Below are 209,680 nucleotides of genomic sequence, written 5' to 3' on the forward strand. Positions count from 1 at the left end.
CAGCATGAGGCGGAACTGGCGCGCGCCACCATCGCAAGGGAAGCGGCCGAGGCGGAGGCGGCGTCCGCAGCGGAGGCGATCGTCGCGGCGGAGGCGCGGCGCGTCGCGGCGCTCGGCGAGCGCGACGCGGCGCAGGCGGCGCTGGCGGCGGCGCGGGCCGATCTCGCCTCGCTCGAATCGGAGGCGGCGGCGCTGGCGCGCTCGCTGCCCAAGCGCGACGGGCGTGGCAAGGCTATCGACCGGATCAGCGCGGCGCCCGGCTACGAGCGCGCTCTGGCGGCCGCGCTGGGCGACGATCTCGAAGCGCCGATCGGCGAGGGCGCCGTGCGCTGGGCGGGCGCCGATGCGGCGGGCGATCCCGCTCTGCCCAAGGGCTGCGTGGCGCTGTCCGATCATGTCGAGGCGCCGGCCGAGCTGGCGCGTCGGCTGGCGCAGATCGGCGTGGTCGATGCCGATGACGGATCGATCAGGCTCGGCGTGGGCCAGCGGCTCGTCACGCGCGATGGACGGCTGCGGCGCTGGGACGGTTTCGTCGCCGAGGATCGTGGCGCTGCGGCGGCCGAAGGGCTGATCCGCCGCAATCGTCTGACCGAGATCGAAGGTCAGCTGGCACCCGCGCGCGATGCCGTTGCTGCGGCGGATCGCGCGCTTGCGACGGTGGCAGCGACGCTCGATGCTGCGCAACGCGACGGCCAGGCTGCACGTTCGACACAAGCGGCGGCGGAGCGCCGCGCCCGCGACGAGGCGATGGTCGAGGGCCGCGCGCGCGTCGCGATCGAGCGGGTGGAATCGCGCCGCGCCGAACTGGCCGAGCGCGCGAAAGGTGCAGCATCCGAGCGCGACGATGCTGCGCGGGAGGTGCAGCAGGCCGAGCAGACGGTACTCGCCTTGCCCGATGGTGCCGAGACTGCCCGCGCCGTCGCCGCGCAGCGTGCCGCGACCGATCAGGCGCGCGCGCAGGTCGGCCAATATCGCCTCGACCTCGCTGCGCTCGATCGCGGGTTGTCCGCCGATCGCGACCGTGCTGCCTCCGCCCGTGCCGAGGCCAAAAGCTGGAACGCGCGCGCAGGGGACGCCGCCAAGCGTATCAAGGAAATGACGGCGCGTGCCGGAGCGGCGGCGGACGAGGCGGAGATGCTCGCGCCAGCGCCGAAGCAGGTCGAGGCGCGCATCGCCGCCGCCGAGACCGAGCGTGCCGACGCCGCCAAGACCGGCGAGACCACCGCGCTCGCCGAGCGCGAGGCGGAGCAATTGCTGCGCGAGGCCGAGCGCGTCGCGGGCGATGCCGGCGAGGCGGCGGCCTCCGCGCGCGAGGCCCGCGCCACCGCCGTCGCCCGCCACGAAAATCACGAGCAGCGCCGCGTCGAGATGGGCCGGATTGCCGGCGAGCGTTTCCAGTGCCCGGCGCCGGTATTACCCGAGAAAGCCGGCTTCGATGCGAAGGAGGTCGGCGAGGCCGGCGCAGAATCCGCGCGGTTCGACCGGCTCAATCTCGATCGCGAGCGTATCGGCCCGGTCAACCTCGTTGCCGAGCAGGAACTCGGCGAACTCGACAGCGAACGCACCACGCAGGCGGCGCAGCGCGACGAGCTGGCCGAGGCCGTCTCCCGCCTGCGCGGATCGATCGGCAGTCTCAACCGCGAGGGGCGCGCGCGGTTGCTTGCGGCGTTCGAGGCGGTGGACGGCCATTTCCGCCGGCTCTTCACGCGCCTGTTCGCGGGCGGCGAGGCGCATCTCGCGCTGATCGACAGCGACGATCCGCTGGAGGCCGGGCTGGAGATCATGGCCCAGCCGCCGGGCAAGAAGCTTGCCTCGCTGACTCTCCTGTCCGGCGGCGAGCAGGCGTTGACGGCAGTCGCGCTGATCTTCGCTTTGTTCCTCACCAACCCGGCGCCGATCTGCGTGCTCGACGAGGTCGACGCACCGCTAGACGATGCCAATATCGAGCGCTTCTGCGATCTGCTCGACCAGATGACGCAGGAGACCGACACACGCTACCTCGTCGTCACCCACAATGCGGTGAGCATGGCGCGGATGCACCGGCTGTTCGGCGTGACGATGGTGGAGCGCGGCGTCAGCCGGCTGGTTTCGGTCGATCTCGGCGGCGCGGAATCGCTGCTCGCGGCCGAATAAACATACGTTACGAAAAATACATCGACTGAAATCCGCATTCTGTGCGTTCAAGAATTGTCCGGCCCGTATTTGCCGGTCCTGTCATGGAAGAGGATAAGATGAAAAGGATCCTTCTGGCCGCGCTCGCAACGGGCGCCATGATCGCCGCCGTTACTCCCGCCGACGCACGCCAGGGCTGCGGTCCGGGCGGCCATCGCGGCTATTACGGCCATTGCCGCCCGAACATGGGGCCGGGGCCGGCGGTCGTGGCGCCGGACGGTGCACTCGTGATCGGCACCTATTATCCGCATCACGGCTATTGGGATGGCCATCGCTACTGGGCACACCGCGACCGCTGGCACGGCGGCTGGCGGTATCGCTGAACCCTATCCGGCGAGCGCCTTCGCGCGCTCGCCGACTTTCCTGAGATCGTCCACGAAGCGCGCATATTCCTCCGCCCTGCGATCCTCGTCGGGGAGCCGCAGCAGGAAGCTCGGGTGGACGGTGATCCAGCCTTCCGATCCATCGTCCAGCGCGATCGGCGCGCCGCGCGCCTTCGCAATCGTCATCGCCTTGCCGAACAGCGAGTGCGCCGCCGTCGCGCCGAGCGCGACCGTCACCTTCGGCCGCACGATCGCGCGCTCCTGATCGATCCACCAGTGGCACGCCTCGATTTCTCCGGTATTGGGCTTGGCATGGATGCGGCGTTTGCCGCGCGGCTCGAACTTGAAATGCTTGACCGCGTTGGAGACGTAGGCGGTGGCGCGATCGACGCCGGCCTCGGCCAGCGCGCGATCGAAGAGCTGCCCGGCGGGGCCGACGAAGGGCTTGCCCGCCAGATCCTCCTGATCGCCCGGCTGCTCCCCGATGAAGAGCAAGGCGGCATCCGCCGGCCCCTCACCGAACACCGTCTGTGTCGCCGGCTGCCAGAGCGGGCAGCGCCGACAATGCGCCGCTTCCTCGCGCAGCGCGGCGAGCGCGGCCTGCGCGTTGCCGCCCGGTCCGGTACGTTTCGCCTGCGTCGCCACCATCTCCGTCTCCCGCGCCTGCGCGCCCGCGATCAGGCTGGGGACCAGCGCCGTCTCGGGCATGTTCTTCCAGTATTTCTTGGGCATCTCCTTCAGCATCGCGTGCGTCTTCAGGCGCGCCGGATTGAAGATCGAGGCGTAATAGGTCTTCCACACCTCCTCGGTCGGGTCGCCGTCGGGGGCGTCTGCTTTCGATGCGCCGGGGCCTTGCGCGAGCCGCTCGCCGTCCCAGTGGATCGAAACGTCGGGCGTCAGGATCGACCAGCGCATGTTGGCGAAGCGGCGCTGGAAGAAGCCGGCATTGGCGCGCACGATATGATGCTCTGGCTCGAACCAGGCGACGAAGCGGGCCACGCCGTCGTCGTCCGCCACCTCGCGGAAGCGCAGGAAGGCGCGCATCTTGTGGATGTCGCGGCGCACCGCCTTGGCCATCTCCTCCAGCCGGCGACGGAGCGGATCGGTCTCGTCCTCGATCCGGCGCGGCTCGTCACGCAGGCGCAGCAGCATCGTGTAGAGCAGGCCGAAGCGCTCCGGATCGCGATGCAGGATCACCGTCTCGGCGAGCGTCACGAACGGGCGTGGCACGGAGAAGGCGGCGCCGGCGGGGGCGGGGGGCAGCGGCGGCTCCGTCGCGCCGGCGAAGAGATCGGTCAGCTGGTCGCCCACCTGCCAGTGCAGCCCTTCCGGCGGTATATCGAGCCGGGCGGCGGCGCGGGCAGCGGCGCGCCACCCGTCGAAATCATCCTCCGCGGCTAACCGGACCAGTGGCACGCATCACCCTCATAATCCTCAGCGGAATGCCGAAGCGTTCAGCAACAACGCCTGGGAGCGGCTGATCGACCGCACGATCCGCGACCAGACGATCGTCAGCGCGACAGCAATCGCACCCGATGCGACCAGACCCCAGGAGATCAGTTCGACGCCATCGATGCCCGGATCGATGCGCGGCCCCATGCTGGCGAAGTAATCGACGAAATTGAGACCGAGCCACAGGCCCCACCAGACGCGCAGCATCGTCGGCACCGCCACGTGAGGCCAATCCGCCGGATTGACCGTCACCTGCCATGCTTCCTTGATCCCCTCGAACGGCCGGAACAGGCAGGCTACGGGAATGAAGAACCAGCCGACCGACCATCCGGGTGTCACCGAAACGCCCTCTCCGATGACCCGCGTCACCTTCACCATCCGGTAGATCCAGCAGCAACCGATTGCGGCGGATATGACGAAAGCGATCAGCGATAGCGACGACAAGGCCGCCTGCGCCTGCACGAGCGTCACGGCGGTGGATGACAAGGGGGCCGAATCGAGCCGGAAATCGGCAGGAAGCCGATGGAGAGCCAGCGCGCAGGACAGAGCGATGATGGCGCCGATCACCTTTGTCACGACCCAGACAAAAGCCCAGATCACAGCGTGGCGGCCTAGCGCCACCGCATCCCGCACACCATCCATGTCGTCCATCCCCTGCTGTCCCCGGCGATACGGTGACGACCCGGCCATGCGCTGTCCAGCCGCCTAGGCCGCGAACAGTTCCAGCTGCTCCCGCTTCGGGCGGGCGACCGGCGCCGCAACCTCGCCGAGCGTCGTCGGCCGCCAGTCCTCGGCGATCAGGAACGGGCGCAGCTTCGCGATCGAGCGGGTGAGCCGGGCGACGTCCTCCAGCCGCAGGCGTCGCCAGCGGCGCGCGGTGAGGATGCCGTCCACTGCCTTGGGGCCGAGGCCGGGCACGCGCAGCAGCGCCTCGCGCGGGGCGCGGTTGACGTCCACCGGGAAGGCCTCGCGGAACCTGAGCGCCCAGGCGAGCTTGGGATCGATGTCGAGCGGCAGCATCCCAGTCGCGGGATCGGCGGCGGCGGCGACCTCTCCCGGTGCGAAGCCGTAGAAGCGCATCATCCAGTCGGACTGGTAGAGCCTGTGTTCGCGCATCAGCGGCGGGCGCTTGAGCGGCAGCACCGCGCTGGCATCGGGGATCGGGCTGAACGCCGAATAATAGACCCGACGCAGCTGATAGCGATCATAGAGCGTACTGGCGCGCGCCACGATGTCGCGGTCGGTCGCCGCATCCGCGCCGACGATCATCTGGGTGGACTGGCCGGCGGGTGCGAAGCCGGGCGCCGCCCTGTAGCGTTTCTTCGCGTCGCGCCCGTCTTCGATACCGTGACGCAGGGCGCCCATCGCGCCTTCGATCCGCGTCGCCGACTTTTCGGGCGCGAGACGCTCGAGGCCCGCGACGGTCGGCAGCTCGACGTTGATCGACAGGCGATCGGCATGACGCCCGGCCAGTTCCAGCAGCTTCGGATCGGCATCCGGGATCGTCTTGAGGTGGATGTAGCCGCGAAAGCCGTGATCCTCGCGCAGCGACCGCGCCACCTCGACGATCTGCTCCATCGTGTAATCGGACGAGCGGATGATGCCGGAGGAAAGGAACAACCCCTCGATATAATTGCGCCGGTAGAAGGAGAGGGTGAGCTGCACGACCTCCTCCGCCGTGAAGCGCGCGCGCCGGACGTTCGAGCTCTTGCGGTTGATGCAGTAATGACAGTCGAAAATGCAGCTGTTGGTCAGCAGGATCTTGAGCAGAGAAATGCAGCGGCCGTCCGGCGCATAGGCATGGCAGATGCCCATCCCCTCCGTCGATCCGATGCCGCCTTTCTTGCCCGCCGAATCGCGTTTGGCGGTGCCGGAGGATGCGCAGGAGGCATCGTATTTCGCCGCATCGGCGAGGATCGCCAGCTTGGCCTGGATATCGAGCTGCGCCATGTGTTCATTCTATGTTCCCATGGCGTCGGGTGCAAGTGCCTGAAATATCAATATTGAGGATTGCCGTCCGCCTGATCCTGCTTCTGCTGTTGTTGCATACGCCGTTCGGCCGCGGCCTGGTTGACGAAGCTCTGGTAACAGCCGGTCTGGCCGCCGCTGCCCACGGCCGAGCACGTGTCCGGCAGGCCCGCGGCGAAGCGGCTGGCGTCGTCCACGCTGCGGACCTTGTTGCCCCATGCGTTGCTCGGCGCGTTTTCGCCCTTCTTGCCGCGGAAGCGCTTGGGGATGCGATAGCGCTCGCTTTCCGGCTCGCGCGCGCAGACCACGATCTCGTCATTCTTGCCCTGCGGGCAGGGATCGTCGCCGTAGACGACGATCGAGACGGTCTTGGCGTCGTTGTCGACCGGCTGCGCGGCGGCGGTCTGCGTGGGCGCGGGCGGCTCGGCCCGTGCCGCGATCGGCAGCGCCCATGCGGCGAGCAGCAGGCCCATCAGGAATCCGGCCGCGGCGACGGCCAGCGATCGGATGGTGGTAAGCGCGGTCGTCATCGGGACCTCGAATGTCGAAAGGGTCACGTAGCCAAGCCCGTTACAGGCTTTCGCGGTGCTGAACGAGCGGGTCGCGCGACAAGCGGCGCGATCAGGGAATGTCTTCTTCGGCCTTCTTCTGCGCGCGCTGTTGCGCCTTCCAGTTGTCGATCTGGGACTTGGTGCAGCCGGCGTTGACGCCCGCGCCGATCGCGTTGCAGCTCTGGATCTGCACGCCGGTGCCGCCGGTGGTGTTGACCGCGCTCAGCGCGTTGGTGTTGCCGCCGGCCGCCTGCGGCTCGGGCTCGCTGTCGCGCAGATCCTTGGGGATACGGTAGCGCTCGGTTTCGGGGTGGCGGCGGCAGACGACGATCTGCTGGCCGCCGCTGCTCGGGCACTTCTCGTTGCCATAGATGTCGATCACGCGGTCCGCGCTGATCTGGGCGAGGGCGGGCATCGGCGCCGCGATCTGGATGCCGGTCGCGCCGGACAGGGCGAGGGTAAGGATAAGCAGCCTGCGCATCACGGATTCCCCGATCGGAGCTTCAATCTAGCAACGCATGACTAGGTGGGACGGTTCTGGCAAGCGTCAAGGGAGGCGGCGCGCGCCAGTCGCGATATGAGGCAGGGCGGCATCACGCCGCGGTGGCGGCGTCGCGTCAGATCCGCTTCGACAGCCCGATCGCGGCGCGGCAGCCCAGCCGGATCGCGGCGGAGAGGATGGGGTAGGCGGGCGCGCGCTCGGCACCTTCCGCGATCGCGGTCTCGCGATGCTCGACCTCTTCGGCCTGGAACTCGGCTATCGTCGCGGAAAGCTCGGGATCGGTGGTGCCGAGCTGCTCCAGCTGCTCGGCATAATGGAGGTCGATCTCGGTCTCGATCGCGGCGGTGCAGGCCATCGCCGCCTCGGGCGAAATCAGCGCGGTCGCAGCACCCAGCAGGAAGCCGGCCTTGTCCCACAGGGGCGCGAGCAGGGTGGGACGCACGCCGCGTTCCGCCACGATGCGATCGAACACCTGCCGGTGCCGTTCCTCCTGCGCCGCCATGCGCGCGATCGGGCGCGCCGCCTCGGACCGCGTGCCGAGCACCGCGAGCTGGCCCGCATAGATGCGCGTCGCGCCGAACTCGCCGGCCTGATCGACGCGGATCATCGATCGGGTATCGGGGTCGCTCACCGGGCAGGCTTCCGCGAGGCCAGCGCCGCCACGATCAGACCGCCGACGATCGAGAAGATCGCGTTGAAACCGGCGAGGCTGATGCCGCCCAGCTTCCACTGCGGCACATCGCACATCACCACCGGCGCCTTCATCAGATCGGCGATCGAGGTGAAGTGGTTGCCGGTGCAGCGCGTCGGGCCGGTCCACCAATGATATTCGACGCCCGCGTGATAGACGCCCAGCCCGCCCGAGACGAGGATCGCCAGCGCGGCGAGCAGAGTGAAAGCGCGCGAGGCCGACGGATTGCCGCGCAGCGCGATGGCGATAAGCGCCAGCACGATCGCGGCGACATGCGGCCAGCGCTGCCACATGCACATCTCGCACGGCACGAGGCCTCCGAACACCTGCGATCCGATCGCCCCCCACAGGAGCGCGTTGGGCAGAAGAATCGCGATCAGCCGCGCGCGCGACAGGTTGGTCATGGCCGGCCGATCAATTGGCGGTGGGGACGAGCGACGGCGTCGGCGGCAGCGCGGCGGCGACCTTGGTGGCCGGCGCCGACGGATCGAGCCTCGACAGCGTCTGCAGCGCGTAGCTCAGCTGGAAATCGTTGACTCCCTGCTTCTTCAGCGCGTCGGCCGATGCGGCGAAGCGCGGATCGCTCTTGCTGTCCGCCTCCAGCACGCTGTCGTCCACCTTCGCCTCGTTGATCAGGTGGCGGCGCAGATCGTCCTCGCGGAATTTGGGCCGGTCCTTGTAGTCCGGGTCGGAAAGCTGCGGCACGTCGATGTCGGGATGGATGCCGCCTTCCTGCACCGATCGGCCCGACGGCGTGAAGTAGCGCGCGGTGGTGAGGCGCAGCGCGGTGTCGTCGGTCAGCGGCAGCAGCGTCTGCACCGAACCCTTGCCGAAGCTGCGCTCGCCCATCACGATCGCGCGGCGCTGATCCTGCAGCGCGCCGGCCACGATCTCGGCGGCGGAGGCGGAGCCGGCATTGACCAGCACGATGATCGGCAGGCCGTGCGCGTCGTCGCCGGGCTTGGCGTAATAGCGCTCGATATCGTCCTTCTCGCGCCCGCGCTGCGAGACGATCTCGCCATGATCGAGGAAGGCGTCGGCGGTCTCGATCGCCTGGTCGAGCAACCCTCCGGGGTCATCGCGCAGATCGATGATGTAGCCGGTCGGCTTGTGGCCGAGCTGCTTGTCGATGCCGGCGATCGCGGCGCGGGTGTCGGCGCCGGTCTGCTTGGAGAAGCTGATGATGTTGATGACGCCGATATTGTCCATCACCTTCCACTTCACCGGCTTGATCACGATGGTCTCGCGGGTGAGCAGCACGTCGAACGGCTTGTCGCGGCCGGGGCGGACGATGGTGAGCTTCACCTTGCTGCCCGGATCGCCGCGCATCTTGTCCACCGCTTCATCCAGCGTGGAGCCGTAGATCAGCTTGCCGTCGATGTGGGTGATATAGTCGCCGGACTTGATGCCGGCGCGATAGGCCGGAGTGTCGGGCGTCGGCGTCACCACCTTCACCACGCCGTCGTCGGCCTGCACGGTGAGGCCGAGGCCGCCGTAATTGCCGTCGGTCGTCATCTTCATCTGCTGGAAGTCGTGCGCGTCCATGTAGGAGCTGTGGGGATCGAGGCTGGCCAGCATGCCGTCGATCGCGCCCTTGATCAGATCCTTGTCGGTGGTCTTGTCGACATAGTCCGCGCGCACCTTCTGGAACACGTTCATGAACTGGTCGAGCTGCTTGTAGGTGTCATTGTCCTGCGCGGTGGACTCCGCGGCGCGGGCGTTCTGCACCGCCATCAGGCCCGTGGGAATCGCGGCGCCGGCCGCCAGCAAGCCAAGGGTACGCAGCAGGGACTTGGGCATGTGCGATGAATCTTTCCGTCAAACAGGCGCCTGTTGTGGTGCCGTATTACAGCGTTTCGGGAAAGCGCAAAAGTCCGGGCGAACTGCCATTGGTCCGACGCCGCTTTGCCGCTAACCGAAGATCATGGGGCGCCTCGACATCGCGGTGGCTGGCTGCGGGCCGGCGGGGCTGGCTGTGGCGGCGCTGCTCCACCGCGACGGCCATCGGGTGACTTTGTTCGAGCGGTTCGATGCGCCGAAGCCCGTAGGATCGGGCCTGATGATCCAGCCTACCGGGCAGGCGGTGCTGCGCGCACTGGGGCTGGAGGAGCGGCTGCTGGCGGCGGGATCACGGGTCGGCCGGCTGTTCGGCCGCGCGGGCGAGCGCGGACCGGTGGTGCTCGACGTCCGCTATGCGGCGCTCGGCGCACGCGGCGGCTTCGGCGTCGGCATCCATCGCGCCTCGCTATTCGCGATCCTGCACGACGCGGTGCGGGAGGCGGGCGTGCCGGTCGAGACGGGGCGGCCGATCGCGGCGAGCCGGATCGACGGCGCGCGGCGCTGGCTGCGTTTCGAGGATGGCGGCGAGGCGGGGCCGTTCGATCTGGTGGTCGATACGCTCGGCGCGCGCACCCCGCTGGCGCCGCCGACCGGCCGGGCGCTGGCCTATGGCGCGCTGTGGGCGAGCCTCGACTGGCCGGAGGGGGCGGGTTTCGACGCCGCCGCGCTGGAGCAGCGCTATCACAGGGCGAGCGTGATGGCGGGCGTGCTGCCGATCGGAACGCCGCCGGGGCGAAGCGCACCCCAGGCCGCCTTCTTCTGGTCGCTGCGCGCCGACCGGCTGGAGCAATGGCGCGCGGCCGGGCTGGCGCCGTGGAAGGCGGAGGTGCTGCGGCTCTGGCCGCTGCTGGCGCCATTGCTCGACCAGATCGAGGTGCCGGAGCAACTCACCTTCGCGCGCTACGCCCACCGCACGCTGCCGGCGCCGGCCGAGCCGGCGATGATCCATCTCGGCGATGCGTGGCATTCGGCCAGCCCGCAACTCGGGCAGGGCGCCAACATGGCGCTGGTCGACGCCTTTGCGCTAGCGCTGGCGCTCAGGACCACGGCCGGCGTGAACGCCGCGATCGAACGCGCGATCGCGCTGCGGCGCCGGCACGTGCTGCTCTACCAGTGGCTGACGGCCCTGTTCACGCCGGTCTACCAGTCGGACAGCCGGGTGCTGCCCTTCGTGCGCGACCGGATGGTCGGCCCGCTCTCGCGCCTCTGGCCGGCGACGCGCATCCAGGCGGCGATGGTCAGCGGGCTGATCGGCGATCCGCTCGGCCCGCTGGGGCTTTAACGCTCATAGGCTTTGGGCAGCGCGCCTTCCTGCGGGGTCATGTAGCGGTCGCGCAGCTCGGTCTGGCGCGAGCCTTGCGGCTGGGGCCGGCCGTCGATGAACACCGCGACCGGGGCGGAGGCCAGCTCCAGCGGGTCACCGTCCCACACCACGACATCCGCGCGGCGGCCGGGGCGGAGCGAGCCGATCTCGCCGTCCATGCCCATCACCTGCGCCGGGCCGGAGGTGATCGCGGCGAAGGCGTGGCCCCAGTCCAGCCCGGTCGATCCGGGGATCTTCGTGATCGCGACGAGGTTGCCGGCGAACTGCTTGAGGTTGCGCTGGCTGCCCGGCGCGCTGGCGTCCACTGTCGAGATGCCGAGCGTGACGCCGGCCTGTTCCATCCGCCCGACATTCGACTCGGTCGCGGCGACGCGCTCGAACGATTCGGGCAGATCGACCAGCGCGGCGGCGATCACCGGCACGTGCGCGGCGGCGATGTCGCGGGCGACCAGCCAGCCTTCCTCGGCGCCGACCAGCACGAGCTTCAGCTGCGGATAGTCCTTCTTGAGCGCCAGCACCGATCGGATGTCGCTGGCGCGCTGGACGTGGACGAGCAAGGGCTGCTTGCCGTCGAGCACCGCGATCAAAGCCTGCGCGTCGGGTCGCTTGATCAGCGAATCCCTCTCGCGCCCCCCGAAAGCGGCGGGGTTGCGGCGATAATCCTGCGCCTGCGCCAGCGCGTCGTGGAGCATGGCATAAGCGGCGGGGCGGCTGCCGCCCGCCGCCTGCGCGCCGTCCTCGCCCATCTCGACATACTGGAACGCGCGCGGGCGCATCACCGGGTCCGGCCCGACACCGAGCGAGATCACAGCACCTTGCCCCGCGAAGATCGAGCCGCCCGTCCCCGGCGAGACGACCGCGCGGGTCACGCCGCCCCAGCGCTCGTTGTTGAGGATGATCGAATTGGGGTTGATCGCGGGCGATATGTCGATCGCCGCGTTGAAGGGCGACTTGCCGGCGGAGACGTCGTTGCTCTCCTCCACGCCCTCGGAATCGGCGAGACCCAGCGTCGAGAAACCCGCAACCATCCCGGCCGAGACCCATTTGCCGTGCGCGTCGATCACCTGCGCGCCGGCGGGCACTTGCACGTTGGCGCCGGCGGCGACGATGCGGCCGTCGGCGAACACGACGGTGCCGTTGGGGATCGGCGCGGAGCCGTCCCCGATCGCGACGGTGCCGCCGGTGATCGCGGTGGTGGCGGCGAGAGAGGGAGTGGCGAGGAGGGCGGCGGCGAATGCCCATCCTCCCCGCGCGAAGCGGGGGGAGGGGGACCGCCGAAGGCGGTGGAGGGGGCGGCCGGCGAAGCCGGGCGCTGAAGCGCCCGCCCCTCCACCATGCTTCGCATGGTCCCCCTCCCCATCTCCGATGGGGAGGATGTGGGTGAGCGCCTTCATTTCACGTCTCCCATGCCCGGCTGGCCCAGCTCGAAATCGCTCACCGGACGGAGCTTCGGATTGTTCGCGTCGTAGAGCATCGCGCCGTCGATCCAGACCTTCTCCGGCCGGGTGTAGACGGAGAGCGGATTGCCGTTCCACAGCACCACGTCGGCCATCTTGCCGGGCTTGAGGCTGCCCGTCTTGTCGGCGATGCCCAGCGCCTTCGCTGGATTGATCGACAGCCACTCCCACGCCACCTCGTCGGGGATGTCGATCCCGGCGCGGCGGCCTGCCGCCTGCGCCTTGGCGACTTCCTGATTGAGCCGCTGGATGCCGTTCTGGTCGTCCGAATGGATCATCGCGCAGGTGCCCTCCTTCTGGAGCAGCGCGAGATTTTCGGGGATGCCGTCGTAGCTTTCCATCTTGAAGCCGTACCAGTCCGCCCAGACGGCGGCGCAGATGCCGTTCGCCTTCAGCAGATCGGCGATCTTGTAGGCCTCGACTGCGTGGTGGAAGGCGGTGACGTGATAGCCGAACTCCTTCGACATATCGATCACGTTGGCCATCTCGTCGGCGCGGTAGCAGTGGTTCTGGACGAGGATCTCGCCCGCCAGCACGCCGGCCAGCGTGTCCATGGCGAGATCGCGGGTCGGCGGATCACCGCCGTCCTTCTCATATTTGTCCCACTTGCGCTTGTATTCGACCGCCTTCGCCCAGGTCTGGCGATCGACCGCGATATTGCCCATGCGGGTGGAGGGCTCGCGGCCCTTCGATCCGTAGACGCGCTTCGGATTTTCGCCGCACGCCATCTTTAGGCCGTAGGGCGCGCCGGGGAACTTCATGCCCTGCGTGGTGCGGGCATAGACGTTCTTGAGGATCACCGAGCGGCCGCCGAACAAGTTGGCGGAGCCGGGCAGGATCTGCAGCGTGGTGACGCCGCCGTTCGCCAGCGCGCGGCTGAACCCCGGATCCTGCGGCCAGATGCTGTGCTCGGCCCACACCTCGGCGGTGACGGGCGCGGTCGCCTCGTTGCCATCGGACAGCGCCTTCACGCCGGGCGAGGGATAGTCGCCGAGGTGGCTGTGGATGTCGATCACGCCCGGCGTTACCCACTTGCCGGTGCCGTCGATCACCGTGGCACCGGCGGGCGGGGCGATGGTCTGGCCGACCTGGACGATCTTGCCGTCCGCGAACAGCACCGCGCCGCGATCGATCCGCCCGCCTTCACCGTCATAGATGGTGACGTTGGTCAGCAACGTCGGCACGCCCGGATAGCGGTGGTAGGTCGAGGGATAGGGGTCGTGGCTGTAGCCGTGACCCGCACCCGGCGGCGGCGCCTTGGCCGATGCGGTGGCGGGCGGAGGCGAGGAGGCGGTGCAGGCCATCAGGCTCAGGCACGTCGTCACGGTCGCGGCGACGTTCAGCGCGCGCGAAAGGGTGTTGGTCACGGATAAGCCCCCTTAGCCCTGTTGTGGGCCGACCCTGCGATGCGAAATCCTATTGTTCAAGAGGGCGCGCCGGATTTCTCCTTCGCGATCTGTTTGTCGAGCGCGGTCGCGGCCGCGTCCGCATAGGTGCGGCAGGCCTCGGGATCGACGAACGGGTTGGGATCGCGCGACTGCAGCAGCTTCGCGAACTTGACGTCGCCGCCCGACTGGCCGGGATGCGCGGTGATCAGGATGTCGCAGGGCAGGCGCCGCACCGTTGCGATCGTCCTGCGGAAATTCGCCAGCGCAACGGCGTGCGCGGGATCGGAGAAGCGATAGTCGCCCGCCGTCAGCGGATTGAGACTCGATCCGAACAGCACCGAGCGGCAGGTCTTGCCCTCGCACGAGCGCCAGCCCCAGCTCATCGATCCGGGCGTGTGGCCGGGCGTGGCGTGGGCGGTGACGGTGACGCCGCCGAGCCGGATCGCTTCGCCGTCGCGCACGGTGCGCAGCCGCGTGACCGGCGGATAGGGTTCCAGCCACGCCATCTGCGGATCGTCGGCGTTGCTGCGTCCCTGCCGAAGCACGATCGCGGCAGGCGCGCTGGAAAGCACGGTCGCGCCGGTGTCGCGCGAGAGGGCGGCGAGACCGCCGGCGTGATCGAAATGCGGCTCGGTGCTGAGGATCAGCTTCACATCCTTCAACCGAAAGCCGAGCGTGCGGATGTTCGCCTCGATATCGTGCACCGCCTGCGGCACCGCGCCGTCGATCAGGATCAGGCCGGCGCGCGTCTTGATCAGGCCGACATTGAGGCCGCCGAACCCGACGAGGTAGGTGTTGCCGTAGATGCGCGTCGGCGGCTGGGGCATCAGCCATTGCTTGGCGTGCTCCGACGCGATCGGGCGGAGCAGCGGATCGTCGGCGCTCTTCGCCGGAGTGGCGGCGACCAGAAGGGCGCCCAGCAGGCCGAGGGCGATACGCATGACGATGCTCTCCCGTGCAAAACGAAAATTGCTTTCGGTAATTTTTGCGCGATGATAGCGCTGGCATGTCCGGACCCCAAGCGGCCGGTGTCGAGGAGAGTTTGATGTCCAACCGTGCCGCGCAGGCCGCCTTGCCCGCGTTCGTGACCGTCACCTGCCTGTTCTTCGCCTGGGGCTTCATCACCTCGAACAACGATCCGCTGATCGCGGCGCTGAAGGGCATCTACAGCCTGACGACGGCCGAGGCGATGCTGACCCAGTTCGCCTTCTTCCTGGGCTACGGCGTCTTCTCGCTGCCCGCCGCCGCGGTGGTCGGCCGGCTGGGGCCGAGCAAGTCGATCATGGCGGCGTTGATCGTGATGATCGCCGGCTGCTTCATCGTGCCGGCCTCCTCCGCGGTGCGCTCCTATCCGCTGGTGCTGGTCGCTCTGTTCACGCTGGCGGCGGGCATCACCATGCTGCAGGTCGCGGCGAACCCGCTGGCGGCGGCGCTGGGCGCGCCCGAGCGCTCGCACTTCCGGCTGACCTTCGCGCAGGCTTTCAACTCGCTCGGCGTGGTGCTGGGCGTGCATCTCGGCGCCTCGCTGATGCTCTCGGCCGACATCTTCAAGAATGGCGGCGCGACCATCGCCAACGAGGCGGATCGGGCCGCCGGCCTCGCCGCCGTCAATCACGCCTTCATGCTCATCGCCGCCTTCCTTGCCGCGCTGGTGGTGCTGATCGCGGTGATGCGCCACCGGATCGAGAATGCGGTGCCGCACGAAGAGGTGACCGGTGGCGCCGAGAACGGCTCGGCCTTCGCTGCGCTGCGCTGCGGCTGGGCGCTGGCCGGCGCTGTGGCGATCTTCCTCTATGTCGGGTCCGAGGTGACGATCGGATCGCTGATGATCAACTATCTCAACCGGCCCGAGGTGCTGGGCGTCAGCCTCGCCGTCGCGGGCGCGATGACCGCCAATTATTATTGGGGCGGCGCGCTGGTCGGCCGTTTCATCGGATCGGCGCTGCTGGCGGTATTTCCTGCGGCGGTGCTGCTGACGATCATGGTCGCGGTGAATGTCGCGCTGTCGCTCGCTGCCTTCCTGCTGAGCGGCCCGGCGGCGGCGTATTGCGCGCTGGCGATCGGCCTGTTCAACTCGATCATGTTCCCGACGATCTTCTCGCTGACCCTCCAGCGCGCCACCGCGCCGGCCTCGGCGACGGCGGGGCTGCTCTGCGTTGCGATCGTCGGCGGCGCGGTGCTGCCGTGGATCGCGGGCAAGATCACCGATGCGACCGGCAGCTTCGGCCACGCCTTCATCGTGCCGGTGATCGGCTATATCGGCATCCTGATCTTCGCCATCGCCGCCGCGCGGGTGAAGGGGGCGGACCACCACGCCGTCGCCATGCCGGCGGGGCACTGAGCCGATGATCGGCCGGCGCGGAGTCCTGGCGGGCGGCCTGGCGCTGACCGCGCTCGCCGCCGCGCCGCCTGCGGGCGACAGGTTCGTCCGGGTCGAGGGGCAGCAGCTTCGGCGGGGCGGCAGGCGCTATCCGCTGATCGGCACGAACCTGTGGTACGCGGCGTGGCTCGGCGCCGACCGCCCTTATGGCAATCGCGCTCGCCTCGGCCGCGAGCTGGACCGGCTGAAGGCGCTCGGCATCAACACCGTCCGCATCCTCGGCGCGGCGGAGCGCTCGCCGCTGCATGGCGCGGTGACGCCGGTGTTCCGGGGACCGGGCGCCGAGTACGACGCGGGCCTGCTCGAAGGGCTGGACTATGCGCTGGCCGAGATCGGCCGGCGCGGCATGACCGCGACCATCTACACCAACAATTTCTGGGAATGGTCGGGCGGGATGGCCGCCTACCTCACCTATGTGAACGGCGGGCATTTCATCGAGGCGTCCGACCTTTCGCGGCCGTGGACCGACTTCCCCGATTTCGTGTCGGACTTCTACGACAACCCGCAGGCGCTGGCGCTCGCCAACGACTATCTGCGCACGCTGGTGGCGCGCACCAACAGCGTGACGGGTAAGCCGTACAGGGACGATCCGGCGATCCTCGCCTGGCAGCTCGCCAACGAGCCGCGCCCGGCGGGATCGGAGGCCGCCTTCGCCAGGGCCTACCCGCATTATCTCGACTGGATCCGGTCGACCGCGCGGCTGATCAAGTCGATCGATCCCAACCATCTCGTCTCGGCGGGATCGGAGGGGCTGGCCGGCTGTCTCCAGAAGGAGGCGTGCGTCGTCGACACCAACGCCTCGCCCGACATCGATTATCTGACGATGCACATCTGGCCGCAGAATTTCGGCTGGGTGAAGCGCGGGGCCTTGGCCGAGACCTACGATGTCGGCGCCGCCAACACTCGCACCTATATCGACACGCATGTCGCCATCGCGAAGCGGCTGAACAAGCCGGTGGTGATCGAGGAATTCGGCTTCCCGCGCGACGGAGGCAGTTTCGAACCCGGCAGCGCGACGACGTTGCGCGATCGCTATTATCGCCTCGTCCTTAGCGCGGCGGCGGATGGATACCGGGCCGGCGGGCCGCTCGCCGGTGCCAATTTCTGGGCGTGGAATGGCGAGGGGCGGGCGCAGCATGCCGATCGTCGCTTCCAGCCCGGCGACACCGCCTTCGTCGGCGATCCCCCGCAGGAGCCGCAGGGGCTCTATGGCGTGTTCGACGCCGATCGATCGACCCAGAAGGTGATCCGCGACTGGGCGCGGGCGATGCGGGGGTGATAGACCCCCGGTGATGACCCGCCGCCTGCTCGAAATCTGTGTCGATGACATCGTCGGCGTGCACGCGGCGATCGCGGGCGGGGCGGATCGGATCGAGCTATGCGCCGCGTTGGCGCTGGGCGGGCTGAGCCCATCGGCGGGACTGGTCGAGGCGGCACTCAACGCGGCGCGGCCGGCGGGGGTGGCGGTCCACGCGATGGTGCGGCCGCGCGGCGGCGACTTCCGCTACGACGAAGCCGAGACGGCGCTGGCGATGCGCGAGGCGTTCGCGCTGATCGCGCAGGGGGTGGACGGGCTGGTCTTCGGCGCGGCGCGGGATGGAGTGCTCGATGAGCCGGTGCTGGCGGCGTGGGTCGCGGCGGTGCGGGCGGGCGGCCGGCCGGTGTCGCTGACACTGCATCGCGCGATCGACGTCAACGACGACCCGGTCGCGGCGGTCGAGGTCGCGGCGATGTTGGGCTTCGATCGCATCCTGACATCCGGCGGCGCTCCGAGCGCGGAGGAGGGGGTGGACGTCATCGCCCGCATGGTCGCGCGCGCCGGGGATCGCATCCGGATCATGGCAGGCGCCAGGGTGAGGCCGGACAACGCGGCGCATCTCCTCGCCAAGACCGGGGTGCGCGAACTGCACGGATCCGCGAGCTTGGCGCTGGCCGAAGGCGATGCGCGCGCCGCCGCGCTCGGCTTCGACATGCCGCCCCGTCGCCGCACGGACGAAACCATGGTCCGCGCCTTGCGGGCCGCGATCGATCAGGGAGTATCGCCATGACCGTCCGCCCTTCCCGCCGTGCCGTGATCGGCGGCGCCGGCCTGCTCGCCGCCACGGCCGCCGTTCCGACGGTCGCGAAACCCGCGACGGGCGCGACGATCGTCTCGACCTGGGATTTCGGCGCCACCGCCAATGCCGCCGCGCACGCGAAGCTGGTCGCCGGCGGATCGCTGCTCGATGCGCTGGAGGCCGGTGCGCGGGTGCCCGAGGCGGACCCCGAGATCCACACCGTCGGCCTCGGCGGATATCCCGATCGCGACGGGCGGGTGACGCTCGACGCCGTCATCATGGACGATGCCGGCAGGGTCGGCGCGGTGGGCGCGCTGGAGGATGTCGTCCACGCCGTCTCGGTCGCGCGCGCGGTGATGGAGAAGACGCCGCACACCATGCTGGTCGGCGCCGGCGCGACCCAGTTCGCGCTCGCCAACGGCTTCCCCAAGGAGAAACTGCTCACCCCGGCGGCCGAAGCCGCGTGGCGCGAGTGGCTCAAGACCTCGAACTACCGCCCGGTAGCCAATATCGAGAACCACACACCCGGCAGTGCGTGGAACCACGACACGGTCGGCATCCTCGGGCGCGACGCCGCCGGGCGGCTGGCGGGCGCCTGCACGACCTCGGGCATGGCATTCAAGATCCACGGCCGGGTCGGCGACAGCCCGCAGGTCGGCTGCGGCCTCTATGTCGAGGCGGGCGTCGGCGCCGCGACCTCCAGCGGGGTGGGCGAGGAGGTGATCCGCATCGCCGGCACGGCACGGGTCGTCGGATCGATGCGGCACGGAATGGCGCCGATGGAGGCATGCCGCGAGGCGGTGCTTCACATCGCGAACCTGCGCGGCGACGCGGTGAAGGATGCGCAGGTTGGCTTCCTCGCGCTCGGTGCCGACGGCCGCGTCGGCGCCTTCGCGCTGCTGCCCGGCTTCACTTATGCGGTGACCGATGCGGGCGGCAATACGGTGACGCACAAGGCTTTGAGCCTGCAGGGATAATTTGCCTCAGACGATGGTCTAAGCGCGATTAAGCATGGCACGGACCGGTCGTTACCGGGGATGTGCCGGCGGTTGCAACCGCTCCCCCGCGACCGCCGGCCACCCACATCCCAGGATCGTCATGCAGCCGCCGATGGACCCCGCCTCGATCCGTGACGTCGCCTCCGGGCGCAGCGTCGACGACGTGCTCGCCATCTGGCAGGACGAGACGGCGGAACATGCCCGATCCGACGACTGGATCGCCATCGCCTTCGAGATCGCGCGGCGCATGCGAACCGGCTGCGCCTGACCGGTTAAAGCATTTTAATCGCAGCCGTTAACTCTCTGGTAACCATATCCGCGTCACCTTGGCATCGACGGCTGGGGTCGTCAGCCGGTGCGATTCCGTGGAAGGTCAGCAGCGGATCGTGCCGGCAATTTCCGCTTCGAGGAGACGGAAGATGCCCGATCGCAACCGAATTCAGTTTCTCGACCGACAGCGGGCGACCGCGCGTCGCTGGCGCCTGACGCACGACGATCATGGATCGCGGCGCCTCGCGGCGGCGATGATCGAGGCGCGCGCCAGCCAGTTGATCCTGCGCGAAGCCCTGCGCATCGATTGAGCCGCAGCGAGGGTTTCGCCGGCTTGTCGGACCGCCTCAATTCAATTGACAAAATGTTTAATTTAATGCCACCTCCCGTTCGCCACGAAGGATGACGCCCCCGCGCGAGGGGCCTCCACGGCCACAGGGAGAGCGCTGCATGACCCGCCGTTTCGCCGGACGCACGAGGATGGTGGCGGGCAGCTGCGCGCTGTTTGGCCTGATGACAGGCGTCGCCATCGCGCAGACGCGCGGATCGCAGCCGGTCGATCTCGCCAATCCGCTGATGGGCACCGCCGCGCTCGACGACCAGAAACTGATCGGCAACGCGCCGCCGCCGGGCGAGCCGGTCTATTCGGGCCAGACCTCTCCGGGCGCGCGCGTGCCGCACAGCTCGGTCGAGGCGGCGCCGATCAACAACAATATCGCGCTCAGCTTCCCCAACGGGGTGCCGACACCCTATTACTACACCAATCCGACGATGCTGGGTTTCTCGGGCGGCGGTGGCTCCTCCTATGGCGGCAATGCCGAGCCGATCATTTCGCCGGTGGTGGGCGACTGGTCGATGCCGCCGGCGTGGCGTGAGAGTGCCTACGACAAGAGCAAGGAGATCGCCTCGCCGGGCTATTATTCGGTCTATCTCGACACGTTCAAGACGAATGTCGAGCTGACCGCGACGCGCTGGGCGAGCCTGATGCGCTTCACCTTTCCGGCGAGCGTGCGCTCCAACGTGCTGGTCAACTTCCCCGCGCATGGCGGGAGCATGGAGGTGGTCGGCGATCACACCGTACGCGGTGTCTCGCAGGATCATGGAGCGATCGACGGCGCCTATTTCGTCGCGGAATTCTCCAAGCCCTTCGCCGACCTCGGCACCTTCCGGAAAGTCCCCGGCAATCCCGGCGACGAGCGCGAGGGCTGGGGGATCGGCGACAAGGACGTCCAGCCGGGCGCGAAGAGCGTCTCGGGCGGATGGTCCGGCACCTACCTGACCTTCCACACCAAGGCGGGCGAGCAGGTGCTGATGAAGATCGCGCACGGCACCAGCTACGCGCAGGCCGAGCAGCGGCTGAAGGACGAGCTGCCCGGCTGGAACTTCGATGCCGTCCACGCCGCTGCGCGCGGCGAATGGGCCAAGCTGCTCGATCGCGTGCAGGTGACCGGCGGCAGCCCCAAGCAGCGCCAGCTCTTCTATTCCACCCTGTTCCAGTCCTTCGCCAGTCCGCGCGTGATCGCCGAGAAGGGCGAACAATTCACCGACATGAACGGCAAGGTGCAGACCGCAACGCACGATCGCTACAGCCCGGTGCCGTTCTGGGATACCGGCCGCAACCAGATCGTGCTGCTCGAGCTGATGGAGCCGGAGCGGGTGCAGAACATCCTCGCCTCCGAACTCGATATGGCGCGCGAGAAGGGGTATATGAACACCTCCTTCCACGGCGACAATGCGGTGTTCCTGTTCCTCGGCGCGTGGAAGCGGGGCATCCCGTTCGATTATGCGGCGGCCTACGAATATCTGCGCAAGAACGCGCTCGATCCCGCGGGTCCGCGCCACTTCCTCGCCGAGTACGACAAGAACGGCTGGATCGCGGACATCATTCCGCCCAACAATCCCAGCCCGCCTTATGCCGGCGGCAAGGCGGGCGCGGCGACCACGCTGGAATATGCGTGGGACGATCACGCCATGTCCCAATATGCCGCGCTGCTGGGCAGGAAGGACGACGCGGCCCGCTTCCTCCAGCGATCGGCGAACTGGCGCAACGTGTTCGACAAATCGATCGGCTTCATGCGCGGGCGCACCGCCGACGGCCAGTGGATCAGCCCGTTCGATCCGCAGGAGCCGTACTACAATTTCATGATGAAGGAGGCGTCGGGCTGGTCGACGCTCTGGCTGGTGCCGCACGACGTGGCCGGGCTGGAGTCGGCACTCGGCGGGCGGCAGGCGTTCGACGCCAAGCTCGATAGCTTCTTTTCGACGCCCTACACGCCCAAGGGCATCTGCCGCGACTGCACCGGCTTGATCGGCCAGTATGTGCAGGGCAATCAGCCCGACCAGCAGGCGGCCTATTACTATGATTGGGGCGGCCAGCCCTGGAAGACGCAGAAGCTGGTGCGGCAGATCCTCGACCGGATGTATGGCAGCGACGCCGCCGGCTACGGCTATCCGGGGATGGACGATCAGGGCGCAACCTCGTCCTGGTACGCGCTGTCGGCTATGGGCTTCTATCCGGTCGATCCGTCGAGTGACGCTTACATCATCGGTTCGCCGATCTTCGACGACGTGAAGCTCACCATGGGCAACGGCAAGGTGTTGGAGATCGCGGCGCGCAACAATTCGGCGGCCAACATGTATGTCCAGTCCGCCACGCTCAACGGCAGGCCGTGGACCAAGCCCTGGTTCGCCCATGCCGACATCAAGAACGGCGCGACGCTCGTGCTGACCATGGGGCCGAAGCCCAATCCGTCCTGGGGCAGCGCGCCCGCCGATGCGCCGCCCTCGCAAAGCTCGTCCGCCCGCTGATCGGACGGGCCGCTCGCCGGGTCTCTCCCCCCCGACCGGCGACGCGGTGGCTCCGGGAGATGGCAGCCCCTCCGCCATCTCCCGGAGCGCTCATTCTCTCGTCATTGCGAGCGTCGCGAAGCAATCCACGGCGTGGCGCGTGGATCGCCACGCCGCTTCGCGGCTCGCGATGACGACCGATATCAGGCCGGTGCCTGCCCGAAGCTCGGCGGACGATCCTGGCGCGCGGTGCCGAATTGCGAGGGCTGCGGACCCATCGCGAATTCCAGCGTGCCGCCCTTGATCAGTTCGGCATGCGTGATCCAGTTCTTCGTCCACGGCCGCCCGTTCCAGCGCACCGACTGGACGTAGGGGCTGGCCGGGCCGTTGCCCGTGGCGCGGATGCGCAGGCGCTTGCCGTCGCCGACCTTCACGTCCGCCTCGTCGAACAAGGGCGAGCCGAACACGTAGACCGTGCTGACCGGATCGACCGGGTAGAAGCCCAGCGCCGACAGGACGAACCACGCGCTCATCTGCCCGCAATCGTCGTTGCCGGCCATGCCGTCCGGTGCGGCATGATATTGCTCGGTCAGCAGCCGGCGAACCATCGCCTGCGTCTTATGCGGCGCGCCGCAATAAGCGTAGAGATAGGGGGCGTGCTGGTCCGGCTCGTTGCCGTGGACATATTGGCCGACCATGCCGGCGATGTCCGGCGGGGCGTTGGCCGGCAGCGTCGAGGGCGCGGTGAACAGGGCGTCGAGCTTCGCCTCGAACCCCTGATCGCCGCCGAACAGGCCGATCAGGCCGTATATGTCGTGCTGGGTAAGGAAGGTCGCCTGCCAGCCGTTCGCCTCGGTATAATCGCGCCACCAGGGCTTGGGCATGTGGCCCAACTGGATCGGATCGTAGGGCGTCCACCAGCTGCCGTCGGCGAACTTGGGCCGGGCGAAGCCGATCGAGGGATCGATCACGTTGCGATAGTTGAGGCTGCGCTTGCGGAGCGCGGTCGCATCGTCCTTCGCGCCGATCGCGTCGGCGATGTGCGCCATCGCCCAGTCGTCATGCGAATATTCCTGCGTGCGGCTGACCGACTCCCACACCTTGTCGGCGGGGATGTAGCCGAGGTTCTGGTAGTAATCGCGCCCCAGCGTCGCGTCGCTGCCCTTGGACGTGGGATCGAAGGCGCGGAGGCGGATGGCGGGCCAGGCGGCGGCATAGTCGGCCCTGATCCCCTTGGCCTGCGCCTCGGCGAGGATCGAGACCGAGTGGGTGCCGATCATGCACCCCGTCTCGAACCCCTGCAACGGCCAGACCGGCGGTCCGGACGGGCTTTCGGCGGTCTGGCGGATCAGGTCGCGCACGAACAGCCCGGCCTGCTCGGGCTGTACCAGAGTGAGGAGCGGGTGGAGCGCGCGATACGTGTCCCAGCAGCTGTAGGCGCTGTTGGCGCGTTCGCCTTCGGGGAGCTGGTGGACCTGCTGGTCCAGCCCCATCGCGCGCCCGTCGCGATCGGTGAAGAGCGTGGGGCCGATGAAGCAATGATAGAGCGCGCTCGCCATGATCGCGCGCTGATCGGCGGTGCCGCCGCTGACCTTCACGCCATCGAGCATCTTCGACCAGCCGCGCGCGGCGTGGCGGCGGGCGCGGTCGAAGCCCCAGCCCGGCGCCTCGGCCAGCGCGTCGCGCGCACCTTTCACGTCGATCGCCGAGATGCCGGTCTTGATCTGGATCGGCGCGGTGCCGGCATCGTCGAAGACCAGGGCGACCTTCAGGTGATTGCCCGTCACGCCCTTCGCGCCGGCCGGGGCGGGGGCGTCGTTATCGCCGAAGAACAGGATGCTTGTCGGCTTCCTCGACAGCATCATCGCGAAGTGGATGCGCCGTCCGGCCGCCCAGCGGAACACGCGGCGGCTGCCGGTCAGCGTGCCGTCGGCGTCGATCGCGAGCGAGGCCTCGTCGATGCGGGTCGGCTCGTCGGGCTTGTCCTGCTGGATGTGGGCGAGGTCGATCAGAATATGCCCCGGCCCCTTGGGGAACAGGTAGCGGTGCAGGCCGGTGCGTTCGGTGACGGTGAGCTCGGCGGCGACCCCGTTTTCGAGGCGGACGCGATAGTAACCCGGCTCGGCATGTTCATCCGAATAACGCTGGCGATAGCCGGCGTCGGGGTTCTCGACCGGGCCGGGCACCAGCTTGAGCGGGCCGGTGGCCGGCACCACCAGCACGTCGAGCATGTCGCCGACGCCAGTGCCGGACAGGTGGGTGTGGCTGAACCCCATGATCGATCGATCAGACTGGTGATAGCCCGAACTCGCGTCCCAGCCGACCGTATTGGTGTCGGGCGAGAGCTGGACCATGCCGAACGGCATCGACGCGCCGGGGAAGGTGTGGCCGTGGCCGCCGGTGCCGACGAACAGGTTGGGCGCGGCAGCGGCAGGGCTCTCGGCCCAGCTGCAGGAGGGTAGCGCTCCGCCCAGCGCGGCGAGGCCGGTCCCGGCAAGCATCTGGCGGCGCGTGGGGGTCATGCAAGCAACTCCGGTTTGCGGTCGGCGATTTCGACGATCAATTGTCCGAACAGCGCGTTGGCCCAGGCGAACCACGGCCGGGTGAACTTGGCCGGATCGTCCTTGTCGAAGCTCTCGTGCATGAAGCCGGTGCCGCCGTGCGTGGTCTTGAGCCAGTGGAGGCACTGGCGGATGGTGGCATCGTCGTCGGCGTTCATCGCGCGGGTGATGATCGACATCGGCCAGATCTGGTCCTGCCCGATATGCGGGCCGCCGATGCCCTCCGCAGCCGTGCCCCTGTAGAAATAGGGATTGCGATCGCTCCACGCGAGCGCGGCGGTGCGGCGGAAGAGCGGGTCGTCGCGGTCGGCGGCGTCGATCAGCGCGAGGCCCGAGAGGCTCGGCACATTGGCATCGTCCATGAAGATCCAGTTGCCGAAGCCGTCCATCTCATACGCCCAGACCTGCCCACCCTTGCCGTCGGGGATCAGGGCGTGTGCCTTGAGCACGCCTTCGACCTCCGCCGCCAGCGCCTCGGCGTCCCGTGCTGAGGCATCGTCGCCGCGCGCCTCGCGATGGACCTGCGCGATCTTGCGCAGCGCCGAGACGGCGAAGAGGTTGGAGGGGATCAGGAAGGGATAGACGCAGGCGTCGTCCGAAGGCCGGAAGCCCGAATGGATCAGCCCGATCTTGCGCGTCGGCGCGCCGTAGCCGCCCATCGGCAGGCTGTCGGTGGGGGCCGCCGCCTTGCGCTGGAAATGATAGGGGCCGGGGCCGTCCTTGCGCTGCTGCACCCGGAAGGTCGCCACGGCGAGCCGCGCTGCCTGCGACCATGTGGCGTCGAACGGCACCTTGTCGTGTGTGCGGGTCCAGTAGCTGTGGGCGAGCCGCATCGTGTAGCAGAGCGAGTCGATCTCCCACTTCCGCTCGGCGACGCCGGGCTTCATGTCGGTGTCGTCGGTCTGCGACCAGTCGAGGTTCGACTTCGCCGCCGGGTCCTTCATGAAGGCGTTGGCATAGGGATCGATCAGGATGCAGCGCGCCTGCCGCTGGATCAGGCCGCGATACATCTGCCGCAGTTCGGCATCCTGCGCGGCGAGATGGACATAGGGCTGCACCTGCGCCGAGCTGTCGCGCAGCCACATCGCGGTGATGTCGCCGGTGATGATGAAGGTGTCGGGCTTGCCGTCGACGCTGCCCGTCTCGACCGTGGTGTCGAGCGTGTTGGGGTAGCAATTCTCGAACAGCCAGGCGAGTTCGGGATCGGCGATCCTGCGCTTCACCCGCGCGATCTCGGCCTCCACCGCCTTGCTGACGAAGCGGCGCTGGCCGATGGGCGGGCGGTGGGTCGCGAGGGCGGGGCCGGCGGCGCGCAGGGGAAAAGCGGTGGCGGCCGCCAGCGCGCCCGCGCCGGCGAGGACGGTGCGGCGATCCATGGTCATGCTCCAATTCCCCGTTCGTCCTGAGCCTGTCGAAGGACGTGCTGCAGGCGCAGCGCTTGGGGCACGCACTTCGACAGGCTCAGTGCGAACGGTGCCTTTTGTGCAGGAGCCATCATTGCCCCTTCGCCGCCGTCATCGAGAAGGGCGCCGCCGCCTTGCTCGCGCCCCACGCCTTGTTCGGTGTCGGCCCCATCACGAAGCGCAGCGTGCCGCCCTGCGAGAGTGCGTCATGGGTGAGGTAGGTTTTGTCCACCGGCCTGCCGTTGAGGCTCACCGACTGGATGTAGACGTTGGCCGGGCTGTTGTTCTGCGCGTCGATGGTCAGCACTTTGCCGGTCGGCATCTTCAGCGTGACGGTGCGGAACAGCGGGCTGCCGATCGCATATTGGCCGGTCGCCGGCGTCACCGGGTAGAAGCCCAGCGCGGAGAAGACGTACCAGGCCGAGGTCTGGCCATTGTCCTCGTCGCCCGGATAGCCGTCCGGCACCGCCGCATAGAGCCGCTTCATCACGTCGCGCGCGTGATACTGTGCCTTCCACGGCTGGCCGGCCCAGTCGTAGAGGTAGATCATGTGCTGGATCGGCTGGTTGCCGTGGGCATATTGGCCCATGTTCACGATCTGCATCTCGCGGATTTCGTGGATGGTCGTGCCGTAATAGCTGTCGTCGAACACCGGCGGGGTGGTCCACACCGAATCCAGCCGGTCGACGAACTTCCGGTCGCCGCCCATCAGGTCGATCAGGCCCTGCACGTCCTGCATCACCGCCCAGCTATAGTGCCAGGCATTGCCCTCGGTGAAGGCATCGCCCCACTTGAAGGGATTATAGGGCGTCTCCCACGATCCATCCTTGTTGCGGCCGCGCATCCAGCCGGTCTGCGGATCGTAGAGCTTGCGGTAATTCTGCGCGTGGCTCTGGTAGAGCGCGACGTCGCCGGTCTTGCCCAGCGCCTTGGCCATCTGGGAGATGGAGAAATCGGCGGTCGAATATTCCAGCGTCCGCGCGGCATTCTCGTTGATGCCGACATCGTAGGGCACGTAGCCGAGCTTGTTATACCAGTCGACGCCCTCGCGTCCCTCGGCCGAGATCGTCTCGCCCTTCTTGTCCGTCGGGCGGCCAGTGCCGACCGTCGCGTTCTTGATCATCGCCTGATAGGCCGTCTCGGCATCGAAGCCGCGCACGCCGTTGGCATAGGCATCGGCGATGATGTTCGCCGAGTTGGAGCCGATCATCACGTCGCGATAGCCGGGGCTGGCCCATTCGGGCAGCCAGCCGCCTTCCTTGTAGGTGTTGACGAGGCCCTGCATCATCTCGCTGTCGCGTTCCGGATACATCAGCGCGAACCACGGGAAGACGGCGCGCCACGTGTCCCAGAAGCCGTTGTCGGTATAGAGGAAGCCGGGGTGCACCTTGCCGTCATAGGGGCTGTAGTGGACGGGTTTCCCGTCCGCCCCGATCTCGAAGAACATGCGCGGGAATTGCAGCATCCGGTAGAGCGCAGAGTAGAAAGTGCGGCGATTGTCGAGGTCCGGGTCGTTGATCTGGACGCGGCCCAGCTCCTTCTCCCACTCGGCCTTCGCCTTGGCTTCGGTCTGGTCGAAACTGTCCTTGCCGATCTCGGTGTCGAGATTGCGGATCGCCTGCTCCGGGCTGATGAAGGAGGAGGCGATGCGGACGTGGACCTGCTGGCCGTCCTTCGTCCTGAACGACACCACCGCGCCGACATGCTTGCCGTCCTGCGTCAGCGCATCGGCGAGCTTCTGGTCGTCGCCCCAGCTCTGGCTGACGGTGAAGGGCGTGTCGAACTCGGCGACGAAATAGTTCTTGAAGTTGTCGGGCACGCCGCCGCTGTTGTTGCTGACGGTGCCGGTGATGCGGCGGTGGGCGGGGTCGATCCGGATCGAGGATCCGCCATTCTGCCCATCGATCAGGATGTGGGCGTCGTCGCTTTTCGGGAAGGTGAAGCGGAACTGGGCGGCGCGATTGGCCGGCGTTACCTCGGCAGTGGTGTCATAATCGGCGAGGTAGACCTTGTAGCTGTAGGGGTGCGATTCCTCGGCCTTGTGGCTGAACCAGCTGGCGCGGTCCTGCTGGTCGATCTTCACCGGCCCGGTCTCCGCGAACAAGGCGAAGGCGGCGTAATCGTTCATCCAGGGGCTGGGCTGGTGGGTCTGCTTGATGCCGTTGATCTTCTCGGCGTCGTAGGTGTAGCCCCAGCCGCTGCCCATCTTGCCCGTCACGGGCGTCCAGCTGTTCATCCCCCACGGCACCGCCACCGCCGGATAGGTGTTGCCATAGGAGAGCTTGGGGTTCGATGCGGTGCCCATCAGCGGGTTGACCATGTCGGCCACCGAGGTGGGGATCTCGGCATGTGCCATCGAAGCGAGCGACAGGATCGTGCCGGCTTGGAGGAGGGCGCGGACGATCTTGCGGTTCACTGGGAAGCTCCTTTCAGGGGGCGGGGATCAGGCCCGCTGTTGGTCATCACGACGGGGCGGATGGTGTCGTCGGCGTTGAAGATCATCTTGTCGATGGCGAGCTGGCGATGCTCGCCCTTGTCGTCGTCCAATGGGCGGCGGTGATAGACGATATACCAGTCGTCGGTGCCGGGAATGTTGACCACCGAATGGTGCCCGGCGCCGCGCGCGATGTGGAAATCCTGCGCGAGAATCGTCCCCATCGGCTTGAACGGCCCGGTCGCGCTCGGCCCCATCGCATAGGCGACGCGATAGTCCGGCCCGGTCCAGCCGCCTTCGGACCACATCAGGTAATAGACGCCCTTGCGCTTGATGAGGAAGCTGCCCTCGACATAGCCGGGGGGCGTGATCTCCTTCCACGTCGTGCCGTCCGCATAGGGCAATACGTGGCGCAAGTCCTTCGACAGCCGCACGACGTTGCAATGGCCCCAGCCGCCGTAGAACAGGTAGACCTGCCCGTCGTCGTCGCGGAACACGAAGGGGTCGATCGGTTGCGCGCCGTTGTGGAAGGCGCCGATCAGCGGCTTGCCGATCGCGTCCTTGAACGGGCCGCCGGGCTTGTCGGCGACGGCGAGGCCGATGCCGCCCACTTCCTTGTCGTTCTGGATGTCGTTGGCGCCGAAGAAGATGTAATATTTGCCGCCCGCCTCGATCACCGAGGGTGCCCAGACGGCATAGGCCGCCCACTTCACGTTTGCGACGTCGAGCACATGCTCGTGCTTCGTCCAGTGGACGAGATCGGGCGAGGAGAAGGCGTTGAAGAAGGTCTGCTGGTTGTAGGACGGGCGGACATGCTCGCCGCTACGGAGCCGGGCCTGTTCAGGCGTGAAATGCGGCGAGATGTCGGGCTTGCCGAAATCGTCCGAATAGGTCGGGTAGATCCAGTATCGGTGGTCGAGGATGCGGATCTCGGGATCGGCATACCAGCCCGGCACGATCGGGTTCTTCGCAGGCGCTGGTGCTGCGATCACAGCCAGCATGACGGCCCACCATCCGATCCCGCGCATCCGCCTCATCCACTCCCTTCGATCAGAAAAAAAAGCGCGGCACCGCAAGGGGGAGCGGTGCCGCGCCGGCGCTGTTCGGGGATCAGCGCCGCGTCAGAAGTTCCACTGCACGCCGGCGTAGAAACGGCGGCCGGTATACTGGCTCGAATAGAAGCGCGCCTTGGTGTCGTTGCCCAGGTGCGAGGTCGCTTCCTCCTTGGTCAGGTTGATGACCGAGGCGGTGAGCGAGAGCGCCGGGGTGATGTTGTATTGCGCGTTCAGATCGACCTGCTGATACGGGTCGTTGTAGACGTTCAGGCCCGAGACGAGGCCTTCCACCTGCGTACCGCGACGGTTGTACGAAGCGCGCAGCAGGATGCCGTGCTTTTCGTAGAAGACCGACGCGTTCCACTGGGTCTTGGAGCTGCCGACCAGCGGCGAGGTGCCGATCTTCTGGCCGTCGAGCGTCACGTCCGCGGTCGAGGTGTGGTTGAAGGTGAAGTTGGCCTGGATGCCGATGCCGAACGGGAAGGTGTGCTGGGCATAGACCTCGACGCCTTCCGACACCGCGCTCGCGCCGTTGGTGTTGGTCGAATATTGCTGCACCACCACGTTCTGGCCCGCGACGTCCTGCGCGAGATCCACCACGACCGGGACGACGAAGTTCTTCACGTCCTTGCGGAACAGCGAGACGCCGAAAACCGAGCCGCGGTCGAAATACCATTCCGCGCCAAGATCGTAGGCCCAGGCCGAGAACGGCTTGAGATCGAAATTGCCGCCATTGCCGAACCAACCGGCACGCTCGCCGAACTGCGCGCGGTCGAAGGTATAGGCGTCCGAGTGGAAAGTAAGCGAACGGGCCGAGGCGAGATCGTCGAACGACGGACGCGCCACCACCTTCGACACCGCGCCGCGGATCAGCAGCTTGTCGGTGACGTTCCACACCACGTTGAAGCTCGGCAGGATGTCCGTATAGCTCTTGTTCTCGCTGTTCGGCGAGTAGACGCGAACCTCGCGATCCTGCTGCGGAATGACCTGGCAGTTGCCGTCGGGGCCGAGCGGCCGGTTCGGATCGAACGGACCGCCGGGGCCGTCGACGCAATAGTCGTTCTCGTAATAGAGCGTGTCGGTCGAGACGCCGGACTGCTTGGTGTTGACGATGCGGACGCCGATGTTGCCGCGCAGCTTGTCACCGACCTTGTAGTTGGCCTGGATGTAGCCCGCCCAGATCTTCTCCTTGATGTCGTAGCGATTCTGCGGCTGCGGCACCTTCACGGCGCTGCCGTAGGTCTTGTTCAGATAGTCGATATACTTCTGGACGTCGATCGCCGGGAAGAGGCTGGCATTGAAGCCGCCAGGGATGTTGGTGATCGGGTAGAAGAAGTCGCCTTCCGCATAGGCGCCGTTCGGGCCGTCCTGGAAGCGGGTCAGCGTGGCGGGATCGGAATACCAGTCGAGCTCGCCCGTCTTGCGGGTGATCTCGCCCAGGCGCCACTTGCCGCCGACCTGGATCGAATCGAGGATACCGTCGAAATGACGGGTCACGTCGACCTGCGCATAGCGCTGCTCGATCGTGGCGTTGGTGTAGCCCGAGCCGGTGGAGCCCTGGTCGACCTGCGCGACCCCGTTCTGCAGGTTCTGCATCAGCTCCGGCGAGAAGTTCAGGTTCAGGCCGCCGTTGCTGAAATCCCACTGGCTGAGGTTGTTGCCGTTCTGCGTGACGGTGCCCGTCAGGCGCGGCTTGGCGGCGACGTAGAATTGCTGCGAGGGGCCGCCGGTCGCGCGCGTCCAGCCGGCGACGGCGGAGACTTCCAGCCTGTCCTTGTGCCAGTCGACATGCGTCTCGAGCGTGTTCGAGATGTCCTTCTCTTTCGAGTAGGTATCCTGCATCTGCGGCGTTTCCATCGTGCAGATCGGATTGTTCGTCAGGCAGCCCGTGCCGTCGGCCGGCACCTGGAAGGTGGCCGACTGCATGATCGTGCCGCTCTTGTCGAACTTCGCGTCGGTGAAGAAGTTGTCATAGCCCCATTCGGGGATCTTGATCGTGTTGTTGGTGATCGTGCGGTTGAGCTGGAAGCGGAAATAGTTGGTGGTGATCCGCAGGTTGTCGGTGGGCTTCAGGTCCAGCGTGGCCTGCACGCCGATACGCTCGCGCTTGTCGACCTTCACCGTCTCGTCGACCGACTGCGGTGCCCAATAGCCGTTATAGTGCGTGCCACTCTGCGTGGTCTCGCCCTTGTTCTGCGACCAGTAGGTGACCGAATCGTCGTTCTCGAACGTGTTGCCGTTGACGTCCGTCGCCGGCGTGCCGCCATCGCGTCCGCCATCCGCCCACCACTGCCAGCTCTCGGTGCCGCCATCCATCTCGCGGTTGGTGCGCTTCTGGTAGGTGCCGGACAGCAGGAAGCCGATCGTGCCGGAATCGTTGTGCCAAGAAATCTGGCCGCCGAGATTCGGCTCGGCCTTGTGGGTCACGTCCGCATAGGTGCCTTCGGCCGAGATGAAACCCGACCAGGGCTTCAGATCGAGCGGGCGACGGGTGTGGAGGATGATCGTGCCGCCGACGCCGCCCTCGTCCAGGCGCGCCTCGGGCGACTTGTAGACGTCGACGCTGCCGATCATGTTCGACGGCAGCAGCAGATAGTTGAACGAACGAGAGGGGTCGCCGCTGTCGGCGGTGGCGATGTAGTTGCCGTTGAGCTCGGTCAGCGTCAGGTCGGACTGGAGGCCGCGGATGCTGACGCTCTTGCCCTCGCCGCCGTCGCGGTCGATCACGACGCCCGGCACGCGCTGCAGCGCGTCGGCGATGTTCTTGTCGGGGAACTTGCCGACATCCTCGGCGGTGATCGTGTCGATGAAGGCGTTGGCGGCGCGCTTGCGGGTGAGGCTGGCCTCGATCGAGTGGCGGTAGCCGGTGACGACGATGTCGCCGGCGCCGCTCTTCGCCGTGTCGGTCGGTGCGGGCGGGGCCGAAGTGGCGGCCTGCGCGGTGACGATCGGGCTGGGCGCGGGCTGGGCCGCATCCTGCGCACAGGCGATGCCGGAGACGGCCGCGGTGGTGCTGACGCCGAGCAGCAGCCGCGCGATGGCGCGACGGGATGCCTGAGCACCGGATAGACGACGAGCGTTCATTTCAGACAGTCCCTCCCTCTGGACGCGGCCCAATCCGACCACGCCTGTTTTGTTGTTGCGCCGCCCGTTGCCCCGGTTGCCCGAGGCGGACGCCACTGGGGCGGCGTTTGTCAGATGATTTCAGAATATAAAAAGCAATTTGTCAATTGGATGTGTCGTAGCGCTGGGGGTCATCTGCAAAAAATTTTCAAGATACTGATATAAATGATTATTTTCGAGGTACGCTGACCGCGCGCGCTTCGCCCGCCGTGGGTGAAATGGCCCCGTCGCCTTATCTCGCCGCTGAAATGTTGCAGGAATCACGCAGCAGCGAGGTGCAACATACCCCTCCCGCTCACCGGCGGGCAGCCCTCGCCGGAGGCTGCCCGCCTGCAGGGTCGTCAGTGCTTGCCGTCCGCTTCCCATAGCGGCGCCGCGATCCTGGCGAGGTCAGCGGCCGATGCCTTGGGAACAGCGCGGTCGTAGGTTATGAGACCGTTGATCTCGTCCTCGACATCGGTGGTCTGCGTGTAAACGGAGGCGCTGAGGCCATTCTCGCGCGCCTGCCGGATCACTTCGCCCAGCTTCCTGCGATAGCGGGCGAGATAGTCGGCCGAATCCTTCGCCGACTGATAGCCCCAATTGTCCTTGCTCGGCCGCCAGACGTGGCCCGGAATGGCCATGCCGATGCCGCCATATTCGCCGATCACGATGGCGCGGACACTCTGGCGGGTAGGGGTGTGCGGCGTGTCCTCGTAGGTGTGGATGTCGAACACGTCGGAGACGCCCGGCGCCACATCCGACCAGCCGCTGTCGGCGTCGACCAGCCGCGTCGGGTCCATGCCCTTCACGTATCGCGCGAGCGTGGCGCTGTCATACTGGCCCCAGCCCTCGTTGTTGACCACCCATAGTACGATCGACGGGAAGGGCCGCAACTCGCCGACCATGCGGGTCAACTCATTCTGGTTCTCGGCCATCATGTCGGACGACATCACCGCCTGCGCCTGAGACGTGCCGGTGATGAACTGGTCCTCGCCGCCGCCCGACGGCATGTCCTGCCAGATCAGCATGCCGAGATGATCGGCGTCGTAATAGTAACGCGCCGGCTCGACCTTGATGTGCTTGCGGACCATGTTGAAGCCAGCCGACTTCAGGAAGACGAGGTCGCTCTTCATCGCCTCTTCGGACGGCGGGGTGAGCAGGCCATCGGGCCACCAGCCCTGATCGAGCGTGCCGTTGTTGAACAGCGGCTTGTTGTTGAGCAGGATCATCGGCTGACCGGCGATGGTGCCGGGGCCGACCGAAACCTTGCGCATGCCGAAATAGGTCTCGACCTTGTCGCGCACCGCGCCGGTCGGCTGGGCGGCCGCGTAGGTCTCGTCCTCGCGCTTGGTGAAGCGGGCGTCGTAGGCATTGTGATCGCGGTCGGCGATGCCGGCATAGGGATCCTTCACCGTCACCAGCTCGGCGGTAAGATCGTAGAGGAAGGGATCGTCGGGCGACCACAGGTGCGCGTTCGGGATCGCCAGCGTCGCGCGGCGATTGGCGCGGATCAGCGTGCTGGCGATCACCTTGCCCTTCGATGAGGCGGTGATGCGCACCCCGTCGGTGTCGTTCGCCCAGCCGCTGAGCGCCACCGCGACGTCGAGCGTGCCGCGATCGATGTCGGGCGTCGCGCGTACGTCGGCGATGTGGAGCGCGGGCACCGGCTCCAGCCACACCGTCTGCCAGATGCCGCTCGACGCAGTGTACCAGATGCCGTGCGGATCGAGCGACTGCTTGCCGCGCGGCTGGCTGCCCGCGGACGTCGGGTCGGCGACCTGCACGACCACCTCATTCTGGCCGGGCTTGAGCGCCGCGGTGATGTCGAAGCCGAAGGCGTCCGACCCGCCCTTGTGCGCGCCGACGGGTGCGCCGTTCACCCAGACGATCGCCTCGTAATCGACCGCGCCGAAATTGAGCATGACGTGCTGGCCCGCCCAGTCCGCCGGCACGGTGAAGCTCCGGCGATACCAGACGCGATCGTCCGGCAGCACCTTGCGCGCGACGCGCGACAGCTTCGATTCGACGGGGAAGGGGACGAGGATCTCGCCGTCCATCTGCGTGGGCTGCGGCGCCGATGCCTTGGCGATCGCATATTGCCACAGGCCGTTGAGATTCTTCCACGCGGCCCGCTTGAGCTGCGGGCGGGGGTAGCTCTGCCAGACATTGTCCGGCGTCACCTGCTTGCCCCATCGGGTCATCAGGTCGCTGGTGTAGACATGATCGCCCGCCTGTGCGGGACTGGCGACGGCGAGCAGCCCGAAGGCGAGGGCCAGGGTGGTTCGTTCGATCAGTCTGTGCATGTCCTCGCCTGTTGTTATCCGGCCTCAGGCCGTGTCTTCGGTGATGGCCCCACCAGTCGGAGCCTTCCAGAGCGCTCCCGGCTTGGGGAGCAGGAAGTGGCTGAACGGCAGGATCGCGGCGCCGACGGCGGGCGCGTCCTCCGAAAGCGCGGCGCGCGCCACCGGGGCGAGCGTCGGCAACTGGCCGGCATGATCGCGCAGCAATGCGTTGGCGCGATCGGCGAGCTGTTCGACGAGGCGGCCGGGCAGGCGTCCGCCCATCAGCACCATCGCCGGATTGATCAGGCAGTTCACCGCGTCGAGTGGCCCACAAAGCTGCGTCGCGGCCTGCTCGATCCAGTCGGCGACGCAGGCGTCGAGCTTGGGCGCGGGGGTGTATTCGCCCATCACGTCGGACAGCTTGAAGCGCTTGGTCGCCAGATGACGGGCGAGGCCGGAGAGCGAGACGAGCGTCTGGATCTGCTCGCCCGGCCCGTCGGGTCCGGCGACGCGCATGAAGCCCAGCTCGCCGGAGCGCCCGGCGGCGCCGCGCACATAGGCGCCGTCGATCACCAGGCCGCCGCCGAGACCGGAGGAGACGAGGATGTAGAAGAAGCTGCTGGTCTTCTGGCCGAGGCCGAGCTGCATCTCGCCCATCGCCGCCGCCGCCGCATCGTTCTCGACGAAAACGGGCAGGTCGAACGGCTCGGCGAACAAGGCGGCGAGATCGGTGCTCTCCCACTGTGCGTAGTCAGCGGGGCGGCCGGGCAGGTCGACCGAGCCGAGATCGTCGGGCACCGCGACGCCGATGCCGATCAGCTTCGACTTGTCGACCTTGGCGCTCTTCAGCATCGCCTTGATCGACTTGCGGTAGAAGGAGCGGACGTAGTCGGGCAGCGCGAAATCGACGTTCGCGGTGGCGCGCGCCAGCGTCTCGCCCGCGAAATCCACCAGCACGATGGTGATATGGTCGCGATCGATGTTGACGCCGATCGAATGGCAGGCGTCGCGCCGCACGACCAGCTTGGTCGGCGGCTGGCCGCGCCCGCCGCGTCGCTGGCCGGCCTCCTCGATCAGCCCTTCGTCGAGAAGGCGTCGGGTGATGTTGGCGATGGCCGGCGCGGTCAGGCCGGTGATGCCGGCCAGCTCGACGCGGGTCAGCGAGCCGCAGACGCGGATCGCGTGCAGTGTCACGCGCTGGTTGTGATCGGCCGCGCGCTCCAGGTTGGTGCCGGAGAGGCGCGGGCGGGTGCGGGGAGGGCTGGTCGTCATGCTGCGCGACCGACGAAGAGAGACGGAAGAAAGCGGAACTGTGTCGTCATGAGCCACCGAGAGACTGGTTCGATGGCGGACAGGTAGCACAGAGATGGCCGGGAATATTGCAGAACGGTCGCACAGCGGCGATGATCGTCATCGGCGACATGGCGCGACGATCGTCCCCTCATCCTCCCCGCTTCCTCCCATTGAATTATGCAAATTGATGTATTAATCGAGATGCGAACCTGCGCAAGCCTTTAACGAAGAAACGCCGCCGGCTTTTCGGCGGCCGGCGCGTGGCGAAGGGGAGATGGATGCGTTTCGACAGGCGGTACGGCTGCGCGCGGTCGGCAATCCGATGAACGTTCAGAAGCGGGGTGTCGGCACCCATGACAGCAGTCCGTCGTCGCTGCCCTTCGCCGGTGTCGAACTGGGCGGCACCAAATGCGTGTGCACATTGGCGCACGGGCCGGAACTGATCCTCGATCAGCGCACGGTGCCCACGACGACCCCTGCAGAGACGCTGCCGGCGATCCTTGCCGTCCTTGAGGAATGGCATGACGGGTTCGGTTTCGCCGCTCTCGGCATCGCATCGTTCGGGCCACTCGATCTCGATCCGGTATCCGCCGGCTATGGCCGGATCCTCGCCACCAACAAGTCTGGCTGGCCGGGCACCGATGTGCGCGGAATCCTGTCCCGCACATTTCCGGTTCCTGTCGGCTTCGACACCGACGTCAACGGTGCGGCGCTCGCCGAGATACGCTGGGGCTGTGCGGAAGGCATGGCGGATTTCGCCTATGTCACCGTCGGCACGGGCGTCGGCGTCGGCCTGATCGTTCACGGCAAGCCGACGCGCGGCATCGGGCATAGCGAGATCGGGCATCTGCGCGTGCCCCGCCTGCCCGATGACGCGGCGCCAAGCGTTTGCAGTTTCCACGACGATTGCGTCGAAGGGCTGGCCTCGGGCAGCGCGCTCGCCGCGCGGCTCGGCGAGCGTGCCGTCGATCAGGTTCCGGCCGACGATCCGGTGTGGGAGCCGATCGTCGCCGCGCTCGCCGCCATGGGCCATGCGGTGGCCTGCACGACCGGACCGCGCCGTATCGCGATCGGCGGCGGCGTACTCAACGGGCAGGCGCACCTGCTGCCGCGCATCGATGCGGCGCTGCGCGAAAGCATGGGCGGCTACATGCCGCTGCCACCGGCGGGCGAATATGTGGTCGCACCGAAGCTGGGCGGCCTCGCCGGTCCGCTCGGGTCGATCGCGCTGGCGATCGAGGCGCAGACGGTCTGAAGGAGGAACACGCGTGACGATGAAGCGGGGATGCTGGGCCATGCTGGCGACGGCGGCGATCACGGCACCGCTGTTGGCCGCACCGCCCGCCGATCCGGCCGCGCTGGTCAATCCGTTCATCGGCACCACCAACGGCGGCAACGAATTCCCCGGCGCAGTCCTGCCCTTCGGCATGGTATCGTTCAGCCCGGAGGAGACGCCGCTTCCGGGCAGCGGCCTCGTCGTCGCGGCGCCGGGCGGGTATGAGTGGCGCTCCAACGGTGTGCGTGGCTTCGGCCTCGCCCATGTCTCCGGGTCTGGTTGCGCGGGTGCTGGCGGCGACATTCCGATCATGCCCGTCACTCGCGCGGTCGAGACGTCGCCCTCGGCACCGGGCGGCGGCAATCTCTACGCCGCCTATCTCGATCATGGGAAGGAGCAGGCCAGCCCCGGCGCTTATGCGGCGAAGCTGGGCAACGGCGTCGCGGTCGATCTCTCCGCGACGCTGCGCACCGGCGTCGCGCGCTTCGCCTTCCCGGACGACAAGCCCGCCAACCTGCTGTTCCGCACCTCGGACACCGAGGTCGGCTCCAGCGACGCCACCATCCACATCGACGCCGCGCATCGCACCGTCTCGGGAACGGTCACCAGCGGCAATTTCTGCGGCTATCTCTCGCCCGACCGGCGGCAGAGCTATTACACGCTGCACTTCGTCGCGGTGTTCGATCGCGACTTCAAGGTGGGCGGCACCTGGACTGACGGCGAGGTCCATGCCGGCGCAACCGACGCGAAGGGCGGCACCGGCTACGGCAACGACGGCTTCCCCGTGCCCGGCAAGGGATCGGGCGGCTGGATCAGCTTCGACGCCGGCGCGCCGGTCACCATGCGGGTGGGCATTTCCTATGTGGACGATGCCGGCGCGCGCGCCAATCTGACACGCGAGAGCCCGGCCGGCACCGGCCTCGACGCCACCCGCACCGCCGCCCGAGCCGCCTGGAACCGCGAACTCGGCCGCATCGCGATCGAGGGTGGCACGGATGACGAGCGCACCGTCTTCACTACAGCGCTCTACCATTCGCTGATCGACCCCAGCATCGCGAGCGATGTCGACGGTCGCTATCGCGGGATGGACGGCACGATCCATCACCTCGCCGACCGCCAGCAGGCGCAATATGCCAATTTCTCGGGCTGGGACGTCTATCGCTCGCAGCTGCAACTGGTGACCATGCTGGAGCCGAAGGTCGGCTCCGACATCGCCCAGTCGCTGCTCAACCAGGCCGACCAGAATGGCGGCGTCTGGGATCGCTGGACGCATATGACCGGCGCGACCGGGGTGATGAACGGTGATCCGTCCGCGCCCGCCATCGCCGCCATTTACGCCTTCGGTGGCCGCGATTTCGATGTGCGCCGGGCCTATGCCTCGCTGCTCAAGGCGGCGACTGTGCCCAATGCCAAGGATCTGAGCCGCACCGGTTGCCCGGTACTGTGCGTCGGCCAGCGGCCCGGCCTCGATCAGTGGCTGTCGCTCCACTACATGCCGGCCGGCGCGCCGGGCTGGGGATCGGTGTCCGACACGCTGGAGATGGCGGCGGCGGACTTCGGCCTCGCGCAGCTTGCCGGGATGCTCGGCGACAAGGCCAACGAGCGCCGCTTCCTCGATCGCGCGGGCTGGTGGCGCAACCTCGTCCACCCGACCTCGGGCTATATCCAGCCGCGCCGCCCGGACGGCAGCTGGCTGCCCTTCGATCCGGCCTCCGACGACGAGTTCGTCGAGGGCAGCGGTGCGCAATATCGCTGGATGGTGCCGTTCGACCCGGCTGGGCTGTTCGCCGCGATCGGCGGGCGCGACAGGGCGATGGCCGCGCTGGACGGCTTCTTCCACGACGACAAGGGAGACTGGGCGGTTACCAAGTCGGGGCCGCTCCATGCCGAGCTGGACAACGAACCCTCGATCGCCTCGCCCTGGCTCTATAATTTCGCGGGCGCGCCGTGGAAGACGCAAGGGGCGGTGCGCGAGGCGATGCGGCGGATCTGGACCAACCGCCCCAACGGCATTTCCGGCAACGACGATCTCGGCGAGATGTCGTCCTGGTACGTCTGGTCGGCGATGGGGCTTTACCCGCTCTATCCGGGGCGCACCGATCTGGTGGTGGGCAGCCCATTGTTCCGCGACATCCGCATCGACCGGCCCGGCGGTGCGATCCATATCGTCGGCGACGGTGCGGCGGGCGACGCGCCCTATGTCCACGCGCTGACGGTCAATGGCCGCGCCACGACCCGCCCGTGGATCGCGCCGGATCAGCTGAAGCGCGGCGGCGAACTGCGCTTCACCTTGTCCGCCGATCCCGACAAGGGCTGGGGCGCGGCGCCCGCCGACGCGCCGCCGTCCTATCCGCCGCTGGGATCGGCCACCCGCCGCTAGCGCCTAGGAGGCGAAGCGGCGCAGCTCGTGCATACTGACGTCGGGCAGGCCGGCGCGGTTGCGCGCGGCATCCCAGCTCTTGAAGATCGAGCGATAGGGCTTCTTCGTGCGCGGATTGGCGATGACGTGGGGGCAGCCGTCCCAGCGCGGCAGCCTTGAGATTATGGCGATCGCCTCGGCATTCAGGAGCATGGCTTCGGTCTCGCCATTCTCGCCCGCGACGCGCCAGGTGCGCTCGACCAGATCGATGTCTTCCCACCGCGCGCCGAGCAACTCGCGGACGCGTAGCCTGGTCGACAGCAGCAGCCCGACGATCGCGCCGAGATGCACGTTGTGGCTCGCGTCCGCCGCCTCGCGGAGCCGCGTAATGTCATCGCTTTCCAGCGGACGGTCGCGCTCGTCGCGTTGCGCGAACTGGCGCTGGATCGGGTTGATCTCGGCGCCCGCGACACCCCAGCGCTTCGCCAGCACGAACATGTAGTTCATCATGCCGCGCAGTCGCCCGGCCATGGCGGGGCCTTGGCCCTGCCGAGCCGTCACCGCGTCCAGCCAGCCGGCAACATCGGCGAAGGCCATCTCGTCGAGCCGGAAGCGGCCGAATTGCGGCACCACATAGGTGCGCAGCCACTCCTCATGAACCTGCCGCGTCCGGCCGCAGCCGGCGAGATGATCGAGATAGCGGGTCACGAACGTCTTTACCGTGGGCGGCGCGTGCGGATCGTCCTGCGGGCCGGCGACCGCCCAGGCCGGCAATTCCGGCGCGACGAGGTTGATGCCGAGCCGATCGGCGATCTGTTCGGCGGACGGCGGCACCGCTTCCTGCCACAGCTGCACGGTCTGCTCCGTCCCGCCGGACGGCAGGCCGAGCCGCGCCAGCGTTCCGGCCGACACGCGCTGGCTGGTGCACAGCCCGCCATTGCCGTCCCCCACCAGTGGCAGGCCGAACTCGACGCCGGTCTGGCGCCGGTTGACGCGGCGGACGGTGGCGCCGGCAAGCTGGCCGTCGCCGAAATCCATGATCAGCGGCGTCCCCGGCTCGACTTCCATCAGGCCGTCGATCAGGGCGCCGGTTTCGGACAGGTTCCGGATGGTGACGGGGTGATAGAAATTGCCGAGGATGACGGCCGCCTTGCGCAGCATCGACTGCCGCTCGCTGCGCTGGCGTGCCGGGCCGGCGGGATTGATCGACCAGTCGCCGGTTTCCAGCTTCTGCATGATCACATCGCGGCCAACCGCCTTGCTGTAGATCCAGCCCTGCACGTGGCTCACGCGCAATCCTCGGATGAGATCGAGCTGGTCGAACGCCTCGATCCCCTCCGCCGTGGTCTCCATGTCGAGCGCCTCGGCCAATGCGACGATCGCCGCGATGATCGCGCCGTTGCGCGATCCCGGCACAGTCACGCCGCGCACGAAGCTCTGGTCGATCTTGATCTTGTCGAACGGCGCCGTCTTCAGATAGCCGAGCGAGGAATAGCCCGTGCCGAAATCATCGAGCGCCAGGCGCACGCCGATATCCTTCAGCATCCCGAACATGCGATCGGTATCGGGCGATTCGCTCAGGAACACGCCCTCGGTCAGCTCCAGCTCCAGCCGACCCGCCGGCAGCCCGGAGTTGGCGAGCGCCGAGATCACGATCTTGGGCAGCGCCTCGTTGGTGAACTGGGTGGGCGAGACGTTCACCGCGACGCGCAGGGCGCCCGGCCAGCGCGCAGCATCCTCGCAGGCGCGGCGGATTACCCATTCGCCGATCTGCTGGACGAGATTGGCCTCCTCCGCGATCGGAATGAACAAGGCGGGCGAGATCGGACCGCGCACCGGGTGCGTCCAGCGCAGCAGCGCCTCGACACCGGTGACGCAATCGGTCCGGCAATTGACGATCGGCTGGTAGAGCAGATCCAGCTCGCCCCTGGCGAGCGCATCGCGCAGATCGTCTTCCAGCAGCCGTCGATCAGTCGCCGCCTGCAGCAGATCGCCGGAGAAGAAGCGGTATCGGCCTCGCCCGCCCGCCTTGGCGGCATAGAGGGCGAGATCGACGTTGCGGATCAGCTCCTCGCTCACGGCACCGTCGTGCGGCGCCACCGCGATGCCCACCGAGGCACCGATGACGCAGCGGCTGTTCGCTACCGAATAAGGCTGCGACAGGCTGGCGATGATGCGGTTGGCGAGATCGCCCAGCCGGCCGCGATCGTCGAGGCCCGGCAGGATGATCTGGAATTCGTCGCCGCCCAGCCGGAAGATCTTTTCCCTGTCGCCGAGGATCGCCAGCAGCCGCTCGCCGACCTGCTTCAGCAGCGCATCGCCCGCCGGATGGCCGAGCGTGTCGTTGACCTGCTTGAAACGGTCGAGGTCGATCAACAGGACCGAGCAGGTGGTCCGCTGGGTGCGCAGCGCGACCATGCCCGCTTCCAGCGTGCGCGTCATGTGCAGGCGGTTGGGCAGGGCGGTGAGCGGATCGTAGAGTGCGAGCTGCGAGGCCTGTTCGGAGGAACGGCGCTGTTCGGTGATGTCGACTCCCGATCCGCGATAGCCGAGGAAATTGCCGGCCGGATCGAACTGGGCGGTGCCGGAGACGAGCCACCAGCGATCGTCGGCCTGGTTCACGGTGCGCAGCATCAACCGCTCGAAATTCGAACGGCGGGTCATGATGAAAGGCAGGTTGCGGCTGATCTCGGCGCCATCGTCGCAGCGCACGAAATGGTCGGAGAAGGCCGATCCGATCACGCTTGCGGGATCGACACCGAGCGTTTCCGCGAGGCTTTCGGTCAGATAGCTCAGGCAGCCGGTGGGATCGGTCGTCCAGAACCAGCCCTGTCCGCTCCGCTCGAAATTCTCGACCAGCGAGAGGCTGTCCTCGACGCGGCCGGACGAGGCGGCACGGCGTGCGGCGCCCGGTGCCGCCTGCAAGGAGCCTGCGGCCTTGCGCCCGTTGAGGATGCTTATTCTCACCAAGACCGAAAATCCCACCCGTGCCCCGCACCGGCGATAGCGCAACGACCTTGGCGAATTGTAAATGCGGACTGGCGTTTAGCGTATTTCCTGCGGCTGGTACGGGCAGCACCTGCACGCAATCTGCACGCTATCTCCTTGCGGGCCGGTGCCGCGATTGCATGGCGCGTCGGCAATCAGGCTTCCGATCATCGGGAGACCTTCATGCGACGTCGCGGCACGCGCTTTTCCTTCCTCGCCAAGATCGCGGTGGTGGTGCCGCTGATCGCGGCGGCGGACATGCTCTTTCAGGACAAGATCGGCTCCTGGCTGGGCGGCCTGATGCTGGCCTGGGTGCTCGCGCTGATCGTGGTGCGGCCCGCGCTTCGTCGTGGCCCGGCGCTGGTCGCGGCCGGTATCGCCGCCGCTTTGGCGCTCGTCATGGCGGACGCGCCCGGCCTGCTCGGCTGGGCGATGTTCTGGGTCGCGATCTCGATCGCCGCGCTGTTGCCCTATGCGGATGGCTTCGACGATGCGTGGCGCTGGGCGGTGCGTCTGGCGGCACATGGCGCCACCGGCCCGCTCGCGCCGATCGTCGATCTGCTGCGCCTGCTGCGCCCGCGCCCGCATCGCGGACGCATCACGATCCGCGCGGTGGTGGCGATCCTTGCCTTGCCGATCGTCATGGGCGCGCTGTTCGTGGCGCTGTTCGCCACCGCCAACCCACTGATCGCGCGCGCCTTCGATGCGATCCGCCTGCCGTCGCCCGGCGAAGTCGCCTTCTGGCTGGCGATGCTGGTGCTGCTCTGGCCCACCTTCCGCCCGAGCCGCTGGCCGACGCGCATCGTCACGGTGTTGCCAGATGCCGAGGTGACGCTGCCGGGCGCGTCGATGCCCTCGGTGCTGATCGCGCTCGGCCTGTTCAACGCGATCTTCGCGATCCAGAACGGGCTCGACATCGCCTTCCTGTGGAGCGGTGCGCCGCTGCCCGCCGGCACAACGATGGCGGATTATGCCCACCAGGGTGCCTATCCGCTGATCGCCACCGCGATCCTCGCCGGGGTGTTCGTGCTGGCGACGCTGAAGCCGGGATCTGCCACCGCCACCAACCCGACGATCCGCCGGCTGGTGACCCTGTGGGTGGGCCAGAACATCCTGCTCGTCGCCTCCTCGATCCTGCGGACCGGCGATTATATCGAGGCTTTCTCGCTGACCGAGCTGCGCATCGCCGCCTTGCTGTGGATGGGGCTGGTCGCGCTCGGCCTCGCGCTGATCCTGTGGAGGATGCTGACTGGCCGAAGCGCCCGCTGGCTGATCAACGCCAATGCTCTGGCCGCGACGATCGTGCTGTCGGTTTCGACGGTTGTCGACTGGGGCGCGGTGGCGGCCACCTGGAACGTTCGCCACGCACGCGAGGTGGTGGGCAGCGGGCCGGCGCTCGATCTCTGCTATCTCGACCGGCTCGGCTCCTCGGCGCTCCCCGCGCTGCTGGAGCTGGAGCAGCGTCCGCTGATGCCATCGCTCAGGGCGCGGGTCGTCCGCGTGCGTCAGGAGGTGATGACCGGGAGTTGGTCCATTGACGATGGCGGCCTCGTCGCCCGGCAGGCGGACTGGCATAGCTGGACGTGGCGCGATGCCCGCCGTCTGTCCCGGGCCGAAGCGGCCGCCGGGTCGCAGGTGAAGCGGCCCGTGTCCATGCCCGCCAACCTTGCGACCTGGTCGTGCGACGGCAGTATCACACTCGCCGCGCCGCCGAAGCCCGCCCCATTGACCAAGGCGGCGAAGCCATGATCCAGTGCCCCATGCCCCGCACTATTCTCGTGGTCGACGACGATCCGCACATCCGCCAGCTGCTCGTCTTTGCGCTCGCCAAGGCGGGGCTGAACACGATCGAGGCGGAGGATGGCGAGGCGGCGCTGGCGCAGGCCCGTGTGCACGGGCCGGACCTGATCGTGCTCGACATCAACATGCCGCGGATGGATGGGATCGAGGTCTGCCGGCGCCTGCGCGGGGAGGGCGATGTGCCGATCCTCTTCCTCTCCTCGCGCGACGACGAGATCGACCGGATCCTCGGCATCGAGCTCGGCGCCGACGATTATGTCACCAAGCCGTTCAGTCCGCGCGAGGTGGTGGCCCGCGTCATGGCGATCCTGCGCCGGGTGAGCGGGCGGCCGCCCGAGGTCGAGCGGGCCGCGACGGCGCTCAGGCATGGCCGGCTCACCCTCGATCCCGAAGGATGGCAGGCGCAATGGGGTGGGGAGGCCGTGGCGCTCACCGTCACCGAGTTCGCTATCCTGCGCACGCTGGCGGCGATGCCGTCCAAGGTGTTCAGTCGCGATGCGATCATCGACCGGCTGCGCGGCCCCGGCTTCGCTCTCACCGACCGGACGATCGACAGCCATGTCCGCAATCTGCGCGCCAAGTTCGCCGGTCACGGCGCCGAGGATCTGATCGAGACCCGGCCGGGCATCGGCTATCGCATCGGTGCCTGCGGCGGATGATCGAGGCGCTCAAGGCGCCGATCCGGCGGCACTGGCCGCGCCTCAGGCTCCGCACGATCCTGCTGCTGACGTTCGTTGCGGTGGCGGCGCTGCCCGGCTTCGGCGCGTTGTTCCTGCGCGTCTACGAGAACACGCTGGTCCGCCAGACCGAGGCCGAACTGGTCGCGCAGGGCGCGGCGCTGGCGGCTGTTGCCGCGGCCGACTGGCCGGGCGCGAAGCCGGTGCCGGAAAACGAACCGCAAGCGATGGATCCGGACGGCGTGGCGGGCGGCACGCTTTCGACCATAGACCTGCGCACGACGCCGATCTTGCCGGAGCGACCCGATCCGGTGTCGTCTGCTTCTCCTCCGCGCGCCGATGCGCTGGCAGCGGCCGGTCGTCTCACCCCGATCCTTCGCGCTACCTCGCGGACGACGCTGGCCTCGATCCTGCTGCTCGATGCCGAAGGACGCATCCTGACCGGGCCGAACAGCGGAGAAAGCTATGCCGCATTGCCGGAGGTCGCGGATGCGCTTCACGGCGATCCCGATACCGTGCTCCGCCGCAATGGCGCCTATCGGCAACGCTACGCGCTCGAATGGCTGAGCCGCGCGTCGGATCTGCGCATCCATCATGCGCGGCCGGTGATCGTCGAAGGGCATGTGGTGGGCGTGCTGCTGCTGTCGCGTTCGCCGCGTGCGCTGTTCCGGGGGCTGTACGAGGATCGCGGCAAGATCCTGTTGGGTATCGGCCTGATCTTCGCCGCGCTGGTCGTGCTGAGCGGGCTGTTGTCACGCGGCATCGCCCGACCGATCGAGGCGTTGAGCGAAGCGACCCGGCAGGTTGCGCTCGGCGGCGGCGGAGTTCCGCAGGTGCCGCCGACGGCGGCGATCGAGATCCAGGCGCTCTATGCTGATTTCGCGCGCATGGCGGATGCGATCGCGCGCCGCTCGCTCTACCTGCGCGACTTCGCCCATGCGGTCAGCCACGAATTCAAGACGCCGCTCGCCGGCATCCGCGGCGCGATCGAGATCCTCGAGGATCATGGCGATGGCATGAGCGAGGCGGATCGCCGCCGCTTCCAGTCCAACATCGCCGCCGACGCCGATCGCCTGGCGCTGCTCGTCACGAGGCTGCTGGAACTCGCGCGGGCCGATATGGCGGGCGGCGTTGTGCCGGCCGACACTGAGCTGGCCCCGATCCTTCATCACATCGCCGACGCCTATCGGGCCGACCGGTTTGCCGTCGTGGTCGAGGTCGCGGGCGGTTCAATCGCCGGAATATCGCCCGCCGTGCTCGAAACCGTGCTCGTCGCGCTGATCGACAACGCCCGGCAGGCCGGCGCCGGACAGGTCAGACTGGTCGTTCGATGGGAAGAAGAGACGGTCGCGCTCGATGTCATCGATGACGGCCCCGGCATCCCGATCGCCGATCGCGCGCGCATTTTCGAGCCGTTCTTCACCAGCCGCCGCGCGGATGGCGGAACCGGCCTCGGTCTGCCGATCGTGCGCTCTCTGCTCGCCTCCGCCGGCGCCACGATCGCGTTGCGCGACGCCGATTCCGGCACCCGGTTCACGCTGGGCCTTCGCGCCGCCGGGTAGCGGATCAATCCTCAGGCTTATGCTGCCGCCGCGCCCGTTCCGCGCTTTCGGCCTTGAGCGGGCGCGAAACCGGGCAGACCTCCTGCACGAAACCATGCAGCGTGTTCGCGAGATTGTCGGGCACCAACCGGTAGAACACATATTGCCCGCGCTTCTCGCTCTCCACCAGCCCGGCGCCTTCCAGAATCGCCAGGTGCTGCGAGACCGCCGGCTTCGACATCTCGAAGCGCGCCGCGATGTCCCCGGCGTTGAGTTCGCTATGCGCGAGATAGGCAAGGATCTTCCGCCTCGTGACGGAGGAGAGGGCTTCGAACACGCGCTGCATGGGTCGTATTTAAGGAATAAGCTAATCACTTGACAAGAGGGGAAGGTATTTAAGAAATAAGTTCATTGCTTTCAGGAGAATCGCGATGGCCGAGGTGCACGATGCGTATGCCGTCAATTCGCTGGTGGCCGTACCGGGCGCTGCGCCGGTCGAGGGGCAAGTGCGATGGGATCCCGGTCACTCGCTCTGGAATGGCGGAATGATGCTCTGCGCGTTCATCCTCTGCCCGTTGACGGCCTCGATCCCGGCGGCGGTGATCTTCCTGGTGACCACGGCAGCCGGGCTGTTGTTCGGCCATAGCGTCGGCTTTCACCGACGTCTGATCCATCGCAGCTTCGACTGCTCGCGCTGGGTGGAATATGTCCTGGTCTGGATCGGCACGGCCGTGGGCATGAGTGGCCCGTTCTGGATGATCCGTACCCACGATCTGCGCGACTGGGCGCAGCGGCGGGGCGACTGTCACGATTATCTGGCACATCGTCGGCCGATGCTGATCGATGCGTGGTGGCAGCTGCATTGCCGACTGGTGCTGAAGCGCCCACCGGAATTCGACCTCGGGCAGGCCGGCACGGATCGCTTCTACCGCTTCCTCGAGCGAACGTGGATGCTCCAGCAGCTTCCGATCGCAGGGCTGCTCTTCCTGTGCGGCGGATGGGGCTGGGTTGCATGGGGCATCTGCCTGCGCGTGACCGTATCGGTGACCGGCCACTGGTTCGTCGGCCACCTCGCGCACCGGTGCGGGCCGCAGAGCTGGCTTGTCGATGGCGCAGGCGTTCAGGCGCACGACGTGCCTTGGGCGGCGATCCCCACTATGGGCGAGGCCTGGCACAACAATCACCACGCCTTCCCGCGATCGGCGAGGATCGGCCTTTATCCCGGCCAGAGTGATTGGGGTTACGCCTTCATCCGTCTGCTCGAACGGTTAGGGCTGGCTTGGAATATCGTCCTGCCGGAACATCTGGATCGAGCCGGCGTGCTGACGCGCGCCACACCGGCCACCGAACGGCGGACTCGCACCCGGCTTGGAGGCGCGTGACACCATGTTGCGCGGGCGGCTATTCGTCACCTCGAAGGTGTGGTCGGGGAGAGAGGATTCGAACCTCCGGCCCCTGCCTCCCGAAGACAGTGCTCTACCAGGCTGAGCTACTCCCCGACGGAGCACCGGTCGTTTTATAAGCTCGGGAGCCGACCGGCGGAGCCAAGCGAGGCGCCCCTATAGGGGGGTGTTTCCAGCTCCGCAAGCGACTCTTTTGCGGCGCGTGAAATCCTTGTCAGGCGGGGCGCGCGGCGGCGATCATCTCGGCCAGATCGACGAATTTCTCGCGTGGGGAACCATCGCGCGCGTGGAGGTTCTCGGCCTCCTCGATTCGCCGCCAGTCCTCGAAGCTCACGGCGCTGACGCCGCGATCGGCAAGGAGCCGTGCGAGACCGTCGCCACCCGCCTTGCCCTGCGCGTTGGGCAGATCCTTTGCCATTTCCTCGACGATCTGGAACCCGTCCGGACGGTTGGTGCCGATCGTGCCGGTCGGCCCGCGCCGCGCCCATCCCGCGCAATAGAGGCCCGAGCCGATGCCGCCGATCCGGCCGTCGACATTGGCGAAATGGCCGGCCTTGTCGTCATAGGGCAGGCCCTCGATCGTGATGCTGCGGTAGCCGATGCAACTCACCACCATCGAGCAGGCGATCTCCTCGCTCTGGCCGTCGCCCTCGGCATGGCCATCGGCGGCGAGGTGGGTGTGCTCGAGCCGGATAGCGTCGACACGATCCGTCCCGAGCACGGCGACCGGTGAGGCGAAGAAGCGGAAGTCGATGGTGACGGGCTTGTCGCCGGCGCCCTTCGCCGCATAGCCGCGCAGCAGACCGACCGATTTGCGGTGGCCGGGATCGAGGGTCTCGTCCTGATCGATGGGTGGGAAGGCGGCCGGATCGACCAGCGGGGCTGCGCGGGTGAGCTGGCCCAGTTCGCCCAATTCCTTCGGTGTCATCGCGATCTGGTGCGGGCCGCGCCGGCCGCAGACGATGATCCGGCGGACCTTGGAGAGCCTCAGCGCCTCCAGCGCGTGGCCCACGATATCGGAGCCGGCGAATTCCTCCGGCGTCTTGGCGAGGATGCGCGCGACGTCGAGCGCGACGTTGCCGTTGCCGATCACCGCGACCGTCTCGCCGTCGAGGGGAGGGTGGAGGCCGGCGAAATCGGGGTGCCCGTTATACCAGCCGACGAACGCGGCTGACCCGATCACGCCGGGGAGATCGTCGCCCGGCACGCCGAGCCGCTTGTCGGCGGGCGCGCCGGTGCAGACCACCACCGCGTCGTAGAGGCCGCGCAGTTCCTCCACCGTCACGTCCTGGCCGACCGTCACGTTGCCGAAGAAGCGCACCTGCTCGTCGCCGGCGGTATTCTCGTATCGCCGCGTCACCGCCTTGATCGACTGGTGATCGGGCGCCACGCCGGAGCGAATCAGGCCGTAGGGGACGGGGAGGCGGTCGATCAGGTCGACGCGCACCTCGCTTCCGAATGTCTTGAGCGCGGCTTCCGCCGTGTAGAAGCCCGCCGGGCCGGAACCGATCACCGCGATGTGGCGCATTCCGCTCTCTCCTCGATCGTTTTGCCGGCGATGCTGGGCCTATCGACGGGCTTTGGCAAGGCGCGCGGGCAATGCTAGGGGGCGGCATGACTCCGCTCGACCGCATCCGCAATTTCTCGATCATCGCACATATCGACCATGGCAAGTCGACGCTCGCCGACCGTCTCATCCAGCGCACGGGCGGCCTCTCCGAGCGCGAGATGACGGCGCAAGTCCTTGATAACATGGACATCGAGAAGGAGCGGGGGATCACCATCAAGGCGCAGACCGTGCGCCTCGATTACAAGGGCTACGTCCTCAACCTGATGGACACGCCCGGCCACGTCGATTTCGCCTACGAGGTCTCGCGCAGCCTCGCCGCCTGCGAGGGCGCGCTGCTCGTCGTCGATGCCGCGCAGGGCGTGGAGGCGCAGACGCTCGCCAACGTCTACCAGTCGATCGAGCACGACCACGAGATCGTCCCCGTCATCAACAAGATCGACCTGCCCGCCGCCGAACCGGACAAGGTGAAGGCCGAGATCGAGGACATCATCGGGCTCCCGGCGGACGACGCCGTGCTCGCCTCGGCCAAGTCCGGCATCGGCATCGACGAGATCCTCGACGCGATCGTCGCGCGCATCCCCGCCCCCAAGGGCGATGCCGACGCGCCGCTCAAGGCGATGCTGGTCGACAGCTGGTACGACCCCTATCTCGGCGTCGTCATCCTGATCCGCGTGATCGACGGCTCGATCAAAAAGGGCCAGCAGATCAAGTTCATGAACGCCGGCACCACCCACCTGGTGGACCGCGTCGGCTGCTTCCGCCCCAAGATCGAGCAGCTCGCCGACCTCGGCCCCGGCGAGATCGGCTTCATCACCGCGCAGATCAAGGAGGTCAGCCAGACCGCCGTCGGCGACACCATCACCGACGCCAAGCGCCCCGCCGCCGAGGCCCTTCCGGGCTTCAAGGAAGTGCAGCCGGTGGTGTTCTGCGGCCTCTTCCCGGTGGACGCCAACGACTTCGAGAAGCTGCGCGAATCGATCTCCAAGCTGCGCCTCAACGATGCCTCGTTCAGCTTCGAGATGGAGACGTCGGCCGCGCTGGGCTTCGGCTTCCGCTGCGGCTTCCTCGGCCTGTTGCATCTGGAGATCATCCAGGAGCGGCTCAGCCGCGAATACGACCTCGACCTCATCACGACCGCCCCCTCGGTGGTCTATCGCCTCCACCTTAGCCATTCGAAGACCGAGGAGGCGCAGACGATCGAGCTGCACAACCCGGCCGACATGCCCGATCCCAACCGCATCGAGAGCATCGAGGAGCCGTGGATCGAGGCGACCATCTACGTGCCCGACGAATATCTCGGTTCCATCCTGAAGCTCTGCCAGGACCGGCGCGGTATCCAGAAGGATCTCACCTACGTCGGCGGCCGCGCGCAGATGAAGTACGAACTGCCGCTCAACGAGGTGGTGTTCGACTTCTACGACCGGCTGAAATCGATCTCGCGCGGCTATGCCTCCTTCGACTATCACCAGATCGGCCACCGCGAGGGCGATCTCGTGAAGATGTCGATCCTCGTCAACAATGAGCCGGTGGATGCGCTCAGCATGATCGTCCACCGCGGCACGGCGGAGGCGCGCGGGCGCGGCATGTGCGAGCGGCTGAAGGATTTGATCCCGCGCCACCTGTTCAAGATCCCGATCCAGGCGGCGATCGGCGGCAAGGTGATCGCCCGCGAGACGATCGCGGCGATGCGCAAGGACGTGACCGCGAAATGCTATGGCGGCGACGCGACGCGCAAGAGGAAGCTGCTGGAGAAGCAGAAGGAAGGCAAGAAGCGGATGCGCGAGTACGGAAGCGTGCAGATCCCGCAGGAGGCGTTCATCGCGGCGTTGAGGATGGGCGACGACGCCTGAGGCCCGAGACTAAGGAGCGGATTGCGTAGGCAATCCGCGAGTTAGGCGAGGACCAGCCGAATGCCGGCCGGACTTGCCTCCGGCCGTGTCGACCGACGACGCGGCCCTTCGACTGCCTGCTTAAGGCGGGCGCTCAGGACAGGCTTTGCCGCGGCGGGTGCACTCATGCCGTCATCACCACGGATCTGTCGTCATTGCGAGCGTAGCGAAGCAATCTACCCGCTGGAACGGATCGCCACGCCGCTTCGCGGCTCGCGATGACAGCTATCGCCCCAGACTCAGCCATTCAGCGGTTTGCAATGCGTCGACGTTCCCAGTCGCCGTTGTCGGTGCTTTATCTGGAGTGAGAGGAATTAATCAAAGACAGATGGCAGTTCTCCAAATCTAAAATTCACGAATTTGATTTTATCAAATAGCCACCGTTCTATAAATAATGCGTGAGATGTGCGTATCGCGTCTAAAAATAAATCGAGCAATGCTGCCCGTCCTCCCACACTGTCGACAAATTCTATTTTGCGCTCATCAATGACACCATTTCTCGCGGTCACCTCTCGCAACATTCGATCTTCGTTCAAAAGATAGAATACGGTTCCGGAAGCCGGATCGAAATCTTCCTGAACAAGCAGCGTCAAGGCCAGAAATGACCTTGGCAAACGCTCTTCGTGTTTGGCGCGGAAATGCCAGACAGTATGAACATCCGCATCCCTGCCGAACTGAAACGTGATGCCTGTTTTCTGGTCTGTCCATGCGACGATCGGGGCATAGCCTTTCGCATAGGCGGGAATTGCTTCAAATCTCGGGTGTATAAGTTCGTTAGGGGGCTGCATCGACATTCATCATTCTCAGAGTAGGGCGCTCCCCGATTACGTCGGCAAGCGACCTCCTGCCAAGCTAAAGCGGTCAGTCTTCTAACCACCACTTCCCGTCATTGCGAGCGAAGCGAAGCAATCTATCCGCTGGAGAAGATCGTGCGCCTCTCCGTGGTTCAAGATGACAAGGTAACGCGGTGGCATGTGGATCGCCACGGCGCTTCGCGCCTCGCGATGACGGCTCAGGGGCGGGCCAAGTGCTTTGGCCCGTGCGTTGCCGCTTCAGAATAAATCCGCATACAGATCCCGCCAGTCCGGGTTCAGCGTCTCGACAAGCGCCAGCTTCTTCGCGCGCGATCCGGCCTTGATCTGCTTCTCGCGCAGGATCGCGCTTTCCATTGTGGCGTGCGGTTCGAACCAGACGAGCAGCGTGCAGCCGTAGCGCTTCGTGAAACCGTCGGCGGTGCCTTCTCGATGCTGCCAGACGCGCTGGGGGAGGTTCGAGGTGACGCCGGTGTAGAGGGTGCCGCTCTTGCGCGAGGCCATGATGTAGACGGCGGGCTGCTTCATATGCGCTAGCCTGTCATTGCGAGCGTGGCGAAGCAATCTACCCGTGGAGGGCGGCGGGGGGCCTCTTCATGGGGCACGACGGCGAGGCGGCGTTGTGGCATGTGGATTGCCATGCCGCTTCGCGGCTCGCAATGACGATTGGGGGAAAGACGTGCGGCTTACTCCTAATCATCCTCCGCATCGCCCCCGATCAGCCCCGCGTCGCTCATCGCCCGCCAGTGCGCTGCGGCGTTGCTCTCCGCGTCCAGCGGGTTGCCGGTCGCCCATATGTCCGCCCGTTCCGCGAGATCGCGCTGGCGGCGGCGCTCAGCCCACGCCGCCTCTATTTCGGCGCGGCGTTCGGCCGGCGTCAGCGGGAACGGATCGGGCGGGGAGGCGGACTCCCCATCCGGAGTGTCGTACAGCAGCCAGGCGGCGACTTCGGCAGGGCTCGATCCCTCGCCGGGCGGCGCGGTCATCCGCTCGCGCATCGCGCGCAGCGTCGCGATCAGTGCATCCTGCGCCCGCGCCTCGGTTTCGTCCTCCTCCACGCGGCGTCGCGCGTCCTGCTCCGCCCGCTCGAGCTCCCATTCCGCCCGCAGCGCCTTGCGGATGTGCGGGGGGACGCGATTGCCCTTGGGGGCGTCGTCATAGCGTTCGCGGTCGGCGTGGCGCATCACCCACATCAGCAGGCGGTCGTTATACCACCGCTTCTCGCCGACCTGCTCGCCCTTGTGGAACACCGGGACGGGCACGCCGTAGACGGCGCGTTCATAGGCGATGTCGGCGAGGCGCTCGGTGCCGACCGCCAGCGCGTCGTCCCACGCCTTCGCGAAGGCCTCGGCGCCCGTACCCTTGCGCAGCAGGTAGGCGCCCACCGTGCTCATGCCGATCCACGCGCAGGCGCGCGTGACGCAGCCGGTCTCGGCCAGCGCCTTGACGAAGGCGCGCTGTCGGTCGGGCGTCCAGCCGTCGTAGCGCGACGCGCCGCGCGGTGCGGGCGCGAAATCCGGCGCCCCCTCCAGCATGTCGGGGGTGATGGTGACGGGCCGGTGTGCGCGGGGCGCACGGCGTCGGGGCTGGCCGCTGCGGGTGACGGCCTTGTCGTGGGGAGCGTGGACCATCCCGCCCATCTATCGCATGGATGGGGTTGTAGGACAGCGATATTTAACCGAATAGGATAATTATCGCTCAGTGTGTGGCGTTGTCGACACTGTTGGCGGCGGCGGAGAAGGCGTTGCCGGTGGCGTCGGCCGCATTGTCGATCGCGTTGCCCGCCTGGCTCAGTCCGGGCTGCGCGGCGTCGGCGGCGTTGTCGGTGGCCGAAAGGGTGGCGTTGGTGTCGGCCGCGGCGTCGTTCATCGCGGAGTTCGCGGTATCGGCGGCGGCGTCGCCCGTCTTCTGGCTGCAGGCGGCGAGCGCGAGGGCTGCGGCGGCGGCGAGAAGGATGCGGCGGTGCATTGGGGTCTCCCTGATCATACGCGTAGGATCGCGTAACGGCCGGGAGGGCGAGAGGTTGCGGGGCAGGCTGCGCGCGACGAGCCGGCGGGACGCCCGAAGGCATCCGCGCCGGCCGATCGGTACTGGTTGGGCCGCTACTGCGAAAGCGGGCTTAGCCGCCGAGCAGCTTCATCACGCCCTGGGCCGACTGGTTCGCCTGGGCGAGCATCGCGGTGGCGGCCTGGTTCAGGATCTGCGCCTTGGCGAGGTTGGTGGTCTCGACCGAGAAATCCGTGTCGGAGATGCGCGAACGGGCGTCGGTCATGTTGGTGACGTTGTCGGTCAGCGAGTTGACCACCGAGTTCATGCGGCTCTCGGCGGCACCCAGCTTGGCGCGGGCGTTGTCGACCACCTTGAGCTGGTCGTCCACCGTACCGAGCGCCGTGTTGGCATCGGCGACAGTGGCGACCGAGGTGGCGGTGGTCGTGTCGGTGATCGCGCCGAAGTCCATGTCGATCGTGTCGCCGGAATCGGCGCCGACCTGGATCGAGACGACGCCGGTGCCGCCGCCGGCCGAACCGTCGAACAGGTTCACGCCGTTGAAGTTGCTGCTGGTCAGCGTGTTGGTGATCTGCTGGGTCAGCAGCCCGACTTCCGCCTGCATGTTGGTGCGGTCGTCGTCGCTGTAGGTGCCCGAGGCGGACTGCACCGCGAGTTCGCGGATGCGTTGCAGCATGTTGGTGACTTCGCTCAGCGCGCCGTCGGCGGTCTGGGCCATCGATACGCCGTCATTGGCGTTAGAGATCGCCTGGTTCATGCCGTTGATCTGCGACGTCATCGAGTTCGAGATGGCGAGGCCGGCGGCGTCGTCCGACGCGGTGTTGATGCGATTGCCCGACGACAGGCGCGCCATGGCGGTCTGCAGCTGCTGGTTCGCCAGCCGCGTCCCGTTCTGGGCGCGCAGGGCCGCCGAGTTGGAATTGATTACCGTCATGGGTGTCTCCAGTACCGATCAATATTCCTGATCCCCGTCAGGTCTAAAGGGAGGTGGTTATTACGTGGTTAACGCTGGGGGCGGTGCCTAAACTTCTGGCGGAAGTGGTCGTTATTCTTGCCCCTGGCGCCGTCGATCAAATCGGAATGATCGAAAATATATCGGTAAATCAGCGATTTGTGAGAAGTTGCGGGCGTGCGGCCCCGTTTCCGCGAATCGCCCGGCGGCGGGGCGGGTGGCGTGGAATGGTTAGCGGCCGGCGCTTAGACTTTCGGCGAAATGGCGGTCCGAAAGACTGGCCTCTTTGATAATTGTGGGGGCGCCCGTGCCTTGTCACGCTCCCCCAAACATCAAGGAGCAGGATCATGGACTATGTGGCCGATCGGATCGCGCTGACCGATGTCATGCTGACCTATGCCAAGGGCGTCGACCAGCGCGACCTCGCGCTCTACGCCTCGGTATTCGACGAGAATGTCGAGATCGTCGGCTTCGGCGACCAGACCGTCCGGGGCCGCGACGCGTGGGTCGCCTATGTCGAGGAGGCGCTGAAGGCGTTCGGCCCGACCCAGCATATGCTGGGGCCGCAGCTGGCGACGATCGACGGCGACACCGCGCATTGCCGCACCGACGTGCAGGCGCTCCACTTCATGAAGGACGCGCCGAAGCGCACGCTGACGCTCTGGGCGACCTACAATACCGACATGAAGCGGACGGACGAAGGCTGGAAGATCGTTCGCCACGAACTCGAATCGCGCGGCATCCGGGTGCAGGAGGATGCCGATGGCGATGCCGTATGAGCGGATCGTCCAGAACGCCTACATCGTGAACGACATCGAAGCGGCCGCCCTGCGGTGGAGCGCGGCACTGAACATCGGGCCGTTCGTGCTGCTCGAAGGCATCGAGATGCCGATGATCCATCGCGGCACCGAAGGGCGCATCGCGCTGTCGGCGGCGCTCGCCCATGCCGGCGACATCCAGATCGAGCTGATCCAGCAGCTGAGCGACGGGCCGTCCGCCTATCGCGACGTCTATGCGCCGGGGGAGGAGGGCTTCCACCACGTCGCCATCCTGTGCCGCGATTTCGAGGGCGCGGTGGCGCGGCACGAGGCGCTGGGGCATCCGGCGGCGATGCTCTTCGGCCAGCCCGACGGCCGAACCGCCTATATGGACGCGCGCGCCGACACCGGCGGGATGATCGAGCTGTATTCCGATTATGCCGGGATCAAGGATCTGTACGAGCTGGTCGCGGCGCGCGCGGCGGAATGGGACGGGCGCGCGGTGATCGCGCGGCCGTAGCGGCTCCGCTCAACTCGCCAGCGCTTCCCAGCCGGGCAGCTCGGCGGCGAGCATCGGGCGGCCGAACAGCCAGCCCTGCGCGTGGGTGCAGCCCATCGCGGCGAGCTGGGTCGCCTGTGCCTCGGTCTCGACGCCTTCGGCCACCACCATCACGCCGATCTGGCGCGCATAGGTGACGAGCATCCGGATCATCGAGGCGGTGCGCGGGGTGGCGAGATCCTGCACGAAGCGATGGTCGATCTTCAGGCAGTCGAAGCTCAGCGACTGGAGGTGGGTGAGGCTCGAATGGCCCGTCCCGAAATCGTCTAGCGCCACCGTGACGCCGAGCGTCCGGATCTCGTCGATCGCGGTGCGGAGGCGTCCGAGATCGGGGATGCGCGCGGTCTCGGTGATCTCGATGCGCAGGCGATGCGGCGCCATCTCGGCCCCGGCGAGCGCGGCCATGATCCGGCGCGGCGCGTCGCTTTCGAGCAGCTCGACCACCGACATGTTGACCGACACCTGCAGCGCGTGCGGCCAGGTCGCGGCATCGAGGCAGGACTGGATCAGCGCGAAGTCGCCGAGCGCATGGATCATGCCGGATTTCTCGGCGACGGCGATGAACTCGGCGGGGGAGACCTCGCCGCGCACCGGGTGGCGCCAGCGCATCAGCGCCTCGTAGCCGACGATCTGGCGCGATCCGAGCGCGACGATCGGCTGGTAGCGCATGGCGAAGCGGCCCTGCTCCAGCCCGCCGCGAATCTCCGCGATCAGCCCTTGGTCGGACGGGGTGGGATCGATGTCGGAGGCGGGATCGTAGAAGCGGCAGCGATCGCCGCCGTCCGCCCGCGCCCGCGCGCAGGCCTGCGTCGCGCGCTCCAGCAGGCGCAGCGAGGTCGAGCCGTCCATGCCGGCACGCGCGATGCCGATCGATCCGGTGATGGTGACGGGCAGGCCCGACGGGCTCTGGAAGGCGAAGCGCATCGCATTGAGGAAGCGCTCGGCCGCGCCCGGCAAGCTGGCGGAATCGCCCAGCGACACGATCACCGCAAAGCGATTCTGGCCGACGCGCGCCATCAGGTCCATCGCGCGGACCGAGGACGAGACGTGCATCGCGGCCTCGATCAGCAGCTCGGAGGCCGGCGCCCAGCCGCGCTCCTCGAAAATCTCCTCGAACTGGTCGACCTCGATGACGACCATGGCGACCGCCATCATCGTGCGCGCCGCCGTCTCCAGCGCCTGCCCCGTGCGATCGTGCAGCAGCTCCGGCGTGGCGAGGCCGGTCAGCGGATCGCGCCTGCGGCTTTCTTCCAGCAGGTGGGAAAGGGTGTGGACCTCGGTCCGGTCCTGCAGGACGATGCCGATCACGCTGGTGCCGGCGACCTGCGCGTGGATGAGCGACTGGCGCCACGAGCGGAAGCGGCCCGACGCATCGACCAGTTCCATCGCCGGCAGCGTGTCGCCCCGGCGCGAGGCGGCGGCGGCGGCGCAGACCTCGCCGAGCAGGCGCGATCGGGCGACGCGGTGATAGCCGGGCGGCATATCGGGTTCGGGATCGAGGCCGAGCATGGTCTCGGCGGCCGGGTTGCAGTAGGCGCGGTCGGGCTTTTCGGAAAGCAGGACAATACCGTCGCTGAGTCCTGCGAGCACCACGCGGGCGTCCCGCTTCAGGCCCAGCAGCGTGCGGCTGTTGTAGATGAACAGCAGGATCGCCGCGACCGCCAACACCCCCGTCGCCGCGATGGCGAGGGGGAGCGCCGAGAAGGTCATCAGGCTTTGCGCGATCGACGACATGCGGTCCTTTCCACGCTCCACGCTATCGGTGGTCACGTGAAAGGAATGAGACTTTAGGCGGTAAAGAAACCGTTAAGCATGATATCGTTTGCGACGTACCGTGCGCCGAACGGAGGCGCTGCCAAGCCCTTCTCCCGCCATGCCATTTCGGGACAGGCGTGGCGACGCGGCTGCGGTGGGCGCCGCCTCGATCGGCTACGGCAAGGCGATGATGACGGGACGGTCCACCATGCGCTTCACCCTTGCCGCGCTTTCGGCGCTCGCCTTGCTGTCCGCCTGCGACAAGCCGAAGCCCGCCGCCAACAGCCTCGATGCGATGGACGAGCAGCTCGTCAACGGCGCGGTGGTGGCCGATACGCCCGCCAACAAGGCGCTGGCCGCCGACATTAGGGTCGATCCCGCGAAAGCCGGAAGCAAGCATCAGCCCGGCGACCGCGCCGGCACGGTGACGATGGCGCAGGCCGCGCAGCGCCAGAAGGATGGCCAGTCCGCCTTGCCGACGGCAAGTGAGGACGGCGGCGCCGAATCCGGCGGATGCCTCGGCGGCCTCCAATATTCCAACGGCTGGGCGGCGAAGCTGCCGGGCGAGCTGCCGATGCACCCCTCCGCGCGCCTGCAGGAAGCGGCCGGTCATGACGGCGGCTGCCAGGCCCGCGTGGTGAGCTTCACCGTGCCGGGCGATCGCGGGCAGGTGATGGGCTGGTACACGGCCAAGGCGCAGGCGGCGGGCTATTCCACCGGCCGCGACGACAAGAATGGCGACTGGAACCTGGCCGGGGACAAGGGCGCGCAGTCATTCTACATCATCGTCGGCCCGGCCGCGAACGGCGCGACCCCGGTGGACTATATCTGGACCAACGGGGGGTAAGGCGCTGTTCCCCTCCCTGAAAGGGAGGGGCTAGGGGTGGGTTCCGCTCCGGATCACGCTGACGTCCGCCACGAGCGAACCCACCCCCTGACCCCTCCCTTCCAGGGAGGGGAGTCTGGCGCCTTGCCGAAGGCTGCTCTAAGGCACCCCCATGCCGCTTCTCTTCGTCATGATCGGCGGCGCGATCGGCGCCGGCATCCGCTTTCAGGTGGGCAGGCTCAGCCTCGCGCTGCTCGGGCCGGGATTCCCGTGGGGAACCTGGTTCATCAATGTGTCCGGCGGTCTGTTCATGGGGCTGCTCGTCGGCGGCCTCGCGCGCTTCACGCCGCCGTCCAGCGAAGCCTGGCGCCTGCTGGTCGGCGTCGGCGTACTCGGCGGCTACACCACCTTTTCCACCTTCAGCCTGGAGGCCGCGATGATGATCGAACGCGGCGATTGGGCCACGGCGATCCTCTACGTCACCAGCTCGGCGGTGCTCGCGATCCTGCTGCTGTTCGCCGGCCTCTGGCTTTCGCGCATGGGAGCGCCCGCATGACCGAAGATGTTCGCCAGTTCACCGTCGCGCCCGATGATGACGGCATCCGCCTCGATCGCTGGTTCAAGCGGCACATGCCCGACGCGAGCTTCAACGTCGTGTCGCGCTGGGCGCGCACCGGGCAGCTGCGCGTCGACGGCAAGCGCGCGACGCCGGGCGACCGGATCGAGGCCGGTCAGATCATCCGCGTCCCCCCGCTGGAGGCGCCCGCGCCGGACAAGGCCAAGCCGCAGCGCGTGCGCAAGCCGCTGAGCGAGGACGAGATCGACTTCGCCCAGAGCCTCGTCATCCACAAGGACGCCGCAGCGCTCGTCCTCAACAAGCCGCCCGGCCTCGCCACGCAGGGCGGCACCAAGACCGAGCGGCATGTCGACGGCCTGCTCGACGCGCTGGAATATGAGAGCGAGGGCCGGCCCAAGCTGGTCCACCGGCTCGACAAGGATACGTCGGGCGCCTTGCTGGTGGCGCGCAATGCGCGGGCCGCCGCCTTCTTCTCGAAGAGCTTTTCCAGCCGCACCGCGCGCAAGGTCTATTGGGCGATCATCGCCGGCGTCCCCTCGATCGAGGAGGGGCTGATCGACCTGCCGCTCGCCAAGCAGCCCGGCACCGGCGGCGAGAAGATGTATGTAGACGAGAAGGAGGGTGCGCCGTCCCGCTCGCGCTACCGCGTGATCGAGCGCGCCGGTAACCGCGCCGCCTTCGTCGAGCTGCAGCCGCTCACTGGCCGCACCCACCAGCTGCGCGTCCACATGGCGGCGATTGGCCATCCCATCGTCGGCGACGGCAAATATGGCGGGCCGGAGGCATTCCTGACCGGCGGGATCAGCCGCAAGATGCACCTCCACGCGCGGCGCATCCGCATCGATCACCCGGATGGCGAGCGCATCGACGTGCGCGCCGAACTGCCGACGCATTTCGCCGAGAGTCTCGCGCATCTCGGTTTCGACGAGGCGGACGGCGACGCGCTGCCGCTCGACGAGGTGAAATTCTCCGAAACCCCCGAAGGCAAGCGCCGCGCCGCCGCCCACGCCGCCAAGGACCGCCGCAAGGAGCGCAAGGGCGAGCGTCGGGGCCGGGGCCGCAATTGAACCGCCTCGCCATCTTCGATTGCGACGGGACGCTGATCGACAGCCAGGCGAACATCTGCGTCGCCATGGAGGAGTGTTTCGCCGAGGCTGGTCTCGTCGCACCGGGCCGCGCCGCGATCCGGCGAATTGTCGGGCTGAGCCTGCCGCAGGTGATGCAGGTACTCGCGCCCGGCCAAGACCATGATGCGCTCGCTGATGCCTACAAGCGCACCTTCCACCGGATGCGCGCCGAGGGGCGGGTCGAGGAGCAGCTCTACGAGGGCATCCCGCAGGTGCTGGCGAGGCTGGAGGCGGAGGGCTGGCTGCTCGGCGTCGCCACCGGCAAATCCGATCGCGGCCTCCGGCTGGTGCTGGAGCATCACGGCCTCGCGCACCATTTCGTCTCGTTGCAGACGGCCGACCGCCACCCCTCCAAGCCGCATCCCTCGATGATCGAGCAATGCATGGCCGATGCCGGCGCCGAACCCTTCACCACCGTGATGATCGGCGACACCAGCTACGACATCCAGATGGCGCACAATGCCGGTGTCCGCGCGATCGGTGTGGCGTGGGGCTATCATGAGGCCGACGAACTGCTGCGCGAGGGCGCCGATGCGGTGGCGATGCACCCGTCCGATCTGCCCGCGCTCTGCACATTGGAGACCGCATGACCGATCCCGATCCCGACAAGCAGGCGCGCGACCGCCTCGGCATCCTGCTCGGCCTGCGCGTGGCCGGCGCGATCCTCTGCGGCTTCGGGCTGTGGCTGGCGCTCGGCGGCAGCATTGCCGGCCATTACGGCTTCGGCGGCGTGCTGATCGTGATGGGGCTGATCGACCTGATCGTCGTGCCCAAGATCCTCGCTCGCAAGTGGCGGACGCCGCGATGATCGCAGCAAAACGCTTCTGGAAGGACGTGACGGTCGAGGATCGCGGTATCCGCCTCGACGGGCGCATGCTCAAGACCCCGGCGCGTGCCGATCTGATCGCGCCGACCGACAGTCTCGCCGCCGCGATCGCCGAGGAGTGGCGCGTGGTGGACGGCACGATCGATCCGCGCACGATGCCGCTCACCGGCCTCGCCAACGCGGCGATCGACCGCATCGCGCCCGATACCGCGACCTTCGCCACCGGCCTCGCGCGCTATGCGCAGGGCGATCTGCTCTGCTACCGCGCCGATCACCCGACCGAGCTGACCGGCCTGCAGGGCGAGGCGTGGGATCCGCCGCTCGACTGGGCGCGGGGGCGCTACGACGTGGACTTCGTGGTGACCGCGGGGATCACCCATGTCGACCAGCCCGCCGAGACGGTGGCGCGCCTGTCGGCCGCCGTGGCCTCGCGCGACGCCTTCCATCTCGCCGGTCTCTCGCCGCTGGTCACATTGTCCGGCTCGCTCGTCCTCGCGCTGGCGCTGGCCGAGGGCGCGATGACCGAGGAAGATGCGTGGCAAGCTGCCGAGCTCGACGATCTGTGGCAGGCCGAGCAATGGGGCGAGGACACGCTCGCCACCACCGCCCGCGAGGACAAAAGGCGCGACTTCCGCGCCGCCGCCCGGTTCCTGGCGCTGCTGTAAATCCTCCCCATCGCAGATGGGGAGGATGAGGGTCAGTGCAGCGTCGCGCCCGTCGCCTTCGGCGCGGCGTGGGGCACGAACCATTTCGCCAGCACGAAGCCGCCGGCGGCGAAGCCGACGATCAGCGAGAGGGCAAGGTAGACCCAATAGCCCCACGGCATGTAGAAATTGTAGGTCGGCTGGCCGAGGATCGCGTAGAGCGTGACGCCGAGGCTGGCGAACAGCACGATCTTCATCCGGCTGGCGAAATCGTCCACCCGTGCCGCCACGGTGTGCAGCGCAAGCCCGATCAGCAGCATCGAGATCACCGACAGCACCAGCCCCCCGATCAGCGCGCCCGGCACCATCAGCGGGAAGCCGTGGGTGTTGAAGAAGACCAGCGCCACCGGCCCGCGCCCGTGCAGGATCAGCCCCTGCGCGGTTTCCGGCCAGGGCACGAAATAGGTGCCGGTGCCGGTCGCCGTCATGTTCTGGGCGAGCGCGGTCTGCACCGCGGCCACCTGCGCATCCGGCATCTTGGTGAAGACGAGGCTGGACAGCGGCGTCCCCCAGAACAGGAAGCCCACGAAGAACTGGACGAGCCCGCCCACCACGCTGCCGATCACGATCCGGACCATGACGCCCTCCCTTGTTAGTCCCGTGCGTGCCGTCACAACGCCGGGCGCGCACAAAGTGCCGCAAGGAAGGGCGCTTGGCGAGGATTACTGGCGTTTCGCGGTGAATTCCGTCCTGGTGCCGCGCAGCGTGTCCTCGCTGGTGATGGCCATCACGCCGTCGCTCACGATCTTCATCGTGTAGACGCCGACCGTCTTGCCGCCGCGCACGTCGGTCTCGACGATGGTGTGCGCGTCGGGCTTGGCCACCTTGGCGTAAGTGCCGCCATGGTCGCCCTTGATCGGCACCGCCGGCCCGCCATAGGCGGCCGTGTAGCTGATCGCGGCGGGCGTCGTCATGGTGAAGCTCTTGCCGTCGTCCTTCAGCATCATGGTGATGCCGGCGTCGGACACCGACTCGACCTTGTCGTTCTTCCAGGTGCCGGAGCTGGCGTGCGATCCCTTGGGGCCGGGCGCGACGAGCGTCTGGCTACCCTTCACCTCCACCACCTTGCCGTTGGGGGCGCTCATGTCCTTGAACACGAAGTGCACGGTCTTGCCGTCGGGGGTGACGGTGGCGGTGACCGTGTTCATCACCTTGCCCTTCTTCCTGTGCGTCTCGATCGTGGTGTGCGCGTCCACGACCTTGACCGAGGCCGCGTCGAAATAGGGCTGGCCCTTGATCGGGTGGAAGGCGCCATCGGCCTTCACGCTGTAGGCCGGCACGCAGGTCTTGCAGGTGTAGACGCCGTTCTGGAGCAGGAAGACGTCGGGCTTTTCGGGCAGCTTGGCACTGGCGACGTCCCCCTTCCACGTGCCGTCGAACGGACTTGCGGCGTTCGCGGGCACGGCGAGCGCGAGGGAGCCGGCGAAACCGGCGAGCAGCATCCTCTTCATGGTGATTGTCCCCTGTAAGCGTTCGAGAAATCACGCAGACGCAACGGGATGACGAAGGCTAGGCGCAGATCGTGGCGGCCGTCAACGCTGTAACCGCCGGGCAATCCGGAGCGTATTACCCGGCATGAGCACGCCCCTTCTCGATCGCCGCGCATTGCTGGGTCTCGGTGCCGGGTGCGCGGTCGCGGCGCTCGCCTGGCGGATGGCGGGCGATGGCGACGCGGCCGCCGTCGCCGCCACGCCCGCGCCGTTCCAGCTGACCGATGCCGAATGGCGCAAGCGGCTCAGCCCGCAGGCCTACAAGGTGCTGCGGCAGGCGGCGACGGAGTTTCCCTATACCAGCCCGCTCAACAGCGAGCATCGCAAGGGCGTGTTCGTCTGCGCCGGTTGCGCGCTGCCGCTCTTCTCCTCGACCCGCAAGTTCGACAGCGGCACCGGCTGGCCGAGCTTCTGGGATCATCTGCCCCATGCGATCGGCGAGCGCAGCGACACGTCGCTCGGCGAGGAGCGCATCGAAGTGCATTGCGCGCGCTGCGCCGGCCACCTCGGCCACGTCTTCAACGACGGCCCGCAGCCGACCGGCCTGCGTTACTGCATGAACGGTGTCGCCATGGCGTTCAAGGCGGCCTGATCCTCCCCATGCTTCGCGCAGGGAGGATGTACGGTCACGCCGCCATCCGCATCGAGGCGAGCATCTGCAGCCAGTTTGCGGAGCTCATGCCGGCGCGATATTCGGCCTGCATCTCGGCAGTCATCACCTCGACCAGCACCGATCCTTCGATCCACAGCTCGATCACGCCGAACACGCCGCCGCGCTTGCGATATTTGGCGGGCCAGCCCTCGCGGAGTGCGATCCGCATCACGTCGGCATGATCGAGCACCGTCGCGATCGCGATGTGGGTGGAGGTGAGGCCGATGCCGGGCAGCTTGATCCCCACCGCATCGGCGTCGCCATCCACCTCGCGCAGCACGACGCCTTCCGGATAGACCTCGATCGCCGATCCGCGATCGTCGTCGGCGAAGACGATCCAGCCGTCGTCCGAAACGGGCGGGAAGGGCGCGGCGGTGCCGCCCCACAATTCCGCCAGCACGCCCGCGACGCGGCGCGGCTCGACGGCGGCGATCGACACGTGAAAGATCATGACTTCGCTCCCCGATGCTCCCGCCCGATGGACGGCCTCGGGCGGACAGGGCCATGAGAGCGGTCATCGCGAAAGCCGCGCGTGACCGGGGCGACTCCCGGCACGATCAACCTGCCTGCCCCGCGACGAACCTGTCGGATCGCGCGAGCAACCCCCGCGTCAGATCGCGTAGTCCATCCGCTCCGCCAGGGGCGCGAGAATCGGCAGCACCGGTTCCATATGCGTGCGATACCGCTCCCAGCGGCCGCGTGCGCGCGTGTAGATCGGCTCGGCGACCTGCGCGTAGCTCGGCGTCGCGATGTAGGAACGGCTCTTCGCGGTGGCGACATGGTCGAGCAGGCGCGGATCCCACTCCAGCCCCAGGAAGGCGGCCAGCGGGCGCATCGTCCCCTCGACATCCTCGATCATCCGCTCGTAGCGCAGATCGTGGACGGCGAGCGGGAACACCGCGCGGGCCTGATGCCAGTAACCGACCACCTGCGCGTAGAAGCGCGCCGTATCCTCCAGATCGAGGAAGTTGGTCATGCCGCGCGCCGCGAAGCGGGTCATGAAGCAGCTCAGCACCACGTCGCAGGGGTGGCGCGCCACGAAGACGATGCGCGCGTCGGGGAAGATGCGGTGGACGAGCGCGGTGTTGATCGCGCCCAGCGGCAATTTGTCGACGATCAGCCGGTCGCCGGCATCGGGGGCCAGCGCGTCGGCCTCCGTGAAATAGCGGTCCCGCAGCGCGTCGATCCCCGCCTGGTCGAGATCGGCGAGGCTGCTGGCCGATCCCATCTGGATCCAGGTCTTCTGGAGCATCAGCTCCTCTTCCAGCACGCAGACGCCGGGATGGCCCATCAGCACCGTGTCGAGCAGGGTCGTGCCCGATCGTGGGAAGCCGAAGATGAAGGCCGGCGCCCTGCGCCCCGGCGAGGGCCGCGCCTTCGTCCAGCCGGCATACCAGCCCGGCGTGGTGATCGCGGCGAGGCCGGCGACGATGTCGCGATGCTCCTTGGCAGCGCGGCCGGCATCGATCGTGTCCATCGCATCGATGCGGTTCATCTCGGCATAGGCGGCGAAGGCGGAGTCGGTGTCGCCGAGGCGATCGCTGAACTGGCCGTAGAGCTGCGCGCGCGTTCCCGGCACGACCGATTCGGGGGACGAGAGGATGCACTGCCGCGCCTCCTCGTAGCGGCCCTTGCGGCCGAGCCAGCGGGCGCGCAGCATGATGACGGGCGGCGGCGGCGCACCGGCCGCCTCGATCCTGTCAAGCACGTCGCCCAGCTCGTCGAGCTTGTTGTCGCGTTCCAGCAGTTCCGCGATGGCGGACAGCGCCTCGGCATTGTCCGGTTCGATGGCCAGCGCGTCGCGCAGTGCGACTTCCGCCGCCTGAGGCCGACCGAGCAGATCCTCCAGCCGCGCGATCGTCAGCGGCAGGTGCGCGTCGGCCGGGTTGCGGGCCGCCTCTTCGCGGGTCGCGGCTAGCATCGCCTCGCCATCCCCGGCCGCGACCCGCGCCTCCGCCAGCCTGGTCCGGATACCGAGCTGCGCGGGGCGGAGCGCAAGCGCACGGGCCAGCGCATCGGCGGCGGCGGCCGGGCGGTCCAGCGCCAGCAGGCAGAGGCCGAGATTCTCGAAGCTCTCGAAATCGGCGGGGTTGGCGGCGGTGATCGCGGCGAAGAGGTCCACCGCCTCGACATGGTCGCCGCGACGGCGATGGAGCATTGCGCGCAGCCGCCGCAGCTCGTGCGCGGCGGGGCCGGTCATGGCCGCCGCGCCGATCTCCCGCTCGGCCTCCTCCAGCCGGTCGGCGCCGATCAGGGTGCGGATCAGTTCCAGCCGTGGCAGGGGATCGTGCGGGGTCAGCTCCACGGCGACGCCGAGATGTTCGGCCGCGCGGCCGAGATCGAGCTGGCGGGCGTGGAGCATCCCGACGAACATGCGCAGCCCCGGATCCTGCGGCGCGCGCTGGATCGCGACTTCCCCGCGTTCGACGGCGGCGGCGAGATCGCCGCTGCGGGCGAGGGCCATGGCCTCGCGGGCCTCGGGGGGAATGGCGGACATAGCTACCCTGAGATCATGCCCCCGACGGGGGAGATCCTGCCGGGCGATATGCCCCGTTAGACCGCTTCATCGCGACGGGGCAAGCGATCCTCCCCCGCGGGGGAGGATCGACGGGATCAGTGGACGAATCGCGCGACCACATCCTTGTACGAACGCGACACCTTCACCTGCGCGCCCGATTCCAGCACCAGGAAGCACTCGCCGTTGGTGTGCGGCTTCACCTGGCGCACCAGATCGAGGTTCACGATGGTCGAGCGGTGGACGCGCTGGAAACGGCGCGGATCGAGCCGCTTCTCCAGAAACTTCATCGTCTCGCGCAGGATCAGCGTATTGTCGCCGGTGTAGATGCACATGTAATCGCCGGCGGCGTCGATCCGCTCGATACTGTCGACGTCGACGCGGAAGATCTGGCCGCGATCCTTGATATTGATCAGCTTCTCGTAGCGGCTGGACGAGGGGCCGTCGTCGACGCCGCCGTCCTCCATCGCCTCGGCGGCTTCCGGCGCGTGCTCGGCGAGCGCTTCCTTGAGGCGGCCGGCCTCCTCCACGCCCTTGCGCTCGGCGAGGCGCTGGCGGACGCGCTCCAGCGTGTCGGCGAGGCGGTCCTCCTCCACCGGCTTCATCAGATAATCGGTCGCCTGCGCCTCGAAGGCGCGGATCGCGTGATCGGAATAGGCCGTCACGAACACGAACAGCGGCGGCTCGACCTCCATCAGCCCCTGGATCACCGAGAAGCCGTCGAAGCCGGGCATCTGGATGTCGAGGAAGACAAGGTCGGGTTTGTGGGTCTTGATCGAACGGATCGCCTCGCGCCCGTTCAGGCAGGTATCGATGATCTCGACATCGTCATGGCGCTGCAGCCTCAGTTGCAGCCCCTGGATCGCCAGCGGCTCGTCGTCCACCAGGATCGTTCGTATCGTCATGCCAACTCCTTGGGCTCCGTCTCGTATGGAACCTCTATCGTCACAGCAAAGCCACCAGTTACTCCGGGCTGAGCCTCGAAACGCTGCCGCGTGCCATAAGCCTGCACGAGACGGTCACGGATGTTCGCGAGGCCCACACCCGTGGAAAATGTGTCCCTCGGCTGCACCTCATTCAAGCCCGGACCCGTATCGGTCACGCCGATCTGCACGCGATCCCCGATCAATCGAGCGGTAACGGCGATATCCGCGCCTTGTTCCTGGGGCGTAACGGCATATTTGATCGCATTCTCGACCAGCGGCTGCAGCAGCAGCGATGGCAGGCGGACGCCGGCGGCGGCCGGATCGATATCGAAATGCGGCCGCAGGCGGTCCTCGAACCGCATCTTCTCGATCTCGAGATAGAGCTTCAGCGTCTCCACCTCCTGCTCCAGCGTCACCTGCGCGGTCGGCTCGTTGATGAGAGTATAGCGCAGAAAGCCCGAGAGGCGAGAGAGCATGAAATTCGCCCGCTCGGTCTGCTTCAGAAGCACCAGCGTCGAGATCGAATTCAGCGTGTTGAACAGGAAATGCGGGTTGAGCTGGTAACGCAGCATGGCGAGCTGCGCGGTCGCCGCCTGCACCTCCAGCTTCTGCAGCGCGTCGGTCTGCGCTTCGAGCTTCAGGAAGAAGTTGATCGCGTAATAGAGCGCCGCCCACGCCGCCAGCACCGCGAAATCGAGCAGGATGGCGCCGAGGAACTGCGCGCCCTCCGGCACGGTGCCGGGGCGGTAGAAGGTGGCATGCGCCCATACCTCGATGGTCGAGAAGGCGGCCGACGCGATCAGCAGCAATGTGATCGAGACCGACCACGTCCAGAATGGCTTTGCGGTCATCAGCCGGCGGAAGGCGGCGCCCATCAACAGGGTGAGCGAATATCCCGTCGCCGTCGCCAGCGCGGTCGGCACGATGAACAGCAGGCCCATGTTGTTGGCCACGCCGCCCAGCGAGCGAAGCAGGAAATAGCCCATCCATCCGGCCGACTGCAGCAGCCAGAAGGCGCGGTTCTTGTCGTCGAAGAAGGGCCGCGGCGGGCGGCTCGATCTTGCCATGCGACGTGTCCTAGCCGGATTGATCGCGCGGGTGAAGCGTCAAGCCGGCCGGGAATGTCGGGTTTAGCGGCAGAAGATGCCGGCGATCACCATCAGCAGGCCGGCCATCGCGATCATCCACACCACCGTGCGGATCACCGGCGTGCCCATCGCGTAGAGCGGCAGGTAGATCAACCGCCCGAAGAAATAGAGATGCGCGCCCCATGCGGTGAGCTGACCGAGCCGGCCGACGGCGGTCGCGGCGAGCACGGCGGCGGCGAACAGCGGCAGCGTCTCCATCAGGTTCGCCTGCGCCCGCAGCAGGCGGCCGGGCAGCGGCTCGATCGGCGGCAACTGCTCGTCGCGCGCGCCGACATTCCACTTGGTGCCGTACTGCTTGGTCCGCGCGTTCGCCGCCCAGAACAGGTTGACGATCGCGAGGATCATGGTGGCGGCGAGCAGCACGATCTCGATCGGCAGCCCGTCCAGCATCGGATGATGGTCCATTACCCCTCCCTGTCAGGGGCGCACCGCCCCTCTCTTCCGGCCCTATCTTCCGGTCACGATGAAGCGGCCGCTGCTGCCTCCTGTAGCCGATGCGATCTGCAGCGCGAAGTGAGTCGGCGCGTGGCCGTCTTCCTGCTTGGTCGCCTCGAACTGGTTCTCGCCGGTGGCGGGCACCGCCTGCCAGCCGTGCTTGCCCGCCTGATCCTTGTACCAGGCGATCACCTTCCCCGTATCGGCCGGCGCGGTGAAGGCCATGGTGACGTTGCCCTTGCTGTCCTGGTCGGCATCGCCGTCCTGCGCGGTGATGTTCACGCCGTTGACCTTGGTGCCCGGATAGAGCGGCATGTCCTCGATTTTGGTATCGCCGCCGATGTCGAGATCGGGCACCTTCACCTTGGCCGAGAAGCCCGGCACGTCGATCGATACGCTTTGCTGGCCATTGCCCGCCTGCGCGTCGCCGCCGGAACTGTTGCCGATCGTGATGCTGGCTTCCTCGCCATTGTCGCCATGCGTCTTGAAGCTGCAGCCGGCGAGCGCGACGGACAGGGCGATCGCGGGCAGGGCGATCGCCGGCAGGAGGGCGGGGCGGCGCAGAACGGGCGAACGAGGGGCGTGCATGATCGTCTCCGTAGCTGTATTATTGTTATACTACACTAGGACGTGGGCGAAGGGAAGCGTCGCAACGCCCCCGCCGCAGGACGCACTCACCGCCGCACAACCTTGGAACGCCACAGGATGCGCGATATTTCAGATCAGCCGAGCGAATATTTCACGCGCGAAACGCTGACGCAAGGTGGGAGGCGGAGAAGACTGGCCAAGCCGACGGCGCTTTCATCTTTCCCCCCGGGAGCGCCGTCGGTCACGCAGGAGGGCGTGCCGTCGTCACGGTGCGCCCTTTTGATTCCGGTTACCGGCCGCCACCCGGCGGGCCGGCTGTTCCCCCGGTGGCTTTGCGTAGCGTCCCTCCCTCTCGGGGAGGGATCAGCGTATCTTGACGTCGCCCGCGGCGATCATGTGCAGCACCTTCACGCCCGGCGCGCCGATCTTCGCGGCCATCTGCGGGGCGGTGAGCGCCTTGATCGCCACGCCATCCACCGCCTCGATGAAATCGCCGCTCTCGATGCCCTTGCTCGCGGCGATCGATCCGGGGCGGACCAGCAGCACCATCGCGCCGGACGATGTCGCCACGAACTGGATGCCGAGCGAATCCACCCAGACGCCATGGCCGCCACCCGATTCGGGAACGGGCATGTCTTCGGCCGAAGCGGCGGGCGGCGGCGGAGAAGGCGCGGCGGCAGGGGGCGCGGGCGGCGGTGAGGGCGGCGGCGACGCGACCGGTGCCTGCCCCGGTGCGAAGGAGCCGTCGGGCAGGCGCACCCGCGTATCGGGAACGGGGGTGATCGCGGGATCGTCGTCGTCAGACAGTGGCGGTGCGGCGGCCGGTGGCGCGGCCGGCGGTTGCGGCGCGGAGGCTGCGACCGGAGGTGTGACGGGCGCCGGCTGCGGCGCGGGAACCTGTGTCGCCGGGGCCTCCGTGGAGGACGCAGAGGGGGCAGGCGTCGGAACGGGCTCCGGTGCTTGCGTTGCAGGCGCCTCCACGACGGGCGTAGAGGGCGGCGGCGGAACGGATGCCGGAGGCTGCGCAGCAGGCGCCGCGCCGGCACCGCTGGCGGCCTGCGCATAAGCATCGAGGAAGTGCGCCATCGCATCGGCCGGCACGCTGATCGGGAAGCTGCGATCCTTGCCGCTGACCGTGATGCTGAGACCGGCCGTACGCGCTTTCTCCGCGACATCGTGCGGCAGCACCACGGCGACGCGCTCGCTCGCCTTCATCCGCCAGCGCGCCGACGGGCCGCGATTGAGGATCACGACGTCGAGCTTGCGCCCGGCCGCATCGGTGGCGCGATCGAGCAGCGGATATTGGGGAAGGTGAACCTCCACGATCAGCCGCACGTCCTGCGCCTGGCCGTTGGCGATCGTGCCGGACAGCCACCAGTCGGTGACGATCAGGCTGAACGCCGCGCCGTTGAGATGATGCACGCCGGTGAGCGTCGTGCCCTGCGCATCAGTGGCGATCGTCGGCGCCGGATCGGGCGCGGCGGCATGGAGGGGGAGCGAGATCAGCGACGCCGAAGCCAGCGCAAGACCCGAAATCCGCTTCATCCTCAACCTCACGCCTGAACTCTCAGGGGAGGGATCATAACCATCGGGTGCGGGGAGCGGAAGGCTGCGGCGCGATCGAGCGCATCGGCTCATCCTGATCCTCCACCCGGCGGGGAGGATGAGATGGTCCGCTATGGTGGTTAGCTGCCGTTGCCTGTTTCCAACGGCAGCGGCTCCGGCGGCAGATTTTCAACCCTTCCATCGGCATGGACGATAAATCGGCCGCCTCCGTATCCGGTTGCCCCCGTCGTTGCTGTTACCTCGTAGATCGTTCCCCGTCGCAAAGGTTTCGCCGCTACTTCCTCAGTCTCCGTCTGGTGCTCACCACGCAAACGATAGCCATATGGCAGCGGGAATTTATTCGCGCAGTCATCGTCATAGCTGACGCTTTCCAGCCAATTGGGATCACGTTCGCTTTCGGCTGACACTTCAATCCGCCGCAAACACGCTGGATGCTGGGAAGAGGTAGGATCAACTTCGATCACGATGTGCCCGTTCCGAACTGCTGCGATCAGATTGTAGCTGTACGAGCAGCCTCCCAAGGAAGCACAGAGGAGGATCACTGCGGCTATCTTACGGACCATTCATGCATCATCAACGCGCATTGAGATGTCCGCAAGTGGGGCGATAGCCGCCACCACCTACCCCCCCCTCCCCCGCTAGGGGAGGTGCGCCGAAGACGACGCAGGGGCGACGGCGGCCCTTTACCGGCGGGCGACGGGAATCGGCAGCAGCGCCCTTACTCCGCCGCCACCCCGGCCCGCGAGAACATATCCCCCTCTTCGCCCGCATCCTCGTTCGCCACCGGCGCGACCTTGGCGGCCTTGCGGCGATCGAAGCTGTCCCACACCTCGTTCCAGTTGCCGCGCGTCGCCGCCTTCGAATATTCGGTCGCGCGGGTCTCGAAGAAGTTGGCGTGCTCCACGCCGTTGAGCAGCGGCGCCAGCCACGGCAGCGGGTGCTCCTCGATCATGTAGATCGGCTTGAGGCCGAGCTGGCCCAGCCGCCAGTCGGCGACGAAGCGGATATATTTCTTGATGTCCTTGGGCGTCATGCCGTTCACCGGCCCCATCTCAAACACCAGGTCGATGAAGGCGTCCTCGATGCGGACGGTCTTCTGGCACATATCCATGATGTCGTCGCGCACCGCGGGGGTCATGCAGTCCCGCTCCTTCACGAAGGCGTGGAACAGCTTGATGATGCCCTCGCAGTGCAGGCTCTCGTCGCGCACCGACCAGGTGACGATCTGGCCCATACCCTTCATCTTGTTGAAGCGCGGGAAGTTCATCAGCATCGCGAAGCTGGCGAACAGCTGCAACCCTTCCGTGAAGCCGCCGAACATGGCGAGCGTGCGGGCGATATCCTCGTCGCTGTCGACGCCGAAGGTGCTGAGGTAATCGTGCTTGTCCTTCATCTCCTTATACTGGAGGAAGGCCGAATATTCGCTTTCCGGCATCCCGATCGTGTCGAGCAGGTGCGAGTAGGCGGCGATGTGCACCGTCTCCATGTTGGAGAAGGCGGTGAGCATCATCTTGATCTCGGTGGGCTTGAACACGCGCCCGTATTTCTCGTGGTAGCAATCCTGCACCTCGACGTCCGCCTGCGTGAAGAAGCGGAAGATCTGGGTGAGCAGGTTGCGCTCGTGATCGGAGAGCTTCTGCGCCCAGTCGCGGCAATCCTCGCCCAGCGGCACCTCTTCGGGCAGCCAGTGGAGCTGCTGCTGGCGCTTCCAGAAATCATAGGCCCAGGGATATTCGAAGGGCTTGTAGGTCTTGGAGGCTTGGAGGAGGGGCATGGGCGATTACTCCGATTAAGCTGCAAAGGTGGCCATCAGGCCGCCAAAAATGAGAAGACTTCCGAAAGCCGATCCGGCGCACACGTGAAACAGGGCGAGCCATCGGTCCCATTTGGTGCGGGCAGACGGCTCTTCGCCGATGACTTTGGCGACGATCAATTCAGCGGCGGGCACCCCATCGCGCCATGCACGGTGACGGAGCGCGCGGACGCTCAGGGCGAGCCAAGCGGCGCCGATTGCGGCAAGTATCAATCCGCGAGGATCAGCCATGCGACAGTCTCCGACAAGAGGTCGGGACGAACGGGTGGTGGAGACAAGAGTCGGCCGCCATCCCGGCATATATAGGCGCTTTCACGTCCTTTTGGGAGGCGGCGCGCGCTGTCACGGCTTCGCGCCCTTCACGGCCGCGTCGAGCCGGCCGGCATAGGCGTCGAGCACCGCCGCCGTCTTCGCGACATAGGCCACCGCGTCGGCGAAGCGGCGCTGCTCGATCGCCTCGCGGATGCCCGGCAGCGTCTTGGCGCCGTAGCCGGTGAGCGTGCCCGGCGCGTAGATCAGGTTGCGATACCAGGGGCGGCCGGGAAGGCCGTCCGGCGACAGCATCAGCTGGTCGATCCCGCGCAGTTGCGCGTCGAGCGCCGCGCGGGTGGCGGGCGGCAGCGTGTCGGCCTTGGCGAGCACGCCGTCGGCGGCGCCGGCCGCGCGGGCGAGATGGTCGGACGCCTTCTCCAGCGCGGCGAAATCGATCAGCGGGGTGGCCTGCTTGGGCGCCGGCGCGGTGGTCGGGTCGAGCACGTTGGAGGCGAGCTTGAAGTCGCCCTCAGCGGTCAGCTCCTCGCGCGCCTTGTCCTTCTCGCGCTGGGTGTCGGCGAGCTTCTTCACCTCGGTCACGTAGCGCGCGACCGTCGCCGCGAGATCGGAATAGCGCGCCGGGCCGACATCCGCGTCGGCCGCGCGCAGCACCATGCGGCCGACCAGCTTCGACAGCGCCGCGCCATAGACGAGGCCCGGATCATCGAACTTCGTGACATGCGTGTAGCTGTCATAGACCGAGTGGTAGGAGCCGCCTGACGCATCCTCGCCCCCGAAGCCGAGATTGATCGACGGGATGCCGAGATGCTGGAGGAAGGCCGAATAATCGGAGCCGGAGCCGAGCGGGCCGACCAGCAGGTCGCCGCCCGCTTTCGCCGCCTTCACCGCGTCCGCCTCGCCGTCGCCGTCATAATCGGACGCAAGGATGTCGGCGCGCTGGCGCTCCTGCACGGTGGAGCCGGTCTCCGGATCGGTCACGTCGCGCGCGGCCTGGTTGACGAAATGCTGGAGGTCGTGGCTCGCCTCCGCTTCCAGCACGCCGCGCACGCTGTTGTCGGTGTTGATGTAGACGACCGCCTTCTTCTGCAGCTCGTCGGCGTGGGTCTCGGCCCATTCGGTCGAGCCGAGCAGGCCCGGTTCCTCGCCGTCCCAGCTGGCGTAGACGATGGTGCGATCGGGGCGCCAGCCGCTCTTGTAGAGGCTGCCCAGCGCCTTCGCTTCGGACAGCATCGCGCCGTGGCCGGTCAGCGGATCGGCGGCGCCGAACACCCAGCCGTCGCGATGGTTGGCGCGGATCACCCATTCGTCGGGCCGCTTCGCGCCCTTCAGCGTCGCGATCACGTCGTACAGCGGCTTCAGTGACCAGTCGGACTTCACCGCCAGATGCACGGTGACCGCCGGCGTGCCGCCCCAGTGATAGGCCTGCCCCAGCCCACCGCGCTGCTTGCCGGTGACCACCGGACCCTGCAGGCCGGCGATGATCTTCGACGCGTCGCTCCACGAGATGGGCAGCGTGGGGATCTTGAGGAGGGTGACCGCCTGTTCGCGGGTAAGGCGCTTCGCCCCCTCGGTCGCGCCGACGCCGGGCGTCAGCGGGTCGCCCGGATAGGTGGTCATGTCCTGCACGGAGCCGCGCTGGACGCCGTGATCGGGGCGGCCGCCGCCATCCGGATAGCTGTCCCAGTGCGCGTAGCCGTCGTTTGCCGGATCGGAATAGATCAGGCAGCCGACCGCGCCATGTTCCTGCGCCAGCTTGGGCTTGAGGCCGCGCCAGCCGGCGCCGTAGCGGGCCAGCACGATCTTGCCCTTCACGTCGATGCCGCGCCGCGCCAGCGCCTCGTAATCGTCGGGCATGCCGTAATTGACGTAGACGACGGGCGCGGTGACGTCGCCGTCGCCCTGATAGGCGACGTAGGGAGGCAGCGCGTCCTTCGTCTCGGCCGAGGTGGGATCGCCGGCGACCGGCGGCTCCTGCCCGCCGAGCGTGACCTTCTGTGGCGTGATCAGCTCGAGCGTGGTCGAGATCGGCGTGGGGTAGAGGACGTGGAAGACCTCGACATGCGCGTCCCAGCCCCAGCTCCTGAACAAGGCGAGGGTGGCGTCGGCATTCTGCTTGTCGTGGGGGCTGCCGACATGGTTGGGGGCGGAGGAGAAATCCTTGAGCCAGGCGAGCTGGTCCGCGCTCGACACCGAGGCGTCGAGCTTGGCTTCGGCGGCTTGCGTGCCGATCGGCGCCGCTGCGACTTGGCCGAACGCCAGCGACGCGAGGGCCGCGCCGGCGAGGATCTTTCCGAAGGTCATGCCCCTGTTTCTCCCTTATCCGGCCGTCCCCCGGCGGCCGGTAACAACGCAAAGCAAAGCGACGACGAAGCCAAGCAACCCGTTCGTACCGAACCTGTCCCGACGCATGCCAAGCCACCACTCGCCGTCCGCCCCTCGACCAGCTCGGGACGGACGGTGTCAGGCCGTCACTGGCAGGCGAGGCATTCGTCGTAATCGGTTTCCGACGCGTCGACCTGCTTCAGGTCGATCGTGTTGTCGGCCTCGACGCCGCCCGCGAAGCCGGCGCGCTGCACCGACTTGGAGCGCAGGTAGTAGAGCGACTTGATGCCCATCTCCCACGCGCGGAAGTGGAGCATCAGCAGATCCCACTTCTCGACGTCGGCCGGGATGAACAGGTTCAGCGACTGCGCCTGATCGATATAGGGCGCGCGATCAGCGGCGAGCTCGATCAGCCAGCGCTGATCGATCTCGAAGCTGGTCTTGTAGGCGTCCTTCTCGTCCTGGCTCAGGAAGTCGAGATGCTGGACCGAGCCGCCCTTCTCGAGGATCGTATTCCACACCGCGTCGCTGTCCTTGCTCTTCGCGGCGAGCAGCTTCTGCAGGTACGGGTTCTTGATCGAGAAGCTGCCGGACAGCGTCTTGTGCGTGTAGATGTTGGCCGGGATCGGCTCGATGCAGGCCGAGGTGCCGCCGCAGATGATCGAGATCGACGCGGTCGGCGCGATCGCCATCTTGCAGGAGAAACGCTCCATCACGCCCTGATCGGCGGCGTCGGGGCAAGGGCCCCGCTCGTGGGCGAGCAGCATCGAGGCCTCGTCCGCCTTGGCGCGGATGTGGCGGAACATCTTCATGTTCCAGCTCTTCGCCATCGCGCTCTCGAAGCCGAGGCCGCGCGCCTGCAGGAAGCTGTGATAGCCCATCACGCCGAGGCCGACCGAACGTTCGCGGCTGGCGCTGTAGACGGCGCGCGCCATGCTCGGCTCGGCACGGTCGATGAAATCCTGCAGCACATTGTCGAGGAAGCGCATCACGTCCTCGATGAAGCGCGCGTCGCCGTTCCACTGGTCCCACGTCTCGAGGTTGAGCGAGGACAGGCAGCAGACGGCGGTGCGGTCCTTGCCGAACTGGTCACGGCCGGTCGGCAGGGTGATTTCCGAGCAGAGGTTCGAGGTCGAGACCTTGAGGCCCACGTCGCGCTGGAACTTCGGCATGGTGCGGTTCACCGTGTCGGCGAACACGATGTACGGCTCGCCGGTGGCGAGGCGGACCTCGACCAGCTTCTGGAACAGCGCGCGGGCGTTCACTTCACCGCGACGCGAACCGTCCTTGGGCGACTTCAGCTCGAACTCGGTGCCGTTGCGCACGGCCTCCATGAACTCGTCGGTGATCAGCACGCCGTGGTGAAGGTTGAGCGCCTTGCGGTTGAAGTCGCCCGACGTCTTGCGGATCTCGAGGAACTCCTCGATCTCGGGGTGCGAGATGTCGAGGTAGCAGGCGGCCGAACCACGGCGCAGCGAACCCTGGCTGATGGCGAGCGTGAGCGAGTCCATCACGCGCACGAAGGGGATGATGCCGCTGGTCTTGCCGTTGAGCCCGACCGGCTCGCCGATGCCGCGGACATTGCCCCAATAGGTGCCGATGCCGCCGCCGCGCGAGGCGAGCCAGACATTCTCGTTCCAGGTGTCGACGATGCCCTCCAGGCTGTCCGGAACGCTGTTCAGGAAGCAGGAGATGGGCAGGCCGCGCCCGGTGCCGCCGTTGGACAATACGGGCGTCGCCGGCATGAACCACAGGCGCGAGATGTAATCGTAGAGCCGCTGGGCGTGCTCGGCATCGTCGGCGTAAGCGGACGCGACACGTACGAACAGATCCTGATAGCTCTCGCCGGGCAGCAGGTAGCGGTCGTTCAGCGTCTCCTTGCCGAAATCGGTGAGGAGCGCGTCGCGGCTGTGATCGACCTCGAGCGGATAGGGCTTACGCCGCACGCCCTGCGTGCCGGTTTCGGCTTCCGCCTCCGGGGCCGAAACGTGGGAGGCCTGGGCGTCCAGAATGGTGGCGTCGGTCATGCTCGTCTCGCTACCCGAAAGGTCCATTGTTCGTCCGTCCCCGTTCTCATTCCGTTCGACTCGGGGCTGAGGCCCAAAGTCTAGCAGGCGGGGGCGTAAAGACGAGTCTGTTCCCCGTTCGTCCCATCATGGAAAATGGGCCGTCCGTTCCGGGATTCAAGGTCCTGAACCCGGTGAGTTGTCTCGATCTTGTGTCGGCCCCCTGGCCTCAACACTAGGGATAGTGCCGAAGCCCGAGTCCGGCCGCAAGAGTCGAAATTTGGTGGAAGAGCATGTTTGCCGGGTTGACGCAGAGTCGGAGCCTGAAAAATGGCGGATATCGGACTCTCACGAATCTGTGGAAAAATCGCCGTTAACCATTGCTGGCGACGAAGCGTTTACCATGTGCGCCGAACCGAATCCGGCGCACAGGCAGGAGTCACACAAGGTCTAATCGCTCAGGCATCCGGAAAGTCGGCCGCCAGAGCGGTATCGCGCAGGCTTTCGATCTCGGCGAGGCGCTCCCTCATCTTCGCCGTCACCGTCTCGTAGCCGAACTTGCCGAGCACGAGGTGGCGTGGTGCGTCGGGCTTCAGCGCGATGTCGATCATGATCTGCGCGGCGCGCACCGGATCGCCCGGCTGGGAGCCGCTATAACCGCTGGTGTCGGCCATCCGCTTCGCCGCCGTGTCGGCATAATCGTCGATATGGCTCTTGGTCTGCTCCAGCGAACGGCCGGCCCAGTCGGTGCGGAACGGCCCCGGCTCGACGCAGGTGACCGCGATGCCGAGCGGATCGACCTCGACCTTGAGTGAATCCGACCAACCCTCGATCGCGTGCTTGGTCGCCGAATAATAGCCCGAACTGGCGAAGCCGAGCAGCCCGCCGACCGAGGTGATGTTGATGATGTGGCCGCTCTTCTGTGCGCGCATGATCGGCAGCACCGCGCGGGTGAGCGCGAACAGGCCGAAGACGTTGGCGTCGAACTGCGCACGGATGCGCGGCTCCTCGCCTTCCTCGATGCTGGTCTGGTAACCGTAGCCGGCATTGTTCACCAGCACGTCGATGCGGCCGAAATGGGTGTGCGCGGCCTCGACGGCGGCGTTGATCTGGCTTTGATCGGTGACGTCGAGATCGAGCGCCAGCGCGCGATCGGGGGCGAGGGCGGCGAGATCGGCGACCCGGTCGCGCCCGCGCGCGGTGATCACGGCGCGGCGGCCCTGTTCGAGCACCAGACGCGCGAGCTCGCGGCCGAAGCCGGTCGAGCAGCCGGAAATGAACCAGACGGGGGTGTCGTCGGACATGGGGAACCTCGCGTTGGGGGATGTGGATCGAAAGCGCGTGAGGGGCGGGGGTGTTCCCGCCACCCTCGTCATTGCGAGCGAAGCGAAGCAATCCACAGGCGCGGCGCCGAATGGATTGCTTCGTCGCTGCGCTCCTCGCAATGACGGTGAAATTACTCCTTCGGTTTCAACTCGCCCGCGATCGTGGGGATCAGTTCGGCCACCGTCGGGTGGATGTGGACGGTGCGGCGCAGGCGATCCGCCGTCTGACCGAGCGCCATCATGTCGAGGATCGAGTGGATCGCCTCGTCGCCACCCGGCCCCAGGATCGCGCCGCCGAGAATCTTGTCCGTATCGGCGTCCACCACGATCTTCATGAAGCCCAGCGCCTCGCCTTTCTCCACCGCGCGGCCGACGCGGGTCATGGCGCGCTTGCCGACCTTGATCGCGTGGCCCTTGGCGATCGCCTCGGCCTCACCCATGCCGCAGCGGCCGAGCGGGGGATCGACGAACAGGCCGTAGCAGGGCACGCGGTCGGTCGCCTTGCGGTCGGCGCCGTCGAGCATGTTCTCCGCGACGATCTCGAAATCGTTGTAGGCGGTGTGGGTGAAGGCGCCGCGCCCGTTGCAGTCGCCCATCGCCCAGATGCCGGGGACATTGGTCTCCAGCCTGTCGCTCACCCGGATATAGCCGCGTTCGTCGGTTTTGACCCCGGCGGCGTCGAGGCCGAGATCGTCGGTGTTGGGCCGGCGGCCGACCGCGATCAGCACATGGCTGCCGATGACCTGCGGATCGCCGTTCGTGCAGTTCACGCCGGCCGCGATTCCCTGGTCGTGTTTCGCGAAGCGGATGCACTCGGCGTTGAGGCGGAAGGCGATGCCTTCCCTGCTCAGGATGTCGAGGATCGCGGCCGAGACGTCCTCGTCCTCGCGCGCGACGATGCGCGGGCCTTTCTCGATCACCGTCACCTTCGCGCCGAGCCGGGCGTAGGACTGGGCGAATTCCAGCCCGATATAAGAGCCGCCGACCACGATCAGATGCTCGGGCACCTCCTGAAGATGGAGGATGGAGCTGTTGGTGAGGTAATCGATCTCGTCCACACCGGGGAAATCGGGGATGCTCGCCCGCCCACCGACGTTGAGGAAGATGCGCGGCGCGCTGATCTCCTCCCCGCCGACCCGCATCGTGTCGGGGCCGACGAAGCGGGCGTGTTCGCGGATCAGCGTCAGGTTTGTCATGCCCGCCAGCCACTGTTCGTTGCCGTGGCGGCTGTCGATCGCGACCTTCTGCACGCGGCGGGTGACGGCGGGCATGTCGATGCCGATCGTGCCGTCGATCGCCACCCCATAATCGGCGGCGCGGCGCGCGAGGTGGGCGGCATAGGCGGAGGCGACCAGTGTCTTGGTCGGCTTGCAGCCGGTGTTGACGCAGGTGCCACCGACAAGGTGGCGCTCGACGATCGCGACGCGCATCCCGGCATCGTGGAGGCGGCCGGCGAGGGAGGGGCCGGCCTGGCCGGCACCCACGACGATCGCATCGAACCGGCGGGCACTCATCGCCGCGGACGTCCGATGATGAGGAAGACCGGGGAATCGACCATCGGCACTCTCCGTTCGGCACTTTCCGGGCGGCCGGGCGTATAGCGGATCGGAACGCAGGTGTCATATCTCCACCGGTTTTGCTGCGTTGCAAAAAATCAACTTGACAGTATCTGCCATAAAACTATCTGCACGTGCAGATATTTCAGGACAACGGATATGGCCGTTCTCAAGTTCGAGGATTGCGCGACAAACCGGGCGCCCGGACGGTTGCTCCGGCGGATCGACCGCCTGATGGCGGCCTATGTGGCGTCGCGTTTCGAGTCGCTCGACATCAGTTTCCTGCAGTGGATCGCGCTCAAGGTGATCCGCGACGGCGCCGCCACCACGGCGGGCGAGCTGTCGCGCGAGCTGGCGATCACGACGGGCGCGACGACGCGGCTGATCGACGTGCTGGAAAATAAGGGGCTGGTCGAGCGCGATCGCGGCAAGGCCGACCGGCGGGTCGTGCATCTCGCGGTCACCGCCAAGGGGGCGGAGGAAGTCGTGACCCTCCAGCATCATGTGGTGGACGCCTGGAACGAGGTGCTCGCCGATTTCGATCAGGACGAGGTGGATCGCACGGTGGATGCGCTGGTCCAGGTCCTCGCGGCCGCGGAGCGCGTCGTCGGCGCGGCGAATTTCAGGGAGATTACCGAATGAAGCGTGTCATCGCATTCCCGGCGATCGCGGCGACGCTGCTCGCCGGATGCGCCGCGGTGCCCAAGGTGCATCCGGAAGTGGCGCAGGTGCAGGAACAGTCGCTCGGCCTCGGCAGCGAGACGCCGGCGATCGATGCCGCCTGGTGGAGCGCCTATGGCGATCCGCAGCTCGACCGGCTGATCGGCATGGGCCTGGCCGGCAACCCGACGCTGGCCGGCGCGCTCGCCCGTGTCCGCGCCGCACAGGCGCAGATCGAGACCGAACATGCCGGGCTGCTGCCGCAGATCGGCGCCTCGGGCCAGCTCGACCGCGCGCGGATCGGCGACAAGCTGTTTCCCGCGCCGATCGGCGGCAGCGACGCCAATATCGGCATCGCCGTCGCCAACCTGAGCTGGGATCTCGACCTGTTCGGCCGCCAGCGCGCGATGGTGCGGCAGGCGGCCTCCTCGGCCCGCGCGGCGGCGCTGGATGCGGCGGCGGCGCGGCTGACCATCTCGGTGTCGATCGCGCAGACCTATGTCGGCCTCGCCCGCGCCAACCGGCTGATCGCGGTGGCCGACGGCTTCGTGAAGACCCGGCAGGACGCGCTCGGCTACGCCCAGTCGCGGGTGAGGAACCAGCTCGGCACCCAGTTCGACATCAAGCAGGCCGAGACGCTGCTGGCACAGGCCGAGCAGGCGCGCACGCAGGCGACCCAGCAGCGCGATACCTTGGTCCACGCACTCGCCGCGCTGGTCGGTCGCGGGGCGGATTTCTATCCGGAGATCGCCGCGCCGACGCTGCGCCTCGATCAGGCGCCGGTGGTGCCCACCGTGCTGCCCGCCGATCTGCTCGGCCGTCGCCCGGACCTGCTCGCGGGGCAGGCGCGGATCGACGCGGCGGTGCAGGGCCGCACCGTGGCGCGCGATGCCTTCCTGCCCAATGTCAGCATCTCCGCGCTCGCCGGCCTGACGGCGGTGGGCCTCGGCAACTTCTTCACCGGCGGCGCCTTCTCCTACAGCGTCGGCCCGGCGGTCAGCCTGCCGATCTTCCAGGGCGGCAAGCTGCGCGCCCAGTACAAGACCGCGACCGCCGATCTCGATGGCGCGGTGGCCGACTATGACAACGCTGTAGTCGGCGCGGTGCGCGAAGCGTCGGACGCGATCACCAACGTCAATTCCGCCGATCAGGATCTCGGCGAGCAGACCCGCGTGGTGCAGGGCCTGCGCGATACGCTGCGGCTGGATCAGGTGCGCGTGCGCACCGGCCTCGGCTCGCAGCTCGACACGATCGACAGCGGCTTCCGCTTGCTCCAGGCCGAGCAGCAGCTCGTCGACATGCAGGCCGACGCCCTCAACCGCCGCATCCAGCTCGTCGCTGCGCTCGGCGGCGGCTTCGACTCCTCCAAGCCGCTTGCCGCGGCCTCCGCTCCGGAACCCCGTTCATGACCGACAACAGCAACACGCCCCTCGACAGGGAGGACAGCATGGCCGACGACGCCTCCAACCAGAACGCCACTCCCGCCCAGGCGCAGGCGAAGCCGGATTCGCCGCCCGAGCATCCGCGCAAGACGCGGCGCTGGGGCTTCATCATCCTCGGCGCGGTCGTGCTGATCGCGGCGATCGTCTACATCGTGATGAAGCTGCTCGCCCCGCCGAGCGAGGAAACCGACGACGCCTACGTCGGCGGCAACATCGTCTCGATCACGGCGCGCGAGGGCGGCACGGTGCTGGCGCTCCATGCCGACAACACGCAAGCGGTGAAGCGCGGCGATCCGCTGATCGATCTCGATCCGGCGACCGCCGACGTGGCGCTTTCGTCTGCCGAGGCCGATCTCGGGCGTGCGGTTCGCATGTTCCGGTCGAACAATTCGACGGTCGACGAGGCGCAGGCCGAAATCGCCTCCGCCCAGGCCGATCTTCAGCGTGCGCGCAACGACTATCAGCGCCGCGCCGCCGCCGCCAAGGACGGCGCGGTCTCCGGCGAGGAGGTGGCGCACGCCCGCGATGCCGTTACCACCGCCAGCGCCGCGCTCAACGTCGCTGAGGCCAAGCGCGCCCAGGCGGCGAGCGTCGTGCAAGGCACCGACGTCTACGACAATCCGGCCGTCGCGTCGGCCATCGCCGCAGTCCGCCGCGCCGCGATCAGCCGTGCCTACATGCACATCAACTCGCCGATCGGCGGCGTGATCGCGCAGCGTACGGTGCAGCTCGGCCAGCGCGTCGCCCCCGGCACGCCGCTGATGGCCGTGGTGCCGCTCGACAGCCTGTGGGTGGACGCGAACTTCCGCGAAACCCAGCTGCAGCATCTGCGCGTCGGCCAGCCGGCCGAGATCCATGCCGACATCTACGGCAAGAACGTGACCTATCACGGCAAGGTGCTGGGCGTCGGCGCCGGCTCGGGCAACGCCTTCGCGCTGCTGCCCCCGCAGAACGCGTCGGGCAACTGGATCAAGATCGTGCAGCGTCTGCCGGTGCGCATCGCGCTCGATCCCAAGGAACTGCGTGACAACCCGCTGCGCGTCGGCCTCTCGGTCGACGTGACGGTGGCGACCTCGGATCGTTCCGGCCCGACCGTGGCCGGCGCGGCTCCGCCCGCGGGCGGCACCGACCAGAGCATCGACGGCGGCCCGCAGGTGGATGCCCGCATCCGCCAGATCGTCGCCGAGAATCTGGGACGCGGAAAATGAGCGGCCCGGCGGCCGCTTCGGCGCCGCCGCCGCTGACCGGAGCCGCGCTCTGGATCACGGCGACGGCGCTCGCGCTCGGCACCTTCATGCAGGTGCTGGACGGCACCATCGCCAACGTGGCGCTGCCCACGGTCGCCGGCAACCTCGGCGTCTCGACGGACAGCGGCACCTGGGTAATCACCAGCTTCGCCTGCGCCAACGGCGTGACGGTGCCGCTGACCGGCTGGCTGATGGGCCGGTTCGGCGTGGTGCGCACCTTCACCGTCTCGGTGCTGGCCTTCACCGTCGCCTCCTTCCTGTGCGGCATCGCGTGGAGCCTGCCGTCGCTGATCGGCTTCCGCATCCTGCAGGGTGCGGTCTCCGGCCCGATGATCCCCGGCAGCCAGGCGCTGCTGATCGCGATCTTCCCGGCCGACAAGCGATCCACCGCGCTCGCCATGTGGTCGATGACCACGCTGGTCGCGCCGGTGCTGGGGCCGGTGCTGGGCGGCTACATCTCCGACAATTATCACTGGGGCTGGATCTTCCTGATCAACGTCCCCGTCGGCATCATCGCCGGCGCGATCACCTGGCGCAGCCTCGCCAGCCGCGAGACGCCGACGCGCAAGCTGCCGATCGACACGGTCGGCCTGATCCTCCTCGCCTTCTGGGTGTTCAGCCTGCAGACGATGCTGGATCTCGGCAAGGATCGCGACTGGTTCCACAACAACCTGATCGTGGTGCTGACCATCTTCGCGGTCGTCGGCTTCATCGCCTGGATGATCTGGGAGCTGACCGACAAGACTCCGGCCGTCGATCTTACCTTGTTCAAGCGGCGGAATTTCGGCTTCGGCGTGCTGGCCCTGTGTCTCGGCTATGCGGTGTTCTTCGCCAACAACCTGCTGCTGCCGCTCTGGCTGCAGCAATATATGGGCTACAACGCCACATGGGCCGGCATCGTCGCCGCCCCGTCGGGCGCGGTGGCGGTGCTGGCGACACCGTTCGTCAGCAAGCTGAAGCTCGATCCCCGGCTGATGGCGTCGGTGGCCTTCCTGGCCTTCGCCGGCTCCTTCTTCATGCGATCGCACTACACGCCGGACGCGAGCTTCTGGGTGCTGACCGCGCCTCTGTTCCTGCAGGGCTTCGCGATGAGCATGTTCTTTGTGCAGCTCATCACGATCAGCTTCGACGGACTGCCGGCGGAGAAGGTGCCGTCGGCCAGCGGCATCTCCAACTTCGCGCGCATCACCGGCGGCAGCTTCGCGGCCTCGATCATCACCACCTACTGGGATCGCCGCGAGGCGCTGCACCAGAGCCGGCTGACCGAGGGCGCGACCAACTTCTCGCCGATCTACCGGCAGGCGCTCGATCAGCTTCAGGCGTTCGGGCAGCCGCCCCTGCAGGCGGCGGCATCGGTGTACCACCAGGTGGTCAACCAGGCCTATCTGCTCTCCTCGCTGGAGCTGTTCTGGCTATCCGGCTGGCTGTGCGTGGTGATGATCCCGGCGATCTGGCTCTGCCGGAAGCCCGCGCCCAGCGACCACGTGGTCGCGGCGGATTAGAGATCATCCGCAGGCGCGCATCCCCCCTCGCGCGCCCGGATGCGGCACCGGCCTGCCCATTCCCCCTCCCCGAGGGCGGGCCGGTGCCGAACTTCAGCCGAAGATGCGCGCCGCTTCCTGAATGGCGGCGTAGATGCGATCGAGATCGTCCTCGTCGATGCAGTAAGGCGGCATGACGTAGACAGTGTTGCCCATCGGGCGGACGAGCAGGTCGCGTGTCCGGAAATGGGCGGCGAGCGCCGGGCCGATGCCGGCAAGATAGCCTTCGCCCCCGCCGATCTCGCATGCCGCGATGGTGCCGAGCGCGCGGGCGTTGCGCACGCCCTCCAGCGCGAAGATGCGCTCGCGTTGCCGGGCGGCGAGGGTGGCGATCCGCTCCATCACCGGCTCCTCGCGCCAGATGGCGAGGTTGGCGACGGCGGCCGCGCAGGCGATCGGATTGGCGGTGTAGCTGGACGAGTGGAAGAACATCTTCGCCTTGTCGGCGGAGAGATGCGCCTCGAAGATCGGCGCCGTCGCCATCGTCACGGCCAACGGGATCACGCCGCCGGTGAGGCCCTTGGAGAGACACAGGATGTCCGGCACCACGCCCGCCTGCTCGCAGGCCAGCAGCGTGCCGGTGCGGCCCCAGCCGGTCATCACCTCGTCGGCGATGAACAGCACATCGTGGGCGGCGCAGATCGCGCGCATCTGCGCCAGCACGCGCGCCTCGTAGAAGAGCATCCCGCCCGCGCCCAGCACCAGCGGCTCGACGATCAGCGCGGCGGGCTTGTCGCGGCAGGCGGCCTCCAGCGCATCGAGCGTGTTGCGCCCGTCGCCGGCCGGGAAGGGCAGGGTGCCGACATCGAACAGCAGCGGATTATAGGCCTGGTTGTAGACGCCGCGCGCGCCGACCGACATGCCGCCGATCGTGTCGCCGTGATAGCCATGTTCCAGCGTCAGGATGCGATGGCGCGGCTCGCCCCGGTTGAGCCAGTATCCCAGCGCCATCTTGAGCGCGACCTCGACCGAAGTGGAGCCGGAATCCGAGAAGAAGACATGCTCCAGCGCGGGCGGCATGATCTCGGTCAGGCCGCGCGCGAGCGTTTCGGCGGGTTCGTGGGTCCAGCCCGCGAAGATGATCTGGTCGAGCTTGGCCGCCTGTTCCTGAATGGCCGCGACGATGCGCGGATGGCGGTGGCCGTGCGTCGTCACCCACCAGGAGGAGACGGCATCGACGATCCGCCGCCCGTCGGCCGTGTAGAGCGCCGCGCCTTCGGAGCGCTCGACCAGCGGGATCGGCTCGTTCAGCCCGTGCTGGGTGAAAGGGTGCCAGACGGGGGAGGTCACTGGAAATCCTCGATGCGGAAATGTTCGGCGAACGCCGCCGCCAGGCTGTCCGCAGTTAGCGGGTCGAGCTTCGGCAGCCGCCCCAGCCGCTTCACACCCGCGATCGCGCAGATCGTCGCCTCGTTATCCTCGTTGGCGTCGCCGACGAAGGCGATGCCGTGGACCGCAGCACCGCGCGCCCGCAGCGCCTCGACCGAGAGCAGGCTGTGGTTGATCGTGCCCAGCCCGGTGCGCGCCACCAGCACCACCGGCAGGCCCCAGCGCGCGAACAGATCGGCATAGAGCAGTTCCCGTGTCACCGGCACCAGCACGCCACCCGCGCCCTCGATCACCAGTGGATCGTCCGTGGGGGGCACCAGCTTCGCCGGATCGATCGTCACCCCGTCCAGCTCGGCGGCGCGGTGGGGGGAGAGCGGCTCGGTGAGGCGATAGGCCTCGGGCAGCACCGCTTCCACGCCCAGTTCGGCCACCGTCTCGCCGTCGGCACCGTCGAGCAGGCCGGACTGGATCGGCTTCCAGTAGCTGGCGCCCAGCGCTCGGGTGAGCGCGGCGGCGAACACCGTCTTGCCGATGCCGGTGTCGGTTCCCGTGACGACGTATCTCATAGCTTAGACCTCACAGCGGCCCCGCGATGCAGGTCGCGACCATGTAGCTGGCGACGCAGCCCTTCGCCTCGAAGCGGCCCATCACCGCACGTAGCTCGGCCGGCGTGAGCGGGCGGTGGCCATTGCGCGGCGTGCCCGCGCCGATGCCCTTCACCGATCGCAGGAACTCGCGCGCGCTCTTGTGCGCCATGGGTATCGTCTCGATCTCCACCTCCAGCCCGATGGCCGCCAGTTGCGCGGCGGACGGATAATCGCGCGTGCCGGCGGCAAGGTCGCCATGCGCGCGGCGCCACTCGAAGAAGCTGCCCTCGGCGAGCGTCGTGAACACCAGCCGCCCCTCCGGCGAAAGCCGGCGGCGCAGCCGTGCGACCGCCCCGGCGAGATCGCCGAACCACTGGAAACTCAGGCTGGAACAGATCAGGTCGAAGCGCCCCGCGACATCGGGATGCTCACCGTCCATCGCCGCGAAGGACAGGTTCGGCCGGTCGCCCAGCCGTTGGCGCGCGCGATCCACCATGGCGGGGGCGATGTCCGTCACCAGCCAGCGCGCATCGGGCAGGCGATCGACCAGTTCGATGCTGAGGAAGCCGGTGCCGCAGCCGATCTCCAGCACGCGCGGGGCGGGTGGTGGCGGCAGCGCGAGGATGCGCTCGGCGAGCTTCTCCGCCACGATGCGCTGCACGGCGGCGTGCGCGTCGTAATGCGCGGCGCGGCCGAAGGCGTCGGCGACGCTCATGCCGCGAAGGCCCGGAGGTGATCGGCCACCCATTGGGGATGGGTGAGGGGGAGGAGGTGGCCCCCCTCCGCCAGCGTTTCGCGGCGGGCACCGGCGAAGGTGCTCGCGCGCATGGCGGCGGGCAGGAGGGGGTCGGCGCCCCCTTGGAGGATGAGAACATCCCGTTCGCCGTCATTGCGAGCGTAGCGAAGCAATCCATCGCTCCGGGCGCCGCGCATGTGGATTGCTTCGTCGCTACGCTCCTCGCAATGACGAGCATTGTTCGAAGCGAGCGTTTCGAGATCGGCGGCCAGCGATGCCGCGTCGATCCGCTCCGGCGGCGTTTCCGCCCCGATCCGGGCACGGAAATCGGCCAGCACCTCGCGGGGAGCCTCTCCGAACCGCTTGCGCATCCGTTCGACCACACGCGGCGGCACCGCGTTCTCGCCGGTGAAGCGATCGAAGCCGTTGACCGCGACGAGCCGGTCGAACCGCCCCGCCAGCAGCATCGCACCCAGCGAATGGCCGACCGCGACCACCGGTCCCGCGACCGGATCGGCGGAGGCGGCGCCGAAATAGCCGCGATCCCACGCCACCGTCTCGAACTCCGGCAAGGCCGCGCGCACCCCGTCCCACAGGTTTGCATCTAGCCCCCATCCGTGGAGGAAGAGCAGCCTCATCGCGCCATCCTTGCCACGATCGCGTCGGCGAGCCGGCCGATGTCGCCTTCCGCATGGGTGGCGCGCAGCGCGAGGCGCAGGCGGCTGGTGCCGGGCGGCACGGTCGGCGGGCGGATCGCGGCGGCGAGCAGGCCGTCCTCCTGCAACGCGGCGGCCAGCGTCAGTGCGTCGGCCGCCTCGCCGACGATGGCGGGCACGATCTGGGTCGAGCTGTCGCCGGTGGCGATCCCCGCCGCGCGCAGCCGCGCGCGCAGATGCTCGCCATGCCGGGCGAGCCGGGCGCGCTCGGCCTCCATGCCGGGCACCAGCTCCAGCGCCGCATCGATGGCGCCGAGCATCGCGGGCGGCGGCGCGGTCGAGAAGATGAAGCCCCCGCAGGCGTTGACCAGATAGTCGATCAGCGCGCGGGATCCCGCGACATAGGCGCCGAAGCACCCCAGCGCCTTGCTGAACGTGCCCATCACAAGATCGGCACCGGGATGTTCGGCGGAGAGGCCGCGACCGTTCGGTCCCAGCACGCCGGTCGCGTGCGCCTCGTCGATATAGAGGAAGGCGTCGTGGGCCTTCGCGATCGCGGCCAGCCGGGCGATGTCGGCGCGATCGCCGTCCATGCTGAACACGCTCTCGGTGACGATCAGTTTCGGGCCGCCGTCATTCGCCGCCAGCAGTTCCTCCAGGTGATCGCAATCATTGTGGCGGAAGCGGATCTGGCGATGCCCGGCGGCACCCGCATGGAGGCTGGCGTGGATTAGCCGGTCGGTGAACAACAGGGTGCCCGGCGCCGCCTTCAGCAAGGCGGCCAGCACCGCCGCGTTGCAATGCCAGCCCGACGGGAAGAGCAAGGCGGCTTCGGCGCCCTTGAACGCCGCGATCCTCGCCTCGACCGCGAGATGCGCCTCATGCGTGCCGGTCACCAGTCGCGAGGCGCCTGCACCGGCGCCGTAACGCGCCGCCCATTCGGTCGCGCGCTCGATCAGCAGCGGATGGCGGGCGAGGCCGAGATAGTCGTTGCTGGAAAAATCGATCAAAGTCGCGCCGTCGCGCTCCAGCCGGCCGTCCGGGGCGAGTGCCGCCGGGTTTAGCCGCCGCCGCTCATGCCGGGCGTCGATCCGCTCCAGCGCGGCGGCGAGGAAGGTGTCGAGCGCAGCCATGACGCGCCGCCTCTAGCGCGGGGAGAGGCGGGGGGCCAGCCTTACACCGGCGCGGCCGACTTGCCCGCCGCGCCATAATGGTGCCACGCGAAGATCGCCGCCGCGCCGCGATGCGGGCGCCACGCATCGGCCAGTTCGCGCGTCAGCTTCTCGCTCGGCCGATCCTCCAGCCCGAGCAGGCGGCCCACTTCCACCTGCACCGCGAGGTCGCCTGCCGGCCAGATGTCCGGCCGCCCTTCGGCGAACAGCAGGTAGATTTCCGCCGACCAGCGCCCGATCCCCTTGATACGGACGAGATCGGCGATCGCCTGCTCGTCGTCGGCGTCGAGGCGGGCGAGGTCCAGCTCGCCCGAACCGACCAGCCCGGCGAGGCTGCGCGCATAGCCGGCCTTCTGGCGCGACAGGCCGCAGGCGCGAAGCTCCTCGTCGGTGGCGGCGAGCAGCAGCGCGGGATCGTTCATGTCGCCCAGGGCCGCCTCCAGCCGGTTCCACACCGCGCGCGCGGCATGGACGCTCACCTGCTGCCCCACGATGGTGCGCAGCAGGGTGGCGTAGCCGCGCTCCGAGATGCGCGCATCGGGCAGGCCGACCCGCTCGATGCCGCGCGCGAAGGCGGGTTCGAGGGCCGCCAGCGTGGTCAGCGAGGCATGAAGCTCATCAATCGGGATGCCCACGTCCTATCCTCTTGTCTTGTCGGCGGCCAATGCCCATAGCCGGGCCAAACGCCTACGTCACCCGGAGAGAAGTCCATGCCCAAGCTGATCGTCGTCACCCGTGAAGGCCAGGAGTCCACCGTCGAGGGCGAGGCCGGCCTCAGCGTGATGGAGGTGATCCGCGACAATGGCTTCGACGAGCTGATGGCGCTGTGCGGCGGCTGCTGCTCCTGCGCGACCTGCCACATCTACGTGGACGAGGCCTTCGCCGACCAGCTGCCGGCGATGAGCGAGGACGAGAACGACCTGCTGGACAGTTCGGACCACCGCAACGACACCTCGCGCCTGTCCTGCCAGATCCCGTTCAGCGCCGCGCTCGACGGCCTCAAGGTGACGATCGCGCCGGAGGACTAACCTTTTCCTCCCCATCATAAATGGGGAGGGTTCAACAGAGACACGTGTCTCTGTTGAACGCCGGAGGCGGTGGAGGGGCGGCGGTGGCACACCGCCGTCTGCGACGGCGGCTCCTCCACCATGTTTCGCATGGTCCCCCTCCCCACGCTTCGCGCAGGGAGGATTTTTACGCCCGCGTCGCCGCCGCGTAGAGCGCGATCGCGGCGGCGTTGGAGATGTTCAGGCTCTCCATGCGCGGCGAGATCGGCAGCTTGGCCAGCACGTCGCAATGCGCCTCGGTATTCTGGCGCATCCCTTCGCCCTCGGCGCCCAGCACCAGCGCCAGCTTGCCCGGCACCATCGCCTCGCCCAGCAGCACCTTGGTGTGGCCGGTGAGGCCGACGCGCCAGTATCCGGCCTCCGCCATCTCATCCAGAGCGCGGGCGAGGTTCACCACGCGGATCCACGGCATCATCTCCAGCGCGCCGGAGGCGGCCTTGGCGAGCGCCCCCGATTCGGGCGGGGCGTGGCGATCCTGCGTGACGATACCGAGCGCGTCGAAGGCCAGCGCCGATCGCAGCACCGCGCCGACATTGTGCGGATCGGTCACCTGATCGAGCACGATGATCGGGCGGCGATCGTCGGGGCCGGATGCGCGCTCGAACAGCTCGTCCAGCCACTTGTCGGGCAGCGGATCGCATTCGAGCACCAGGCCCTGGTGCGGCGCGTCGTGGGGCACCATCCGGCCGAGATCGGCGCCTTCGGCATATTGCACCGGAAAGCTTGTCTGCGGCAGGCCGAGGGCTGCGATCGCCTCGTGGCTGCCCCACAGCTTGCGGATCGTCCGCTCGGGGTTGGCGAGGGCGGCGGTGACCGCATGGCGGCCCCACAGACGGGTGCGGCCGGATTGGGCGGCGGAGGGGCGATGACCTTTGCGCATGATGGGCGCGCTTTTCTACGGACCTGCGTTGACAAGCAAGGGGACATTCGTCATGAGCCGCGCCTCGCCCCCGGCGTGCAAGCACGGAAGGGTGGCCGAGTGGTTAAAGGCAGCAGACTGTAAATCTGCCCGTGCAAGCGTACGCTGGTTCGAATCCAGCCCCTTCCACCACTCGCGCCGGGGGCGTTTCCATCCTGATCGGGTGATTTACGCGGCTGGCATGGCCCGACGCTTATTCGCGTCATTGCGAGCGCAGCGAAGCAATCCAGCCCGCCGTGTGGGGCAGTGGATTGCTTCGCTACGCTCGCAATGACGGGTGAGCGGTCTTAGCCCTCGCTCGCCTCGATCCGCGCGAGGAGCGTGCCTTCGGAGACCTGCGCACCGGCCGCCGGGCCGATCTCCGCGACGATGCCGTCGAACGGCGCGAGCAGCGCCTGCTCCATCTTCATCGCCTCGATCACGACGATGCGCTGGCCCTTGGTGACGGCATCGCCCGCCGCCACCTCCACCGCGACGACGCGGCCCGGCATGGGCGCGGTGAGGGCGCCGTCGGAGAGGGCACCGGCTGCGTTGCCATCGTATCGAGTCTTGATCGTAATCTTTTCGCCTTCGTCGAAGACATAAAGGCCGCCCTCGGCGGGTTCCGTCGAAACCCATTCCTCCGTCCAGTCGCCATCCATGACGATCGTCTCGCGCTTGCCATCGACGAAAAACGATGCGGCAAATTCGTTTTCCTGATTAAGGCGAAAACCGAGACATTCCCGCCAGACATTGCCGCATGAAGCAGATTGCAACTCGCTGGCGACCGTCCCGTAGGTCTTGCCGCTGAGTGGGCGGACGCTCTGAACGAGCAGCGCTATCCCAGCCTGACGCTTCAACGCATTGATGACGGCGCTGGTATCGGTCAGGGACGCTTCTTCGCTTCCGATGAAGCCGGTGGTGACGGCACCGGCCTTGAACTCAGGGCGGCGCAGCAGCTTGGCAAGGAAGCCGGCGTTGGTGGTGATCGGAGCGACTTCTGTTCCGGCGCATACTTCGGCCAAGCCGTTGATCGCGGCCTCGCGAGTAGCGGCGTGAACGATGATCTTGGCGATCATCGGATCGTAGAATGTCTGGATCACGTCGGTACGGTTGAGGCTGCTCTCGATGCGGACGTCGATGTCCGTGGGACTGGGAATGACCCAGTGATCGATCCGCCCCGCGCTCGGTAGAAACCCCTTGGCCGGGTCCTCCGCATAGAGCCGGGCCTCCATCGCCCAGCCGTTGATGCTCAGCTCCTCCTGCCGCTTCGGCAGCGGCTCGCCGCTCGCGACGCGGAGCTGCCATTCGACCAGATCCTGCCCGGTGATCTCCTCGGTCACCGGATGCTCGACCTGCAGGCGGGTGTTCATCTCCATGAACCAGATGCGGTCGGCGCGCAGGCCTTCCGACGCATCGGCGATGAACTCGATGGTGCCGGCGCCGACATAGTCGACCGCCTGCGCCGCGCGCACCGCCGCGCCGCACACCGCTTCGCGCGTCTCGGCGTCCATACCGGGGGCGGGGGCTTCCTCGATCACCTTCTGGTGGCGGCGCTGGAGCGAGCAGTCGCGCTCGAACAGGTGGACGACGTTGCCATGGGTGTCGCCGAACACCTGCACCTCGATGTGGCGCGGCGAGAGGATGTATTTCTCGATCAGCACGCGGTCGTCGCCGAACGACGAGGCCGCCTCGCGCTGGCACGAGGCGAGCGCGTCGCGGAAATCGGCGGCGCTCTCCACGCGCCGCATCCCCTTGCCGCCGCCGCCCGCGACCGCCTTGATCAGCACCGGATAGCCGATCGCGTCGGCCTCGGCCTGCAGACGATCGGGCGACTGGTCCTCACCGAGATAGCCGGGGGTGACGGGCACGCCCGCCGCGATCATCCGCTCCTTGGCGGCGTCCTTCAGGCCCATGGCGCGGATGCTGGCGGGCTTCGGGCCGACCCAGATCAGGCCAGCCGCGATCACCGCTTCCGCGAAGTCGGCATTCTCGGAGAGGAAGCCGTAGCCGGGATGGATCGCCTCGGCACCGGTGGACTTCGCCGCCGCGATGATCCGCTCGCCGACGAGGTAGCTTTCGCGCGCCGGCGCCGGGCCGATCGCCACCGCATCGTCCGCCATGCGGACGTGGAGCGCGTTCGCGTCGGCCTCCGAATAGACCGCGACGGTGCGGATGCCGAGCTTCCGCGCGGTGCGGATCACGCGGCAGGCGATCTCGCCGCGATTGGCGATGAGGAGGGATTGAATCATCGGGTCACCGCTTCCACAGACAGATGCGCGCCTTGGCGTTGAGCCAGCAGGCGCCCTTGCGCGTCAGCACGCCAAGCGGCGTCTGCGCGTGGAGCGAGCGGATGTCCTCGTTCCAGTAGCCGTTCGCCTCGGCACCGCGCACATCGAGCTGCGCGAAATAATCCTTCGAGACCAGCTCGGCGAAGGGCTTTCCGGAATTGAGCGCGGCGAAATCCTGCTTCGGTCCCTCGATCATGAACGAGCCGCCGGCCTGCACATTGTAGGAGCAGCGCCCTGAAATATAGGCCTTGCCGTCCACCTGCAGCAGGCAGCGGCCCCAATGGTATCCGGACGGCAGCGACTGGGGCGCGGCCTCGGCGGGCGTGCCTGCCAGCGGCAGGGCGGCGAGCATCGCGATCAGCAGCTTCATGCGGTATCCCTCCATGACGATCACATCCGGAACACGCCGAAGCGCGGACCCTCGGGAATGGGGGCGTTGAGGCAGGCGGCGAGGCTCAAGCCCAGCACGTCGCGGGTCTGGACGGGATCGACGATGCCGTCGTCCCACAGGTGCGCGGTGGCGTGCCAGGGGTTGCCTTCATCCTCATATTTCTGGCGGATTGGGGCCTTGAAGGCCTCGGCTTCCTCTGGTGTCCATTTGTCGGCGTCGCGGTGGACGGTGGCCAGCACCGACGCCGCCTGCTCGCCGCCCATCACCGAGATGCGGCTGTTGGGCCAGGTCCACAGGAAGCGTGGGCTATAGGCACGGCCCGCCATGCCGTAATTGCCCGCGCCGAAGCTGCCGCCGATCAGCATCGTGATCTTGGGGACGGACGCGGTGGCGACGGCGGTGACCAGCTTGGCGCCGTGCTTGGCGATGCCCTCCGCCTCGTACTTGCCGCCGACCATGAAGCCCGAGATGTTCTGGAGGAACAGAAGGGGGATGCGCCGCTGGCAGGCGAGTTCGATGAAGTGCGCGCCCTTCACGGCGGCTTCCGAGAACAGCACGCCGTTATTGGCGAGGATCGCCACCGGCATCCCCCAGATGTGCGCGAAGCCGGTGACGAGCGTAGTGCCGTAGAGCGGCTTGAACTCGTGAAACTCCGACCCATCGACGATCCGCGCGATCACATCGTGCACGTCATAGGGTGCGCGGACATCCTCGGGGATCAGTCCGTACAATTCCTCCGCCGCAAATTTGGGCGGGCGTGGTTCCTTCAGCGCGATGTCGGGCGTGCGATCGGCCGGCAGCGTCGCCACGATGTCGCGCACGATGGTCAGCGCGTGCTCGTCATTCTCGGCGAGATGATCGACCACGCCGGACTTCCGCGCATGAAGATCGCCGCCGCCGAGATCCTCGGCCGAGATCACCTCGCCCGTCGCCGCCTTCACCAGCGGAGGCCCCGCGAGGAAGATCGTGCCCTGATTGCGCACGATCACCGTCTCGTCGGACATCGCCGGCACATAGGCGCCGCCCGCCGTGCAGCTGCCCATCACGCAAGCGATCTGCGGAATGCCCAGCGCCGACATCTGCGCCTGGTTGAAGAAGATGCGGCCGAAATGCTCGCGATCGGGGAAGACCTCGGCCTGGTGGGGGAGGTTGGCGCCGCCGCTGTCGACCAGATAGATGCAGGGCAGCCGGTTCTCGCGCGCAATCTCCTGCGCGCGCAAATGCTTCTTGACGGTGAGCGGGTAGTAGGTGCCGCCCTTCACCGTCGCGTCGTTGCACACGATCATGCACATCCGGCCGGAAACGCGGCCGATGCCCGCGATCATGCCGGCGCCAGGCACCTCGTCACCATATTCGCCGTTCGCCGCGAGCTGGCCGACTTCGAGGAAGGGCGCGCCGGGATCGAGCAGGTGGCCGATGCGATCGCGGGGCAGCAACTTGCCGCGCGAAACGTGCCGCTCGCGCGAAGATTCGGAGCCGCCGAGCGCCGCCTTGGCGACGTCGGCGCGCAGCGTCTCGGCGAGACCACGATTGTGCGCGGCGCGGCGGCGGAAGTCCTCAGAGGCGGGATTGGCGATGCTGGTGAGGATGGCGCCCATCTTACTGAGCGGCCCCGATCAGCTCGCGGCCGATCAGCATGCGGCGGATCTCGTTGGTGCCGGCGCCGATGTCGAGCAGCTTGGCATCGCGCAGATAGCGCTCGACCGGCCAGTCCTTGGTGTAGCCCGCGCCGCCGAGAGCCTGGATCGCCTCGTTGGCGACCTTCACCGCATTCTCGGAGGCGAGCAGTATCGCGCCCGCCGCGTCGTAGCGGGTGGTCTTGCCGGCATCGCAGGCCTTCGCCACCGCATAGACGTAGGCGCGCGACGAATTGAGCGCGACCACCATGTCGGCCACCTTCGCCTGCATCAGTTGGAAGCTGCCGATCGGCGTCCCGAACTGCTTTCGCTCGCGCACGTAGGGCAGCACCGTGTCGAGGCAGGCCTGCATGATGCCGAGCTGGATGCCCGAGAGCACCACGCGCTCGTAATCGAGGCCCGACATCAGCACCTTCACGCCGCCGTGAAGCGGCCCCATCACCTGCTCGTCCGCGACGAAGCAGTCGTCGAACACCAGTTCGGCCGTCGGCGAGCCGCGCATCCCCATCTTGTCGATCTTCTGGCCGATCGAGAAACCGGCGAAGTCCTTTTCGATCAGGAAGGCGGTGATGCCCTTGGAGCCGCCGTCCGGCACCGTCTTGGCGTAGACCACCAGCGTGTCGGCATAAGGCGCGTTGGTGATCCAGAATTTCGTGCCGTTGAGCCGGTATCCGCCGTCCACCTTGTCGGCACGCAGCTTCATGGAGACGACGTCGGATCCGGCGCCGGCCTCCGACATGGCGAGGCTGCCGACATGCTCGCCGGAGATCAGCTTGGGGAGATATTTCGCCTTCTGCTCCGGGTTGGCCCAGCGGCGGATCTGGTTGACGCAGAGGTTCGAGTGCGCGCCGTAGGAGAGGCCGACCGAGGCCGAGGCGCGGGCCACCTCCTCCTGCGCGACGACATGCTCGAGATAGCCCAAGCCGAGGCCGCCGAAATCCTCCTCGACGGTGATGCCGTGCAGGCCGAGCGCGCCCATTTCGGGCCACAACTCGCGCGGGAAGCTGTCTTCCGCGTCGATCCTTGCCGCGATCGGCGCGATCCGCTCGGCGGCGAAACGCGCCGTGGTGTCGCGGATCGTGTCCGCCATCTCGCCGAGCGCGAAGTCGAACGCCTGCATCCAGTCTCTCCAGCTATCCTATGGGGACGCCTCATACCGCAGGCGGTTCCGCGAGAAAAATTGAAAGGTGCCGGCCAACATCATAGAGACTGTCTATGATCGATCGCTATCTGCTGCGCTATTTCCTGAGCGTCATAGACCAGGGCAATTTCTCGCGCGCGGCGGCCGCCTGCAACGTCTCGCAGCCGACGCTGTCGGTGGGCATCGCCAAGCTGGAGCGCGACGTCGGCCGTCCGCTCTTTCACCGCACCAACAAGCGCGTCGAGCTGACCGAGGCGGGCGTGCGCTTCGCCGTCCACGCGCGACGGATCGAGGCGGAATTCGCGCTGGCCGAGCGCGCGGTGGCCGGGGCGGGGGCGACCTCCACCGTGCGGCTCGGCGTGCTGACCACCTTGCCGCAGGCGTGGATCGACCGGCTGCTCGCGGATCCGGCGATGGCAAGCGAGCGGTTCGAGCTGGTCGAGGGGCGCGAGCGCGAACTGGTCGAACGGCTGTCGCGCGGGCGGATCGACATGGCGCTGACCATCATCCGGCCCGACCAGCATCGCTTCACCGCCGAGCCGTTGCTGGAGGAAGGCTATGCGCTGGCCTTGCCCGCCACGCACCCGCTCGCCAACCGGGCCGAGATCGAGGCCGAGGAACTGGCCGGCGAGACGATGATCGTGCGCCGCCAGTGCGAGGTGCTGGCCGATACCAGCCGCCACTTCACCGCGCGCGGCGTGCGGCCATTCTTCGCGGCGCGGACCACCAACGACGAGCGGGCGCTGGCCCTAGTGCGTGCGGGCGTGGGGATCACGGTGATGCCGGCGGGCTATGCGGCGGCCGGCGTTGCCAGGCCCCGGATCGCGGGCTTCATGATCCGGCGCGAGATCGGGCTGCTGTTCGGCCATCACGCGGTCGGCTGGCGCGATACGGGCGGCGTGGTCGCAGCGATCCGCGCCACGGTGGCGGCGTTTGGTGGGTCGGGCGCGCGTTGAGCCTTTCCCGATACGAAAACAGGCCCGATCCGAAGATCGAGCCTGCTGTTCGACTGGTGACCGGATCGTCGATCCGGTCGGTCAGCGGATCGAAATCACGGGCTGGTGCTGTTGCTGCCGCTCGTGGCGATGCCGACGCCGATGCCGACGCCGACGAGGGCCGCCAGCAGGCCGCCGGTCGCGGCCGTCGTCAGGTCCGAACCCTTCTTGTTGAGCTTCGCGCCGACGCGTGCATTGCTCTGCAGGCCGACCGGCTGCAGCTTCAGCGCCGCGCCCGACGGGCGCACCGGCTGGCTGGCGAGAACCGGCGAAGCGACGAGAGTCGCCCCGGCCAGAGCGGCGAGAATGAAACGTGCCATATTGCTCCCCTTCGTAGAAGGCATGGCCAGCCTCGCGGCCCCGTGCCTACAGCGTCACTCTTTTCGTTGCGCCGCACAAAGTCAAGCCCCCCGATTAACTAATCTGCATTTGGAACAAGCTCTTCGGCCGCGAAATCATCAACCGCGATGACTTTGGCGATCACCCGATCCGTGGCTTCGAGCTGGCTCCGTTCGGCCTCCGGAAGAATGGTTTCCGGGGCATTCCGCCAATCCTTCACCCGCGCCCTGCGTAGCCGGTCGCGGATCGGCTGGGTTTCGGCGACGAGCGCGAAGGCCTCGTCCAGCCTGGCGACCGCATCCCCGTCGCGGCCCCGGTAGATGTTCGCGGTAAGCCGGCCGCGCGATTCGGACGGGGCCGTCAGGATCGCCGCGGTCTTGCGGATCAGCCAGTCGGACGGGCCGCGCGCCCGGCGGCCGAAGGGCATGACGAACAGGCGCAGCATCCAGCGCACCGGCCGGCTCGGCATGTTGGCGATCAACTGGTCGAAACGGTCCTCGATGGTGCGGAAGCCGCTTTCCATCACGTAGCGCAGCAGCACCCAGTCGGCATCCTGCCGGCCCTCATCCTCCCAGCGCTTGAGCGCGGCGGAGAGCAGGTAGAGTTCGGAGAGAATGTCGCCGAGCCGCGCGGACAGCAACTCGCGCCGCTTGAGTTCGCCGCCCAGCGACAGGAAGGCGATGTCCGAGCAGAAGGCGAAGGCGGCCGAATAGCGCGACATCTGGCGATAGAAGCGCTTGGCGCGCCCCGCGTCCGGCGCGGGGGCGAAGACGCCGCCCGTCCAGCTGCGCACCGCCGCGCGGATCGCCGTCTTGAGCGCGTGGGCGACATGCTTCCACAGCACCGCGTCGAACTCGGTAAGCGCGAGCGCCTTGTCGTCCTCCCCGATCGCGCGGATCTCGTCGAGCAGATAGGGGTGCGATCGGATCGCGCCCTGCCCGAACACCATCAGCGAGCGGGTGAGGATGTTGGCGCCCTCCACCGTGATCGCGACCGGCACGGAGCGGTAGCTGTTGCCGAGATAATTGCTCGGCCCGTCGATGATCGCCTTGCCGCCGTGCACGTCCATCGCGTCGTTGATCGTGACACGCATCCGCTCGGTGGCGTGCAGCTTCATGACCGACGAGATGACGGCCGGGTGGTGGCCCATGTCCAGCCCCGCGCAGGTGAGCTTGCGCGCGGCATCGAGCAGATAGGCGTTGCCGGCGATGCGGGCGAGCTTCTCCTGCACGCCCTCGAACTCGGCGATCGGCACGTGAAACTGCTGGCGCACGCGCGCATAGGCGCCGGTCGTCCAGGCGGCGAAGGCGGCGGCGGCGGCCGATTGCGAGGGCAGGGAGATGCCCCGTCCGGCGGCCAGCGCGCTCATCAGCATCCGCCAGCCCTGGCCGACGCGCTCGCGCCCGCCGATGATATTGTCGAGCGGAATGAACACGTCGTGCCCCTCATTGGGGCCGTTCATGAAGGCCTGCATGGCGGGCAAATGGCGCCGCCCGATCTCGACCCCCGGCAGATCGGTGGGGACGAGCGCGACGGTGATGCCGATCTCCTCCTCGCCGCCCAGCAGCTTCTCGGGATCGGAGAGCTTGAAGGCGAGGCCGAGGATGGTCGCTACCGGGCCGAGCGTGATGTAGCGCTTGTGCCAGTTCAGCCGGATGCCGAGCACGCGCTCGCCTTGCCACTCGCCGAAGGTGACGATGCCGGTGTCGGTCATCGAGGCGGCATCCGATCCGGCCTCCGGCGAGGTGAGGCCGAAGCAGGGGATCTCGCGCCCGTCGGCGAGGCGGGGCAGCCAGTGCGCCTTTTGCGCATCGGTGCCGAACTTCATGATCAGCTCGCCCGGCCCGAGCGAATTGGGCACCATCGCGGTGACGGCCGCGGCGGACGACCGGGTCGAGAGCTTGCGCACCACTTCGCTGTGGCCCAGTGCCGAGAAACCGAGGCCGCCATAGTCCTTCGGGATGATCATGCCGAAGAAGCGCTCGCGCTTCAGCAGATCCCAGGCGGCGGGCGGGAGGTCATGATCCTCGAAGGTCGCCTTCCAGTCGTCGACCAGCGCGCAGAGTTCCTCCACCGGCCCGTCGAGGAAGGCCTGTTCCTCCGCCGACAGGCTCGCGGGTGGCACGTCGAGCAGGACGTTCCAGTCCGGATTGCCGGTGAACAGGGCCGCATCGAGCCAGGTATCGCCGGCGTCGATCGCCTCGGCCTCGGTTCCGGAAAGCGCGGGCATCACGCCTTCCACCGCCTTGAAGACGGGGCGGGTGACGATGTCGCGGCGCAGGGTGGAAACGGTCATGGACAATCCTCTCGTTTCGGTCTGCAACGCAAACCGCGCCCGAGAGGTCCATGCCCCGCGCCGGACGGCGCCTCAAGATTTCAGGATCGTAACACGAACACGCCTGCGATCAGCGCCCCCCACATGATCGTGCTGACGAACAAACCCATCGTCCATCCCGCCACTTCACGGCGCGACGCACTCGGACCGACCATCGACTTCCTCTCCGACGCAACATCATTGTTGTTCGGGAATCGTAACAGGTCTGACACAAAATCCCAATCGACTTTGGTCGAGTTGCACTATTCGAAACCGGCGACCGCGTGCGGGATATAAGGGGATTCCAGCCGCTCGATCTCGTCGTCCGTGAGCGTGATGTCGAGCGCGGCGATCGCGTCGTCCAAATGGTTGATCTTGGACGCGCCGACGATCGGCGCGGAGACTTCCGGCTTGTCCAGCACCCAGGCCAGTGCGATCTGCGCGCGGGGCAGGCCGCGCGCCTCGGCGATCGCGGCCACCGCATCGACCACCTTGCGATCGGCGTCGCCCGTCTTCGCGTAGAGCGTCTTGCCGAACTTGTCGGTCTCGGATCGCTCCGTCGTCGCATCCCAGTCGCGGGTGAGGCGGCCGCGGGCTAGCGGACTCCACGGGATCACGCCGACGCCTTCGCTTTCGCACAGCGGCAGCATCTCGCGCTCCTCCTCGCGGTAGAGCAGGTTGAGATGGTTCTGCATGGTGACGAAGCGCGTCCAGCCATTCTGCTCGGCGACATGGAGCATCGTGGCGAACTGCCAGGCGTACATGGACGAGGCGCCGATATAGCGCGCCTTGCCCGCCTTCACGACGTCATGCAGTGCCTCCAGCGTCTCCTCGATCGGCACGTCGTAATCGAAGCGGTGGATCTGGTAGAGGTCGACATAATCGGTGCCGAGCCGGGTCAGCGAGGCATCGATCTGCGCCATGATCGCCTTGCGGGACAGGCCGGCGCCGTTCGGCCCCTTGTGCATCCGCCCGTTGACCTTGGTGGCGATCACCACCTCGTCGCGGGAAATGAAGTCCTTGAGCGCGCGGCCGACAATCTCTTCCGACGTACCGTCCGAATAGACGTTGGCCGTGTCGAAGAAGTTGATGCCGGCCTCCACGGCGTGACGGATGATCGGCCGGCTTTTCTCCTCGTCGAGCGTCCATTCGTGCGGCCCGCGATCCGGCACGCCGAAGGTCATGCAGCCGAGGCAGAGCGGCGAGATGTCGAGGCCGGTATTGCCGAGTTTGCGATAGTCCATGCGTGATCTCCAGATCCGGGCCTAATTTCATGCCGCACCTGCAGCACGACTATTCCTGAGCGGTCGGTTCGATTAACTCTCCGGCGCCATTTTGTGTTGCTTGACCGGTTCGTGTCCTGAGGGGAACCATGCAACTGCCGTGTGCGATTTTCGGGCACAAGCCCGATAAGACCCGTGTATGGAACGACAATGTCGATTTCCGCGCGCCCTGCATCCGCTGCGGCGCGGCGATGCTTCGCGACGAGCGCAAGAATTGGCGCCTGTTCGATGACGAGATGGACGGCGCCTCGAACCGCAAGCAGCATCGCCACGAAAAGGGTGAAGAACTCTAGCCGTCCGCGCCGACCGTGAAGGTGTCGCACTGGGCGGGATCGCCGCTGTCGATGCCGCGCTTGAGCCACTTCATCCGTTCGGCCGAGGTTCCGTGGGTGAAGCTGTCGGGCACGACGCGACCCTGCGCTTCCTGCTGGAGCGTATCGTCGCCGATGGCGTGCGCGGCCTTCATCCCGCCCTCGACGTCGCCCGGCTCGATCCGGTCGCGATTGTGCGCCGCCCAGACGCCGGCGAAGCAGTCGGCCTGCAGCTCGACCAGTACCTGGATGGCGTTGGACTCCTTGGTCGAGGCGGATCTCTGCCGCTGGTTGGCCTGGCCCAATATGCCGAGTTCGTCCTGCACATGGTGGCCGACCTCGTGCGCGATGACATAGGCCTGCGCGAAATTGCCATCCACGCCGAACTTGTTTTTCAGCTCGTCGTAGAATTCGGTGTCGAGGTAGATGCGCTTGTCGTTGGGGCAGTAGAACGGCCCCATCGCCGATTGCGCCGCGCCGCAGCCCGACATGCCGTTGCGGCTGTAGAAGATCAGCGCGGTGGGCGTATATTCCTTGCCCTGCTGGGCGAAGATCGGCCCCCACGTGTCCTCCGTATTGGCGAGCACCTGACAGGAGAATTTGCTCGCCGCATCGGCCGAACAGGCCTTCGCCGCGCTCTCGTGGCTGATCGTCGGGCCGCCGCCACGCGGCAGCGCATTCTGGCCGCCGCCCATCAGGCCGAGCGGGTTCACGCCGAACAGCATCGCGCCGATCACCAGTACCACGATCCCGCCGATGCCGAAGCGGCTGCCGACGATCCCAAACAGCAGGGGCAGCAGCCCGCCGCCGCCGCCTAAGCCGCCGCCTCCGCCAAAATCCTGGCCGCGCTCGTCACCGACATTGTCGCTGGTCCGGTAGTCGTCGAGCCGCATGTCTGGTCCCCAGGGAGATTCGCCCGCCGACCATAATGCGCGCCAACGGGGATCGTTGCAAAATCGTCATGATCCTGTGCTTGATGCAATGCAGCAAAGGGACCATCTTGCCGTCATGTCCGAGGCCGATCCGAAACGGCGCAGGTCCGCGCCCCCTCCGCCGCTCCCGTTGCCGCCGCAGGTGGCGCTCGTCCTGCAGGGGGGCGGCGCGCTCGGTTCCTTCCAGGGCGGCATCTACGAGGCGCTGCACGAGGCCGCGATCGAGATCGACTGGGTCGCCGGCATCTCGATCGGCGCGGTCAACGCCGCCATCATCGCCGGCAATCCGCCGGAACGGCGGCTGGCGCGGCTCAGGGAGTTCTGGGCGATCGTCACCTCGGCGCTGCCGAGCTTCCCGATCCCCTTCGTCCACGACCAGATGCGCGAGGCGCTCAACGAATGGTCGGCGGCTCTGGTCGCCACCGGCGGCGTACCGGGCTTCTTCTCGCCGCGTCCCTGGCCGCCCGCGATGGCGATCCCCGGCACGATCGAGGCGCTGAGCTTCTATGACACGACCCCGCTGGTCGAGACGCTGAACGGCCTCGTCGACTGGGATCTGCTCAACGACGGGCCGGTGCGCCTGTCCGTCGGCGCGGTCGAGATCGAGAGCGGCAATTTCCGATTCTTCGACACCAAGCACGACCGGATCGATCATCGCCACATCATGGCATCCGGCGCGCTGCCGCCGGGCCTGCCGCCGGTCGAGATCGACGGGAAATGGTATTGGGACGGCGGCGTCGTCTCCAACACGCCGCTCAGCCATGTCCTCGACAATCAGAGCGAGGACATGCTGATCTTCCAGGTGGATCTCTTCTCGTCCAAGGGTGCCTTGCCCCGCACGATGATGGACGTGGCGGCGCGCGCCAAGGAGATCCAGTATTCCAGCCGGACGCGCACCATCTCCGACCAGCTGATGAAGGCCCGCAAGCGCCGCGAGGTCGCCGCGCGCGTGCTCGCCAAGCTGCCGCCCGAGCTGCAGGACGATCCCGACGTGAAGGAACTGACCGCGATCGCGCACGAAAATGCCGTCGCGCTGGTCCAGCTCATCTACCGCGCCAACGCCTGGGAGGGCGGATCGCGCGACTATGAATTCTCCGAGCGCACCCGCGTCGAACACTGGCAGGCGGGCCGCGACGCGGTGGCGCGCACGATCAGCAATTCGGCGGTGCTCGCCAAGGACATTTCCGGCCGCAAGACGATGGCCTTCGACCTCAATCGACCCTGACCAACCAAGGAGATCCCCATGTTCCTCAAGGGCAAGACCGCGCTCGTCACCGGCTCCACCTCGGGCATCGGGCTGGCCTACGCCAAGGCGCTGGCCGCCGAGGGCGCGCAGGTGATGATCAACGGCTTCGGCGACGCCGACGCGATCGAGAAGGAGCGCGCCGCGCTGGAGGCGACCAGCGGCAAGGCGCTCTACAGCGACGCCGACATGACCAAGCCCGAGTCGATCGCGGCGATGGTGAAGCGCTGCCACGACGAACTGGGCGGACCGGACATCGTGATCGCCAATGCCGGCGTCCAGCATGTCGAGCCGATCGACACCTTCCCGGTGGCGAAGTGGGACCAGATCATCGCGATCAACCTCTCCTCGGCCTTCCACCTGATGCAGGCGGCGATCCCGCTGATGAAGGAAAAGAAGTGGGGGCGGATCATCTCGACCGCGTCGGCTCACTCCAAGGTCGCCTCGCCGTTCAAGTCCGCCTACGTCACCGCCAAGCACGGCATCGCCGGCCTCACCAAGACGGCGGCGCTGGAGACGGCGACCTTCGGCATCACGGTCAACTGCATCTCGCCGGGCTATGTCTGGACGCCGCTGGTCGAGAATCAGATTCCGGACACGATGAAGGCGCGCAACATGACGCGCGAGCAGGTGATCAACGACGTGCTGCTCGATGGCCAACCGACCAAGCAGTTCGTCACCGCCGAGCAGGTGGCGGCGCTGGCCGTGTTCCTGTGCCGCGACGAGGCGGCGCAGATCACCGGGTCCAACTATTCGATCGATGGCGGCTGGACGGCGGAGTGATCCGAAACCGCTGGCGCGGGCCTGCCAAGGCTGGCTAAGACGTCGGCGATGACCATCGCGCCCGCCCGTCTGCTCGCCTTGACCCTGTGCGCCGGCCTCGCGGCGTGCGCGCACAACCGGCAGCCATGCCCGCCGCCGGCGCCCGGCACGGCGGGGGCAGGCGGCTTGCCCGACTGGCACGACGCGATCACCGATCCCGATCACGTGCGCCTGCGCGACTGGCGCAAGGCGTTCGTGACGGGGCTCGATCAGGCGCGCGGCGACGGCCATGGCGCGGAAATCGATGCGCAGGGCCGGCTGCTCGATCCCGACACGGCGATGGACGGCGCGACGCTGCCGGTCGGTTTCTATCGCTGCCGGGTCATCAAGCTCGGCTCGCGCGACGCCGGGCGCCTCACCTACATCGCTTATCCGGAGCATCGTTGCGAGGTGCGTCCGTCCGACAGCCTGACCCGGCTGATCGAGCTGGACGGGCTGCAGCGCCCTTCGGGGCGCCTCTATCCGGATGGCCCGTCGCGCACCGTCTTTCTCGGCACCATGATCCTCGGCGACGAGCAGAAGCCGATCACCTACGGCCGCGACGTCGATCGCGACATGGTCGGCGCGGTCCAGCGCATCGGCGAGCATCAGTGGCGGATGCTGATCCCCGATCCCGCCTGGGAATCCAAGATCGACGTGATGGAGCTGGTGCCGGAGGGCTGAACCCTAAAAGGGTTTGTCGAGCGTGATGTGGCCGTCGCGCTTGAGCGCCTCGACCGCGCGCTTGACCTGCTGGCTGTCGCCGCGCGGCAGGACGAGCACGGCATCGTGGGTGGCGATGACGATCACGTCCTGCACGCCGACGGCGGCGACCAGCGGGCCTTCTGAACGGATCAGGCAGTTGTTGGTGTCGATCGCGATCACCGCGCCATGGTGGGCGTTGTTGGCCTCGTCCTTGGGGGCGAGTTCGTGCAGCGCGTCCCAGCTGCCGACGTCGGACCAGCCCATGTCGACCGGCACCACCGCGACCCGCTCCGCCTTTTCCATCACCGCATAATCGATCGAATCGGAGGGCGAGCGACCGAACGCATGCGCTTCGGGATGGATCTGGTGCCCGTCGCGCCGTGCCGCGCCGATCGCCGTGCGTGCCGCTTCCGCCATATCCGGGGCGAACTCGTCCAGCGCCGCCAGATAGGCGCCGGCGGTGAACAGGAAGATGCCACCGTTCCAGCTGTAATGGCCGGTCGCGACATAATGCTGGGCGGTGCCGCGATCGGGCTTCTCGACAAACCGCTTCACCCGGTTCACGCCGGGGGCGATCTCCATGCCGCGATTGATGTAGCCATAGCCGGTTTCGGGAGCGGTCGGCGTGATGCCGAAGGTGACGAGCCAGCCGTCCTCCACCAGCGGCACGGCGCGCTCGATCGCTGCATGGAAAGCGTCGACGTCGGCGATGACATGGTCGCTCGGCATGACCAGCAGCAGCGCGTCCGGTTCCGCTTCGACGGCGGCCAGCGCGATGGCGGGCGCGGTGTTGCGGGCGGCGGGTTCCAGAATCAGACGGGCGTCGGCGATGCCGGCGGCATCGAGCTGCACCTCGATCTCGTCCGCATGGGCGGCATTGGCGACGACGATCGGCGCCGCGAAGCGCGCGCCGGTGGTGCGCCGCGCGGTCAGCTGGAGCATCGTCTCCTCGTGCGTCAGCGACAGCAGCTGCTTGGGTCGCCCGGTGCGCGACAGCGGCCACAATCGCGTGCCCGATCCACCCGAAAGGATGACCGGCGTGATCCGTCGGCGTTCCGTCATTCATTCCCCGATTCGCGTGCGGCCCATGCTGGACGGCGGGGCGAGAATGGCTTAATCCTCCAGACCGGCGCAAGGTTTCAGGATTTATTTGTCAATTTCGGCGACACCCCCTGTCGAGCGGGCTACCGGTGCCCGCGCGACAAGGGACCCGTGCCGGCGTGATCAGGCTGTTCAAGCATTATGTGCCCCACGCCGTGCTGTTGCTCGGCCTGGTGGACGTCGTGCTGCTGGCCTGCGCCGCAGAGGCGAGCTGGGTGCTGCGGGCCTGGCAGATCGGCATGACCATCACGCCGGTCACCAGCCGGATCGGGCCGATCCTCACCTTCACCGGCTCGGTCGAGATCGCGATGATCGCGGTTGGCGTCTACGGGCTGGATGCCCTGCAATCGGTGCGCTTCGCCTGCGTGCGGATCATGGTGGCGACCGCGCTGGGGCTGATCTTCGTATCGGTCGCCGCCTTCGTCTCGCCCGGCCTCACGCTGTGGCGTTCCAACGCGCTCTACGCCGCATTGATCGCGCCGACGGTGCTGACGCTGGCGCGGCTGCTGCTCGGCTCGGTGCTGGGATCGGAGGCGTTCAAGCGGCGCGTGCTGGTACTGGGCGCGGGCGAGCGCGCGGCACGGATCAAGGAGCTTTCGGAAAGGCCGGGGGCCGGCTTCGTCGTCTGCGGCTTCGTCGGGATGACCAATGCCGAGAGCACGGTGCGCGGCGCCATCCATCGCGACGCGATCGAGAGTCTTTCCGACCATGTCGTGAACCTCAAGGCATCCGAGGTGGTGCTGGCGCTGCAGGAGCGGCGCAACGCGCTGCCGCTGCAGGATCTGCTGCGCATCAAGACCACGGGCGTCCATGTCAACGAGCTGTCCAGCTTTCTGGAGCGCGAGACGGGCCGCGTCGATCTCGCCACCGCGAGCCACAGCTGGCTGATCTTCTCGGACGGCTTCACCTCCGGCCGGATGATCTCGACCGCGGCCAAGCGGCTGTTCGACATCCTCGCCTCCGGCCTGCTGCTGGTGCTGTCCTCGCCGGTCATCCTACTCTTCGCGCTGCTCATCAGGCTGGAGAGCAAGGGGCCGGCTTTCTACCGTCAGAAACGCGTCGGCCTCTTCGGCGAGGAGTTCGACGTGATCAAGCTGCGCTCGATGCGGCAGGATGCGGAGGTCGCCGGCGTCGCCGTCTGGGCGCAGGAAAACGATCCGCGCGTGACGCGCATCGGCCGCTTCATCCGCATGGTCCGCATCGACGAGATCCCGCAGGTGTGGGTGGTGCTGAAGGGCAAGATGAGCTTCGTCGGCCCGCGCCCGGAGCGGATGCAGTTCGTCACCGATCTTGCGCAGCAGCTGCCTTTCTATGCCGAGCGTCACATGGTGAAGCCCGGCATCACCGGCTGGGCGCAGATCAACTATCCCTACGGCGCCAGCCTGGAGGATGCGCGCAACAAGCTGGAATATGATCTCTATTATGCCAAGAACTACACGCCCTTCCTCGATCTGCTGATCCTGCTGCAGACGGTACGCGTGCTGCTCTGGCCGTCAGGAGCGCGCTGAGCCATGGCCGACGGGGTGGTGAACCCCTCGCGCAAGGTGATCGTCCGGGCGCTGGCGATCACTGTCGCGCTCCTCTACATCGCGGCGGCGGCGATGCTGATGGCGGCGGTCGAGCCGCTCGGTTTCGCCTACGAATGGGCGGCGCGCCTGCTCGGCGTGTTCGGTGCGACCTTCGCGGCGATGATGCTGATGCCGCCCGGCCGCGCGCGCAGCTGGCTGAAGCTGCAGCTCGCGAAGCATCTCTTCCGCCACCGCTACGATTATCGCGAACAATGGCTGCGCTTCACCCATCGGCTCGGCGACGTCCGTCCGGGCGAGGAACTGGCCGTCCGCATCGAGCGCGCGCTGGCCGACATCGTCGAGACGCGCGACGCGCGGTTGCTGGTGGTCGGCGCCTCGGGCCGGCTGGAGCCTGCTGGCGCGGGCGCGTGGCCGCAGGGAGCGTCCGCCGGCGCGGCCGCCGACTTCACCCGCCTGCTGGAGCGTAACCAGCGCGTCCTCGACGGCGACGCTCTTCGCGGGGCGGAGGCCAGCGCCGCCGCCACCGAGGAGGAGCGCGAACTGGCGCCGCGCTGGCTGATCGAGGATGCCGGCATCTGGGCGGGCGTGCCGCTGGTCCATGGCGAGCGCCTGGCGGGCCTCGTGCTGCTCGGCCGTCCGCCGGTGTCTCGCCGGCTCGACTGGGAGGATTTCGACCTGCTGTCGGTCGCCGGCCGGCAGGTCGCGAGCCACCTTGCCGAGGCGCAGGGGCAGGAGGCGCTGTCCGAGGCACGCCGCTTCCACGAATTCAACCGCCGCTTCGCCTTCATCGTCCATGACGTGAAGAATCTCGCGAGCCAGCTCGGCCTGGTCGCGCGCAATGCCGAGCGCCATGCCGACAACCCGGCTTTCCGCGCGGACATGGTGGCGACGCTGAAGGACAGCGTGGCGCGGCTCGACGGGCTGCTCCAGCGCCTGTCACCCCAGCAGGTGCGCGCCGATGCCCCGCGCGTCGCGGCACCGATGGCGCTGCTGGAGGCGATCGCGCAGCGCCGCCGCGCGCAGCACCCGATCCGCCTGACCGGGCGGGTGGAGATCCATGCCCTGTTCGATCCGACCCGGCTGGAGACGGCGCTCGACCATCTCGTCCAGAATGCGATCGAGGCCAGCCCAGCGGCCGAGCCGGTGTGGCTTTCGGTCGAGCGGCGCGGGCTGGAGGTGGAGATCGCGGTGCTCGATCGCGGGCGTGGCATGACCGCGGAATTCCTGCGCCACGGCCTGTTCGTGCCGTTCGAGTCGACCAAGACCGGCGGCTTCGGCATCGGCGCGTTCGAGGCGCGCGCGCTGATCGCGGCGATGGGCGGCCGGCTGGAGGTGCAAAGCCGCGAAGGCGAGGGCACCCGCTTCGCGATCCTGCTGCCTATGGCCGACGCCCCGCAGGAGCGGCTGAGCGCATGACCAAGCCGATCCTTCTCGTCGTCGAGGACGATGCCGGCCTCGCCCGCCAGCTGCGCTGGGCCTATGAGGATTATGAGGTCGTGATCGCGGGTGATCGCACGTCCGCAATCGAGGCGTTGCGCCTGCACGAGCCAGCGGTGGTGACGCTCGATCTCGGCCTGCCGCCCGATCCCGACGGCACCACCGAGGGTTTCGCGACGCTGGCCGAGATCCTCTCGCTCAAGCCCGACACCAAGGTGATCGTCGCGTCGGGCCACGAGGCGCCGGAGAGCGCGCGCGACGCGATCGCGCGGGGTGCGTGGGATTTCTATGCCAAGCCGGTCGATATCGACACGCTCGGGCTGATCGTCGCGCGCGCCTTCCACGTTCATGCGCTGGAGGCGGAGAATGCGCGCCTCTCCGCATTGTCGGGCGGGGGCACGGTGCTGGGCGGGCTGGTGACGGCGGCGCCCGAGATGCTCAAGGTCGCGCGCACCGTCGAGCGGGTGGCGCAGACCGACGTCTCGCTGCTGGTGCTGGGCGCGTCCGGCACCGGCAAGGAACTTGTCGCACGGGGGCTGCACGAGGCGAGCCGTCGCGCCAAAGGGCCGTTCGTCGCGATCAACTGCGCGGCGATCCCCGAGACTCTGCTGGAGTCAGAACTGTTCGGGCATGAGAAGGGCGCCTTCACCGGCGCCGTGCGCACCGTCGAGGGCAAGATCGAGCTGGCGTCAGGCGGCACGCTGTTCCTCGACGAGATCGGCGACGTGCCGCTGCCGCTACAGGTGAAGCTGCTCCGCTTCCTGCAGGAGCGGGTGATCGAGCGGATCGGCGGGCGCAGGGCGATCCCCGTCGACGTCCGCATCGTCTGCGCGACCCACCGCAATCTCGAGGCGATGGTGGCCGACGGCGGCTTCCGCGAGGATCTCTGGTACCGTCTTGCCGAGATGGTGGTGCGCCTGCCGACGCTCGCCGAGCGGCCGGGCGACGCGGTGCTGCTCGCTCGCCATTTCCTCCGCCGCCACGCGCCGGTCATCAACGCCCAGGTGAAAGGCCTCGCGCCGGACGCTGCGGACGCCATTTCGGCTGCGCGCTGGCCGGGCAACGTCCGCGAGCTTGAGAACCGCGTGAAACGCGCGATCATCATGGCGGAGGGCAAGGCGCTAACCGCCGAGGATCTCGATCTGGCGGGCGGCGATCCGGAGGCGCTCAACCTGCGCAGCGTGCGCGAGGCGGCGGACCGCAAGGCGATCGGCGAGGCGCTGGCCCGCGCCGACGGCAACATCTCGCAGACCGCGCGGCTGCTCGGCATCAGCCGGCCGACGCTCTACGATCTGCTCAAGGCCTACGGATTGCAGGCGGCGGGCTAGCGGTTTCGTTTCATGCCCGATTCGACTTGTCGGGCCAGCCGAACTTGCATAGCCTCCGCGCCGACATGACGGAGGATGGCCGATGAAGACGCATCTCCTGCTCGGCAGCGCTTTGCTGCTGCTCGTTGCTCCCGACATCGCACTGGCACAGGATCATGCCCGCCCGGCTCAAGGCGGTGGCCATGGCCGTCCACCGGTGGCCAAACCCGCGCAGCAGAGGCCGGCGCCGTCGCGACCCGGCCCGTCTCGGCCGACACCGCCGCGGCCCGGCACGGGCGGCCCCGCGATCCAGCCGCCACGCCCGGCGAAGCCTGTCCGTCCCGAGCGACCCAAGCCGCCGGTGAAACCCGGTCATGGCTGGCAGAAGCCGCGCCCGCCGCACAAGCCCGGCATTCGTCCGCCGAACTTCCGGCCCATCCACCGCCCCGGCTGGCAGTATCCGCGCGGCTATTCGTACCGCCGCTGGACGATCGGCCTGCTGTTGCCCCACCTGTTCCTCTCGTCGCGTTATTATTTCGACGACTACGCCAATTACGGCTTCGGCCCGCCGCCCTACGGTTGCCGCTGGGTACGCTACGGGCCGGACCTGCTGCTGGTCGATGTTCGCACCGGCCGAATCCGCGACGTGATCTACGGCGCCTTCTACTGACGGGCCACGGGCCGGTCGGAAGGCCGGCCCCGCATCTCGCGGGATGACGCCGCGTGCCGTCGCCGCTATGCGACGCGCATGACCGACACCCCCGACCTCGCCCGCATCGCCGCCGCGCTGGAGCGGATCTCGCCGCCGCCGCCGCCCGCCGCGGATCCGCTGGCGCACCCGGCCTATGTGTGGCGCGAGGGCGTGCTGGTCGCGACGCGCGCCTTCCGCCCGCTGGCGCTCGATCTGCTGACCGGGATCGAGGCGCAGAAGGCGCAGGTACTCGCCAACACCCGCCGCCTCGCCGACGGTCTGCCCGCGCACGATGTGCTGCTGTGGGGCGCGCGCGGCACCGGCAAGTCCTCGCTGGTCAAGTCGGCGGTCGGTGCGTTGCAGGGCGAGGGGAAGGGTATCGCGCTGATCGAGGTCGCGCCCGATGCGCTGCCTACTCTGCCGCACCTGTTCGATCTGATCGCGCCGCTGGATCGGGCCTTCGCTTTGTTCGTGGACGATCTCGGCTTCGAGGAAGGCTCGGCCGGCCCGCGCACCTTGCGCTCGCTGCTGGAGGGCGGGGCGGAGGCGCGGCCGGACAATGCCCGCCTCCACGTCACCGCCAATCGCCGCCATATCGTCTCGCGCGAGCATGGCGAGGCCGAGCGCGCGATCAATACGCGCGACGTGATGGACGACAAGCTCGCGCTGGCCGATCGCTTCGGCCTGTCGGTGGGCTTCCACAATGTCGACCAGCCGACCTATGTCGCCATGGTCGAGGCCTATGCGACGGAACTGGGCCTGCCGTTCGATCCCGCCGACGCGATCGCCTGGGCGACCGGGCGGGGGGGGCGGTCGGGCCGCGTCGCCTGGCATTATGTCGTCGAACTGGCGGGGCGCGAAGGCAGGAAGGTCTAGCCGACGCACCTCTTGGCAAGACGAGAGCCCAGATATATAGCGTGTAATATAACACGTTATGGAGTTGGCGATGACGCGCGATATTCTGGTCGATCTGGGCGAGCTGTTCCTCGGGAGCCGGCTCAAGCGACTGGCCGAGCGCCTCCAGGCGGACGCCGCACGGGTCGCGCAGGGGGCGGGGCTGGCGATCCAGCCAGCGCAGTTTCCGCTGCTGGCCGCGATCGATCGCTATGGCCCGCTGACGGTCGGCGAGGCGGTGGAGGCGCTGGGCGTGAGCCAGCCCGCGGTCACCCGTTGCGCCACCGGTCTTGTCGAGAGCGGGCTGATCGAGGCCGAGCGATCGGACACCGACCTCCGCCAGAAAACCCTCCGGCTGACCGATGCCGGCAGCGCGGCCATGACGCTGGCGAGACAATCGATGTGGCCGCGCCTGGATGGTGCCGTGAAGCAGCTCTGCGCGCCGCTCACCGGCGGGCTGCTCGACCAGATCGGGCAGATCGAGACGGCACTGGAGGCCATGCCGCTGGAAGAGCGCGCGCGCCGCTGGTCGCCGCCCCTGACGGTACGCGAATATGACGACACGCTGGCGGAGGATTTCCACCGGATCAACGCCGAGTGGATCTCGTCCATGTTCCGGCTGGAGGAGAATGACGTCCAGATCCTCACACGCCCGCGCGAACTGATCGTCGATCGCGGCGGCGTGATCCTGTTCGTCGAGGCGGAGGGGCTGGGCGTCGTCGGCACCTGCGCGCTGATCCGCATCGAGGAAGGCGTCTACGAGCTGACCAAGATGGGCGTGCTGGAAAGCGCGCGGGGGCGGAAGGCTGGGGAATTCCTGCTCGCCGCCACGCTGGAGCGGGCGCGCGCGATGGGGATCGAAACGCTCTATCTGCTCACCAACAGCCGCTGCGCGCCGGCCATCCATCTCTACGAAAAGCTCGGCTTCACGCATGATGCCGAAATCAAGGAGCGCTACGCCGCCCGCTACGAACGCTGCGACGTGGCGATGCGCTGGCGCGGCTGACCGGCCTCAGGCGGCGCTGCGGTAGGAGGTGGCGGCGGGCTTTTCGGTGCTGACGCAATAGCGCGCCTCCACCTCGGCGGCGGCGAGGTGCTTGCGGATGCGCGCCATCATCGCCAGCGCGTCCAGCCGATAGGAGGCCCAGCGATCGATCACCGGGTTGAGCGCACATTCGCGGGTGAAGCCCCGGAAGTCCTGTGCGAGCACTGCACATTCCAGCGCCACCGCCTGTACCCGCTGGCGGCAGGACGGATCCCGCGCCGCGCACGGGCCGAACAGCTCGCGATCGGCGAACAGATGGTAGGCGGTGAGCACCCGCGCCATGCGCGTGCGGGCGAGATCGAGCGACAGGCTGTCGGTCGGCACGGCATGGCCCAGGCCCTTCTCGGCCACTTCCATGATCGTGAGCATCTTGTCCCGATAATCGAGGAAAACCTGCAGTGCCACGACCCGCTCCCTTGCTGACGGGACCGGCATCGGTGGGCGCGGTTATCGAAACCTTACCGGCACCGCACTGTACGGGGCGGCTTCCACCAAGGTCTGACGGCACTTGGCCCTTGGTCTGGTCAGCCGAGCGTTTCGGCCATCTCGGCCAGTTCCAGCCAGCGCATCTCGGCGGCGTCCTTCCTGTCGCGCGCCGACTCGATCGCCTTCATCAGCTGATCGAAACGCTGCGGGTTCTTCGCGAACAGGTCCGGATCGGCGAGCGCCGCCTCGTCGCGCAGGATCTGCGCCTCCAGCGTCTCGATCTCCTTGGGCAGCAGGTCGAGGTCGCGCTGGTCCTTGTAGGAGAGCTTGGCCTTTTTCGGGGGAGCGGCGGCGGGCAGCCCATCCGCCTTGGGGGCAGGCGCCTTCTTCGCCTCCACCTTCGGCGCGCGGCGCTTTGCCCAATCGTCATAGCCGCCGGCTACCACATCGACCTTGCCGGAGCCGTCGAGGCCCAGCGTCACCGTCACGGTGCGATCGAGGAAGTCTCGATCGTGGCTGACCAGCAGCACGGTGCCGTCATAATCGGCGATCACCTCCTGCAGCAGATCCAGCGTCTCCATGTCGAGATCGTTGGTCGGCTCGTCGAGCACCAGCAGGTTGGAGGCGCGGGCGAACTCGCGCGCCAGCAGCAGGCGCGAGCGCTCGCCGCCGGAGAGGCTGCCGATCCGCGCTTCGGCGATCGAGGGATCGAACAGGAACTCCTTGAGATAGCCCTGCACATGCTTCTTCACGCCGAGCACGTCGATCCAGTCGCCGCCGTCGGCCAGCACGTCGCGCACGCGCTTCTCGGGCGCCATCAGCTTGCGCTGTTGATCGATGATCACGCCATTGAGGGTCTTGGCCTGCGTGATCGTGCCTTCGTCGGGCTGGATCTCGCCGGTCAGCAGCTTGAGCAGCGTCGTCTTGCCCGCGCCGTTCGACCCGACGATGCCGATCCGGTCGCCTCGGGTGACGCGGAAGGTCAGATCCTTGATGATCGTCCGCTCGCCGTAGCGTTTGGTGACGCCCTTGATGTCGATCACCGTCTTGGAGCGCGCATCGTCGGTCGCGGTGGCGAGCGCTGCGGTGCCCTGCGGGCCGACCATCGCGGCCCGCTCGGCGCGCATCTCCTTGAGCTTGGCGAGGCGGCCCTGGTTGCGCCGCCTGCGCCCGGTGACGCCGCGCTGGAGCCAATGCTCCTCGATCTTGAGCTTGGCATCGAGCCGTTGGGCGTTGCGCTCCTCCTCGGCATAGACCTGTTCGGTCCACGCCTCGAAGCCGCCATAACCAATTTCCGCGCGACGGACTCCGCCCCGGTCAAGCCACAGCGTCTGCCGGGTCAGGCGGGTCAGGAAGGCGCGGTCGTGGCTGATCACGATGAAGGCGCCGGTGAAGCGGGAGAGCCATTCCTCCAGCCACTCGATCGCGGCGAGATCGAGGTGGTTGGTCGGCTCGTCGAGCAGCAGCACGTCCGGATCCTGCGCCAGCGCGCGGGCGATGGCGGCACGGCGCCGCTCGCCGCCCGAGGCGGTGTCGGCCGGGCGATCGAGGTCGAGGCCGATCTGCTGGGCGATCGCCTCCACTTCGTGCGGAGCGGGGGCGTCGGGCGCGGCCAGAGCGTAGTCGCGCAGCGTCGCACAGCCTTCCATGCGCGGCTCCTGCTCCAGCAGGATCACCCGCGTACCGGGCTGGATCGTGCGGCGCCCCTCGTCCGAATCGATCGCGCCGGCGATCAGCTTCAGCAGCGTCGTCTTGCCCGCGCCGTTGCGCCCGATCAGCGCCAGCCGGTCCCGCTGGCCGACATGGATGTCGAGATGCCGGAACAGCCAGCCGGAGCCCTGAATGACGCCGAGATCTTCGTAGGAAAGGACGGGAGCAGCCATGAACGCGCAGCTAGGCGATGTGCAGCCAAAATGTAACCCTGGGCGATGCAAATCGGTCACAGCTGATGACCAAGCGAATGATCCCCTATTCACGGGTTGTTCAAGGCCCGCGCTCTATGCCAGCACCCGAAATGGTGATGAAACGCGTCCTCTTGTGCCTGTCCATGATCGGTGCCGTGTCCACGGCGGCCGACGCGTGGCCGCGCCGTTCGGACCAGTATCAGGCGCGCGAGATGCGGCGCGAGGGCGGCCCGCCGCTCCGCGACATCCAGCGGCAGTGGCAGGGCAGGATGCCCGGCTACGACTATCTGGGGTCGGACTACGATCCGGATCAGGGCAGCTATCGTCTCAAATACATGCGTGACGGTTCGGTGTCGTGGGTGGACGTCGATGGCCGTACCGGCCGTGAGGTCCGTCGCTCGCCGCGCTGACGGCGCTTGCGAAATCCAATCTGAATATATCGCAACCGTTCCGTTGCTTGCCCGTTCAGCTTCCCCGCGCCACATAGGGGCGAAGGATCACAGAAAGGGCCGAACCGCCATGCGCATTCTCGTCGTCGAGGACGAACCCACGCTGGGCCGCCAGCTGCGCGCTACGCTGGAGGGCGCGGGCTATGCCGTCGATCTCGCCACCGATGGCGAGGATGGCCATTATCTCGGCTCCACCGAAACCTATGACGCGATCATCCTCGATCTCGGCCTGCCCGAGATCGACGGGCTGACCGTGCTCGATCGCTGGCGCAAGGAGGGGCGCGACATGCCCGTCCTGGTGCTCACCGCGCGCGACAGCTGGTCGGACAAGGTGGCGGGCCTCGATGCCGGCGCCGACGACTATCTCGCCAAGCCGTTCCAGACCGAGGAACTGATCGCACGGCTCCGCGCGCTGATCCGCCGCGCGTCGGGCAACGCCTCGTCCGAACTGATCGCCGGCGACGTCCGCCTCGACACCCGCTCCGGCAAGGTCACCCGCGCGGGCGAGCCGGTGAAGCTGACCGCGCAGGAATACAAATTGCTCAGCTACCTGATGCACCACAAGGGCAAGGTGGTGAGCCGCACCGAGCTGATCGAGCATATCTACGATCAGGATTTCGATCGCGACTCCAACACGATCGAGGTGTTCGTCACCCGCATCCGCAAGAAGCTGGGCCAGGACATCATCACCACCATCCGGGGCCTGGGCTACAGCCTTGAAGAGCCCGACGCCGCCACTGCCTGACGCGCAGGCCGCCCCCGCCGCCGGCGCCGCCGTCCGTGAGGAGGGCCGGCGCGAGCGGTGGTGGCGGGTGCCGATAAACATGCTGCGCATTCTCGCATTCATGCGTCCGAAGGGGCGCGAATGGGGCCGTGACGGACGCACCGCCGGCTCGCTCACCCGCCGCATGATCGGCGTCGCCGCGCTGTGGATCCTGCTGCTGCTCAGCGGCGGCGGCTATGCGCTCGACAAGCTGCTGGTCGGCGCGGTGACGCGCAATTTCGACGGCAACCTCGATTACGTGCTGACCGCGATGATCGTGCAGGCCGACATCGGCCCGGACGGCGAGGTCCGCTTCCTGAGGCCGCTGGCCGACCAGCGCTTCCTCGAGCCCGGATCGGGCCTTTACTGGCAGATTGCCGGCAAGGGGCACGATCTGTTTCCGTCGCGCTCGCTGTGGGACCAGACGCTCGCCGTCAATCTCGACAAGCCCGCGCCCGACGTCGTCACCTACGACAGCAAGCAGTTCAAGGATGAGGTGCTGCGCGTGCGCGAACGCGACGTGAAGCTGCCGGGGTCCAAGACCGTCTGGCGCTTCCAGGTCGCGGAAAGCCGCGATTCGCTCAACGACCAGATTGCCATCCTGCGCAAGACGATGGTGCGCAGTTTCGCCATCCTCGGCATCGGCCTGCTGCTGATGTCGGCGATGCAGACCATCTACGGCCTGTGGCCCCTCCGCAAGGTGCGTCTGGCCATCGCGGGCGTACGCTCGGGCCGGTTCAGCCGGGTGGACGTCAAGCTGCCGATCGAGATCCGCCCGATGGTCGAGGAATTGAACGACCTGCTCGCCCACAACGAGAAGCAGGCGGAGGAGGCGCGCACCCACGCCGGCAACCTTGCCCACGCGCTCAAGACCCCGCTGACCGTCATCATGAACGAAGCGACGGCGCGCTCGCCCGATCTCAACGCCACCGTGATGCGCGAGGCACGCACGATGCGGCGGCAGGTGGACCACCACCTCGCGCGGGCGAGGGCGGTCGGCCGGCGCGGATCGGCGCAGAGCCGGGCGGAGGTCTGGCCGTCGCTGCAGGCGGTGGAGCGCGCGGTCGATCGCCTCTTCCCCGAGGCGGTGATCGATCTCGACGGCGAAAAGACGCTGGCGGTGCGGGTCGAGCGGCAGGATCTCGACGAACTGCTCGGCAACCTGATGGAAAATGCCGCGAAATATGGCGGTGGCCGCGTATTCGTGACGGTGGGCGCGAAGGGGCCGATGGTCGAGATCGCGATCGAGGATGACGGTCGCGGCATCCCCGAGGCCGAGCGCGAGAAGATCTTCGAGCGCGGCGCGCGGCTGGATACGGGCAAGCCCGGCACCGGCCTCGGCCTCGCCATCGTGCGCGACGTGGCCGAAATCTACGGCGGCACGGTGGCGCTGGAGGAGAGCGAGGATCTCGGGGGCCTGCTGGTGCGGCTGAGCCTGCCGGCGGCGGGAAGCTGAATCCTCCCCCGTCAGGGGGAGGTGGCGCGGAAGGCGACGGAGGGGAATGGCGGCGGTGTTCTCTTGGTAACACTCCGCCGTCCGCCCCCTCCACCACGCTTCGCGCGGTCCCCCTCCCCCTTGCGGGGGAGGATTTTACAGCCTGTGCCGCGCCACTTCCGGCAGCAGGATCCGCTCGATCGCCTTGGCGACGCCGTCCTCGTCGTTGGTCGCGCTGACCCAGTCGGCCTCGGTCTTCACCGCCGTCGGAGCCTGCCCCATCGCGATCGCGACGCCCGCGCGCTTCAGCATGGGCACGTCGTTCGGCATGTCGCCGATCGCCGCCGTTTCCTCCAGCGGCACGCCGATCGCGGCGCAGAGCGCGACGATGCCGTCGCCCTTGTTGGCGAGCGGGTGGGTGATGTCGCAATAATAGGTCTGCGAGCAGGAGATTTCGGCGTCGCTGCCGATCGCGGCCTTGCTGTCCGCCTCCAGCTTGGTGATGGTCGGCACGTCGTCGCTGACTCCGACGATCTTGTCGATGCGGCCGTGGAGCGACTCCCAGTCGCCGTCGAGCACCGGATCGACCATCGCCGATTTCACCTCGTGCGGCACATGCGGGTTGGTCGCGTCGTCGGCGAACCACTTGCCGTCGGCGAACACCCACAGCGAGGCGCCGCTGGCGCGCACGATTGCGTAGGCCTTGCGGCTGGCCTCGGCGGACAGGTGCCGGGCCGAGAGGATGTCGCCCGACGGCATCACCAGCGTGCCCCCGTTGAACGCACCGAGCGGGGCGGTCAGCCCCAGCGCCTTGGCCAGCGGCAGGATGCCGGACGGCGGCCGGGCGCTGATCAGAGTCATGTGGACGGTGGCGTGCTCCAGCCGCCTTGCCGCATCGACGGTGGCGGGGGCGAGCGTCTTGTCGTGGCGCACCAGCGTGCCGTCGACATCGGACACGAACAGGCGGATCGGCCCGTTGCTTTTCGTGCCGCCCCTCATACGACGGGATGCCATGCGCGGCCATCGCGCGCCATCAGCGCGTCGGCGCAGGCCGGGCCTTCCGATCCCGCCTTGTAATCCTCCGGCTCGCCGCCCTTCGCCCAGGCGTTGAGGATCGGCTGCACGATCTCCCAGCCGCGCTCCACCTGATCGGCGCGCTGGAACAGGGCCTGGTCGCCGATCAGCACGTCGTAGAGCAATGTCTCATAGCCCGTGCGGTGGCCGAGATCGAAATTGTCGGCGTAGCGGAATGCCATGCAGACCTCCTTGGTATCGACCACAGGGCCGGGCACCTTGGCGTTGAAGTGCAGGTCCAGCCCCTCGTTGGGCTGGATCTGGATGACCAGCTTGTTGGGCGGGATCTTGGCGATGTCCGCTCCGCGGAACATGGCGAGCGCGACCGGCTTGAACTGGATGACGATCTCGGTGTCGCGGGCCGCCATCGCCTTGCCGGTGCGCAGGTAGAAGGGCACGCCCGCCCAGCGCCAGCTATCGACCATCAGCTTCAGCGCGACATAGGTCTCGGTCGTGCTGCTCTTCGCGACATCCGCCGCCTTGAGGTAGGACGTGACCTTCTTGCCGTCGATCGTGCCGCCGGTGTAGCGGCCGCGCACGGCGTCGGTCTTCGCCTCCTTGGGCGTAGGGACGCGGACCGCCTGCAGCAGCTTCACCTTCTCGTTGCGCACAGCTTCGGCATCGAAGCTGTTGGGCGGCTCCATGCCGACCATCGCGAGCAGCTGGAACAGGTGGTTGGGCACCATGTCGCGCAGCGCGCCGGTGGCATCGTAGAAGGCGCCGCGCGTGCCGACGTCCACCGTCTCGGCGGCGGTGATCTCGACATGATCGATGTAGCGCGCGTTCCACACTGCCTCGAGGAAGGCGTTGCCGAAGCGGGCGACCATGATGTTCTGCACCGTTTCCTTGCCGAGGAAATGGTCGATGCGGAAGATCTGGCTTTCCTCCATCACGCCGAGCAGCACCCTGTTGAGCGCGCGGGCGGATGCGAGGTCGTGGCCGAACGGCTTTTCCACCACCACGCGGCGGAAGCCGTCGGTTTCCTTGAGCAGGCCGACCTTGGCGAGACTCTGCGCGATTGGACCGAAGAAGCTGGCAGCGGTGGCGAAATAGAAGGCGACGTTGCCGGAAAGCTGCTTCGCCAGCCCCTCATAGGTGGCGGGATCGTCGAACTCGCCCTGGAAATAGGCGATCTTCCTGCAGCGTTTCGCCCAGGCCGCCTTGGTGGCCTTGTCGGCGAGATCGAGATGCTGGGCGAGCTGCTGCTGGATGCCTTCGTCCGGCCCGCGGCTGACGACAAGGATGGCGAGATCGTCGCCGATCAACCCGTCGCGGGTGAGGTTGACCAGTGCGGGGGTGAGCAGGCGGCGGGAGAGATCCCCCGCGCCGCCGAAGATCACCAGGGTAGCGGGTGGCGCCGGCTCGCCCGGCTTCACCGTGGCCGGGGCCTTCTTACCCCGCGCCATTATTGCGGCATCTCGACGTGGCCGCCGAAGCCGTGGCGCATCGCCGAGAGCAGTTTGTCGCCGAAGGTGTTGTCACTGCGCGAGCGATAGCGGGCGAAAAGCGCGGCGGAGAGGACGTAGGCGGGCACCGCCTCCTCCATCGCCGCGTCGATCGTCCACTGGCCTTCGCCCGAATCCGCGACCTTGCCGGTATATTGGGTGAGATCGTGATTGTCGTAGAGCGCGTCCGCCGCCAGATCGAGCAGCCAGGACGAGATCACCGATCCGCGGCGCCATACCTCGGCGATGTCGGGCATGTTGAGCTCGAAGCGCTGGTCCTCGGGCAGATGCGCGCCATTCTTGGTCTTCAGCACGTCGAAGCCTTCGGCATAGGCGGCCATGATGCCGTATTCGATGCCGTTGTGGACCATCTTCACGAAATGGCCCGCGCCCGCCGGACCGGCGTGGATATAGCCCTTCTCCGGGCGGGTCGGCTCGCCGTCGCGGCCGGTGGTGCGGGCGATCGTGCCGACGCCGGGCGCCAGCGCATCGAAGATCGGATCGAGCCGGTCGACCTGTTCCTTCGGCCCGCCGATCATCATGCAGAAGCCGCGCTCCAGCCCCCACACGCCGCCCGACGTGCCGACGTCGACATAGTGCAGGCCCTTGGCCTCCAGCGCCTTCGCGCGGCGCATGTCGTCCTTGTAGAAGGTGTTGCCGCCGTCGATGATCGTGTCGCCGGCTTCGAGCAGGCCCGACAGCGTCTCGATCGTCGTCTCGGTGATCTCGCCGGCCGGCAGCATCACCCACACCGCACGGGGCTTGTCGAGCTTCGACACCATATCCTGCAACGAGGAACCGCCGGTGGCCCCGGCGCTCACGATGTCGGCGACCGCCTTCTCGGCCTGATCGTAAACCACGGTGCTGTGGCCATGGTCCATCAGGCGCTTGGCGATGCCGCCGCCCATCCGGCCGAGGCCGACGATGCCGATCTGCATAAAGACGCTACTCCAGTTCAGGCTTGTGTTGCGGCCTTCAACGCGCGGGCAAGCGCCTCGGGGCCGGATTTCTCGTCCTTCAGGTGGACGCGCAGCACGCGCTGGCCACGCGAAGCCAGCACCTCCATATCGCCGCGCGCCTGCGCGAGCTGGACGGTGCCGAACGAGGCGCGGTTGCCGGGGATGGCGATATCCTGCGACGGCTCGCGCGTGATCGTCAGGAAGATGCCTTCCTTCGGGCCGCCCTTATAGGCCTGGCCGGTCGAGTGGAGGAAGCGCGGGCCGAAGCCGGCGACGGTGGCGATTTTCTTGGAGTCGCGCACGTCGACACGCATCGCCTCGATCGTCGCCTCGTGGGTCTCGTTGCGCTCGATATACGCGAGGAACCCGAAATAATCGCCGGCCTTGGCGGTCGAAAGGTGCGCCTTCAGGATCGCCGCCGCGTCGCCGCCATCCACCTTGGCGGGGGCGTAGAAGGCGAAGTCGCCGTCCTCGAAGAAGGGCGTCTCGGGCTTGAGGCTGCCGGACTGTTCGTACGCCTCGATCAACTGGCGGGTCTGGATCTTGGCGTCCTCGACGTCGGGCTGGTCGAACGGATCGATGCCGATGATCGCGCCGGCGACCGCGGTCGCGACTTCCCAGCGGACGAACTCCTGGCCGATATCCTCCTTCTTGTTGAGGACGATGGTGACGATCGGCTGGCCGGTGGCCTTGAGCGCTTCCAGCTTCGCATGGTCGGCCGACATTGCGTCGCCTTCGAGGTGCAGGTGCACGAAGACGCGGTCGTTACCGTAGTCGGCCGGATCGCCGAGCGGCTCCAGATCGACGGGGACGATGCCCTCGCCCTGCTTGCCGGTGCTCTCCGCGATCAGTTGTTCCAGCCACGAACCGAACGGCTTTAGCGTGGGCGAGGGAACGAGCGTCAGCTTGTCGCGGCCCGCGACGGCGGCGGCGCCCATGATCGCGCCCAGCTCGAAGCCGGGGTTGGCGGCGGGCGGCGCGTCCGGGCCGCACGAGTTCGTCATCAGCGTGACGACATCGAAGAAGGCGCCGACGTCGATACCGATCGCGGCGGACGGCACCATGCCGAACACGGAGAGCACCGAATAGCGCCCGCCGATCGTCGGATCGCCGAGGAAGATGTGCGCGTAGCCATGCTCCTTCGCGACCTTCTCCAGCTTGGAGCCGGGATCGGTGATCGCGACGAAGCGCGCGCCGGCCTTGCCCTCGCCGACCGCCTGCTCGCAGCGCGCGAAGAAGTAAGCGCGCAGCAGTTCCGGCTCCATCGTCGAGCCGGACTTGGAGGCGACGATGTAGAGCGTGTTGGCCGGGTCGGTCGCATCGGCGACCGAAGCGACCTGGCCCGGATCGGTGCTGTCGAGCGCGTGGAGCTTGGGCGATCCGGCGCCGAGGATGAGGCCCATCACCTCCGGCCCGAGGCTGGAACCGCCCATGCCGAGAAGGACGACGTCCTTGTATTTCTTCGCTTCGACCGAGAGCGCCTGCAGCGCGGCGATATCGACCTGCTTGCCCTCGGCGGCGGGCAGCCAGCCGAGCCACTTGCCCTCGTCGCCGCCGGTCCACATCGAGGCGTCGTGCGCCCAAAGCTTGCGCGACCAGCCTTCGGACCGTGCCTTCTCGATCGAGTCCTTCACCTTCGCGTCGAGATCGGCGGGCAGATCGGCAGAAATCGTATCGAGCTTGCCCGCGAGGAACTTGCCGCGCTTGCCCGCGACCGCGCCGTAGAGCGAGTCCGCCGCATCGGCGAACGACTTCACGCCATCCTTGACCAGTTGCGCGGTCACGCCGTCGAGATCGAGGCCGAGCTTCTCGGCCGTCGCCAGCACCTTCTCCGCACCGTCCACATCGGAGACGAGGCTGTTCGAGGTCTCGCCATGATCGCGGAAGGCGTCCATCGTCGCGGGCGGCATGGTGTTGACCGTGTCGCGGCCGATCAGCGTCTCGACATAGAGGACGTCCGAATAGGCCTTGTCCTTGGTGCCGGTCGACGCCCAGAGCAGGCGCTGCGGCTGCGCGCCCTTCTCGGCCAGCGCCTGCCAGCGGGCCGAGGCCGAAACCTCCAGATAATGCTGGTACGCGATCTTGGCGTTGGCGATCGCGATCTTGCCGCGGATGGCCTTGGCCTCCTCGGTGCCGAGCGCATCGATCTTCTTGTCCATCACGCCATCGATGCGGCTGACGAAGAAGCTGGCGACGCTGGCGATCCTGTCGATGGCCTCGCCCTTGGCGACGCGCGCCTCGAGCGCCGAAATATACGCCTCCAGCACCTTCTTGTACGCGTCGAGCGAGAAGAGCAGGGTGACGTTGATGTTGATGCCCGCCTCGATCGCATCGTGGATCGCGGGGACGCCCGGATCGGTGCCGGGGATCTTCACCATCAGGTTCTCGCGATCGACCTCCGCCCACAGCCGCTTGGCGGCGGCGAGCGTCGTATCGGTCTCCATCGCCAGATAGGGCGAGACCTCGATCGAAACGTAGCCGTCCTTGGCCTCATGCTTGTCGTAGACCGGTTTCAGCGTGTCGCAGGCATCCTGAATATCCTTGATCGCCAGCGCCTCGTAGATCGTCTCGACGGTGCGGGGATCGGCTTCGACCTCGGCCTTGAGCTGGGCGTCATAGGCGGAGGAGTGGCCGATCGCCTTCTCGAAGATCGAGGGGTTGGAGGTGACGCCGGTGAGGCCATCCTCCTCGACCAGCCGCTTGAGGCCGCCCGCGGCCATGAACTCCCGGTCGATGAAATCCAGCCAAACGGCCTGACCGGCCTCTTCGAGCTTCTGCAGTCGGTTCATGGTGCTTGCTTCCTGTTCGCGGACGGCTTCGAGCTGATCGTCGGACATGTCGATCTCCTCATATCCCACTTCAACCCCAACCCGTTCGCACTGAGCCTGTCGAAGTGCGTGCCCCAAGCGGTGTCGCTTGCAGCACGTCCTTCGACTTCGCTCAGGACGAACGGAGTGAGATCGGTGAGGCCATGGTCATCCCATCACTTCGCGCGCCACCTTGACGACATTGTCGAGGGTGAAGCCGAATTTCTTCTGCAGATCGGCGAGCGGGGCGGAGGCGCCGAAGGTCGCCATCGTCACCGTCTTGCCCTTGAGGCCGACGTAACGGTCCCAGCCGAACTCGGCGCCCTGCTCGATCGCGACGCGCGCCTCGACCGACGGGGGCAGCACGCTGTCCTTGTAGGCCTGGTCCTGCTTCTCGAAGAGGTGGAAGCTCGGCATCGACACGACGCGGACGGTCTTGCCGCCCTCGGACAGCGCCTCGGCCGCCTTCACCGCGAGGCCCAACTCGGTGCCGGTCGCGATCAGGATCAGATCGGGCGTGCCGCTGTCCTTGGTCAGCACATAGCCGCCCTTGAGCGTGCCCTCGGCCGAGTTGAACTTGGTGCGATCCAGCGTCGGCATCGCCTGGCGCGAGAAGACCAGAACGGTCGGCGTGTGGACGCTCTCCAGCGCCGCCTTCCACGCATAGGCCACCTCGTTGGCGTCGCCGGGGCGGATCGTGTCGAGGTTCGGCATCGCGCGCAACGAGGCGAGATGCTCGATCGGCTGGTGGGTGGGGCCGTCCTCGCCGACGCCGATGCTGTCGTGCGTGAACACGAAGGTCGTCGGAATCCGCATGATCGCCGCAAGGCGCAGCGTCGGACGCATGTAATCGGAGAAGACGAAGAAGGTGCCGGTGTAGGCGCGCAGGTAGGAGAGTGCCATGCCGTTGGCGGCGGCGCCCATGCCATGCTCGCGGATGCCGAAATGAAGGTTGCGGCCGCCATAGCTGCCCGGCTCGAACGAACCGGCATCCTTGATGTCGGTCTTGGTCGAGGGGGCGAGATCGGCGGCGCCGCCGACCAGCCACGGCACCGAGGGCGCGATCGCGTTCAGCACCTTGCCGCCCGCCTCGCGGCTCGCCATGCCCTTCTCGTCGGCGTCGAAATGCGGGAGCGCCTTGTCCCAGCCCTCCGGCAGCTTGCCGGCGAGCATCGTGTCGAGTTCGACGGCGAGATCGGGGTGCGCCTTGCGATAGTCGGCGACCATCGCCTCCCACTTCTCGCGGGTCGGCGCGTTCTTCGCCATCGCATCTTCGAAATGCTGCTTCGCTTCTGCGGGGACACGGAAGCTCTCGTCTTCGGGCCAGCCGTAGCTCTTCTTGGCGCCGCGGATTTCCTCCTCGCCCGGCGCGTCGGAGTGGGCCTTGTGGGTGCCGGCGCGGGTCGGGAAGCCGATGCCGATGATCGAGCGGACCTCGATGAAGGTCGGCTTGTCGGTGGTCGCCTTGAAGGTCTCGATCGCCTTGGCGAAGGCTTCGGTGTCCTCGGCATCCTCGATCAGGATGGTGTTCCAGCCGTAGGCCTTGAAACGCTCGATCACATTCTCGTTGAAGGTGATGTTGGTGTCGCCCTCGATCGTGATGTCGTTCGAGTCATAGACCCAGCAGAGGTTCGCCAGCTTCAGATGGCCGGCCAGCGAGGCAGCCTCGGAGGCCACGCCTTCCATCATGTCGCCGTCGGACGAGAAGACGTAGGTGTCGTGGTTGAAGATCTCGAATCCGTCGCGGTTGAAGTGGCTGGCGAGCCAGCGCTCGGCGATCGCGAAGCCGACTGAATTGCCGCAGCCCGCGCCCAGTGGGCCGGTGGTCGTCTCGACGCCGGTGGTGTCGTGATATTCGGGATGGCCCGGCGTCTTGCTGCCGATCTGGCGGAAATTCTTGATGTCGTCGAGGCTGACGGCGGGCAGCCCGGTGGGCTTGCCCTGCGCGTCCACCTCGATCGTGCCCGACATGTGGAGCAGCCCGTAGAGCAGCATCGAGGCGTGGCCGACCGACAGGATGAACCGGTCGCGGTTCGGCCACAGCGGGGCCTTGGGATCGTAGCGCAGGAACTTCGTCCACAGCGTCTCGGCGATCGGCGCCAGCGACATGGCGGTGCCGGGGTGGCCGCTATTGGCCTTCTGCACCGCGTCCATGGCCAGGCAGCGGATCGTGTCGATCGCCAGCCGATCGATCGAGCCGTCCTCGACGACGTGCGTGGCAGGACGGGCGGCGGTGTCGGTATCGGTCATTGGGTCGAGTCCCCGGTTCGCAAGGATGCGCGCGCTCTGCCGCGTGGAACGGCCGGGCGCAAGCACCGGTTCCGTATGCGTTACGGTTTCGATGGCCTTTCGCGGCGTTCGACTCCCGTTTCGTCGCCGATGTAGAGCGCGTCGATCTCGCTTAGAAAAAGGCCGTGGCCGAGCAGACCCGGCACCGCGTCGAGCGCGCGGGCAAGGCCGGCGGGGTCGGCGATCGGGCCGAAATCGCAGTCCATCAACAGATTGCCCTGATCGCTGGGGGCGGGGCGGACGACCGGCTCGCCGTCAAGAGCGCGGATCGCGCCCATGACATAGGCGCGCGCGAAGGGCAGCACCTCGATCGGCAACGGGCGGGCGAGCGTCTCCACCGGCTTGGACGCATCGACGATGCAGATCATGCGCGTCGCGGCGCTGGCGACGATCTTCTCGCGCAGCATCGCGCCGCCGCCGCCCTTGATGGCGCGGAACCGGGGATCGATCTCGTCGGCGCCGTCGATGCACAGGTCGACCGTGGCGAGATCGTCGAAGGCGAGGAAGGGGATGCCCGCCGCGCGCGCCGCCGTTTCGGTGGCGAGGGAGGTGCCGGCGGCGGTGATGGTCAGGCGCTCGTCGGCGATCCGCCGGCCCAGCCCGGAAATGGCGAAGGCCGCCGTGCTGCCCGTGCCGAGGCCGACCAACATTCCGTCGGTCACTTCGGCGATGGCGGCCTCGGCGGCCCTCTTCTTCGATATGTCTCCGGTCGTCATGACCGGAGGTCTATCACGCCTCGGCGGGCGTCGCAGCCTTGGGCTTGCGGCCGCGCTTGGCGGGCGTCGCGGCGGCGGCCTTCGGGGCGGCCTTGGCGCGGGCCGGCTTGGCGGGCGCCTCGTCCTTCTTGCGGCCGAGGCCGATCTGCTTGGCGAGGCCGCGACGCTGCTCGGCATAGGCCGGGGCGACCATCGGATAATCGCGCGGCAGCTTCCACTTGGTGCGATATTCTTCCGGGGTCATGTTGTAGTTGGTGCGCAGATAGCGCTTCAACATCTTCAGCTTCTTGCCGTCTTCGAGGCAGACGATGTAGTCGTGCTTCACCGAGGAGCGCACCGGAACCGCCGGCTGCAGCTCCGGCTCTTCCGCCTTCTTCGGCTCGGTCAGTCCGGTGAGCGCCGCGTGCACCTGCGCGATCAGCGACGGCACCTCGCTCGTCGCGACATTGTTGTTGGCGACGTGCGCGGCAACGATGTCGGCGGTGAGGCTCAGCAGCTCATTGTTCAGTTCATCGGACACGGGGGTGACGCTCCTTATTCCGTTTTCGACTGCGACTGACTTTCGCGCCGAATAAGATTGCGTATCTACGCGCATCTATTGCGGGATCAAGCCATCATATAAGCGATGATTAAGGAATTCATGATCGGGTACCTTGCCCCAAGATGAACATCTGTGGCCGTATTTAAGAGATCGGTTTCGGAATGTTGCAATCGGGCAATTATCGGATCGATCATCTTGCCGGATCACAGCGAAGCGAGCGTCGGCTCCGATCCGGACTGCCGCTCGAACAGGCGCCGATAACGGCCATTCTCGATGCCGAGCAGCTCGGCGTGGTCGCCATCCTCGACGATTCGGCCGGCATCGAACACCAGAATGCGATCGAGCGCGCGCACCGTGGAGAGGCGATGCGCGATGATGACGGTGGTGCGCCCCACCATCAACCGCGCCATCGCCTCGGTGATCGCGGCCTCGGATTCGGAATCGAGGCTGGAGGTGGCTTCGTCGAGGATCAGGATCGGCGCGTCCGCCAGGAAGGCGCGGGCCAGCGCAACCCGCTGACGCTCGCCGCCCGATAGTTTCACGCCGCGCTCGCCTACTGGCGTGCGATAGCCCTTGGGCAGCTTCGTGATGAAATCGTGCGCGTTGGCGAGCTTCGCCGCCCGCTCGATCTCCGCCTGCGTCGCATCGGGCCGCGCATAGCCGATATTCTCGGCCAGGCTGCGGTGGAACAGGATCGGCTCCTGCGGGACGATCGCGATCTGGCTGCGGAGCGACGCCTGCGTGGCATGGCCGACATCCTGCCCGTCGATCGTCACACGGCCTTCCGTCACGTCGTAGAGCCGCTGGATCAGCTTGACGAAGGTCGTCTTGCCCGATCCCGACGGGCCGACGAGCCCCACCCGCTGTCCGGCCGGGATGGTGACGTCCAGCGCCTCGTAGAGCGGTGTCGCGTGCCCGCCATAGCGGAAGGTGACATGGTCGAAGCGGATCGCGCCTTCCTCTATGCGGATGGGTTTCGCATCCGGCGCATCCTCGATGCCGAGCGGCTGGTCGTGGATGTCGACCAGTTCCTCCATCTCGTTCACCGCGCGCTGGAGCTGGTGCACATATTGCCCGATCTCGCGCAGATAGCCGTGCACCACCAGATAGGTGGTCAGCACATAGGCGACGTCGCCGGCCGACGCGCGGCCCTGCCACCACAGCCACAAGGCGGTGCCGGTCAGCGCCGCGCGCACCGCCCACAGCAAGGTGAGCTGCGCGGTGCCGGCATAGGTGAACAGCATCCACGTCCGCCGCGTGCGCCGCTGCCATTTGGAAACGATCCAGCCGAGGCGCTGCTCCTCGCGCGCCTCCGCGCCGAAGGCCTTGACCACCGCGTTGGTACCGATCGCGTCGGCCAGCACGCCGCCGATCTTGGTGTCCCACTGGTTGGAGAGGCGCGAGGCGGGCGCGATCACCTTCGTCGCCAGCGTCACCGTCAGCGCCACGTACGCGATCGCGCCCAGCCCCATGACCAGGCCCATTACCGGCCAGTGCGCGCCGAGCAGCAGCACCGTGCCGACCAGCACGACGAGCGACGGCAGCAATGCGAGAAGCAGCGTATCGTCGAGCGAATCGAGCGCCCACATGCCGCGCGTGATCTTGCGCACGGTGGAGCCGGAGAAGGCGTTGGCGTGCCAGTCGGTCGAGAAGCGCTGGACGCGCTGGAACGCCTCGTTGGCGATGTCGCGCATGATGCGCAGCGACAGCGGCACGATCGCCCACCAGGAGAGGTGGCGCAGCACCACCATCGCCGCACCCAGCGCGACGATCGCGAGGAACGCATCGAAGGCGCCGCCGTGCCCGGCCGCGCCGCGTCCCAGTGCATCGACGAGGTGGCCGACGAACAAGGGCACGAAGATTTCGGTGACGGTCGCGAGGCTCTGGCCGATCGCCACGGCCGCGGCGAGCCACCAGCGGCGGCGCCAGTGCTGGAAGGTGAAGGCGAGGACAGTGCGGAGAACCGCGGCGCCGTCTCGGGACTTGGGCTTGCTCATCGGGAAGATCGGCCCGTCGCCGGGTCCCTTATGTCGTCAGCGAAAGAAACGGCGGTGGGGGCGTGTCCACCGGAAGGGCTCAGATCAGCCCGATGCCCGTATAGGGGCGGCGCTTATACGATAGGATCATCGGTCGCCTCCCTTGCTTCGCTGAAACGATGCGGCCGCGCATAGCATGACGCGCGCGTGGACGCCAGTATGCGCCCGATCTCGTCATTGCGAGGCGCGAAGCGGCGAAGCAATCCATTCGGCCTTTGCGGTTCTGGATTGCTTCGCTTCGCTCGCAATGAAGGATGAGAGATGCGCGGCAAGGTCTTGATGTTAACGAATTCGCCCCGATATTCCGCGCAAGTCCGCGACTTGCCGAGCTTGTCGGCGGGTGCTAGCACGGCGGACGGGTGCGATGTCCGCGCCCCGCACCGGCGCCACTCTGGGCGGCCGGGTATCAGGTTGACGTCGCACAATGCCGCATTTCCTTTCCCGCACCGATCGCTTCGAGAGCGACGCGGCTGCGCGGAACGGGCGCCGGGCCGAACGAGCCCTGCATGCGTCTGCGACGGCCACGCACCACGCTGTTTCTTATCCCGCGATCCCCGTGCGCACGGCGCCGGCAGGATCGCTTCTTCACAACGACATATCGGCGCACCCGCTGCCGCCTCATATCGGCGGCCGGCGCGCCCGGAGAACAACTAATGACGATGCGCATGCTGATCGACGCGCGCCACCCGGAAGAGACACGGGTCGCGGTCGCCAAGGGTAACCGGATCGAAGAGTTCGATTTCGAGAGTGCCGAACGCAAGCAGCTCAAGGGTAACATCTATCTCGCCAAGGTGACCCGCGTGGAGCCCTCGCTCCAGGCGGCCTTCATCGAGTTCGGCGGCAACCGCCACGGCTTCCTCGCCTTCTCGGAAATCCACCCGGATTACTATCAGATCCCCAAGGAGGATCGCGACGCGCTGCTGCGCGAGGAGCAGGAAGAGGCCGAGGCGCTCGCCGCCGAGGACGACGATCATTTCGACGACGAGCATGACGATCACGATCATGATCACGCCGAAGCGTCCGATCACGACATCGACGTCGAATCGATCGAGCGTCTCGACGACGATGGCGGCCATGACGAGGAGCCGTCGGCCGAGGATCATCCGCACGAGGACGGTGAGGAGGCCGCCAAGCCGCGCCGTTCCAAGTCGGCCGGTCGCGGCGATGGCGATCATGTCGAGGCGCTGCGCAAGCGCCGCCAGAACCTGCGCCGCCGCTACAAGATCCAGGACGTCATCCGCCGCCGCCAGGTGCTGCTGGTGCAGGTCGTCAAGGAGGAGCGCGGCAACAAGGGCGCGGCGCTGACCACCTATCTGTCGCTCGCCGGCCGTTACTGCGTGCTGATGCCCAACACGTCGCACGGCGGCGGAATCTCGCGGAAGATCTCGAACGCCGCCGACCGCAAGCGCCTCAAGACGATCATGGCGGAGATGAACCTGCCGCGCACGATGGGCTGCATCGTCCGCACCGCGGGCCTCCAGCGCACCAAGGTCGAGATCAAGCGCGACTTCGATTATCTCGCGCGCCTGTGGGACGGTATTCGCGAGAATACGCTGAAGTCCGAAGCGCCGGCTCTGATCTACGAGGACAGCAACCTCATCAAGCGCGCCATCCGCGACATCTATTCGCGCGAGATCGACGAGGTGATCGTCGAGGGCGAGGAAGGCTATCGCACCAGCCGCGATTACATGAAGCTGCTGATGCCGAGGCATGCGAAGAAGATCCGGCCCTATGTGGACCCGGTGCCGCTCTTCCAGCGCTTCGGCGTCGAGGATCAACTGACCGCGATGTACCAGCCGGTCGTCCAGCTGAAATCGGGCGGCTATCTGGTCATCAACCCGACCGAGGCGCTCGTCTCGATCGACATCAACTCGGGCCGCTCGACGCGCGAGCACAATATCGAGCAGACCGCGACCGCGACCAACCTCGAGGCGGCGCACGAGATTGCCCGCCAGCTGCGCCTGCGCGACATGGCCGGCCTCGTCGTCATCGACTTCATCGACATGGAGAACGGATCGAACATCCGGAAGGTCGAGAAGGCGATGAAGGAGGCGCTGAAGAACGATCGCGCCCGCATCCAGGTCGGCCGCATCTCGTCCTTCGGCCTGATGGAGATGAGCCGCCAGCGCCTGCGCACCGGCGTGCTCGAAGCCTCCACCCGCATCTGCCCGCATTGCGAGGGCACTGGCTTCGTGCGCACCGCGTCGTCGGCAGGCCTGTCGGCGCTGCGCCTGCTTGAAGAGGCCGCCGCGCGCGGTCGTGGCACCCAGCTGGTGCTGCGCGCGTCGCGCGAGGCGACCATCTATGTGCTCAACCGCAAGCGCGCCGAGATCATGGAGATCGAGGATCGCTACGGCGTCCATATCGAGGTGATGCCCGATCACCACGACGAGGGCGCGCGGATGACCGTGGACATCTCCGGCCCGCCGCCGGCGCAGATGCCCAAGCTCGCCCCGATCCCCGAGCCGGAGCCGGACGACGATATCGTCGACGATTACGAGGACGAGATCGAGGAGGAAGAGGCCGAGGCGGCTGAGGAGCGCGGCCAGCGCGAACCGCGTGGCGGCCGGGACGAGGAGGGCGAGGGCAACGGCCGTCGCCGTCGCCGTCGTCGTCGTCGTGGCGGTCGCCGCGACGATGCGCCCGAGGGTGCCGAGCAGGCCGATGCCGCCGAGGGCGAAGAACCGGCCGACGAGGACAGCGAGGCCGAGCCGGTCGAGGCGTCCGAGGGCGAGCAGGAAGAGGGCGAGGGCAATGGCCGTCGCCGTCGCCGCCGCCGTGGCCGTCGTGGCGGTCGCCGCCGCGAGGGCGAGGAGCAGCTGATCGTCGATGCCGGCGATGTCGGCCCGATGGCGACCGATGTGGCCGAGGTTGCGCCCGAGGTGCTGGCGGAAGCCGAGCCGGTCGAAGCGACGCCGGTGAGCGCGCCTGCAGCCGAGGCGACGGACGCGAAGTCGGCCAAGCCCAAGGCGCGTCGCCGCCCCAAGGCGCGTGCCGCCGAGGACGCGCCGGCCGTCGAGGCCGCGCCCGAGCCGGTCGCCGCTGAGCCGGTCGCGGAGGAGGCTCCGGCCAAGCCCAAGCGCCGCACGCGCAAGAAGGCTGAGCCGGCCGTCGAGGCGCCCGCCGCCGAGGTCGCGCCCGAGCCGGCCGCCGCGGAGGAGGCCCCGGCCAAGCCCAAGGCGCGCCGTACGCGCAAGAAGGCCGAACCGGCCGCCGCCGAACCCGCCGTCGGCACGCCCGCCGAGGAAGAGGCCGCGCCGGCCCCCGCCGAGGAAACGGCCGCCAGCGACGGCAACGGAGAGGCGGAGTCCGACGAGGCGCCTCGCCGCGGTTGGTGGCAGCGCACCTTCGGCGCCTGATCGACCGCCGTCATTGCGAGCAAAGCGAAGCAATCCGGAGCCACCGACGTGGAACTGGATTGCTTCGTCGCTTCGCTCCCCGCAATGACGCCGGAGGTCGGCGCGTCAGCCGGGGTTCAGGCCGGGGAGGCGAGGATTGAGCATGGCCGCTAATGCCATTCGCCTCGCCCCCGCACGCCTCGCCGCGCTTGGTCGCTTCCTCACGCTTCTCTTCCTGACTTTCCTCGTCGCCGGCCGTCCGCTGCTGGCACAGGATGGCGATCCGCAGATCCTGCGCGATACCGAGACCGAGCAGTTCCTCGCCGACATCTCCGCGCCGCTGGCCAAGTCCGCTGGCCTTGCGCCCGGCGCGTTGAAGGTCGTGCTGATCAACGATCCGGAGATCAACGCCTTCGTCGCCGGCGGCCAGACCATCTACATCAACTCCGGCCTGATCCTTGCCGCCGACAATGCCAATGAGGTGGAAGGCGTGATCGCCCACGAGCTCGGTCATATCGAGGCCGGGCATATTCCGCTGCAGGGCGAGGGGCTGCGGCCCGCGAGCCGTATCGCGCTGCTGTCGCTGCTGCTCGGCGTCGCGGCGATCGCGGCGGGCGCAGCCGGACCCGGCATGGCCGCGCTCGGCGCCGGCACCCAGGTCGCGCAGAGCAAGGCGCTGGCTTTCACGCGGGGGCAGGAGGGCAGTGCCGATGCCTCGGCCGTCCGCCATCTCAACGAGGCGCATTATTCGGGCAAGGGCATGGTCAGCTTCTTCGCCAAACTGAAGCAGGAGGAATATCGCCTCACCCCGGCCGACGCGACCATCGATCCCTACGCGCAGACCCACCCCATGACCGACGATCGCGAGGCGGCGCTGACCGCCGACCTCCAGAAATCGCCCTGGTGGAACGCGATGCCGGATCCGGCGCAGCAGGCGCGCTTCCTGCGGGTGAAGGCCAAGCTGGCGGGCTATGTGCAGGATCCCGACGTGACGCTGCGCAAGATGCCGGAGAGCGATCAGACCATTCCCGCCCATTATGCCCGCGCTTATGCGTGGCACCGCGCCGCTTATCCGGACAAGGCCAACCAGGAGGCGGACGCGCTGCTCGCCACCGCGCCGCTCGATCCCTATTTCAACGAGCTGAAAGGCCAGATCCTGCTGGAGAACGGCCATCCCAAGGAGGCGCTGGCGCCGCTGCGCATCGCGGTGGCGCAATCGCACGGCGCGCCGTTGATCTCCGCGCTGTTCGGGCAGGCGCTCATCGCCACCGATGATCCGGCCAATTTCGCGGAGGCCGAGAAGGTGCTGAAGGTCTCGGTCGACAAAGATCGCGAGGACCCGCTCGCCTGGTATGCGCTGGGCGCCGTCTATGCGCAGCGCGGCGACGAGGCGCACGCCGCGCTCGCCAGTGCGGAAAAATATGCGATGGACGGTAACGATCAACTCGCACGAACGAATGCGGAGAAGGCGCTGCTCGGCCTGAAGCAGGGGACGCCCGATTATCTGCGTGCGGAGGACATCGCGGTCACCTCGCGCAACAACATGGACAGCCGGTACGGGAAGAAGCGTTGAGCATTGGGTGGAAGGAAGCGGCGGGCGGCCTTGGGGCCGCAGCGCTGGGTGCGATCGCGACGGTCGCGGTGATGGGCGGCTTCGGCCATACCGGGGGCGGCGCGCCCGATCCCAAGGCGACCGGCGAGATCGTGCATCAATATCTGCTCGATCACCCGGAGGTGATCCCCGAGGCGATGGACCGGCTGCAGGACAAGCAGACCGCGCAGGCGATCGACGCCAACCGCGCGCAGATCGAGGCTCCGTTCGCGGGCGCGATCGCCGGCAATCCCAAGGGCGACGTGACGCTGGTCGAATATTTCGATTATGCCTGCGGCTATTGTCGGCAGAGCGTGGCGGACGTCGACAGGCTGATCGCGACCGACCCGAAGCTGCGCGTCGTCTACAAGGAATTGCCGGTACTCGACGGCGCGATCAGTGACCGTGCCGCGCAGGTGAGCCTCGTCGCCGCCAAGGCTGGCAAGTTCGGGGCCTTCCACCACGCGCTCTATCAGGTTCCGGCCCCGCTCGACGATGCCAAGACGGACGCGGTGGCGGCGAAGATGGGGCTGGATCTGTCGGGGATGTCCAGCGCGGACATCGTCAACGAGATCAACGCCAACCTGACGGCGGGCCGATCGCTGCGCATGTCCGGCACGCCGACCTTCATCATCGGCGATCAACTGCTGGCGGGCGCGGTGGGCTATGATGCCCTCAAGGACGCGATCGCCAAGGCCCGCAAGGCGAAGGGCTGATCCCGCCCTTCAATCGTGAATTTCACATCATCCGTATCGGGGGCGGGCCGGTGTTTCGAACGCCGCCCGCGCCCCCTCGCTTCGGCTTACGGGCTGACCGAATCGTGCCCGTTGTCCTTCGTCGCGACGATGATGCCGCCGGCGGCCACGCCCGCGAGAAGCACCAGCGGCAGGACAGCCGATCCACCCAGCTTCGACTTGCCGGCGGGGTTCGCCGTCCGGACGCCCGACTGCACGCCGGGCTGCAGCGAGACCGTGCCTGCGGAGGGTTGGATCGGCACCGCGGCCATGGCCTGACCGGCGAATGCCACCGCGGCGAGCAGCAGCGTACTGCGAGCAAATTTCATGAGGAGCCTCCCTTGGCCGCCTGATCGCGACCAACGTCTACGCATCGCGCAAAATTTTGTTCCGCCTTCGGAGCCATTTATCGCAATGCGCGTTATAGGGAGGGGCAGGGATTGCCCTGCCATCCAGGGAGGTCTTCTATGAGACTATCGAATTTGGTCGCCGGCGCGGCCGCAATCATGATCATTTCGGGCAGCGCCGGTGCTGCCGTGCGGCCGGCCGTCGGCGTTGCCTCCCTCCAGCCGACGCAGATGGCGGGTAGCCGGATCGGTGCGCCGGCCTCCGGCGCGCGCGCGCATCTGGCGGGCGGCGGCGCCGGGCTGGCGATCGTCGGTGTCGCGGCGGTCGGTATCGGTGTGGCCGTCGCGGATGCGGCGGGCGCATTCAAGGACGATGACCACCATCTCAATCCGGTCAGCCCCTGAACGACAAGGCGACCGAAGCCGTGATGCTTCGGTCGCCGGCTTGTGCGGCGGGCCAGGCCCCGCATTGTGAATAGTTCGTGGGAACGGTGCTGCGCCCTAGAATGGCGGCATGATCCACCGCCACTGGCGCCTGATCGCGCATCCCGAAGGCACGCGGTTCGACGACGCGATCCGTCTGGAAGAGGCGCCGCGCCCCGATCCGCAGGATGGCGAGGTGCTGATCCGCAACCGCTGGCTGTCGCTCGATGCCGGCACGCGCATGTGGATGACGCCGCGCACCGACGGCTATCAGCCGCCGCTGCCGCTGGGCATCGTGGTGCCGGGGCAGGCGATGGGCGAGGTGGTCGCCTCCCGCCATCCCGGTTTCCGCGAAGGCGACTGGGTGCGCGGCTTCGGCCAGTGGGCGGACCATAGCTGCGTGCGGCCCGAGACGAGCGGACTGACAGTGCTCGATCCCCGCATCGATGACATCCGCCAGCATCTCGGCGCGCTCGGCATGAACGGCTGGACGGCCTATGCCGGCGTCGCCGAGGTCGGGCGGGCGCAGGCAGGCGAAACGGTGCTGGTCTCCGCCGCCGCCGGATCGACCGGGCTGCTCGCGCTGCAGATCGCGCGCAATCTCGGCTGCCGCACCGCCGGCATCGCGGGCGGTGCGGAGAAATGCCGCTATCTCACCGGCACGATCGGGGTCGATGTCGCGATCGACCGGCGGGCCGATGACGTGGCCGCGCGACTGGCCGCGCTCGGCGGCGTGAACGTCTATTTCGACAATGTCGGCGGCCCGCTGCTCGATGCCGTGTTACCCCAGATGGCGCATTACGGCCGCATCGCGCTGTGCGGCCTGATCGCCGATTACGAGGAAGCCGGCACCATTGTCCGCCGCTTCGACCAGATCCTGATGCGGCGGCTGCAGGTTACCGGCTTCTTCTCGCCCGATTTCGCGCATCGCGGGTCGGAGCTTACCGCCATCCTGCGCGCATGGCTGGACGAGGGCCGGCTCACCATGCCGTTCGACGAGACGGCAGGCCTGGAGAACACGCTTGCCGCTTATGCCCGGCTGTTCACCGGCGGCAATCTCGGCAAGGTGATCGTGCGCGTCTGATTCTACTCGGCCGGATTGGGCAGCGGCTCGCCGGCAAAGAAGGCGGCGAGATTGGCGAGCAGCATGTCGCGCATCTGGCTGACCGAGCGATCCGTGGCGCCCGCCGTGTGCGGGGTGAGCACGGTGTTGGGCACGTCCGCCCAGCGCTCGGCCGGGGTCGGCTCGGTCGCGAACACGTCGAGCGCGGCGCCGCCGACCCGCCCGTCCTTCAGCGCAGCGATCAGCGAGTCCTCGTCGACGAGCTGGCCGCGCGCGACGTTGACCAGCAGGCCCTGCGGCCCGAGCGCATCGATCACCTCGGCCGAGACCATCCCGACATTGCCGCCATGCGCGCGCGCCGCGACCGCGAGAATGTCGCTCTCCCGCGCCAGCGCGACGAGGCTTTCGGCGCGGGGCCAGCGGGCATCCGGCTTGGGGTTCGGCCCCCACCAGGCGACGCTCATCCGCATCACTTCCGCCCGTGCGGCCAGCGCCACGCCGATGCTGCCGAGGCCGACGATGCCCAGCCGCTTGCCGGCGAGCGAGCGGGTCAGCGGCGTCTCGCGCGCGTGCCAGCCACCGGCGCGCAGCCGCGCATCGCCCGGTACGATGGCGCGGGCATGGCCCAGGATCAGCCCGATCGCGTGATCGGCGACATCCTCGTCATTGACGTTGTGTGCGTGGCTGACGGCGATGCCGCGCGCCTTCGCCCATGCCACGTCGATCCCGTCATAGCCGACGGTGAAGCAGGCGATCAGCCCGAGCCTGGGCATCCGGTCTACCAGTTCCGGCGGAATCGCGAACTCGCCCGCCGCCACCAGCGCCTGCACCTCGCCGATGCGGGCCTCGTCATCGGCTTCCCACAGCTTCAGCACCTTATAGTCCGCCGCCAGGGCCATAGCCAACGGGGCCAGATGGGGCTGGGCGATGAGGATGGAGGGTTTGGCGGACATACGGGTCTCCTGAAAGCTGCACACGCTTACGATCGGGGCGCCTTCGCCTTGCCCCATTCGCGCACCACCGTGTAGCCCAGATAACCTGTGCCGAAGAGTGCGTAGAGCGGCTCGGGGATTGCATCGAGATAGGCGGCGATCGCACGCGTCATCGCGGCGGCCATGACGGGCGCGACGGCCGCGATCCCCGCCATCGGAAAGGCGCCGAGCAGCAGCGCGTACATCACGTAGAGGAAGGCGGGGCGCGCGCGGGAGGTGAACCGATCGGCCGAGGCGTCCTCGATGTCGAGCGGGGAGGGCGAGAAGGCCATTGCTCAGCCCACCCGGTTGGCGAGCCAGCCGTAGAGGAAGGCTTCGTTGGCGGGCCGCGTCTCGGCGAGCGCGAGATAGCGTTCGCCCTGCAGCGCATCGAGCGCCTTCACCAGCACTGTCTCGCCCGCGCTCCCGCGCACCCGCAGGAAGGCCTTGAGCGCGGCGAGCACCGCATCGTCCACCGCGCCCTTCACGGCCACGTCGCGATAATCCGCGCCGTTGCGGTTCAGCGCGTTGAGCGCGCGGCGCAGGAAGCCGGCGGCGGTGCCGGTGCCCATGTTGGCGCCGGTGTCGAACAGCTCGGCCGCGACCTTGGGTGCCAGCGCCGCCACCGCGTCGAGGCGCGGCTTCGTCCAGTAATCGGCGCGGTAGATGGTGGCGGCGGTGTCGCGCGGCAGTTTCGCCATGTCGCCGGCATAGCCGTGCGCCTTCGCGACCGCCTGGGTGATGCCGTAGCGGGTCGGGCCGCCCCTGTCGGCGGTGCGGGCGACATATCCGCCCTCGCGGGCGATCAGCTCATTGATCAGGGTGGCGGGGTCCATGGCTCGGCTCCATCACAGGCGAGCCGAATCATATAACCATAATGGTTCGTGTAGGAAAATGATTTTTGCGTTTTCGGATCTGGAAAAGCGAAAGGCCGCCACGATCCCCTCGTGACGGCCTTTCTCCGGGTAGTGCGTGACGAAATCGGTTACGCCACCTGTGCGGCGCCCGCTTCCTGCGGATCGCGCAGCACATAGCCGCGGCCCCACACGGTCTCGATGTAATTCTCGCCCTCGCAAGCGAGGCTCAGCTTCTTGCGCAGCTTGCAGATGAACACGTCGATGATCTTGAGTTCCGGCTCGTCCATGCCGCCGTAGAGATGGTTCAGGAACATCTCCTTGGTGAGCGTGGTGCCCTTGCGGAGCGAGAGCAGCTCCAGCATCGCATATTCCTTGCCGGTCAGGTGCACGCGGGCGCTGTCGACCTCGACCGTCTTGGCGTCGAGATTGACCTGCAGCTTGCCGGTGCGGATCACGGACTGGCTGTGCCCCTTCGAGCGGCGGACGATCGCGTGGATGCGGGCGACCAGTTCCTCGCGGTGGAAGGGCTTCACGACGTAATCGTCGGCGCCGAAGCCGAGCGCGCGGACCTTGCTGTCCATCTCGGACACGCCGGAGAGGATCAGCACCGGGGTCTGCACCTTGGCGACGCGGAGCTTCTTCAGCACGTCGTAGCCGTGCATGTCCGGCAGGTTCAGGTCCAGGCAGATGATGTCGTAATCGTAGAGCTTGCCCAGATCGAGGCCCTCTTCGCCGAGGTCCGTCGTGTAGGTGTTGAAGCCCTCCGCGCCGAGCATCAGCTCGATGGCCTTGGCGGTCGTGGGATCGTCTTCGATCAGAAGTACGCGCATTGTCCGTCCATCCCCGTCAGCATGGCCAGAGCGCTCCGCCCACAGCCTTCCGTTCACGTTTACGGGTATGAAGGAAAAAGGTTAACGGTCCGTAAAGCCCAAACGAATCGTTTACGCGCCGAGTCGAATCGGCCGTTGCGCAATGGTCGAAATGCGTGGCACGGGGGCCACATGCTGGCCGACCGCATCCTGTTCATCGACGCCGAGGCGATCGTGCTCGACAAGCCGGCGGGATTGCCGGTCGATCGGCCGCGCGATCACGCTGACAGTATCGAGGATGCGCTCGAAACCTTGCGTTTCGGTTTCCAGCGATCACCGCATCCCGTGCATCGGCTGGACCGCGACACGTCGGGCTGCCTGCTGCTGGCGCGCAACCCGAAGGCGCACAAGCGCTTCGCCGCCGCGTTCGAGGCGGGGCAGGCGGAGAAAGTGTATCTCGCCGTGCTGGACGGGGTGCCGGAACAGGCGGGCGGCCGAATCGAACTGGCGCTGTCCAAACATTCCACGCGTGCCGATGGCTGGCGGATGGTCGGCGATGCGAAGAAGGGCAAGCCGTCGGTGACCGACTGGCGCCTGCTCGGTGTCGAGGGCGGTCGCGCGCTGGTCGAGTTCCGGCCGCAGACCGGGCGCACCCACCAGTTGCGGGTCCACGCCGCCGAAGCGCTGGGCCTGCCGATCGTCGGCGATCCGGTTTATGGTCGGGGCGGGGAAGCGATGCTGCTCCATGCCGCGCGCCTCACTTTGCCGCGCGCGCCCAAGCCGGCGATCGAGGCGGAGGCGCCGTTGCCCGAGAGTTTCGCGCGCTGGGCGGGGCACGCCGGTGCCTGAACCTTACGTCCTGCCCGAAGAGGCGCTGGAGGAACGCTTCCTCGCCTCGACCGGGCCGGGCGGGCAGAACGTCAACAAGGTCGCGACCGCCGTGCAGTTGCGCGTCGATGTCTACGCGTTGCGGCTGCCGCCGGCTGTCTTCCAGCGGCTGAAGGCGCTGGCCGGTTCGCGCTGGGTGGAGGGCGGCGCGATCCTCGTCACCGCGCGCGAGTATCGCACCCGCGAGGCGAATCGCGAGGCGGCGAGGGCGCGGATCGTCGCGATGATCGAGCAGGCGCTGGTGAAGCCCGAGCGCCGCATCAAGACCAAGCCGACCAAGGCATCGAAGGAACGTCGCCTCACCGCCAAGTCGACGCGATCGGGCGTCAAGGCGGGGCGCGGCAAGGTGCGGATCGACTGAGCGGACCTCCTTGTGGGTCCTTCCGGGTTTTGCCGCGTTGTGCGGGCGATGGCCGGCGGCGTAGAGACGCGTGCGGCCGTGACATGGAGGACATGATGCGCAGGACGATGATATTCTCGGCGGTGATCGCGGCGGTGACGATGCCTGTAGCGGTTCCGGCCCCCGCTCTCGCGCGCCACGAAACCTATACCGGTCGCGACGGTCGCTATCATTATCGCTGCAAGCGCAGCAGCGGGCGGACCGGCCTGCTCGCCGGCGCCGGCGGCGGCGGCCTGGGCGCGGCGGCGCTGGGCGCCGGCCCGATCGGCATCGCGGCGGGCGTGATCGGCGGCGGCCTGCTCGGCCGTCACCTCGACAAGAAGCACGACGCCGCCCAGAATCGCCGCAACGGCTGCTGAGAGTCGGCTGGTGCGGCTCCTGAATCAAAAAAGAAACCCCGCCGGAGCGTGCTCACGGCGGGGCCAAGGTTCAGGGAGTGCCGGCAGGGGTCGGCCGGCGATGAGCGGTATAGAGCCGCGCGGCTGAACGGCGGATGACCCAAGCGCGTCGTCCCAGAGCATCCTTGCCGCGTTCCGCCCGCCATCCTATCTGCGGCCTCCCACCCGGAGCCGAATAGCCATGTACGATTTCAAGCCACAGGCCGGCGCCGATGCCGCCATCGTCTGGGACGATCTCCTCTCCGCCGTCGATGGCGTGACCAAGGGCGAGCCGGATCCGATCGCCAATATGGCCAATGTCGCGGCGCTGCTGTGGGAGCTGGTGCCCGATCTCAACTGGGCGGGTTTCTACCGCATGGTCGGCGGCGAGCTGGTGCTCGGGCCGTTCCAGGGGCGCGCCGCCTGCATCCGCATCGCGCTCGGCGCGGGCGTGTGCGGCACGGCGGCCGCGACGGGCGAGACCCAGCGTGTCGAGGACGTCCACGCTTTCCCCGGTCACATCGCCTGCGACGCCGCCTCCGCCTCCGAGCTGGTGGTGCCGATCGTGATCGGTGGGCGGATCGAGGGTGTGCTCGATCTCGACAGCCCGACACCCGCGCGTTTCACGGCGGCGGATGCGGCGGGCGCCGAGCGGCTCTGCGCGCTGCTTTCGGAGCGGCTCGCGTCCTGACCCATAACGGGACTCGTTGCCGAGTCTCCGCGCTTCCGGCGCAACCGCCGAGGATGTTAAGACTTTCCCCGATCATGGGTCCGCGCGCCTCTGCTTGGCGCGGCAACTAGGGGACGGGATATGCGGGCATTGGGCATCATGGCGGGAGCGGCGATCCTCGCACTGGCGCCACAAGCGGCCTCGGCGGCGGATGTCGGCGCGACGGCCGGCGTGCCGATGCAGGCGGGCAGCGCGTGGGGCCACGGTGCTCCGATGATGCCGGCGACGGCGCCCGACGGCCCGGCCTACGCCCCCGCGCCGATGACCCGCATGGCGCCGCCGCCGGGCGCGTTCCGCGATGCGCCGCCGCCACGCTGGGCCGGTCGCGGTGACTATCGCCGCCCGACTCCGGGCTGGAAGGTGCCCAGACATTATCGCAACCGCGCCTATGTCGTCGCCGACTGGCGGGGCTGGGGCTTCGCGCCTCCGGGGCCGGGCATGGCCTGGGTGCGCTATTATGACGACGCGGTGCTGGTCGACGACGACGGCCGCGTGGTCGATTCCATCTACGGCGTGAACTGGGATGCCGGCTATCCGCGCCGTGGCTATGTCGGCGGGCCGGGCTATGGCTATGCGCCGCAGCCGGGCTACCCGATGCCGGGCACGCACAGCTATCAGGCGGGGCCGAACACCCGCGTCACCACCACCGTGACGCCGCTCGGCGCGCCGGCGGTCTATCCGATGGCCGGCGCGATCGTCACGGTGACGCCGGGCGTGCAGGTGACGACGACCACCACCACGACCGATTACGTCACGCGCTATCGCAAGGTCGCTGTCAGGAAGACGTGGCGGCCCACCCGCCACCCGCGCTGCGTGCAAAAGATTTGCACGGTCCGGGGGAGCTGAACGCCCCGCCTTCGGAGATCCACTCTTCGACCTGAACCTCGTTGGGGGAGACGAGTCTGAGCAGGTTGAAGCTGTTGGGGGCACGGCGCCGCCGCCATGAGGTGGCGGTGCCGGCTTGCACCACCATCACGCCGAGATCGATCGAGAGGGTCGGTCCCGAAAGATTGACGCCGGGCATGTGATGGTGGCCGGCGAGCACCAGATGCACGCCCGCCGCCCGCACCGCCTTGAGCGCGCTCTTCGCACCGCGCAGCGCGGGTTCGACCTCGCCTTCCTCCTCGCCGGGCAGCGGCACTAGAGGATGGTGGGTGACGAGTATGCGGGCCGCGCTTTCCGGCGCGGCCGCGAAACTCGCGCCGATCGATCGGATCTGGACCTGCGTCAGCCGTCCGTCCTTCACGGTCAGCCCGTGGGCGGAGGCGAGGCCGAGTACCGCGAGTTCCGTATCGCAATACCAGGCGGAGCGGCCCCGCGCGATGAAACGGGTGTAGCGACGCAGCGGCCAGAACAGGCGCTGGAACGGCTTGTGCATGGGCACGTCGTGATTGCCCGGCACGATCAGCAGGCGCAGCCCCTCCGCCTCCAGTCGGTCGAAGAACAACGCGGCCTCGGCGAACTGCTCCTTGCGCGCGCGCTGGGTGAGGTCGCCCGACACGACGACCAGATCGGGCCGGATCGCCGACAGCGCGGCATGAAGGTACGCGACGACGGCCGGCTCGTGCGCGCCGAAATGGAGGTCGGAAATCTGGGCGATGGTCCGCATTGTCCGGAATTACGGACAGGCGCCGCCCAAGTTCCTCCCTGCGCGAAGCGTGGGAGGGGGACCGCTCGCCGCAGGCGAGTGGTGGAGGGGCAAAGCGCCGCGCATACCCCTACGCCACGCTTCGCGTGGTCCCCCTCCCCATCTTTGATGGGCAGGATGTCTAGGATAGCCGGTCCAGCGCCTCGTCGCCGAGCGAGCCGGGAATGATCATCACCGGGCAGGGCATCAGCCCCGCCTCGGCGCCCGCGAAATAGGCGACCAGTGGACCCGGTCCGCCCGATGCCTGCGCGCCCAGCACCAGAGCGGCGGTGTTGGGTCGTTCCTCCAGCAATGCGCGCACCGCCTTCACCGGATCGCCCTGGCGGATCGTGATCTCGGGTTTCACGCCCAGTTCCTCGACGATCTCGCCCGCCGCCTGGTGGAGCAGCGCCTCGGCGCCGAGCCGGGCTTCCTCCTCGAGCGCATCCTGCACGCCACCCCACTGGACGAATTCGGCCGGCTCGACGACGGCGAGCATCTCGACCCGGCCCTGCGTCTTGGCGGCGCGGCGCGCGGCGAAGCGGAGCGCGGTCCGCGCCTCGGCGCTGCCGTCGAGGACGACGAGGTAGGTGCGGGGCAGGATTGCGTCGTCCATCTGTCGTCAGCGTGCGCTATGCATGCGCTTCACGCAAGCGTAAGCCTTGACCGGCGCTGTCTTCGGGCCGAAATGGGCGGGAAACAGGACCTCTACGAGAAAGGCCCGCGCCGACATGCCGATCGAACTGAAGATGCCCGCTCTATCCCCCACCATGGAGGAGGGCACGCTGGCCAAGTGGCTGGTGAAGGAGGGCGACGAGGTGAAGTCGGGCGACATCCTCGCCGAGATCGAGACCGACAAGGCCACCATGGAGTTCGAGGCGGTGGACGAGGGCACGATCGCCCAGATCCTCGTGCCCGAAGGATCGGACGGCGTGAAGGTCGGTGCGCCGATCGCGATCCTGGCGGGCGAGGGCGAGGATGCCTCCGCCGCCAAGGCGGCGCCCAAGGCCGCTGCCACGCCCGAGGCGAAGGCCGCCGAGCCCGCGCCCGCTCCCAAGGCGGAAGCCGCGCCCGCGCCGAAGCCCGAGCCTGAGGTGAAGGCCGCTGCCGCCTCGTCCGGCGATCGCGTGAAGGCCAGCCCGCTCGCGCGCCGTATCGCCGAGCAGAGCGGCGTGGATCTGTCGTCGGTGACAGGCTCCGGCCCGAACGGCCGAATCGTGAAGGCGGATCTCGATGGCGCCAAGGCCGGCGGTGCCGCGCCCGCCGCCAAGGCCGCGGCGCCCGTCGCCGCTGCACCATCGGCTCCCGTTGCCGCTCCGGCGCCCGCGCAGATCCCAGACATTCCGCACGAAGCGGCCAAGCTCTCCAACATGCGCAAGACGATCGCGCGCCGCCTGACCGAGTCGAAGCAGACCGTTCCGCACATCTACCTCACCGTCGACATCCGCCTCGATGCGCTGCTCAAGCTGCGCGGCGAGCTGAACAAGGGGCTGGAGGCGCGCGGCGTGAAGCTGTCGGTCAACGACATGCTGATCAAGGCGCAGGCCGTGGCGCTGATGGAGGTGCCGAGCTGCAACGTGATGCTGGCGGGCGACCAGCTCGTCACCTTCAGCCGCGCCGACATCTCGGTGGCGGTGTCGATCCCGACCGGCCTGATCACGCCGATCATCAAGGGCGCCGACACCAAGAGCATGTCCGCCATCGCCAACGAGATGAAGGATCTCGCCGCCCGCGCCAAGGACGGCAAGCTGAAGCCGGAAGAGTATCAGGGCGGCACCGCCTCGCTCTCCAACATGGGCATGTTCGGCATCAAGCAGTTCGAGGCGGTGATCAATCCGCCGCAGGGCATGATCCTGGCAATCGGCGCCGGCGAGAAGCGGCCCTATGTCGTGAACGACGAACTGACCGTCGCCACCGTGATGTCGGCGACCGGCAGTTTCGACCACCGCGCGATCGACGGTGCCGACGGCGCGAAGTTCATGGCCGCCTTCAAGCGTCTCGTCGAGAACCCGCTGGGTATGCTCGCCTGATGAAGACGCTCGACGATCTTCCGCCCGAACATGCGCCGACCGTCCGCGTCGTCGCGATGCCGGCTGATACCAATCCCTATGGCGACATCTTCGGCGGCTGGCTGCTCTCGATGATGGATTCGGCGGCCGGATCGGTCGCCTCGCGCCACAGCAGCGGGCGCGCCGTCACCATCGCGGTGGACGGCATGGCCTTCCTCCGGCCTGTGTTCGTCGGCGACGAGGTTTCGGTCTATGCGACCCTGATCGCCACTGGCCGCACCTCGATGAAGATCGAGGTCGAGGCGTGGCGCCGCGCGCGGCACGACGAGGCCAGCTACAAGGTGACGCAGGCGACCTTCACCTTCGTCGCGGTGGGCGAGGATCGCCAGCCGCGCCGGGTGCCGCCCCTGCAGACCCCGGATAACGGACAGGAGGCCGCCTGAACCATGGCGCTTACCACTGCGGTCGGTCTTGGAACGATCGCGGCGGTGGCGGTCCCGTGGCTATCGGGACGGACGGGCTTCGATCTCGCCGGTCTGTTGTCTGGCGAATATGTCCGCATCCCGATCGGCGCCGGGATCGAGCTGCACTGGAGCTGGCTGATCTTCTGCGTGGTAACGCTGGCCGCCTGGGCCTTGTTCAAGGCGACCGAGACACGATAGCGGGGCTTCCGCAGCCCCAACTGACGATAATCAGGAAGGATTTCGATGGCTGACACCTACGATCTCGTCGTGCTGGGCTCCGGCCCCGGCGGCTATGTCGCGGCGATCCGCGCCGCGCAGCTCGGCCTCAAGACCGCGATCGTCGAGCGCGAACTGCTCGGCGGCATCTGCCTCAACTGGGGTTGCATCCCGACCAAGGCGCTGCTGCGCTCGTCGGAAATCTATCACTACATGCAGCACGCCAAGGATTACGGCCTCGCTGCGGAGAAGATCAGCGCGGACATCGACGCGGTGGTGAAGCGCTCGCGCGGTGTCGCGAAGCAGCTCAATCAGGGCGTCACGCACCTGATGAAGAAGAACAAGATCACCGTCGTCGAGGGCGTCGGCACGATCACCGGGAAAGGCAAGCTGACCGTCGAGAAGGACGGCAAGAAGACCGAGCTGGCCGCCAAGGACATCATCATCGCCACTGGCGCCCGCGCCCGCGAACTGCCCTTCGCCAAGGCGGACGGCGAGCGGATCTGGACCTACCGCCACGCGATGACGGCCAAGGAGATGCCGACCAAGCTGCTCGTCATCGGCTCCGGTGCGATCGGCGTCGAGTTCGCCAGCTTCTATTCGGACATGGGCGCCGAGGTGACGATCGTCGAGATGCTCGATCGCATCGTGCCGGTGGAGGATGCCGAGGTCTCCGACTTCCTGACCAAAGCGTTGACCAAGCAGGGCATGAAGATCATCACCAAGGCGGGCGTCGAGAAGCTCGATACCTCCAGGACCGGCGTGAAGGCGACGATCAAGCTCGCTGACGGCAAGACCGAGACCAACGACTACAGCCACGTCATCGTCGCGGTCGGCATCGTGCCCAACACCGAGAATATCGGGCTGGAAGCGCTCGGCATCAAAACCACCAAGGGCCATATCGACACGGACGGCGCCTGTCGCACCAACGTGCCGGGCATCTGGGCGATCGGTGACGTCACCGCGCCGCCGTGGCTCGCGCACAAGGCCAGCCACGAGGGCGTGATCGCGGCCGAGGCGATCGCGGGTAAACATCCGCATGCGATGGACGTGCGCAACATTCCGGGCTGCACCTATTCGCGCCCGCAGATCGCGTCTGTCGGTCTTACCGAGGCGAAGGCGAAAGAGGCCGGTTACGAGGTGAAGGTCGGCAAGTTCCCGTTCATCGGTAACGGCAAGGCGATCGCGCTCGGCGAGGCCGAGGGCTTTATCAAGACGGTGTTCGACGCCAAGACGGGTGAACTGCTCGGCGCGCACATGATCGGCGCGGAAGTGACCGAGCTGATCGAAGGCTATACGGTGGCCAAGCAACTCGAGACCACCGAGGCGGAGCTGATCGAGACGGTGTTCCCGCACCCGACGCTCAGCGAGATGATGCATGAAAGCGTGCTCTCGGCATACGGCCGGGCGCTCCATTTCTAAATGAAGGCTTGACCTTCGGGCGTTTTGCTGACTCTCTCAGCGCGGCTGCGGCCGTGTTGCGTTGCCGAACGTCCGCTGTGTGAACGGATAGGAGATTACGAATGAAGAAGGGTATCACGATCGCCGCGGTTGCGGCTCTCGCGCTGGGCGCCGCTGCCTGCCACAAGTCCGACACGACCAACACCGCCAACGTGTCGGCCGAGGACAACATGCTGGTCCCCGCTGACGAGAATGCGTCGATGGGCGACATGAATGCGATGGGCGCCACCGACAACATGGCGATGGACAACAGCGCGACCTCGAACGCGATGTAATCCGAAGGGCCGGCGGCAGACCAACCGCCGGCCCTTTTCCTTTTCTCGGGAAAACAGATGAGCGGGGACTCTCCACACGGCGAGAGCAAGCTCGTCCTGCTGATGGCTCTGGCCGCCAATCTCGGCATCGCCGTCGCCAAGTTCGTCGCCGCCGGGATCACCGGATCCGCCGCGATGCTGACCGAGGGCTTCCACTCGGTCGTCGACAGTCTCAACCAGATATTGCTGCTCTACGGCCAGAAGCGCGCCGCGCGCCCGGCTGACGATCTGCACCCCGCCGGCTATGGTCGCGAGCTCTATTTCTGGAGCTTCGTCGTCGCGATCCTGATCTTCGCGACGGGCGCCGGCCTTTCGATGTACGAGGGCATCACCCACCTGCGCGACCCCGAGCCGCCGCAGGATGCGACGGTCGCCTATATCGTCCTCGCCGTATCGATCCTGTTGGAAGGCGGCAGCTGGTGGACAGCGATGCGCGCCTTCTCCAAATCCAAAGGCGATCAGGGCTGGTGGGAGGCGATCCGCCGCTCCAAGGATCCGCCCGCCTTCATCGTGCTGTTCGAGGATTCGGCCGCCATGGCCGGCCTGATCATCGCCGGCATCGGCATCTGGCTCTCGCACGTCACCAATGACGGCCGCTGGGACGGCATCGCTTCGATCGCGATCGGCGCAGTGCTGGGCGTGGTCGCTATCCTACTGGCGCGGGAGTCCAAGGAGCTGCTGATCGGGGAGCGCGCCGAACCCGCGCTGATCGAGGCGATCCGCGCCGCCATCGCCGGCCGCCCGGAGGTCACGCGGATAGGGCAGGTGGTGACGCTCCATCTCGGTCCGCGATCGGTGTTCGTGGGGTGCGACGTGGATTTCGTCGATGCCGTGCCGGCCGGCGCGGTCGAGCGGATGATCGCCGAGATCGAGGCGGAATTGCGTGCCTCCTGGCCTGAAATCGGGTCGCTTTATATCAAACCGAAAGCTATGGTTAACGCGACCAACTGACCGGAGCCGACATCCTTGCGCAGCGTCCTGATCGCACCGTTGCTTGCCTTTTCGATCGCCGCAGCGCCGCCGGCCCCCAAGTCCGCCTCCGCCAAGCCCGCCCTCGCGGCGCAGAAGCCGATGGCGACGGCGACCGCGACGGTATCGGTGCCGCGCAGCTATGGCGCCCGCCTCGAGGGCTTCGACTATCCCTTCCCGGTCCACGTCTATCGCACGATGTCGCAGGGCCAGCCGGTCGAGATGGCCTATATGGAGCTAGCGCCGGCCAAGGCGAACGGGCGCACGGTCGTACTCCTCCACGGGAAGAATTTCTGCGGCGCGACCTGGGGCGACACCGCACGCGTGCTGGCGGCGACCGGCTATCGCGTGATCGTCCCCGATCAGGTCGGCTTCTGCAAATCCTCCAAGCCCGCCGGCTACCAGTATAGCCTTTACGGCATGGCGGCGATGACCGCCGATCTGCTGCGCTCGCGCGGCATCACCAAGGTGACCCTGGTCGGCCACTCGATGGGTGGGATGGTGGCGGAACGTCTGGCGATCGCACATCCGCAGCTGATCGATCAGATGATCCTGGTCGATCCGCTGGGTCTTGCCGATCGGCTTGCGCAGGGCGTGCCGTATATCGGTGTCGACAAGGCGATGGAGCTGGAGAGCCGCAAGACGCCGGCATCCATGAAGGCCTATCAGCTCAACGCTTATTATCACGGCGCCTGGCGTCGCGATTACGATCGTTGGGTGGAGATGATCGCGGGCATGTATGCCGGCCCCGGCCGCGCTGCCGTGATGGACGCGCAGGCGCGCACCACCGAGATGATCGAGACTCAGCCGGTCGCCTATGAATTCGGCCGGATCGCGGTACCGACGATCCTGATGGTCGGTACGCTCGATCACAACGTCTTCGGGCGCAGCTGGGCGCCGGCCGAGATCGTCAACCAGCTCCCCGATGCCGCGACGCTGGGTGACAAGGCGGCGGCACGGATGAAGGACGCCCGCTTCGTTCCGCTGCAGGGGCTGGGCCATGTGCCGCAGATCGAGGATCCGGCGCGCTTCCAGATTGCGCTGATCCAGGCGCTGAGCGGGGCGCTGTAGGAGGTTCGGCGCCGACCACATCCGTTCGCACTGAGTGCAGTCGAAGTGCAGCCACTGCTGGTCATGGCCTTCGACTGCGCTCAGGCCGAACGGTGGATGGCGGTTCGCGTTCGGCGGTCTTCCCACCCCGGTTGACCGCCTCTGAGTCGCCCGCTATAGCGCGCGCCGGTCCGGGCCTTGGGGCTCGTGACTGCTTGAACATTGCCGATGCTCTGAACGAGGCTCGGGAGGGTTGTACGACCCCCAGAGCCTTTGTGCATTTCAGCGATTTCCGGGCACGGCAAAGTAACCATTGAAAGGTGAAGGCTTCAATGCCGACGATCAACCAGCTGGTCCGCAAGGGCCGCGATCCGCAGAAGGCCAAGTCGAAGGTCCCTGCGATGGAGCAGAACCCGCAGAAGCGCGGCGTCTGCACCCGCGTCTATACCACGACCCCGAAGAAGCCGAACTCGGCTCTCCGCAAGGTGGCCAAGGTCCGTCTGACCAACAGCCGCGAGGTCATCTCCTACATTCCGGGCGAAGGCCACAACCTGCAGGAGCACTCCGTCGTGCTCATCCGCGGCGGCCGTGTTCGCGATCTTCCCGGCGTTCGCTATCACGTCCTGCGCGGCGTGCTCGATACGCAGGGTGTGAAGGACCGCAAGCAGTCCCGTTCCAAGTACGGCGCCAAGCGTCCGAAGTAAGCCGGTCACCCAATCGCGTGTGACCAACCAGGCTGAAGTGAGAAGGAAACAACAATGTCCCGTCGTCGTCGCCCAGAGAAGCGCGAGATCCTGCCGGACCCGAAGTTCGGTGATATCGTCCTCTCGAAGTTCATGAATTCCGTGATGCTGGACGGCAAGAAGGCCGTCGCCGAAGGCATCCTCTACTCCGCGCTCGACACGATCGAGGCGCGCGCCAAGCGCGATCCGATCGGCGTGTTCCACGATGCGCTGAACAACGTGAAGCCGGGCATCGAGGTCCGTTCGCGCCGCGTCGGCGGTGCGACCTACCAGGTTCCGGTCGAGGTGCGCCCCGAGCGCGCCCAGGCTCTGGCGATCCGCTGGCTGATCTCGGCCGCGCGCGGCCGTTCGGAGCACACCATGGATGCGCGCCTGTCGGCCGAGCTGATGGACGCCGCCAACAATCGCGGCAACGCGGTGAAGAAGCGCGAGGACACGCACCGCATGGCGGAAGCGAACCGCGCCTTCTCGCACTACCGCTGGTAACATCGCTGAGACTCGAAAGAGTCACAGTTCATACCCATATCGTCGGGGCGAGGCCTTTCGGGGCCTTCCCCGACATCGGAGTTTAAGATCATGGCCCGCAGCCATCCGCTCAATCGTTATCGCAACATCGGCATCATGGCGCACATCGACGCCGGCAAGACGACGACGACCGAGCGCATCCTCTATTACACCGGCAAGTCCTACAAGATCGGCGAGGTCCACGAGGGCACCGCGACGATGGACTGGATGGAGCAGGAGCAGGAGCGAGGGATCACGATCACGTCGGCCGCGACCACCTGCAAGTGGCGCGCCGAGGAAGGCAAGGGTGAGGAGCACCTCATCAACATCATCGACACGCCCGGCCACGTCGACTTCACCATCGAGGTCGAGCGTTCGCTGCGCGTGCTCGACGGCGCGGTGGCGTGCTTCGACGGCGTCGCCGGCGTGGAGCCGCAGTCCGAGACCGTGTGGCGCCAGGCCGACAAGTACGGCGTGCCGCGCATGTGCTTCGTCAACAAGCTCGACCGCACCGGCGCGAACTTCGACTTCTGCGTCGACTCGATCATCGAGCGCCTCGGCGCGACCCCGGCCGTGCTGTATCTGCCGATCGGCATCGAGGGCGGCTTCAAGGGCCTCGTCGATCTCGTCGAGAACCGCGCGATCATCTGGCTCGAGGAGTCGCTGGGCGCGAAGTTCGAATATCAGCCGATCCCCGACGATCTCGCCGACAAGGCTGCCAAGGCCCGCGAGAAGCTGATCGAACTCGCCGTCGAGCAGGACGACGAGGCGATGGAGGCGTATCTGGAGGGCAACGAGCCCGACACCGCGACGCTCAAGAAGCTGATCCGCAAGGGCACGCTCAACATGGCGTTCGTGCCGGTCGTCTGCGGCTCCGCGTTCAAGAACAAGGGCGTGCAGCCGCTGCTCGACGCGGTGGTCGACTATCTGCCGAGCCCGCTCGACGTGCCCGCCATCAAGGGCATCCTGCCGGACGGCTCGGAAGCCGATCGTCCGTCGGACGACGCGGCGCCCTTCTCGGCGCTGGCGTTCAAGATCATGAACGATCCGTTCGTCGGCACGCTCACCTTCGCGCGCATCTACTCGGGCAAGCTCGAGGCGGCGTCGCAGGTCCTGAACTCCGTCAAGGAGAAGAAGGAAAAGGTCGGCCGTATGCTGCTGATGCACGCGAACAGCCGTGAGGACATCCAGGAGGCCTTCGCGGGCGACATCGTCGCTCTCGCCGGCCTGAAGGACACGACGACCGGCGATACGCTCTGCGCGCAGTCGGCGCCGATCATCCTCGAGCGGATGGAATTCCCGGAGCCGGTGATTGAGCTCTCGGTCGAGCCGAAGACCAAGGCCGACCAGGAGAAGATGGGCGTGGCGCTCAACCGCCTCGCCCGCGAGGATCCGTCGTTCCGCGTGACCTCCGACCATGAGTCGGGCCAGACGATCATCAAGGGGATGGGCGAGCTCCACCTCGAGATCATCGTCGACCGCATGCGCCGCGAGTTCAAGGTCGAGGCCAATGTCGGCGCGCCGCAGGTGGCCTATCGCGAATATCTCGCGAAGAAGGTCGACGTGGACTACACCCACAAGAAGCAGTCGGGCGGCTCGGGCCAGTTCGGCCGCGTGAAGGTGACGGTGATCCCCGGCGAGCGTGGTTCGGGCTACCAGTTCTTCGACGAGGTGAAGGGCGGCAATATTCCCAAGGAATATATCCCGTCGGTCGAGAAGGGCTTCCGTGAGACCGCCGAGACCGGCGCGCTGATCGGCTTCCCGATCGTGGACTTCGAGGTCCACCTGACGGACGGCGCCTACCACGACGTCGACTCGTCGGCGCTGGCGTTCGAAATCTGCGCCCGCGGCGCGATGCGCGAAGTGGCCGAGAAGTCGGGCATCAAGATCCTCGAGCCGATCATGAAGGTCGAGGTCGTGACGCCGGAGGATTATCTCGGCGACGTCATCGGCGACATGAACAGCCGCCGTGGCCAGATCCAGGGCACCGACAGCCGCGGCAACGCGCAGGTGGTCGAGGCGATGGTCCCGCTGGCCAACATGTTCGGCTACGTGAACCAGCTCCGCTCGTTCACCCAGGGCCGCGCCCAGTACAGCATGCAGTTCTCGCACTATGACGAAGTCCCGCAGAATGTCGCGGACGAGGTCAAGGCGAAGCTAGCCTAACGTAAAAACATTCGTTATGGGGCGCCGCTTCCGGGCGGCGAATCCCGCAGGACAGATTCGAAAGAAGGTAGGACAAGATGGCGAAAGCTAAGTTTGAGCGGAACAAGCCGCACTGCAACATCGGCACCATTGGCCACGTCGACCATGGCAAGACGTCGCTGACGGCCGCCATCACCAAGGTGCTCGCCGAGACCGGCGGCGCGACCTTCGTCGACTATGCCAACATCGACAAGGCTCCCGAGGAGCGCGAGCGCGGCATCACCATCTCGACCGCGCACGTCGAGTATGAGACCGCCGACCGTCACTATGCGCACGTCGATTGCCCGGGCCACGCCGATTATGTGAAGAACATGATCACCGGCGCCGCGCAGATGGACGGCGCGATCCTCGTCGTGTCGGCCACCGACGGCCCGATGCCGCAGACCCGCGAGCACATCCTGCTCGCCCGCCAGGTCGGCGTGCCGCAGCTCGTCGTGTTCATGAACAAGGTCGACCTCGTGGACGATCCCGAGATCCTCGAACTCGTCGAGCTGGAGATCCGCGAGCTGCTCTCGAAGTACGACTTCGACGGCGACAACATCCCGGTCGTCAAGGGTTCGGCCGTGAAGGCGCTCGACGGTTCGGACAACGAGATCGGCAAGAACGCCGTTCTCGAGCTGATGACCGCCGTGGATACCTGGATCCCGCAGCCGGAGCGTCCGCTCGACAAGACCTTCCTGATGCCGATCGAGGACGTGTTCTCGATCTCGGGCCGCGGCACCGTGGTGACCGGCCGCGTCGAGACCGGCATCGTCAAGGTCGGCGAGGAAGTCGAGATCGTCGGCATCAACGACACCCGCAAGACCACCGTCACGGGCGTCGAGATGTTCCGCAAGCTGCTCGATCAGGGTCAGGCCGGCGACAACATCGGTGCGCTGCTCCGCGGCGTGGGCCGTGAGGACGTCGAGCGCGGCCAGGTTCTGGCCAAGCCGGGTTCGATCACCCCGCACACCGAGTTCAAGGCCGAGGTGTACGTCCTGTCGAAGGACGAGGGTGGCCGTCACACGCCGTTCTTCGCCAACTATCGTCCGCAGTTCTACTTCCGCACCACGGACGTGACCGGCACCGTCGAGCTGCCTGAGGGCACCGAGATGGTCATGCCCGGCGACAACGTCTCGATCGGCGTGAAGCTGATCGCGCCGATCGCGATGGACCAGGGCCTGCGCTTCGCCATCCGTGAAGGCGGTCGTACCGTCGGCGCCGGCGTCGTCGGCACCATCACGAAGTAATCACGCTTCCGGCCGCCCGGTCCCCCACAAGGGACCGGGCGGCTTCTCTTTGCCCCGCGTAGCGCCGGAAACGGCATGGGGTTGGCTCTTTCACACGGCAGGACATCATGGACACGCAGAACATCCGCATTCGCCTTAAAGGCTTCGATCACCGAGTGCTCGACCAGGCCACTGGCGAAATCGCCGACACCGCCCGCCGCACCGGCGCGCTCATCCGCGGTCCGATCCCGCTGCCTACCCACGTCGACAAGTTCACCGTCAACCGTGGCCCCCACATCGACAAGAAGTCGCGCGAGCAGTTCGAGGTGCGCACCTACAAGCGCCTGCTCGACATCGTGCAGCCCACCCCGCAGACGGTCGACGCGCTGATGAAGCTCGATCTCGCGGCCGGTGTCGCGGTCGAGATCAAGCTGGCCTGATCACGCATGCCGTTCCCCGCCAAATGAGTGGGGAACAGGTGTTGCGGTCCGGGGCAAAGCCCCGTATAGGGCCGGCCTCGCACAGGACGAATCGTCCGAATGCGAGATTCGTTTCCCGGTCGTGAAGGCCGGTCGAGACGGGAAAGCTAAGGGATACCGAACGGCGTATCTCCCCGGTTCTCCGGGTTGCCGTTGTCCTGGTCCCCGCCTTTCTTGGGTGGCGAGAGCCATTCACGAAAACCGAGCCCGGGGCGGGGGCATGGCTGGTTGGGCTGGAGGTCTTCCGGAGACGGGAGGCCTTTTTCGTTGGCACGCTCCCAAGGAATGACCCGAGGGAGCCTCTGTTTGAGGAGACTGCGATGCGCACCGGCGTGATCGCGAAGAAGATGGGGATGACCCGGCTGTTTCAGGAGGATGGGCGCCATGTGCCCGTGACCGTCCTGCAGCTCGAGGGTCTTCAGGTTATTGCGCGCCGCACGGCCGACAATGACGGCTACACCGCCGTCCAGCTCGGTGCCGGCGCCGCCAAGGCGAAGAATGTCGCCAAGCCGCAGCGCGGCCATTTCGGCAAGGCCGAAGTGGAGCCGAAGGCGGTGGTGTGCGAGTTCCGCGTCACCGAGGACAACCTGCTCGACGTGGGTGCCGAGATTTCGGCCGACCATTACGTCGCGGGCCAGCTCGTCGACATCCAGGGTCGCACGCAGGGCAAGGGCTTCGCCGGCGCCATGAAGCGTTGGGGCTTCGGCGGTCTGCGCGCCACCCACGGCGTGTCCGTCTCGCACCGTTCGCACGGTTCGACCGGTAACCGCCAGGATCCGGGCAAGGTCTTCAAGAACAAGAAGATGGCCGGCCACATGGGCGACCGTAACCGCACCCAGCAGAACCTCGAGATCGTGCGCACCGACGCCGCTCGCGGCCTGCTCTTCGTGAAGGGTTCGGTGCCCGGCTCGAAGGGTGGCTGGCTGTTCGTGAAGGACGCCGTGAAGGAAGCGCTGCCCGAGGGCGTGCCGTTCCCCGCCGCCCTGATCGATCGCAAGGCCCCGGTGGTCGAGCACGCTCCGGCCGGCATGGTCGACGATGGCGCGATCCACGAGATTCCCGCGCTGCCGGGTGACGACGAAGTCGCCGCCGGTGTCGCCGCCGCCGACGCGCACGCTGCCGAAGAGGCGCAGGCCGAGGCGAACAACGCCGAGATCGGTTCCGAGGCGGATGCCGCCAAGGGCGCCGACGAGAGCAAGGAAGGCTGAGCACCATGAAGATCAAGGTTCTCAAGCTCGACGCCAGCTCCGCCGGCGACATCGAGCTCAACGATGCGGTGTTCGGCCTCGAGCCGCGCGCCGATATCCTCCACCGCGTGGTGACCTGGCAGCTCGAAAAGCGCCGCGGCACCGCCCGTCCGACCCGCGAGCGTGCCGACGTGGCGCGTTCGGGCAAGAAGCTGGGCAACCAGAAGGGCGGCGGTTCGGCCCGTCACGGTGATCGCCGCGCCCCCGTCTTCATCGGCGGTGGTAAGGCCCACGGTGCCCGCCTGCGTGACTTCAACCCGTCGCTGAACAAGAAGGTTCGCGCGCTGGGCCTGAAGATGGCGCTGTCGGCGAAGGCCAAGGACGGCTCGCTGATCGTCGTCGACGCGCTCGACGTCGCCGAGGGCAAGACCAAGACGCTGGCTGGCCAGCTCGCCGGTCTCGGCTTCGGCAAGAAGGCGCTGGTGATCGACGGCGAGGCGCTCAACGTCTCGTTCGCGCACGCCTCGTCCAACCTGAAGGGTGTCAACCTGCTGCCGGCGATCGGCGCCAACGTGTACGACATCCTGAACCATGACACGCTCGTGCTGACGCGCGCCGCTGTCGAGAAGCTGGAGGCGCGCTTCCATGGCTAAGAAGCAGGAGCAGGGCGCGATCGACATTCGTCACTATGACGTGATCGTAGGCCCGCACATCACCGAGAAGTCCACCCTGGTGTCCGAGAACAACGCCGTTGTTTTCAAGGTCGCCGGTGACGCCACCAAGCCCGCCATCAAGGCTGCCGTTGAGGCGCTTTGGGGCAAGAAGGTGGTCAGCGTGAACACGATCACCGTCAAGGGCAAGACCAAGCGCTGGAAGGGTGCTCCCTACCAGCGTTCGGACTTCAAGAAGGCAATCGTCCGCCTCGCCGAAGGCGAGTCGATCGACGTCACCGAAGGGGTGCGCTGATCATGGCGTTGAAGCATTATAATCCGACCTCGCCGGCGCGGCGCGGCCTGATCCTCGTGGACCGCTCGGCGCTCCACAAGGGCAAGCCGGTCAAGGCGCTCACCGAGGGCCTGCGCAAGTCGGGCGGCCGCAACAACATGGGCCACGCGACTGCGCGCGGCATCGCGGGCGGCCACAAGCAGAAGTATCGCATCGTCGACTTCAAGCGCCGCAAGTGGGACCAGCCCGCGACCGTCGAGCGTCTCGAGTACGATCCGAACCGTTCGGCCTTCATCGCTCTGGTGAAGTATGAGGACGGCGAACTGGCGTACATCCTGGCGCCGCAGCGTCTGGCGGCCGGCGACACCATCGTCGCAGGCAAGAAGACCGACGTGAAGCCGGGCAACGCCATGGAAATCGGCCAGACCCCGGTCGGCACGATCGTCCACAATGTCGAGCTGAAGCCCGGCAAGGGTGGCCAGATCGCCCGCGCCGCCGGCACCTACGTGCAGGTGGTGGGTCGCGATCGCGGCATGGTGATCGTTCGCCTTAACTCGGGCGAGCAGCGCTTCATCCGCTCGGACTGCATGTGCACCATCGGTGCGGTGTCCAACCCCGACAACGGCAACACCAACCTGGCGAAGGCCGGTCGCAACCGCTGGCTCGGCTATCGTCCGCTCACCCGCGGCGTCGCCAAGAACCCGGTCGACCACCCGCACGGCGGTGGTGAAGGCCGGACCTCGGGCGGCCGTCATCCGGTCACGCCGTGGGGCAAGCCGACCAAGGGTGCCAAGACCCGCCACAACAAGGCGACGGACAAGATGATCATCCGTAGCCGCCACGCGAAGAAGAAGAGGTAATCGAGATGGCTCGTTCCGTCTGGAAGGGTCCGTTCGTGGACCTCAGCCTGCTCCGCAAGGCGCAGACCGCGCAGGAGAATTCCACGCGCGCGCCGATCAAGACCTGGTCGCGCCGCTCGACGATCCTGCCGGATTTCGTCGGCCTGACCTTCAGCCTGTACAATGGCCGCAAGTTCGTGCCGATCACCGTCAACGAGGACATGGTCGGTCACAAGCTGGGTGAGTTCGCGCCGACGCGCTACTTCCCCGGCCACGCTGCCGACAAGAAGGGCAAGCGCTGATGTCGAAGCCTGCATCCCCCCGCAAGGTCGGTGAGAAGGAGGCCCTTGCGGTCGCCACCTCCGTCCGCGGCTCGCCGCAGAAGCTCAACCTTGTCGCGGGCCTGATCCGCAACAAGAAAGCCGGCGACGCGCTGAACATCCTTCAGTTCTCGACCAAGGCGATGGCCGTCGATGTGCGCAAGTGCCTCGCCTCCGCGATCGCCAACGCCGAGAACAACCACAATCTCGACGTCGACGCGCTGGTCGTGAAGGAAGCGTCGGTCGGCAAGGGCCTCGTCATGAAGCGCTTCGCCACCCGCGCCCGTGGCCGTTCGGCCCGCATCGTCAAGCCGTTCTCGCGGCTGCGCATCGTCGTGCGCGAGCAGGAGGCCGAATAATGGGTCACAAGTCCAATCCGATCGGCATGCGCCTGCAGATCAATCGTACCTGGGACAGCCGCTGGTACGCTGACGGCGCCGATTACGGCAACATGCTGCTCGAGGATCTCCGCATCCGCCAGTACATCTTCAAGACGCTGCCGCAGGCCGCGATCTCGAAGGTGGTGATCGAGCGCCCGGCGAAGCTGTGCCGCATTTCGATCTACGCGGCCCGCCCCGGTGTGATCATCGGCAAGAAGGGCGCGGACATCGAAAAGCTGCGCCGCGCACTCGGCAAGATGACGGCGGCCGACGTGTCGCTGAACATCGTCGAGATCCGCAAGCCGGAGATCGATTCGAAGCTCGTCGCGCAGTCGGTCGCCGACCAGCTGGAGCGCCGCGTGGCGTTCCGCCGCGCGATGAAGCGCGCCGTGCAGTCGGCTCTCCGCCTCGGCGCCGAGGGCATCCGCATCACCTGCGCCGGCCGTCTGGGCGGCGCGGAGATCGCGCGCACCGAATGGTATCGTGAGGGCCGGGTGCCGCTGCACACGCTCCGCGCGAATATCGATTACGCCGAAGCCGAGGCGCACACCGCCTACGGCGTGTGCGGTATCAAGGTCTGGATCTTCAAGGGTGAGATCCTGGGCCACGATCCGCTCGCGCAGGATCGGCTGATGATGGAAGCTCAGACGTCCGGAGTTCGTCCGGCGCGCTGATAGGGATCGCTCCCTCTCACGCTGCCTGATCGACCGTCGTCACGGTGTCAGAAGGTAAGTAAGACATGCTGCAACCGAAGCGCACCAAGTTCCGCAAGGCCTTCAAGGGCCGTATCCATGGCGATGCCAAGAGCGGAACCACGCTGAACCAGGGCGCCTATGGCCTGAAGGCCATGGAGCCCGAGCGGATCACCGCTCGCCAGATCGAAGCGGCTCGCCGCGCGATCACCCGCCACATCAAGCGCCAGGGCCGCCTGCACATCCGCATTTTCCCGGACGTGCCGGTGTCGTCGAAGCCGGCCGAAGTCCGCATGGGCTCGGGCAAGGGTTCGCCGGAATTCTGGGTCGCCCGCGTGAAGCCGGGCCGCATCCTGTTCGAGCTGGAAGGCGTTGCCGGCCCGCTCGCGGCCGAGGCGTTCAGCCGCGCGGCCGAGAAGCTGCCGATCAAGGTCAAGGTCGTGGCCCGCCTCGGCGATACCACTCACCTCGCTGGGGAAGACTGAGCCATGGCGAAGAAGATCGATACCGTCGGCCAGACCGACGACCAGCTGAACACCCAGCTGTCCGAGCTGAAGCGCGAGCAGTTCAACCTGCGCTTCCAGGCCGCCACCGGCCAGCTCGAGAAGCCGAGCCGCGTGCGCGAGGTCCGCAAGGACATCGCCCGCATCAAGACCGCCCAGACGCAGCGTGCCGCTGCGGCGAAGTCGTAAGGAGTAGCCAGCCATGCCGAAGCGCGTGCTGACCGGAACGGTGGTCTCCGACAAGACCGACAAGACCGTGGTCGTCTCCGTGGAGCGTCGTGTGAAGCACGAACTCTACGGCAAGATCATCAAGCGGTCGAAGAAGTATCACGCTCATGACGAGACGAACCAGTTCCACACCGGTGAGACTGTTCGCATCGAGGAGTGCGCGCCGATCTCGAAGCTGAAGACCTGGAAGGTGATCGACCGCATCGGTGCGGAAATCGCCGTCCCGGTTCCCACCGACAACGCGTAAGGGAAGGGCTGAACCATGATCCAGATGCAGTCCAACCTCGACGTCGCCGACAACTCGGGCGCCAAGCGCGTCCAGTGCATCAAGGTGCTCGGCGGCTCGAAGCGTCGCTTCGCGACGGTCGGCGACATCATCGTCGTGTCGATCAAGGAAGCCGCTCCGCGCGGCAAGGTGAAGAAGGGTGACGTGCACCGCGCCGTCATCGTCCGCACCGCCAAGGACATCCACCGTGCGGACGGCTCGACCATCCGCTTCGACGGCAATGCCGCCGTCCTCGTCAACAAGAACGAGGAGCCGATCGGCACCCGCATCTTCGGCCCGGTCGTTCGCGAGCTTCGCGCCCGGAACCACATGAAGATCATCTCGCTCGCGCCCGAGGTGCTGTGAAATGTCGGCTCTGAAGATCAAGAAGGGTGACCAGGTCGTCGTCCTGTCCGGTAAGGACAAGGGCAAGACCGGAACCGTCACCAAGGCGATGCCTGCCGAGGGCAAGGTGATCGTCGGCGGCATCAATGTCGCGACCCGCCACCGCAAGCCGACCCAGGCGAACCCGCAGGGTGGCCTGGAGCGGATCGAGGCTCCGCTGCACGTATCCAAGGTCGCGATCGCGACGGCGGACGGCAAGCCGACCCGCGTCCGCTTCGAGACGCAGGACGGCAAGAAGGTCCGCGTGGCCGTGAAGACCGGGGAGAAGATCGATGGCTGATGCTTACAAGGCTCGCCTTCAGAAGCTCTACGAGGACACCATCGTGAAGGCGATGACCGAGAAGTTCGGTTACGCCAACCCGATGATGGTCCCGAAGATCGAGAAGATCGTGATCAACATGGGTGTCGGCGACGCCACCCAGGACAAGAAGCGGGTGGATCAGGCCGCGGCCGAGATGGAACTCATCTCGGGCCAGAAGCCGGTGATCACCAAGGCGAAGAAGTCGATCGCGCAGTTCAAGCTGCGTGAGGGCATGCCGATCGGTTGCAAGGTCACCCTGCGCCGTGAGCGTATGTACGAGTTCCTCGATCGCTTCGTGACCATCGCGCTGCCGCGCGTCCGCGATTTCCGGGGCCTGAACCCGAAGTCGTTCGACGGCAAGGGCAATTACGCGACCGGCCTCAAGGAGCAGCTGATCTTCCCGGAGATCAGCTACGACAAGGTCGACCGCATCCGTGGCATGGACGTGATCGTCACGACCACCGCCAACACCGACGACGAAGCTCGCGAACTGCTGCGTCTGTTCGGCTTCCCCTTCGTGGGTGATGCCGATCAGAAGCAGGCGGCCTGAGCTAGGAAAGAGAACTTAAGTCATGGCGAAACTGAGTTCCGTGCTGAAGAACGAGCGCCGCCGCGCGCTCGTCAAGAAGACTGCTCCGAAGTACGCGAAGCTGAAGGCGATCGCGAACGACAAGAGCGCGGATGAGGGCGAGCGTCTGATCGCGCGCCTGAAGATGGCGGAGCTGCCGCGCAACGGCAACCCGACCCGCATCCGCAACCGTTGCGAGATGACTGGTCGTCCGCGCGGTTATTACCGCAAGTTCAAGCTCGCGCGCGTCATCCTGCGGGATCTCGCGAACAAGGGGATGATCCCCGGCGTGACCAAGTCGAGCTGGTGAGGGTTTAAAGATGGCGATCAACGATCCCGTGGGCGATCTGCTCACCCGCATCCGCAACGGCCAGCGCGCCCGCAAGGATTCCGTGCTGACCCCGGCGTCCAAGCTGCGCACCCGCGTGCTCGACGTTCTCCAGCGTGAGGGCTACATCCGTGGCTACTCCGACGAGACGCTGAACGAGCATCCGGGCATCCGTATCGAGCTCAAGTATTTCGAGGGCCAGCCCGCGATCCAGCATATCGCGCGCGTCTCGAAGCCGGGCCGTCGCGTCTACAGCGGCTCCAAGGAGTTGCCGCGCGTTCGCAACGGCCTGGGCATCACCATCGTCTCGACGCCCAAGGGCGTTCTCTCCGACGCGGAAGCGCGCGAGCAGAACGTGGGCGGCGAGGTTCTCGCGGAGGTCTTCTGATGAGCCGCATCGGCAAGAAGCCGGTCATCGTGCCGGCCGGCGTCACCGCTTCGATCGGTGACGGCAAGCTTTCGATGAAGGGCCCGAAGGGCACCCTCTCGATCGATCTCGCTTCGGAAGTCACCTACGCGATCGAGGACGGCAACGTCGTCGTGCAGCCGGTGAACGACAGCAAGCGCGCCCGCTCCTTCTGGGGCATGCAGCGCACGCTGGTCGCCAACCTGGTGACGGGCGTGACCGAGGGCTTCTCGAAGACCCTGCAGATCACCGGCGTCGGCTATCGCGCCGCGGCCCAGGGCAAGACCCTGAAGCTGCAGCTCGGTTACTCGCACGACGTCAACATGGAGGTGCCCGAGGGCCTCACCGTGGCGACGCCGGATCCGACGACCGTGAACATCAGCGGCAACGACAAGCAGGCCGTTGGCCAGTTCGCCGCCGAGATCCGTCGCTGGCGCAAGCCCGAGCCGTACAAGGGCAAGGGCATCAAGTATGCGGGCGAGTATATCTTCCGCAAGGAAGGGAAGAAGAAGTAAGATGGCCAAGCTCTCTCTCTTCGCCAAGCGCCGCCAGCGCGTCCGCACCCAGCTGCGCGCGCGTGCCGGCGGGCGTCCCCGCCTGTCCGTGCACCGCACCGGCCGCCACATCTACGCGCAGGTCATCGACGACGCGAACGGTCACACCGTCGCGGCCGCCTCGACCCTGGGCAAGGACGGCTCGGGCGCCGGCGTCACCGCCGCCGCCGAGGTTGGCAAGGCCGTCGCCGAGGCCGCCAAGGCCGCCGGCATCACCACCGTCGTGTTCGATCGCGGCGGCTTCCTGTTCCATGGGCGCATCAAGGCGCTCGCAGATGCCGCCCGTGAGGGTGGCCTGGAGTTCTGACGATGGCTGACGAGATCCAGAACGCGGCGCCGGAAGGCGCTCCCGCGGACGCCCCCCGCGAGGGCCGTGGCCCGCGTGGCGGCCGTGGCCGTGGTCCCGGTGGCGACAATCGCGGCCGTGGCGGCCGTGACGGCAACCGTGGTCGCCGCGACGACCGTCGCAACAACGAGGAAGGTGGCGAGGAGCTGATCGAAAAGCTCGTGCACATCAACCGCGTTTCGAAGACCGTGAAGGGCGGCAAGCGCTTCGGTTTCGCCGCGCTGGTCGTGGTCGGTGACGGCAAGGGCCGGTCGGGCTTCGGCCACGGCAAGGCCCGCGAGGTCCCCGAGGCGATCTCCAAGGCGACCGCCGCCGCCAAGAAGGCGATGGTCCGAGTGCCGCTGAAGGAGGGCCGCACCCTCCATCACGACGGCAACGGCCACTTCGGCGCCGGCCGCGTGACGGTCCGCTCGGCTCCGGCCGGTACGGGCATCATCGCGGGTGGCCCGATGCGCGCCATCTTCGAGAGCCTGGGCGTCCACGACGTGGTGACCAAGTCGGTCGGCACCTCGAACCCCTACAACATGATCCGCGCCACTTTCGAGGCGCTCAAGGATCAGACGAGCCCGAAGTCGGTGGCCTCGCGCCGCGGCAAGAAGATCGCCGACCTGCTGGGTCGCGGTGGCTCGCAGACGGCCGAGGCGGATGCCGCGGCCATCGTGGAGTAAAAGACCATGGCGACCATCAAGGTGACGCAGACCGGATCGCCGATCCGTCGCACCAAGGACCAGCGCGCGACCCTTGTCGGCCTGGGCCTCAACAAGATGCACCGCACCCGCGAGCTCGAGGATACCCCCGAGGTCCGCGGCATGATCCGCAAGGTTCAGCATATGGTGACGGTCGAGGGCTGAAGCCCGAGACTTCGCCGGTGAGGTGACAGAGAAGGCTCCGCTACCGAATGGTGGCGGGGCCTTTTCTCTTTCATCCTCCCGATCCGCGATGGGGAGGATGAGGACGACGCCACATCTTCGCCACCTTCGCGCGTCATGGCACACGCCGGGTCCAGGGAGCATCAGCATGAAGGCCGACAAACGCGTCTTCCTGACGCTCGACGGGTTGCGGGGCATCGCGGCGATCATGATCGTGCTGTTCCACTCGCCGGCGCTGGTCGGGCATCTGCGTCCGCAATCCGCCTATCTCTCGGTCGATCTGTTCTTCGCGCTGTCGGGCTGCGTGCTGGAGGCCTCCTATCGCGATCGCCTCGCCGCCGGCCTCTCCACCCGCGAGTTCATGCTGATCCGCTGCATCCGCCTGTGGCCAATGTTCGCGCTGAGCCTGCTCGTCGGCCTCGCCTTCGCGCTGATTCGCCTCTCGCATGGCATCGGCGGGGAGACTGCCTGGGGCATCGCCACCGCGCTGCTCACAGGCCTCGCCCTGCTGCCGACGCCGGCGATGACGGGGAAGGGCTGGGTGGTGCCGCTCAACGCCGCCGGCTGGTCGCTGATCCTCGAGCTGGCGATCAACTTCCTCTACGCCCTGTTCTGGCGGCACCTGACCAACCGGCTGCTGTCGGTCATCGTGGCGGTCGCGGGCGTCGTCCTGATGGTGATGAGCACGCGCCATGGCGGGATCGACATGGGATCGACCTGGGGCAGCATCGCGGGCGGGCTGGTCCGCGTCACCTACAGCTTCGCGCTCGGCGTGCTGATCCTGCGCGCCTATGACGGCCGCGTCTGGACCGGGTGGGCGAGCGTCATCCCGCCGCTGGCGCTGATCCCCATACTCGCGATGAATCGGGGTGGCCTGTGGTTCGATCTGGTTTCGGCGCTGGTGCTGCTGCCGCTGATCGTGTGGGCCGGTCTCAGGCTGGAGCCGGGGCCGTGGCTCGGCAAGCTGTTCCGCTGGGGCGGGCTGGTCTCCTACGCGCTCTATGCGCTGCACGGGCCGCTGCTCAAGTTCGTGCGGATGGAGATCGTCCTCCATGTCGAGCACAGCCGCGAGGCCTTCCTGATCGCCGGCCTGCTGGCGATCGCGGCCATGCTGCCGCTGTGCGCGTTGCTGGATCGCTGGTACGACGCGCCGCTCCGCCGGCGGCTGAGCGCGGCGCTGCTCCGTCCCCGCGACCGCCGGATCGCCGAACCGGCCATGTCGCTGCCCTGATTCCGGCCGAACCGGGAATCGGGTTGGCAAACGCGGCGAATCTCTCTAAGGGCCGCCGCTTCCATTCATCCGCGCGACAAAAGCGAAAGCGAGTGCACTGACATGACCAAGCTGAACGACATCCGTGACAACGAAGGCGCCCGCCACCGCAAGATGCGCGTCGGCCGTGGCATCGGTTCGGGCAAGGGCAAGACCGCCGGCCGTGGCCAGAAGGGTCAGAAGAGCCGCGAAGGCGTCTCGATCAAGGGTTTCGAGGGCGGTCAGATGCCGCTCCACATGCGCATCCCGAAGCGCGGCTTCAACAACCCGTTCGCCAAGGATTATGCCGAGGTGAACCTGGGCCAGCTGCAGAAGCTGGTCGATGCCAAGACCCTCGCCACCGACGGCGTGATCGACCATGCGGCGCTGAAGGCGGCCGGCGTGGCGCGCGGCGGCAAGGACGGCGTGCGCATCCTCGCCAAGGGCGAACTGACCGCGAAGCTGTCGTTCAAGGTGGCCGGCGCTTCGGCCGCCGCCAAGGCCGCGATCGAGAAGGCCGGTGGTTCGGTCGAGGTGATCGAGGTGGTTCCGGCCGCCGAGAAGGCCGCCGCCAAGAAGAACTCGGTCCGCGACGCCAAGAAGGCGGCCCGCGCCTGAGCCTCTCGGTCGCCTGAGCCTTTTGGTCAGACGACCGCTAGGGCTTAGACAAGCCGGACAAGTGCTTATATGGAGGCGGCGGGCGCAGCGATGCGACCCGCCGCTTTCGCTTTCGAGGATATGATTCCCCCATGGCATCCGCCGCCAACCAGGCCGCCGCCGGCCTCAGCCTCAGCAAGTTCGCGCAGGCGACCGACCTCAAGAAGCGCCTGTGGTTCACGGTCGCCGCGCTGGTCGTCTTCCGCCTGCTGAGCTTCGTGCCGCTGCCGGGCATCGATCCGCACGCGCTCGCCTCGCTGTTCGCCAAGACCAACGGCGGCGTGCTGGACTTCTTCAACAACTTCTCGGGCGGCGCGCTGCATCGCATGTCGATCGTGGCGCTGGGCGTGATGCCCTACATCACCGCCTCGATCGTCGTGCAGCTGGCCACTTCGCTGTCGCCCACGCTGGAGGCGATCAAGAAGGAAGGCGAGAGCGGCCGCAAGAAGCTGAACCAGTATACCCGCTACTTGACGGTGTTCCTCACGGCGGTGCAGGGATACTTCATCGCGGCAGGTCTCGAAAGCTGGGGCGCCTCCTCGGGCATCACGGCGGTCGTGGCGCCGGGCATCATCTTCCGCGTCTCGGCGGTGGTCTCGCTGATCGGCGGCACCATGTTCCTGATGTGGCTGGGTGAGCAGATCACCGCGCGCGGCATCGGCAACGGCGTCTCGCTGATCATCATGGCCGGCATCGTCAGCCAGGTTCCCACCATCCTCTCCAACCTGTTCGAGCAGGGTCGCACCGGCGCGCTGTCGCCGCTGGTCATCATCGGCGCGATCGTGATCGCCTTCGCGCTGATCTGGGGCATCTGCTTCATGGAACGCGCGATGCGCCGGGTGCTGATCCAGTACCCCAAGCGCCAGACCGCGCGCGGCATGATGCAGGGCGACAAGAGCTACCTGCCGCTGAAGATCAACACGTCGGGCGTGATCCCGCCGATTTTCGCCTCGTCGCTGCTGCTGATGCCGCTGACGATCGCGCAGTTCGCCGGCAACAAGGTGCAGGGCAACAGCCGCTGGAACGACATCCTGCTGACCGTCACCGGTTCGCTGCAGCATGGTTCGCCGCTGTATCTCGGCCTCTATGCCGCCGGCATCATCTTCTTCTGCTTCTTCTACACGGCCGTGGTGTTCAACCCGGAGGAGACGGCGGACAATCTGAAGCGCTATGGCGGCTTCATCCCCGGCATCCGCCCGGGCAAGTCGACCGCCGAATATCTGGATTACGTGCTGACCCGCATCACCGTGATCGGCGCGGCGTACCTGACCGTCATCTGCCTGGTACCGGAAGCCGTGATCAAGGCGTTCGGCCTGCCGCAGATGCAGATCACCGGCACCAGCCTGCTGATCGTCGTCAACGTGACGATGGACACGGTGACGCAGATCCAGAGCCACTTGCTCGCCCACCAATATGGCGATCTGATCAAGAAGGCGAAGCTGAAGGGCGGTGCTCTGCGCCGCTGACAGCCGAAGCATTCGTAGGGGAGGGATTTACCGCATGAACATCATCCTGCTGGGGCCGCCGGGCGCAGGCAAGGGGACGCAGGCCGATCGTCTGGTGAAGGAGCGCGGCATGAAGCAGCTCTCCACCGGCGACATGCTGCGCGCCGCCGTGAAGGCGGGAACGCCCACCGGCCTCAAGGCCAAGGCGGTGATGGATGCGGGCCAGCTGGTGTCGGACGAGATCGTGTCGGGCATCATCGGCGATGCGCTGGACGCGATGCCCGCCGATCAGGGCGCGATCTTCGACGGTTACCCGCGCACCCAGGCGCAGGCCGTGTCGCTCGACGAGATCCTCGACGCGCGCGGCCGCAAGCTGGATCATGTGATCGAGCTGGTGGTGGACGAGGACAAGCTCGTCGAGCGGATCGTCGGCCGTTACACCTGCGCCAATTGCGGCGCCGGCTATCACGACACGTTCAAGCAGCCCAAGGTCGCGGGTACCTGCGACGTCTGCGGCAGCCACGAGTTCAAGCGCCGCCCCGACGACAATGAGGAAACGGTGCGCACCCGCATGGCGGAGTATCGCGCCAAGACCCAGCCGATCCTGCCTTATTACGAGGCGAAGGATCTGGTCGCGAAGGTCGACGGCATGGCCGACATCGACCATGTCGGCGCGGCGATCGACGCCATCCTCGGCGAATAGCCCTAAGGCACCGCCTGATGGATATCGACGCGCTTCTCCAGCACTATTTCGGCACCGACGATCCCGACGCGATCACCGATCTCGGCTTCACGCTGGGATCGGAGCGGTTGCGCGTCGATTTCGGGACCGAGAGCGAGCCAGGCAGGCGTTTCGCGCTCTGGGTGCTGATGGCGGTGCTGGATTTCGCGCCGCTGCCCGCAGAGGCCTTCCCCAAGGATCCGGACCTGAAGCGCGCGGCGGAGGATTATCTCACTGCCGCCGAGCGGATGGAGCGCGACGGCGAAGGGGAGGACTGACCCTCCGCGTCATTGCGAGCGCAGCGAAGCAATCCAGAGCCACGGGGCGTTGCGCCTGAGGCTCTGGATTGCCGCGTCGCTTCGCTCCTCGCAATGACGAAGGAGAGGCGCCTTACCCGTTCGCGAGCGTCTTGTTGTCGATCACGAAACGGTATTTCACGTCGCCCTTGAGCATCCGCTCATAGGCCTTTTCGATATCTTGGATCGCGATCGTCTCGATCTCGGAGACCACGCCCTTCTCGGCGCAGAAATCGAGCATCTCCTGCGTCTCGGCGATGCCGCCGATCAGCGAGCCGGCGAGACTCTTGCGCCCGAAGATCATGTTGAAGACGCTGGGCGATGGGTGGGCATGTTCGGGCGCGCCGACCAGCACCAGCGTGCCGTCGCGCTTCAGGCAGCCGATAAACGGATCGAGATTGTGGCTGGCCGCCACGGTGTTCACGATCAGATCGAAGCTGCCGGCCGCCGCCTGCATCTCCGCCTCGTTCTTGGACACGATCACCTCGTCCGCGCCGAGCTTCAGCGCATCGGCCTTCTTCGATTCCGAGGTGGTGAAGGCGACGGTGTGAGCGCCGAGCGCATGGGCCAGCTTGATGCCCATGTGGCCCAACCCGCCGATGCCGACGATACCGACCTTCTTGCCGGGGCCGGCGCCCCAGTGGCGCAGCGGCGACCAGGTGGTGATGCCGGCGCAGAGCAGCGGCGCCACGGCGGCGAGCTGCTCTTCGGAATGGCTCACCTTCAGCACGAAATCGTCCTTCACGACGATCCGGTCCGAATAGCCGCCGAACGTGTTCTCGCCCTGCCCGAAAGCGTGGCCGTTATAGGTGCCGGTGAAGCCGTTCTGGCAATATTGTTCGAGGCCCTCGTCGCAGGACGGGCAATGCTGGCAACTGTCGACCATGCAGCCGACGGCCGCGACATCGCCGACCTTGAACCTGCCGACATGATCGCCGACGGCGGTGACGCGGCCGACGATCTCGTGACCCGGCACGCACGGCCAGACGGTGTTGCCCCATTCGCCACGCGCCTGGTGGAGATCGGAGTGGCAGACGCCGCAATAGAGGATGTCGATCTGCACGTCGTGGGCGCCGACGGCGCGGCGATCGATCTCGAAGGGCGCGAGCGGGGTTTCGGCGCTTTGCGCCGCATAGGCCTTGGTTGCCATGATGATGGAATTCCTCTTCGGGGAGTGAAGGGACGCTTAGGCTACCGCTGACAGCGTTGACGCGCAACCGCTCGGTACAGAAATCTTTGCGGGTCATTACTCCCTTTCCCGTGCGCTTGACAGGGGGTGAGTCGCCCTATAGGGACCGCCGATCCCAAAACCCGGTCGTCCGGCGGCGCCATTCGTGCGCACGTCGGCTGTCCTGCGTTGAGGGGCGAAGCGCTGAGATGGGGCTCCTCGCCATAGGCGCCCCGTGGAGCAGGAGAAAGAAGTACCATGGCACGTATCGCGGGTGTGAACATCCCGACCAACAAGCGCGTCGAGATCGCGCTGACCTACATTCACGGCATCGGCCCGGCCAAGGCCAAGGAAATCACCGGCAAGCTCGGCATCGAGCCGCAGCGCCGCGTGCAGGATCTGAGCGACCAGGAAGTCCTCCAGATCCGCGAGACCATCGACGCGGGTTACACCGTGGAAGGCGACCTGCGTCGCCAGACCGCGATGAACATCAAGCGCCTGATGGACCTGGCCTGCTACCGCGGCCTGCGTCACCGCAAGGGCCTGCCGGTCCGCGGCCAGCGCACGCACACCAACGCCCGCACCCGCAAGGGCAAGGCGAAGCCGATCGCCGGCAAGAAGAAGTGAGCTTGAGCCGCTGAAAGGCGGCTCGCTCTTCCCTCAGGTAGGACAGCAGAAAAATGGCACGTGAACCGCAGCGTCTTCGCCGTCGCGAACGCAAGAACATCACCGCCGGCGTCGCCCATGTGAACGCCAGCTTCAACAACACCATGATCACCATCACCGACGCGCAGGGCAATGCCATCGCGTGGTCGTCGGCGGGCATGATGGGCTTCAAGGGTTCGCGCAAGTCGACCCCGTACGCCGCCCAGGTCGCCGCCGAGGATGCCGGCAAGAAGGCCGCCGAACATGGCGTCCGCACCCTCGAGGTCGAGGTGAAGGGCCCCGGTTCGGGCCGCGAGTCGGCGCTGCGCGCGCTGCAGGCGGTCGGCTTCCAGATCACGTCGATCCGCGACGTGACCTCGATCCCGCACAATGGCGTTCGCCCGTCCAAGCGCCGCCGCGTCTGATTTCGTATCGGGGCGTGGGTCCGTCACCCGCGCCCCCGTTTCCCGGCCGCGGGTGGACGCATCCGCTTTGGCCCAACCCTTGAGGGAAAACACATGGCCGTCAACGCCAAGAACTGGCAGGAACTCAAGAAGCCCAACGGCCTGGAGAAGAAGGGCGGCGACGGAAAGCGCCGTGCCACCTTCGTCGCCGAGCCGCTCGAGCGTGGCTTCGGCCTGACGCTCGGCAACGCGCTGCGCCGCGTGCTGCTCTCGTCGCTCCAGGGCGCCGCCGTCACGTCGATCAAGATCGAGAACGTCCTGCATGAGTTCTCGAGCCTCGCGGGCGTCCGCGAGGACGTCACCGACATGGTGCTGAACGTCAAGCAGATCGCGCTCAAGATGCAGGGCGAGGGCGCCAAGCGCCTCCAGCTCTCCGCGACCGGCCCGGCCGAAGTCACCGCGGGCATGATCGCCACCACCGGCGACATCGAGGTGCTGAACCCCGATCTGGTGATCTGCCACCTCGACGATGGCGCGACGCTCAACATGGAGCTGACCGCCGCCGCCGGTAAGGGCTACGTCACCGCCGCGATGAACCGTCCGGCCGATGCGCCGATCGGCCTCATCCCGGTCGACGCGCTCTACTCGCCGGTCCGCCAGGTCGCGTACAAGGTGGAGAACACCCGCGTCGGCCAGGAGCTCGATTACGACAAGCTCACGCTGACCATCGAGACCGACGGCACCGTCACCCCGGAGGATGCGCTCGCCTACGCCGCGCGCATCCTGCAGGACCAGCTGCAGCTGTTCGTCCACTTCGACGACGGCCTGACGCTGCAGACCTCCGTCCCGCAGATGGCGGGTGTCGCGGTTCCGGCCGCCGGCGCCGAGCCGGAGCAGGACGCCAACCAGCTGAACCGCTACCTCCTCAAGAAGGTGGACGAGCTGGAGCTGTCGGTGCGTTCGGCGAACTGCCTGAAGAACGACAACATCATCTACATCGGCGACCTGGTCCAGAAGACCGAGGCCGAGATGCTCCGCACGCCGAACTTCGGCCGCAAGTCGCTGAACGAGATCAAGGAAGTGCTCTCGTCCATGGGCCTGCGCCTCGGCATGGACATCCCCGGCTGGCCGCCGGAGAACATTGAGGAAATGGCCAAGAAGCTCGAGCAGGAATATTGATCCTGCCGATCGGCTGATTGGTTTGAGGGGTTTGGGCGGTGCCCCCTTGTCACCGCCCGGCCCGCAGTACCTTGAACGGCTGCGGGACGAACTGAAGGAAGAATGATATGCGCCATCGCGTTGGCGGTCGTAAGCTGCAGCGGACCGCGTCCCACCGTACCGCCCTGTTCCGCAACCAGTCGGCCGCGCTGATCAAGCACGAGCAGATCCTCACCACCCTCGCCAAGGCGAAGGAGCTTCGCCCCTACGTCGAGAAGCTGGTGACTCTGGCCAAGAAGGGTGGCCTCTCCAACCGCCGTCTCGCCCACGCGCGCCTGCTCGACGACACGCAGCTGGTGAAGCTGTTCGACGTGCTGGCCGAGCGCTACAAGACCCGCGCCGGCGGCTACACCCGCATCATCAAGGCCGGTATCCGCGCGTCGGACGCCGCGCCGATGGCGATCATCGAGTTCGTCGACCGCGACGTCTCGGCCAAGGGCCAGGATTCGGGCCCGGTGATCACCGACGAGGAGCTGGACGAGGCGGCCTGAGCCACTCGTTCCATCCCGCTGAACGAACGGAAGGGCCGTCCCGCATCGGGGCGGCCCTTTCTGCATCGGCCGTCCTTTGGTTTGCATGGCGCCGCGCCGTCGTTACGGATGAGACGGAGTGACGAGAGGATTGCCCATGAGTCCGGACGGACCCATCGCCTACCCCGAGACGGTGCGCGACACCGTGGTCGAAGAGCTTGCCGGGCGGACCGTTCCCGATCCGTGGCGCTGGCTGGAAGGCGATGTCCGCACCGACGAGCGGGTGCAGGCCTGGGTGGCGGCCGAGGGGGCGCTGACCGAATCCTACCTCGATACGCTGCCGGGTCGCGTCGCGATCCGTGATCGGCTGATGAAGCTGTGGAATTACGAGCGCGTCTCGCTGCCGCGCCGCCGGGGCGGGCGCTATTTCTTCCTGCGCAATTCCGGGCTGGAGGCACAGGCGGTGCTCTGCGCGCGCGAGGCGCAGGATGCTCCGGCCCGCATATTGCTTGATCCCAACGGCTGGTCCGAGGATGGCGCGACTGCGCTCGGCGAGTGGGAGCCGTCGAAGGATGGCCGGCGCCTCGCTTATGCGGTGCAGGACGGGGGCAGCGACTGGCGGACGGTGAAGGTGCTCGATGCGGTCGGCGGCGAGGAACTGGCCGACGAGGTGCGTTGGGTGAAGTTTTCGGGCCTGTCCTGGGCGGGCAACGGCTCGGGCTTCTTCTACTCGCGCTTTCCCGAGCCGCGCGCGGGGCTGGAGCATCAGGCACAGAATCTCGACCATGCCATCTATTTTCACCGGCTGGGCACCGATCAATCGACCGATTTCCTCGTCTACGCGACGCCGGATCGCCCGCGCCTGATCCACGGGGCCGAGGTGAGCGAGGACGGGCGCTGGCTGCTGATCTCGTCCGCAGAGGGCACCGAAGCGCGCACCGAATTGACCGTGATCGATCTCACCGCGCCGAAGCTCGCGCCCAAGATACTCGTGCGCGGCCTCGATAACGACTGGCGGCTGGCGGGATCGAAGGGCGACATCTTCTATTTCGTCACCGATCTGGAGGCGCCGCGCCGCCGCATCGTCTCGATCGACGTCGGCTCCGAGATGCGCCGCCGCCGCGAGATCGTCCCGCATGGCGAGGATCTGGTGGCCGATGCGCTGGTGGTGGGTGACCGCCTGCTCGTCTCGCTGCTGCGCAATGTCGCGAGCGAGCTGCGCATCTACGATCTCGACGGCCGGCTGATGGACACGGTGGTGCTGCCCGGCATCGGCACGGTGAGCGGCATGGAGGGGCAGGGCGACAGCGCCGAGGCCTTCTTCGCCTTCACCAGCTACGATCGGCCGACCGAGATCCATCGGCTCGATGTCGGGAGCGCGGTGGCGCTGCCCTACGCGCAACCCGAGCTTCAGTTCGACCGCGAGGATTTCGTGGTCGATCAGGCGAGCTTCACTTCGAAGGACGGCACCGTCATCCCGCTCTTCCTGCTGCGGCGGAAGGATGTGACCGGGGCCGCGCCGGCGCTGCTGTACGGCTATGGCGGGTTCGAGATTTCGCTGACGCCCGGTTTCTCCTCGGCGGCGTTGTGCTGGGCGGCGATGGGCGGCGTCTATGCGGTCGCCAACATCCGGGGCGGCGGCGAATATGGCAAGGCATGGCACGATGCCGGGCGCCGGGCCAACAAGCAGAACGTGTTCGACGACTTCATCGCGGCGGCCGAACATCTGAAGGGGCAAGGCGTCGCCTCCTCGGTGAGCGTCCATGGCCATAGCAATGGTGGACTCCTCGTCGCGGCGGTAACCAACCAGCGGCCGGACCTGTTCGCCGCCGCGCTGCCCGCCGTCGGTGTGCACGACATGACCCGCTTCCATCGCTTCACCGCCGGCCGCTACTGGATCGACGATTATGGCGATCCGGGCAGGCAAGAGGATCTCGCGGTGCTGATGGGCTATTCGCCGCTTCACAATATCCGCGACGGCGCCGAATATCCGGCGATACTCATCGCCACCGCCGACACCGACGATCGCGTGGTGCCGGCGCACAGCTTCAAATATGCCGCCGCGCTGCAGGCGGCGGATATCGGGCCGAAGCCGCACCTCATCCGCATCGAGACGCGTGCCGGCCACGGCGCGGGCAAGCCCACCGCCAAGCAGATCGAGGAAATCGCCGACCTGTGGGCCTTCGCGGCCCACTGGGGCGGCCTGAACGTCTAGTCTAGCGAGGGCAAAGCGGCGCGTACGAAGCGGCCGGGCGGTACGTCCTGCCGCAACACGACATTGGCGTCGATCGTGCTGCCTTCGCCGACCGTGACCCCGCCGAGCAGCACCGCGCCGGGATGGACGACGACGCCGTCGCCGAGGCTGGGGTGGCGCCGCCCGTCACCGGCCGGCTCTCCGCCGCCGAGCGTGACGCCCTGGTGGAGATGGACGGTCTCACCGAGGATCGCGGTTTCGCCGATCACCACGCCGGTACCGTGATCGATGAACAGGCCGGCGCCGATGCGCGCGCCGGGATGGATGTCGATGCCGGTGCGTTGGTACGCGATCTCGGTGAGCGTGCGGGCGACGATTGGCGCGCCCTCACGATAGAGTTCGTGGGCGATGCGGTACGGGATCACCGCCGCGATCGAGGGATAGCGCAGCAGCACCTCGTCGACGCTGCGCGCGGCGGGATCGGCGCGGTAGGCGGCCTCCACGTCACGGTCGAGCAGACGGCGGATCGCGGGCAGGCGCCCGGCGAGCGCGCCGGTGATCGCGATCGCCCGCTCGGCCGCCACCCGCTCGCGCGTGTCGGGCGAGGCGAGGTCCAGTTCGAGGATGATCTGCGCGGCAAGCTGGTCGAGCGTCGTCTCCAATGTCGCATCCACCCAGGCATTCTCGTTCCCGGCGTTCAGCTCGGGTGGGCCGAGGCGGAGCGGGAAGAGTGCTGCGGACAATTCGCGCAGTATGCGCTTCAGCGCGCTGCGCGAGGGGAAGCGAATGCCGTGTTCTGCATGGCGCTCGTGGCCCGCGCGCCAATCCTGTCGTGTATCGCGCAGGCCGTCGATGACGCTGCCGATCTCGCGCGGAAAATCGATGGGATGGCTGTATGTCACGGACGATGGCGGCCCTTGATAACGGGGTGTGGAAACGGCGCGGCAGAGGGCACGATCGGCGCTGTGTCGTGGCCGGTGATCAGCCGATCGAGCAGGCCTTGCCCTTGCGGCCAGTCGCCGAGATCGGATTCGGCGTTGATGTGGCCGAGCGACCCGACATCGGCGAGATCCGCGCCCCACATGTCGGCCAAGCGGGCAAGGCTGGCGAAATCGGCATAGCGATCGTCCCGGCTGGCGACGAGCAGGCTAGGGAAGGGCAGCGCCACGGACGGCGCCGGCGCGAAGGGCTGGAGGAGAGGGTGCGTGTCGGCGCGATCGACGTCGGGCGGCGCGACCAGCAACGCCGCCCGCACCTTGGACAGCCGCGCCGTGGACGCATCGCGCGCCCACCATGCGACGGCCAGACAGCCGAGGCTGTGCGCGACCAGCACCACCGGCCCGCGCTGTCGCCCGATCGCGCGATCGAGATGCGCCACCCACAGATCGCGCGACGGCTCGTGCCAGCGGCCCAGCTCCACGCGCACCGCGCGCGGCCGTGTGGCGACCCAGTGGCTCTGCCAATGGTCCGGCCCGCTGTCGAACAGGCCGGGGATGATCAGCTCGACGGGCGCGTCTGCCATGAATCGTCTCCCTGCCGTCCGGCGAAACGGGCCGGTAAGGCAGGGATAGGCGCCCGGCGGGCCGGGGACAAGAAATGTCTACTTATGCACTAGGCAATTAAAGTTGGCGGAACCGTCAGCGGGTGATCTCCGCGACATAGACGCCCAGCGGATCGAGGTGGACGCTGCCGCTGATCAGCAGCGCGCGGTTGATCGCGAGCGGCTGCACGATCTCCATCGTGTCGGTCTTCTCGACCGGCACGTCCGCAGGCTTGCTGTCGAGGTTCAGGAGAACCAGCACCGTCTTGCCGCCGCCGGAGCGCTGATAGGCGAGCACCTGCTTGTCATCGGTATCCACCGCCTTCCAGTCGCCGCTCATCGCCGGATGGGTGCGGCGCAAGGCGATCAGCGTGCGGTAGAAATTGAGCACCGAATGAGGATCGGCGCTCTCGGCGACGACGTTGCGTGTCTTGTAGTCGGGTGCGACGGGCAGCCACGGCTTGGCGCCCGTGTTGAAGCCGGCATTGGTGCTGGCGTTCCACTGCATCGGGGTGCGCTCGCCATCGCGGCCCTTCTCTTTGGGCCAGCCCTTCTTGCCGATCACGTCCTGCACGTCCTCGATGCGCTGGGGATCGTTGTTCACCATGCCCAGTTCCTCGCCATAATAGAGGACGGGGGTGCCGCGCAGCGTGAGCAGCAGCGCGCCGGTGATCTTGGCCCAGTCGTCGGTCGAGGCGCCGGCGGGCAGCGGATAGCGGCTCGCGGCGCGCCGGCTGTCATGGTTGGAAAGCGCGAAGCTCGGCCAGCCGCCGACCGAATTGGTCTCCACGCCCGTAATGCGCTGCCGCAGGTCCGGCGCGGTCAGCGCGGGCAGGCTGATCAGGTTGAGGAACATGGGCAGCTGCAGCTCATTGTTCCGCGGTCCGTAATATTGGACCAGCTCGCTGGCATCCGACGTCCACGTCTCGCCGACGAGGATGCGGCCGGGATATTTGTCGATCACCATCTGGCGCAGCCGCTGCAGCTCGGTGTGCACCTCGGGCTGCTTGGAATTGTTGACGTGATCCTGGTTGGGCACGCCGAATGCATCGACGCCCGGATAGACAGTGTTGTCCTTCAGATCGGTGCGCTCGAACATCGTGTCGACCGCATCGAGCCGGTAGCCATAGATGCCGCGCTTCAGCCACCATTCGGCGGCGTCGAACATCGCCTTTTCCACCTTGGGGTTGCGCCAGTTCAGGTCCGGCTGCTGCGGGTAGAAGAAGTGATAATAATATTGCTTCGTCTTGGGATCGAGCGTCCAGGCCGATCCGCCGAAGATCGAGGCCCAGTTGTTGGGCGGCGATCCGTCGGCCTTGGGATCGCGCCAGATGTAGAAATCGCGATACGGGTTGGTGCGGCTGCTCTTCGATTGCAGGAACCAGGGGTGCTGGTCCGAAGTGTGGTTGACCACGAAATCGAGCAGCACCTTGACGCCGCGCCCCTTGCCCTGCGCGATGAGCTGGTCGACGTCCGCCACCGTGCCGAACTGTGGATCGACATTGTCGTAGTCCGAGACGTCGTAGCCGAAATCGGCCTGCGGGCTGGGGAACATCGGCGTCATCCAGATCGCGTCGATGCCGAGCGACTGGACGTAGTCGAGATGCTTCACGATGCCGGGGATGTCGCCGATGCCGTCATTGTTGCTGTCGGCGAAGCTGCGCGGATAGACTTCGTAGATGATGCCGGTCTTGTACCAGTCATTCTGGTCGACATTGGGGTTGGCGGGCATCGCCTTGGGGGGAGGCTGCAGCATCGCCTGAGCGTGCGCCGCCACCGGCAGAAGGGCGGCAAACGCCACCGACAGAAGAGCAGCCCGCCCCACACGCATTCCCCAAAATCCTTCCTGTTGGCGGCTCAGCCGAGCCGCTGAGCGATCAGCCCCGAGAAGGGCGGTAGATGCCCGATCCGTGCATCGTTGACCATCACCCATTCACGCCAGCGTTCGGGCTGCAGCGGTTGCCAATCAAGCGGTGCATCGCCGAGGTTGAAGGCGCAGAGCAGGGTCTCGCCCTGGTGCTCGCGCTCCAGCACGAGCAACGCGTCGCCGGCCTCGACCACGCGCATCGTGCCGAGCAGCAGCGTGTCCGACGCATTGCGCAGTGCGATCAGCCGGCGGGTCAGCTCGAGCATCGAATCGGCGCGACCCTGCTGGCGATCGACGGCGAGCGCGGCGTGATCCGGCCCGAGCGGGAGCCATGGCTTACTGTCCGAAAATCCGGCCGAGGCGTTGCCGCCGCCAGCCCATGGCATCGGCGTGCGTGCACCGTCGCGCGAGAGGGTGAGCGGCCAGTTGGCGATCGCCTCCGGGTCCTGCAGATCCTCGAACGCGACATCGACCTGGGTCAGCCCCAGTTCGTCGCCTTGGTAGAGGAAGATATTGCCGCGCAGCGAGGCGAGCAGCAGCATCGCCATGCGGGCATAGCGCTGCGGATCGCCGCCGCCCGCCCAGCGCGAGATGGCGCGCGGCGCGTCGTGGTTGGAGAAGGCCCAGCTCGGCCAGCCGATCCCCTCGCCATCGGGCCAGCGTTCCAGCGAGGCCTCGACCAGCTTCGGCGTGAGCATCGGCGCGTAGAGGAAATCGAAGCTGTAGGCGGAGTTCAGCCGCTTCGATCCGCGCGTGAAGGCCTTCATCTCCGGGTCAGGGTCGGCGCCGCCGATTTCCGCGACGGTGAACCGATCGCCGTAGCTGTCGAGCAAGGCGCGCAGTCGCTCGATGAAGCCGCCGATGTCGGCATGGCTCTGGTTGTAGAGGTGCAGCTGGAAATCGAACGGCCGGGTGCGGACGCTGCCGTCGTCGGGCGCCGGCGGGTTATCGCGCAGGTCCGGATCGTGCATCGTGAAGTTCAGCGCATCGAGCCGGAATCCGTCCACTCCGCGATCGAGCCAGAAGCGTGCGGTATCCAGCAGCGCCTCCTGCACGTCCGCATTGTGGACATTGAGATCGGGCTGCTCGGTCAGGAAATTGTGGAGATAATATTGGCCGCGCCGCGCGTCCCACGCCCAGGCGGGGCCGCCGAAGACCGAGGCCCAGTTGCTCGGCGGCGATCCCTCCGGCTTGGCGTCGGCCCAGACGTACCAGTCGGCGCGCGCGTTGGTGCGATCCTGTCGGCTCTCGGCAAACCAGGGATGCTGGTCGGACGTGTGGGAATAGACCTGATCGATGATCACGCGCAGGCCGAGTTCGTGGGCACGCGCTACCAGCGCATCGAAATCGGCGAGCGTGCCGAAGATCGGATCGACGTCGCGATAGTCCGCCACGTCGTAGCCGAAATCCTTCATCGGCGACGTGAAGAAGGGCGAGATCCAGATCGCATCGACGCCGAGGCCCGCGATATGGTCGAGCTTCGCGGTGATGCCCGGCAGGTCGCCGATGCCGTCGCCGTTCGAGTCGGCGAAGCTGCGCGGATAGATCTGGTAGATAGTGGCGCCGCGCCACCACTCCCGCGCGGCGCGGGCGGAGGCGACGATCGCCGGCTGGGGGTCGGTCATTCGGAAGCTCCGGCGGCGCAGATCATGTAGTCGAGGGGAGCGAGGGTGACGCGGACGCTGCCCGGCGCGGTGGCGGCGGCGCAGGTGCCGTGCAGGCTGGCGAAGGTGCGCGAGGCCGTCTCCACCTGCACGTTGGCGGCGATCGGCGCGGTCGAGGTGTTGAATGCGATCAGCACCTCGCGATGCGTCACCGGATCGAAGCGCGAGACCGCCAGCAGCCCCGGCGTATCGCCCGAGGCGCGGACGATCTGGGTGCCGCGCCGGAGCGCCGGCGTCGCCGTGCGGATGCGTGCGAGATCGGCGATGGCGCGGTAGATCGGGTGATCCTCGTCGAAGCGCGCAGTGGCGTGCGTCGCCGAGGTGCCCAGCAGCGTCTGGTCGAGATAGGAGGGCGTGCGGCTGGCGAACTGGTCCTCGCGCGCGGCCTGGTCCTCGCCCTTGCCGACGAAACCCTGCTCGTCGCCCGCATAGATGGTGGGTACGCCACGCAACGTCAAAATCATCGCATGCGCCAGAATCACGCGGCGCATCACCTCCTCGTCGGAGGCCTGCGGGAAGGCCTGCTTCACATACCAGGCGAAGCGGCCGTTATCGTGGTTCGACACGAAGGTGGGCAACTCGTCGGCGGTCGCGAAGCCATCCTCGTAGAGCGAGTCCCCCGCAAACAGATGGTCGAAGACATCGGTGCCGGCCTTGCCCGCGGCACTGTCCAACGCCGCCTTGCGGAATCCGAAATCGAGTACCGCAGGCAGCTTGTCCACCCGCGTATGCTCCGCCAGCGTCGCGACGTCCGGCACCGCGACCTCGCCGAAGATGTGGAAGTGGGGGATGCCGTCCGCCTTGGCGCGCTTCAGCATGGCGGGGGCGAAGGCCTGCCAGAATTCGGGGTTCACATGGCGGGCGGTATCGATGCGGAAGCCATCGACATGGAAGCGATCGATCCATGCGCCGTAGATGTCGATGAAGCCCGCGACGACGCGCGGGTTCTCGGTCATCACATCATCCAGCCCGGAGAAGTCGCCCATCGTCGAGCTCTCGCCGGTGAAGGTCGAGTTGCCGCGGTTGTGATAGTAGATCGGGTCGTTCAGCCAGGCGGGCACCTTCACGTGCTCCTCGCCGGCCGGCACATAGGGTGTGTAGGCATAATCGGGCCGGGTGAGCTTCGCGAAATTGGCGCTGCTCTGCACCGCGTCGCCTGCGAAGCCCGCATTGATCGGAGCGCCCGCCGGGCCGCCCTTGCGGGTGTAGGGATAGTCGGCGCGCGAACGGTACGGGCAGGGCGCCCCGTCCGCGCATTCGCGATACCGGATCACGTCCGCCGTGTGGTTCACGACGATGTCCATGTAGACCTTCATGCCGCGCGCGTGCGCGGCATCGACCAGCGCCTTGAAGTCGGCATCGGTGCCGAGATGCGGATCGACATGGGTGAAATCGGTGATCCAGTAGCCGTGATAGCCTGCGGATTCGTGGCCCGGCGGCCCCTGCACCGCCTTGTTGACAAATATGGGCGCGACCCAGACGGCGGTGGCGCCGAGCTTCTGGATATAGTCGAGCTTCGCGGTAACGCCCTTGATGTCGCCGCCGTGATAGAAAGCGGTGTCGGTCGGATCGAAGCCGGTGTGCAGGCGATCCCCCGCCTGCCCGCCGCGATCGTTGGAGGGATCGGCATTGTCGAAGCGATCGGGCAGCAGGAAGTAGATCGTCTCGTCTTCCGGCAGCCGCGCCCGATAGTCGGCGGCTGCAATCGGCATGGTCGCGACCAGGGCGGCGAGCGAGGCGAGGAGGAGGTGCTTCATGCCGGGACCTTCGTGTGGCGCGCGATGAAATCGGTGTGGGAGGGCATCTGGCCGACCTCGCGCGCGTAGAGTTGCTCGATCGTGCCAAGGAATTCGGCGAGGTCCCGTTCGGGGATCGCGGAGGCGAGGGGGTGATGCCCGTCCGGCACCAGCCCTTGCCCGACCATCACCTGCAGCCAGCCGACCTCGGTGAACAGTTCCTCATGCTCGCGGGTGATGTGGCCGCTTGCGGCGAAGAGGTCGATCTTGGCGCGCAGCGTTTCCGGCAGCGCCATCTCCCGCATCTCCGCCCAGAAAGGCTCGGGACGCTCGTTCAGCGCGTAGTGGAGGATGATGAAATCGCGGATGCGCTCGATCTCGAAATCGGTCTGGCGGTTATATTCCGCACGATCGGCGGGCCGGCCGGGGAGCAGCTTGATCAGCCGCTGGATCGCGGACTGGATCAGGAAGATGCTGGTCGATTCCAGCGGCTCGAGGAAGCCGCTCGACAGCCCGATCGCGACCACGTTGCCGGCCCACGCCTCCCGCCTTTTTCCGGTGGCGAAGCGCAGCGTGCGCGGTTCGCCCACAGGTTCGGCGTCGAGATTGCCGAGCAGGATCGCGGTCGCCTCATCCTCGCTCATGTGGCGGCTGGAGAAGACGTGGCCGTTGCCGGTGCGGTGGCGCAGCGGAATGCGCCATTGCCAGCCAGCCGCGTGGGCGGTGGCGCGGGTATAGGGGGTGAATTGGCCGCCCGCCGCGCACGGCACCGCAATCGCGCGATCGCAGGGCAGCAAGTGCGACCAGTCCTCGAACTCCCCGCCGATCAGCAGCGCGCGGAAACCGGTGCAGTCGACGAACAGATCGGCCTCGATCCGTTCGCCCGATGCGAGGCGAAGAGCTCGTACCTCGTCGCCCTGCTGCTCCACGTCGGCGATGCGGCCCTCGGTGCGGACGACGCCGCGCGCCTCGGCGTAGCGGCGCAGATAGGCGGCGTAGAGGCCCGCATCGAAATGGAAGGCGAAGGGCATGGGCGGGATCGCCCGTGCGGTGATCGGCTCGCCGCGATGCATCCGGTCGGCGCGCGCCGCCATCTCGTTCAGCGAATAATGTGCCAGCGGCTTGGCAAAGCCGAGTTCCAGCGCGCGGCGCCAGTAATGCTGGAAGGGCACCAGCCCGACATCGCGCCCCACCGGCCCGAAGGCGTGCATGTAGCGATGCCCTGGCGCTCGCCAGCCGACGAACTCGATGCCGAGCTTGTAGGACCCTTGGGTGGCCGCGAGAAATTCGTCCTCGTCGATCCCGAGCGACTGGTTGAACAACCGGATCTGCGGGATCGTCGCCTCGCCGACGCCGACCGTGCCGATCTCGTCGGATTCGATCAAGGCGATCGAGACGTGGCGCGGATCGAAGAAGCGGGACAGCGCGGCGGCCGTCATCCATCCCGCCGTGCCGCCGCCCGCGATGGCGATGCGCAAGGGGCGCTGTTCCGATGTCGATGCGGACATGCGCGTCTCTCTTATGTCCACCTGGCCGTCGGGAGGCGGCGCGTGAAGGGGCGCCGCCTCCCTGGGGCTATCAGAACTTCATCGTCACGCCGGCCAGGTAGGTCGCGCCATATTTCTCGTAGTTGAGAATCTGGTCGGGATGGCCCTGGTTGTAGGTGACGTAGGGCGAGTTGGTCAGGTTGTGGCCCTGCACATAGACCGACAGCCCGTTCAGGAAGCCCGACTTGAAGTCGTAGCCGATCTGCGCGTCCACGGTGCTGCGGCCCTTGGTGTAGAGGTAGGTCGGCTGGGCGCCGAATGCGAGATACTGTCCGAGGAAGTCGGACCGGTACTGGTAGCTCACACGGGCGTTGAAGCCCCACTTCTCGAAATAGGCCTGCGCGTTGACCACCCACTTGGAAAGGCCCGGCAGCGTCACCTTGCCGAAGGACACGGGGATGCCGCCCGGCGCCGCGCTCGGCGTGTAGCGGATCGAACTGCTGGTCCACGATCCGCTGCCGCGCACGCCGAAGCCGTCCAGCGCCTTGGAGAACATGCCGAACGGCACGGTCGCCTGCAGCTCGAAGCCGTTGGCGAAGCCTCGGCCGCTGTTGGTCGGGCCGGTGATGTAGCCCACCGTCGTGTAGTTGGGGTCGTTCAGATACTGGGCCGGAACCAGGGCGCTGAACTGGCTCAGATCGGTGAAGTAGTAATTGTTCGGGTTCACGAACTTGGACACCGCCTTGTAGAAATAGTTGAGCGCGATGATGCCCTGTCCGTGATCGAAGAAATGTTCGACGCCGATATCGATGTTGTTAGAGAAATAGGGCTTGAGCAGCGGATTGCCGCCGCTGCCGGACAGCAGCGAGATCTTTCCGTTCGGCGCCACCACCGGCTCGGTGGAGTTGGCCGGATTCAGGTAGGACGGCTGGAACGAAGCGTTCTGGTAGCTCATCGGCGCGCGCGACAGCGTGCGCGAGGCGCCGATGTGCATGTCCGTCGTCGGCGAGAAAGCGAGGCGGATGTTCGCGCTCGGCAGGAAGTTGTTGTAGCTGGTCGACGCCGAAGTCGTGGCGAAGTCGCCGGTGCCGCCGCTGGTCGGAACGTGGCCGGTCGAGCTCTGCTGGGTGTGGACGAACTGGCCGCCGATATTGCCGGCGAAGTCGAGCCCGCCCACCATGCCGTCGAAATTGAGCTGGGCGTAGGCGGTCAGCACCTTCTCGCGCACCTGCCACTGCAGCGCGAGCTCGCTGGCGGATTCGTTGCGGAAGCTGCCCGACAGTGCCGAGAGCACATCCGGCACGCTGTAGGCGATCGTCTGGAAATCGGTGTAGCCCGGATTCACCGAGCCGACGATCGCGGATTGCGGGATCGAGACTTCGGTCGTGCCCGTCGGCGGCACCAGATAGTAACCGGTGAAGCCGTTGGTCTTCGTGCGCTCCTGATAATTGACGCCGACCTCGATGTTCTTGAGGATTCCGGCATCCAGATCCTGGGTCAGGCTGGCGCGCAGCGACTTGATGACGTCGGTGAACTTGGGGACGTTGTCGTAACCCGCCTGCACCACCGAGCCGACGGGCTGGTAATAGCCCCAGCCCTGCGGGTCGGTCAGCTTGAATTCCGACGTGTCGGTATAATCGAGGCCGGTACTGAGATCGTAGACGCCGCTCGGCTGACGGGTGATCGTCACGGTATCCGGATCGCCCGACTTTGCGTAGCCGGTGCCCGTATAGGTCTCGTAGGCATTGTCCTTGCGGTGCGCCTTTGAATAGCTGGCGTCGACGTCCAGCTTCAGCCGGTCGTTGAAATGATATTGCAGGTTGCCGCCGAAGGCCATCGTATAGGCCTTGCGGGTGTTGTAGTTGTTGCGCTGAACCGCATAGACATTGTCGTAGGTCGCGGTCTGCTCGAAGCCGTCAGCGCCGGTGTGCGCCGTCTCGACGGTGCCCGCGCCCCACGACAGCGGCACTTCGAGGCCGCGCTGATATTCCTTGTAATTGTAGCGTGAATAGAGGCCGTCGACCGAGACTTCCAGCTTCTCGTCGGGCTTGAAGACGACGTGGGCGAAGCCGGTCTGGCGGTGGAGCACGTTGGTATCGGCGAACCACTTGGCGCCGCCGAGCGGACGGTTGCCCTCTGCATCGGGATCCGGATAACCCCAGGCATCATACTGCTTGTTCTGCACCGGCGACTGGATCGCCGAGAAGCCCAGCGAGATGCCGAGCGTATCGGCGTCGTTATGATCGACGAAGATCGCGCCGGCCTTGTAGCCCTTGTTGGTGAGATCCGGGTTCAGGCTCTTGAAGCCGTTGAGTTCGCCCTGCGCGTTGACCGAAATGATGCGCTTGTTGGCGAGGGGATCGATGGTCAGCAGGTTGACGGTGCCGGCAAGGCCGGTCGCCATCAGATCGGCGCTGGCGGTCTTGATCACGTCGACGCGGTTGAACAGATCGCCCGGCAGGATCGAGTAATCGAAGCGGCGGTTGTCGTCGATCGTCGCGATCTCGCGGCCGTTGAGCAGCGCGCCGGTGAAATCGCCCGAGAAGCCGCGGATCGAGATGAACTCGCCGCGACCGTCGGCGGTCTGCACCGCGACACCCGGCAGGCGGCTCAGCGCGTCGGCGATCGAGACATCAGGCAGCTTGCCGACATCTTCGGCGGACAGCGAATCGACGATCGAGATCGAGTCCCGGCGGACGCGCAGCGCATCCTCGACCGAGCGGCGGTAGCCGGTCACGACGATGGTGCTGGTGTCGACCGACTGACCGGTCGCGGCCTGAGCCGAGCTTTGGGCGTCGGTGGCGTCGGCGACCGGCGCGGCGACGGCAGGCGTCGTATCGGTTGACTGGGCCTGCGCAGTGCCGGCGGCGAGGCCGATCAGGCTGGCGCCGAGCGCAAGGCGAACAAGAGCAGGCGCGGCGCGACGCGCGTCGAATGCGATCATGAAAATCCCCCTCCGGTGGGCCCGTCCCTCGGGGCCGCCCTTTGTGTTTCTCCGGCATCGGGATCTGCCCATGCCGTTGTTGCGCTCTGTGTCCCAAATGTGACGGACCGTTAAGCGCGCCACATACGTATTCAGTGCGTTCTGCGCCGCACGCGGTATAAGTGTGACGCAAAGGACACCCCGCAGCGTGTCCGAGGGGAAGGAGCGGGACTGGCACGCCATGGCAAAGGCGACGTCGTTCGATATTGCGCAGCTCGCGGGCGTGTCTCAGCCGACGGTGAGCCGCGCGCTCTCCGGCAGCGGCACGGTCAGCGAGGCGACGCGCAAGCGGGTCGAGGCGATCGCGCGCCAGCTTAACTACAAGGTCGACAAGAACGCCTCCAATCTCAGGCGCCGCCATTCGGACACGCTGGCGCTGTTGCTGTTCGAGGACCCGACCTCGGACGAGTCGATGATCAACCCCTTCTTCCTCTCGATGCTGGGATCCATCACCCGCACCTGCGCGAAGCGGGGCTACGACCTGCTCGTCTCCTTCCAGCAGATGTCGGCCAACTGGCATGTCGATTACGAGGACAGCCGGAAGGCGGACGGCCTGATCCTCCTCGGCTATGGGGACTATGAGGCCTATCGCGCGCGCATCGACGATCTGGTGCGGCAGGGGACGCATTTCGTGCGCTGGGGATCGGTGCAGCCCGACCAGCCGGGCATCACCATCGGCTGCGACAACGTCGATGGCGGGCGCGCGGCGACGCGGCACCTGATCGGCCATGGCCGCCGCCGCATCGCCTTCCTGGGCGAGGCGAGCAGCCATTATCCCGAATTCCTCGATCGCTATCGCGGTTATTGCGCGGCGCATCGCGAGGCGGGGATCATCCCGCACCCGGCGCTGCAGGCCGATGCGATCACCACCGAGCAGGCCGGCAAGGAGGCGATGCGAGCGGTGCTCGCGCGCGGCCAGCGGCCCGACGCGGTGTTCGCGGCGAGCGACCTGATCGCGATCGGCGCGATGCACGCGCTGGCCGAGGCGGGCTTCACGGTGCCGGGCGATGTCGCGGTGGTCGGCTTCGACGACATCACCGCCGCCAGCCTCGCCAGCCCGCCGCTCACCACCGTGGCGCAGGACGTGCGCCGCGCGGGGGAGTTGCTGGTCGACGCGCTGCTCGCCCAGATCCGGGGCGAGGCGCCGGAGGGGGCGACCTTGCCCGCGCGGCTCGTTGTCCGGCGGTCTTCGGGGGCCTAGTTTGACGTTGCTTGGGGGGATTTGAATGACGGAGAAACCGCGCCAGTCGATCGGCGGGCTCTGGAACATCTCGTTCGGCTTTTTCGGGATACAAACCGGCTTCGCGCTGCAGAACGCGAACGTCACGCGCATCTTCCAGTCGCTCGGCACCTCGATCGACAACCTGCCTCTGCTGTGGATCGCGGCGCCCGTGACCGGGCTGTTGGTGCAGCCGCTGGTCGGGCATTTCTCGGATCGGACGTGGGGGTCACTCGGGCGCCGGCGGCCCTATTTCCTGGCGGGTGCGCTGCTCGCGACGATCGCGCTGCTGGCGATGCCGTTCGCGCCGGGGCTGATCGTGGCGGCGCTGCTGCTCTGGCTGCTCGACGGATCGCTCAACGTCACGATGGAGCCGTTCCGCGCCTTCGTCGGCGACATGCTGCCCAACCGCCAGCGCACCGCCGGCTATGCGATGCAGACCGCCTTCATCGGCGCGGGCGCGGTGGCGGCGAGCCTCGCGCCGATCATGCTGAGCCACGTCTTCGGCGTCGCCTCGACCGCACCGGCCGGCGAGGTGCCGCCCTCGGTGCGGCTCGCCTTCCAGATCGGGGCGGCGGCGCTGCTGGTCGCGGTGTTGTGGACGATCGTGACGACGCGCGAATATTCGCCCGGCGAGATGGCGGCGTTCGAAGGCGTGGAGACGGTGGAGGCCGATGCCGCGCCGATCGTTGCGCCGCGCGGCGGGCCGCTGTGGCTGGCGGCCGGCCTTGCGGTGGGTACTGTGGTGGAGACGGCCGGTCTCGACAAGCCGCTCTACATCCTCGCCGGTGTGCTGGTTGCGTTCGGCATCGCGCAGATCGTCCATCGGATCGCCGTCGGGAAGGGCAAGGGCGACAATGTTCTCGGCCGTATCCTGACCGATCTCGCCACCATGCCGGACGGAATGCGCCGCCTCGCCGTCGTTCAGTTCTGCACCTGGTCGGCGCTGTTCATCCTGTGGATCTACACGACGCCGGTGGTGGCGCAGGTAGCGTTTCACAGCATCGATCCGACCAGCCAGGCGTATGCGGATGGCGCGGACTGGGTGGGCGTGCTGTTCGCCGTCTATAACGGCATCGCGGCGCTGGCCGCGTTCCTGTTGCCGCTGCTGGCGACCGGGATCGGACGCAAGGCGACGCACATGATCGGGCTGTTCTGCGGCGCGGTCGGCTTCGCGCTGCTGCCGCTGATCGGCTCGCCGATGCTGCTGCTGATGCCGATGGTGCTGATCGGGATCGCCTGGTCCTCGATCCTCACCATGCCCTACGCGATCCTGTCGAGCCTTCTGCCGCAGCGGAAGCTCGGTATCTACATGGGGCTGTTCAACATCTTCGTGGTGCTACCCCAGTTGCTCGTGTCGAGCGTGATGGGGGCGGTGGGCCGGCTCGTCTCGCCGGGCGATCCGCGCTGGACGCTGGGTGTCGCCGCCGTGTCTCTGGTGATCGCGGGCGTCATGACTCTCGCGGTGCGCGAGGGCGAGGCGCCTCCGCAGTAACTACCAGTGGCGCTCGCCGAGGCAGGGGAGGCACTCGTCGAGCACGGGATCGACCGGCGTCCCGCAGGAACGGCAGCGGCCGTCCTGCTGCGGCGCGCGCCACCAGCTCGCGATCGTCTCGCGCGCCCGTGACAGCCAACTGGTCCATGTCATCGTCATGCCCGGCAGAATACCGGTCGGACGGGCCGGGCGCGCGATAGAATGTCCGTGCGGTGACCAAGCGGAGCTTGATCAGGCGAGGCCGAGCAGGCGGACCAGGCCCCAGCCGATCGCGCCCAGCACCAGCAGCGAGAGGATGACGGCGGCGGTCACGCGACCACCGGCGCGCGCCACGGTGCGGATGTCGCAGCCGAGGCCGAGCGCCGCCATCGACACGACGGTCAGCATGGTCGCGACATGGCTGGCGGGCGCCACCGCAACTTCGGGGACGAGGCCCGCCGAGCGCGCGACGACCAGCGCGAGGAAGCCGATGATGAACCAAGGCACCAGCTGCGCGAGGCGCGGCCGCACCACCGGCTCGACGCTCTCTCCGGCATCGCGCAGGCGCGGCGCGAGAAAGGCGAGCACCACGCAGACCGGGCCGAGCATCAGCACGCGCACCAATTTGGTCAGCGTGCCGATCTGGACGGCGGCGGATCCCAGCGGCGCGGCGGCGGCGATCACCTGCGGCACGGCGTAGACGGTGAGGCCGGCGAGCGCGCCGAAGGGCAAGGGCGCGATCCCCGCCGCCAGCGCGAGAACCGGCAGCCCGATCACGACGATCACGCCCAGCACGGCGGTGAAGGCGATCGAGGCGGCGACATCCTCACTGTCCGCGCCGATCACAGGCGCGACGGCGGCGATCGCGGAATTACCGCAGATCGAGTTGCCGCACGCGACCAGCATCGCCAGCCGGGGCCTTAGCCCGAGCGCGCGGCCGATGCCGTAGCTGGCGCCGATTGCGATCGCCACGACCAGCGCGATGCCGGCGAGGAAGGCGGGGCCGGCCGACACGATCGTAGCGCCGCTGACCGACGCGCCGAGCAGCACGACGGCCACTTCGAGCACCGTCTTGGCGCTGAAGCGGATACCGGGCTGCCACCGCGCGTCCGGCGTCCAGACGGTGCGGACCAGCGTGCCGATCAGGATCGCCAGGACCAGAGCCTCCAGCCAGGCGCGGCCGAACAGCAGGGCCTCGATCCGCTCGACCGTCATCGCCGCCAGCGTGACGGCAAGACAGAGCAGAGTGCCCGGCAGAAGATCGCGGCGGGCGGCGGCGGAGGTGATGGAAGCGGCCATGCGCTCTGATGCGCCCCCGTTTATCATCGGTCCAATGGATTGTTCTTGTTGATTCGTTCTTCATAGGCGATCAATCGCTCATGACCCTCGATCAGTTGCGCATCTTCGTGGCGGTGGCCGAGCGCGAGCATGTCACACGCGCGGCGGAGGCGTTGCATATCACCCAGTCGGCCGTCTCGGCGGCGATCGCCGCGCTGGAGGCGCGGCACGATGTGAGGCTGTTCGATCGGGTGGGGCGCAACATCGTGCTCAACGATGTCGGCCGCGCGCTGCTGGCGGAGGCGAGGGCGACGCTCGCCCAGGCCGCCGGGCTGGACGATCTGCTCGCGGGCTTTCGCGGGCTGGAGCGGGGCACGCTGCGGCTGGCGGCGAGCCAGACGGTCGGCGGCTATTGGCTGCCCCGCATGCTGCACGATTTCCGGCGTCGCTATCCGGGCATCGCCGTCGCGCTGGACATCGCCAACAGCGAGCGGGTGGCCGAGCAGGTTTCGACGGGCGAGGCGGAACTGGGGCTGGTGGAGGGGCTGGCCGATCAGGCCGATCTCAACCGCTGGCCGATCGCCGACGATCACATGCTGCTGGTGCAGGCGGAAGCGGGGCCATCACGGATCGACGCAGGATGGATCCGTTCGGCGGACTGGGTGCTGCGCGAGGCGGGATCGGGCACGCGCTCCAGTTTCGAGGCGGTGCTGGCGACGCTGGGGATCGATCCGGCCGAACTGCACGTCGCGCTCACGCTGCCGTCCAACGAGGCGGTGCGCAGCGCGGTCATCGCCGGGGCGGGGGCGGCGGTATTGTCCACCCTTGTCGTCGGATCGGCATTGTCGGCGGGGCATCTCCACGCCTTGCCGCTCGACATTCCACCGCGCCGCTTCTTCGGCCTGCGCCCGCGCGGGCGCCCGGCGAGTCGTGCGGCGGAGGCGTTTCTGGCGATGATCGAACAGAAGCACTGACGGCTCAGACGTGCCGCTTGCCCAGCTTCCGCGCCAGCGTGCGGCGGTGCATCCCGAGCCGCCGCGCCGTTTCCGAGATGTTGAAGCCGGTTTCGGCCAGAGTCTGGTGGATACGTTCCCACTCGATCGTCTTGATGGAGGTCGGGCGGGCGGACAGGCTGGTTTCGGCGTTTCCTTCCACTGCCTCGAACGCGCGCTCGATGTCGTCGGTGTCCGCAGGCTTGGTCAGGTAATTGGTGGCGCCGAGCTTGATCGCCTCCACCGCCGTCGCGATGCTGGCGAAGCCGGTCAGCACGACGATCCGCATAGCCGGATCGAGCAGGTGCAACTGCTCGACGCAGGCGAGGCCGGAGGCGTGGCCGAGGCGAAGATCCACCACCGCGAAGCCCGGCCGGAAATCGGCGACGGTGGCGGCGATGTCGTCGGGGCCGTGCAGCGTCCGCACCGCATAGCCGCGCTTCTCGAACGAACGGCCCAGCGTGCGCGCGAAACCTTCGTCATCCTCGACGATCAGCAGGCGACGCGCGCTCATCGCAGCTCCTCCAGCGTCAGCGCCGTCAGGGGGATCGCCAGCGTCACCACCGCGCCGCCCTGCGCACCGGGCGCGGCGGTGACGGTGCCGCCGAGCTTGCGCAGCACGTTGACCGCGAGGAACAGGCCGAGGCCCGCGCCGCGCCGTTCCTTGGTCGAGCGATAGGGCTTGCCCAGGCCTTCGATCATGCCGGGTGCGAAGCCCGGCCCATCGTCCTCCACCGAGAGTCGGAGGGTGTTTTCGTCGGTCTCGGCGATCAGCGTGACATGGCTGGCGCCGGCCTCGATCGCATTGTCGAGCAGGTTGAAGAGCACCTGCACCAGCGTGCGATCGGCGACGATGGGGATGGCATGGTCCGATCGGTCCCGCAGGGTGATCATGCCGGGCCGCAGGGCATCCCAGTCCCGCGCGACCTGCGCCACGAAGGCGGAGAGCGAGGTCCGCTCCACCCGCTCGCTGCGTGCCTCGCCAGATGCGTAGAGGATGCCGGTGACGATATCCTTGCAGCGCGCCACCGCTGCCTGCATCTCGCCGATCTCCTCGGTCAGCGGCTGGAGGTCCGGCTGGTGCCGCCAGTCGCCGAGAATCACCGACATCGAGGCGAGCGGCGTCCCCAGCTCGTGCGCGGCGCCCGAGGCGAGCAGGCCCATACGGACGATATGATCCTCTTCCGCCGCCTGCTGGCGCAGTTCGGCCAGCCGGGCGTCGCGGATGCGCAGGTTGCGGCTGATCCGGGTGACGAACAGCATCAGCAGCACGCACACCAGCACGAAGTTCAGCCAGCTCGCCAGCATGTGCACCGGCGAGAAGACGGTGCCGTAGCCGGATGGCAGCGCCAAGGGCCGGTGAAAGGCCGAGAGCATGGCGAAGGTCAGGCTGTGCAGCACCACCAGCGCCCAGCTCGACCAGATGTCGAGCAGCATCGCGCCGATCACCACCTGCAGCAGCCCGATCGACGCGAACGGGTTGGTGGTGCCGCCGCTGAGATAAACCTGGCTGCTGAGCGCTGCCCAATCCATCAGGATCGCCACGAAGAGCTGGTGGTTGGCGACCTTCCAGCCCCGATGGAGCAGCGACAGGGTGGAGAGGTTGAGGCCGGCCAGCGCCGCGGTGATCGCCACCATCGGCACGATCGGCAGCGCGTCGCCGATCCACAGCCAGGCGGCGAAGATCGCCGCGAGTTGTCCGGCGATGGCGAGCCAGCGCAGCTGCGTGAGCAGCAGCATGTTGCGTGCGCCGACATCCTCGGATGCGCCGGGTATGCGGCGGAGCGGGAGAGGGAGCAGCCCGGCCATATACGGGCGGTCTAGTCCTTCGATGGCCGGAGCGCCATCCAGCCCACGGCGCCGGCGAGCAGGGCCGCCATGGCGAACCAGGTCAGTGCATATTGCAGGTGATTGTTGGGGAAGCGGATGACCGTCAGCCCGCCGCGTGGCCAACCGGGCGAGGCTTGCGCGTCGGCATCGACGAAATAGGGGGCGACCGGCCCGATGCCGCGCTTGGCGGCGATCGCGTTCACGTCGCGCGAATACCAGCGATCGTCGGCCGGATCGTTGGCGCGCAGGAAGCCGCCTTTGGGCTCGTTCAGGCGGAGCAGGCCGGTGACCGCCACCTCCCCGGCCGGGGTGGGGATGGGCCTCGCTTTGTCGCCCTGCGGGACGAATCCGCGATTGATCAGCAGGGTGAAGCCGCGATCGGATCGGAGGGGGGAGAGCACCCAATAGCCCGGACCCAGCGTGGTCGCAGCCTGTACGAAGGTGGGCACTGCGGGGATATAGCGACCCCGCACGACGAGGCGGGTGTAGCTGTCGGCGGAGGAGAGGGCGGGCCACCGGTCCGCGCCGGGGGCGTCCACCGGGGCGGACGCCAGCTTGTGTGCGACCTGTGCGATCAGCGCCCGCTTCCAGGCCAGGCGATGGACCTGCCAGATGCCGAGCCACACCAGCCCGGCGACGATCGGCAGCGCGAGGGCCGCGAGGCCGAGGCGCCGCCGTCCGTTCACATGCCGCTCGCGCTGTCCGCGGACCCCGGCATCATGTTGACGTTCATGTGGTACATCACCCACAGCGAACCGGCCAAGGTGATCACCACCACGACGATGGTGAAGACGGTCGCCATGAACTGCCAGCCGGCCTCCGCCTTCGCGTTGAGGTGGAGGAAGTAGACGACGTGGACGATCACCTGCACCGCGGCCAGCGCCATGATGACGTAACCGGTCATCACCGGGCTGCCGAGCTTGCCGGTCATCACCAGCCAGAAGGGAATGGCGGTGAGGATGACCGACAGGATGAAGCCGGTCAGATAGCCCGAGCGGGTGACGGGCGGGTGATCGCCATGGCCGTGGCCGTGATCGGCGGCGTGATCGTGGGCGGCGCTCAACGCAGGACTCCCATCAGGTAGACGAAGGTGAAGACGCCGATCCAGATGACGTCGAGGAAGTGCCAGAACAGCGACAGGCACATCAGGCGGCGCTGGTTGGCGGCGGTGAGGCCGAAGCGGCCAACCTGCACCATCAGCGTGATCAGCCAGATGATGCCGAACGTCACGTGCAGGCCGTGGGTGCTGACGAGCGTGAAGAAGGAGGAGAGGAAGGCCGAACGCTCGGGCGTGGCGCCCTCGCGGATCAGGTTGTGGAACTCCGAAAGCTCGATGCCGACGAACGCGGCGCCGAACAGGCCGGTGATCGCCAGCCAGATCAGCACGGCCGACTTTTTCTTCTCCTGCATCGCGATCATCGCGAAGCCGTAGGTGATCGACGACAGCAGCAGCATCGAGGTGTTGACCGCGACCAGCGGCAGCTCGAACAGCTCGGACGGCTTGGGGCCACCCGCATAGCTGGTGCCGAACAGCGCATAGGCCGCGAACAGCATCGCGAAGATGAGGCAATCGCTCATCAGGTAGATCCAGAAGCCCAGCATCGTGGAGCCGCCGGCCTCATGGTCATGCTCGTGCATGTCGAGGAAGATGGGCTTGCCCTGGGCGTCGGTCATGGTGGGTGCGTTCGCCATCGATCAGATTCCCGCCGCCAGAAGTTGCTGGGTGCGTGCGGCTTCCGTCTCGCGCACTTCGCTTTCGGGAATGTGGAACTCCCGGTCGTAGTTGAAGGTGTGGACAATCGCGGTGCCGACCAGGGCGACGAAGCACAAAGCCGCCAGCCACCAGACGTACCAGATCATCGCCACGCCGAAGCCTGCCGCGAACACCGCGAGGATCAGGCCCGCCGGGGTGTTCTTCGGCATCAGGATCGGGCGGAAGCCCTGCTCCGGACGCACGTAGCCGCGCTCCTTCATGTCGGCATACGCATCGAGGTCATGCACGATCGGCGAGAAGGCGAAGTTGTAGGCCGGCGGCGGCGACGAGGTCGCCCACTCCAGCGTACGGCCACCCCAGGGATCGCCCGTGGTGTCGCGCAGGCGCGGCGTGTTCCGGTCGCGGATGCTGACATAGTACTGCATCAGCATGGCAGCGATGCCGATCGCGATCAGCGCGGCGCCGACGGCGGCGATGACGAACCAGATCTGCAGCGAGGGATCGTCGAAGTGGCGCAGGCGGCGCGTCACGCCCATCAGGCCGAGCACGTAGAGCGGCGTGAAGGCGACCCAGAAGCCGACCACCCAGAACCAGAAGCTCACCTTGCCCCAGAACTCGTCGAGCTTGAAGCCGAAGGCCTTGGGCCACCAGTAGTTGATCCCCGCGAACATGCCGAACAGCACGCCGCCGATGATCACGTTGTGGAAGTGCGCCACCAGGAACAGCGAATTGTGCAGCACGAAGTCGGCCGGCGGCACCGCGAGCATCACGCCGGTCATGCCGCCGATCGTGAAGGTGAGCATGAACGCCACCGTCCACATCATCGGCAGCTCGAACCGGATGCGGCCATGATACATGGTGAACAGCCAGTTGAAGAGCTTGGCCCCCGTCGGGATCGAGATGATCATCGTCGTGATGCCGAAGAAGCTGTTCACGCTCGCGCCCGAACCCATCGTGAAGAAGTGGTGCAGCCACACGAGGTAGGACAGGATCATGATCACGAGGGTCGCGTAGACCATCGAGGTGTAGCCGAAGAGGCGCTTGCTGGAGAAGGTGGAGGTCACCTCCGAGAAGACGCCGAAGGCGGGCAGGATCAGGATGTAGACCTCCGGGTGGCCCCAGATCCAGATCATGTTGGTGTAGAGCATGTAATTGCCCCCACCGGTGTTGGTGAAGAAGTGGGTGCCGACGTAGCGATCGAGCGACAGCAGCACGAGCACCGCGGTCAGGATCGGGAAGGCGGCGACGATCAGGATGTTGGTGCAGAGCGCGGTCCAGGTGAAGACCGGCATCTTCATCAGGTTCATGCCCGGCGCGCGCATCTTCACGATCGTGCAGACCAGGTTGATGCCGGACAGCAATGTGCCGACACCGGCTATCTGCAGCGCCCATATGTAATAGTCGACGCCGACGTCGGGCGAATAATCCAGCTCCGAGAGCGGGGCCATCGCCAGCCAGCCAGTGCGCGCGAACTCGCCCACGAACAGGCTCATCATCACGATGGCGGCGCCCATGGCCGTCATCCAGAAGCTGAAATTGTTCAGGAAGGGGAAGCTCACGTCGCGCGCGCCGATCTGCAGCGGCACCACGAAGTTCATGAGGCCGGTGACGAACGGCATCGCCACGAAGAAGATCATGATCACGCCGTGCGCGGTGAACACCTGGTCATAATGGTGTGCCGGCAGGAAGCCCTGGTTGTCGCCGAAGGACATGGACTGCTGCGCGCGCATCATGATCGCGTCGGAGAATCCGCGCAGGAACATGACGAGGCCCAGCACCATGTACATGACGCCGATGCGCTTGTGGTCGACGCTGGTGAACCACTCCTTCCAGAGATAGGTCCAGCATTTGAAGTAGGTCAGCACCGAGAGCAAAGCGATGCCGCCGATGGCGACGCCGATGAAGGTGCCGACCAGGATCGGCTCGTGGATCGGCAGCGCGTCGAGCGTGAAGCGCCCGAAGATCATCTTGGGGAGTTCGAGTGACATCGGCGATCTCAGCTGTGCGAATGGGGCATGGCGGGCGCATTGTCCGGCGCATTGGCCGGGCGCGGCGAGGAGCCGAGTGCGTCCGGCGAGCGCTGGAGCGCACCGGGCGGCGATTTCGGCAGCGTGTTGTTCACGGGCGGGGCCGGGTGGCCCATGTTCATGCCGTGCATGTCACCGCCCATGTCCTTCTGCATGACATCGCTCATGCAGGGCGTGCCGGGGGTGGCGCACTGGTTGACGATCCGGTTGAACAGGGTCGGATCGACGGACGCCCAGCGCATCATCGGCGCGTCCTCGCTCGGCTTGGCGAGGTTCAGGTAGGTCGGCGTGTCGAGGGTGCCGCCGGCGGCCTTGGTCTTTTCGACCCACTTGCCGAAATCGGCGGCGCTCATGCCGGCGACCTGGAAGTGCATGCCCGAGAAGCCTGCGCCGCTATAGTTGGCGGAGATGCCGCCGAAACGGCCGGTCTTGTTGAGCACGGCGTGGAGCTGCGTCTGCATCCCCGGCATCGCGTAGACCTGGCCGGCCAGCGACGGCACGTAGAAGCTGTTCATCACCGAGCTGGCGGTGAGCTTGAACTGGACTTCCCGATCGACCGGCAGGGCGAGGCCGTTGACGGTGGCGATGCGCTGTTCGGGGTAGATGAAGAGCCACTTCCAGTCGAGCGCGACGACGTCGATCTCCAGCGGCTTGCTGTTCGCCGGCACCGCCTTGCCGGGCGCGAGGCGTTCCAGCCGGCGATAGGGATCGAGCGTGTGGGTGGTGATCCAGGTCAGCGCGCCAAGCGCGATGATGATCAGCAGCGGGGCCGACCAGATCACCAGTTCCAGCACCGTGGAGTGATCCCAGTCCGGCCGGTAGGTGGCTTCGGTGTTGCTTTGGCGATAGCGCCAGGCGAACAACACCGTGAGGATCATCACGGGGATGATGATCAGGAGCATCAGCGCGGTAGAAATCGCCAGAAGATGCGCCTGCTGCCGCGCGACATCGCCGGCCGGAAAAAGCACCTGCATGTCGCAGCCGGCGAGCGTCAGCGGGAGTGCCAGAATGGGTGCAATCCGCGCCTTCCGATGGACTCGGGAAAGATGATTCCTGTTCATGGGCGCGCCTTATGACGAATGTTGCGACGCAGCGATATGACATTTTGTCCTATGGACGTGGGTCTATCGACGATTTTCCGCGTTGAATTGCCGTTGCGGTCGATGCACGCTCTTCGGGCCGCAAGGGCGGGAGAGATAATATGATGGCACAGAGCGCGTTGCCGGTCGGCCAGGCAGGCCCGGAAATCCATACGCATGGTAGCCACGAGGTGCGACCGAGCGAGATCGCGATCGGCGTGATCATCGGGCGCACGTCCGAATTCTTCGATTTCTTCGTGTACGCGATCGCCTCGGTGCTGGTGTTTCCGCGGCTCGTCTTTCCGTACATGAACCATATCGACGCCACCCTGTGGTCGTTTGCCATCTTCTCGCTGGCGTTCATCGCCCGGCCGATCGGATCGCTGCTCTTCCTCGCGATCGATCGCAATTACGGACGCGGCACCAAGCTGACCGCCGCCCTGTTCCTGCTCGGCAGCTCCACCGTCGCGATCGCCTTCCTGCCGGGGCACGCATCGGTGGGCTGGCTGTCGGCGCTGTTCCTCTGCATCTTCCGGGTCGGCCAGGGCATCGCGCTCGGCGGCGCCTGGGACGGGCTCGCGTCGCTTCTCGCACTCAACGCGCCGGAGAACAAGCGCGGCTGGTACGCGATGGTGCCGCAACTCGGCGCCCCGCTCGGCCTGATCGTGGCGAGCGGGCTGTTCGCCTACTCGCTGACCAACCTGTCCGATGGCGATTTCCTTGATTGGGGCTGGCGCTATCCGTTCTTCGTCGCCTTCGCGCTCAACGTGGTGGCGCTGTTCGCCCGGCTGCGCATGGTGGTAACGCCGGAGTATGAGCAGCTGTTCGACAACCGCGAACTCCAGCCTTCGCGGGTGCGCGAGACGCTGCGTTCGGACGGCCTCAAGATCGTGATCGGTGCCTTCGCCCCGCTCGCCAGCTTCGCTCTGTTCCACATGGTGACGGTGTTCTCGCTGTCATGGGTGGTGCTGTTCACCAACGAGGCGGCCGCGCGCTTCCTGATCGTCGAGATGGGCGGCGCCCTGATCTGCGTGCTGGCGATCGTCGCCTCCGGCCTGATCGCGGACCGGGTCGGCCGCCGCTACCTGCTCGGCTTCTGCGCCGGCGCGATCGCGGCCTATAGCGGGTTCGCCCCGCAGCTGCTCGGCACGGGTGAGATCGGTACGGCGGCGTTCATGATCATCGGCTTCGTGCTGCTCGGCCTGTCCTTCGGCCAGTCGTCGGGCGCGGTGGCGTCGAGCTTCTCGATGCCGTCGCGTTACACCGGATCGGCGCTGACGTCGGACCTCGCCTGGCTGTTCGGCGCCGGCTTCGCCCCGCTGGCGGCGTTGCTGCTCGCCACCAATTACGGGCTGATGGCGGCTGGTGGCTACCTGCTGTCGGGCGCGCTGGGCACGCTGGCCGCACTGGCCATCAACAAGGAGCTGGCGAGCCGGATCGGCTAACCGGCAAGGTCGCGCAGGCAGGCGTCGAGCGCGCCTGCCGCGCCATGTTCGTAGATCGCCGCGAGGTGGCTGCCGACCGCCGCGACGAACCGCCGGTCCTCACCCAATGATCCGAACAGGCTGGTGATCGACAGGAGCGGCGCCGGATCGCGTCCGCCCTCGATCGCTTTCTCCCGCAGCAGCGCGGCCATCGGGTGCCGCACGTCGATCACCGTGCCGTTCTCATCGATACCGCGCACGCGCCGCAGCCATGCGGCGACGCCGAGTGCGAGCAGATCGATCGACCCCTCCGACGCCAACCGGTCGCGCACCGGATCGAGCAGATAGTTGAGCGCCGCGTCGGTATTCACCCGCTCCACCGTGTCGCGGATCGCGGGGTTGGCGAAGCGGTCGATCAGTTCGGTTTTGTAGATCGGCAGGTCGATTCCGGGGACGGGGAGCAGGGTCGGCCCGGTCTCCCGCTCCATCAGGGCAGACATGTATCGGCGGATGCGATCGTCGCGCATCGTCTCGTCGATCGTCTCGTAGCCGATCAGCCGGCCCAGGCCCGCGATGGCGAGGTGGCTGGCGTTGAGCAGCCGCAGCTTCATGAACTCGTAGGGCGCGACGTCGGTGACGAATTGCGCGCCGACTTGATCCCAATCGGGCCGTCCATCGACGAAATCGTCCTCGATCACCCATTGGGTGAAGCGCTCGGAGACGACCGGCCACGCATCGGCGACCCCATGCCGTGCGGCCAGGTCGGCGATGTCGCCGGCCTGCGTAACCGGGGTGATGCGATCCACCATCGTGCTGGGGAAACGCGCCTCGCGCTCGATCCAGCGCGCGAGATCCGGCTCGCGTAGCGTCGCGAAATCGAGCACCGCCTGTTTCAGCACATGGCCGTTATGCTGGATGTTGTCGCAGCTCAACGCGGTGAAGGGGCGGGTGCCCGTATCGCGACGGCGGCGATAGCTCTCGACGATGATACCGACCGCGCTCTTCGGATGCTCGGGATCCGCGAGGTCGGCGGCGATCGCCGGGTGGTCGGGCGCCAGCCGCTTGGTCGCCGGATCGAGGCAGTAGCCATGTTCGGTGATGGTGAGGCTGACGATGCGGATCTCCGCCCACCCGATCGCGTCGAGCAGGGCCGTACTGTCCTCTCCGGCGAAGACGACATCCGCGACCGAGCCAATGATCTCGATCGTCTCGCCCGAGCCGTCACGCTCGACCAGCGTGTAGAGATGGTCCTGCGGTGCGAGCGCGTCCCGTATCCGGCGGTCGGCGGGAAGCAGCCCGGCTCCGACGATGCCCCAGCCGAGCGCCGCCGGATCGCGGTTCATCAGCGCATGGGTGTAGCGCGCCATATGCGCGCGGTGGAAGCCGCCGAGGCCGAGGTGGACGATGCCGGGGCGGATCCCGGCCGGGTCGTAAGCGGGGCGCCCGATCGCGGGCGCAAGTTGCGCAAGAGTCCGGCGGGCGAGGGGGATCGGCTGGGTCACGCGACCAAGCCTGACCGGAAGCGAGGGCTGCGTCCAGCGTCCCGACAGCCCGGCCAAGCCGGATTGCCGATCGGCATCACATCTCGATCGGCGCCGTGCGTCCCGCGTCGTAGCTTCCACGACCGGCGAGGAGCAGGCCGACGATGCTCACCGCCGCCGCGCCCGCCATATAGGCGCCCACCGTCGCCAGCCCGTATCCATCCGCCAGCAACTTGGCGAGGATAGGGGTAAGGCCGCCGCCGATGATCCCGCCGACGTTGAAGGCGAGCGAGGTGCCGGTGTAGCGCACCTGCGGCGGGAACAGGCTCGGCAGCCAGGCGCCGAGCGGGCCGTAGACGAACCCCATCGCCAGCAGGGCCAGCGCGAGGAAGACGAAGGCGTGGCGCATCGATCCGCTGCCGAGCAGTGGCCCGAGCAGCGCGCCCGCGACGATCGCGGCGATGCAGCCCCAGATCAGCACGCGGCGCGGATCGAGCTTGTCGGAGGCCCAGCCGGCCAGAACGATGCCTACCGCCATGAACAGGATCGCGACGAGTTGCGCCTCCAGAAAGGCCTGCTTGGCATAGCCGAGCTTGGTGGTGCCGTAGCCGAGCGCGAAGGCGGTCGCGATATAATAGACCGCGAAGCAGCAGACGACGCCGAGGATGCCGGCGACGGTGCGGCCGAGATGATCGCGCAGCACGTCGGCGATCGGCACGCGCGCCGGCGGCGCCTCTTCCAGCGCGGCGGCGAAGGCGGCGGTCTCGGTGAGCTTGAGGCGGACCCAGAGGCCGAGGCCGACCAGCAGCGCGCTGGCGACGAACGGAATGCGCCAGCCCCAATCCTTGAACTGCTCGGGCGTCAGCGTCGCGCCGAGCAGCAGGAAGAAGCCGTTGGCCGCGAGGAAACCGACCGGCGCGCCGAGCTGCGGCGCCATGCCGAAGCGAGCGCGCCATCCGGGTGGGGCGTTCTCCACCGCGAGCAGGGCCGCGCCGCTCCATTCCCCGCCAAGCCCGATGCCCTGTCCGAAGCGGAGCAGGCAGAGCAGGGCCGGCGCCACCCAGCCGACCATCGGATAGGTCGGCAGGAAGGCGATGGCGGCGGTGGAAAGGCCCATCAGGAGCAGCGAGGCGACCAGCGTCGACTTGCGCCCGATCCGGTCTCCGAAATGGCCGAACAGCGCGCCGCCCAGCGGTCGGGCGAGGAAGGCGAGGCCGAAGCTCGCGTAGGAAGAGAGAAGCTGCGCCGAATCCGAACTGGCCGGGAAGAAGAGCGGGCCGAAGACGAGGCTGGCGGCGGTGGCGTAGATATAGAAGTCGTAGAACTCGACCGAGGTGCCGACGAGGCTCGCCAGCAGGATATGCCCTGTCTGCCTCTTGCCGCTCATCATCGTCTCCCGATCGCCTTTGCCGAGCGCGATGGCGGCGAAGGGAGGGGAGGTCAACCGGCTAGTGGCGGTCTTCGTCATCCTCGCGGATCAGCCCGCGACCCGCGAAGATCAGGCCGACGCCGATCGCGAAGGGGATGCCGCCGAAGATCAGGACCATCGGAATGGCGCTTCCGAAACTGCCTCCGCTCATGCCCGCGATCAGTACCCCCAGCGAGCACAGTCCGCTCGCGCCTGCGATCAGCGCGCCGATGGCGAGCAGGATTCCGCCGAACAGGGTCTTCATCGCCGTCCCGCTCCCGCCAGTGCCCGATGCCGGGCGAGCACGCCGGCGCCCTCCGCGCCGTCCCGATAGAAGGTGTTGTAGGTGTCGAAGGGGATGATCTGGCCGTCGCCGGTGACGAAATGCACGCAGCTGCGCTTCACCGTGCCAAGATCGAAATTGTAGCGATCGAGGAATTGCAGGATCACCACGCGGAAGCTGTTTGCGTAGCTCAGCTCCTCCGGCACCATCGCGTGGGGCAGGCAGCAGAGCACGCCGGCCAGTTTTTCCTCAGTATTGGCCTGAGCGGTGGCGAGCGAGAGCAGATCGAGGATGCCCTTGCGCAGCGCCGGATAGGCCTCGTAGCTGATCGTGTTCGGCCCCTGCAGGATCATCTCGCGCGGCAGCAGCGACGTGATCGGGGTGACATGCTGCCCGTCGCGCAGGCCGTAGCCGATGCAGATCTGGTCCGGATTGCAGGGCAGCGGGATCATGTCGTCGAGGTCGAACACGCCGGCCTTGGCGACCTCACGGCGGATCTGGGTGAGCAGCACCCGGTTGGCGTCGGCTTCGAACCCCTCGTTGCGGCCGGCATCCTGCACAGGCTGGAAGGTGACGCCGCGCACGCACGACCAGGTGAGCGCATGGCGGACGATCTCCGCAACCTCGCCATCGTTCACCCCGCACTTCATCACCGCGACAAGCGTGGTGGAAAGCCCGACCCGTTCCAGCGCCTCCAGCGCCTGCTGGCGGATGCGTGAGAGCCGCGCGCCGCGCAGGTCCATCAACGCCTCGTCGTTCAGCGAATCGAACTGGAGATAGACTTCGAGACGCGGGGCGTAGCTCGCCAGGCGCTCGACGAAGGCCGGATCCTGCGCGATCCGCACGCCGTTGGTGTTGATCATCACGTGGCGCACCGGCCGCGCCTTCACCGCATCGAGGATCGCAAAGAAATCGGGATGAATGGTCGGCTCGCCGCCGGAAAGCTGAACGAGATCCGGCTCGCCCTCGCTCTCCACCAGCGCATCGAGCATCCGCTCGATCTCGGCCAGCGGGCGGTGGGTGCCGTGCATGTCGGTCGCGTCGGCGAAGCAGACAGGGCAGGCGAGGTTGCACGCTTGGTTGATCTCGATGATCGCGAGGCAGCTATGTTGCTCGTGGTCGGGGCAGAGGCCGCAATCGAACGGGCAGCCGGCCTCGGTGCGAGTCTGCGCGGTGAGCGGACGGTCGCCGGGCTTGATCCAGAGTTTCTGCTGGCGCCAGTAATCGAGGTCGTCGCTGATCAGCGTTTTCTGCACGCCATGATCGCGGCAGCGCTTGAGGTAATAGACGCGCTCGTCCTCCTCGATGATGATCTTGGCGGGGACGGGCTCGAGGCAGGTCTCGCACAGGCTCGTGGTCTGGCCGTGGAAGATATAGGGCGCGGCCTTCCGCCCGAACGGATCAGCCACCCGCTCGATCGTCGCCGCGTCGCCACCAGAGGATGCCATAGACGATCAGCCCCATCATCAGCAGGTGGAAGATGTTCAGCGGCCCGATAACCGTCGGGTAGGGCTTCCAGAACTCCCACGCGAAACGTTGGGCAGCATAGACGATAATCATCGCGTGGAAAGCGTGGGTGCTCGCCCATCGCGCACCGCGCAGCCGGGCGCGGACATAGACGATCGTAAAGATCGCCATCGCGGTGGATTCGTAGAGTTCGACCGGGTGCCGCCCGATTCCGTCGCCGAGATCAACCGCCCATGGCAGGCTGGTCGGGGTGCCGTAGGTGAAGTCCGGAAGGCCGGCGAACAGGCAGCCGAAGCGACCGATGACGATCCCGACGCAGATCGGCAGCACGAAACCGCCGCCGGTCGATCGGCGGATGCCCTTCGCCCACTTCCATATCTCCACCGCGACGATCCCGCCCGCGAGCGCGCCGGCGATGCTATGCGATGGCGTGACGATGGCGCTGCGCAGCGTGTTGCCCGATCCCATCAGCCACGCACCGATCACTGCGCCGATCGCCAGGCTGAGGAAATAGCCGGGGCTGGTCGCGGCGGCGAGACGGCCGGCCTCCTCGGGCCAGCGGCGGTGCTGCCAGCGTGCGGCGAGCGCCGCGCCGGCCCAGGCGCAGGCATCGCCGACATAATGGGCCCATGGCGCGGTCGGCACGAGGATCATGGCCTGAGGTTCATCCCCAGCGACGAAGCGAGGTCAAGCCTCCATCCGGCGCAGTGGCGTGTCCGGCGGGCAGTCGATATGCTGGATGTGGGAGAATAGCGGGCCGGGCAAGAGGATCGCGCGGATGAATCGGGGTTTTGTCGCGTGCTTCATGGCAGGCGCCTTCGGCGGTGCCTTCATGTCCTTTCTGATCATCGCGCTGCTCCGGGTGCTGGTGCTCGATCCGCAGCAGCAGACGACCGGCGTCGATCGGCTGTCGGGGCGCATGGACGGGCTGGAGAGCCGCATCCAGCGACTGGAGATGAATAGCGGCCAGCTCGATCCGCACGATGCGCAGCGTGCCGGTGCGCCTCAGCGCGGTGCGCTCGACTGAACCTTCAGCGCTTGCGGCTGAGCGATCGCGCCGCCTCGTCCAGCCCCTGCAATGTCAGCGGGAACATCCGGTCGGCCATGATCTCCCGGATCAGTCGTGTCGATTGCGAATAGCCCCATTGCGCCTCCGGAACTGGGTTGAGCCAGGCGGCCGAGGCGTAGACGCCGGTCATCCGCTGGAGCCAGACGCCGCCCGCCTCCGGATTGTTATGCTCCACGGAGCCGCCGGGATGGGTGATCTCGTAAGGGCTCATCTGCGCGTCGCCGACGAACAGCAATTTATAGTCGTGGCCGAATTTGTGGAGCACGTCCCACGTCGGGGTGCGCTCCTGAAAGCGGCGGCGATTGTCTTTCCACACGCCTTCGTAGACGCAGTTGTGGAAATAGAAGAATTCGAGATGCTTGAACTCGGCGGTGGCGGCCGAGAACAGCTCCTCGCAGAGCTTGATGAACGGATCCATCGATCCGCCGACGTCGAGGAACAGCAGAAGTTTTACCGCATTGCGCCGTTCGGGGCGCATATTGATGTCGAGATAGCCCTTGCGGGCGGTGCCGGCGATGGTGGCGTCAAGGTCCAGCTCGTCGGCCGCACCGGTGCGCGCGAAGCGGCGCAGGCGGCGCAGCGCAACCTTGATGTTGCGCGTGCCGAGTTCGATCGAGTTGTCGAGATTGCGGAACTCGCGCTTCTCCCACACCTTGATCGCCCGCTTGTGGCGGCTCTCGCCTCCGATCCGCACGCCTTCCGGGTTGTAGCCGCCATTCCCGAACGGCGAGGTGCCGCCGGTGCCGATCCACTTGTTGCCGCCCTGGTGGCGGCCTTGCTGTTCCTCGAGCCGCTTTTTCAACGTCTCCATGATCTCGTCCCACGAGCCGAGCGACTTGATCGCCTCCATCTCTTCGGGCGTCAGAAACTTCTCGGTGACGGCCTTCAGCCAGTCCTCGGGGATTTCGCCCTCCGGCGTGGGTTCGCCGATCACGCCCTTGAAGACCTCGGCGAACACCTGGTCGAAGCGATCGAGCAGCCCCTCGTCCTTCACGTAGATCGCGCGGGCGAGATAATAGAATTCCTCCGGACTCTGCCCGATCACCTCGGCGTCGAGCGCCTCCAGCAGAGCGAGATGCTCCTTGGGGCTGGCGGGGATGCCGGCCTTGCGAAGCGCGTCGAGGAAGGAGACGAACATCTCGGCCGCGCCCTCAGGATCCCTGGCGCCGGGCGAGAAAGGCCAACCGCTCGAACAGCATCACGTCGGCCTCGTTCTTCAGCAGCGCGCCGTGGAGCGGGGGGATCGCCTTGCGGATGTCCTTTTCCGCCAGAACCTCCATCGGCATGTCTTCATGGAGCAGCAGCTTCAGCCAGTCGATCAGTTCGCTGGTCGAGGGCTTCTTCTTGAGGCCGGGCACGTCGCGCACCTCGTAGAAGATGTCGAGCGCGCGGGCGACGAGGCGCTTCTCGATATCGGGGAAGTGGACGGCGACGATCGCCTCCATCGTGTCCCGGTCGGGGAAGCGGATATAGTGGAAGAAGCAGCGGCGCAGGAACGCGTCCGGCAGCTCCTTCTCGTTGTTCGACGTGATCACCACGATCGGCCGCTCGCGCGCAGTCACTGTCTCGTGCGTCTCGTAGACGTCGAACGACATCCGATCGAGTTCCTGCAGCAGGTCGTTGGGGAATTCGATGTCGGCCTTGTCGATCTCGTCGATCAGCAGAACGGGGAGGGCGGGAGAGGTGAAGGCCTCCCAGAGCTTCCCCTTGCGGATGTAGTTGGCGATGTCGTGGACGCGCGGGTCGCCGAGCTGGCCGTCGCGCAGCCGGGCGACCGCGTCATATTCGTAGAGGCCCTGATGCGCCTTGGTGGTCGACTTGACGTGCCATTCGATCAGCGGGGCGCCGGTGGCCGCTGCGATCTCGTGGGCGAGGACCGTCTTGCCCGTGCCCGGTTCACCCTTGACCAGTAACGGGCGGCGCAGCTTCACCGCGGCATTGACCGCCACCTTGAGATCGTCGGTCGCGACATATCTGTCGGTGCCCGTGAAGCGCATGCGTGATCCTTCCCTGCGTCCTGTCGCGGGGCATGATGGGCAAAACGGTGGCGCTTTGCCACCCATCGCTGTGGACAGGCGGAAAACCGCCGTCGGAGAAAAATTGCGCGACCGCAAAATTTTTTCGCATCGAATCGTTGACGGGTCCGGAGAGCGTCTGTAGAGGCCCCTTCACCGCAGCGGACGGCCACCACGGACGGCTCGCTGAGGCTCCTGAAACAGGCGAAGTTGAAAAACTTCTTGCCAGAAAATCAGGGGGCGGTTACTCTCAGAGTTTCCGCGTAACACTTTCCGGATCGGTCAAACGATCCCCCGAGGTCAAAATCGGGGCAGGGAAGCTGTTGCGTTCTTTCTCATTGTTGGTTGGATGAAGGGACATGCGGGCGGCGGCTCGGCGTGTAG

The 209,680-nt window shown here is 67.3% G+C and carries 200 protein-coding genes, 2 tRNA genes and 1 pseudogene; 102 read left to right on the forward strand and 101 right to left on the reverse strand.

The annotated features are described in order from the left end of the window. Together QGN17_RS18330 and QGN17_RS18335 are read left to right on the forward strand one after the other, a co-directional pair. Positions 1-2,133 (forward strand): annotated as a pseudogene (locus QGN17_RS18330) (chromosome segregation protein); the annotation flags it as partial. A 98-nt stretch (positions 2,134-2,231) separates the two neighbouring features. Continuing rightward, positions 2,232-2,495, forward strand: a complete 264-nt coding sequence (locus tag QGN17_RS18335; protein ID WP_281046056.1) for a GCG_CRPN prefix-to-repeats domain-containing protein — start codon at positions 2,232-2,234, stop codon at positions 2,493-2,495. Positions 2,496-2,498: 3 nt separating this feature from the next. Here QGN17_RS18335 and QGN17_RS18340 read toward each other — a convergent pair whose 3' ends face one another. From QGN17_RS18340 to QGN17_RS18375, 8 genes are all read right to left on the reverse strand, one after another. Further along, positions 2,499-3,911, reverse strand: coding sequence for a UdgX family uracil-DNA binding protein (locus QGN17_RS18340; protein ID WP_281046057.1), 1,413 nt, complete (start codon positions 3,909-3,911; stop codon positions 2,499-2,501). An 18-nt stretch (positions 3,912-3,929) separates the two neighbouring features. Beyond that, complete coding sequence (locus QGN17_RS18345) at positions 3,930-4,598, reverse strand: DUF4328 domain-containing protein (RefSeq protein WP_281046058.1); 669 nt, start codon at positions 4,596-4,598, stop codon at positions 3,930-3,932. A 54-nt stretch (positions 4,599-4,652) separates the two neighbouring features. Next, on the reverse strand, positions 4,653-5,897 hold the full coding sequence (locus tag QGN17_RS18350) for a putative DNA modification/repair radical SAM protein (protein WP_281046059.1): 1,245 nt from the start codon (positions 5,895-5,897) through the stop codon (positions 4,653-4,655). A gap of 47 nt (positions 5,898-5,944) precedes the next feature. Next, positions 5,945-6,445 carry a hypothetical protein gene (locus QGN17_RS18355; protein WP_281046060.1) on the reverse strand — a complete coding sequence of 167 codons (501 nt, stop codon included), beginning with the start codon at positions 6,443-6,445 and terminating at the stop codon, positions 5,945-5,947. A 91-nt stretch (positions 6,446-6,536) separates the two neighbouring features. Then, entirely contained in the window at positions 6,537-6,947 is a 411-nt protein-coding gene (locus QGN17_RS18360) for a hypothetical protein (protein ID WP_281046061.1), read from the reverse strand. Positions 6,948-7,083: 136 nt separating this feature from the next. Continuing rightward, positions 7,084-7,575 (reverse strand): demethoxyubiquinone hydroxylase family protein, encoded by a 492-nt coding sequence (locus QGN17_RS18365; protein WP_281046236.1) that lies wholly within the window; start codon positions 7,573-7,575, stop codon positions 7,084-7,086. Between the two features lie 20 nt (positions 7,576-7,595). Next, the gene (locus tag QGN17_RS18370) at positions 7,596-8,063 is read right to left on the reverse strand and encodes a disulfide bond formation protein B (RefSeq protein WP_281046062.1); all 468 of its coding nucleotides are present in this window, start codon (positions 8,061-8,063) and stop codon (positions 7,596-7,598) included. 10 nt (positions 8,064-8,073) lie between these two features. Continuing rightward, positions 8,074-9,393, reverse strand: coding sequence for a S41 family peptidase (locus QGN17_RS18375; protein ID WP_281046237.1), 1,320 nt, complete (start codon positions 9,391-9,393; stop codon positions 8,074-8,076). A gap of 190 nt (positions 9,394-9,583) precedes the next feature. Between QGN17_RS18375 and QGN17_RS18380 the strand changes: the two genes are divergently transcribed. Further along, the gene (locus QGN17_RS18380) at positions 9,584-10,780 is read left to right on the forward strand and encodes an FAD-dependent oxidoreductase (protein WP_281046063.1); all 1,197 of its coding nucleotides are present in this window, start codon (positions 9,584-9,586) and stop codon (positions 10,778-10,780) included. Here QGN17_RS18380 and QGN17_RS18385 read toward each other — a convergent pair. From QGN17_RS18385 to bla, 3 genes are all read right to left on the reverse strand, one after another. Then, positions 10,777-12,216 carry an amidohydrolase family protein gene (locus QGN17_RS18385; RefSeq protein WP_281046064.1) on the reverse strand — a complete coding sequence of 480 codons (1,440 nt, stop codon included), beginning with the start codon at positions 12,214-12,216 and terminating at the stop codon, positions 10,777-10,779. The two genes, QGN17_RS18380 and QGN17_RS18385, sit on opposite strands and share 4 nt — an antisense overlap. Further along, a complete protein-coding gene (locus QGN17_RS18390) occupies positions 12,213-13,583 on the reverse strand; it encodes an amidohydrolase (RefSeq protein WP_281046238.1) in 1,371 nt (456 codons plus the stop codon). Before QGN17_RS18390 ends, QGN17_RS18385 begins: the two co-directional genes overlap by 4 nt. A 119-nt stretch (positions 13,584-13,702) precedes the next feature. Then, positions 13,703-14,608 (reverse strand): subclass B3 metallo-beta-lactamase, encoded by a 906-nt coding sequence (gene bla / locus QGN17_RS18395; RefSeq protein WP_281046065.1) that lies wholly within the window; start codon positions 14,606-14,608, stop codon positions 13,703-13,705. 104 nt (positions 14,609-14,712) lie between these two features. On the opposite strand from bla, the gene QGN17_RS18400 reads away from it, so the two are divergent. From QGN17_RS18400 to QGN17_RS18430, 7 genes are all read left to right on the forward strand, one after another. After that, positions 14,713-16,008, forward strand: coding sequence for a sugar MFS transporter (locus QGN17_RS18400; RefSeq protein ID WP_281046066.1), 1,296 nt, complete (start codon positions 14,713-14,715; stop codon positions 16,006-16,008). A 4-nt stretch (positions 16,009-16,012) separates the two neighbouring features. After that, the gene (locus tag QGN17_RS18405) at positions 16,013-17,326 is read left to right on the forward strand and encodes a glycoside hydrolase 5 family protein (RefSeq protein WP_281046067.1); all 1,314 of its coding nucleotides are present in this window, start codon (positions 16,013-16,015) and stop codon (positions 17,324-17,326) included. A 13-nt stretch (positions 17,327-17,339) separates the two neighbouring features. After that, positions 17,340-18,095, forward strand: a complete 756-nt coding sequence (locus tag QGN17_RS18410; protein ID WP_281046068.1) for a copper homeostasis protein CutC — start codon at positions 17,340-17,342, stop codon at positions 18,093-18,095. Next, on the forward strand, positions 18,092-19,081 hold the full coding sequence (locus tag QGN17_RS18415) for a N(4)-(beta-N-acetylglucosaminyl)-L-asparaginase (RefSeq protein WP_281046069.1): 990 nt from the start codon (positions 18,092-18,094) through the stop codon (positions 19,079-19,081). The genes QGN17_RS18410 and QGN17_RS18415 overlap by 4 nt, the downstream gene beginning before the upstream one ends. Before the next feature lie 121 nt (positions 19,082-19,202). Further along, positions 19,203-19,370, forward strand: a complete 168-nt coding sequence (locus tag QGN17_RS18420) for a hypothetical protein (protein ID WP_281046070.1) — start codon at positions 19,203-19,205, stop codon at positions 19,368-19,370. 151 nt (positions 19,371-19,521) lie between these two features. Continuing rightward, the gene (locus QGN17_RS18425; protein WP_022691008.1) at positions 19,522-19,683 is read left to right on the forward strand and encodes a hypothetical protein; all 162 of its coding nucleotides are present in this window, start codon (positions 19,522-19,524) and stop codon (positions 19,681-19,683) included. A gap of 139 nt (positions 19,684-19,822) precedes the next feature. Continuing rightward, complete coding sequence (locus QGN17_RS18430; protein ID WP_281046071.1) at positions 19,823-22,180, forward strand: GH92 family glycosyl hydrolase; 2,358 nt, start codon at positions 19,823-19,825, stop codon at positions 22,178-22,180. Positions 22,181-22,362: 182 nt separating this feature from the next. Here QGN17_RS18430 and QGN17_RS18435 read toward each other — a convergent pair whose 3' ends face one another. The 7 genes from QGN17_RS18435 to QGN17_RS18465 form a co-directional block, all read right to left on the reverse strand. Further along, positions 22,363-24,681, reverse strand: a complete 2,319-nt coding sequence (locus tag QGN17_RS18435) for a GH92 family glycosyl hydrolase (protein WP_281046072.1) — start codon at positions 24,679-24,681, stop codon at positions 22,363-22,365. Then, positions 24,678-26,102 carry a glycoside hydrolase family 125 protein gene (locus tag QGN17_RS18440; RefSeq protein WP_281046073.1) on the reverse strand — a complete coding sequence of 475 codons (1,425 nt, stop codon included), beginning with the start codon at positions 26,100-26,102 and terminating at the stop codon, positions 24,678-24,680. Before QGN17_RS18440 ends, QGN17_RS18435 begins: the two co-directional genes overlap by 4 nt. 112 nt (positions 26,103-26,214) lie before the next feature. Further along, positions 26,215-28,497 carry a GH92 family glycosyl hydrolase gene (locus QGN17_RS18445; RefSeq protein ID WP_281046239.1) on the reverse strand — a complete coding sequence of 761 codons (2,283 nt, stop codon included), beginning with the start codon at positions 28,495-28,497 and terminating at the stop codon, positions 26,215-26,217. Between the two features lie 38 nt (positions 28,498-28,535). Next, entirely contained in the window at positions 28,536-29,558 is a 1,023-nt protein-coding gene (locus tag QGN17_RS18450; RefSeq protein WP_281046074.1) for a glycoside hydrolase family 43 protein, read from the reverse strand. Between the two features lie 120 nt (positions 29,559-29,678). Next, positions 29,679-32,696 (reverse strand): TonB-dependent receptor, encoded by a 3,018-nt coding sequence (locus QGN17_RS18455; protein WP_281046075.1) that lies wholly within the window; start codon positions 32,694-32,696, stop codon positions 29,679-29,681. Positions 32,697-33,076: 380 nt separating this feature from the next. Beyond that, positions 33,077-35,020 (reverse strand): glycoside hydrolase family 2 protein, encoded by a 1,944-nt coding sequence (locus tag QGN17_RS18460; RefSeq protein ID WP_281046076.1) that lies wholly within the window; start codon positions 35,018-35,020, stop codon positions 33,077-33,079. Positions 35,021-35,044: 24 nt separating this feature from the next. Further along, complete coding sequence (locus QGN17_RS18465; protein ID WP_281046077.1) at positions 35,045-36,271, reverse strand: ROK family transcriptional regulator; 1,227 nt, start codon at positions 36,269-36,271, stop codon at positions 35,045-35,047. A 343-nt stretch (positions 36,272-36,614) separates the two neighbouring features. Here QGN17_RS18465 and QGN17_RS18470 point away from each other — a divergent pair, with 343 nt between their 5' ends. Beyond that, a complete protein-coding gene (locus tag QGN17_RS18470; protein WP_281046240.1) occupies positions 36,615-37,547 on the forward strand; it encodes an ROK family protein in 933 nt (310 codons plus the stop codon). A gap of 19 nt (positions 37,548-37,566) precedes the next feature. Further along, on the forward strand, positions 37,567-39,948 hold the full coding sequence (locus QGN17_RS18475; protein WP_281046241.1) for a GH92 family glycosyl hydrolase: 2,382 nt from the start codon (positions 37,567-37,569) through the stop codon (positions 39,946-39,948). 3 nt (positions 39,949-39,951) lie between these two features. Here the strand turns inward: QGN17_RS18475 and QGN17_RS18480 are convergent, their stop codons facing one another. Beyond that, positions 39,952-42,894 carry an EAL domain-containing protein gene (locus tag QGN17_RS18480; RefSeq protein ID WP_281046078.1) on the reverse strand — a complete coding sequence of 981 codons (2,943 nt, stop codon included), beginning with the start codon at positions 42,892-42,894 and terminating at the stop codon, positions 39,952-39,954. Positions 42,895-43,098: 204 nt separating this feature from the next. Between QGN17_RS18480 and QGN17_RS18485 the strand changes: the two genes are divergently transcribed. Genes QGN17_RS18485 through QGN17_RS18495 form a run of 3 tightly spaced genes read left to right on the forward strand, consistent with a single transcriptional unit; the run spans position 43,099 to position 46,954 of the window. Then, positions 43,099-44,664 carry a DUF4153 domain-containing protein gene (locus QGN17_RS18485; protein WP_281046079.1) on the forward strand — a complete coding sequence of 522 codons (1,566 nt, stop codon included), beginning with the start codon at positions 43,099-43,101 and terminating at the stop codon, positions 44,662-44,664. An 11-nt stretch (positions 44,665-44,675) separates the two neighbouring features. Next, positions 44,676-45,374, forward strand: coding sequence for a response regulator transcription factor (locus tag QGN17_RS18490; protein WP_281046080.1), 699 nt, complete (start codon positions 44,676-44,678; stop codon positions 45,372-45,374). Continuing rightward, complete coding sequence (locus QGN17_RS18495; protein ID WP_281046081.1) at positions 45,371-46,954, forward strand: sensor histidine kinase; 1,584 nt, start codon at positions 45,371-45,373, stop codon at positions 46,952-46,954. The genes QGN17_RS18490 and QGN17_RS18495 overlap by 4 nt, the downstream gene beginning before the upstream one ends. 4 nt (positions 46,955-46,958) lie before the next feature. Here the strand turns inward: QGN17_RS18495 and QGN17_RS18500 are convergent, their stop codons facing one another. Next, entirely contained in the window at positions 46,959-47,279 is a 321-nt protein-coding gene (locus tag QGN17_RS18500) for a metalloregulator ArsR/SmtB family transcription factor (RefSeq protein WP_281046082.1), read from the reverse strand. An 85-nt stretch (positions 47,280-47,364) separates the two neighbouring features. Between QGN17_RS18500 and QGN17_RS18505 the strand changes: the two genes are divergently transcribed. Next, positions 47,365-48,315: an acyl-CoA desaturase gene (locus QGN17_RS18505; RefSeq protein WP_281046083.1), complete on the forward strand. Its 951-nt coding sequence runs from the start codon at positions 47,365-47,367 to the stop codon at positions 48,313-48,315. A 40-nt stretch (positions 48,316-48,355) separates the two neighbouring features. On the opposite strand, the gene QGN17_RS18510 is transcribed toward QGN17_RS18505, so the two are convergent. Both QGN17_RS18510 and QGN17_RS18515 read right to left on the reverse strand, forming a co-directional pair. Next, positions 48,356-48,432: transfer RNA gene (locus tag QGN17_RS18510), tRNA-Pro, on the reverse strand. Positions 48,433-48,550: 118 nt separating this feature from the next. Then, the gene (locus QGN17_RS18515; RefSeq protein ID WP_281046084.1) at positions 48,551-49,864 is read right to left on the reverse strand and encodes an FAD-dependent oxidoreductase; all 1,314 of its coding nucleotides are present in this window, start codon (positions 49,862-49,864) and stop codon (positions 48,551-48,553) included. An 86-nt stretch (positions 49,865-49,950) separates the two neighbouring features. Between QGN17_RS18515 and lepA the strand changes: the two genes are divergently transcribed. Further along, the gene (lepA, locus tag QGN17_RS18520) at positions 49,951-51,756 is read left to right on the forward strand and encodes a translation elongation factor 4 (RefSeq protein WP_281046085.1); all 1,806 of its coding nucleotides are present in this window, start codon (positions 49,951-49,953) and stop codon (positions 51,754-51,756) included. 353 nt (positions 51,757-52,109) lie between these two features. Here the strand turns inward: lepA and QGN17_RS18525 are convergent, their stop codons facing one another. The 5 genes from QGN17_RS18525 to QGN17_RS18545 all read right to left on the reverse strand — a co-directional run bounded on the left by QGN17_RS18525 (position 52,110) and on the right by QGN17_RS18545 (position 55,548). Then, complete coding sequence (locus tag QGN17_RS18525) at positions 52,110-52,589, reverse strand: hypothetical protein (protein WP_281046086.1); 480 nt, start codon at positions 52,587-52,589, stop codon at positions 52,110-52,112. Positions 52,590-52,847: 258 nt separating this feature from the next. Next, positions 52,848-53,135 carry a GIY-YIG nuclease family protein gene (locus QGN17_RS18530; protein WP_281046087.1) on the reverse strand — a complete coding sequence of 96 codons (288 nt, stop codon included), beginning with the start codon at positions 53,133-53,135 and terminating at the stop codon, positions 52,848-52,850. A 164-nt stretch (positions 53,136-53,299) separates the two neighbouring features. Beyond that, positions 53,300-54,238, reverse strand: coding sequence for a hypothetical protein (locus tag QGN17_RS18535; protein ID WP_281046088.1), 939 nt, complete (start codon positions 54,236-54,238; stop codon positions 53,300-53,302). A 67-nt stretch (positions 54,239-54,305) separates the two neighbouring features. Further along, positions 54,306-54,575, reverse strand: coding sequence for an entericidin EcnAB (locus tag QGN17_RS18540; protein ID WP_281046089.1), 270 nt, complete (start codon positions 54,573-54,575; stop codon positions 54,306-54,308). 151 nt (positions 54,576-54,726) lie between these two features. Continuing rightward, complete coding sequence (locus QGN17_RS18545; protein WP_281046090.1) at positions 54,727-55,548, reverse strand: flagellin N-terminal helical domain-containing protein; 822 nt, start codon at positions 55,546-55,548, stop codon at positions 54,727-54,729. A 365-nt stretch (positions 55,549-55,913) separates the two neighbouring features. On the opposite strand from QGN17_RS18545, the gene QGN17_RS18550 reads away from it, so the two are divergent. Together QGN17_RS18550 and QGN17_RS18555 are read left to right on the forward strand one after the other, a co-directional pair. Next, the gene (locus tag QGN17_RS18550; protein ID WP_281046091.1) at positions 55,914-56,345 is read left to right on the forward strand and encodes a nuclear transport factor 2 family protein; all 432 of its coding nucleotides are present in this window, start codon (positions 55,914-55,916) and stop codon (positions 56,343-56,345) included. Beyond that, positions 56,329-56,844, forward strand: a complete 516-nt coding sequence (locus QGN17_RS18555; protein WP_281046092.1) for a VOC family protein — start codon at positions 56,329-56,331, stop codon at positions 56,842-56,844. The genes QGN17_RS18550 and QGN17_RS18555 overlap by 17 nt, the downstream gene beginning before the upstream one ends. A 9-nt stretch (positions 56,845-56,853) precedes the next feature. Here the strand turns inward: QGN17_RS18555 and QGN17_RS18560 are convergent, their stop codons facing one another. After that, positions 56,854-58,653 (reverse strand): putative bifunctional diguanylate cyclase/phosphodiesterase, encoded by a 1,800-nt coding sequence (locus QGN17_RS18560; protein WP_281046093.1) that lies wholly within the window; start codon positions 58,651-58,653, stop codon positions 56,854-56,856. Positions 58,654-58,756: 103 nt separating this feature from the next. Between QGN17_RS18560 and QGN17_RS18565 the strand changes: the two genes are divergently transcribed. The 6 genes from QGN17_RS18565 to QGN17_RS18590 all read left to right on the forward strand — a co-directional run bounded on the left by QGN17_RS18565 (position 58,757) and on the right by QGN17_RS18590 (position 62,659). Continuing rightward, complete coding sequence (locus QGN17_RS18565; RefSeq protein WP_281046094.1) at positions 58,757-59,485, forward strand: hypothetical protein; 729 nt, start codon at positions 58,757-58,759, stop codon at positions 59,483-59,485. Between the two features lie 151 nt (positions 59,486-59,636). Beyond that, positions 59,637-60,020 (forward strand): fluoride efflux transporter FluC, encoded by a 384-nt coding sequence (locus QGN17_RS18570; RefSeq protein ID WP_281046095.1) that lies wholly within the window; start codon positions 59,637-59,639, stop codon positions 60,018-60,020. Further along, positions 60,017-61,108 (forward strand): RluA family pseudouridine synthase, encoded by a 1,092-nt coding sequence (locus QGN17_RS18575; protein ID WP_281046096.1) that lies wholly within the window; start codon positions 60,017-60,019, stop codon positions 61,106-61,108. Before QGN17_RS18570 ends, QGN17_RS18575 begins: the two co-directional genes overlap by 4 nt. Then, positions 61,105-61,758: an HAD-IA family hydrolase gene (locus QGN17_RS18580; RefSeq protein WP_281046097.1), complete on the forward strand. Its 654-nt coding sequence runs from the start codon at positions 61,105-61,107 to the stop codon at positions 61,756-61,758. The genes QGN17_RS18575 and QGN17_RS18580 overlap by 4 nt, the downstream gene beginning before the upstream one ends. After that, positions 61,755-61,976: a hypothetical protein gene (locus tag QGN17_RS18585; protein ID WP_281046098.1), complete on the forward strand. Its 222-nt coding sequence runs from the start codon at positions 61,755-61,757 to the stop codon at positions 61,974-61,976. The genes QGN17_RS18580 and QGN17_RS18585 overlap by 4 nt, the downstream gene beginning before the upstream one ends. After that, positions 61,973-62,659: an ATP12 family chaperone protein gene (locus tag QGN17_RS18590; RefSeq protein ID WP_281046099.1), complete on the forward strand. Its 687-nt coding sequence runs from the start codon at positions 61,973-61,975 to the stop codon at positions 62,657-62,659. Before QGN17_RS18585 ends, QGN17_RS18590 begins: the two co-directional genes overlap by 4 nt. A 32-nt stretch (positions 62,660-62,691) precedes the next feature. Here QGN17_RS18590 and QGN17_RS18595 read toward each other — a convergent pair whose 3' ends face one another. Further along, positions 62,692-63,276, reverse strand: coding sequence for a hypothetical protein (locus tag QGN17_RS18595; protein ID WP_281046100.1), 585 nt, complete (start codon positions 63,274-63,276; stop codon positions 62,692-62,694). 84 nt (positions 63,277-63,360) lie between these two features. Beyond that, entirely contained in the window at positions 63,361-64,149 is a 789-nt protein-coding gene (locus tag QGN17_RS18600; protein WP_281046101.1) for a hypothetical protein, read from the reverse strand. A 124-nt stretch (positions 64,150-64,273) separates the two neighbouring features. Here QGN17_RS18600 and msrB point away from each other — a divergent pair, with 124 nt between their 5' ends. Then, complete coding sequence (gene msrB / locus QGN17_RS18605) at positions 64,274-64,780, forward strand: peptide-methionine (R)-S-oxide reductase MsrB (protein ID WP_281046102.1); 507 nt, start codon at positions 64,274-64,276, stop codon at positions 64,778-64,780. Between the two features lie 34 nt (positions 64,781-64,814). On the opposite strand, the gene QGN17_RS18610 is transcribed toward msrB, so the two are convergent. From QGN17_RS18610 to QGN17_RS18675, 14 genes are all read right to left on the reverse strand, one after another. Beyond that, the gene (locus QGN17_RS18610; RefSeq protein ID WP_281046103.1) at positions 64,815-65,291 is read right to left on the reverse strand and encodes a hypothetical protein; all 477 of its coding nucleotides are present in this window, start codon (positions 65,289-65,291) and stop codon (positions 64,815-64,817) included. 159 nt (positions 65,292-65,450) lie between these two features. Beyond that, the gene (locus tag QGN17_RS18615) at positions 65,451-67,337 is read right to left on the reverse strand and encodes a tetratricopeptide repeat-containing sulfotransferase family protein (protein ID WP_281046104.1); all 1,887 of its coding nucleotides are present in this window, start codon (positions 67,335-67,337) and stop codon (positions 65,451-65,453) included. A gap of 116 nt (positions 67,338-67,453) precedes the next feature. Continuing rightward, positions 67,454-68,260 (reverse strand): LytR/AlgR family response regulator transcription factor, encoded by an 807-nt coding sequence (locus QGN17_RS18620; RefSeq protein ID WP_281046105.1) that lies wholly within the window; start codon positions 68,258-68,260, stop codon positions 67,454-67,456. Continuing rightward, positions 68,257-69,348, reverse strand: coding sequence for a sensor histidine kinase (locus QGN17_RS18625; RefSeq protein ID WP_281046106.1), 1,092 nt, complete (start codon positions 69,346-69,348; stop codon positions 68,257-68,259). Before QGN17_RS18625 ends, QGN17_RS18620 begins: the two co-directional genes overlap by 4 nt. 63 nt (positions 69,349-69,411) lie before the next feature. Further along, on the reverse strand, positions 69,412-69,834 hold the full coding sequence (locus QGN17_RS18630; RefSeq protein WP_281046107.1) for an MAPEG family protein: 423 nt from the start codon (positions 69,832-69,834) through the stop codon (positions 69,412-69,414). A gap of 42 nt (positions 69,835-69,876) precedes the next feature. Further along, entirely contained in the window at positions 69,877-70,452 is a 576-nt protein-coding gene (locus tag QGN17_RS18635) for a hypothetical protein (RefSeq protein WP_281046108.1), read from the reverse strand. A 363-nt stretch (positions 70,453-70,815) separates the two neighbouring features. Continuing rightward, positions 70,816-71,997 (reverse strand): hypothetical protein, encoded by a 1,182-nt coding sequence (locus QGN17_RS18640; protein WP_281046109.1) that lies wholly within the window; start codon positions 71,995-71,997, stop codon positions 70,816-70,818. A gap of 140 nt (positions 71,998-72,137) precedes the next feature. Beyond that, the gene (locus QGN17_RS18645; RefSeq protein WP_281046110.1) at positions 72,138-72,581 is read right to left on the reverse strand and encodes a hypothetical protein; all 444 of its coding nucleotides are present in this window, start codon (positions 72,579-72,581) and stop codon (positions 72,138-72,140) included. A 155-nt stretch (positions 72,582-72,736) separates the two neighbouring features. After that, entirely contained in the window at positions 72,737-73,792 is a 1,056-nt protein-coding gene (locus tag QGN17_RS18650; RefSeq protein WP_281046111.1) for a ribonucleotide-diphosphate reductase subunit beta, read from the reverse strand. Positions 73,793-73,807: 15 nt separating this feature from the next. Continuing rightward, the gene (locus QGN17_RS18655) at positions 73,808-74,062 is read right to left on the reverse strand and encodes a hypothetical protein (RefSeq protein WP_281046112.1); all 255 of its coding nucleotides are present in this window, start codon (positions 74,060-74,062) and stop codon (positions 73,808-73,810) included. Positions 74,063-74,173: 111 nt separating this feature from the next. Beyond that, positions 74,174-76,405: a transferrin receptor-like dimerization domain-containing protein gene (locus QGN17_RS18660; RefSeq protein WP_281046113.1), complete on the reverse strand. Its 2,232-nt coding sequence runs from the start codon at positions 76,403-76,405 to the stop codon at positions 74,174-74,176. 167 nt (positions 76,406-76,572) lie between these two features. Beyond that, on the reverse strand, positions 76,573-78,480 hold the full coding sequence (locus tag QGN17_RS18665; RefSeq protein ID WP_281046114.1) for a ribonucleoside-diphosphate reductase subunit alpha: 1,908 nt from the start codon (positions 78,478-78,480) through the stop codon (positions 76,573-76,575). A gap of 410 nt (positions 78,481-78,890) precedes the next feature. After that, positions 78,891-79,736, reverse strand: a complete 846-nt coding sequence (locus QGN17_RS18670; protein ID WP_281046115.1) for an oxidoreductase — start codon at positions 79,734-79,736, stop codon at positions 78,891-78,893. Between the two features lie 152 nt (positions 79,737-79,888). Then, positions 79,889-81,271 carry an FAD-containing oxidoreductase gene (locus QGN17_RS18675; protein WP_281046116.1) on the reverse strand — a complete coding sequence of 461 codons (1,383 nt, stop codon included), beginning with the start codon at positions 81,269-81,271 and terminating at the stop codon, positions 79,889-79,891. 201 nt (positions 81,272-81,472) lie between these two features. Here QGN17_RS18675 and QGN17_RS18680 point away from each other — a divergent pair, with 201 nt between their 5' ends. Genes QGN17_RS18680 through QGN17_RS18695 form a run of 4 tightly spaced genes read left to right on the forward strand, consistent with a single transcriptional unit; the run spans position 81,473 to position 86,164 of the window. Beyond that, positions 81,473-81,955 carry a MarR family winged helix-turn-helix transcriptional regulator gene (locus QGN17_RS18680; protein WP_281046117.1) on the forward strand — a complete coding sequence of 161 codons (483 nt, stop codon included), beginning with the start codon at positions 81,473-81,475 and terminating at the stop codon, positions 81,953-81,955. Then, positions 81,952-83,382 (forward strand): efflux transporter outer membrane subunit, encoded by a 1,431-nt coding sequence (locus tag QGN17_RS18685; protein WP_281046118.1) that lies wholly within the window; start codon positions 81,952-81,954, stop codon positions 83,380-83,382. Before QGN17_RS18680 ends, QGN17_RS18685 begins: the two co-directional genes overlap by 4 nt. Next, positions 83,379-84,623 carry an HlyD family secretion protein gene (locus QGN17_RS18690; protein WP_281046119.1) on the forward strand — a complete coding sequence of 415 codons (1,245 nt, stop codon included), beginning with the start codon at positions 83,379-83,381 and terminating at the stop codon, positions 84,621-84,623. Before QGN17_RS18685 ends, QGN17_RS18690 begins: the two co-directional genes overlap by 4 nt. Then, positions 84,620-86,164: a DHA2 family efflux MFS transporter permease subunit gene (locus QGN17_RS18695; RefSeq protein ID WP_281046120.1), complete on the forward strand. Its 1,545-nt coding sequence runs from the start codon at positions 84,620-84,622 to the stop codon at positions 86,162-86,164. Before QGN17_RS18690 ends, QGN17_RS18695 begins: the two co-directional genes overlap by 4 nt. A gap of 93 nt (positions 86,165-86,257) precedes the next feature. Here the strand turns inward: QGN17_RS18695 and QGN17_RS18700 are convergent, their stop codons facing one another. From QGN17_RS18700 to QGN17_RS18725, 6 genes are read right to left on the reverse strand one after another with little or no spacing between them, the layout of a single operon-like run. Then, the gene (locus QGN17_RS18700; protein WP_281046121.1) at positions 86,258-87,493 is read right to left on the reverse strand and encodes an adenosylmethionine--8-amino-7-oxononanoate transaminase; all 1,236 of its coding nucleotides are present in this window, start codon (positions 87,491-87,493) and stop codon (positions 86,258-86,260) included. Then, entirely contained in the window at positions 87,490-88,098 is a 609-nt protein-coding gene (gene bioD, locus QGN17_RS18705) for a dethiobiotin synthase (RefSeq protein ID WP_281046122.1), read from the reverse strand. Before bioD ends, QGN17_RS18700 begins: the two co-directional genes overlap by 4 nt. 10 nt (positions 88,099-88,108) lie before the next feature. Next, positions 88,109-88,834: a methyltransferase gene (locus QGN17_RS18710; RefSeq protein ID WP_281046123.1), complete on the reverse strand. Its 726-nt coding sequence runs from the start codon at positions 88,832-88,834 to the stop codon at positions 88,109-88,111. Beyond that, a complete protein-coding gene (locus tag QGN17_RS18715) occupies positions 88,831-89,493 on the reverse strand; it encodes an alpha/beta fold hydrolase (RefSeq protein ID WP_281046124.1) in 663 nt (220 codons plus the stop codon). The genes QGN17_RS18710 and QGN17_RS18715 overlap by 4 nt, the downstream gene beginning before the upstream one ends. Further along, positions 89,490-90,644, reverse strand: a complete 1,155-nt coding sequence (locus QGN17_RS18720) for an aminotransferase class I/II-fold pyridoxal phosphate-dependent enzyme (protein ID WP_281046125.1) — start codon at positions 90,642-90,644, stop codon at positions 89,490-89,492. Before QGN17_RS18720 ends, QGN17_RS18715 begins: the two co-directional genes overlap by 4 nt. 41 nt (positions 90,645-90,685) lie before the next feature. Then, entirely contained in the window at positions 90,686-91,318 is a 633-nt protein-coding gene (locus QGN17_RS18725) for a DNA-3-methyladenine glycosylase family protein (RefSeq protein ID WP_281046126.1), read from the reverse strand. Between the two features lie 75 nt (positions 91,319-91,393). Here QGN17_RS18725 and QGN17_RS18730 point away from each other — a divergent pair, with 75 nt between their 5' ends. Next, a complete protein-coding gene (locus QGN17_RS18730; RefSeq protein ID WP_281046127.1) occupies positions 91,394-91,711 on the forward strand; it encodes a 2Fe-2S iron-sulfur cluster-binding protein in 318 nt (105 codons plus the stop codon). Between the two features lie 166 nt (positions 91,712-91,877). On the opposite strand, the gene QGN17_RS18735 is transcribed toward QGN17_RS18730, so the two are convergent. Continuing rightward, positions 91,878-92,630, reverse strand: coding sequence for a TrmH family RNA methyltransferase (locus QGN17_RS18735; RefSeq protein WP_281046128.1), 753 nt, complete (start codon positions 92,628-92,630; stop codon positions 91,878-91,880). Positions 92,631-92,715: 85 nt separating this feature from the next. Between QGN17_RS18735 and QGN17_RS18740 the strand changes: the two genes are divergently transcribed. Further along, positions 92,716-92,801, forward strand: a tRNA-Tyr gene (locus QGN17_RS18740). Positions 92,802-92,956: 155 nt separating this feature from the next. On the opposite strand, the gene QGN17_RS18745 is transcribed toward QGN17_RS18740, so the two are convergent. From QGN17_RS18745 to QGN17_RS18760, 4 genes are read right to left on the reverse strand one after another with little or no spacing between them, the layout of a single operon-like run. Beyond that, positions 92,957-94,900: an acetyl/propionyl/methylcrotonyl-CoA carboxylase subunit alpha gene (locus QGN17_RS18745; RefSeq protein ID WP_281046129.1), complete on the reverse strand. Its 1,944-nt coding sequence runs from the start codon at positions 94,898-94,900 to the stop codon at positions 92,957-92,959. A 4-nt stretch (positions 94,901-94,904) separates the two neighbouring features. Beyond that, a complete protein-coding gene (locus tag QGN17_RS18750) occupies positions 94,905-95,309 on the reverse strand; it encodes a hypothetical protein (RefSeq protein ID WP_281046130.1) in 405 nt (134 codons plus the stop codon). Positions 95,310-95,329: 20 nt separating this feature from the next. Next, entirely contained in the window at positions 95,330-96,928 is a 1,599-nt protein-coding gene (locus tag QGN17_RS18755; RefSeq protein ID WP_281046131.1) for a carboxyl transferase domain-containing protein, read from the reverse strand. Position 96,929: 1 nt separating this feature from the next. Next, positions 96,930-98,087 (reverse strand): isovaleryl-CoA dehydrogenase, encoded by a 1,158-nt coding sequence (locus QGN17_RS18760; protein WP_281046132.1) that lies wholly within the window; start codon positions 98,085-98,087, stop codon positions 96,930-96,932. A 95-nt stretch (positions 98,088-98,182) separates the two neighbouring features. On the opposite strand from QGN17_RS18760, the gene QGN17_RS18765 reads away from it, so the two are divergent. Further along, positions 98,183-99,064 (forward strand): LysR family transcriptional regulator, encoded by an 882-nt coding sequence (locus tag QGN17_RS18765; protein ID WP_281046133.1) that lies wholly within the window; start codon positions 98,183-98,185, stop codon positions 99,062-99,064. Positions 99,065-99,159: 95 nt separating this feature from the next. Here the strand turns inward: QGN17_RS18765 and QGN17_RS18770 are convergent, their stop codons facing one another. The 3 genes from QGN17_RS18770 to QGN17_RS18780 all read right to left on the reverse strand — a co-directional run bounded on the left by QGN17_RS18770 (position 99,160) and on the right by QGN17_RS18780 (position 103,000). After that, positions 99,160-99,423, reverse strand: a complete 264-nt coding sequence (locus QGN17_RS18770) for a hypothetical protein (protein ID WP_281046134.1) — start codon at positions 99,421-99,423, stop codon at positions 99,160-99,162. 98 nt (positions 99,424-99,521) lie between these two features. Beyond that, complete coding sequence (locus tag QGN17_RS18775; RefSeq protein WP_281046135.1) at positions 99,522-101,738, reverse strand: acyl-CoA dehydrogenase; 2,217 nt, start codon at positions 101,736-101,738, stop codon at positions 99,522-99,524. A gap of 281 nt (positions 101,739-102,019) precedes the next feature. Then, positions 102,020-103,000 carry an aldo/keto reductase gene (locus QGN17_RS18780; RefSeq protein WP_281046136.1) on the reverse strand — a complete coding sequence of 327 codons (981 nt, stop codon included), beginning with the start codon at positions 102,998-103,000 and terminating at the stop codon, positions 102,020-102,022. A gap of 128 nt (positions 103,001-103,128) precedes the next feature. Between QGN17_RS18780 and QGN17_RS18785 the strand changes: the two genes are divergently transcribed. After that, positions 103,129-103,332: a DUF1660 family phage protein gene (locus QGN17_RS18785; protein WP_281046137.1), complete on the forward strand. Its 204-nt coding sequence runs from the start codon at positions 103,129-103,131 to the stop codon at positions 103,330-103,332. Here QGN17_RS18785 and ypfJ read toward each other — a convergent pair. Then, positions 103,329-104,243 (reverse strand): KPN_02809 family neutral zinc metallopeptidase, encoded by a 915-nt coding sequence (gene ypfJ, locus QGN17_RS18790; protein ID WP_281046138.1) that lies wholly within the window; start codon positions 104,241-104,243, stop codon positions 103,329-103,331. The two genes, QGN17_RS18785 and ypfJ, sit on opposite strands and share 4 nt — an antisense overlap. 115 nt (positions 104,244-104,358) lie before the next feature. Between ypfJ and QGN17_RS18795 the strand changes: the two genes are divergently transcribed. Genes QGN17_RS18795 through QGN17_RS18805 form a run of 3 tightly spaced genes read left to right on the forward strand, consistent with a single transcriptional unit; the run spans position 104,359 to position 107,010 of the window. Continuing rightward, positions 104,359-105,507 (forward strand): patatin-like phospholipase family protein, encoded by a 1,149-nt coding sequence (locus tag QGN17_RS18795; protein ID WP_281046139.1) that lies wholly within the window; start codon positions 104,359-104,361, stop codon positions 105,505-105,507. An 18-nt stretch (positions 105,508-105,525) separates the two neighbouring features. Next, entirely contained in the window at positions 105,526-106,308 is a 783-nt protein-coding gene (locus QGN17_RS18800) for a 3-hydroxybutyrate dehydrogenase (RefSeq protein ID WP_281046140.1), read from the forward strand. Positions 106,309-106,356: 48 nt separating this feature from the next. Beyond that, positions 106,357-107,010 carry a DUF4893 domain-containing protein gene (locus QGN17_RS18805; protein ID WP_281046141.1) on the forward strand — a complete coding sequence of 218 codons (654 nt, stop codon included), beginning with the start codon at positions 106,357-106,359 and terminating at the stop codon, positions 107,008-107,010. 3 nt (positions 107,011-107,013) lie between these two features. On the opposite strand, the gene QGN17_RS18810 is transcribed toward QGN17_RS18805, so the two are convergent. Continuing rightward, on the reverse strand, positions 107,014-108,093 hold the full coding sequence (locus QGN17_RS18810; protein WP_281046142.1) for a mannose-1-phosphate guanylyltransferase/mannose-6-phosphate isomerase: 1,080 nt from the start codon (positions 108,091-108,093) through the stop codon (positions 107,014-107,016). Positions 108,094-108,251: 158 nt separating this feature from the next. Between QGN17_RS18810 and QGN17_RS18815 the strand changes: the two genes are divergently transcribed. The 6 genes from QGN17_RS18815 (at position 108,252) to QGN17_RS18840 (ending at position 114,996) form a co-directional block, all read left to right on the forward strand. Beyond that, complete coding sequence (locus QGN17_RS18815) at positions 108,252-109,640, forward strand: TIGR03013 family XrtA/PEP-CTERM system glycosyltransferase (RefSeq protein WP_281046143.1); 1,389 nt, start codon at positions 108,252-108,254, stop codon at positions 109,638-109,640. A 3-nt stretch (positions 109,641-109,643) separates the two neighbouring features. Then, a complete protein-coding gene (prsK, locus tag QGN17_RS18820) occupies positions 109,644-111,077 on the forward strand; it encodes an XrtA/PEP-CTERM system histidine kinase PrsK (RefSeq protein ID WP_281046144.1) in 1,434 nt (477 codons plus the stop codon). After that, positions 111,074-112,426: a PEP-CTERM-box response regulator transcription factor gene (gene prsR / locus QGN17_RS18825; protein ID WP_281046145.1), complete on the forward strand. Its 1,353-nt coding sequence runs from the start codon at positions 111,074-111,076 to the stop codon at positions 112,424-112,426. Before prsK ends, prsR begins: the two co-directional genes overlap by 4 nt. An 82-nt stretch (positions 112,427-112,508) precedes the next feature. After that, entirely contained in the window at positions 112,509-113,075 is a 567-nt protein-coding gene (locus tag QGN17_RS18830; protein ID WP_281046146.1) for an RcnB family protein, read from the forward strand. A gap of 78 nt (positions 113,076-113,153) precedes the next feature. After that, positions 113,154-113,972 carry an ATP-binding protein gene (locus QGN17_RS18835; RefSeq protein ID WP_281046147.1) on the forward strand — a complete coding sequence of 273 codons (819 nt, stop codon included), beginning with the start codon at positions 113,154-113,156 and terminating at the stop codon, positions 113,970-113,972. Positions 113,973-114,042: 70 nt separating this feature from the next. Continuing rightward, positions 114,043-114,996 (forward strand): bifunctional helix-turn-helix transcriptional regulator/GNAT family N-acetyltransferase, encoded by a 954-nt coding sequence (locus QGN17_RS18840; protein WP_281046148.1) that lies wholly within the window; start codon positions 114,043-114,045, stop codon positions 114,994-114,996. A 6-nt stretch (positions 114,997-115,002) separates the two neighbouring features. Here QGN17_RS18840 and QGN17_RS18845 read toward each other — a convergent pair whose 3' ends face one another. Then, positions 115,003-115,440 carry a hypothetical protein gene (locus tag QGN17_RS18845; protein WP_281046149.1) on the reverse strand — a complete coding sequence of 146 codons (438 nt, stop codon included), beginning with the start codon at positions 115,438-115,440 and terminating at the stop codon, positions 115,003-115,005. Between the two features lie 119 nt (positions 115,441-115,559). Further along, a complete protein-coding gene (locus tag QGN17_RS18850) occupies positions 115,560-117,344 on the reverse strand; it encodes an ABC-F family ATP-binding cassette domain-containing protein (RefSeq protein ID WP_281046150.1) in 1,785 nt (594 codons plus the stop codon). 137 nt (positions 117,345-117,481) lie between these two features. Between QGN17_RS18850 and QGN17_RS18855 the strand changes: the two genes are divergently transcribed. From QGN17_RS18855 to QGN17_RS18865, 3 genes are all read left to right on the forward strand, one after another. Further along, the gene (locus tag QGN17_RS18855; protein WP_281046151.1) at positions 117,482-117,775 is read left to right on the forward strand and encodes a hypothetical protein; all 294 of its coding nucleotides are present in this window, start codon (positions 117,482-117,484) and stop codon (positions 117,773-117,775) included. Positions 117,776-117,884: 109 nt separating this feature from the next. After that, positions 117,885-118,559 (forward strand): response regulator transcription factor, encoded by a 675-nt coding sequence (locus tag QGN17_RS18860; RefSeq protein WP_022689219.1) that lies wholly within the window; start codon positions 117,885-117,887, stop codon positions 118,557-118,559. Positions 118,560-118,722: 163 nt separating this feature from the next. Continuing rightward, positions 118,723-120,033: a sensor histidine kinase gene (locus tag QGN17_RS18865; protein ID WP_281046242.1), complete on the forward strand. Its 1,311-nt coding sequence runs from the start codon at positions 118,723-118,725 to the stop codon at positions 120,031-120,033. Positions 120,034-120,168: 135 nt separating this feature from the next. On the opposite strand, the gene QGN17_RS18870 is transcribed toward QGN17_RS18865, so the two are convergent. The 8 genes from QGN17_RS18870 to QGN17_RS18905 form a co-directional block, all read right to left on the reverse strand. Further along, entirely contained in the window at positions 120,169-121,026 is an 858-nt protein-coding gene (locus QGN17_RS18870; RefSeq protein WP_281046152.1) for an HAD family hydrolase, read from the reverse strand. After that, positions 121,008-122,492: a glucose-6-phosphate dehydrogenase gene (gene zwf, locus QGN17_RS18875; protein WP_281046153.1), complete on the reverse strand. Its 1,485-nt coding sequence runs from the start codon at positions 122,490-122,492 to the stop codon at positions 121,008-121,010. The genes QGN17_RS18870 and zwf overlap by 19 nt, the downstream gene beginning before the upstream one ends. Then, complete coding sequence (gene gnd, locus QGN17_RS18880) at positions 122,492-123,469, reverse strand: phosphogluconate dehydrogenase (NAD(+)-dependent, decarboxylating) (protein WP_281046154.1); 978 nt, start codon at positions 123,467-123,469, stop codon at positions 122,492-122,494. Before gnd ends, zwf begins: the two co-directional genes overlap by 1 nt. Positions 123,470-123,486: 17 nt before the next feature. Beyond that, a complete protein-coding gene (locus QGN17_RS18885; protein WP_281046155.1) occupies positions 123,487-126,327 on the reverse strand; it encodes a bifunctional transaldolase/phosoglucose isomerase in 2,841 nt (946 codons plus the stop codon). Between the two features lie 138 nt (positions 126,328-126,465). Beyond that, positions 126,466-128,547, reverse strand: a complete 2,082-nt coding sequence (gene tkt / locus QGN17_RS18890) for a transketolase (protein WP_281046156.1) — start codon at positions 128,545-128,547, stop codon at positions 126,466-126,468. Between the two features lie 80 nt (positions 128,548-128,627). Continuing rightward, a complete protein-coding gene (gene rpiA / locus QGN17_RS18895; protein WP_281046157.1) occupies positions 128,628-129,302 on the reverse strand; it encodes a ribose-5-phosphate isomerase RpiA in 675 nt (224 codons plus the stop codon). Positions 129,303-129,315: 13 nt separating this feature from the next. Continuing rightward, the gene (locus tag QGN17_RS18900) at positions 129,316-129,822 is read right to left on the reverse strand and encodes a MucR family transcriptional regulator (RefSeq protein WP_281046158.1); all 507 of its coding nucleotides are present in this window, start codon (positions 129,820-129,822) and stop codon (positions 129,316-129,318) included. 224 nt (positions 129,823-130,046) lie between these two features. Then, positions 130,047-131,840, reverse strand: coding sequence for an ABC transporter ATP-binding protein (locus tag QGN17_RS18905; protein WP_281046159.1), 1,794 nt, complete (start codon positions 131,838-131,840; stop codon positions 130,047-130,049). 692 nt (positions 131,841-132,532) lie between these two features. Between QGN17_RS18905 and QGN17_RS18910 the strand changes: the two genes are divergently transcribed. The 3 genes from QGN17_RS18910 to QGN17_RS18920 all read left to right on the forward strand — a co-directional run bounded on the left by QGN17_RS18910 (position 132,533) and on the right by QGN17_RS18920 (position 137,524). Continuing rightward, the gene (locus tag QGN17_RS18910; protein WP_281046160.1) at positions 132,533-135,238 is read left to right on the forward strand and encodes an Rne/Rng family ribonuclease; all 2,706 of its coding nucleotides are present in this window, start codon (positions 132,533-132,535) and stop codon (positions 135,236-135,238) included. 142 nt (positions 135,239-135,380) lie between these two features. Next, a complete protein-coding gene (locus QGN17_RS18915; RefSeq protein WP_281046161.1) occupies positions 135,381-136,790 on the forward strand; it encodes a M48 family metalloprotease in 1,410 nt (469 codons plus the stop codon). Next, positions 136,787-137,524 (forward strand): DsbA family protein, encoded by a 738-nt coding sequence (locus QGN17_RS18920; RefSeq protein WP_281046162.1) that lies wholly within the window; start codon positions 136,787-136,789, stop codon positions 137,522-137,524. The genes QGN17_RS18915 and QGN17_RS18920 overlap by 4 nt, the downstream gene beginning before the upstream one ends. Positions 137,525-137,610: 86 nt before the next feature. On the opposite strand, the gene QGN17_RS18925 is transcribed toward QGN17_RS18920, so the two are convergent. Next, positions 137,611-137,871 carry a hypothetical protein gene (locus QGN17_RS18925; protein WP_281046163.1) on the reverse strand — a complete coding sequence of 87 codons (261 nt, stop codon included), beginning with the start codon at positions 137,869-137,871 and terminating at the stop codon, positions 137,611-137,613. A gap of 138 nt (positions 137,872-138,009) precedes the next feature. On the opposite strand from QGN17_RS18925, the gene QGN17_RS18930 reads away from it, so the two are divergent. Further along, positions 138,010-138,294, forward strand: coding sequence for a hypothetical protein (locus QGN17_RS18930; RefSeq protein ID WP_281046164.1), 285 nt, complete (start codon positions 138,010-138,012; stop codon positions 138,292-138,294). 109 nt (positions 138,295-138,403) lie between these two features. Then, complete coding sequence (locus tag QGN17_RS18935; protein WP_281046165.1) at positions 138,404-139,396, forward strand: NADP-dependent oxidoreductase; 993 nt, start codon at positions 138,404-138,406, stop codon at positions 139,394-139,396. A 2-nt stretch (positions 139,397-139,398) separates the two neighbouring features. Here QGN17_RS18935 and QGN17_RS18940 read toward each other — a convergent pair whose 3' ends face one another. From QGN17_RS18940 to ctrA, 4 genes are all read right to left on the reverse strand, one after another. Next, a complete protein-coding gene (locus QGN17_RS18940; protein WP_281046166.1) occupies positions 139,399-140,328 on the reverse strand; it encodes a 2-hydroxyacid dehydrogenase in 930 nt (309 codons plus the stop codon). A 26-nt stretch (positions 140,329-140,354) separates the two neighbouring features. Then, positions 140,355-140,639 carry a 3TM-type holin gene (locus QGN17_RS18945; protein WP_281046167.1) on the reverse strand — a complete coding sequence of 95 codons (285 nt, stop codon included), beginning with the start codon at positions 140,637-140,639 and terminating at the stop codon, positions 140,355-140,357. A gap of 3 nt (positions 140,640-140,642) precedes the next feature. Next, a complete protein-coding gene (locus QGN17_RS18950) occupies positions 140,643-141,182 on the reverse strand; it encodes a glycoside hydrolase family 108 protein (RefSeq protein ID WP_281046168.1) in 540 nt (179 codons plus the stop codon). Between the two features lie 149 nt (positions 141,183-141,331). Continuing rightward, the gene (gene ctrA / locus QGN17_RS18955; protein ID WP_281046169.1) at positions 141,332-142,033 is read right to left on the reverse strand and encodes a response regulator transcription factor CtrA; all 702 of its coding nucleotides are present in this window, start codon (positions 142,031-142,033) and stop codon (positions 141,332-141,334) included. Between the two features lie 171 nt (positions 142,034-142,204). On the opposite strand from ctrA, the gene QGN17_RS18960 reads away from it, so the two are divergent. The 5 genes from QGN17_RS18960 (at position 142,205) to QGN17_RS18980 (ending at position 145,253) form a co-directional block, all read left to right on the forward strand. Further along, the gene (locus QGN17_RS18960; protein ID WP_281046170.1) at positions 142,205-142,861 is read left to right on the forward strand and encodes an RluA family pseudouridine synthase; all 657 of its coding nucleotides are present in this window, start codon (positions 142,205-142,207) and stop codon (positions 142,859-142,861) included. Continuing rightward, on the forward strand, positions 142,854-143,261 hold the full coding sequence (gene arfB / locus QGN17_RS18965; RefSeq protein ID WP_281046171.1) for an alternative ribosome rescue aminoacyl-tRNA hydrolase ArfB: 408 nt from the start codon (positions 142,854-142,856) through the stop codon (positions 143,259-143,261). The genes QGN17_RS18960 and arfB overlap by 8 nt, the downstream gene beginning before the upstream one ends. A 95-nt stretch (positions 143,262-143,356) precedes the next feature. After that, positions 143,357-143,659, forward strand: a complete 303-nt coding sequence (locus QGN17_RS18970) for a hypothetical protein (protein WP_281046172.1) — start codon at positions 143,357-143,359, stop codon at positions 143,657-143,659. A 220-nt stretch (positions 143,660-143,879) separates the two neighbouring features. Beyond that, positions 143,880-144,368, forward strand: coding sequence for a GAF domain-containing protein (locus QGN17_RS18975; protein ID WP_281046173.1), 489 nt, complete (start codon positions 143,880-143,882; stop codon positions 144,366-144,368). A gap of 120 nt (positions 144,369-144,488) precedes the next feature. After that, positions 144,489-145,253, forward strand: coding sequence for an RcnB family protein (locus QGN17_RS18980; protein ID WP_281046174.1), 765 nt, complete (start codon positions 144,489-144,491; stop codon positions 145,251-145,253). Here QGN17_RS18980 and QGN17_RS18985 read toward each other — a convergent pair. Together QGN17_RS18985 and QGN17_RS18990 are read right to left on the reverse strand one after the other, a co-directional pair. Next, on the reverse strand, positions 145,183-146,016 hold the full coding sequence (locus tag QGN17_RS18985) for a metallophosphoesterase family protein (protein ID WP_281046175.1): 834 nt from the start codon (positions 146,014-146,016) through the stop codon (positions 145,183-145,185). The two genes, QGN17_RS18980 and QGN17_RS18985, sit on opposite strands and share 71 nt — an antisense overlap. 160 nt (positions 146,017-146,176) lie before the next feature. Next, a complete protein-coding gene (locus tag QGN17_RS18990; protein WP_281046176.1) occupies positions 146,177-146,650 on the reverse strand; it encodes a universal stress protein in 474 nt (157 codons plus the stop codon). 115 nt (positions 146,651-146,765) lie between these two features. On the opposite strand from QGN17_RS18990, the gene QGN17_RS18995 reads away from it, so the two are divergent. From QGN17_RS18995 to QGN17_RS19170, 36 genes are all read left to right on the forward strand, one after another. Continuing rightward, positions 146,766-148,064: a pyruvate dehydrogenase complex dihydrolipoamide acetyltransferase gene (locus QGN17_RS18995; protein WP_281046177.1), complete on the forward strand. Its 1,299-nt coding sequence runs from the start codon at positions 146,766-146,768 to the stop codon at positions 148,062-148,064. Further along, positions 148,064-148,486 (forward strand): acyl-CoA thioesterase, encoded by a 423-nt coding sequence (locus tag QGN17_RS19000; RefSeq protein WP_281046178.1) that lies wholly within the window; start codon positions 148,064-148,066, stop codon positions 148,484-148,486. Before QGN17_RS18995 ends, QGN17_RS19000 begins: the two co-directional genes overlap by 1 nt. A gap of 3 nt (positions 148,487-148,489) precedes the next feature. After that, positions 148,490-148,705: a hypothetical protein gene (locus QGN17_RS19005; protein ID WP_281046179.1), complete on the forward strand. Its 216-nt coding sequence runs from the start codon at positions 148,490-148,492 to the stop codon at positions 148,703-148,705. 45 nt (positions 148,706-148,750) lie between these two features. After that, a complete protein-coding gene (gene lpdA, locus QGN17_RS19010; RefSeq protein ID WP_281046180.1) occupies positions 148,751-150,145 on the forward strand; it encodes a dihydrolipoyl dehydrogenase in 1,395 nt (464 codons plus the stop codon). 101 nt (positions 150,146-150,246) lie between these two features. Next, positions 150,247-150,459, forward strand: a complete 213-nt coding sequence (locus QGN17_RS19015) for a hypothetical protein (RefSeq protein ID WP_281046181.1) — start codon at positions 150,247-150,249, stop codon at positions 150,457-150,459. Positions 150,460-150,516: 57 nt separating this feature from the next. Continuing rightward, entirely contained in the window at positions 150,517-151,449 is a 933-nt protein-coding gene (locus QGN17_RS19020) for a cation diffusion facilitator family transporter (protein WP_281046182.1), read from the forward strand. Between the two features lie 15 nt (positions 151,450-151,464). Then, on the forward strand, positions 151,465-152,538 hold the full coding sequence (locus QGN17_RS19025; protein ID WP_281046183.1) for an alpha/beta fold hydrolase: 1,074 nt from the start codon (positions 151,465-151,467) through the stop codon (positions 152,536-152,538). Positions 152,539-152,849: 311 nt separating this feature from the next. Next, positions 152,850-153,221, forward strand: a complete 372-nt coding sequence (gene rpsL, locus QGN17_RS19030) for a 30S ribosomal protein S12 (RefSeq protein ID WP_022687071.1) — start codon at positions 152,850-152,852, stop codon at positions 153,219-153,221. 54 nt (positions 153,222-153,275) lie between these two features. Further along, positions 153,276-153,746, forward strand: coding sequence for a 30S ribosomal protein S7 (rpsG, locus tag QGN17_RS19035; protein WP_281046184.1), 471 nt, complete (start codon positions 153,276-153,278; stop codon positions 153,744-153,746). 90 nt (positions 153,747-153,836) lie between these two features. Further along, positions 153,837-155,930 (forward strand): elongation factor G, encoded by a 2,094-nt coding sequence (gene fusA, locus QGN17_RS19040; RefSeq protein ID WP_281046185.1) that lies wholly within the window; start codon positions 153,837-153,839, stop codon positions 155,928-155,930. A gap of 77 nt (positions 155,931-156,007) precedes the next feature. After that, the gene (gene tuf / locus QGN17_RS19045; protein ID WP_281046186.1) at positions 156,008-157,198 is read left to right on the forward strand and encodes an elongation factor Tu; all 1,191 of its coding nucleotides are present in this window, start codon (positions 156,008-156,010) and stop codon (positions 157,196-157,198) included. Positions 157,199-157,305: 107 nt separating this feature from the next. After that, the gene (rpsJ, locus tag QGN17_RS19050; RefSeq protein WP_022691831.1) at positions 157,306-157,617 is read left to right on the forward strand and encodes a 30S ribosomal protein S10; all 312 of its coding nucleotides are present in this window, start codon (positions 157,306-157,308) and stop codon (positions 157,615-157,617) included. 359 nt (positions 157,618-157,976) lie between these two features. Continuing rightward, positions 157,977-158,864: a 50S ribosomal protein L3 gene (gene rplC / locus QGN17_RS19055; RefSeq protein WP_281046187.1), complete on the forward strand. Its 888-nt coding sequence runs from the start codon at positions 157,977-157,979 to the stop codon at positions 158,862-158,864. A gap of 5 nt (positions 158,865-158,869) precedes the next feature. Then, a complete protein-coding gene (rplD, locus tag QGN17_RS19060) occupies positions 158,870-159,496 on the forward strand; it encodes a 50S ribosomal protein L4 (RefSeq protein ID WP_281046188.1) in 627 nt (208 codons plus the stop codon). Next, positions 159,489-159,809, forward strand: a complete 321-nt coding sequence (locus QGN17_RS19065) for a 50S ribosomal protein L23 (protein WP_281046189.1) — start codon at positions 159,489-159,491, stop codon at positions 159,807-159,809. The genes rplD and QGN17_RS19065 overlap by 8 nt, the downstream gene beginning before the upstream one ends. Before the next feature lie 2 nt (positions 159,810-159,811). Further along, positions 159,812-160,648, forward strand: coding sequence for a 50S ribosomal protein L2 (gene rplB / locus QGN17_RS19070; RefSeq protein ID WP_281046190.1), 837 nt, complete (start codon positions 159,812-159,814; stop codon positions 160,646-160,648). Between the two features lie 5 nt (positions 160,649-160,653). Then, the gene (gene rpsS, locus QGN17_RS19075; RefSeq protein WP_160363206.1) at positions 160,654-160,929 is read left to right on the forward strand and encodes a 30S ribosomal protein S19; all 276 of its coding nucleotides are present in this window, start codon (positions 160,654-160,656) and stop codon (positions 160,927-160,929) included. Continuing rightward, the gene (rplV, locus tag QGN17_RS19080; RefSeq protein ID WP_281046191.1) at positions 160,929-161,306 is read left to right on the forward strand and encodes a 50S ribosomal protein L22; all 378 of its coding nucleotides are present in this window, start codon (positions 160,929-160,931) and stop codon (positions 161,304-161,306) included. The genes rpsS and rplV overlap by 1 nt, the downstream gene beginning before the upstream one ends. Further along, entirely contained in the window at positions 161,306-162,001 is a 696-nt protein-coding gene (rpsC, locus tag QGN17_RS19085; protein ID WP_281046192.1) for a 30S ribosomal protein S3, read from the forward strand. The genes rplV and rpsC overlap by 1 nt, the downstream gene beginning before the upstream one ends. A gap of 65 nt (positions 162,002-162,066) precedes the next feature. Beyond that, complete coding sequence (gene rplP, locus QGN17_RS19090) at positions 162,067-162,504, forward strand: 50S ribosomal protein L16 (protein WP_022688616.1); 438 nt, start codon at positions 162,067-162,069, stop codon at positions 162,502-162,504. A gap of 3 nt (positions 162,505-162,507) precedes the next feature. Beyond that, complete coding sequence (gene rpmC, locus QGN17_RS19095; RefSeq protein ID WP_022688615.1) at positions 162,508-162,711, forward strand: 50S ribosomal protein L29; 204 nt, start codon at positions 162,508-162,510, stop codon at positions 162,709-162,711. Between the two features lie 13 nt (positions 162,712-162,724). Further along, on the forward strand, positions 162,725-162,997 hold the full coding sequence (gene rpsQ / locus QGN17_RS19100) for a 30S ribosomal protein S17 (RefSeq protein WP_281046193.1): 273 nt from the start codon (positions 162,725-162,727) through the stop codon (positions 162,995-162,997). Positions 162,998-163,012: 15 nt separating this feature from the next. Beyond that, positions 163,013-163,381 (forward strand): 50S ribosomal protein L14, encoded by a 369-nt coding sequence (gene rplN, locus QGN17_RS19105; protein WP_019831572.1) that lies wholly within the window; start codon positions 163,013-163,015, stop codon positions 163,379-163,381. A gap of 1 nt (position 163,382) precedes the next feature. Next, on the forward strand, positions 163,383-163,700 hold the full coding sequence (gene rplX / locus QGN17_RS19110; RefSeq protein ID WP_281046194.1) for a 50S ribosomal protein L24: 318 nt from the start codon (positions 163,383-163,385) through the stop codon (positions 163,698-163,700). Beyond that, entirely contained in the window at positions 163,693-164,271 is a 579-nt protein-coding gene (gene rplE / locus QGN17_RS19115; RefSeq protein ID WP_281046195.1) for a 50S ribosomal protein L5, read from the forward strand. Before rplX ends, rplE begins: the two co-directional genes overlap by 8 nt. 22 nt (positions 164,272-164,293) lie before the next feature. Beyond that, positions 164,294-164,599, forward strand: coding sequence for a 30S ribosomal protein S14 (gene rpsN, locus QGN17_RS19120; protein WP_022688611.1), 306 nt, complete (start codon positions 164,294-164,296; stop codon positions 164,597-164,599). A 10-nt stretch (positions 164,600-164,609) separates the two neighbouring features. Further along, complete coding sequence (rpsH, locus tag QGN17_RS19125; RefSeq protein WP_022688610.1) at positions 164,610-165,005, forward strand: 30S ribosomal protein S8; 396 nt, start codon at positions 164,610-164,612, stop codon at positions 165,003-165,005. Further along, positions 165,005-165,538, forward strand: a complete 534-nt coding sequence (rplF, locus tag QGN17_RS19130; protein WP_281046196.1) for a 50S ribosomal protein L6 — start codon at positions 165,005-165,007, stop codon at positions 165,536-165,538. Before rpsH ends, rplF begins: the two co-directional genes overlap by 1 nt. A gap of 1 nt (position 165,539) precedes the next feature. Continuing rightward, the gene (rplR, locus tag QGN17_RS19135; protein WP_281046197.1) at positions 165,540-165,884 is read left to right on the forward strand and encodes a 50S ribosomal protein L18; all 345 of its coding nucleotides are present in this window, start codon (positions 165,540-165,542) and stop codon (positions 165,882-165,884) included. Between the two features lie 2 nt (positions 165,885-165,886). Continuing rightward, positions 165,887-166,591: a 30S ribosomal protein S5 gene (gene rpsE, locus QGN17_RS19140; protein WP_281046198.1), complete on the forward strand. Its 705-nt coding sequence runs from the start codon at positions 165,887-165,889 to the stop codon at positions 166,589-166,591. 6 nt (positions 166,592-166,597) lie between these two features. Continuing rightward, entirely contained in the window at positions 166,598-166,774 is a 177-nt protein-coding gene (gene rpmD / locus QGN17_RS19145) for a 50S ribosomal protein L30 (protein WP_022688606.1), read from the forward strand. 166 nt (positions 166,775-166,940) lie between these two features. Next, complete coding sequence (locus QGN17_RS19150; RefSeq protein ID WP_281046199.1) at positions 166,941-168,023, forward strand: acyltransferase family protein; 1,083 nt, start codon at positions 166,941-166,943, stop codon at positions 168,021-168,023. Positions 168,024-168,125: 102 nt separating this feature from the next. Further along, entirely contained in the window at positions 168,126-168,659 is a 534-nt protein-coding gene (gene rplO, locus QGN17_RS19155; protein ID WP_281046200.1) for a 50S ribosomal protein L15, read from the forward strand. Between the two features lie 131 nt (positions 168,660-168,790). After that, on the forward strand, positions 168,791-170,164 hold the full coding sequence (gene secY / locus QGN17_RS19160) for a preprotein translocase subunit SecY (protein ID WP_281046201.1): 1,374 nt from the start codon (positions 168,791-168,793) through the stop codon (positions 170,162-170,164). A gap of 34 nt (positions 170,165-170,198) precedes the next feature. After that, positions 170,199-170,846: an adenylate kinase gene (locus QGN17_RS19165; protein WP_281046202.1), complete on the forward strand. Its 648-nt coding sequence runs from the start codon at positions 170,199-170,201 to the stop codon at positions 170,844-170,846. Positions 170,847-170,863: 17 nt separating this feature from the next. Next, positions 170,864-171,142 (forward strand): hypothetical protein, encoded by a 279-nt coding sequence (locus QGN17_RS19170; RefSeq protein ID WP_281046203.1) that lies wholly within the window; start codon positions 170,864-170,866, stop codon positions 171,140-171,142. A gap of 112 nt (positions 171,143-171,254) precedes the next feature. Here QGN17_RS19170 and QGN17_RS19175 read toward each other — a convergent pair whose 3' ends face one another. Continuing rightward, on the reverse strand, positions 171,255-172,310 hold the full coding sequence (locus QGN17_RS19175; RefSeq protein ID WP_281046204.1) for an NAD(P)-dependent alcohol dehydrogenase: 1,056 nt from the start codon (positions 172,308-172,310) through the stop codon (positions 171,255-171,257). A 276-nt stretch (positions 172,311-172,586) separates the two neighbouring features. Here QGN17_RS19175 and rpsM point away from each other — a divergent pair, with 276 nt between their 5' ends. From rpsM to QGN17_RS19200, 5 genes are all read left to right on the forward strand, one after another. Further along, positions 172,587-172,955 (forward strand): 30S ribosomal protein S13, encoded by a 369-nt coding sequence (gene rpsM, locus QGN17_RS19180; protein WP_281046205.1) that lies wholly within the window; start codon positions 172,587-172,589, stop codon positions 172,953-172,955. 53 nt (positions 172,956-173,008) lie between these two features. After that, positions 173,009-173,398 (forward strand): 30S ribosomal protein S11, encoded by a 390-nt coding sequence (gene rpsK, locus QGN17_RS19185; RefSeq protein WP_281046206.1) that lies wholly within the window; start codon positions 173,009-173,011, stop codon positions 173,396-173,398. Between the two features lie 93 nt (positions 173,399-173,491). Then, the gene (locus tag QGN17_RS19190; RefSeq protein WP_281046207.1) at positions 173,492-174,556 is read left to right on the forward strand and encodes a DNA-directed RNA polymerase subunit alpha; all 1,065 of its coding nucleotides are present in this window, start codon (positions 173,492-173,494) and stop codon (positions 174,554-174,556) included. A gap of 107 nt (positions 174,557-174,663) precedes the next feature. Further along, entirely contained in the window at positions 174,664-175,086 is a 423-nt protein-coding gene (gene rplQ, locus QGN17_RS19195) for a 50S ribosomal protein L17 (protein ID WP_281046208.1), read from the forward strand. Between the two features lie 136 nt (positions 175,087-175,222). Beyond that, positions 175,223-177,280 (forward strand): prolyl oligopeptidase family serine peptidase, encoded by a 2,058-nt coding sequence (locus tag QGN17_RS19200; RefSeq protein ID WP_281046209.1) that lies wholly within the window; start codon positions 175,223-175,225, stop codon positions 177,278-177,280. Here the strand turns inward: QGN17_RS19200 and epsC are convergent. The 7 genes from epsC to QGN17_RS19235 form a co-directional block, all read right to left on the reverse strand. Further along, entirely contained in the window at positions 177,277-178,161 is an 885-nt protein-coding gene (gene epsC, locus QGN17_RS19205) for a serine O-acetyltransferase EpsC (RefSeq protein WP_281046210.1), read from the reverse strand. The two genes, QGN17_RS19200 and epsC, sit on opposite strands and share 4 nt — an antisense overlap. Continuing rightward, on the reverse strand, positions 178,158-178,781 hold the full coding sequence (locus tag QGN17_RS19210) for an RBBP9/YdeN family alpha/beta hydrolase (RefSeq protein ID WP_281046211.1): 624 nt from the start codon (positions 178,779-178,781) through the stop codon (positions 178,158-178,160). The genes epsC and QGN17_RS19210 overlap by 4 nt, the downstream gene beginning before the upstream one ends. A 115-nt stretch (positions 178,782-178,896) precedes the next feature. Continuing rightward, entirely contained in the window at positions 178,897-180,630 is a 1,734-nt protein-coding gene (locus QGN17_RS19215; protein WP_281046212.1) for an alpha-glucosidase, read from the reverse strand. Positions 180,631-180,656: 26 nt separating this feature from the next. Next, positions 180,657-182,291, reverse strand: coding sequence for an alpha-glucosidase (locus tag QGN17_RS19220; protein ID WP_281046213.1), 1,635 nt, complete (start codon positions 182,289-182,291; stop codon positions 180,657-180,659). Continuing rightward, entirely contained in the window at positions 182,288-184,087 is a 1,800-nt protein-coding gene (locus QGN17_RS19225; RefSeq protein WP_281046214.1) for an alpha-amylase family glycosyl hydrolase, read from the reverse strand. The genes QGN17_RS19220 and QGN17_RS19225 overlap by 4 nt, the downstream gene beginning before the upstream one ends. Further along, entirely contained in the window at positions 184,084-185,574 is a 1,491-nt protein-coding gene (locus QGN17_RS19230; RefSeq protein WP_281046215.1) for a tryptophan halogenase family protein, read from the reverse strand. Before QGN17_RS19230 ends, QGN17_RS19225 begins: the two co-directional genes overlap by 4 nt. Before the next feature lie 70 nt (positions 185,575-185,644). Continuing rightward, positions 185,645-188,497, reverse strand: a complete 2,853-nt coding sequence (locus tag QGN17_RS19235) for a TonB-dependent receptor (RefSeq protein WP_281046216.1) — start codon at positions 188,495-188,497, stop codon at positions 185,645-185,647. Between the two features lie 220 nt (positions 188,498-188,717). Here QGN17_RS19235 and QGN17_RS19240 point away from each other — a divergent pair, with 220 nt between their 5' ends. Together QGN17_RS19240 and QGN17_RS19245 are read left to right on the forward strand one after the other, a co-directional pair. After that, on the forward strand, positions 188,718-189,737 hold the full coding sequence (locus tag QGN17_RS19240; protein ID WP_281046243.1) for a LacI family DNA-binding transcriptional regulator: 1,020 nt from the start codon (positions 188,718-188,720) through the stop codon (positions 189,735-189,737). Positions 189,738-189,762: 25 nt separating this feature from the next. After that, positions 189,763-191,250, forward strand: a complete 1,488-nt coding sequence (locus tag QGN17_RS19245) for an MFS transporter (RefSeq protein ID WP_281046217.1) — start codon at positions 189,763-189,765, stop codon at positions 191,248-191,250. Here the strand turns inward: QGN17_RS19245 and QGN17_RS19250 are convergent, their stop codons facing one another. Further along, positions 191,251-191,409, reverse strand: a complete 159-nt coding sequence (locus QGN17_RS19250) for a hypothetical protein (protein WP_281046218.1) — start codon at positions 191,407-191,409, stop codon at positions 191,251-191,253. Positions 191,410-191,481: 72 nt separating this feature from the next. Then, positions 191,482-192,528 (reverse strand): YeiH family protein, encoded by a 1,047-nt coding sequence (locus QGN17_RS19255; protein WP_281046219.1) that lies wholly within the window; start codon positions 192,526-192,528, stop codon positions 191,482-191,484. A gap of 80 nt (positions 192,529-192,608) precedes the next feature. On the opposite strand from QGN17_RS19255, the gene QGN17_RS19260 reads away from it, so the two are divergent. After that, a complete protein-coding gene (locus tag QGN17_RS19260; protein ID WP_281046220.1) occupies positions 192,609-193,481 on the forward strand; it encodes a LysR substrate-binding domain-containing protein in 873 nt (290 codons plus the stop codon). Positions 193,482-193,485: 4 nt separating this feature from the next. Here QGN17_RS19260 and QGN17_RS19265 read toward each other — a convergent pair whose 3' ends face one another. The 7 genes from QGN17_RS19265 to cyoA are packed head-to-tail and all read right to left on the reverse strand — an operon-like array spanning position 193,486 to position 200,131. Further along, positions 193,486-194,013 carry a response regulator transcription factor gene (locus tag QGN17_RS19265; RefSeq protein ID WP_281046221.1) on the reverse strand — a complete coding sequence of 176 codons (528 nt, stop codon included), beginning with the start codon at positions 194,011-194,013 and terminating at the stop codon, positions 193,486-193,488. Continuing rightward, positions 194,010-195,308 carry an ATP-binding protein gene (locus tag QGN17_RS19270; protein ID WP_281046222.1) on the reverse strand — a complete coding sequence of 433 codons (1,299 nt, stop codon included), beginning with the start codon at positions 195,306-195,308 and terminating at the stop codon, positions 194,010-194,012. The genes QGN17_RS19265 and QGN17_RS19270 overlap by 4 nt, the downstream gene beginning before the upstream one ends. Positions 195,309-195,319: 11 nt before the next feature. Then, a complete protein-coding gene (locus QGN17_RS19275) occupies positions 195,320-196,015 on the reverse strand; it encodes an SURF1 family protein (RefSeq protein ID WP_281046223.1) in 696 nt (231 codons plus the stop codon). Then, positions 196,012-196,392, reverse strand: a complete 381-nt coding sequence (gene cyoD, locus QGN17_RS19280; RefSeq protein ID WP_281046224.1) for a cytochrome o ubiquinol oxidase subunit IV — start codon at positions 196,390-196,392, stop codon at positions 196,012-196,014. The genes QGN17_RS19275 and cyoD overlap by 4 nt, the downstream gene beginning before the upstream one ends. After that, entirely contained in the window at positions 196,389-197,003 is a 615-nt protein-coding gene (cyoC, locus tag QGN17_RS19285; RefSeq protein ID WP_281046225.1) for a cytochrome o ubiquinol oxidase subunit III, read from the reverse strand. Before cyoC ends, cyoD begins: the two co-directional genes overlap by 4 nt. Before the next feature lie 21 nt (positions 197,004-197,024). Continuing rightward, positions 197,025-199,031: a cytochrome o ubiquinol oxidase subunit I gene (gene cyoB, locus QGN17_RS19290; protein ID WP_281046226.1), complete on the reverse strand. Its 2,007-nt coding sequence runs from the start codon at positions 199,029-199,031 to the stop codon at positions 197,025-197,027. 8 nt (positions 199,032-199,039) lie between these two features. Then, the gene (gene cyoA / locus QGN17_RS19295; protein WP_281046227.1) at positions 199,040-200,131 is read right to left on the reverse strand and encodes a ubiquinol oxidase subunit II; all 1,092 of its coding nucleotides are present in this window, start codon (positions 200,129-200,131) and stop codon (positions 199,040-199,042) included. A gap of 143 nt (positions 200,132-200,274) precedes the next feature. On the opposite strand from cyoA, the gene QGN17_RS19300 reads away from it, so the two are divergent. Continuing rightward, a complete protein-coding gene (locus QGN17_RS19300) occupies positions 200,275-201,594 on the forward strand; it encodes an MFS transporter (protein WP_281046244.1) in 1,320 nt (439 codons plus the stop codon). Here the strand turns inward: QGN17_RS19300 and QGN17_RS19305 are convergent. The 5 genes from QGN17_RS19305 to QGN17_RS19325 all read right to left on the reverse strand — a co-directional run bounded on the left by QGN17_RS19305 (position 201,591) and on the right by QGN17_RS19325 (position 206,866). Continuing rightward, the gene (locus tag QGN17_RS19305) at positions 201,591-203,075 is read right to left on the reverse strand and encodes a mannitol dehydrogenase family protein (protein ID WP_281046228.1); all 1,485 of its coding nucleotides are present in this window, start codon (positions 203,073-203,075) and stop codon (positions 201,591-201,593) included. The genes QGN17_RS19300 and QGN17_RS19305 overlap by 4 nt on opposite strands. 76 nt (positions 203,076-203,151) lie before the next feature. After that, positions 203,152-204,441: an MFS transporter gene (locus QGN17_RS19310; protein WP_281046229.1), complete on the reverse strand. Its 1,290-nt coding sequence runs from the start codon at positions 204,439-204,441 to the stop codon at positions 203,152-203,154. A gap of 61 nt (positions 204,442-204,502) precedes the next feature. Further along, complete coding sequence (locus QGN17_RS19315; RefSeq protein ID WP_281046230.1) at positions 204,503-204,727, reverse strand: hypothetical protein; 225 nt, start codon at positions 204,725-204,727, stop codon at positions 204,503-204,505. Beyond that, a complete protein-coding gene (locus QGN17_RS19320; RefSeq protein ID WP_281046231.1) occupies positions 204,724-206,193 on the reverse strand; it encodes a radical SAM protein in 1,470 nt (489 codons plus the stop codon). Before QGN17_RS19320 ends, QGN17_RS19315 begins: the two co-directional genes overlap by 4 nt. Continuing rightward, the gene (locus QGN17_RS19325) at positions 206,147-206,866 is read right to left on the reverse strand and encodes a prolipoprotein diacylglyceryl transferase family protein (RefSeq protein ID WP_281046232.1); all 720 of its coding nucleotides are present in this window, start codon (positions 206,864-206,866) and stop codon (positions 206,147-206,149) included. The genes QGN17_RS19320 and QGN17_RS19325 overlap by 47 nt, the downstream gene beginning before the upstream one ends. 151 nt (positions 206,867-207,017) lie before the next feature. Between QGN17_RS19325 and QGN17_RS19330 the strand changes: the two genes are divergently transcribed. Continuing rightward, positions 207,018-207,239, forward strand: a complete 222-nt coding sequence (locus QGN17_RS19330) for a hypothetical protein (RefSeq protein WP_281046233.1) — start codon at positions 207,018-207,020, stop codon at positions 207,237-207,239. A 4-nt stretch (positions 207,240-207,243) separates the two neighbouring features. On the opposite strand, the gene QGN17_RS19335 is transcribed toward QGN17_RS19330, so the two are convergent. Next, positions 207,244-208,419: a vWA domain-containing protein gene (locus tag QGN17_RS19335; protein WP_281046234.1), complete on the reverse strand. Its 1,176-nt coding sequence runs from the start codon at positions 208,417-208,419 to the stop codon at positions 207,244-207,246. Positions 208,420-208,432: 13 nt separating this feature from the next. After that, positions 208,433-209,278: an AAA family ATPase gene (locus QGN17_RS19340; protein WP_281046235.1), complete on the reverse strand. Its 846-nt coding sequence runs from the start codon at positions 209,276-209,278 to the stop codon at positions 208,433-208,435. Between the last annotated feature and the right edge of the window lie 402 nt (positions 209,279-209,680).

Origin of the sequence: Sphingomonas oryzagri, from assembly GCF_029906645.1 — a bacterium.
Taxonomy (GTDB): Bacteria; Pseudomonadota; Alphaproteobacteria; order Sphingomonadales; family Sphingomonadaceae; genus Solisphingomonas; species Solisphingomonas oryzagri.

Coding starts and splice junctions, on each gene's coding strand:
- QGN17_RS18550 (WP_281046091.1), top strand. CDS start 55,914: ATGGACTATGTGGCCGATCGGATCGCGCTGACCGATGTCATGCTGACC.
- QGN17_RS18335 (WP_281046056.1), top strand. CDS start 2,232: ATGAAAAGGATCCTTCTGGCCGCGCTCGCAACGGGCGCCATGATCGCC.
- rpsJ (WP_022691831.1), top strand. CDS start 157,306: ATGGACACGCAGAACATCCGCATTCGCCTTAAAGGCTTCGATCACCGA.
- QGN17_RS18885 (WP_281046155.1), bottom strand. CDS start 126,327: ATGTCCGACGATCAGCTCGAAGCCGTCCGCGAACAGGAAGCAAGCACC.
- QGN17_RS18545 (WP_281046090.1), bottom strand. CDS start 55,548: ATGACGGTAATCAATTCCAACTCGGCGGCCCTGCGCGCCCAGAACGGG.
- QGN17_RS19150 (WP_281046199.1), top strand. CDS start 166,941: ATGAAGGCCGACAAACGCGTCTTCCTGACGCTCGACGGGTTGCGGGGC.
- QGN17_RS18775 (WP_281046135.1), bottom strand. CDS start 101,738: ATGACCGTTTCCACCCTGCGCCGCGACATCGTCACCCGCCCCGTCTTC.
- QGN17_RS18855 (WP_281046151.1), top strand. CDS start 117,482: ATGAAACGCGTCCTCTTGTGCCTGTCCATGATCGGTGCCGTGTCCACG.
- QGN17_RS18615 (WP_281046104.1), bottom strand. CDS start 67,337: ATGTCCGCCATTCCCCCCGAGGCCCGCGAGGCCATGGCCCTCGCCCGC.
- QGN17_RS18470 (WP_281046240.1), top strand. CDS start 36,615: ATGAACGTTCAGAAGCGGGGTGTCGGCACCCATGACAGCAGTCCGTCG.
- cyoA (WP_281046227.1), bottom strand. CDS start 200,131: ATGAACAGGAATCATCTTTCCCGAGTCCATCGGAAGGCGCGGATTGCA.
- QGN17_RS19210 (WP_281046211.1), bottom strand. CDS start 178,781: ATGGCAGACGCGCCCGTCGAGCTGATCATCCCCGGCCTGTTCGACAGC.
- QGN17_RS18490 (WP_281046080.1), top strand. CDS start 44,676: ATGCCCCGCACTATTCTCGTGGTCGACGACGATCCGCACATCCGCCAG.
- QGN17_RS18910 (WP_281046160.1), top strand. CDS start 132,533: ATGACGATGCGCATGCTGATCGACGCGCGCCACCCGGAAGAGACACGG.
- QGN17_RS18465 (WP_281046077.1), bottom strand. CDS start 36,271: ATGACGACCAGCCCTCCCCGCACCCGCCCGCGCCTCTCCGGCACCAAC.
- QGN17_RS18535 (WP_281046088.1), bottom strand. CDS start 54,238: ATGGTCCACGCTCCCCACGACAAGGCCGTCACCCGCAGCGGCCAGCCC.
- QGN17_RS18995 (WP_281046177.1), top strand. CDS start 146,766: ATGCCGATCGAACTGAAGATGCCCGCTCTATCCCCCACCATGGAGGAG.
- QGN17_RS18515 (WP_281046084.1), bottom strand. CDS start 49,864: ATGCGCCACATCGCGGTGATCGGTTCCGGCCCGGCGGGCTTCTACACG.
- QGN17_RS19250 (WP_281046218.1), bottom strand. CDS start 191,409: ATGACGATGACATGGACCAGTTGGCTGTCACGGGCGCGCGAGACGATC.
- rplN (WP_019831572.1), top strand. CDS start 163,013: ATGATCCAGATGCAGTCCAACCTCGACGTCGCCGACAACTCGGGCGCC.
- QGN17_RS18795 (WP_281046139.1), top strand. CDS start 104,359: ATGTCCGAGGCCGATCCGAAACGGCGCAGGTCCGCGCCCCCTCCGCCG.
- QGN17_RS19240 (WP_281046243.1), top strand. CDS start 188,718: ATGGCAAAGGCGACGTCGTTCGATATTGCGCAGCTCGCGGGCGTGTCT.
- QGN17_RS19340 (WP_281046235.1), bottom strand. CDS start 209,278: ATGCGCTTCACGGGCACCGACAGATATGTCGCGACCGACGATCTCAAG.
- QGN17_RS18975 (WP_281046173.1), top strand. CDS start 143,880: ATGTACGATTTCAAGCCACAGGCCGGCGCCGATGCCGCCATCGTCTGG.
- QGN17_RS18390 (WP_281046238.1), bottom strand. CDS start 13,583: ATGGCCTGCACCGCCTCCTCGCCTCCGCCCGCCACCGCATCGGCCAAG.
- QGN17_RS18410 (WP_281046068.1), top strand. CDS start 17,340: ATGACCCGCCGCCTGCTCGAAATCTGTGTCGATGACATCGTCGGCGTG.
- QGN17_RS18555 (WP_281046092.1), top strand. CDS start 56,329: ATGGCGATGCCGTATGAGCGGATCGTCCAGAACGCCTACATCGTGAAC.
- tkt (WP_281046156.1), bottom strand. CDS start 128,547: ATGACCGATACCGACACCGCCGCCCGTCCTGCCACGCACGTCGTCGAG.
- rplB (WP_281046190.1), top strand. CDS start 159,812: ATGGCGTTGAAGCATTATAATCCGACCTCGCCGGCGCGGCGCGGCCTG.
- QGN17_RS18640 (WP_281046109.1), bottom strand. CDS start 71,997: ATGAAGCGGATTTCGGGTCTTGCGCTGGCTTCGGCGTCGCTGATCTCG.
- QGN17_RS18585 (WP_281046098.1), top strand. CDS start 61,755: ATGACCGATCCCGATCCCGACAAGCAGGCGCGCGACCGCCTCGGCATC.
- QGN17_RS18460 (WP_281046076.1), bottom strand. CDS start 35,020: ATGCACAGACTGATCGAACGAACCACCCTGGCCCTCGCCTTCGGGCTG.
- fusA (WP_281046185.1), top strand. CDS start 153,837: ATGGCCCGCAGCCATCCGCTCAATCGTTATCGCAACATCGGCATCATG.
- QGN17_RS18455 (WP_281046075.1), bottom strand. CDS start 32,696: ATGAACGCTCGTCGTCTATCCGGTGCTCAGGCATCCCGTCGCGCCATC.
- QGN17_RS18505 (WP_281046083.1), top strand. CDS start 47,365: ATGGCCGAGGTGCACGATGCGTATGCCGTCAATTCGCTGGTGGCCGTA.
- QGN17_RS18430 (WP_281046071.1), top strand. CDS start 19,823: ATGACCCGCCGTTTCGCCGGACGCACGAGGATGGTGGCGGGCAGCTGC.
- QGN17_RS18565 (WP_281046094.1), top strand. CDS start 58,757: ATGCCATTTCGGGACAGGCGTGGCGACGCGGCTGCGGTGGGCGCCGCC.
- QGN17_RS18865 (WP_281046242.1), top strand. CDS start 118,723: ATGATCGGCGTCGCCGCGCTGTGGATCCTGCTGCTGCTCAGCGGCGGC.
- QGN17_RS18780 (WP_281046136.1), bottom strand. CDS start 103,000: ATGGACTATCGCAAACTCGGCAATACCGGCCTCGACATCTCGCCGCTC.
- QGN17_RS18735 (WP_281046128.1), bottom strand. CDS start 92,630: ATGCGCAAAGGTCATCGCCCCTCCGCCGCCCAATCCGGCCGCACCCGT.
- QGN17_RS19265 (WP_281046221.1), bottom strand. CDS start 194,013: ATGAGCGCGCGTCGCCTGCTGATCGTCGAGGATGACGAAGGTTTCGCG.
- rplX (WP_281046194.1), top strand. CDS start 163,383: ATGTCGGCTCTGAAGATCAAGAAGGGTGACCAGGTCGTCGTCCTGTCC.
- rplF (WP_281046196.1), top strand. CDS start 165,005: ATGAGCCGCATCGGCAAGAAGCCGGTCATCGTGCCGGCCGGCGTCACC.
- QGN17_RS19215 (WP_281046212.1), bottom strand. CDS start 180,630: ATGCGTGTGGGGCGGGCTGCTCTTCTGTCGGTGGCGTTTGCCGCCCTT.
- QGN17_RS18750 (WP_281046130.1), bottom strand. CDS start 95,309: ATGAAGCTGCTGATCGCGATGCTCGCCGCCCTGCCGCTGGCAGGCACG.
- QGN17_RS18690 (WP_281046119.1), top strand. CDS start 83,379: ATGACCGACAACAGCAACACGCCCCTCGACAGGGAGGACAGCATGGCC.
- QGN17_RS18960 (WP_281046170.1), top strand. CDS start 142,205: ATGCTGGCCGACCGCATCCTGTTCATCGACGCCGAGGCGATCGTGCTC.
- QGN17_RS18590 (WP_281046099.1), top strand. CDS start 61,973: ATGATCGCAGCAAAACGCTTCTGGAAGGACGTGACGGTCGAGGATCGC.
- QGN17_RS18765 (WP_281046133.1), top strand. CDS start 98,183: ATGATCGATCGCTATCTGCTGCGCTATTTCCTGAGCGTCATAGACCAG.
- QGN17_RS18540 (WP_281046089.1), bottom strand. CDS start 54,575: ATGCACCGCCGCATCCTTCTCGCCGCCGCCGCAGCCCTCGCGCTCGCC.
- QGN17_RS18595 (WP_281046100.1), bottom strand. CDS start 63,276: ATGGTCCGGATCGTGATCGGCAGCGTGGTGGGCGGGCTCGTCCAGTTC.
- rpsN (WP_022688611.1), top strand. CDS start 164,294: ATGGCGAAACTGAGTTCCGTGCTGAAGAACGAGCGCCGCCGCGCGCTC.
- rplC (WP_281046187.1), top strand. CDS start 157,977: ATGCGCACCGGCGTGATCGCGAAGAAGATGGGGATGACCCGGCTGTTT.
- secY (WP_281046201.1), top strand. CDS start 168,791: ATGGCATCCGCCGCCAACCAGGCCGCCGCCGGCCTCAGCCTCAGCAAG.
- QGN17_RS19330 (WP_281046233.1), top strand. CDS start 207,018: ATGGCAGGCGCCTTCGGCGGTGCCTTCATGTCCTTTCTGATCATCGCG.
- QGN17_RS18840 (WP_281046148.1), top strand. CDS start 114,043: ATGACGCGCGATATTCTGGTCGATCTGGGCGAGCTGTTCCTCGGGAGC.
- QGN17_RS18370 (WP_281046062.1), bottom strand. CDS start 8,063: ATGACCAACCTGTCGCGCGCGCGGCTGATCGCGATTCTTCTGCCCAAC.
- QGN17_RS19230 (WP_281046215.1), bottom strand. CDS start 185,574: ATGTCCGCATCGACATCGGAACAGCGCCCCTTGCGCATCGCCATCGCG.
- tuf (WP_281046186.1), top strand. CDS start 156,008: ATGGCGAAAGCTAAGTTTGAGCGGAACAAGCCGCACTGCAACATCGGC.
- QGN17_RS18685 (WP_281046118.1), top strand. CDS start 81,952: ATGAAGCGTGTCATCGCATTCCCGGCGATCGCGGCGACGCTGCTCGCC.
- QGN17_RS18800 (WP_281046140.1), top strand. CDS start 105,526: ATGTTCCTCAAGGGCAAGACCGCGCTCGTCACCGGCTCCACCTCGGGC.
- QGN17_RS18415 (WP_281046069.1), top strand. CDS start 18,092: ATGACCGTCCGCCCTTCCCGCCGTGCCGTGATCGGCGGCGCCGGCCTG.
- QGN17_RS18710 (WP_281046123.1), bottom strand. CDS start 88,834: ATGAGCGTCGCCGACGCCTTCGGCCGCGCCGCGCATTACGACGCGCAC.
- QGN17_RS19170 (WP_281046203.1), top strand. CDS start 170,864: ATGGATATCGACGCGCTTCTCCAGCACTATTTCGGCACCGACGATCCC.
- QGN17_RS18915 (WP_281046161.1), top strand. CDS start 135,381: ATGGCCGCTAATGCCATTCGCCTCGCCCCCGCACGCCTCGCCGCGCTT.
- QGN17_RS18850 (WP_281046150.1), bottom strand. CDS start 117,344: ATGGCTGCTCCCGTCCTTTCCTACGAAGATCTCGGCGTCATTCAGGGC.
- QGN17_RS18970 (WP_281046172.1), top strand. CDS start 143,357: ATGCGCAGGACGATGATATTCTCGGCGGTGATCGCGGCGGTGACGATG.
- QGN17_RS19200 (WP_281046209.1), top strand. CDS start 175,223: ATGAGTCCGGACGGACCCATCGCCTACCCCGAGACGGTGCGCGACACC.
- zwf (WP_281046153.1), bottom strand. CDS start 122,492: ATGGCGCGGGGTAAGAAGGCCCCGGCCACGGTGAAGCCGGGCGAGCCG.
- rplR (WP_281046197.1), top strand. CDS start 165,540: ATGGCCAAGCTCTCTCTCTTCGCCAAGCGCCGCCAGCGCGTCCGCACC.
- QGN17_RS18630 (WP_281046107.1), bottom strand. CDS start 69,834: ATGGACCATCATCCGATGCTGGACGGGCTGCCGATCGAGATCGTGCTG.
- bioD (WP_281046122.1), bottom strand. CDS start 88,098: ATGAGATACGTCGTCACGGGAACCGACACCGGCATCGGCAAGACGGTG.
- QGN17_RS18365 (WP_281046236.1), bottom strand. CDS start 7,575: ATGATCCGCGTCGATCAGGCCGGCGAGTTCGGCGCGACGCGCATCTAT.
- rpsQ (WP_281046193.1), top strand. CDS start 162,725: ATGCCGAAGCGCGTGCTGACCGGAACGGTGGTCTCCGACAAGACCGAC.
- QGN17_RS18860 (WP_022689219.1), top strand. CDS start 117,885: ATGCGCATTCTCGTCGTCGAGGACGAACCCACGCTGGGCCGCCAGCTG.
- QGN17_RS18745 (WP_281046129.1), bottom strand. CDS start 94,900: ATGATTCAATCCCTCCTCATCGCCAATCGCGGCGAGATCGCCTGCCGC.
- QGN17_RS18360 (WP_281046061.1), bottom strand. CDS start 6,947: ATGCGCAGGCTGCTTATCCTTACCCTCGCCCTGTCCGGCGCGACCGGC.
- QGN17_RS18440 (WP_281046073.1), bottom strand. CDS start 26,102: ATGACCATGGATCGCCGCACCGTCCTCGCCGGCGCGGGCGCGCTGGCG.
- rpmD (WP_022688606.1), top strand. CDS start 166,598: ATGGCGACCATCAAGGTGACGCAGACCGGATCGCCGATCCGTCGCACC.
- lpdA (WP_281046180.1), top strand. CDS start 148,751: ATGGCTGACACCTACGATCTCGTCGTGCTGGGCTCCGGCCCCGGCGGC.
- QGN17_RS18385 (WP_281046064.1), bottom strand. CDS start 12,216: ATGAAGGCGCTCACCCACATCCTCCCCATCGGAGATGGGGAGGGGGAC.
- rpsK (WP_281046206.1), top strand. CDS start 173,009: ATGGCACGTGAACCGCAGCGTCTTCGCCGTCGCGAACGCAAGAACATC.
- prsR (WP_281046145.1), top strand. CDS start 111,074: ATGACCAAGCCGATCCTTCTCGTCGTCGAGGACGATGCCGGCCTCGCC.
- QGN17_RS18670 (WP_281046115.1), bottom strand. CDS start 79,736: ATGTCCGACGACACCCCCGTCTGGTTCATTTCCGGCTGCTCGACCGGC.
- QGN17_RS19255 (WP_281046219.1), bottom strand. CDS start 192,528: ATGGCCGCTTCCATCACCTCCGCCGCCGCCCGCCGCGATCTTCTGCCG.
- rplQ (WP_281046208.1), top strand. CDS start 174,664: ATGCGCCATCGCGTTGGCGGTCGTAAGCTGCAGCGGACCGCGTCCCAC.
- QGN17_RS18950 (WP_281046168.1), bottom strand. CDS start 141,182: ATGGACCCCGCCACCCTGATCAATGAGCTGATCGCCCGCGAGGGCGGA.
- QGN17_RS18990 (WP_281046176.1), bottom strand. CDS start 146,650: ATGGACGACGCAATCCTGCCCCGCACCTACCTCGTCGTCCTCGACGGC.
- QGN17_RS19270 (WP_281046222.1), bottom strand. CDS start 195,308: ATGGCCGGGCTGCTCCCTCTCCCGCTCCGCCGCATACCCGGCGCATCC.
- QGN17_RS18400 (WP_281046066.1), top strand. CDS start 14,713: ATGTCCAACCGTGCCGCGCAGGCCGCCTTGCCCGCGTTCGTGACCGTC.
- rplE (WP_281046195.1), top strand. CDS start 163,693: ATGGCTGATGCTTACAAGGCTCGCCTTCAGAAGCTCTACGAGGACACC.
- QGN17_RS19000 (WP_281046178.1), top strand. CDS start 148,064: ATGAAGACGCTCGACGATCTTCCGCCCGAACATGCGCCGACCGTCCGC.
- QGN17_RS18525 (WP_281046086.1), bottom strand. CDS start 52,589: ATGTCGATGCAGCCCCCTAACGAACTTATACACCCGAGATTTGAAGCA.
- rpsC (WP_281046192.1), top strand. CDS start 161,306: ATGGGTCACAAGTCCAATCCGATCGGCATGCGCCTGCAGATCAATCGT.
- QGN17_RS18935 (WP_281046165.1), top strand. CDS start 138,404: ATGATCCACCGCCACTGGCGCCTGATCGCGCATCCCGAAGGCACGCGG.
- QGN17_RS18620 (WP_281046105.1), bottom strand. CDS start 68,260: ATGACGATACGAACGATCCTGGTGGACGACGAGCCGCTGGCGATCCAG.
- rpmC (WP_022688615.1), top strand. CDS start 162,508: ATGGCGAAGAAGATCGATACCGTCGGCCAGACCGACGACCAGCTGAAC.
- rpiA (WP_281046157.1), bottom strand. CDS start 129,302: ATGACGACCGGAGACATATCGAAGAAGAGGGCCGCCGAGGCCGCCATC.
- QGN17_RS18870 (WP_281046152.1), bottom strand. CDS start 121,026: ATGGCATCCCGTCGTATGAGGGGCGGCACGAAAAGCAACGGGCCGATC.
- QGN17_RS18450 (WP_281046074.1), bottom strand. CDS start 29,558: ATGCTGGCTGTGATCGCAGCACCAGCGCCTGCGAAGAACCCGATCGTG.
- QGN17_RS19320 (WP_281046231.1), bottom strand. CDS start 206,193: ATGGCATCCTCTGGTGGCGACGCGGCGACGATCGAGCGGGTGGCTGAT.
- QGN17_RS18375 (WP_281046237.1), bottom strand. CDS start 9,393: ATGGCGGTGCAGAACGCCCGCGCCGCGGAGTCCACCGCGCAGGACAAT.
- ypfJ (WP_281046138.1), bottom strand. CDS start 104,243: ATGCGGCTCGACGACTACCGGACCAGCGACAATGTCGGTGACGAGCGC.
- ctrA (WP_281046169.1), bottom strand. CDS start 142,033: ATGCGCGTACTTCTGATCGAAGACGATCCCACGACCGCCAAGGCCATC.
- QGN17_RS19015 (WP_281046181.1), top strand. CDS start 150,247: ATGAAGAAGGGTATCACGATCGCCGCGGTTGCGGCTCTCGCGCTGGGC.
- QGN17_RS18650 (WP_281046111.1), bottom strand. CDS start 73,792: ATGCCCCTCCTCCAAGCCTCCAAGACCTACAAGCCCTTCGAATATCCC.
- QGN17_RS18635 (WP_281046108.1), bottom strand. CDS start 70,452: ATGCACGCCCCTCGTTCGCCCGTTCTGCGCCGCCCCGCCCTCCTGCCG.
- QGN17_RS18500 (WP_281046082.1), bottom strand. CDS start 47,279: ATGCAGCGCGTGTTCGAAGCCCTCTCCTCCGTCACGAGGCGGAAGATC.
- rpsH (WP_022688610.1), top strand. CDS start 164,610: ATGGCGATCAACGATCCCGTGGGCGATCTGCTCACCCGCATCCGCAAC.
- rpsS (WP_160363206.1), top strand. CDS start 160,654: ATGGCTCGTTCCGTCTGGAAGGGTCCGTTCGTGGACCTCAGCCTGCTC.
- QGN17_RS19065 (WP_281046189.1), top strand. CDS start 159,489: ATGGCTAAGAAGCAGGAGCAGGGCGCGATCGACATTCGTCACTATGAC.
- rpsL (WP_022687071.1), top strand. CDS start 152,850: ATGCCGACGATCAACCAGCTGGTCCGCAAGGGCCGCGATCCGCAGAAG.
- QGN17_RS18925 (WP_281046163.1), bottom strand. CDS start 137,871: ATGAAATTTGCTCGCAGTACGCTGCTGCTCGCCGCGGTGGCATTCGCC.
- QGN17_RS19235 (WP_281046216.1), bottom strand. CDS start 188,497: ATGATCGCATTCGACGCGCGTCGCGCCGCGCCTGCTCTTGTTCGCCTT.
- QGN17_RS19220 (WP_281046213.1), bottom strand. CDS start 182,291: ATGACCGACCCCCAGCCGGCGATCGTCGCCTCCGCCCGCGCCGCGCGG.
- QGN17_RS18355 (WP_281046060.1), bottom strand. CDS start 6,445: ATGACGACCGCGCTTACCACCATCCGATCGCTGGCCGTCGCCGCGGCC.
- QGN17_RS18930 (WP_281046164.1), top strand. CDS start 138,010: ATGAGACTATCGAATTTGGTCGCCGGCGCGGCCGCAATCATGATCATT.
- QGN17_RS18980 (WP_281046174.1), top strand. CDS start 144,489: ATGCGGGCATTGGGCATCATGGCGGGAGCGGCGATCCTCGCACTGGCG.
- QGN17_RS18610 (WP_281046103.1), bottom strand. CDS start 65,291: ATGATCTTTCACGTGTCGATCGCCGCCGTCGAGCCGCGCCGCGTCGCG.
- QGN17_RS19300 (WP_281046244.1), top strand. CDS start 200,275: ATGGCACAGAGCGCGTTGCCGGTCGGCCAGGCAGGCCCGGAAATCCAT.
- rplV (WP_281046191.1), top strand. CDS start 160,929: ATGTCGAAGCCTGCATCCCCCCGCAAGGTCGGTGAGAAGGAGGCCCTT.
- QGN17_RS18405 (WP_281046067.1), top strand. CDS start 16,013: ATGATCGGCCGGCGCGGAGTCCTGGCGGGCGGCCTGGCGCTGACCGCG.
- QGN17_RS18345 (WP_281046058.1), bottom strand. CDS start 4,598: ATGGACGACATGGATGGTGTGCGGGATGCGGTGGCGCTAGGCCGCCAC.
- msrB (WP_281046102.1), top strand. CDS start 64,274: ATGAGCACGCCCCTTCTCGATCGCCGCGCATTGCTGGGTCTCGGTGCC.
- rplO (WP_281046200.1), top strand. CDS start 168,126: ATGACCAAGCTGAACGACATCCGTGACAACGAAGGCGCCCGCCACCGC.
- QGN17_RS19020 (WP_281046182.1), top strand. CDS start 150,517: ATGAGCGGGGACTCTCCACACGGCGAGAGCAAGCTCGTCCTGCTGATG.
- QGN17_RS18835 (WP_281046147.1), top strand. CDS start 113,154: ATGACCGACACCCCCGACCTCGCCCGCATCGCCGCCGCGCTGGAGCGG.
- QGN17_RS18830 (WP_281046146.1), top strand. CDS start 112,509: ATGAAGACGCATCTCCTGCTCGGCAGCGCTTTGCTGCTGCTCGTTGCT.
- QGN17_RS19335 (WP_281046234.1), bottom strand. CDS start 208,419: ATGTTCGTCTCCTTCCTCGACGCGCTTCGCAAGGCCGGCATCCCCGCC.
- prsK (WP_281046144.1), top strand. CDS start 109,644: ATGGCCGACGGGGTGGTGAACCCCTCGCGCAAGGTGATCGTCCGGGCG.
- QGN17_RS18380 (WP_281046063.1), top strand. CDS start 9,584: ATGGGGCGCCTCGACATCGCGGTGGCTGGCTGCGGGCCGGCGGGGCTG.
- QGN17_RS18945 (WP_281046167.1), bottom strand. CDS start 140,639: ATGGCCTTCTCGCCCTCCCCGCTCGACATCGAGGACGCCTCGGCCGAT.
- QGN17_RS19315 (WP_281046230.1), bottom strand. CDS start 204,727: ATGAAGACCCTGTTCGGCGGAATCCTGCTCGCCATCGGCGCGCTGATC.
- rplP (WP_022688616.1), top strand. CDS start 162,067: ATGCTGCAACCGAAGCGCACCAAGTTCCGCAAGGCCTTCAAGGGCCGT.
- QGN17_RS18805 (WP_281046141.1), top strand. CDS start 106,357: ATGACCATCGCGCCCGCCCGTCTGCTCGCCTTGACCCTGTGCGCCGGC.
- QGN17_RS18755 (WP_281046131.1), bottom strand. CDS start 96,928: ATGGGCGCCATCCTCACCAGCATCGCCAATCCCGCCTCTGAGGACTTC.
- QGN17_RS18715 (WP_281046124.1), bottom strand. CDS start 89,493: ATGAGGCTGCTCTTCCTCCACGGATGGGGGCTAGATGCAAACCTGTGG.
- QGN17_RS18665 (WP_281046114.1), bottom strand. CDS start 78,480: ATGGACCTTTCGGGTAGCGAGACGAGCATGACCGACGCCACCATTCTG.
- QGN17_RS18695 (WP_281046120.1), top strand. CDS start 84,620: ATGAGCGGCCCGGCGGCCGCTTCGGCGCCGCCGCCGCTGACCGGAGCC.
- QGN17_RS19165 (WP_281046202.1), top strand. CDS start 170,199: ATGAACATCATCCTGCTGGGGCCGCCGGGCGCAGGCAAGGGGACGCAG.
- QGN17_RS19225 (WP_281046214.1), bottom strand. CDS start 184,087: ATGAAGCACCTCCTCCTCGCCTCGCTCGCCGCCCTGGTCGCGACCATG.
- QGN17_RS18485 (WP_281046079.1), top strand. CDS start 43,099: ATGCGACGTCGCGGCACGCGCTTTTCCTTCCTCGCCAAGATCGCGGTG.
- QGN17_RS18435 (WP_281046072.1), bottom strand. CDS start 24,681: ATGACCCCCACGCGCCGCCAGATGCTTGCCGGGACCGGCCTCGCCGCG.
- QGN17_RS19260 (WP_281046220.1), top strand. CDS start 192,609: ATGACCCTCGATCAGTTGCGCATCTTCGTGGCGGTGGCCGAGCGCGAG.
- QGN17_RS18655 (WP_281046112.1), bottom strand. CDS start 74,062: ATGGCTGATCCTCGCGGATTGATACTTGCCGCAATCGGCGCCGCTTGG.
- QGN17_RS19325 (WP_281046232.1), bottom strand. CDS start 206,866: ATGATCCTCGTGCCGACCGCGCCATGGGCCCATTATGTCGGCGATGCC.
- QGN17_RS19310 (WP_281046229.1), bottom strand. CDS start 204,441: ATGAGCGGCAAGAGGCAGACAGGGCATATCCTGCTGGCGAGCCTCGTC.
- rplD (WP_281046188.1), top strand. CDS start 158,870: ATGAAGATCAAGGTTCTCAAGCTCGACGCCAGCTCCGCCGGCGACATC.
- rpsG (WP_281046184.1), top strand. CDS start 153,276: ATGTCCCGTCGTCGTCGCCCAGAGAAGCGCGAGATCCTGCCGGACCCG.
- QGN17_RS18810 (WP_281046142.1), bottom strand. CDS start 108,093: ATGACGGAACGCCGACGGATCACGCCGGTCATCCTTTCGGGTGGATCG.
- QGN17_RS18645 (WP_281046110.1), bottom strand. CDS start 72,581: ATGGTCCGTAAGATAGCCGCAGTGATCCTCCTCTGTGCTTCCTTGGGA.
- QGN17_RS18495 (WP_281046081.1), top strand. CDS start 45,371: ATGATCGAGGCGCTCAAGGCGCCGATCCGGCGGCACTGGCCGCGCCTC.
- QGN17_RS18600 (WP_281046101.1), bottom strand. CDS start 64,149: ATGAAGAGGATGCTGCTCGCCGGTTTCGCCGGCTCCCTCGCGCTCGCC.
- QGN17_RS18475 (WP_281046241.1), top strand. CDS start 37,567: ATGAAGCGGGGATGCTGGGCCATGCTGGCGACGGCGGCGATCACGGCA.
- QGN17_RS18720 (WP_281046125.1), bottom strand. CDS start 90,644: ATGGCTGCGCTCGACACCTTCCTCGCCGCCGCGCTGGAGCGGATCGAC.
- QGN17_RS18785 (WP_281046137.1), top strand. CDS start 103,129: ATGCAACTGCCGTGTGCGATTTTCGGGCACAAGCCCGATAAGACCCGT.
- QGN17_RS18420 (WP_281046070.1), top strand. CDS start 19,203: ATGCAGCCGCCGATGGACCCCGCCTCGATCCGTGACGTCGCCTCCGGG.
- QGN17_RS18350 (WP_281046059.1), bottom strand. CDS start 5,897: ATGGCGCAGCTCGATATCCAGGCCAAGCTGGCGATCCTCGCCGATGCG.
- rpsE (WP_281046198.1), top strand. CDS start 165,887: ATGGCTGACGAGATCCAGAACGCGGCGCCGGAAGGCGCTCCCGCGGAC.
- QGN17_RS18660 (WP_281046113.1), bottom strand. CDS start 76,405: ATGACCTTCGGAAAGATCCTCGCCGGCGCGGCCCTCGCGTCGCTGGCG.
- QGN17_RS18680 (WP_281046117.1), top strand. CDS start 81,473: ATGGCCGTTCTCAAGTTCGAGGATTGCGCGACAAACCGGGCGCCCGGA.
- QGN17_RS18675 (WP_281046116.1), bottom strand. CDS start 81,271: ATGAGTGCCCGCCGGTTCGATGCGATCGTCGTGGGTGCCGGCCAGGCC.
- QGN17_RS18530 (WP_281046087.1), bottom strand. CDS start 53,135: ATGAAGCAGCCCGCCGTCTACATCATGGCCTCGCGCAAGAGCGGCACC.
- lepA (WP_281046085.1), top strand. CDS start 49,951: ATGACTCCGCTCGACCGCATCCGCAATTTCTCGATCATCGCACATATC.
- bla (WP_281046065.1), bottom strand. CDS start 14,608: ATGCGTATCGCCCTCGGCCTGCTGGGCGCCCTTCTGGTCGCCGCCACT.
- QGN17_RS18625 (WP_281046106.1), bottom strand. CDS start 69,348: ATGGCAAGATCGAGCCGCCCGCCGCGGCCCTTCTTCGACGACAAGAAC.
- QGN17_RS18760 (WP_281046132.1), bottom strand. CDS start 98,087: ATGCAGGCGTTCGACTTCGCGCTCGGCGAGATGGCGGACACGATCCGC.
- QGN17_RS19190 (WP_281046207.1), top strand. CDS start 173,492: ATGGCCGTCAACGCCAAGAACTGGCAGGAACTCAAGAAGCCCAACGGC.
- cyoB (WP_281046226.1), bottom strand. CDS start 199,031: ATGTCACTCGAACTCCCCAAGATGATCTTCGGGCGCTTCACGCTCGAC.
- QGN17_RS18425 (WP_022691008.1), top strand. CDS start 19,522: ATGCCCGATCGCAACCGAATTCAGTTTCTCGACCGACAGCGGGCGACC.
- QGN17_RS18570 (WP_281046095.1), top strand. CDS start 59,637: ATGCCGCTTCTCTTCGTCATGATCGGCGGCGCGATCGGCGCCGGCATC.
- cyoC (WP_281046225.1), bottom strand. CDS start 197,003: ATGACCGACGCCCAGGGCAAGCCCATCTTCCTCGACATGCACGAGCAT.
- QGN17_RS19245 (WP_281046217.1), top strand. CDS start 189,763: ATGACGGAGAAACCGCGCCAGTCGATCGGCGGGCTCTGGAACATCTCG.
- QGN17_RS18905 (WP_281046159.1), bottom strand. CDS start 131,840: ATGAGCAAGCCCAAGTCCCGAGACGGCGCCGCGGTTCTCCGCACTGTC.
- rpsM (WP_281046205.1), top strand. CDS start 172,587: ATGGCACGTATCGCGGGTGTGAACATCCCGACCAACAAGCGCGTCGAG.
- QGN17_RS19175 (WP_281046204.1), bottom strand. CDS start 172,310: ATGGCAACCAAGGCCTATGCGGCGCAAAGCGCCGAAACCCCGCTCGCG.
- QGN17_RS19005 (WP_281046179.1), top strand. CDS start 148,490: ATGGCGCTTACCACTGCGGTCGGTCTTGGAACGATCGCGGCGGTGGCG.
- QGN17_RS18985 (WP_281046175.1), bottom strand. CDS start 146,016: ATGCGGACCATCGCCCAGATTTCCGACCTCCATTTCGGCGCGCACGAG.
- QGN17_RS18575 (WP_281046096.1), top strand. CDS start 60,017: ATGACCGAAGATGTTCGCCAGTTCACCGTCGCGCCCGATGATGACGGC.
- gnd (WP_281046154.1), bottom strand. CDS start 123,469: ATGCAGATCGGCATCGTCGGCCTCGGCCGGATGGGCGGCGGCATCGCC.
- QGN17_RS18940 (WP_281046166.1), bottom strand. CDS start 140,328: ATGTCCGCCAAACCCTCCATCCTCATCGCCCAGCCCCATCTGGCCCCG.
- QGN17_RS18730 (WP_281046127.1), top strand. CDS start 91,394: ATGCCCAAGCTGATCGTCGTCACCCGTGAAGGCCAGGAGTCCACCGTC.
- QGN17_RS18770 (WP_281046134.1), bottom strand. CDS start 99,423: ATGGCACGTTTCATTCTCGCCGCTCTGGCCGGGGCGACTCTCGTCGCT.